The sequence below is a fragment of the Streptomyces sp. NPDC006711 genome, from assembly GCF_042869775.1.
Taxonomy (GTDB): domain Bacteria; phylum Actinomycetota; class Actinomycetes; order Streptomycetales; family Streptomycetaceae; genus Streptomyces.
Genome location: NZ_JBIAGO010000002.1, coordinates 571554 through 795293, shown reverse-complemented (window position 1 = coordinate 795293; position 223740 = coordinate 571554). Strand labels below are relative to the sequence as shown.

General features: G+C 71.4%; 197 protein-coding genes and 10 pseudogenes (2 of these 207 running past the window's edge). 116 read left to right on the top strand and 91 right to left on the bottom strand.

The features are described 5' to 3' along the window. Positions 1-377, bottom strand: partial view of an STAS domain-containing protein gene (locus tag ACFYM2_RS07600; protein ID WP_388834159.1) — the 5' portion only. Its footprint begins 37 nt before the window's first position; only the first 377 of its 414 coding nucleotides appear in the window; its start codon is at positions 375-377; the stop codon falls past the left edge of the window. A gap of 389 nt (positions 378-766) precedes the next feature. On the opposite strand from ACFYM2_RS07600, the gene ACFYM2_RS07595 reads away from it, so the two are divergent. From ACFYM2_RS07595 to ACFYM2_RS07580, 4 genes are read left to right on the top strand one after another with little or no spacing between them, the layout of a single operon-like run. Then, positions 767-1366 (top strand): chemotaxis protein CheB, encoded by a 600-nt coding sequence (locus tag ACFYM2_RS07595; protein WP_388461972.1) that lies wholly within the window; start codon positions 767-769, stop codon positions 1364-1366. Continuing rightward, on the top strand, positions 1366-3252 hold the full coding sequence (locus ACFYM2_RS07590; protein WP_388834157.1) for a CheR family methyltransferase: 1887 nt from the start codon (positions 1366-1368) through the stop codon (positions 3250-3252). The genes ACFYM2_RS07595 and ACFYM2_RS07590 overlap by 1 nt, the downstream gene beginning before the upstream one ends. A gap of 4 nt (positions 3253-3256) precedes the next feature. Beyond that, complete coding sequence (locus ACFYM2_RS07585; protein ID WP_388461974.1) at positions 3257-4123, top strand: GAF domain-containing protein; 867 nt, start codon at positions 3257-3259, stop codon at positions 4121-4123. Between the two features lie 11 nt (positions 4124-4134). Beyond that, positions 4135-4893, top strand: coding sequence for a GAF and ANTAR domain-containing protein (locus ACFYM2_RS07580; protein ID WP_359007822.1), 759 nt, complete (start codon positions 4135-4137; stop codon positions 4891-4893). A gap of 27 nt (positions 4894-4920) precedes the next feature. On the opposite strand, the gene ACFYM2_RS07575 is transcribed toward ACFYM2_RS07580, so the two are convergent. Beyond that, positions 4921-5400 (bottom strand): DUF5994 family protein, encoded by a 480-nt coding sequence (locus ACFYM2_RS07575; RefSeq protein WP_388834154.1) that lies wholly within the window; start codon positions 5398-5400, stop codon positions 4921-4923. A 336-nt stretch (positions 5401-5736) separates the two neighbouring features. Between ACFYM2_RS07575 and ACFYM2_RS07570 the strand changes: the two genes are divergently transcribed. From ACFYM2_RS07570 to ACFYM2_RS07555, 4 genes are all read left to right on the top strand, one after another. Further along, a complete protein-coding gene (locus ACFYM2_RS07570) occupies positions 5737-6303 on the top strand; it encodes a DUF5994 family protein (protein ID WP_388834152.1) in 567 nt (188 codons plus the stop codon). A 447-nt stretch (positions 6304-6750) separates the two neighbouring features. Next, complete coding sequence (locus tag ACFYM2_RS07565; protein ID WP_359007834.1) at positions 6751-7299, top strand: ANTAR domain-containing protein; 549 nt, start codon at positions 6751-6753, stop codon at positions 7297-7299. Continuing rightward, positions 7263-7679, top strand: a complete 417-nt coding sequence (locus ACFYM2_RS07560) for a hemerythrin domain-containing protein (protein WP_388834148.1) — start codon at positions 7263-7265, stop codon at positions 7677-7679. Before ACFYM2_RS07565 ends, ACFYM2_RS07560 begins: the two co-directional genes overlap by 37 nt. 197 nt (positions 7680-7876) lie before the next feature. Continuing rightward, on the top strand, positions 7877-8281 hold the full coding sequence (locus ACFYM2_RS07555) for a DUF1003 domain-containing protein (RefSeq protein WP_359007840.1): 405 nt from the start codon (positions 7877-7879) through the stop codon (positions 8279-8281). A gap of 159 nt (positions 8282-8440) precedes the next feature. Here the strand turns inward: ACFYM2_RS07555 and ACFYM2_RS07550 are convergent, their stop codons facing one another. The 4 genes from ACFYM2_RS07550 to ACFYM2_RS07535 all read right to left on the bottom strand — a co-directional run bounded on the left by ACFYM2_RS07550 (position 8441) and on the right by ACFYM2_RS07535 (position 10587). Beyond that, positions 8441-9295, bottom strand: coding sequence for a hypothetical protein (locus ACFYM2_RS07550; RefSeq protein ID WP_388461981.1), 855 nt, complete (start codon positions 9293-9295; stop codon positions 8441-8443). A gap of 432 nt (positions 9296-9727) precedes the next feature. Beyond that, a complete protein-coding gene (locus tag ACFYM2_RS07545) occupies positions 9728-10090 on the bottom strand; it encodes a PRC-barrel domain-containing protein (RefSeq protein ID WP_359007846.1) in 363 nt (120 codons plus the stop codon). A gap of 53 nt (positions 10091-10143) precedes the next feature. Next, positions 10144-10317, bottom strand: a complete 174-nt coding sequence (locus ACFYM2_RS07540) for a CsbD family protein (RefSeq protein ID WP_388834146.1) — start codon at positions 10315-10317, stop codon at positions 10144-10146. An 18-nt stretch (positions 10318-10335) separates the two neighbouring features. Next, the gene (locus ACFYM2_RS07535) at positions 10336-10587 is read right to left on the bottom strand and encodes a hypothetical protein (RefSeq protein ID WP_359007851.1); all 252 of its coding nucleotides are present in this window, start codon (positions 10585-10587) and stop codon (positions 10336-10338) included. Positions 10588-10898: 311 nt separating this feature from the next. Here ACFYM2_RS07535 and ACFYM2_RS07530 point away from each other — a divergent pair, with 311 nt between their 5' ends. From ACFYM2_RS07530 to ACFYM2_RS07520, 3 genes are all read left to right on the top strand, one after another. Beyond that, a complete protein-coding gene (locus ACFYM2_RS07530; protein WP_359007852.1) occupies positions 10899-11255 on the top strand; it encodes a PRC-barrel domain-containing protein in 357 nt (118 codons plus the stop codon). A 34-nt stretch (positions 11256-11289) separates the two neighbouring features. Then, positions 11290-11457, top strand: a complete 168-nt coding sequence (locus ACFYM2_RS07525; protein WP_359007855.1) for a hypothetical protein — start codon at positions 11290-11292, stop codon at positions 11455-11457. Positions 11458-12006: 549 nt separating this feature from the next. Beyond that, entirely contained in the window at positions 12007-12165 is a 159-nt protein-coding gene (locus ACFYM2_RS07520; RefSeq protein WP_388834142.1) for a hypothetical protein, read from the top strand. Positions 12166-12351: 186 nt separating this feature from the next. Here the strand turns inward: ACFYM2_RS07520 and ACFYM2_RS07515 are convergent. Next, positions 12352-12539, bottom strand: a pseudogene (locus tag ACFYM2_RS07515) (CorA family divalent cation transporter); the annotation flags it as partial. Between the two features lie 640 nt (positions 12540-13179). Then, positions 13180-13431 (bottom strand): S1 RNA-binding domain-containing protein, encoded by a 252-nt coding sequence (locus ACFYM2_RS07510; RefSeq protein ID WP_359007867.1) that lies wholly within the window; start codon positions 13429-13431, stop codon positions 13180-13182. Between the two features lie 181 nt (positions 13432-13612). On the opposite strand from ACFYM2_RS07510, the gene ACFYM2_RS07505 reads away from it, so the two are divergent. Then, positions 13613-16687 carry an AAA family ATPase gene (locus tag ACFYM2_RS07505; RefSeq protein WP_388834140.1) on the top strand — a complete coding sequence of 1025 codons (3075 nt, stop codon included), beginning with the start codon at positions 13613-13615 and terminating at the stop codon, positions 16685-16687. A gap of 11 nt (positions 16688-16698) precedes the next feature. On the opposite strand, the gene ACFYM2_RS07500 is transcribed toward ACFYM2_RS07505, so the two are convergent. Further along, positions 16699-19473, bottom strand: a complete 2775-nt coding sequence (locus ACFYM2_RS07500) for an AAA family ATPase (protein ID WP_388834139.1) — start codon at positions 19471-19473, stop codon at positions 16699-16701. A gap of 272 nt (positions 19474-19745) precedes the next feature. Between ACFYM2_RS07500 and ACFYM2_RS07495 the strand changes: the two genes are divergently transcribed. From ACFYM2_RS07495 to ACFYM2_RS07455, 9 genes and pseudogenes are all read left to right on the top strand, one after another. After that, complete coding sequence (locus tag ACFYM2_RS07495) at positions 19746-20408, top strand: hydrolase (RefSeq protein WP_388834135.1); 663 nt, start codon at positions 19746-19748, stop codon at positions 20406-20408. A 5-nt stretch (positions 20409-20413) separates the two neighbouring features. Then, positions 20414-20962: a DoxX family protein gene (locus ACFYM2_RS07490; RefSeq protein WP_388461994.1), complete on the top strand. Its 549-nt coding sequence runs from the start codon at positions 20414-20416 to the stop codon at positions 20960-20962. Positions 20963-21137: 175 nt separating this feature from the next. Continuing rightward, positions 21138-21746, top strand: coding sequence for a hypothetical protein (locus ACFYM2_RS07485; RefSeq protein ID WP_388834133.1), 609 nt, complete (start codon positions 21138-21140; stop codon positions 21744-21746). A gap of 36 nt (positions 21747-21782) precedes the next feature. Next, positions 21783-22784 carry an alpha/beta hydrolase gene (locus ACFYM2_RS07480; RefSeq protein WP_388834131.1) on the top strand — a complete coding sequence of 334 codons (1002 nt, stop codon included), beginning with the start codon at positions 21783-21785 and terminating at the stop codon, positions 22782-22784. Then, positions 22781-24724 (top strand): amidohydrolase, encoded by a 1944-nt coding sequence (locus ACFYM2_RS07475; protein ID WP_388461998.1) that lies wholly within the window; start codon positions 22781-22783, stop codon positions 24722-24724. Before ACFYM2_RS07480 ends, ACFYM2_RS07475 begins: the two co-directional genes overlap by 4 nt. A 194-nt stretch (positions 24725-24918) precedes the next feature. After that, positions 24919-25560: a GPR1/FUN34/YaaH family transporter gene (locus ACFYM2_RS07470; protein ID WP_388834264.1), complete on the top strand. Its 642-nt coding sequence runs from the start codon at positions 24919-24921 to the stop codon at positions 25558-25560. An 8-nt stretch (positions 25561-25568) separates the two neighbouring features. After that, positions 25569-25850: pseudogene (locus tag ACFYM2_RS07465) on the top strand (LLM class flavin-dependent oxidoreductase); the annotation flags it as partial. A gap of 1 nt (position 25851) precedes the next feature. Then, positions 25852-26166, top strand: a pseudogene (locus ACFYM2_RS07460) (NAD(P)H-dependent oxidoreductase); the annotation flags it as partial. Positions 26167-26261: 95 nt separating this feature from the next. After that, positions 26262-26363, top strand: a pseudogene (locus tag ACFYM2_RS07455) (GNAT family N-acetyltransferase); the annotation flags it as partial. 144 nt (positions 26364-26507) lie between these two features. On the opposite strand, the gene ACFYM2_RS07450 reads toward ACFYM2_RS07455, so the two are convergent. The 3 genes from ACFYM2_RS07450 to ACFYM2_RS07440 form a co-directional block, all read right to left on the bottom strand. Further along, positions 26508-27509 carry a helix-turn-helix domain-containing protein gene (locus tag ACFYM2_RS07450; RefSeq protein WP_359006572.1) on the bottom strand — a complete coding sequence of 334 codons (1002 nt, stop codon included), beginning with the start codon at positions 27507-27509 and terminating at the stop codon, positions 26508-26510. Positions 27510-27960: 451 nt separating this feature from the next. Beyond that, positions 27961-28263, bottom strand: a complete 303-nt coding sequence (locus ACFYM2_RS07445; RefSeq protein ID WP_388462002.1) for a hypothetical protein — start codon at positions 28261-28263, stop codon at positions 27961-27963. 431 nt (positions 28264-28694) lie between these two features. Continuing rightward, a complete protein-coding gene (locus ACFYM2_RS07440; RefSeq protein WP_388834128.1) occupies positions 28695-29537 on the bottom strand; it encodes a helix-turn-helix domain-containing protein in 843 nt (280 codons plus the stop codon). Positions 29538-29675: 138 nt separating this feature from the next. Here ACFYM2_RS07440 and ACFYM2_RS07435 point away from each other — a divergent pair, with 138 nt between their 5' ends. The 3 genes from ACFYM2_RS07435 to ACFYM2_RS07425 all read left to right on the top strand — a co-directional run bounded on the left by ACFYM2_RS07435 (position 29676) and on the right by ACFYM2_RS07425 (position 32308). Beyond that, a complete protein-coding gene (locus tag ACFYM2_RS07435; RefSeq protein WP_388834125.1) occupies positions 29676-30419 on the top strand; it encodes an SDR family oxidoreductase in 744 nt (247 codons plus the stop codon). Between the two features lie 35 nt (positions 30420-30454). Beyond that, the gene (locus ACFYM2_RS07430) at positions 30455-30811 is read left to right on the top strand and encodes a nuclear transport factor 2 family protein (RefSeq protein WP_359006583.1); all 357 of its coding nucleotides are present in this window, start codon (positions 30455-30457) and stop codon (positions 30809-30811) included. Between the two features lie 669 nt (positions 30812-31480). Then, positions 31481-32308 carry a ribosome-inactivating family protein gene (locus ACFYM2_RS07425; protein WP_388462008.1) on the top strand — a complete coding sequence of 276 codons (828 nt, stop codon included), beginning with the start codon at positions 31481-31483 and terminating at the stop codon, positions 32306-32308. 505 nt (positions 32309-32813) lie between these two features. On the opposite strand, the gene ACFYM2_RS07420 is transcribed toward ACFYM2_RS07425, so the two are convergent. The 4 genes and pseudogenes from ACFYM2_RS07420 to ACFYM2_RS07405 form a co-directional block, all read right to left on the bottom strand. Next, the gene (locus tag ACFYM2_RS07420; protein ID WP_388834122.1) at positions 32814-34049 is read right to left on the bottom strand and encodes a magnesium and cobalt transport protein CorA; all 1236 of its coding nucleotides are present in this window, start codon (positions 34047-34049) and stop codon (positions 32814-32816) included. 245 nt (positions 34050-34294) lie between these two features. Then, positions 34295-34693 (bottom strand): SAV_915 family protein, encoded by a 399-nt coding sequence (locus ACFYM2_RS07415; protein WP_388462010.1) that lies wholly within the window; start codon positions 34691-34693, stop codon positions 34295-34297. A gap of 193 nt (positions 34694-34886) precedes the next feature. Then, a pseudogene (locus ACFYM2_RS07410) lies at positions 34887-35594 on the bottom strand (LysE family translocator). A gap of 367 nt (positions 35595-35961) precedes the next feature. Further along, complete coding sequence (locus ACFYM2_RS07405; protein WP_359006593.1) at positions 35962-36840, bottom strand: helix-turn-helix transcriptional regulator; 879 nt, start codon at positions 36838-36840, stop codon at positions 35962-35964. A 103-nt stretch (positions 36841-36943) separates the two neighbouring features. Between ACFYM2_RS07405 and ACFYM2_RS07400 the strand changes: the two genes are divergently transcribed. Beyond that, entirely contained in the window at positions 36944-37639 is a 696-nt protein-coding gene (locus ACFYM2_RS07400; RefSeq protein ID WP_359006596.1) for an SDR family NAD(P)-dependent oxidoreductase, read from the top strand. 56 nt (positions 37640-37695) lie between these two features. Here the strand turns inward: ACFYM2_RS07400 and ACFYM2_RS07395 are convergent, their stop codons facing one another. Beyond that, positions 37696-38970: an MFS transporter gene (locus ACFYM2_RS07395; RefSeq protein WP_388834120.1), complete on the bottom strand. Its 1275-nt coding sequence runs from the start codon at positions 38968-38970 to the stop codon at positions 37696-37698. A gap of 63 nt (positions 38971-39033) precedes the next feature. On the opposite strand from ACFYM2_RS07395, the gene ACFYM2_RS07390 reads away from it, so the two are divergent. The 3 genes from ACFYM2_RS07390 to ACFYM2_RS07380 all read left to right on the top strand — a co-directional run bounded on the left by ACFYM2_RS07390 (position 39034) and on the right by ACFYM2_RS07380 (position 43268). After that, entirely contained in the window at positions 39034-39846 is an 813-nt protein-coding gene (locus ACFYM2_RS07390) for a helix-turn-helix domain-containing protein (RefSeq protein ID WP_388834117.1), read from the top strand. 136 nt (positions 39847-39982) lie between these two features. Then, positions 39983-41524 carry an AMP-binding protein gene (locus tag ACFYM2_RS07385; protein ID WP_359006605.1) on the top strand — a complete coding sequence of 514 codons (1542 nt, stop codon included), beginning with the start codon at positions 39983-39985 and terminating at the stop codon, positions 41522-41524. A gap of 136 nt (positions 41525-41660) precedes the next feature. Next, complete coding sequence (locus ACFYM2_RS07380) at positions 41661-43268, top strand: AMP-binding protein (RefSeq protein WP_388834114.1); 1608 nt, start codon at positions 41661-41663, stop codon at positions 43266-43268. A gap of 21 nt (positions 43269-43289) precedes the next feature. Here the strand turns inward: ACFYM2_RS07380 and ACFYM2_RS07375 are convergent, their stop codons facing one another. Beyond that, entirely contained in the window at positions 43290-43997 is a 708-nt protein-coding gene (locus tag ACFYM2_RS07375; protein ID WP_388834110.1) for a hypothetical protein, read from the bottom strand. A gap of 298 nt (positions 43998-44295) precedes the next feature. Between ACFYM2_RS07375 and gcl the strand changes: the two genes are divergently transcribed. After that, positions 44296-46077 carry a glyoxylate carboligase gene (gene gcl, locus ACFYM2_RS07370; RefSeq protein ID WP_388834262.1) on the top strand — a complete coding sequence of 594 codons (1782 nt, stop codon included), beginning with the start codon at positions 44296-44298 and terminating at the stop codon, positions 46075-46077. 67 nt (positions 46078-46144) lie between these two features. Here the strand turns inward: gcl and ACFYM2_RS07365 are convergent, their stop codons facing one another. Further along, positions 46145-46939 (bottom strand): ArsR/SmtB family transcription factor, encoded by a 795-nt coding sequence (locus ACFYM2_RS07365; RefSeq protein ID WP_388834259.1) that lies wholly within the window; start codon positions 46937-46939, stop codon positions 46145-46147. 162 nt (positions 46940-47101) lie between these two features. Here ACFYM2_RS07365 and ACFYM2_RS07360 point away from each other — a divergent pair, with 162 nt between their 5' ends. Further along, a complete protein-coding gene (locus ACFYM2_RS07360) occupies positions 47102-47323 on the top strand; it encodes a hypothetical protein (protein WP_100579962.1) in 222 nt (73 codons plus the stop codon). A gap of 186 nt (positions 47324-47509) precedes the next feature. On the opposite strand, the gene ACFYM2_RS07355 is transcribed toward ACFYM2_RS07360, so the two are convergent. The 4 genes from ACFYM2_RS07355 to ACFYM2_RS07340 form a co-directional block, all read right to left on the bottom strand. Continuing rightward, entirely contained in the window at positions 47510-47878 is a 369-nt protein-coding gene (locus tag ACFYM2_RS07355; protein WP_388834107.1) for a hypothetical protein, read from the bottom strand. Then, a complete protein-coding gene (locus tag ACFYM2_RS07350; protein WP_388834104.1) occupies positions 47875-48654 on the bottom strand; it encodes a serine hydrolase domain-containing protein in 780 nt (259 codons plus the stop codon). Before ACFYM2_RS07350 ends, ACFYM2_RS07355 begins: the two co-directional genes overlap by 4 nt. Before the next feature lie 151 nt (positions 48655-48805). Continuing rightward, entirely contained in the window at positions 48806-49447 is a 642-nt protein-coding gene (locus ACFYM2_RS07345) for an HAD family hydrolase (RefSeq protein ID WP_388834101.1), read from the bottom strand. A 128-nt stretch (positions 49448-49575) separates the two neighbouring features. Next, positions 49576-50133, bottom strand: a complete 558-nt coding sequence (locus tag ACFYM2_RS07340; RefSeq protein WP_388834098.1) for a YciI family protein — start codon at positions 50131-50133, stop codon at positions 49576-49578. A gap of 148 nt (positions 50134-50281) precedes the next feature. On the opposite strand from ACFYM2_RS07340, the gene ACFYM2_RS07335 reads away from it, so the two are divergent. Beyond that, a complete protein-coding gene (locus ACFYM2_RS07335; RefSeq protein ID WP_388834095.1) occupies positions 50282-50590 on the top strand; it encodes a hypothetical protein in 309 nt (102 codons plus the stop codon). A 289-nt stretch (positions 50591-50879) separates the two neighbouring features. Here the strand turns inward: ACFYM2_RS07335 and ACFYM2_RS07330 are convergent, their stop codons facing one another. The 5 genes from ACFYM2_RS07330 to ACFYM2_RS07310 all read right to left on the bottom strand — a co-directional run bounded on the left by ACFYM2_RS07330 (position 50880) and on the right by ACFYM2_RS07310 (position 56722). Next, complete coding sequence (locus ACFYM2_RS07330; protein WP_359006628.1) at positions 50880-51350, bottom strand: hypothetical protein; 471 nt, start codon at positions 51348-51350, stop codon at positions 50880-50882. A gap of 252 nt (positions 51351-51602) precedes the next feature. Continuing rightward, positions 51603-52787: a helix-turn-helix transcriptional regulator gene (locus ACFYM2_RS07325; RefSeq protein WP_359006631.1), complete on the bottom strand. Its 1185-nt coding sequence runs from the start codon at positions 52785-52787 to the stop codon at positions 51603-51605. Positions 52788-53230: 443 nt separating this feature from the next. Then, a complete protein-coding gene (locus tag ACFYM2_RS07320; protein ID WP_388462020.1) occupies positions 53231-54697 on the bottom strand; it encodes a catalase in 1467 nt (488 codons plus the stop codon). 205 nt (positions 54698-54902) lie between these two features. Continuing rightward, entirely contained in the window at positions 54903-55817 is a 915-nt protein-coding gene (locus ACFYM2_RS07315) for a 2-hydroxy-3-oxopropionate reductase (protein WP_388834091.1), read from the bottom strand. Positions 55818-55867: 50 nt separating this feature from the next. Beyond that, positions 55868-56722 (bottom strand): TIM barrel protein, encoded by an 855-nt coding sequence (locus tag ACFYM2_RS07310; RefSeq protein ID WP_388834088.1) that lies wholly within the window; start codon positions 56720-56722, stop codon positions 55868-55870. A gap of 124 nt (positions 56723-56846) precedes the next feature. On the opposite strand from ACFYM2_RS07310, the gene ACFYM2_RS07305 reads away from it, so the two are divergent. The 8 genes and pseudogenes from ACFYM2_RS07305 to ACFYM2_RS07270 all read left to right on the top strand — a co-directional run bounded on the left by ACFYM2_RS07305 (position 56847) and on the right by ACFYM2_RS07270 (position 64439). Next, entirely contained in the window at positions 56847-57098 is a 252-nt protein-coding gene (locus ACFYM2_RS07305) for a hypothetical protein (protein ID WP_350233382.1), read from the top strand. A 218-nt stretch (positions 57099-57316) separates the two neighbouring features. Continuing rightward, positions 57317-57673 carry a helix-turn-helix domain-containing protein gene (locus tag ACFYM2_RS07300; RefSeq protein ID WP_359006672.1) on the top strand — a complete coding sequence of 119 codons (357 nt, stop codon included), beginning with the start codon at positions 57317-57319 and terminating at the stop codon, positions 57671-57673. A gap of 168 nt (positions 57674-57841) precedes the next feature. Further along, positions 57842-58354, top strand: coding sequence for a 2-oxo-4-hydroxy-4-carboxy-5-ureidoimidazoline decarboxylase (uraD, locus tag ACFYM2_RS07295; protein WP_388462024.1), 513 nt, complete (start codon positions 57842-57844; stop codon positions 58352-58354). Continuing rightward, positions 58354-58761 carry a hydroxyisourate hydrolase gene (gene uraH / locus ACFYM2_RS07290; protein WP_359006645.1) on the top strand — a complete coding sequence of 136 codons (408 nt, stop codon included), beginning with the start codon at positions 58354-58356 and terminating at the stop codon, positions 58759-58761. The genes uraD and uraH overlap by 1 nt, the downstream gene beginning before the upstream one ends. A 5-nt stretch (positions 58762-58766) precedes the next feature. Next, a complete protein-coding gene (pucL, locus tag ACFYM2_RS07285) occupies positions 58767-59690 on the top strand; it encodes a factor-independent urate hydroxylase (RefSeq protein WP_350233385.1) in 924 nt (307 codons plus the stop codon). Between the two features lie 65 nt (positions 59691-59755). Next, the gene (locus ACFYM2_RS07280; protein WP_388462026.1) at positions 59756-61156 is read left to right on the top strand and encodes a nucleobase:cation symporter-2 family protein; all 1401 of its coding nucleotides are present in this window, start codon (positions 59756-59758) and stop codon (positions 61154-61156) included. A 50-nt stretch (positions 61157-61206) separates the two neighbouring features. After that, positions 61207-62598 (top strand): 8-oxoguanine deaminase, encoded by a 1392-nt coding sequence (locus ACFYM2_RS07275; RefSeq protein ID WP_388834085.1) that lies wholly within the window; start codon positions 61207-61209, stop codon positions 62596-62598. Positions 62599-63012: 414 nt separating this feature from the next. Further along, a pseudogene (locus ACFYM2_RS07270) lies at positions 63013-64439 on the top strand (nucleobase:cation symporter-2 family protein). Between the two features lie 25 nt (positions 64440-64464). Here the strand turns inward: ACFYM2_RS07270 and ACFYM2_RS07265 are convergent. Then, positions 64465-64944 (bottom strand): excalibur calcium-binding domain-containing protein, encoded by a 480-nt coding sequence (locus ACFYM2_RS07265; protein ID WP_388834082.1) that lies wholly within the window; start codon positions 64942-64944, stop codon positions 64465-64467. Positions 64945-65134: 190 nt separating this feature from the next. Continuing rightward, positions 65135-66001, bottom strand: a complete 867-nt coding sequence (locus tag ACFYM2_RS07260; RefSeq protein ID WP_388834079.1) for a chitosanase — start codon at positions 65999-66001, stop codon at positions 65135-65137. A 392-nt stretch (positions 66002-66393) separates the two neighbouring features. On the opposite strand from ACFYM2_RS07260, the gene ACFYM2_RS07255 reads away from it, so the two are divergent. Beyond that, the gene (locus ACFYM2_RS07255; RefSeq protein ID WP_388834076.1) at positions 66394-67245 is read left to right on the top strand and encodes a pentapeptide repeat-containing protein; all 852 of its coding nucleotides are present in this window, start codon (positions 66394-66396) and stop codon (positions 67243-67245) included. Between the two features lie 119 nt (positions 67246-67364). Here the strand turns inward: ACFYM2_RS07255 and ACFYM2_RS07250 are convergent, their stop codons facing one another. Together ACFYM2_RS07250 and ACFYM2_RS07245 are read right to left on the bottom strand one after the other, a co-directional pair. Further along, positions 67365-68030, bottom strand: a complete 666-nt coding sequence (locus ACFYM2_RS07250) for a TIGR03086 family metal-binding protein (protein WP_388834073.1) — start codon at positions 68028-68030, stop codon at positions 67365-67367. A gap of 139 nt (positions 68031-68169) precedes the next feature. After that, positions 68170-69372: an FAD-dependent monooxygenase gene (locus tag ACFYM2_RS07245; protein WP_388834070.1), complete on the bottom strand. Its 1203-nt coding sequence runs from the start codon at positions 69370-69372 to the stop codon at positions 68170-68172. Between the two features lie 243 nt (positions 69373-69615). Between ACFYM2_RS07245 and ACFYM2_RS07240 the strand changes: the two genes are divergently transcribed. Then, entirely contained in the window at positions 69616-71097 is a 1482-nt protein-coding gene (locus ACFYM2_RS07240; RefSeq protein ID WP_388834256.1) for a YfcC family protein, read from the top strand. 76 nt (positions 71098-71173) lie between these two features. Here the strand turns inward: ACFYM2_RS07240 and aceB are convergent, their stop codons facing one another. Together aceB and ACFYM2_RS07230 are read right to left on the bottom strand one after the other, a co-directional pair. Beyond that, positions 71174-72805 carry a malate synthase A gene (gene aceB / locus ACFYM2_RS07235; RefSeq protein ID WP_359001735.1) on the bottom strand — a complete coding sequence of 544 codons (1632 nt, stop codon included), beginning with the start codon at positions 72803-72805 and terminating at the stop codon, positions 71174-71176. 287 nt (positions 72806-73092) lie between these two features. Beyond that, positions 73093-73716: an NTP transferase domain-containing protein gene (locus ACFYM2_RS07230; protein ID WP_388462245.1), complete on the bottom strand. Its 624-nt coding sequence runs from the start codon at positions 73714-73716 to the stop codon at positions 73093-73095. 153 nt (positions 73717-73869) lie between these two features. On the opposite strand from ACFYM2_RS07230, the gene ACFYM2_RS07225 reads away from it, so the two are divergent. After that, a complete protein-coding gene (locus ACFYM2_RS07225; protein WP_359001741.1) occupies positions 73870-74187 on the top strand; it encodes a DUF5955 family protein in 318 nt (105 codons plus the stop codon). 48 nt (positions 74188-74235) lie between these two features. Here ACFYM2_RS07225 and ACFYM2_RS07220 read toward each other — a convergent pair whose 3' ends face one another. The 3 genes from ACFYM2_RS07220 to ACFYM2_RS07210 form a co-directional block, all read right to left on the bottom strand. Beyond that, positions 74236-75702 (bottom strand): PLP-dependent aminotransferase family protein, encoded by a 1467-nt coding sequence (locus ACFYM2_RS07220; RefSeq protein WP_388462242.1) that lies wholly within the window; start codon positions 75700-75702, stop codon positions 74236-74238. A gap of 760 nt (positions 75703-76462) precedes the next feature. Further along, on the bottom strand, positions 76463-77101 hold the full coding sequence (locus tag ACFYM2_RS07215) for a response regulator transcription factor (protein ID WP_350233397.1): 639 nt from the start codon (positions 77099-77101) through the stop codon (positions 76463-76465). Beyond that, the gene (locus ACFYM2_RS07210) at positions 77098-78285 is read right to left on the bottom strand and encodes a sensor histidine kinase (RefSeq protein WP_388834065.1); all 1188 of its coding nucleotides are present in this window, start codon (positions 78283-78285) and stop codon (positions 77098-77100) included. Before ACFYM2_RS07210 ends, ACFYM2_RS07215 begins: the two co-directional genes overlap by 4 nt. A gap of 133 nt (positions 78286-78418) precedes the next feature. Between ACFYM2_RS07210 and ACFYM2_RS07205 the strand changes: the two genes are divergently transcribed. Continuing rightward, on the top strand, positions 78419-79462 hold the full coding sequence (locus ACFYM2_RS07205) for an ABC transporter permease (RefSeq protein ID WP_388834062.1): 1044 nt from the start codon (positions 78419-78421) through the stop codon (positions 79460-79462). Beyond that, positions 79459-80163 (top strand): ABC transporter ATP-binding protein, encoded by a 705-nt coding sequence (locus ACFYM2_RS07200; RefSeq protein WP_359001756.1) that lies wholly within the window; start codon positions 79459-79461, stop codon positions 80161-80163. The genes ACFYM2_RS07205 and ACFYM2_RS07200 overlap by 4 nt, the downstream gene beginning before the upstream one ends. Positions 80164-80199: 36 nt before the next feature. Here the strand turns inward: ACFYM2_RS07200 and ACFYM2_RS07195 are convergent, their stop codons facing one another. Continuing rightward, complete coding sequence (locus tag ACFYM2_RS07195; RefSeq protein WP_388834058.1) at positions 80200-81003, bottom strand: IclR family transcriptional regulator; 804 nt, start codon at positions 81001-81003, stop codon at positions 80200-80202. 337 nt (positions 81004-81340) lie between these two features. Here ACFYM2_RS07195 and allB point away from each other — a divergent pair, with 337 nt between their 5' ends. After that, the gene (gene allB / locus ACFYM2_RS07190) at positions 81341-82678 is read left to right on the top strand and encodes an allantoinase AllB (RefSeq protein WP_388834055.1); all 1338 of its coding nucleotides are present in this window, start codon (positions 81341-81343) and stop codon (positions 82676-82678) included. A gap of 4 nt (positions 82679-82682) precedes the next feature. Further along, complete coding sequence (gene alc, locus ACFYM2_RS07185) at positions 82683-83798, top strand: allantoicase (protein ID WP_359001765.1); 1116 nt, start codon at positions 82683-82685, stop codon at positions 83796-83798. A gap of 632 nt (positions 83799-84430) precedes the next feature. On the opposite strand, the gene ACFYM2_RS07180 is transcribed toward alc, so the two are convergent. Then, the gene (locus tag ACFYM2_RS07180; protein WP_359001768.1) at positions 84431-84637 is read right to left on the bottom strand and encodes a hypothetical protein; all 207 of its coding nucleotides are present in this window, start codon (positions 84635-84637) and stop codon (positions 84431-84433) included. 145 nt (positions 84638-84782) lie between these two features. On the opposite strand from ACFYM2_RS07180, the gene ACFYM2_RS07175 reads away from it, so the two are divergent. The 3 genes from ACFYM2_RS07175 to ACFYM2_RS07165 are packed head-to-tail and all read left to right on the top strand — an operon-like array spanning position 84783 to position 87901. Continuing rightward, entirely contained in the window at positions 84783-86006 is a 1224-nt protein-coding gene (locus tag ACFYM2_RS07175) for a sensor histidine kinase (RefSeq protein WP_388834051.1), read from the top strand. Continuing rightward, positions 86003-86680, top strand: a complete 678-nt coding sequence (locus ACFYM2_RS07170; RefSeq protein WP_388834048.1) for a response regulator — start codon at positions 86003-86005, stop codon at positions 86678-86680. The genes ACFYM2_RS07175 and ACFYM2_RS07170 overlap by 4 nt, the downstream gene beginning before the upstream one ends. 30 nt (positions 86681-86710) lie before the next feature. Further along, positions 86711-87901 carry a cytochrome P450 gene (locus ACFYM2_RS07165; RefSeq protein WP_388834045.1) on the top strand — a complete coding sequence of 397 codons (1191 nt, stop codon included), beginning with the start codon at positions 86711-86713 and terminating at the stop codon, positions 87899-87901. A 1-nt stretch (position 87902) separates the two neighbouring features. Here the strand turns inward: ACFYM2_RS07165 and ACFYM2_RS07160 are convergent, their stop codons facing one another. Beyond that, positions 87903-88685, bottom strand: a complete 783-nt coding sequence (locus tag ACFYM2_RS07160) for a hypothetical protein (RefSeq protein WP_388462229.1) — start codon at positions 88683-88685, stop codon at positions 87903-87905. A gap of 178 nt (positions 88686-88863) precedes the next feature. On the opposite strand from ACFYM2_RS07160, the gene ACFYM2_RS07155 reads away from it, so the two are divergent. After that, positions 88864-90066 (top strand): cytochrome P450, encoded by a 1203-nt coding sequence (locus ACFYM2_RS07155; RefSeq protein WP_388834042.1) that lies wholly within the window; start codon positions 88864-88866, stop codon positions 90064-90066. A gap of 1 nt (position 90067) precedes the next feature. Here ACFYM2_RS07155 and ACFYM2_RS07150 read toward each other — a convergent pair whose 3' ends face one another. Continuing rightward, positions 90068-91069: a Gfo/Idh/MocA family oxidoreductase gene (locus ACFYM2_RS07150; protein ID WP_359001786.1), complete on the bottom strand. Its 1002-nt coding sequence runs from the start codon at positions 91067-91069 to the stop codon at positions 90068-90070. A gap of 156 nt (positions 91070-91225) precedes the next feature. Here ACFYM2_RS07150 and ACFYM2_RS07145 point away from each other — a divergent pair, with 156 nt between their 5' ends. The 7 genes from ACFYM2_RS07145 to ACFYM2_RS07115 all read left to right on the top strand — a co-directional run bounded on the left by ACFYM2_RS07145 (position 91226) and on the right by ACFYM2_RS07115 (position 97063). Beyond that, positions 91226-91945, top strand: a complete 720-nt coding sequence (locus ACFYM2_RS07145; protein WP_388462252.1) for a GntR family transcriptional regulator — start codon at positions 91226-91228, stop codon at positions 91943-91945. Between the two features lie 114 nt (positions 91946-92059). Further along, positions 92060-92236: a hypothetical protein gene (locus ACFYM2_RS07140; protein ID WP_359001790.1), complete on the top strand. Its 177-nt coding sequence runs from the start codon at positions 92060-92062 to the stop codon at positions 92234-92236. A 128-nt stretch (positions 92237-92364) separates the two neighbouring features. Then, positions 92365-93348, top strand: a complete 984-nt coding sequence (locus tag ACFYM2_RS07135; protein ID WP_359001905.1) for a sugar ABC transporter substrate-binding protein — start codon at positions 92365-92367, stop codon at positions 93346-93348. Next, positions 93345-94382 (top strand): ABC transporter permease, encoded by a 1038-nt coding sequence (locus ACFYM2_RS07130; protein ID WP_359001792.1) that lies wholly within the window; start codon positions 93345-93347, stop codon positions 94380-94382. The genes ACFYM2_RS07135 and ACFYM2_RS07130 overlap by 4 nt, the downstream gene beginning before the upstream one ends. Continuing rightward, positions 94379-95218, top strand: coding sequence for an ATP-binding cassette domain-containing protein (locus tag ACFYM2_RS07125; protein ID WP_359001794.1), 840 nt, complete (start codon positions 94379-94381; stop codon positions 95216-95218). The genes ACFYM2_RS07130 and ACFYM2_RS07125 overlap by 4 nt, the downstream gene beginning before the upstream one ends. 79 nt (positions 95219-95297) lie before the next feature. Further along, complete coding sequence (locus tag ACFYM2_RS07120) at positions 95298-96476, top strand: ROK family glucokinase (protein ID WP_388834039.1); 1179 nt, start codon at positions 95298-95300, stop codon at positions 96474-96476. After that, entirely contained in the window at positions 96476-97063 is a 588-nt protein-coding gene (locus tag ACFYM2_RS07115) for a hypothetical protein (protein ID WP_359001798.1), read from the top strand. Before ACFYM2_RS07120 ends, ACFYM2_RS07115 begins: the two co-directional genes overlap by 1 nt. Positions 97064-97105: 42 nt before the next feature. Here the strand turns inward: ACFYM2_RS07115 and ACFYM2_RS07110 are convergent, their stop codons facing one another. The 3 genes from ACFYM2_RS07110 to ACFYM2_RS07100 all read right to left on the bottom strand — a co-directional run bounded on the left by ACFYM2_RS07110 (position 97106) and on the right by ACFYM2_RS07100 (position 99094). Continuing rightward, positions 97106-97822 (bottom strand): restriction endonuclease, encoded by a 717-nt coding sequence (locus ACFYM2_RS07110; protein ID WP_359001800.1) that lies wholly within the window; start codon positions 97820-97822, stop codon positions 97106-97108. Positions 97823-98145: 323 nt separating this feature from the next. After that, a complete protein-coding gene (locus ACFYM2_RS07105) occupies positions 98146-98307 on the bottom strand; it encodes a hydrophobic protein (RefSeq protein WP_261712857.1) in 162 nt (53 codons plus the stop codon). A 118-nt stretch (positions 98308-98425) separates the two neighbouring features. Continuing rightward, complete coding sequence (locus ACFYM2_RS07100; protein WP_388834036.1) at positions 98426-99094, bottom strand: TetR/AcrR family transcriptional regulator; 669 nt, start codon at positions 99092-99094, stop codon at positions 98426-98428. Positions 99095-99257: 163 nt separating this feature from the next. Here ACFYM2_RS07100 and ACFYM2_RS07095 point away from each other — a divergent pair, with 163 nt between their 5' ends. The 3 genes from ACFYM2_RS07095 to ACFYM2_RS07085 all read left to right on the top strand — a co-directional run bounded on the left by ACFYM2_RS07095 (position 99258) and on the right by ACFYM2_RS07085 (position 102672). Continuing rightward, complete coding sequence (locus tag ACFYM2_RS07095) at positions 99258-99869, top strand: NAD(P)-dependent oxidoreductase (RefSeq protein ID WP_388834033.1); 612 nt, start codon at positions 99258-99260, stop codon at positions 99867-99869. Positions 99870-99931: 62 nt separating this feature from the next. After that, positions 99932-100687: an SDR family oxidoreductase gene (locus tag ACFYM2_RS07090; protein ID WP_359001806.1), complete on the top strand. Its 756-nt coding sequence runs from the start codon at positions 99932-99934 to the stop codon at positions 100685-100687. Between the two features lie 479 nt (positions 100688-101166). Beyond that, on the top strand, positions 101167-102672 hold the full coding sequence (locus ACFYM2_RS07085) for a DEAD/DEAH box helicase (RefSeq protein WP_359001808.1): 1506 nt from the start codon (positions 101167-101169) through the stop codon (positions 102670-102672). 77 nt (positions 102673-102749) lie between these two features. On the opposite strand, the gene ACFYM2_RS07080 is transcribed toward ACFYM2_RS07085, so the two are convergent. Continuing rightward, positions 102750-103394 (bottom strand): MBL fold metallo-hydrolase, encoded by a 645-nt coding sequence (locus tag ACFYM2_RS07080; protein WP_388834030.1) that lies wholly within the window; start codon positions 103392-103394, stop codon positions 102750-102752. Positions 103395-103506: 112 nt separating this feature from the next. Between ACFYM2_RS07080 and ACFYM2_RS07075 the strand changes: the two genes are divergently transcribed. Then, the gene (locus ACFYM2_RS07075) at positions 103507-103932 is read left to right on the top strand and encodes a MarR family winged helix-turn-helix transcriptional regulator (protein WP_388834027.1); all 426 of its coding nucleotides are present in this window, start codon (positions 103507-103509) and stop codon (positions 103930-103932) included. A 74-nt stretch (positions 103933-104006) separates the two neighbouring features. Here ACFYM2_RS07075 and ACFYM2_RS07070 read toward each other — a convergent pair whose 3' ends face one another. Further along, the gene (locus ACFYM2_RS07070; RefSeq protein ID WP_359001814.1) at positions 104007-104441 is read right to left on the bottom strand and encodes a tautomerase family protein; all 435 of its coding nucleotides are present in this window, start codon (positions 104439-104441) and stop codon (positions 104007-104009) included. A gap of 134 nt (positions 104442-104575) precedes the next feature. Between ACFYM2_RS07070 and ACFYM2_RS07065 the strand changes: the two genes are divergently transcribed. Together ACFYM2_RS07065 and ACFYM2_RS07060 are read left to right on the top strand one after the other, a co-directional pair. Then, entirely contained in the window at positions 104576-105493 is a 918-nt protein-coding gene (locus ACFYM2_RS07065) for a LysR family transcriptional regulator (RefSeq protein WP_359001907.1), read from the top strand. Between the two features lie 104 nt (positions 105494-105597). Next, on the top strand, positions 105598-106590 hold the full coding sequence (locus tag ACFYM2_RS07060; RefSeq protein ID WP_359001816.1) for an NAD(P)/FAD-dependent oxidoreductase: 993 nt from the start codon (positions 105598-105600) through the stop codon (positions 106588-106590). A gap of 48 nt (positions 106591-106638) precedes the next feature. Here the strand turns inward: ACFYM2_RS07060 and ACFYM2_RS07055 are convergent, their stop codons facing one another. The 5 genes from ACFYM2_RS07055 to ACFYM2_RS07035 all read right to left on the bottom strand — a co-directional run bounded on the left by ACFYM2_RS07055 (position 106639) and on the right by ACFYM2_RS07035 (position 114280). Beyond that, on the bottom strand, positions 106639-107241 hold the full coding sequence (locus tag ACFYM2_RS07055; protein ID WP_350233426.1) for an XRE family transcriptional regulator: 603 nt from the start codon (positions 107239-107241) through the stop codon (positions 106639-106641). 215 nt (positions 107242-107456) lie between these two features. Next, on the bottom strand, positions 107457-108599 hold the full coding sequence (locus tag ACFYM2_RS07050; RefSeq protein WP_359001820.1) for an acyl-CoA dehydrogenase family protein: 1143 nt from the start codon (positions 108597-108599) through the stop codon (positions 107457-107459). A 4-nt stretch (positions 108600-108603) separates the two neighbouring features. Further along, positions 108604-109353 carry a thioesterase domain-containing protein gene (locus tag ACFYM2_RS07045; protein ID WP_350233428.1) on the bottom strand — a complete coding sequence of 250 codons (750 nt, stop codon included), beginning with the start codon at positions 109351-109353 and terminating at the stop codon, positions 108604-108606. Between the two features lie 2 nt (positions 109354-109355). Then, positions 109356-110996 (bottom strand): GMC family oxidoreductase N-terminal domain-containing protein, encoded by a 1641-nt coding sequence (locus ACFYM2_RS07040; RefSeq protein WP_359001822.1) that lies wholly within the window; start codon positions 110994-110996, stop codon positions 109356-109358. Then, the gene (locus tag ACFYM2_RS07035) at positions 110993-114280 is read right to left on the bottom strand and encodes an amino acid adenylation domain-containing protein (protein WP_388834021.1); all 3288 of its coding nucleotides are present in this window, start codon (positions 114278-114280) and stop codon (positions 110993-110995) included. Before ACFYM2_RS07035 ends, ACFYM2_RS07040 begins: the two co-directional genes overlap by 4 nt. A gap of 222 nt (positions 114281-114502) precedes the next feature. On the opposite strand from ACFYM2_RS07035, the gene ACFYM2_RS07030 reads away from it, so the two are divergent. Beyond that, complete coding sequence (locus ACFYM2_RS07030) at positions 114503-115087, top strand: flavoprotein (RefSeq protein WP_359001826.1); 585 nt, start codon at positions 114503-114505, stop codon at positions 115085-115087. Between the two features lie 70 nt (positions 115088-115157). Here ACFYM2_RS07030 and ACFYM2_RS07025 read toward each other — a convergent pair whose 3' ends face one another. The 9 genes from ACFYM2_RS07025 to ACFYM2_RS06985 form a co-directional block, all read right to left on the bottom strand. Next, positions 115158-115565, bottom strand: a complete 408-nt coding sequence (locus ACFYM2_RS07025) for a RidA family protein (protein ID WP_350233432.1) — start codon at positions 115563-115565, stop codon at positions 115158-115160. Positions 115566-115695: 130 nt separating this feature from the next. Then, a complete protein-coding gene (locus tag ACFYM2_RS07020) occupies positions 115696-117153 on the bottom strand; it encodes an FAD-dependent oxidoreductase (RefSeq protein ID WP_350233433.1) in 1458 nt (485 codons plus the stop codon). A gap of 111 nt (positions 117154-117264) precedes the next feature. Further along, positions 117265-118014: a methyltransferase gene (locus ACFYM2_RS07015; RefSeq protein ID WP_359001829.1), complete on the bottom strand. Its 750-nt coding sequence runs from the start codon at positions 118012-118014 to the stop codon at positions 117265-117267. A gap of 147 nt (positions 118015-118161) precedes the next feature. After that, positions 118162-119388 (bottom strand): MFS transporter, encoded by a 1227-nt coding sequence (locus ACFYM2_RS07010; protein ID WP_388460470.1) that lies wholly within the window; start codon positions 119386-119388, stop codon positions 118162-118164. 372 nt (positions 119389-119760) lie between these two features. Beyond that, positions 119761-120225, bottom strand: a complete 465-nt coding sequence (locus ACFYM2_RS07005; protein WP_359001833.1) for a group II truncated hemoglobin — start codon at positions 120223-120225, stop codon at positions 119761-119763. A 47-nt stretch (positions 120226-120272) separates the two neighbouring features. Continuing rightward, complete coding sequence (locus ACFYM2_RS07000) at positions 120273-121100, bottom strand: BTAD domain-containing putative transcriptional regulator (RefSeq protein WP_388460473.1); 828 nt, start codon at positions 121098-121100, stop codon at positions 120273-120275. Positions 121101-121477: 377 nt separating this feature from the next. Continuing rightward, positions 121478-122368, bottom strand: coding sequence for a class I SAM-dependent methyltransferase (locus ACFYM2_RS06995; RefSeq protein ID WP_388834018.1), 891 nt, complete (start codon positions 122366-122368; stop codon positions 121478-121480). A gap of 122 nt (positions 122369-122490) precedes the next feature. Beyond that, a complete protein-coding gene (locus ACFYM2_RS06990) occupies positions 122491-123234 on the bottom strand; it encodes a thioesterase II family protein (protein ID WP_388460477.1) in 744 nt (247 codons plus the stop codon). After that, complete coding sequence (locus tag ACFYM2_RS06985; protein WP_359001839.1) at positions 123231-123716, bottom strand: hypothetical protein; 486 nt, start codon at positions 123714-123716, stop codon at positions 123231-123233. The genes ACFYM2_RS06990 and ACFYM2_RS06985 overlap by 4 nt, the downstream gene beginning before the upstream one ends. A gap of 455 nt (positions 123717-124171) precedes the next feature. On the opposite strand from ACFYM2_RS06985, the gene ACFYM2_RS06980 reads away from it, so the two are divergent. Further along, positions 124172-127051, top strand: a complete 2880-nt coding sequence (locus ACFYM2_RS06980; protein WP_359001840.1) for a BREX system ATP-binding domain-containing protein — start codon at positions 124172-124174, stop codon at positions 127049-127051. Here the strand turns inward: ACFYM2_RS06980 and ACFYM2_RS06975 are convergent. Continuing rightward, on the bottom strand, positions 127020-127772 hold the full coding sequence (locus ACFYM2_RS06975) for a TetR/AcrR family transcriptional regulator (protein WP_388834015.1): 753 nt from the start codon (positions 127770-127772) through the stop codon (positions 127020-127022). The two genes, ACFYM2_RS06980 and ACFYM2_RS06975, sit on opposite strands and share 32 nt — an antisense overlap. A 516-nt stretch (positions 127773-128288) precedes the next feature. Beyond that, positions 128289-129224, bottom strand: a complete 936-nt coding sequence (locus ACFYM2_RS06970; RefSeq protein WP_388834013.1) for an MBL fold metallo-hydrolase — start codon at positions 129222-129224, stop codon at positions 128289-128291. 232 nt (positions 129225-129456) lie between these two features. On the opposite strand from ACFYM2_RS06970, the gene ACFYM2_RS06965 reads away from it, so the two are divergent. The 3 genes from ACFYM2_RS06965 (at position 129457) to ACFYM2_RS06955 (ending at position 131779) form a co-directional block, all read left to right on the top strand. Continuing rightward, entirely contained in the window at positions 129457-129663 is a 207-nt protein-coding gene (locus ACFYM2_RS06965) for a hypothetical protein (RefSeq protein ID WP_359001846.1), read from the top strand. Beyond that, positions 129650-131044: an amidase gene (locus tag ACFYM2_RS06960; RefSeq protein ID WP_388834010.1), complete on the top strand. Its 1395-nt coding sequence runs from the start codon at positions 129650-129652 to the stop codon at positions 131042-131044. Before ACFYM2_RS06965 ends, ACFYM2_RS06960 begins: the two co-directional genes overlap by 14 nt. A gap of 147 nt (positions 131045-131191) precedes the next feature. Then, the gene (locus ACFYM2_RS06955; RefSeq protein ID WP_359001850.1) at positions 131192-131779 is read left to right on the top strand and encodes a TetR/AcrR family transcriptional regulator; all 588 of its coding nucleotides are present in this window, start codon (positions 131192-131194) and stop codon (positions 131777-131779) included. Positions 131780-131931: 152 nt separating this feature from the next. Here the strand turns inward: ACFYM2_RS06955 and ACFYM2_RS06950 are convergent, their stop codons facing one another. Further along, positions 131932-132393: a hypothetical protein gene (locus ACFYM2_RS06950; RefSeq protein WP_388834007.1), complete on the bottom strand. Its 462-nt coding sequence runs from the start codon at positions 132391-132393 to the stop codon at positions 131932-131934. Between the two features lie 256 nt (positions 132394-132649). On the opposite strand from ACFYM2_RS06950, the gene ACFYM2_RS06945 reads away from it, so the two are divergent. The 8 genes from ACFYM2_RS06945 to ACFYM2_RS06910 all read left to right on the top strand — a co-directional run bounded on the left by ACFYM2_RS06945 (position 132650) and on the right by ACFYM2_RS06910 (position 139575). Next, positions 132650-133969, top strand: coding sequence for an alpha/beta fold hydrolase (locus ACFYM2_RS06945; RefSeq protein WP_359001854.1), 1320 nt, complete (start codon positions 132650-132652; stop codon positions 133967-133969). A 44-nt stretch (positions 133970-134013) separates the two neighbouring features. Continuing rightward, entirely contained in the window at positions 134014-134652 is a 639-nt protein-coding gene (locus ACFYM2_RS06940) for an MBL fold metallo-hydrolase (RefSeq protein WP_388834005.1), read from the top strand. Positions 134653-134682: 30 nt separating this feature from the next. Continuing rightward, positions 134683-135462 (top strand): exodeoxyribonuclease III, encoded by a 780-nt coding sequence (locus ACFYM2_RS06935; protein ID WP_359001856.1) that lies wholly within the window; start codon positions 134683-134685, stop codon positions 135460-135462. Positions 135463-135549: 87 nt separating this feature from the next. Then, complete coding sequence (locus ACFYM2_RS06930; RefSeq protein WP_350233451.1) at positions 135550-135975, top strand: DUF6278 family protein; 426 nt, start codon at positions 135550-135552, stop codon at positions 135973-135975. Positions 135976-136373: 398 nt separating this feature from the next. Then, entirely contained in the window at positions 136374-137117 is a 744-nt protein-coding gene (locus ACFYM2_RS06925) for an amino acid ABC transporter ATP-binding protein (protein ID WP_350233452.1), read from the top strand. Positions 137118-137136: 19 nt separating this feature from the next. After that, positions 137137-138042: a glutamate ABC transporter substrate-binding protein gene (locus ACFYM2_RS06920; protein WP_388460496.1), complete on the top strand. Its 906-nt coding sequence runs from the start codon at positions 137137-137139 to the stop codon at positions 138040-138042. Positions 138043-138049: 7 nt separating this feature from the next. After that, positions 138050-138694: an amino acid ABC transporter permease gene (locus tag ACFYM2_RS06915; protein ID WP_359001861.1), complete on the top strand. Its 645-nt coding sequence runs from the start codon at positions 138050-138052 to the stop codon at positions 138692-138694. Then, entirely contained in the window at positions 138691-139575 is an 885-nt protein-coding gene (locus tag ACFYM2_RS06910) for an amino acid ABC transporter permease (protein WP_359001863.1), read from the top strand. The genes ACFYM2_RS06915 and ACFYM2_RS06910 overlap by 4 nt, the downstream gene beginning before the upstream one ends. A gap of 203 nt (positions 139576-139778) precedes the next feature. On the opposite strand, the gene ACFYM2_RS06905 is transcribed toward ACFYM2_RS06910, so the two are convergent. Beyond that, complete coding sequence (locus ACFYM2_RS06905) at positions 139779-141005, bottom strand: Ig-like domain-containing protein (protein ID WP_388460498.1); 1227 nt, start codon at positions 141003-141005, stop codon at positions 139779-139781. Between the two features lie 224 nt (positions 141006-141229). Between ACFYM2_RS06905 and ACFYM2_RS06900 the strand changes: the two genes are divergently transcribed. The 10 genes from ACFYM2_RS06900 (at position 141230) to ACFYM2_RS06855 (ending at position 152437) form a co-directional block, all read left to right on the top strand. After that, the gene (locus ACFYM2_RS06900) at positions 141230-142390 is read left to right on the top strand and encodes a lipid II:glycine glycyltransferase FemX (protein ID WP_388834003.1); all 1161 of its coding nucleotides are present in this window, start codon (positions 141230-141232) and stop codon (positions 142388-142390) included. Between the two features lie 38 nt (positions 142391-142428). After that, positions 142429-144090 (top strand): murein biosynthesis integral membrane protein MurJ, encoded by a 1662-nt coding sequence (murJ, locus tag ACFYM2_RS06895; RefSeq protein ID WP_388834000.1) that lies wholly within the window; start codon positions 142429-142431, stop codon positions 144088-144090. Positions 144091-144125: 35 nt separating this feature from the next. Then, positions 144126-144815, top strand: coding sequence for a response regulator transcription factor (locus tag ACFYM2_RS06890; RefSeq protein WP_359001865.1), 690 nt, complete (start codon positions 144126-144128; stop codon positions 144813-144815). Beyond that, positions 144812-146281, top strand: coding sequence for an ATP-binding protein (locus ACFYM2_RS06885; protein WP_388833997.1), 1470 nt, complete (start codon positions 144812-144814; stop codon positions 146279-146281). Before ACFYM2_RS06890 ends, ACFYM2_RS06885 begins: the two co-directional genes overlap by 4 nt. Then, a complete protein-coding gene (locus tag ACFYM2_RS06880) occupies positions 146278-146787 on the top strand; it encodes a hypothetical protein (RefSeq protein WP_388833994.1) in 510 nt (169 codons plus the stop codon). Before ACFYM2_RS06885 ends, ACFYM2_RS06880 begins: the two co-directional genes overlap by 4 nt. A 97-nt stretch (positions 146788-146884) precedes the next feature. Beyond that, positions 146885-147487 (top strand): hypothetical protein, encoded by a 603-nt coding sequence (locus tag ACFYM2_RS06875; RefSeq protein WP_359001871.1) that lies wholly within the window; start codon positions 146885-146887, stop codon positions 147485-147487. A 114-nt stretch (positions 147488-147601) separates the two neighbouring features. Next, positions 147602-148375 carry an alpha/beta hydrolase gene (locus ACFYM2_RS06870; protein WP_359001873.1) on the top strand — a complete coding sequence of 258 codons (774 nt, stop codon included), beginning with the start codon at positions 147602-147604 and terminating at the stop codon, positions 148373-148375. A gap of 8 nt (positions 148376-148383) precedes the next feature. Next, the gene (locus tag ACFYM2_RS06865; protein ID WP_388833991.1) at positions 148384-149670 is read left to right on the top strand and encodes a cytochrome P450; all 1287 of its coding nucleotides are present in this window, start codon (positions 148384-148386) and stop codon (positions 149668-149670) included. Positions 149671-149764: 94 nt separating this feature from the next. Beyond that, positions 149765-151579: a gamma-glutamyltransferase gene (gene ggt / locus ACFYM2_RS06860; RefSeq protein WP_388833988.1), complete on the top strand. Its 1815-nt coding sequence runs from the start codon at positions 149765-149767 to the stop codon at positions 151577-151579. Positions 151580-151735: 156 nt separating this feature from the next. Continuing rightward, positions 151736-152437: a glycoside hydrolase family 75 protein gene (locus ACFYM2_RS06855; protein WP_359001879.1), complete on the top strand. Its 702-nt coding sequence runs from the start codon at positions 151736-151738 to the stop codon at positions 152435-152437. 51 nt (positions 152438-152488) lie between these two features. On the opposite strand, the gene map is transcribed toward ACFYM2_RS06855, so the two are convergent. Beyond that, the gene (map, locus tag ACFYM2_RS06850) at positions 152489-153256 is read right to left on the bottom strand and encodes a type I methionyl aminopeptidase (RefSeq protein WP_359001881.1); all 768 of its coding nucleotides are present in this window, start codon (positions 153254-153256) and stop codon (positions 152489-152491) included. A 125-nt stretch (positions 153257-153381) separates the two neighbouring features. On the opposite strand from map, the gene ACFYM2_RS06845 reads away from it, so the two are divergent. From ACFYM2_RS06845 to hydA, 5 genes are all read left to right on the top strand, one after another. Beyond that, positions 153382-153642 carry a helix-turn-helix transcriptional regulator gene (locus ACFYM2_RS06845; RefSeq protein WP_350233466.1) on the top strand — a complete coding sequence of 87 codons (261 nt, stop codon included), beginning with the start codon at positions 153382-153384 and terminating at the stop codon, positions 153640-153642. Between the two features lie 152 nt (positions 153643-153794). Further along, positions 153795-154289, top strand: coding sequence for a haloacid dehalogenase-like hydrolase (locus tag ACFYM2_RS06840; RefSeq protein WP_359001885.1), 495 nt, complete (start codon positions 153795-153797; stop codon positions 154287-154289). A 176-nt stretch (positions 154290-154465) separates the two neighbouring features. Continuing rightward, positions 154466-155308, top strand: a complete 843-nt coding sequence (locus ACFYM2_RS06835; RefSeq protein WP_388460509.1) for a nitrilase-related carbon-nitrogen hydrolase — start codon at positions 154466-154468, stop codon at positions 155306-155308. Further along, positions 155305-156588 (top strand): aspartate aminotransferase family protein, encoded by a 1284-nt coding sequence (locus ACFYM2_RS06830; protein WP_359001889.1) that lies wholly within the window; start codon positions 155305-155307, stop codon positions 156586-156588. Before ACFYM2_RS06835 ends, ACFYM2_RS06830 begins: the two co-directional genes overlap by 4 nt. A gap of 80 nt (positions 156589-156668) precedes the next feature. Further along, positions 156669-158060, top strand: coding sequence for a dihydropyrimidinase (gene hydA, locus ACFYM2_RS06825; RefSeq protein WP_388833985.1), 1392 nt, complete (start codon positions 156669-156671; stop codon positions 158058-158060). 64 nt (positions 158061-158124) lie between these two features. Here the strand turns inward: hydA and ACFYM2_RS06820 are convergent, their stop codons facing one another. Continuing rightward, positions 158125-160188 carry a PIG-L family deacetylase gene (locus tag ACFYM2_RS06820; protein WP_359001893.1) on the bottom strand — a complete coding sequence of 688 codons (2064 nt, stop codon included), beginning with the start codon at positions 160186-160188 and terminating at the stop codon, positions 158125-158127. Between the two features lie 47 nt (positions 160189-160235). Further along, positions 160236-162020 (bottom strand): stealth family protein, encoded by a 1785-nt coding sequence (locus ACFYM2_RS06815; protein ID WP_388833980.1) that lies wholly within the window; start codon positions 162018-162020, stop codon positions 160236-160238. Between the two features lie 412 nt (positions 162021-162432). Between ACFYM2_RS06815 and ACFYM2_RS06810 the strand changes: the two genes are divergently transcribed. The 4 genes from ACFYM2_RS06810 to ACFYM2_RS06795 all read left to right on the top strand — a co-directional run bounded on the left by ACFYM2_RS06810 (position 162433) and on the right by ACFYM2_RS06795 (position 169206). Then, complete coding sequence (locus ACFYM2_RS06810) at positions 162433-163434, top strand: hypothetical protein (RefSeq protein WP_350233473.1); 1002 nt, start codon at positions 162433-162435, stop codon at positions 163432-163434. Then, positions 163431-166265, top strand: a complete 2835-nt coding sequence (locus ACFYM2_RS06805; protein WP_388833977.1) for a stealth conserved region 3 domain-containing protein — start codon at positions 163431-163433, stop codon at positions 166263-166265. The genes ACFYM2_RS06810 and ACFYM2_RS06805 overlap by 4 nt, the downstream gene beginning before the upstream one ends. Before the next feature lie 301 nt (positions 166266-166566). Then, positions 166567-167565, top strand: a complete 999-nt coding sequence (locus ACFYM2_RS06800; protein WP_359001899.1) for a TIGR03842 family LLM class F420-dependent oxidoreductase — start codon at positions 166567-166569, stop codon at positions 167563-167565. A 114-nt stretch (positions 167566-167679) separates the two neighbouring features. Next, positions 167680-169206, top strand: a complete 1527-nt coding sequence (locus ACFYM2_RS06795; RefSeq protein WP_388833974.1) for an NCS1 family nucleobase:cation symporter-1 — start codon at positions 167680-167682, stop codon at positions 169204-169206. Here the strand turns inward: ACFYM2_RS06795 and ACFYM2_RS06790 are convergent. Beyond that, entirely contained in the window at positions 169203-170258 is a 1056-nt protein-coding gene (locus ACFYM2_RS06790) for a biotin/lipoate A/B protein ligase family protein (RefSeq protein ID WP_388833971.1), read from the bottom strand. The two genes, ACFYM2_RS06795 and ACFYM2_RS06790, sit on opposite strands and share 4 nt — an antisense overlap. A gap of 215 nt (positions 170259-170473) precedes the next feature. Between ACFYM2_RS06790 and ACFYM2_RS06785 the strand changes: the two genes are divergently transcribed. The 3 genes from ACFYM2_RS06785 to ACFYM2_RS06775 all read left to right on the top strand — a co-directional run bounded on the left by ACFYM2_RS06785 (position 170474) and on the right by ACFYM2_RS06775 (position 173812). Continuing rightward, positions 170474-171301, top strand: a complete 828-nt coding sequence (locus tag ACFYM2_RS06785) for an inositol monophosphatase family protein (protein WP_388833968.1) — start codon at positions 170474-170476, stop codon at positions 171299-171301. Positions 171302-171878: 577 nt separating this feature from the next. Then, positions 171879-173294 (top strand): phytoene desaturase family protein, encoded by a 1416-nt coding sequence (locus ACFYM2_RS06780; RefSeq protein WP_388833965.1) that lies wholly within the window; start codon positions 171879-171881, stop codon positions 173292-173294. Beyond that, the gene (locus tag ACFYM2_RS06775) at positions 173291-173812 is read left to right on the top strand and encodes an O-acetyl-ADP-ribose deacetylase (RefSeq protein ID WP_388833962.1); all 522 of its coding nucleotides are present in this window, start codon (positions 173291-173293) and stop codon (positions 173810-173812) included. Before ACFYM2_RS06780 ends, ACFYM2_RS06775 begins: the two co-directional genes overlap by 4 nt. Positions 173813-173901: 89 nt before the next feature. Here ACFYM2_RS06775 and ACFYM2_RS06770 read toward each other — a convergent pair whose 3' ends face one another. Beyond that, positions 173902-174756, bottom strand: coding sequence for a metallophosphoesterase family protein (locus tag ACFYM2_RS06770; RefSeq protein WP_388833959.1), 855 nt, complete (start codon positions 174754-174756; stop codon positions 173902-173904). A gap of 640 nt (positions 174757-175396) precedes the next feature. On the opposite strand from ACFYM2_RS06770, the gene ACFYM2_RS06765 reads away from it, so the two are divergent. Continuing rightward, positions 175397-176866: an AlkA N-terminal domain-containing protein gene (locus tag ACFYM2_RS06765; protein WP_388834254.1), complete on the top strand. Its 1470-nt coding sequence runs from the start codon at positions 175397-175399 to the stop codon at positions 176864-176866. A gap of 27 nt (positions 176867-176893) precedes the next feature. After that, positions 176894-177394, top strand: coding sequence for a methylated-DNA--[protein]-cysteine S-methyltransferase (locus ACFYM2_RS06760; RefSeq protein ID WP_388833956.1), 501 nt, complete (start codon positions 176894-176896; stop codon positions 177392-177394). 43 nt (positions 177395-177437) lie between these two features. Here the strand turns inward: ACFYM2_RS06760 and ACFYM2_RS06755 are convergent, their stop codons facing one another. From ACFYM2_RS06755 to ACFYM2_RS06745, 3 genes and pseudogenes are all read right to left on the bottom strand, one after another. Further along, the gene (locus tag ACFYM2_RS06755; protein WP_388834267.1) at positions 177438-177773 is read right to left on the bottom strand and encodes a hypothetical protein; all 336 of its coding nucleotides are present in this window, start codon (positions 177771-177773) and stop codon (positions 177438-177440) included. A 574-nt stretch (positions 177774-178347) separates the two neighbouring features. Beyond that, positions 178348-178554 (bottom strand): annotated as a pseudogene (locus tag ACFYM2_RS06750) (helix-turn-helix domain-containing protein); the annotation flags it as partial. A 496-nt stretch (positions 178555-179050) separates the two neighbouring features. Continuing rightward, positions 179051-179409, bottom strand: a pseudogene (locus ACFYM2_RS06745) (NUDIX domain-containing protein); the annotation flags it as partial. A 440-nt stretch (positions 179410-179849) separates the two neighbouring features. Between ACFYM2_RS06745 and ACFYM2_RS06740 the strand changes: the two are divergent. Then, a pseudogene (locus ACFYM2_RS06740) lies at positions 179850-180154 on the top strand (maleylpyruvate isomerase N-terminal domain-containing protein); the annotation flags it as partial. Positions 180155-180193: 39 nt separating this feature from the next. Continuing rightward, on the top strand, positions 180194-180487 hold the full coding sequence (locus ACFYM2_RS06735; protein WP_388834252.1) for a hypothetical protein: 294 nt from the start codon (positions 180194-180196) through the stop codon (positions 180485-180487). 374 nt (positions 180488-180861) lie between these two features. Here ACFYM2_RS06735 and ACFYM2_RS06730 read toward each other — a convergent pair whose 3' ends face one another. Continuing rightward, positions 180862-182577 carry a BCCT family transporter gene (locus tag ACFYM2_RS06730; protein ID WP_388833953.1) on the bottom strand — a complete coding sequence of 572 codons (1716 nt, stop codon included), beginning with the start codon at positions 182575-182577 and terminating at the stop codon, positions 180862-180864. A gap of 141 nt (positions 182578-182718) precedes the next feature. Between ACFYM2_RS06730 and ACFYM2_RS06725 the strand changes: the two genes are divergently transcribed. Continuing rightward, positions 182719-183873: a glycerate kinase gene (locus ACFYM2_RS06725; RefSeq protein ID WP_388833949.1), complete on the top strand. Its 1155-nt coding sequence runs from the start codon at positions 182719-182721 to the stop codon at positions 183871-183873. A 249-nt stretch (positions 183874-184122) separates the two neighbouring features. Next, positions 184123-185643: an MFS transporter gene (locus ACFYM2_RS06720; RefSeq protein WP_388833946.1), complete on the top strand. Its 1521-nt coding sequence runs from the start codon at positions 184123-184125 to the stop codon at positions 185641-185643. A gap of 630 nt (positions 185644-186273) precedes the next feature. Here the strand turns inward: ACFYM2_RS06720 and pssA are convergent. Together pssA and ACFYM2_RS06710 are read right to left on the bottom strand one after the other, a co-directional pair. Further along, a complete protein-coding gene (gene pssA, locus ACFYM2_RS06715; protein ID WP_358993840.1) occupies positions 186274-187128 on the bottom strand; it encodes a CDP-diacylglycerol--serine O-phosphatidyltransferase in 855 nt (284 codons plus the stop codon). Further along, positions 187115-187771, bottom strand: a complete 657-nt coding sequence (locus ACFYM2_RS06710) for a phosphatidylserine decarboxylase (RefSeq protein ID WP_358993837.1) — start codon at positions 187769-187771, stop codon at positions 187115-187117. The genes pssA and ACFYM2_RS06710 overlap by 14 nt, the downstream gene beginning before the upstream one ends. Before the next feature lie 2 nt (positions 187772-187773). Between ACFYM2_RS06710 and ACFYM2_RS06705 the strand changes: the two genes are divergently transcribed. Further along, positions 187774-187920, top strand: coding sequence for a hypothetical protein (locus ACFYM2_RS06705; RefSeq protein WP_350233494.1), 147 nt, complete (start codon positions 187774-187776; stop codon positions 187918-187920). Positions 187921-187955: 35 nt separating this feature from the next. Here the strand turns inward: ACFYM2_RS06705 and ACFYM2_RS06700 are convergent, their stop codons facing one another. The 8 genes from ACFYM2_RS06700 to ACFYM2_RS06665 all read right to left on the bottom strand — a co-directional run bounded on the left by ACFYM2_RS06700 (position 187956) and on the right by ACFYM2_RS06665 (position 200723). Then, a complete protein-coding gene (locus ACFYM2_RS06700) occupies positions 187956-189161 on the bottom strand; it encodes an acyl-CoA dehydrogenase family protein (protein WP_358993834.1) in 1206 nt (401 codons plus the stop codon). A 1-nt stretch (position 189162) separates the two neighbouring features. Then, positions 189163-189669 carry a MaoC family dehydratase gene (locus ACFYM2_RS06695; RefSeq protein WP_350234839.1) on the bottom strand — a complete coding sequence of 169 codons (507 nt, stop codon included), beginning with the start codon at positions 189667-189669 and terminating at the stop codon, positions 189163-189165. A 5-nt stretch (positions 189670-189674) separates the two neighbouring features. After that, the gene (locus ACFYM2_RS06690) at positions 189675-190649 is read right to left on the bottom strand and encodes a CoA ester lyase (RefSeq protein WP_358993832.1); all 975 of its coding nucleotides are present in this window, start codon (positions 190647-190649) and stop codon (positions 189675-189677) included. Beyond that, positions 190646-192673: a protein meaA gene (locus ACFYM2_RS06685; protein WP_388462084.1), complete on the bottom strand. Its 2028-nt coding sequence runs from the start codon at positions 192671-192673 to the stop codon at positions 190646-190648. Before ACFYM2_RS06685 ends, ACFYM2_RS06690 begins: the two co-directional genes overlap by 4 nt. Before the next feature lie 14 nt (positions 192674-192687). Continuing rightward, positions 192688-194025, bottom strand: coding sequence for a crotonyl-CoA carboxylase/reductase (ccrA, locus tag ACFYM2_RS06680; protein ID WP_358993827.1), 1338 nt, complete (start codon positions 194023-194025; stop codon positions 192688-192690). Positions 194026-194491: 466 nt separating this feature from the next. After that, positions 194492-195313, bottom strand: coding sequence for a TetR family transcriptional regulator (locus ACFYM2_RS06675; RefSeq protein ID WP_350233499.1), 822 nt, complete (start codon positions 195311-195313; stop codon positions 194492-194494). Positions 195314-195386: 73 nt separating this feature from the next. Continuing rightward, a complete protein-coding gene (locus ACFYM2_RS06670) occupies positions 195387-197168 on the bottom strand; it encodes a 3-hydroxybutyryl-CoA dehydrogenase (RefSeq protein WP_358993824.1) in 1782 nt (593 codons plus the stop codon). Positions 197169-197597: 429 nt separating this feature from the next. Then, positions 197598-200723 carry an AAA family ATPase gene (locus tag ACFYM2_RS06665; protein ID WP_388833940.1) on the bottom strand — a complete coding sequence of 1042 codons (3126 nt, stop codon included), beginning with the start codon at positions 200721-200723 and terminating at the stop codon, positions 197598-197600. A gap of 106 nt (positions 200724-200829) precedes the next feature. On the opposite strand from ACFYM2_RS06665, the gene ACFYM2_RS06660 reads away from it, so the two are divergent. Then, entirely contained in the window at positions 200830-201405 is a 576-nt protein-coding gene (locus ACFYM2_RS06660; protein WP_388833937.1) for an adenylosuccinate lyase, read from the top strand. Between the two features lie 41 nt (positions 201406-201446). Here the strand turns inward: ACFYM2_RS06660 and ACFYM2_RS06655 are convergent, their stop codons facing one another. Then, positions 201447-201848, bottom strand: a complete 402-nt coding sequence (locus ACFYM2_RS06655; RefSeq protein WP_350233503.1) for a RidA family protein — start codon at positions 201846-201848, stop codon at positions 201447-201449. 47 nt (positions 201849-201895) lie between these two features. After that, positions 201896-202930, bottom strand: coding sequence for an Rv2578c family radical SAM protein (locus ACFYM2_RS06650; RefSeq protein ID WP_358993815.1), 1035 nt, complete (start codon positions 202928-202930; stop codon positions 201896-201898). A gap of 169 nt (positions 202931-203099) precedes the next feature. Here ACFYM2_RS06650 and ACFYM2_RS06645 point away from each other — a divergent pair, with 169 nt between their 5' ends. The 4 genes from ACFYM2_RS06645 (at position 203100) to ACFYM2_RS06630 (ending at position 209766) form a co-directional block, all read left to right on the top strand. Beyond that, positions 203100-203543 carry an SRPBCC family protein gene (locus tag ACFYM2_RS06645; RefSeq protein WP_388833934.1) on the top strand — a complete coding sequence of 148 codons (444 nt, stop codon included), beginning with the start codon at positions 203100-203102 and terminating at the stop codon, positions 203541-203543. Positions 203544-203743: 200 nt separating this feature from the next. Next, on the top strand, positions 203744-206182 hold the full coding sequence (locus tag ACFYM2_RS06640) for an MFS transporter (RefSeq protein WP_388833931.1): 2439 nt from the start codon (positions 203744-203746) through the stop codon (positions 206180-206182). A gap of 181 nt (positions 206183-206363) precedes the next feature. Then, entirely contained in the window at positions 206364-208865 is a 2502-nt protein-coding gene (locus ACFYM2_RS06635; RefSeq protein WP_388833929.1) for a SpoIIE family protein phosphatase, read from the top strand. Positions 208866-209040: 175 nt separating this feature from the next. Further along, positions 209041-209766 (top strand): class I SAM-dependent methyltransferase, encoded by a 726-nt coding sequence (locus ACFYM2_RS06630; RefSeq protein WP_358993808.1) that lies wholly within the window; start codon positions 209041-209043, stop codon positions 209764-209766. Positions 209767-209803: 37 nt separating this feature from the next. Here ACFYM2_RS06630 and ACFYM2_RS06625 read toward each other — a convergent pair whose 3' ends face one another. After that, complete coding sequence (locus tag ACFYM2_RS06625) at positions 209804-210619, bottom strand: VOC family protein (RefSeq protein WP_388462092.1); 816 nt, start codon at positions 210617-210619, stop codon at positions 209804-209806. 153 nt (positions 210620-210772) lie between these two features. Next, positions 210773-211165 carry a hypothetical protein gene (locus ACFYM2_RS06620; RefSeq protein ID WP_358993805.1) on the bottom strand — a complete coding sequence of 131 codons (393 nt, stop codon included), beginning with the start codon at positions 211163-211165 and terminating at the stop codon, positions 210773-210775. A gap of 903 nt (positions 211166-212068) precedes the next feature. Here ACFYM2_RS06620 and ACFYM2_RS06615 point away from each other — a divergent pair. Continuing rightward, positions 212069-213340: a hypothetical protein gene (locus ACFYM2_RS06615; RefSeq protein WP_388833927.1), complete on the top strand. Its 1272-nt coding sequence runs from the start codon at positions 212069-212071 to the stop codon at positions 213338-213340. A gap of 318 nt (positions 213341-213658) precedes the next feature. On the opposite strand, the gene ACFYM2_RS06610 is transcribed toward ACFYM2_RS06615, so the two are convergent. Next, entirely contained in the window at positions 213659-214264 is a 606-nt protein-coding gene (locus ACFYM2_RS06610; RefSeq protein WP_388455754.1) for a flavin reductase family protein, read from the bottom strand. 377 nt (positions 214265-214641) lie between these two features. Here ACFYM2_RS06610 and ACFYM2_RS06605 point away from each other — a divergent pair, with 377 nt between their 5' ends. The 3 genes from ACFYM2_RS06605 to ACFYM2_RS06595 all read left to right on the top strand — a co-directional run bounded on the left by ACFYM2_RS06605 (position 214642) and on the right by ACFYM2_RS06595 (position 217877). Beyond that, positions 214642-215880, top strand: a complete 1239-nt coding sequence (locus tag ACFYM2_RS06605) for an ice-binding family protein (protein WP_358993797.1) — start codon at positions 214642-214644, stop codon at positions 215878-215880. A gap of 124 nt (positions 215881-216004) precedes the next feature. Continuing rightward, positions 216005-216763, top strand: a complete 759-nt coding sequence (locus tag ACFYM2_RS06600) for a DUF5819 family protein (protein ID WP_388833924.1) — start codon at positions 216005-216007, stop codon at positions 216761-216763. Further along, the gene (locus ACFYM2_RS06595) at positions 216753-217877 is read left to right on the top strand and encodes an HTTM domain-containing protein (protein WP_388833921.1); all 1125 of its coding nucleotides are present in this window, start codon (positions 216753-216755) and stop codon (positions 217875-217877) included. Before ACFYM2_RS06600 ends, ACFYM2_RS06595 begins: the two co-directional genes overlap by 11 nt. Positions 217878-217958: 81 nt before the next feature. On the opposite strand, the gene ACFYM2_RS06590 is transcribed toward ACFYM2_RS06595, so the two are convergent. The 3 genes and pseudogenes from ACFYM2_RS06590 to ACFYM2_RS06580 all read right to left on the bottom strand — a co-directional run bounded on the left by ACFYM2_RS06590 (position 217959) and on the right by ACFYM2_RS06580 (position 221222). After that, positions 217959-218831, bottom strand: coding sequence for a helix-turn-helix domain-containing protein (locus ACFYM2_RS06590; RefSeq protein ID WP_388833918.1), 873 nt, complete (start codon positions 218829-218831; stop codon positions 217959-217961). A 380-nt stretch (positions 218832-219211) separates the two neighbouring features. Next, positions 219212-219343: pseudogene (locus tag ACFYM2_RS06585) on the bottom strand (flavin reductase family protein); the annotation flags it as partial. Positions 219344-219581: 238 nt separating this feature from the next. Further along, positions 219582-221222, bottom strand: a complete 1641-nt coding sequence (locus tag ACFYM2_RS06580; protein WP_388833915.1) for a cytochrome bc complex cytochrome b subunit — start codon at positions 221220-221222, stop codon at positions 219582-219584. 1168 nt (positions 221223-222390) lie between these two features. Here ACFYM2_RS06580 and ACFYM2_RS06575 point away from each other — a divergent pair. Both ACFYM2_RS06575 and ACFYM2_RS06570 read left to right on the top strand, forming a co-directional pair. After that, positions 222391-223224, top strand: a complete 834-nt coding sequence (locus ACFYM2_RS06575) for a M55 family metallopeptidase (protein WP_358993789.1) — start codon at positions 222391-222393, stop codon at positions 223222-223224. Next, positions 223217-223740: the start of a M20/M25/M40 family metallo-hydrolase gene (locus tag ACFYM2_RS06570; protein ID WP_388833912.1), read on the top strand. The gene runs 808 nt beyond the window's last position; only the first 524 of its 1332 coding nucleotides appear in the window; it begins with the start codon at positions 223217-223219; its stop codon lies off the right edge, out of view. The genes ACFYM2_RS06575 and ACFYM2_RS06570 overlap by 8 nt, the downstream gene beginning before the upstream one ends.

The following is a 223740-nucleotide window of genomic DNA, read 5'->3' as shown; positions in this document are numbered from 1 at the left end:
GTGACGAACATCGGAACCAGGGCGGCGACACCGCCTACGGCGAGGACCTTCCGGTGCCATGGCCGAACACAGACCACCCCCAGCGCGCCACCGCACTCGCGCACCCGCCGGTGCGCCCTGTGCAGCAGTGTCAGGGCGGCGCAGTCGAAAAAGACCACCGCCCGCAAATCCACGATCAGCCGAGCTCCCGGCTGGGCAGTCGCGACATCGAGGGGCGCCTGGACGGCCGTAGCGGTGGACAGATCGATCTCTCCGTACACCTCGACCACGGTGGATCCCCGCATCAGACACATACGTGCGCCCCCGGACACCTCGGGAGAGAGTCCCTCGACGAGAGGAACAGGTTCCGGCAAACCCGGCTGAATGATGCTTCCCACAGCAGCTCCTCACCCACAACGTCCCCCGCAGGAGCGGGAGTTCACGGTCATCGGGTGCAGCCACCAGGTCTGGGGTGATGCGTTCACCACCCTATAAACAGACAAAGAAGAAGAAACGTGCAAGCAGTCAAGTGTTCACTCTCAAGAGTGAATGGCCGGATAATCTTTCCTGATACAGACATACATGACCGGAGCGCGTCATGAGGGGGTCCTCGGAAGCCGTCGTCCGGCCGGCGGGATACGAGTGCGACGTGCGGGCGGCAGGCGCACCGCGATCGGAAGCACCTCATGCCCGCCGCCCACGAACAGGGACCGGCCACGTCGGTCACCACCGTTGACGTCCGGTCTCCACCAGCGGGGTGGGAGCCCAGGTCCGCTAGGCTCGGTGTGTGGCAACGGAACAGTGCGCGGCGGAGCGGTACGACATCGTTGCCGTCGCGTCCTCAGCCGGGGGCATCCAGGGTCTCGGTGTGTTTCTGGGCGCGCTCGGAACCGATTTTCCCGTACCCGTGCTGATCGTCCAGCACCTCGATCCCCGGCACAGGACCGTCATCGTCGAGGTGTTGGCCCGTCGCATGTCACTCCCCGTCAAGCTGGCGGAGGACGGCGAGCACGCGAAGCCGGGGGTCGTCTATGTGGCCCCGCCCGACCGGCACCTCCTCGTAGGGCCGGAAGGCGCCTTGTCGTTGTCCCGGAGTGGACTCGTACACTTCTTGCGTCCCTGCGCCGACCTCCTTTTCGAATCGGTGGCCGACGCCTATGGGCCGCGGGCCATCGCCTGTGTGCTGACCGGTACCGGCAGCGACGGCGCGATGGGGGTGGACGCGGTGAGGGCGCGGGGCGGCACGGTGATCGCCCAGGATCCCGAGACCGCGGAGTTCAAGGGGATGCCCGAGGCGGCGGTGGGGACGGGGGCCGTTGACTTCGTGCTGCCCCTTGAGGAGATCGCCGCGGTCGTCCGCGGACTCGTCGAGACCAAGAGGCAATGATGAGCGAGCCGGCCGCGACCGAGACGGATCAAAGCCTGGAGGACCTGCTCTGCTTCATTCGCGATGCCCGCGGTTTCGACTTCACCGGGTACAAGCGCTCCACGCTCAGCCGTCGGATCCGCAAGCGGATGGGCGATGCCGGCGTCCACGACTACGCGGACTACCAGGACCTTCTGGAGACGGACGCCGACGAATTCCGCACCCTGTTCAACACCGTTCTCATCAACGTCACCTCGGTCTTCCGTGACGCGGAAGCATGGGCTCTGCTCCAGCGCGAGGCCGTGCCGGAAGTGATCGCCAACGTTGCCGCCGAGGATGAGATCCGGGTGTGGAGCGCCGGTTGTTCCAGCGGTGAGGAGGCGTACTCGCTTGCGATCATGTTCGCGGAGGCACTGGGTCTCGACGAGAGTCTGAACCGCGTCAAGATCTACGCCACGGACGTCGACGAGGAGGCGTTGCGCCAGGCTCGCGCGGGGATCTACCCGGCCAAGGCCCTGGAATCGCTCTCGCCAGAGCTGCGTGAGAAGTACTTCGAACCGAGCGGCACCCAGTACCTCTTCCGTCCCGACCTGCGGCGGCGAGTGATCTTCGGTCGGCACGACATCACTCGCGACGCCCCGATCTCCCGGCTCGACCTGCTCGTGTGCCGCAACACGCTGATGTACTTCAACGTGGAGGCGCAGAGCCAGATCGTCGACCGCTTCCACTTCGCCCTGCGGGAGAGCGGCTTCCTCTTCCTCGGCAAGGCCGAGATGCTGCTGAACGACGGCGATCGGTTCGAGGCGGTCAGTATCCGCCAGCGGATCTTCCGCCGGCGTCCCGGCGAGAGCGGCCCGCCGTACACCGCGGCGTCGCCGAAGACCAGGGCCGGCGTGGGCGTGGAGACGCCGGCGGCGACCCGCGTCCGGCAGCTGCGGGACCTGATCCTCGACGCGACGCCCTGTGCGGCCGTGGCCCTGGACGCCGAGGGGGTCGTCGTGATGGTCAATAGTCAGGCGCGCTCCCACTTCGGTCTCACGGCCCATGATGTCGGCCGTCCCTTCCAGGACCTGGAACTCTCCTACCGGCCCACTGAGCTCCGTTCCCTGATCGACCAGGCCACGCAAGAGCGCCGGACGCTGCGGGTGCACGGCGCGAAACGGCGCATGGGCGACGAGCTCCAGTACTTCGACATCCTCATCCAGCCGATCTCCAGCGGCCCTGGTCTGCCGGTCGCCATCAACGTCACGTTCACCGACGTCACGCTCGCCACCCAGCTCAAGGCCGAGGTCAAGCGTGTCCGCGAGGAACTTGAGACGGCGTATGAGGAACTTCAGTCGACCAATGAGGAGTTGGAGGCCACGAACGAGGAACTTCAGTCGAGCATTGAGGAGTTGGAGACCACCAACGAGGAACTTCAGTCCACGAATGAGGAGTTGGAGGCCACCAACGAGGAACTTCAGTCGGGCAACGAAGAGCTTGAGACCATGAACGACGAGATGCGGCTGCGTACCGACGATCTCGACGAGGCGAGGGCGTTCCTGGAGGGTGTGATCGGCAGCATCGCGGCAGGCGTGGTGGTGCTGTCCGCCAGCATGAAGGTGAAGAGCTGGAACCGGGGGGCGGTCGACCTCTGGGGGCTGCGCGCGGACGAAGTGCAGGATGTCCACTTCTTCGATCTTGACTTCGGCCTGCCCACCGCTGAACTGCGTGACGTCATCCAGCAGTGCGTCGCATCGGGCAAACGGTCGGGGCCGGTCAGTGTTCCCGCCGTCAATCGCATTGGCAGAAGCATCAACTGCGCCGTGGTCTGCTCCCCTTTCGACGGCCACAACGGAGGCGTCGTCCTCCTGATGGAAGAGACCGGGAACGAGGGTCAGCGGGTGACGCGGGAAGCCGTACGCTGAGAACATGACCGCACAGAGCGGGAGTTCACACTCGGCGGACGGGCAGATCGCCGTCGCGCTGCGGCGGGCCGCTCTTGCCGCCGAGCGCGCGGCGCGCCAGCGGGTGTCCGCCGAGCGGCACGAGCGGCTGGCGGGGGAGACGGGACGCGAGTTCCATGTGGCCATGGCGGCGACGCACCGCAGGGTCGCCGAGCGTCATCTCATCGCGGCGCAGCTCCAGAAGAAGTACGCCGATGGATTGGCCAACCGGCGGTCCGCGGGGAGCGGATCGCGCCATCTGTTCATGGCGGCGGTCGCGGAGACCTGCGGCACCTCCAGTGCCGCTCTCACTCTGGTGGGGGCGGACATGGCTCAGCTCGCTCTGGCCACGTCCGACCAACTCGCCCGCAGCGCACAGGACTTGGAGTTCGTACTCAGTATGGGGCCGACCCGGGACGCCGCCGAGAGCCTTCGGACGGTACGCGTTTCGGGACTCGCGATGGAGGAGCGCTGGCCCGGCTACGGCGCACGTCTCGCCGAGCTGGGCCTTGTCTCGGTGATCGCACTGCCGCTGCCGTCGCGGGCCGGTTGCCTCGGAGCCCTCACGGTCTTCGATCCCCGCCCCGGCCTCGCCGAGTCCGGGGTCTTCGGCAAGGTGGCCGACGCCCTGGCGGAGAGCATGCTCCTCGGCCCGGACGCCGACCCCGGTCTGTACGGCGAGACGGACCACCGGGCAGTGGTGCACCAAGCTGCCGGGATGCTGTCCGAGCAGATCCACTGTTCGCTCGACAACGCGCTGTCGCTCATCAAGGCGCGGGCCTTCAGCTGGGGAGAGCCCCCCGAGTCGGTGGCGAGCCGCGTTGTGTCCGGAGATCTGAAGCTCCACTACTGAGGGGAAGTCCGATGCCCACGCCGGATCAGCGACTGGCCGACACCTTCGTGATGCTCGCCCAGTCCTGGGGCGATGCCTTCGACACCGGGGACTTCTTGACCACACTGGCGCACCGCAGCGTCGAATTGCTGGGTGCCGGCGCCGCGGGCGCGGTGCTCGTCGCCACCGACGCACACAAAGGCGTCCGGGCGGGAGCCTCGGATCCGGGTGTGCGACGGCTGGAACTGGACGCGGCCGACCGGCGGGAGGGGCCCGGCCACGACTGTCACCGGACGGGCGAGCTCCTACCCGACACCGCTCTCGAGGAGACACGGGCCCGGCTGCGCTGGCCGCGGTACTCCGCACGAGCACGGGCGCTGGGATTCACCGGTGTCGCGGCGCTGCCTCTGCGCTGGCAGGACGAGCCGGTGGGTGCACTCGTTTTGCTGCGCGGCACGTCGGTCCCGCTGTCCGCGGACGCCCTCGCCATAGGACAGTCCCTGGCCGACGCCGCCGCGATCGCCCTCGTGCGGGAACGGGAGCTGGCCAGGAGCCGCACCCTGGCCGCTCAGCTGGAACACGCTCTGACGAGCCGGATCGTCATCGAACAGGCCAAGGGCATCCTAGCCACGCGCATGGGTCTCCCCATGGACACGGTCTTCGATCTGCTGCGCCGCTACACGCGGTCCCGTCATCTGAGGATCGCGGACGTGGCCCGCGATGTGGTCGAGGGGCGCCCGGTACCGGACTGGCCGGACCCTTGGAGGCCGGCCGCGGGCGACGAGCTCTGATCCCGCTTGGCCGCAGCGGCCCGGCGGCTATCGGGCAGCGGGCTGTTCCTGGGTGGCCAGGAGGAGTTGTGCGGCCTGGGTCGTGTTGTCGGCGCGGACGGCACGGGCCATGGCGGCGCGCGCGGCCTCGACGCCCGCGTCCGGAGGGACCACGAGCAGCGCGAAGTGGTCGTTGTGACCGCGGGTGATGAGGACGGTGTCGTCACCGACCGGAAAGGAGTCCAGGTGTACGACCCGGTCGTCAATCACCAGGCGCGTCGGGATCTCGTTCCAGGCGGTGGCATCCAGGCCCACGCGGGTGATGGGGCCGATGTGCTCGGTGAGCGCGGTGATCAGAGCCGGCAATTCTGCCGCGATGTCACGGGATCGAGGCCACCACGCGCCGTCCAGGAGGCCTTCACGGGACTGCGTCGTCTCCAGCCGGAGGAGGGCCGTTCCGGGTTTCACCGCCTGGTGAATGGCGTCCGGAAGCAGCTTCGCTGGAGTGTGGGTGTCGGATTCGGCCATGATGGTTCGCCTGTCCGCGAGGTGCGGCGACACATCGTTTCCGCCCGTACTGACGTCGGCACCGCGATGGTGGCCGGTGAAATGCCGCCCTTGATTCACTGTACTCCCGGTACCCGGTACCCCCGTACCTGCCAGGAGGATCGGCGCCGCCCATCCCGATATGCCCGTCCGTGACCTCCCGGGAGATGCCTGGTCGCACGGCCGCCTCGGGAGCCAAGGACCGGAGTAGAGTGAGGGCACCGGGAGCATTTCGTACGCCCGCTCCCACGCGGATGTCGTTTCCGGCGATCATGAGCACCGGGCTGTCGAAGACGGGCCCGGGGGCAGGTTGGCGCCATGACCGTCACCCTCGACAGCGCGGCGCTCCGCGTCCTCGCCCCACCGCTACCGGCACGACTGTCCCTCACGCCCAGGACCACGCTCGCCGGCCGGCTGGACGGCGCGTGGTGGCCCCGCTCCCGCAACCTCGACGCCGAATTTCCGGCACTCCTCGATGCCCTGGACGAGACCTGGGGCCGCGTCACTCGCGTCACGGTGAACCCCACTCACTGGCCCGTGATCCCGCACAAGGTGCCCGTCACGGGGCACACCCTGCACGTGGGCTGGTTCACCGAGCAGGACCCGGACAAAGTGATCCTGCTCTCCCGTGGAGCCGGCCGCTGGGACCTTCTCGTGATCCCGCCGGAGACCGAGCCGGCCGCCGCGGCTCAGCTGATGTCCGCCGCGGCGCTCCCAGGGAGCGTCCTCACCGCCGGCGCGTTGCTGACCGCCGAGGCCGTGACCGGTGGCGCCGTGGAAGCCCGGGGCGGAGAGGACGCCTGGGAGGCCGAAGGCGGGGCGTGCGTGTCCCCGTTCGGCTACCCGATGGGATGCCGGTCCGGTCCTGCGCCCACGCACGCGTGAAGGTGAGGACCATGGAGACCGTCGTTCTCATCGCGGCGATCATCGTCCTGATCAACACGAAATCCCTGACGACGTCGAGCCATCGACGCCGGGTATGCGCAACCCCCTTACAGGACTAGGCTGTTGGAGTCAGGCCCCAGTCCCCGGTTGCGATGATCCCTTCCGTGTCCGGAGGCCCGTCATGATCGTGCTGCTTGTTCTTCTGGTCCTGGCCCTCTTCGGTCTCGGATTCGTGAATGCCCTGTGGTGGGTGCTGGGCACTGTGGTGGTCTTCGGCCTCTTCCGCCACGGGCGAGGCGGATACGGAGGATGGGACCGCGGGGATGCTGCCGGGTTCCGGAACTACCGTGAGTTCCGGGAGCGCGAGGACCGGTGGGGACGCCGGTACGACCGCCGGCGTCGGGGCCGGTGGCTTCGCGGTGACCGCCGGGATCGCGAGCGTCAACGGTGACCGGGTCAGGGGACACCGCGCGGGATGAGATCACGGTCCATGAGGAACTTGGAGCGGCATCCATCACCTGGTCGGGAGACGCGGCGCTGGTGGTGGAAGTCATCGAACTACGCGCCCGGTCTGAGCGGTTGCTCCGGGATCTGGTCGCTCGCGCGGCGATCGACCAGGCGTGCGGCATGCTGACCGTGATGGCCCCGTGCTCCGGCGAGAGGGCCCGGGAGCTGCTGGTGGACGTCTCGCAGCACTGCGACGTCCAGCTCGGGGATGTCGCCGCGGTCCTGGTCGCCACAGCCGAGGGCAAGGAGATGCCCGCTGACATGCGGCACGTTCTCCATGCTGCCCTGAGCCGCCTTCGGGCGTCCAGCGGCCATGAGGAGCCGGCTGCCCTGCCGGTGGCATCCCGGAAGCCGTCAGTTCCGCGAGGCGAGGAGAGCACCGTGCCCGGGGACCAGGATGTCGTCGCGGTGCTCCTCGAGGACCACCGCACCATGGAAGGCTGCTCCGGCGGATGCGCAGCGTGGAGGCGGACCGGGCCGGCGCGCTGAAGGTGCTCGCCGGCCTGCTCGTCGCCCATGGCCAGGCGGAGGAGAGCGAGGTGTACCCGGCGCTGAAGCGGTTCAAGAAGGTCGACGACGACGAGGTGGACCAAGGCGTGGCCGAGCATGCCGAGGGCAACGAGGCACTGCTGGCTCTTCTGGAAGTCACCGAGATCGGCTCCCAGGCGTGGGGCGAGAAGCTGGCGAGGCTCGTGGAAGCGGTCTCCCATCACGTCGACGAGGAGGAGACCATCCTCGACGGCGCACGGCGCGACGTTCCCGACGCACGCCGTGCCGAGCTCGGCGAAGCCTTCACCAGACAGCGGGAGAAGTATCTGGCCGAGGACTGCGGGAACATCGACCACGTCCGCCGAGTCGTGCGGCACTGAGCCACCGCCCGGCGCGATGGCCGCCGCCTGGCCGCCGCGCGCGGCGAGCCGTCCAACCGGCCCTCCGGGGCGCCCAGTTCGGCTGATCCCGTGTGCCGTCCGAGGAGCACGGGCAGACTGTCCCTCGGAGCATCTGACATCATCCAGCCCCATCAGGCACAGCTGCGATGTCGACTCAGGGAAGCGGGCCGGAGCAGATGAGCGAACCCGACGGCACGACGCGGCACCACCCGGTCGTCGTCGCCCATCGATCCAGCCGTGCTGGTGACCTCCAACTGCGCATCGCTGATGCGATCACCAAGTTCGCGGGCTCCATGGTGTTCGTATATCTCCACGCGCTCGGCTTCGCTGTCTGGATGCTCTTCGTGGAATCCACCCCGTGGCCCACGCTGACCCTCGTCGTGTCCCTGGAGGCGATCTTCCTTTCCACGTTCGTCATGATCGGCCAGAATCGGCAGGCGGAGTTCCAGCAGGCCAAGGCCGATCACGACTTCGTCGAGCAGGAACTGGAACTCAAGACCAACACCGAGTTGACGCGGGCCATCCACACGATGACCGCCGAACTCCACCGCCGGCTGATGGCGGAGCCCGAGCAGCAGTAGCCTGTCCCCTCGGTCCGGCCGCAAGCGTCGGCGGATGGCGGCACGGCCGGTCACAGTCCGAAGCCGCCGCGTCTTCCGTTCCACCCCAACCGGAGGGTCGTGCCGATGAGACGGTGCCGGACCAACCGGTGGGCGGCGGCAGGCAGTTGGCGGGCGGGGTCAGGCGGGCCGGTGCGGGGTGGACTCCGCTTCTTCGTCGGTCCACGTGGTGGTGTCCGCGATGTGCCATCCGCCTGGGCGGCCGCGAGCCGGTCGGTCCTGCGCGTTGTAGTGGCCCGCCTCCCGGGTGCAGGTGAGCCTGACCCCGGAGGGGCAGTGGACCGTGGTGGCGTTGCACAGGTGCCCGGCCTCCCCCAGCGCCTCCAGGGCCCGGCGGCGAGCGGTGCTGTGGGCGCGAGCCGAGCGCGCCGCACGCTGGACGAAGGCCCGCAGCGCCTCCAGCTCGCCATCGGCGCCGAGCAGATCCTCTTCCACGCGGATGATCCGGTACCGACCGACTCCGTACAGTCCGCCCTCCCCTTCGTTCTCCCGCAGGGCGGACCTCGCGGCCTCGGCCACCGACGGCGCCTCCAGGTGCACGGTGACGGACAAGACACCGGGCAGGGAGGCGCTGACGCGTTCCGCCACGACCCGGTAGACCCGGTTCTCCTCGACCGTGACCGGCCCGCGCCCCTCCCGCTCCGCGGCCTCAGTCTCGGCCGCCACTCTCTCCAGACGCAGCAGCTCCAGCTCCTGGACCCTGGTATCGCGCTCCGGTGCGTAGAGGTCCATCGCTTCCTCGGTCATCACAGAGCCGATCCGGCGCCACTCCGCGTGCTTCCACCGCGCCAGCCGCAGCGTCTCCAGCCGCCCCGCCGCAAGACCTCCCAGCTCCTGCGGGCCCCGCTCGGTCCGGTGCTCCCAGCCTCGTGCCGTCCTGGTCTCCGCCGCCACCTGCTCGCGGGTCATCCCGGTCGCCTTGCGCCGCACGTTCTCGCGGACGATTTCCTGTGCCGTGTACCTCTGAACAGCCATCCGCGTCCGTCCCGATTGGTGAAGCCCGGCGCGGTGGAGCTCTTGGAGCTGTCACCCGGGAGGGCTGAGGTTTCCCCTCCTTCCATGCTGCACCTCCACGAGACATCCCGAGCCGTTCACGCGGACAGTCCCCGTTCCCCCGCCGAGGACCTGGTCCCGTCGCCCGACGTACCCGCCCCTCCCCGTGCGGGCCTTTCGGCGGTCGGCGCCCCCGAACCGGACCGGCCCCGCGCGAGGATGTGCGCGACCTCGCCGACGCATTTCGCGGGAGCGTTCTTCGAAGGCCCAGTTCCGGCGTCGGCGACCGCTACCGCGGCCGGCCGCGTCGGTCGGCAGCAAGGACTGTGACGGTACCGGCCGGACCAACGGCAGGTGCCCGGCCGGTAAGGCCGGGCACCCAGATCGCGATTCCTGGCGGGGAGGCCGGACGCGCTACATCGTCGGTCGCGGACGCGGGTGTGCGTAGTAGGTCCCGACCTCCTGGTGGTAGTCCGGGTTGCCGAGGTGCTTCTCCTTGTCGAACTCGGGTGCGCGCTTGATCTGGTCCCTGGTGCGGTCGACGTAGACCTTCTTCTCCTGCCGGTCGACGCGCGCCACGACCCCGGCCGGCAGGAGGACCTCCTTGCCGAAGATCCATGTTCCGGTGTCGACGACGATGTACGCGGCGCCGACGTCCTCGGAGTGCTTGTCGACCTTGCCGATGCTGCCGTCACTCGCCTCGACCTTGTAGCCGGTCAGATCCATGCCGGACCGGTGGGAAGCGATCGGCCGGTATGCCCATACGTTCTCGTTCATTGAGGTGCCCCTTCGTCGAGTAGTTCTGGGGGGAGTGGGACGTTTGATCGTGTTCAGTCCCGGAAAGCGTCCCTGGCCTTCTCTCCGGCCTGCTTCAGGTCGCCGCCGGCCTGTTCGCGGCGGCCCTTCTTCTTGAGCCGCCTGTTGCCGACGGCTCGGCCGGTTCGTTCCTTCAGCCGCCCGATGAGCGACTGAGAGCTGTTCCTGAGTTTGTCGGCGAGGCCCATGACGGACCCTCTTCTCGTTCAGCGGGGCACCGGGAGGGTCCCCCGGCACAGGTCACCCGTCTCGCGGACGCGAGGACGGGCAGGCGGGGGATAGGGGGTGGCTGGTGGACCATGGCCGGGGGTGCGGCCCGAGCCCGTACGGCCGCCCGTGAAGGACCCGATGACCCACAGAACCAGCAGCGCCGCGGCGACGTACCACAGGACGTGCAGGGTGAAGCCGAACCCGAACAACCCCAGGACCAGCACGATCAGAACGATCCAGAGAAGCATGACCGGACCTCCGGTTCGCAGGAGGAGTGCGCTCTGCGTTCCGCGGGGTCCCGGCGAAGCGAGTGGCAGCGGGTCGCGCCCGGAGATTCCGGAGCGTCATGGCCCAGCGCCCTATCCGCCACTCAACGCCTCGCCGCATGCCCTGTCAATGGCTGCGCGAGGCCGGCGTCGCGGTGCCCGCGACTTGCCGGGGACGTGCCGGACCGGGCGGACACTTTCGATTGACTGCCCGCACTATGGCGCACGTGGACGCGCGGCAGCAGACTTGAGCAGGGAACCGGGAGTCACCGTCGAGGGTGTAGGGGTTGAAGGTGATCCAAGCCGCGGACATCCGTGAGTGGCGTACCCAGGGCGTCATTGACCGGGACGGGCACCGAATCGGCTCGTTGGAGGCGGTCTATGTGGACACCCGTACCGACGAGCCGGCCATGGCCACCGTGCGGGTGGGCCTGCCCACGCGACACCGGCTGGTCTTCGTACCCCTGGACGACACGATCGTCGGGCCGGGCTATGTGAAGGTCGCCTACGACAAGGCGCTGGTGAAGAAGTGCCCGCCGATCGGCACGGACGACGTGCTGCCCGCCGAGGACGAAGCGGCGGTCTTCGCGCACTACGGCCTGACCTACCAGCCAGGTGCCGGCGGTGAGCGGCAGCTCGCCCGTCGATAGAACGCCTGGCATCGGCCGAGGAGGCTTACGCGTCATGGTCTTTTTCCTGCTCCTGGTCATCGCGGCGATCGTGCTCGGCGTCATCGGCGTGCTCGCACACGGACTGCTGTATCTGCTGTTCATCGCGATCGTGCTGTTCGCCGGCGCGCTGGTTCATCTCGCGGTGCGCTTGCGGCGCTCCGGCCGACACCGGGTGCGCTGACCGCGCGCGGGCGGCCGCTTGCGATGTCGATCCGAGCCGGTCCGCCGGGTAGTACGACGCCGGCGGGGCTGCCCGGAAAAGAGCCGGGCGTCGACTTTGTGAATGAAGCAGGGCGGGATGAGCGGGATGAACAGGAGGGCAGGGGCTCGTGCGTGCCGCCGGGACCAATTCAGTAAGTGCGGGCCTCCCGGGGAAACCGCGAGGTCCGCACCGCCCGCACAAGACGGTGCGCGGAGTAGTCTCAAAGCACCGAGAGCCTTTCGCGCGTTGGCGTTCATGCCGGTGCCGTTCCCGGCGTACCACCGGGCCGGGCAGGCGGACCGCCTGTCCGGGGACGGGTCCCCACCATGACGACGGCCATCGAACGCTTGACCCCCACCGGGCACTTGTCGGCCACCTCTGCGGGTACGTCCCCGCCGCAGGCCCGCCTGGCTCTCGCACCTGTGGTGCACGCACCGAAGGCGGCCGGCCCGACGGCGAGGTGCGCCCCGTAACCACTTTCCTCGCCACCACGGCGGAATCCTTGGGCTGATCACATGGGAGGCATTCGTGATCCATCTGCGCGACGCACAGCTCAACCAGCACCTCTCCACCTGGCGGTACGGCCGCCTGCCGCCGGAACTCGCCGACCCGGCCGGTCGCCCCGCGCGGCGCGACCACCGTGAAGGCGGCCGGGGGCGACTGCGACCGCACCACCGCCTTCGCTGAAGGGCGCGCGGCCGTATCCGCATCCGTACCTGACGAACCGCATCCGTACCTGACGCCGAACCTCGCCGGTCGCCTCCGCACCAGGTGCCCCGTCAACGCCCAGTCAGAGCCAGGGCGTTGACGTACGGGGACGCGTCACGGAGGCCTGGACGGATGCCGGGCCGCTCAACGTGGTCGCGCTGCCGCCTACAGCCAATGCCGCCGTTTGAAGATGAAGTACAGACTCACACACACCCCCGCCAGCAACAGGATCGCGAACGGATACCCGTACGCCCACCCAAGCTCCGGCATCCGCTCGAAGTTCATCCCGTAGATCGTTCCCACCAACGTGGGAGCAAACAAAATAGCCCCGCCCAAGACGAGATCTTCTTGAAGACGTCATCCTCACGTCGGTGACCTGCAGAAATCGCCTGCATTGGCGGTCTGAGCTGCGGTGCTCGGCCTTTCAGGGTCTTTCGCCGTGCTACCCGTTTGTGCAGCCGATCCTCCCCGGCCGCTCCCCAACGGGCCTTCATTCTCCCCAGATTCTCCCCAGTCGAGGCGCGCTCAGGGCGCTACATCGTGCCCAGCCCGCCTTGCACGGCGGCTACGCCCAGTATCTGAGGGCGCTCGGCCGGGAGGGTGCGCGGATTGCGCGCCGGCTCGTCTGGGCTGGGTTGCGCGGCCGAGCAGAGCGACCACGTGGCGAGACCCACCGCAATCCGGCTTGCTTTGGAGCGCGACACTTTGCCTGCCGGTGCCGGCCGTCAGTCGAAGAGCGTAACCTCGCCGCCGGTGGTGATGACGTCGCGTGCTGCCTTGCAGGCACTGGGCCTTGGAGTATCGCGGTGATGTCGAGCTGACCTGAGTTCCCGTCCTCGGTGGCCATACAGCGACCGTAGGGTGCGAACGCGGGCGTTGCTACGGGATTCGGTTGGGGCCTGTCGGGGCGCTGGGCAGCTCTTTCCTCCTGCGGCTCAATCGAGCTGAGCCCGCTCTCCTCCTGGGGCTTCGAACGGTGGGCTGTGGGAGCCGTCAGGGTCGCGGCCACGGCGGCGCGTCGATTCCCGGGCACGTTCTGAGATCGTCCGTTCCTTCAAGTGACAGACGGATAGGCCGCATAGGCACACCGACCTCAGTGACTCGCACAGTCATCTCATCACCGAGTCGAGCCGCCAGGCCCGGCTCTGCTGGTGGTGGCTCAGAGCGATGCACGAGCCCTGCGATCCCATCATCAGGCCGCACGAGGATCCCGAACGGAACCAGCTTCGTGACCCGGGCCCGGATAACGCTGTCGGCGCGACCGGCTCAGAGACTCCACGGGTTCGGTTGGATGGCTGCCAGGGACAGCACCGCCTGACCACGCATCTCGGTATCCAGGGCCAAGACCTCGGCGGCCAGGCGCTGCCCCAGCGGCACAGCTTCATGACAGCAAGAGATCCATCTCCAGGACAGCTCCGGCGGAGGGATGACGGGCACGTCACGGCCCAGACGCTATTTCGCACTTCCGATATTTGAGCCTGCCGACACTGCCCGAGCGCTCAGCGTCCAACGAGCCGGCTCCGGTCGAAGGCCTCGGAGTCAGCTTTGTCGGACGAGGGCGATGAGGTTAGATCTGGTCTCCTGGGTGAGGGCTCGGTGGGGGTGGGAGGAGTGGCCGGTCGTGGGTGCTGTTGGTGGGGCCGCGGACAGGCTGGTGGGGCGCGACGAGCCGACAGCAGTCATTGAGGGTGCGCTGGCAGAGGTACAAAGGGGCGGCACAGCGGTCTTGTTGCGGGGGGACCCCGGTATGGGGAAGACCGCGCTGCTCGATACGGGGGAGGAAGCGGCGCGGCGGATCGGGTTGCGGGTACTGCGGATGACCGGGGCGCCCACGGAGTCGGGGCTGCCGTTCGCCGCGCTGCACCAGGTGCTCTGGCCGGTGCTCGACGAGGTGCAGGATCTGGCCGAGTCTCAACGGGAGCCTCTGGAGCGGGCGTTGGGGGTGCGCGACGGGGTCCCGCCCGAGGGATTCGCGGTGGCGGGTGCCACGCTCGCGCTGCTCGCCCATGCCGCCACCCGTCGGCCCGTCGTGCTCCTCCTGGACGATCTGCAATGGGCCGATCCGTCCAGCATCGCGGTGTTCGGCTACCTGCGCAGGCATCTGGCCCCGCTGCCGCTCGTTCTGATCGGGACCACGCGGGAGAGCGCTGCCGACGGTCTGCCGGGCCGGATGGTCGACCTGGAGCCCCTGAATGATCGGGAGTCCGAGCAACTGCTGCGGACCCTCCACCCGTGGCTGCCCGAGACGGCGCGCGGCCGGGTGCTGCGCGCGGCCGGCGGAAACCCGCTCGCCCTGCACGAGCTGCCCGCGCAGCTGCGCTCGGTGGCTCCGGACCACCCCGCGTTCCGGGCGGACTCCCCGACGACTGATGCCGTCGCGGGGCCCTTCGGTGGGCTGCCGCTCGGAACCCGTCTCGGGGGACTGTACGAGGACCGGGTGCGCGCCCTGCCGGACGGCATCCAGTACCTCTTGCTCGTCGCGGCCCTGGGGGGCACGTACGGACAGCGCCTGTCCGTGTTGCGAGAGTTGGCTGGGCAGCGAACGGAGATGCGCTGGGCGAAGGTCCTGGAGCACATCCGGGATTCCGGCTTGGCGCACCCGGACACGGCTGAGGGCAGCCTGGTGTTCCGTCATCCGCTCGTGCGGGCCGGCCTTGTCCACATGGCCTCTCCGGCCGAGCGTCGTGCCGGTCATCGGCTCCTCGCCGACGACATGCCCGCGACGCACCCGCAGCGGATCATTCATCTGGCGGCGTCGGCGGTCGGCATTGACGCGGCGCTGGCCTCACTCCTGCATGCGAAGGCCGACAGCATGGCCGCCCAGGGCGGCGATGCCGAGGCCGCGGACATGATGGCGCGTGCCGCGGGTCTCAGCCCGGACTCGGGGACCAGGGCCGCGCGGCTGGTCGCCGCCGCGGTCATGGCTGCCGCTGGGGGACGGCTGGGCCGGTCGGCGGAGCTCGTCTCGGCGGCCGAGGCCGAGGCCAGGCCCGGCAGGCCGGAGCCCGCTGCCGCTTACGCCTTCGCCGTCGCGTACACGAGGCTCCAGCTGGACGGTGACCCGACGCCCTCGATCGAGCTGCTTCCCGGCGCCCTCGACCTGTTGGCGCCGCCGGCCGGGCGGCACGAGCGCCCGGGGCTGCTCGAAGCGGTCTTCTTCCTTCTCGTGGTCGTCGCCGTGCACTGCGGCGACGAGCGGGCGTGGGCCGCGGTCGAGCGGCACGCCACTGCTGTCTCCGGGCCTGCCCTGGTGTGCTTGCGGGCATGGTCGGGCTCCTCGCGGACCGGCCCCGACGCGTTCGACATGTCGGCGCGCCTGCGGGAGACGGTCCCCGCGCTGCCCGAGGATCGCGAGACCCCTGCCGCCTGGTTCCTGCTGTGGGCGGCCGCCGGCCTCGACGCGGTCGGTGAGTACGACGCCCTGGTGGCTCCGTTCGCGCGTCGTCACACCTTCGCCACCCAGGACTTCATCGATGCCCTGCGCGCCCACGATGCCTTTCTGTGTGGCCGCTGGGAGGAGACCCTTGCCCTCTCCCGCCGCGGCGCGGACACCTCTGCGAGCCACGGCCATGCGTTCAACCAGATGCTCTTCCTGCTGAACGCTGGCCAGGTCCATGCCGCACGTGGGCACGACGGTAGCCTCACCGCGCTGGAGTCCGCCCTCAGTGCGCACGCGGGAGCGCGGCATCTGCGCGCGATCACCGAGCGCCTGCACGGCCTCCAGTTGCTGCGTGCGCTCGGCCAGGGGCGGGCCGACGAGGCATGGCGGCTCGCTCGGTCCCTGGCCGCGCCCGGGGTGGTACCGCCCCGGGCCCCCTGGTTCCATCTGACCCTCGTCGACTGGGTCCAGGCGGCGGTCGAGAGTGGTCACTCAGAGGATGCCCGGCGCCACCTCAGGGCAGTGCGGGCGGCCGGGGGCGCCCCCGCCTCGGCCCACCACGCCTTTCTCATGACCGTTGCCGACGCCCTCGCCGCCACGGATGAGGAGGCCGAAGCGAGGTTCGCGGCGGTGTACGCGACGCCCGGCGCGGAGCAGTGGCCCTTCCCACTCGCCCGCGCGCGTCTGGCGCACGGTGTGCGACTGCGACGGTCGAGTCCCGGCCGGCACGCGCCGACGGCCGCCATGGCCCACCTTCGGAGCGCGTACGCCGTCTTCACCCGACTCGAAGCCGCTCCGTGGGCCCGGCGAGCCTCCCGCGAACTGGATCCGACGGTGGAGGCGGCCGAGTGTGTCGAGGGGAGCGAAGCGTTTCATCCTCTGCTCTCCGCACAGGAGTTGAGGGTGGCCGAGTATGCGTCGAGAGGATTGACCAACCGTCAGATCGGAGATCTGCTCGGCCTTTCGCCACGCACGGTCGGCTCGCACCTGTACAAGGCGTTTCCGAAGCTCGGCGTCACGACACGGGCCGGCGTGGCCCGGGCTCTGGAAGAGACCCGGAACGCACGGCCCACCGGTCCCCGAGGTCGGCAAGGGCGTCCCGGACGGGGCGGTCGGCCCTAGTGCCCCGGACACTACGGCCGGTCCTGGTGCACCTCCGGGCCGGCCGGTGGCAGAGCTCTCGCGAGCGCTGCCCGCGAGGTGATTCCCAATTTGGGGAAGATCCGGTAGAGGTGCGCCCCAATGGTGCGGGGGGACAGGTGCAGTGCGGCGCCGATCTCTTTGTTCGTGAGGCCGGTGGCCGCCAAGCGGGCGATGCGCGTCTCCTGGGCCGTGAGCGTGTTCGGACCGACCGTTCTGGGGGCCAACGCGGCCTCAAGGGTGCGGAGTTCGGCCTGACACTGCTGTACCCAGGGATCGGCGTCCAGCTGTCGGAAGGTGTCGGCGGCGGCCTCCAGTGCGTCGCGTGCCTCGGCGTGCCGGCCCGTGCGGCCCAACCAGGTGCCGTGTGCCAGCCGGAGGCGGGCAAGATCCAGGACCCACTGGGTGGCGCCCGGAACGGCGTAGGCCGCCGCGAAAGCCGCGTCCGCCGCGTCGGTACCTCGGCTCTTGCCATCGCTGTCGACGTGGCCCGCGGTCGTCATGGCGGTTGCCGCGGCCAGCAGGAAGGCGTGGTGCGCGGAAACCTCGTCCATACGGGCCTCCCGCCCCGCGGCCACGTGCGCCAAGGCCTCCGTCAAGCGCCCGCAGCGCAGGCTCGCGACGACGAAGTCGAAGAACGGGAGATGGAACCAGGCCATGCCGTACGGAAGTCGACCTGGCGGCATGAGGCGGCGCAGCAGGGCGTATGCCTCCCCGTAGCGCCCGTGGGCCAGGGCGGCAAGCGCGTCAAGGTGGTCCAGATGGTCCGTGACGAACCGCATCCTGGCCCGCGAAGCTGCGGGCGCGATCCGCGCCCGCACGGCCCGCAGCCCGTCCGTGTCGCCGCGGCCCGCGAGGAAGTGGGCGTAATAGTGGCGGAACAGCAGGGCGTTGCAGTGGTAGCCCAGCTCCTGTGCCGTCTCCGCCTCGCGCAGGCAGTCGTCGGCTGCTCCCCACTGCCCACGCAGGAAAGCCTGGTATGACTTCGCCTTCGCGACAGAGCCGCGCGTGGCGTATGCGTGCCCCCCGAAGAGTCGCCACAGGTCGGCGTCGGCGGCATCCACCGCAGTCGCCGCCCACAGGAGGATCCAAGCACTGCTTGTGTCCTGATGAGCCGTCAAATGAGCTGTGAGAGAGCGTAGTTCCGCTGCCACGCCGTGAGCCGTACGGGCCGGATCGATCCAGGCACGCAGGCACAGTCGGGCAGCGGGGGAGAGGTGCTCCGCGTACCGTTCCAGGGTTTCCCAGCCACGGGGGTCACCGGTGTACGCGGAGGCCAGCAGCAGTTTGAAGACGATCTGCTCGACGAGGTCCCCGGAGGCGGAGGCGCCGGGGGCGGTGAGGGTGGCCAGTGCCGGGGGCAGCAGGTCGAAGGAGGAGTCGAAGTCGACGTGGTGGCTCTGATCGACGTAGACGACGGCGTAGGCGAACAGCGGCGCGATGTCCGGGGGTACGGTCCCTCGTCGGAGCTCGCTCACCCGGCTCGCCGCGCAGGCGAGACGGCCGCCCCTGGCCGACATCACGGCCGCCCAGGTCAACCGCGCCGCACGACTGCCGGGGTCGGGGCTGAGGGCCGCCGCGCGGTCGAGGAGCAGGGCGCCCTCCGCGTCGCCGCCACGCAGCGCGATGCGTTCCCCGGCTTCCTGGAGGCGGGCGGCGAGTTTTTCGTCCGGCCCCGCCGCGGCGGCTGCCTCGTGCGGCAGTCGGCGAGGATCGTCCTCGGCCAGCCGCTCCGCCAGACTCCGGTGCGCGGCTCGTAGCTCCGCCTCCGATGCGCAGGTGATCACGGCGCTGCGTACCAGTGGGTGACGGAAGGCCAGAGCCCCCGTTGCGTCGATGCGTGCGAGGCCGCTCGCCTCAATGCGATCGAGGAGTTCTTCCGTGCACTCGTGACGGGGGTCGTGCGCGCCCCCGCTGCCGGGGCGGCACAGCGCGATGAGGAGGAGCAGCCGCGCCGCCTCGCGGGGCAGGGAGTCCAGCCGTTGCGCGTAGAGCGTCTCCAGGCGCTGCCCCAGTGGCAGCCGGTCCGGCAGTGGCGCCGCACCACTGCGATGGTCGTGCGCCAGCTGGCCCGGCAGCTCGGCCAGGGCCAGGGGGTTGCCCGCGGCTTCCTCCATGATCCGCTCGGCCGTGGGCGCCGCGAGACCCGGGTGCCAGTGCCGCAGCAGCGCGCGGGAGTCTTCGGGAGGAAGAGCCTCGACGTCCAGCACGTGCACGGGCCACCCCTGTGGCGCGGAGCTCTCGGCCCGTGTCGTACACACCATGGCCGCGCGCAGCCCGGCGATCCGCTGGCGCAGGAAGGCGAGGACGGTGGCGCTGGAGGAGTCCACCCAGTGCGAGTCGTCGATGAGGACCAGCACCGGGCGGATACGCGCTTCCTCCGCGAGCAGGGCCAGCGCGGACGCACCCACCATGAAGCCGCTCGGAGGCAGCCCGTCCCGCAGACCGAGGGCCCTTTCGAGTGCGTCGCGTTGCTGCCGGGGCAGCGCCCGGGAACTCTTCCACAGCGGCCGCAGTACCTGGCGCAGTGCCCCGAAGGCGATACCGACGTCGGACTCGTGGCCCGCGGCCCGCAGGACGGTGAAGCCCGCGCCCTCGGCGCGCTCGGCCGCCCAGTCGATCAGGGCGGTCTTCCCTATGCCCGCGTCGCCCCGCAACACTGTCGCCGAACCGCCCGCACATGACCGCGCGCTCTCCAAGGCACGCTCCAGCAGCTCGCGTTCGCGTTGCCGACCGACCAGCACCGTACTCCCCGGTCCCTCTCTCATGGCCGCCCTCGCCGGGAGCCGTCCACCTCGCGCCAGCGCGCCCCCCACAGCATCGCTCAGGGACGGACCACTCCAGCGTGATCGGGGGCCGCGCGGACGGTGAGTTCCATCTCTCCGTCTACGGACGCCGGCCCGGCGCGCAGTACGTCACGAGGCCAATTCCGGTGCACAGAGGGACAGATCGCCCGCTCACCCGCGTCTTAGCGTCGGGGGGTGGCGAGTCGCGCCGATGCGGCCGCCCCCTTACCCGAGTCTTCCGAGAGGCCACACCCGTGTTCGACATCTCCGCAGTACAGGCGGCCCCGAGCGGCGACTTGCTCACACCCGACAACGCGGTCATGGTCTTCGTGGATCACCAGCCGCAGATGTTCTTCGGCACCGGAAGCGGTGACCGCGCCGCGATCATCAACAGCACCGTCGGTCTCGCGAAGGCAGCCGTGGCATTCGATGTGCCGGTCGTCCTGACCACGGTGGCCGCCGACTCGTTCTCCGGTCCGCTGCTGCCGCAGCTCGCCGAGGTGTTCCCCGGCCACGAGGTGATCGACCGCACGACGATGAACGCCTGGGAGGACGATGCCCTGGTGGCCGCGGTCAAGGCGACCGGTCGTAAGAAGATCGTCCTGTCGGGTCTGTGGACCGAGGTGTGCCTGGTGCTGCCCGCGCTCTCCGCGCTGGAGCAGGGGTACGAGGTCTACGTCGTGTCCGACGCCTCAGGCGGCGTCAGCCCGGCCGCCCACGAGCACGCCCTACAGCGGATGCTGGCCGCCGGCGCGATCCCGGTCACCTGGGTACAGGTGCTCCTGGAACTCCAGCGGGACTGGGCACGCCAGGAGACCTACGGCGCCGTAATGGAGATCGTCAAGGCCCACGCGGGCGCGTACGGACTGGGTGTCGTGTACGCGCAGGCCGTCATCGGCGCACACGCGGCCGGCTGACCCCCTTGGACACCGGCATCTTGGTCCTGCGTCTGCTGGTGGGCCTGCTCGTCGCGGGCCACGGCGTGCAGAAGATCAGCTCACATCTCGGCGGCAAGGGACTCGACGGCGGTGCCGAGGAGTTCCGCGCCGACGGCTTCCGCGGCGGAACCCTCACCGCACTCGCGGCGGGCGGCGGCCAGATCGGCTCCGGCCTGCTGCTCGCCGCTGGGTTCCTCACCCCGCTCGCCGCGACCGGAGCGATCGGGGTCATGACCGTCGCCCTCACCGTGAAGTGGCACAACGGCCTGTGGGTCCAGAACGACGGATACGAATACCCGCTGGTCCTCATCGTCACCGCCGCCGCCCTGGCCGCCATCGGCCCGGGAGCCTGGTCCCTCGACGCGGCCATCGGCCTGACGCCGTACCCGCTGTGGTGGACGGCTGTGGTGCTCGCGGTCGGCGGCGCCAGCGGACTGCTCACCCGGCTCGTGCTGCACCGCGCCCCGGCGACGGGCCCGGCCACGGCCGCAGCGACAGGGGCGGCCCAGGCCTCGGCCACCAGCCGCCCCTGAGCGCCGCGCGCAGACCGGGTCCAGCCATCCGCGCGCACCCCTTTGGCCCGAGCGGCCGGACTCACCCCTCCCAGAGTCATGAACCACAGGAGCACCCGTTGGAACCCGCACCCAGCACCGCGTCTCGGCCGGCGGAGGCCAGCCGCTGCTGCGCCAAAAGGGCGCGGAGACCCAGTTGTTCGGAAACCTCAAGCAGCTGCCGATCGGCCTCGGACACGACACCCGCAAGTACGCCTGCCAGCGGCTGAACCGCGTTCTCGCCGACACACACATCCTGTACGCCCTCTACAAGAAGCACCACTGGCTCATGAGCGGAGCCACCTTCTCCTCGCTCCACCTGGAGAAGCAGACCGCCGCCCTGCTCGCAGGTGTGGACGAGAGCGTCTTCAAGGGCATCGAGGACGCCATCACGGCCGACCGCTTCGCCTTCATGTCCGCCTTCCTCGCCGACTTCTACAACGTCGACGTCCTGGATGGCGAGCGCGTAAGTGACCAAGTGATTCAGGCGAGTTGGAACGTGGCCCTCGGCGCATCCGCCAAGGGCACCCTCGACTGCGTCCAGGCCTGGCTCACGGACTTCCGCGCGGACCTGCCGCGCATCGACGTGCCCACGCTGATCATCCACGGCGACGCCAACCGGACCCTGCCCATCGACGCCACGGCGATCCCGTTGGCGAAGAGCATCGCGGGCGCGCGGCTCGACGTCGTCCCCGGCGGGCCGCACGGCCTGATCTGGACCCATGCCGCAGAGGTCAACTCCGCCCTGCTCGCCTTCCTGCGCTGAGACCCACCCACCCGTACCGCCTCTGAAGGAGCCCCCATGTCGAACCAGCCGAACCCGTCCAACCAGCCGGACCGATCCGACCGGTCGGGCCTGCCGCCGGTCCTGGAGCCCGCGGCCCAGGCGTTCGCCGATGCCACCGCCGAGCCGCCGTACCTCTACCAGATCCCCGTCGCGGACGGCCGCAAGGCCGTGGACGGAGTCCAGGGCGGCGAAGGCGTCGCCCTGGACGCCGTGGACGAGGAATGGATCACCGTGCAGGGCGGCCCCACCGGAGACGTACGCGCCCGGATCGTGCGCCCCAGCGGCATCGGCGGAACCCTTCCCGTCATCCTCTACATCCACGGCGCGGGCTGGGTCTTCGGCAACGCCCACACCCATGACCGTCTCGTGCGCGAACTCGCCGTCGGGGCGCGGGCGGCGGTCGTCTTCCCCGAGTACGACCTCTCGCCCGAGGCGCGCTACCCCGTGGCCATCGAGCAGAACTACAGCGTCGCCCAGTGGGTTTCCCGCGAGGGACACCACAAGCAGCTGGACGGCACCCGCATCGCCGTCGCGGGCGACTCGGTCGGCGGCAACATGAGCGCCGCCCTCACCCTCATGGCCAAGGAGCGCGGCGACGTCCGCATCGTCCACCAGGTCCTGTTCTACCCGGTCACCGACGCCTCCTTCGACACCGCGTCCTACCACGAGTTCGCCACCGGCTACTTCTTGCGCCGCGCGGCCATGCGGTGGTTCTGGGACCAGTACACGACCGACGAGGACGAGCGTGCCCGTGTCACCGCCTCCCCGCTGCGCGCCTCCCGCGACCAGCTCACCGGACTGCCGCCCGCCCTGGTCATCACCGCCGAGGCCGACGTCCTGCGCGACGAGGGCGAAGCGTACGCGGCCGAGCTCCGCGCCGCGGGTGTCCCCGTCACCGCCCTGCGCGTGCTGGGCACCATCCACGACTTCGTCATGCTGAACGCGCTGCGCGAGACGCATGCCGCGTCGCTCGCCATCGGCCTGGCGGCCGACACCCTCCGCAAGGCCCTGGCATGACCGGAGCGAAGACCCCGGCCACCCCGGACGCCACGGCGAGCATGCCCGTGTCCGGCGTGCTCCCGGCACCGAACGCGGACCGGTCGGCAGCCGACCTCCTGGTGCGCAACGCCAAGGTGTTCACCGGCGATGCCGGGCGCCCCGCGGCCCGCGCCGTCGCGATCCGCGACGGCCGGGTCGTGGCCCTCGGCGACGACCACGACCTCGCGCGGTTCGTGGGCCCGGCGACCAGGATCGTCGACGCACTCGGCCGCCGGGTGGTCCCCGGCCTGAACGACTCACACCTGCACGTCATCCGAGGCGGCCTCAACTACGTCCTGGAGCTGCGCTGGGACGGGGTGCGCAGCCTTCACCACGCGCTGGCCATGCTGCGCGACCAAGCCGGCCGCACTCCCAAGGGGCAGTGGATACGGGTCGTCGGAGGCTGGACCGCCGAGCAGTTCGCCGAACGCAGGATGCCGACCGTGGCCGAGCTGAACGCCGCCGCGCCCGACACACCGGTGTTCGTCCTGCACCTCTACCAGTCGGCACTGATGAACCGGGCCGCCGTACGGGCCGCCGGATACACCCGCGAGACCCCTGACCCGCGGGGCGGCCAGATCGTACGGGGCCGGGACGGCGAGCCCACCGGCGTGCTCCTTGCGGCGCCGAGCGCCCTCATCCTGTATTCCACCCTGGCGAAGGCGCCGGCCCTCGACGCGGCGGACAAAAGGACGTCGACACGGCACTTCCTGCGCGAACTGAACCGATTCGGGCTGACGTCGGCGGTCGACGCCGCCGGCGGCTTCCAGAACTTCCCCGACAACTACGCCACGGTCATGGACCTTGCCAGGTCGGGGGAGCTGTCGCTGCGGATCGCCTACCACCTCTTCCCGCAGACGGCGGGACAGGAGATCGCCGACCTGAAGCGCTGGACCGAGATGGCCGAGCCCGGGGACGGGGACGAGTGGCTGCGCCTCAACGGCGCGGGCGAGAACCTGACCTGGGCCGCCGCCGATTTCGAGAACTTCTCCGAACCCCGGCCCGAACTCGCCGAGGGATACGAGGCCGAATTCGAGCAGGCAGTCCGGCTGCTGATGGAGAAGGGCTGGGGATTCCGGCTCCACGCGACCTATGACGAGACGATCCGCCGCGATCTGGCCGTCTTCGAGAAGCTTGCCGCCGAAGGGCTCTTTCCGGGCGGGAACCGCTGGCTCTTCGACCACGCCGAAACGGTGTCGGCCGACAGCCTGGACCGGATCGCGGCCCTCGGCGGGGCCCTGTCCGTACAGAACCGGATGTCCTTCCAGGGCACGGCCTTCCTCGACCGCTACGGCGCCGAGGCAACCGCCCACGCCCCACCGGTCCGGGCCATGCTCGACCGGGGCCTGACCGTCGCCGCGGGAACGGATGCCACGCGTGTGTCCTCGTACAACCCGTGGGTGTCGCTGCACTGGCTCGTCACCGGTCGTACCGTCGGCGGGACCGTGCTCCACCCGGCCGCGAACCTGCTCAGCAGGGAGACCGCGCTCGGCCTCTACACCCGCGGGGGCGCACAGCTCACCGGCGAGCAGGACGTCAAGGGGATCCTGCGCGAGGGCTGCTACGGCGACCTGGCGATCCTGTCGGACGACTACTTCACCGTGCCGCCGTCCGCCATACCCGACATCGAATCCGTGCTCACCATCGTCGGCGGCCGCATCGTCTACGCGAGCGCGGAGTACGAGGGCCTTGACGAAGCCCTCCCTCCGGTCAGCCCGCCGTGGGCGCCGGTAGCCCGGTTCGGCGGCTATCAGGCACGTGGCCGACTGCCGGGCGACCAGCGGTCGGACGGTGCGGAGCAGGCCCTCCGTGTGGCCGAGGCAGTCGCCGAGTCCGAGCAGCACCGCCAGTGGCGTGTCGCACGCGGCGCCGGACCCGATACGCCTCCACCCTTCCTCGACCCCTGCTTCGCGCACTGAACAAGGGACCCCTTCCGATGTGTACACCCCCCGCCGTCGGCGGCGATCCGGGCGACAGTCCGGACCCGGACAGCACCGAAAGTTCGGACAGCACCGAAAGCCCGGAGAGCCGGGAAGGCCGGAAAGGACCGGAAGCCGAGGCCGGTCCGGTGGTGACGGCCGCCGCCCGCCGTCACGAACCGGACCTCCGGTCGATGACGCGGATCAACCTGCGTCCCATCGCCTCACCCATGCCCCTCGGGTTCTTCACCGTGGCGATCGCGTCCGCGATGACGGGCTGCCTGCAACTGGGGCTCTTCGAAGCAGCGGACCGCCGGGCCGTCGCCCTGTGCGTACTGCCCGCCTTCGCCCTCCAACTCCTGGTCAGCATGCTGGCCTTCGGCGCACGGGACGTGCTCGCGGCGACCCTCATGGGCACGTTCGCCGGCAGCTGGCTGGCGTACTCCCTCGTCATGGGCACCGGCGCGCCCGGTGCCCTCCGGGTACTGGGTGTGTTCAACCTGGCCTTCCTGTGCTTCGGGGCGCTGATGGCGGCCGTGGCCCGGCCCAAGCGGGCGCTGTGGTTCGTCCTCGTCGCGTCGCTGCCGCGCTGGGCTGCCACCGGCCTTGCGGGGCTGACCGGGACGGCGTGGATGACCCGCACGGCCGGCGCCCTCGGGATCCTGGTCGCGCTCGTCGCGACGTACGCGGCCTTCGCGCTGATGCTGGAGGACATGCGCAGCGAGGAAGTCCTGCCCATCGGCCGCAGCGGTCCCGCGCACACCGCGGTCGAGGGCGACCTCGCGGTGCAACTCCGCAACCTGGAGCGCCAGGCGGGCGTGCGCCGCACCCTCTGAACACTCCGGTGCTCCGGTGCGCCGGAACTCTTGCGACCCCTCTACGGAAGAAGGCAACTCCTGGGCAGTTCGGCATTTTCACGGTGGGCGACGTCACCCCCGATCCGACCTCGGGGCGGACCCCCACCGAGCACGAGCGGATGAGCGCGATGGTCACCATCGCGCTCAAGGCGGAGGAGGTGGGGCTCGACGTCTTCGCGACCGGCGAGCACCACAACCCACCGTTCGTGCCCTCCTCGCCGGCCACGATGCTCGGCTACATCGCCGCCCGTACCGAGCGGCTGATCCTGCTACAGCGGTCTGTTCAAGTCCTTCGTCGACGTGATCGACCGTGACGCGCTCGTCGGCAAGCCGACTCTGATCGCGGCCACCGGCGGCACCGCACGGCACTCCCTCGCTCTGGAATACGCGCTGCGATCGCTCTTCGTGCACCTGCGCGCCCAGGTGGTGCCGACCGCCGTCTTCGCGGCTCCGGAGGACTGGGGCTCGGCCGACGGCCGAACTCGTCGCGTCCGGCGCCCCGTCCACCGTTGGCCTCCCGGCCACCGCCGCATCCGCGACCGACTTGGCCGCCTCGCCGGAGCAGGAACGGAACCGCGCGTGTAGCAGACGGCCAGGAGGCGTCTCGGTACGAGATCTTCGCCGGCGCGGACGTCCCTGACACGGTGGGCTTGGCCGAGCATTTCCTCTCGTAGGGGGAGATCGGCTTCATCCAGACAGAGACCGCCCCGCGCTTCGGTGGCCAGTGTCTCGGTGGCCTGCTCGCCCGCGGCGCGCTGGACGACGTCCGGGCTTGTGGGCTGCACGTCGTGCCGTATTGCCCCTTCATCCGGGAGCGGATCCACAAGCACCGCGATCGCGCCGACCCGGGTGCCCGAGGGACATCGTGCCCGGTTCGGTCTCCGACCGCCGAGTGGCCGGCGAGCCGTCTCAACCTTGACGGGCCATCAGGCGGTCCGGCTCCGGGACTGCCACTCCCGGGGAGACATGGCGTACGCGGCGCGGAAGGCCCGGCTGAAGTGCGATGGGCTCACGAAGCCCCATCGGTGGGCCACCGCGGAGACGGAGATGGACGACGCGGTCCGCGACGGCAAGGACAGGTCACGGCGACACCGCTCCAGGCGCTCCCCCTGAACCCAACGGCTCACGGTGACCCCGTCCGACTGGAAGAGCTTGTGCAGATACCGCACCGAGATGTGGTTCGCCGCCGCGATCCGCTCCGGCGAGAGATCGGGATCCGCCAAGTGCCGAAGTGCGTACGCCTTGACACGCGCCAGCATCCCGCGGGCGACTTCCGAAGCCTGGGGGTTCAGCCGGCCCTGGCGTTCACGGATGAGTACGGCCAGCAGGTCGCTCGCGGTCATGGCGAGCTGCTCGCCCGTGTAGGGGTCGAACCCGCCCGCCCGCTCGGCCAGGCGCTCCAGATACCCGGCGACCAGCGCGGACGTACCGCAATCACTACCGAATACGGTCCCGGTGATTGCCCGCAGATCATCCTCCGTCACGCCGAGCCCTTCCTTCGGCACCCGGAATGCCGTGAAGCGGAAGGGATCCGGCTGCTCGCGCTCGTACGGCTGACCGGCGTCCGAGCAGGTGAAGGTTCCCGGCTTGACCAGGGCCTGGCGGCTGTGCTGGGTGAGCTTCGCGCTCCCCCGGTGCTGCATCGTGACGGTGATGAACCCCTCCCCGCCCCGGGCGATCAAGCGCCGGTCGCGCGAGACGGTCTGGGGGCCCGCCTCGACCACGGAGATCTGCAAGGGGCCGAGCGATCGACTGGAGATCGTCGCCACCGAGGGCTGGCCCTCGTGCAGCACCACGTCGAGCGGAATGAACGTGTCGGACACCACACTGTGCCAGTAGTCCGCACGTTCGTACGGCGCCAGCGGCGCGGTGGACAGCACGACGGGCATCCGTCGGCAAAGGGTGGTGGTGCTGGAAGTCAGGCTCACGGGCTCTCCGGTGACATGCGGATCTCTCCGGGCCAGTCTCGGAGCATCCGGCACGGACGCCATCGGTCACATGACTTAAGAGAACGCCGACAGCGCCGGTGAGCCCGGCGCTGCCTCCACCTCGCAGCCACCCTCATAGGGATCCGCGACCGGCCGCAGGATTTATCCACCCCTTGCCGACCGTCTTCTCCTTCTTCTCTGCGTCGCCCACGCGGGGATCACTGTGGGCGGCCCGTTGGCCGGGCATGGAATGGCCCAAGCAGGGCGTACATCAAGGGAGTTGGAGGACATGGACAGGATTGGCTTGTTGCCCGACCCGCCTCGTGGCGCCATGACGCCGGTCTATGTAGGGCCAGTTGATCACAGGCCGCATGGCGCCGATTGAGTCGACCTCTCTTGACGGTCATGCCCAGGCTCGGGCAAGACCTCGCACGACACCGCCGTGTGGGACTCAGGGTGCGCAGAGTCGATTGAGATCGTTGACATCCCCCTGTAGGGCCTGGGTGCCCGGACTGTTCCAGGGGTGCCGGTTGAGGAAGTCCTGTGCGGCGTTGCGTACCCCCTGCCAGTCGGTGGCTCGGGTCGGGGACCCGGCCCGCTGCAAGTCGGCCCGGGTGTTGCGGACGGCCTCGCCGCAGCTGCTGGCCCTCAGGCCGTTGAAGGCTGGGGGCGCCGCTGATGCGGCGGCGCCCAGAGTGGTGCTGAGTGCCACCGCACTCATGACGCCGGCCAGTGCCATTCTCCGGATCTGCATGCGTTGCACCTCTCTCGCGGCCCGACCGCCGGTTGCGGATCGGCCACGTCAGCTGTTCCACAGCGGACCGGAGCGTATACCGGCACGGCGTGACGAAACGATCACCCGTCATCCGTTCCAGTGGTGCTGGCGGTCTCGCTTCGCTCAGCCGGTCTGGCGGTGATCGTCCGCAGCAGGCGGCGACGGGGCGTGCCCGGGGGCGTCACCGCCCGCTGGAAGCAAGCCGGATGTCGAGGGTTTGGTGCGATGGTGGCGGCGTTCGATCAGGATTCACCGTTGGGCTGGCAGGTGGCGGCGCCGAGTGCTCCGCCGCGTTGGGCCGCGGCCATAGCAACTCCAGGCACTGGTGAGGATGTGGCGCCGCCGCACTTCGCGGCGCTCCTCGCTCAAGCGGGGCATGCGCTCACTCCAAACAAGAACGGTGGTTTCCGTTACCGGGGAGCGCCGAGGGGCTGCCGGTCCTCCCGGGGCCGCACCGAGCAGAGCAGCGCCAGGCGGTCGGCATCCGTGCTGCCGGGCTCGGCTGTGCCGACGAGGAGGCTCTGCCCGGGAGCGTCCTGCACCTCGAAGGTCTGGTACGTGAGTGTCATCCGGCCTGCGACGGGGTGGTGGAAGGTCTTGTGCCGGCTGCCCAGCCGTCCGACGTCCTGACGTTCCCACAGGATCGTGAACGTCTCGCTCTCCGCGCGGAGTTCGGCGATCAGGGCCGCGAGGTGGGGGTCGTGGCGCTCGTGGCCGTAAGCGAGCCGTAGCGCGGCGACGGTGTCGCGCGCCACGCTCTCCCACTCCGCGAACAGCGCGCGTGCGGCAGGGTCGCGGAAGAGGGAGCGGACCATGTGGCGCGGGTCCGCCAGCGGTGACAGCAGCGCGGCGGCCGGCGCGTTAGAGGCGAGAACGTCCAGGCGGCGGTTGACGACGTAGGCGACCGCGGTCGGGAACGCGTCCATCAGCTGCCGCAGCTGGGGTGCCACGCGCTCCGCGCCGGGGACGTCGTCGCGCGGGACCAGGCCGGCCAGGCGGTAGGCGTGCCAGCACGCGTCGGAGTCCAGGTTCAGGGCCCGGGCGAGGGCGCCGATGACCTGGCCGGAGGGGTGCCGCTCGCGGCCCTGCTCCAGGCGGGCGTAGTAGTCGGCGCTGACGCCGGCGAGGACGGCGACCTCCTCGCGCCGCAGTCCGCTGACCCGGCGGCTCGTGGAGCGGGGCAGCCCCGCGTCCTGCGGACTGACCCGCGAACGGCGTGCCAGCAGGAATGCGCCCAGTTCATTGCCGCTCATACCGGAAAGCCTACGCCGCCGCTTCCTAGGAGTGTGGCACCCAGGAAGAGCCCTCCTGCCGCCTGCGCGGGATGCGGGCCATGCTGACGGAACCGGACGGTCCACTCATGAGGCCGTCGGCCTGACGAAGGAACGAGCATGACGTACCCGGCCGCCACGACTGCCCCGAAGACCGTCCTGATCACCGGGGCCAGCAGCGGCATCGGCGAAGCCACCGCCCGACGGCTGGCGGCAGCAGGCCATCAGGTGGTCCTGGGCGCGCGCCGAGTGGAGCACCTGGCGGCCCTCGCCAAGGAGATCGAAGCCGATGGCGGCAGTGCCCTGCCGCACGCCCTGGACGTGACGGATCCACTCGGCATGCGCTCGTTCGTCCAGGCCGCTCTCGACCATTACGGCCGGATCGACGTCCTGGTCAACAACGCCGGGGTCATGCCCCTGTCCCGCCTCGACGCACTGCGGACCGATGAGTGGGACCGCATGATCGACGTCAACCTGCGCGGAGTCCTGCACGGCATCGCAGCGGTCCTGCCCACCATGACCGCTCAGGGCGCCGGGCACATCGTGAACGTCGCCTCCGTGTCCGGGCTGCGCGTGGACCCGACCGCCGCCGTGTACAGCGCCACCAAGCACGCGGTCCGCGCCCTGTCCGAGGGGATGCGTCAGGAGAGCCGTAACCTGCGGGTGACCGTGATCAGCCCCGGCCTGACCCACAGCGAACTGGCCGAGACCATCGCCGACCGGGACACCAAGGACGCGGTCGCGGGCCACATGGCCATCGCGATCCCCGCAGCGGCGATCGGCGAGGCGGTCCACTACGCGATCACCCAGCCCGCCGAGGTCGACGTCAACGAACTCGTTGTCCGCCCGACCGCCCAAGGCTGAACCGCACGCCTGCCGGCAAAGAAAGGCAGCCGGTCATGATGACCGAAGACCAGGTGCGCACCTGGGTCGAGGGGTACCTGAGAGCCTGGACCAGCGGCAGCGAGAGGGACATCGCCGCGCTGTTCACCCCGCAGGCCGAATACCACGAGTGGCCCTACGAAACGGACTGGATCGGCCGCGACGCCATCGTCCAAGGCTGGCAGAGCCGCACCCCCTGGCAGGAAGGCGGCTGGGCATTCGACTGGTCCCTCCTCACCCTCAACGGCGACACCGCAGCCATCGAAGGCACCGGCCGCTACAAGGAACTCGGCACCTTCGCCAACCTCTGGACCGTCACGTTCGACAAGAACTCCCGTTGCACCATGTTCCGCATGTGGAACAACGAGATCTGACCCGCCGGACGTGGTGCTCCAAGACAATGACCACGACCCCGGCACGGTGGAGCAGGCGTGGGAGGGGAGTGGGGCCCGGACGGCGGCGGGTCCGGGCGAAGTCCACCGGCACGTGGTCGCATCCGTCTCCGCCAGGTCGCGTGGCGGCGAAGCCCGCAGGCAGGCCTTGCGTGACCGCGTAGTCGAGCTCGCTGAGGGTTGTCACCGTTGATGAAGGTCGGCTGACCGGTGCCCAACACGGCCCCGTCCGCCTGCAAGTGCAGGGACTGGTTGCGGGCCTCGTCGTCGGCACGGTTGAGGATGTTCACGTTGAAGCCGCCCGCCAGGACCCAGTTGCGGTGGTCGATGGCCGCGAAGCCACGGACCTGGCCGGGGAGTCCGTGACCGTCGCCAGGTTCATCTGGCCGCCCTCCCACGTGTCCTGGTCCGTACCGCCGCCCCTGCGGGGCCGGTCTGCTGGAAGTACACGTAACGGTTGCCGCCGTTCGGGCCTGCCGGCCAGGTCACGGGGCCGCGGGACAGCTTTGGGAGCGCATCGGAGGTCGCAGCACGTCCTGTGCGTTCTGAGTCATGAGTAGGGGCGCGCAGCGACGAAACGGGGGCCTTCGGTGCCCATAGCGTGCGGAGTCCGGCGTCCGGATGATCGGCGCCACGTCAAGAAGAGGACACATGCTGAGAAGACTCTGCTCCATCGTGCTGTCGCTGGCGGTAGCCATGGGCCTGGTGACAGCCCTGAGCGGAACCGCGTCCGCGACCAATTACCAAGTCATTGACTGGCACGTCGACAGGATCACCGACGGCGGAACCGAGCACGCCCAGCGGTACTGGAACCTGATCGACGCCATCCATCAGCACACCTACGGCAGCCCGACCTACCAGGACGGCATCCGGCAGACAACCAACGAGCACCGACTGATCCAGGTCCGAGCCCTGGACACCGACAACCGCCACCTCGCCTCGGTATACCTCTGGGCTGACAACCTCTATGTGGCCGGGTTCTACGCCCCCGCCACCAACACCCACCTCGTGTTCAGCGACCGGGTACAGGAGTTCCAGAACGCCCTCGGCATCACCAACGCCCGCATCATGCCACGCACCGGCAGCTACTCCGGCCTCCCCGGCGGTAACAACCGGGAGAACCTGGTCCTGACCCCCCAGACCATGTACCACGCCATGCAGCAACTGAACAACGCGACCGAGTACAACGACAACGTCGGCCAGGCGCTCCTGGTATCGATCCAGGTCTTCTCGGAGGCGGCCCGCTTCTCGCCCATCTTCAACCGGGTGGGACGCAACATCCGCAACTACGAGAACACGCAGTTGGGCCCCGATTACGCCACGCTGGAAAACCAATGGGGCTCCATCTCTCAATTCACCTACGACGTCCGCCAGCGCGCCGCGTCCATTCGCATCCTCGGCAACCTGATCCAGACTCTCGCGCAATTGCGGGACGTGCTCGGGTTCGTTGAAGTCAACGGGTCCATCGCCAAGTTCTGACGCTCCGCGCCCGGTCAGCCGGGCCGGCTAGCGGGGCCAATTTCAGTGCTTTCCGTGGCGACCGGGGGCAGCCGCCCTGTGCGGGGCCGCACGCTCGTCACCGCGTGAGGGAGCGGGAGCGGTCTTACCGTGAAGCGGAGTGCTTCCTAGGGCGGCTGAGTGGGTGTTCGTCTCCTGCGCGTCGGCGACTGGACGCGTTGCGCGAAGGGGCGCGGATCTCGGGGTACGTGGAGGGGGACAGACCGGCGCTCGGTGCTCACCAAGCCGTTCTGGGCACCGGGCAGGAAGAGACTGGAGTAGGGACCGGAAGCCACGCTCAGGCGGTACTCCGTATGCGACCGTTGACCGCCATCTCGCGCGGTGGACTGGCCGAGCCGGCATCCTCGCTCTCCCGCTTGGCGGTTTGCTCAACCGATGTCGCCAGATCGGTGACAGTGGTCGGCGTGCTGCCGCGGTCCGTTGGCGCCCATCGCAGATGCCGTCTTGGCCGGGTGGGATCAGGGACTCAGAGCCAGTCCCGCCGCTTGAAGATGACGTACAAACTGGTGCACACGACCGCCATTAGGACGATGGCGAAGGGGTAACCGAGCACCCAGTGCAACTCCGGCATCCGATCGAAGTTCATCCCATAGATCGTGCCGACCAGCGTCGGTGCGAACAAAATAGCCGCCCACGACGAAATCTTCTTGATCTCCTCGTTCTGCTCGAACCCCGCCTCCGCCAGTGCCCGCATCTCCGCGTTCTGCTGCTGGGTCACCAGCGTGGCGTTGACCGTCAGGATTTCGGTGAGGGCTTGGCGGAAGCCGTCCACTCGTTCGCTGATGTGGGTCACGTGGTCGGCGACGTCGCGGAGGTAGCGCTGTAGTTCCTCATCGGTGCCGTATTTCGCGAAGCCCGCCATCAGGCCGTGCAGCATGCCGACCAGAGGGCGGGTCGCGCGCTGGAACTCGACCATTTCGCGGGAGAGTTCGTAGATGCGGCGGGAGACCTCCGGGTCGCCGCGGAAGACTTCCGTCTCGATCTCGTCGATGTCGTTCTGTACGCCCGCGACCACGGGGGCGTACCCGTCGACGACCGCGTCGAGAATCGCGTACAGCACCGCCTCGGCGCCCAGCGCCAGCAGTTCGGGGTCCTCCTCCATGCGGCGGCGGACCGCCGAGAGGTCCGGGGCGGCGCCATGGCGGACGGTGATGAGGAAGTCCTGGCCGACGAAGACGTGCAGCTCGCCGAAGTCGACCTCTTCCGGGGCATCGAGGTAACGCGCCGCCCGCAGCACGACGAAGAGAGTGTCGCCGTAGCGCTCCAGCTTCGGACGCTGGTGGGCTTCGAGGGCGTCCTCGACCGCGAGCTCGTGCAGGTCGAACTCGTCGGCCAGGGAACGGAGTTCGGATGCCGAGGGGCGTTGCAGGCCGATCCAGGCCATGCCGTCGGGGGTCTCGCGCAGCCGACGGAACGTCTCGGCGAGCGTGCCGGGTGAGGCGATGTGCTGCCCGCCGCGGTAGAGGGACGACTGGACGACGCTGCCGACCCGTTCCCCGGGCCGCGTTCCGATGTCTTCTCCACTCGCCGTCGGTACGCCCCCGGGGGTTCCGGGCGGCGAGGCCGGGGGCGGGGCCGGGGCCGGCTCCCGCGCGCCGGGAGGATGGGCCGGTCCCGGGGGAGTCCTGGCGTCGACGGAAGGCTGCCTGCGCCAGGAGTGCTTCTTCGGTGACCGTTCGGGGCGGGCGCGTCGTTCAGGCATGGCCACCTCACCTCCCGCTCCGCGACCGGCACGACAGCCGGCCGAACGTCCGAACGCTCGTCTGTATATCCCCGGAGCAGGATATACGCCCCAAAAGGTACGGGCATGGGCACGGACGCGCCCACTCGTGCGGGAGGCGCGGCATGGCGCGAGGCAGAGGGTAGGGGGAGTGCGGCGCGGGTGCGGCCGGAGGGGCCGGAGTGGCCCGCTCTGCGCGGGAGCCTGCCCGGTCCCGGTCACCCGCGCTACCGCGACAACGTGTGATCCCGCCGGGCGCACAGGTGTGGGGTCTCGCCGTGTCGGGGGCGGGGGGTCGGCGGGGCGAGCAGGGGGTCGACCGTCATACGGGTGACGCCCAGCGGTGCCGAAAGCGCTCTCAGTGCCGGTTCCGCCAGCCGGATCCAGCTCTGGTCGCGGCCCAGCACCGCCTTGAGCCGGTCCTGGCTGGTGAACCCGACCGCCGTCCGCACGCCGAACTCGTCGCGCAGGAAGCGTAGTTGATGTCCTCCGGCAGAGCCGAGCCGGACCGGCACATACAGCGGCCCTGCCGGGCGGCGTTCCTCCGGGTCGGCGTCTTCGACGGTGAGGCTGTCCATGGTGTCCTCCGGTACGGAAGTGCGGATGCCGTAGGCCTGGGGCGTCATGCGCCCATACGTCTGAAGTTATGCCCCCGGCGCCGGGCCCCTGTCCCCAGGTGACGCGGTATTGACCCGGGGGAACCCGTTTTTGACGCGTTCCTGGCGCAGGTCGGCGCGGGGAGAGGCGGGCTGCGGCGGTCCATCGGGCCGGGGTGTGACGCGTGCGGATTTCATCCCAGTGGGTGTCGGCGGACGGAGATCAGTCCGCCCGGCCGGTCACCGCGACCGTCACGCCGAGCCCCATCATCGCGAAGCCCCCCGCGCCGCCGATCGTCGAAAGCCGCCGCTCGGAGCGGGCGAACCAGCCACGAGCCGCGGCCGCGCCAGACCCCACAGCGTGTCCGTGACCAGTCCGACGGTGATGGGGATCAGTCCGAGGAGCAGCATCTGGGACGCGGCAGATGTCACGCCGTGTGGTTCACGAAAGGGCATCGTGCTGCGGCGGCACCGCCGCGAAGAACACGATGCCCTTGGGGTTGGTGACGCCGACCAGGACGCCGTCCGCGACGGTCCGCAGATCACCGCGGGCCGGTCGGGCCGGTCGCGCCGGTCGGGCCAGTCCGACCGGCGCTGCCGCCCCGTCGGGGGATGCCATCCCGAGCCGCATCCCCTTGCGGTGCCGGTACGCCTGCGCTCCGAGCAGGACAAGGTAGGCGGCGCCCGCCAGTTCCACCGCCGTGAACACCGCCGCCGAGCGTTCCACCAGCGTGCCGATCCCCAGCGCCACCGCGCACACCAACATGTAGGAGCCGAGTACGTTGCCGAGGACCGTCGCCGGCGCGGTGCGGCAGGCGTGCGCGAGGGCCCGGCCGATCACGAACAGCACGCTCGGGCCCGGGATCGCGATGACCAGCAGGGACGTCGCGGCGAAGGCGAGGCAGCGATCGGTCGACACCCCGGACGCCATGCAACCTCCCAGGTGCGCCCGTGCCCAGATCACGGATGACCCCGGTCTCCCCCGACCCCTGGAGCCAGCAGCGACCGGCTGCGGCGGCCGGCTATAACCCGGGATCACCAGCGATCACCGGGCATCACCCGGCATCCCCGGGATCACCCGTGATCACCCATGATGCCTCGCGGCCTCGCGCCCCGCACCCACCAGCGACAGCCCTCTGCCCCGGCACCAACCGGCTGCTGCTCGCGCCGAGCCACGCAGGGGCCCCGCTCGGCGCCCCGCTGGTTGTTGTTCCGTCCCACGAGGCTGGCTTCGCCGGCGTCCGCGAGCTCCAGTCGGCGGCCCACGGCGCTGGAGCCGGATCCGGCCCGTCCGGTTGTCACGGCGCCGAGAACAGTCCGGGCCCCGAAGGCGGGGAACCGCCGACGCGGACGCCGCTGGTGACCTGTAGGAACTCCAGCTTTTCCGCATCGGCGGAACCCGCGGCCACCGTGTAGACGACGAGGCGGATGTCGCTGCCCGGGACGGTGAGCACGTCGCAGTCGCATGTCACCTCGCCCGCCTGGGGGTGCAGGACGGTCTTGCGGGCCGAGACGTGCGGACCGACCGCGCCCTCGTCCCACAGCCGGGTGAACTCCGCACTGGTGGAGCGCAGTTCCGCGACGAGTCCGGTGAGGGACCGGTCGTCGGGATAGTTGAGGAGCGCGGTGCGCAGATCGGCCACGAGCGCGGTGTTCAGGGTGTCGCCGTCCTGGATGACGGGCCAGGACGTGAGCCCGGTCGGCCCGGTGGCGAAGGCCGCCCGTACGAGGTTCCGCTCGGCGTGCGTCCGTGAGCTCGGGTCGCCCATGAGCACCGCCCACGCCGGGGTCCAGGTCAGCAGGGTCCAGTCGGCGCTGAACACGCCCACGGGGAATTCCCCGAGGCGAGCGAGCATCCGTTGGACCCCGGCGGGGACGTGCGTGGAGATCGTGCCTTCCTGTGGTGGAAGGAGGCCGGCCAGCCGGTAGGCGTAGTCGCGCTCCGGCGGCCGCAGTTGCAGCGCCCTGGCCAGGCTCGCGACGACCTGCGCCGAAGGGTTCGTGGCACGCCCTTGCTCCAGCCGCACCACATAGTCGACCGACAGCCCCGCGAGCTCGGCCAGTTCCTCGCGCCGCAATCCTGCCGCGCGCCGCCCGGGCCGCGGTGCCCGCCCGACATCGACGGGAGAAAGCCGGTCACGCCAGCGACGCAATGCCGCGCCAAGGGTCTCGTCCACTGGGCCATTGTGTCCGTCCGGCGTGCCGCTGTGCCTGGTACTGCCTGTCCTACCGTCGCGGGGGGCACTGGTTGTCCCCTCGTCACGGGCTGAGAGTGGACGCATGACGACAACGTTCATCACAGGAGCCAACAAATCCCTCGGGTACGAGACCGCCCGCCGCTTGACCGACGCCGGCCACACCGTCCTCATCGGTGCCCGTGATCCGGGGCGCGGCCAGGCGGCCGCCGACGCACTCGGTGCCCGCTTCGTCCGCATCGACGTGACGGACGACGCATCGGTGGCAGCGGCCGCCGACGACATCAGGGCGCACGAGGGCGGCATCGACGTCCTGATCAACAACGCGGGCGTCCTGGGGACACACAACCCCGCCGACCGGATCACGGCCGCTGACGCCGGCGAGGTGTTCGAGGTCAACGTCGTGGGAATCGTCCGGGTCACGCACGCCTTCCTGCCCCTGCTGCGCACCTCGACGAACCCGGTCATCGTCAACGTGTCCAGCGGTATGGGGTCTTTCGCCGCCACCCACGATCCGGGACGCGTCGAGGGGCAGGTCATCGCGCCGCTCTACACGGCGTCGAAGGCCGCCGTGACCATGCTGACCACGCAGTACGCGAGGTCCTTGCCGGACGTGAAGGTGAACGCGGCCGATCCGGGCTACACCGCCACCGACTTCAACGGACACAGCGGCCCGCAGACCGTAACCGAGGGAACCGACGCCATCGTCGAACTGGCCACCATCGGAGCGGACGGCCCGACGGGAACCCTCCGGGACCGCCACGGCACGCTCGCCTGGTGAGCCGTGTGCGCGGCGTTCAGCGCCCTGCTTGCGGGCCGGCGCGGACGCTGCGTCTCTCAACGAGGCACGCCCCCGGCCTCGCCCGCGCCCAGCGAACCGCCCGCGCCCACCGAGCCGCCCGCGTTCACCGGGCCATCGGCCCCCACGTCCCCGGGCCCACCCGCACCGCCGTCCCTGTCCCCGTACCGCCGGCGTCCATACGCCGCCAGCGCGGTGAGAGGCACGGTCAGGACGGCGGCCACTGCGAACAGGGCCTGGAATGAGCCCTGTTGGGCGGGCCCCGCGGCGAGTCCCGTGCCCAGGGCGCTGCCCAGGTACAGGGCGACCCCGAACAGGGCGATCCCGCTCGCCCGGGCGCTCGGCACCAGCAGGGTCGCCCATGCCTGCACCGTCGAGTGCAGGAACGCCCACCCGCCGCCCAGGAGCAGCGCGCTCAGGCCCAGGGTCACCAGGGACGGATGCAGCGCGGCGACGGCGTACGCGGTGAGGACCTGGGCGCCGCCCGCCACGATCAGCGCGACCGGGCCGAGGCGTCCGGACAGTCGGCGCACCAGCTGGGCGCCGCCCATCGCGGCGACCCCGTACAGCGCCGCCACCGCACCCGCCGTCGCCGGAGCCGTGCCCAGAGACTCCAGCGCGGGCGGCAGGTAGGTGAAGCAGCCCAGGAGTACGCCGCCTTCGAGCAGGGCGACCGCCATCACGTACCACTGCCAGCGCGATCGCAGGACCGTGCGCAGCGCGCCGCCCTCGCGGGGAGCGGGCGTGGGTTCGGGCAGGCGGCGCAGGGCCAGGGCCAGATATCCGGCGACCACGCCCGGGAGCGCGAACACCAGGCGCCAGCTCACCCAGTGGGCCAGCGCCCCCGCGGCCACCGTCGCCAGCGCGGTGCCGAGGGCGAACGCCGTCATCAAGGAGCTCAGGGCGCGCTGGCGGCCGGCCGGCGCGACCGTGTCGCCCACATACGTCAAGGAGCCGGCGATGGCGGCCGCGAAGCACGCCCCGGTGCAGCCCCGCGCCACGATGAGCGCGGCCGCTCCCGGCGCCGCCGCCGATGAGAGCGCTCCCAGCGCGGCCGCCGCAAGCGAGACGCGCATCACCCGCACCCTTCCGAACCGGTCGCTCGCCATGCCCCAGGCCGGCTGGGTCAGGCCGTAGCCGAGGGTGTACGCACTCGCGGCGAGCGCGGCCGTGCTGAGGGGCACGCCAAGAGCGGGGCCGATGAGCACGAGCATCGGCGCGATCGAGAAGCGGTCGAAGTTGCTGAGGAAACCGGCGGCGCCGAGCAGCCCGGCGCCGCCGCGGAGCCCGCCTTGGGGCGGTGAATTGGTCATGTTCCCAGCTCAGCAGGGGGGCCGAGGTTCAGGTGGGCTCAGCCGATTACCATCACTCACACCGTGACGTACTCATCCGACCCCCGAGTGGAACTCGGCGCGTTCCTCCGTTCGCGCCGCGAGCGACTGGCTCCCGCCGCGCTGGGACTGCCCGTCACGCCTCGCCGGCGCACCCCGGGCCTGCGGCGCGCGGAGGTCGCCGCGTCCGCCGGCATCAGCACCTCCTGGTACGCGTGGCTGGAGCAGGGCCGGGTGCGCACCTCGGAGCAGGTGCTGCGCGCCGTCGCCCGAGCGTTGCGCCTGGACGCAGCCGAGACCGCGCACGTGCTTGCCTTCGCGGACGACGCCAACGTGCCTGCCGCGCCCGCGAGTTGGGTCTCGCCGCACCTGCGCTCGCTGGTCGACGCGCTGGTGCCGCACCCGGCGATGGTCATCGATCCGCACTGGGACCTGCTGGCGTGGAACACCTCCTACGCCGGGCTCCTGACCGACCTGGCCCGCCTGCCGCCCAAGCGGCGCAACATGCTCTGGCTGGTGTTCCGCTGGCCGCCGTGCCGGACGCTGCTCGCCGACTGGGAGCCCGAAGCCCGGGCGCTGCTCGGGCAGTTCAGGGCCAGGGCGGCCCGGCAGCCCCACGATCAGAGGTACGCCGAGATCATCGAGTCGATCCGGACGGACCCGGACGCCGCGCGCTGGCTCACACAGCGCGAGACCGCCGCCTTCCGCCCGGCCGTCAAACGCTTCCACCACCCCGTGGCGGGCGAGCTGCGGCTGCGTCCCGTCAAGCTCGCGGCCGTCGACGAACCCGGCCACCACTTCCTGGCCTACCTCCCTGACGGCCCCGCGTTTGAAGCGGCCCTGCGCCGGCTGGCCTGAGGCGCGGGGGCTGAGGTGCCCCGATCAATTCGTGGTTTTCGGCCGCTTCCGGCGGTGGTTGGTATCAGACTTCCCCCGGACACACCATGCGGATCTTGCTGGGGATGGGGATCCGCCGACGCAGGGGAGAAGAGCGATGCGGACACCGATGACGGTCTCGGACTTCCTCGACCGGGCGGAGCTGGGGTTCGCCTCCAGCGCCGGTGTCGTGGACGAGCCGGACCAGCCGGGGCCGCCCGTGCCCTCGCTGACCTACGGGCGGCTCGCCGAGCGGGTCCGCGCCTGGCAGGCGGGGTTCGACGCGCTGGGCGTCGCCGAGGGCGAACGGGTCGCGGTGGTGAGCCACAACTCCACCCGCCTGCTGGAGCTGCTGTTCGCGGTGCCGATGAGCGGACGGATCTGCGTGCCCGTCAACTTCCGCCTCAAGCCCGAGGAGGTCGAGTACGTGGTGCGCCAGAGCGGCGCGTCGGTGCTGCTCGTGGATCCCGAGGTGGACGGGGCGCTGTCCGGCGTCACGGCGCGGCACCGGTTCGTGCTGGGCGAGGCGACCGAATCCGGACTCATGCGCTTCGACGTCGCGCCGCGCCCCTGGTCGCATCCGGACGAGGACGCCACCGCCACCATCAACTACACCTCGGGAACCACCGCGCGCCCCAAGGGAGTTCAGCTGACCCACCGCAACATCTGGGTCAACGGTCTCACCTTCGGGCTGCACACCCGCACGTGGGAGCGCGACGTCTACATGCACACCCTGCCGATGTTCCACTGCAACGGCTGGGGCATGCCGTATGTGATGGCCGGACTCGGCGTGAAACAGGTCGTGCTGCGCAAGGTGGACGGGGCGGAGATCCTGCGCCGGGTGGACGAGCACGGGGTGACTCTGATGTGCGGGGCGCCGGCGGTGTGGAACGCGGTCCTCGACGCGGCGGCGTCCTGGGACGGTGAGATCCCGGGCCGCGACCGGGTACGGGTCGTCTGCGCCGGCGCGCCGCCGCCGAGCCGGATGATCCAGCGGATGGAGCAGGAGCTGGGCTGGGAGTTCCTGCAAATCTACGGCCTGACCGAGACGTCCCCGCTGCTCACCATGAACCGTGCCCGGCCGGGCGACGAGAAGCTGTCCGCCAACGAGCGGGCGCGCAAACTGTCGCGGGCCGGTGTGCCCGCGCTCGGCGTCAAGTTGAAGGTGTCCGAGACGGGCGAGGTGCTGGCCCGCTCGAACGTGGTGCTCGACGGCTACTGGGAGAAGCCGCAGGAGAGCGCGGCGGCGCTCAAGGACGGCTGGTTCCACACCGGCGACGGGGGCGCGATCGACGCGAGCGACGGCTGCCTGACGATCTCGGACCGCAAGAAGGACGTGATCATCACCGGTGGTGAGAACGTGTCCTCGATCGAGGTGGAGGACACGCTCTTCAGTCACCCGGCGGTCGCGGAGGTCGCCGTCATCGGCGTGCCGCACGAGAAGTGGGGCGAGACGATCAAGGCCCTGGTGGTCCTCGCCGAGGGCGCGGCCGTCACGGAGGCCGACCTCATCGCGCACTGCAAGGAGCGGATGGCCCGCTACAAGGCGCCGACCACGGTGGAGTTCCGCGATGCCATCCCGCGCACGGCCACCGGCAAGATCCAGAAGTTCAAGCTGCGCGAACCGTACTGGACCGGCCTCGACCGGGGGATCAACTGACGCACCCGGGCCCCTGCCCGTCCCTGCCCCCCTGCCCCCATACGCCCCGACGATCTCCCCGGCGCGTGAGGGTAGGCAGGTCAGGGGCGGCCGGGGCATGCTGGGGGCCACGTGAGGGAAGTGAGGGCACGCTGCGATGGTGACTTACTCGTACGCCCACGGGGTGAGCGGCACCGCCCTGCTCGGCGACACGATCGGCGCCAACCTGGACCGCGCGGTCTCGGCCTACGGTGAGCGCGAAGCAGTGGTCGACCTCGTGTCGGGCCGGCGCTGGACGTACGCCCAATTCGCCCTGGACGTCGAGCAGTTGGCGTGCGCGCTGCTCGCGGACGGGGTCGCGCGGGGCGATCGGGTCGGCATCTGGGCGGTCAACTGCCCCGAGTGGGTGCTGGTCCAGTACGCGACGGCGCGCGTCGGCGCGGTGCTGGTCAACATCAACCCGGCTTACCGCGCTCACGAGTTGGCGTATGTGCTGCGCCAGGCCGGGGTGTCGGTCCTGGTCGCCTCGCTGTCCCACAAGTCGAGCGACTACCGGGCGATGGTGGAGCAGGTGCGCGGCACGTGCCCGGCGCTGCGCCGGACCGTCTACATCGGTGACGAGGGCTGGGACGTCCTGATGGCCGGCGGCGCCGGGGTCGCGCGCGAGGAACTGGCGGCCCGCGAGGCGCGGCTGTCCTGTGACGACGCGGTCAACATCCAGTACACCTCGGGCACGACGGGCTTCCCGAAGGGAGCCACCCTCTCCCATCACAACGTCCTCAACAACGGTTATTTCGTGGGGGAGTTGCTGGGTTACACCGAGGTCGACCGGATCTGCGTGCCCGTGCCCTTCTACCACTGCTTCGGCATGGTGATGGCGAACCTCGCGGCCACCTCGCACGGTGCCTGCGTCGTGATCCCGGCGCCCTCCTTCGACCCCGGGGCGACGCTGCGCGCCGTCGAGGCGGAGCGGTGCACCTCGCTGTACGGGGTGCCCACCATGTTCATCGCGGAGCTGAACCTGCCCGGTTTCGCCGGCTACGACCTGTCCTCGCTGCGCACCGGGATCATGGCGGGCTCGCCGTGCCCGGCGGAGACGATGAAACGGGTGGTCGCCGAGATGCACATGGGGCAGGTGTCCATCGCCTACGGCATGACCGAGACGTCCCCGGTGTCCACGCAGACGCGTACCGACGACGACCTGGAGCGGCGCACCGGCACGGTGGGGCGCGTCATGCCGCATGTGGAGGTGAAGGTCGTCGACCCCGCCACCGGCGTCACCGTCCCGCGCGGCGAGCCGGGCGAGCTGCGTACGCGCGGCTACAGCGTGATGCTGGGCTACTGGGACGAGCCGGAGCAGACCGCCGAGGCCATCGACGAGGGCCGCTGGATGCACACCGGCGACCTGGCGGTGATGCGCGAGGACGGGTACGTCGAGATCGTCGGCCGGATCAAGGACATGATCATCCGGGGTGGCGAGAACGTGTATCCGCGCGAGATCGAGGAGTTCCTGTACGGGTACCCCAAGGTCATGGACGTGCAGGTGGTGGGGGTCCCCGACGAGCGGTACGGCGAGGAGATCCTGGCCTGCGTCATCCCGCGCGACCCCGGTGACCCGCCCACCCTGGAGGAGCTGACCGCGTACTGCCGCGAACAGCTGGCCCACTACAAGATCCCCCGCCATCTGCGGATCCTGGACGCCTTCCCGATGACCGTCAGCGGCAAGGTGCGCAAGGTGGAGCTGAGACAGGGCTACGGCGCCTGACGGCCCGAGAGCGCGATCAGGCTAGGCGCCCGCGAGCACCAGCTCCCGGGCCGCCTCGTTCACCGGCGAGGGCGTCCCCGTCAGGTCGAGCACGAACAGCGGGACGTGGAGGGCGTCGGCGCGCTCACGGGCGTCCTCGGTGTACCCCGCGAGCGAGAAGTGGACGCCGCGCGCGGACGCGGTCATGGCGTGCAGCCACAGGCATTCGACCGCCCTCGGTGAGGCCGGCCGCGTCGTCGGGTCCACCCGGGCCACCAGACCGCGGCCGCGCAGGTCGATGCCGGAGACCGGGCGGCGTTCCGCCCGGAGCAGGTCGCGAAAGCCGAGCCAGCTCAGATAGAGCGCGGCCGCGGTCACCGTGTCCCGCGCGGTACGGATCGTGCGCGGCCGGAACGCCCCGCGCCGCCGGGCGCCCGTAGGCGGTGGTGCCGTCGGCGCGGGCGCCGGGGCCGTGGCGGGCGCCGTCACCGGGCGCACCGGCACCTTCAGGACCGTGCCGCAGGAGCAGCCCAGCTCGGGCTGGGGCCATTGGCTCTGCCGGTCGCACGCCCGGCAGCGGACGGTGACCCAGGTGTCCGTCCAGGTGCGGTAGGTGATCGGGGAGGGCGGGGCGCCGCGCTGGATGGGGGGCGCCAGCGGCGTCCCGCAGGCGCACGGGTAGGCGGGCGGCACATAGACGTGGTCCCGCCCGCAGGCCGGACAGCGCACCGGTACGCCCTGGCCGTTCATCCGCCCCCACCTCCACGACGCGACCCCGTCCGGGGCCCCCGTTCCACGCCGGACGAAGCCCCGGTGGACTCGGCAGCCGTCCCGGGGCCTCGCGGTCCATCGTCCCCCAACCGCGACCGCCGTGTGGCTCATTCGCACATCCCGGCCCTCCCTTGACGCGCCGCCGAAGCCGTCCTACATTGCTTCCACATAGCAGAATGACACTTCCGCATTACGGAAAAGGGCTCGTAGGCGGCGCGGTCAGGCGGCGCGCCAGAGTCCACTCCGCCGGCCGAAGCAGGAGCACCCCATGCCTCGTATGACCGCTGCCCGAGCGGCAGTTGAGATCCTCAAGCGCGAAGGCGTCAGCCACGCCTTCGGTGTGCCGGGCGCAGCGATCAACCCCTTCTACAAGGCGCTCAAGGAGGGCGGTGGCATCGACCACACGCTCGCCCGCCACGTCGAAGGCGCCTCCCACATGGCGGAGGGATACACGCGCTCCAACCCGGGCAACATCGGTGTCTGCATCGGCACGTCGGGTCCTGCGGGCACCGACATGATCACCGGTCTGTACTCCGCGATCGGCGACTCGATCCCGATCCTGTGCATCACCGGCCAGGCCCCGGTCGCGGTGATCCACAAGGAGGACTTCCAGGCGGTCGACATCGCCTCGATCGCCGGGCCGGTCACCAAGGCCGCGACGACCGTCCTGGAGGCAGCCCAGGTCCCCGGCGTCTTCCAGCAGGCCTTCCACCTGATGCGCTCCGGCCGTCCCGGCCCGGTCCTCATCGACCTGCCGATCGACGTGCAGCTCACCGAGATCGAGTTCGACCCCGAGACCTACACGCCGCTGCCGGTCTACAAGCCCGCCGCGAGCCGCGCCCAGATCGAGAAGGCCATCACCTTCCTGCTGGAGTCCGAGCGCCCGCTGATCGTCGCCGGCGGCGGCATCATCAACGCGGACGCCTCCGACCTCCTGGTCGAGTTCGCCGAGATCACCAACACCCCGGTCATCCCCACCCTCATGGGCTGGGGCGCCATCGCCGACGACCACGAGCTGAACGCCGGCATGGTGGGCCTTCAGACCTCGCACCGTTACGGCAACGCCACGTTCCTGGAGTCGGACTTCGTCCTCGGCATCGGCAACCGCTGGGCCAACCGTCACACCGGCTACAAGCTCGACGTCTACACCCAGGGCCGCACGTTCGTCCACGTCGACATCGAGCCCACCCAGATCGGCAAGATCTTCGCGCCGGACTACGGGATCGCCTCCGACGCCAAGGCCGCTCTTGAGCTGTTCGTCGAGGTCGCCAAGGAGCTCAAGGCCGCGGGCAGGCTGCCCGACCGCTCGGCGTGGGTCGCCTCCCACCTGGAGCGCAAGTCCACGCTCCAGCGGCGTACGCACTTCGACAACGTGCCGATGAAGCCGCAGCGGGTCTACGAGGAGATGAACAAGGCCTTCGGCCCGGAGACGCGCTACGTCACCACCATCGGCCTCTCCCAGATCGCCGGCGCGCAGATGCTGCACGTCTACAAGCCGCGCAACTGGATCAACTGCGGCCAGGCGGGCCCGCTCGGCTGGACCATCCCGGCCGCGCTCGGCGCCGCGACCGCCGACCCCGAGGTCCCGGTCGTCGCGCTGTCCGGCGACTACGACTTCCAGTTCATGCTGGAGGAGCTGGCGGTCGGCGCGCAGCACAAGATCCCCTACGTCCACGTTCTCGTGAACAACGCCTACCTGGGTCTGATCCGGCAGGCGCAGATCGGCCTGGACATCAACTTCCAGGTCAACCTGGAGTTCGAGAACATCAACTCCCCGGAGCTGGGCGTCTACGGCGTCGATCACGTCAAGGTCGTCGAGGGCCTGGGCTGCAAGGCGATCCGGGTCACCGAGCCGGACCAGCTGCTGCCCGCGTTCGAGGAGGCCAAGAAGCTGGCCGCCGAGTTCCGCGTCCCGGTCGTCGTCGAGGCGATCCTGGAGCGGATCACGAACATCTCGATGAGCCGCACCAACGACATCAGTGACATCAGCGAGTTCGAGGAGCTGGCCACCGAGCCGGGCCACGCCCCGACGGCCATCCGCCCCCTGACGGCTTCCTGAGCCACCCGAAACGGTCCGGCCCCCGTTCCCCCGCACTGGGGAGCGGGGGCCGGACGCATGCGGGGGATCAGGCGCTCGCGCCCGTGTCCTCCTGTTCGATGAGCGTCTTCAGGGTGGAGAGGATCATCACCCAGCCGTCGCCGACACCCTTGAGCACGTCGCTGTCCGGGCTGTCGAATCCGTCGTGGGTGAGCGTCAGCCGCACGCCGGGGAAGGCCGGATCGGCCGGCTCGATGTCGAAGGCCACCCGGGACCGCTCCTGCCGTGCGCGTTCGAACTCTGGCACGCTGGCACGGAGTTGACGATGCGTCGGCTGAAGCCCGTGCCAGGTGTACGCGAGCCGCCGTCCCGGATCCGCGTCGAGGACGACCTGATCCAGGTCCTCGTACGTTCCCTCGGGCCCCGTCCTCCACAGCACGGGCGAGCCCACCCGCCACACCGACATGGGGCCCCCGCCGCCGAAGTACCGCCGGGCGAACTCGGCGTCCGTCAGGGCCGCGTAGAGGCGTTCGGGGGTGGTCCGAATGTAGAGGGCGTACGTGAACTCGGGCCCGCCCCCGGTGAGTTCCTTCTCCGGGCCGCTCGGGCGGTCCTGGGGCCGGTCGCGCTCGTACTTGCCGATCCAGCGCTCGGACAGCTCCCGTATCGGGCCCGGATCGAGGTGGTGCAGCTTCTCGCGGCCGTGCCGGACCGAGGAGACCAGGCGCGCCGCCTCCAGTACCGCCAGGTGCTTGCTCACCGCCTGCCGCGACATCGCGAGCCCGTCGCACAGCTCCCGCAGGCTCTGTCCGTCGCGCGTCCGCAGCCGGTCGAGCAGCCGGCGCCGGCTGGCGTCGGCCAGCGCCCTGAAGACGTCGTCCATCATCGCCTCCGGGCCCTCGGGCAACCTCACGGTTGCGTTTCAATTCGTGACGATTTTCGCACCGGTACGCGTTGCGGGCGAAGGCGTGGGCCGGATCGATTCCCCATCGTCATCCGACGGGCCTGCCCCTGGGGCCCTTCGACAGCGCATACTGGGGTGACGATGACGAAGCCATCCGCGCCCCGGCGCCACCTGCCCACCAGCCCCTTCAAAGCCCCGGACGCCCCGGCGGCCAAGCACTTCGTCCTGGGAGACCGGGTCACACACGACCAGTTCGGCCTGGGCACCATCATTGGGGTCGAGGACGGCGTCGCGATGCTCGTCGACTTCGGCTCCCGCCAGGCCCGAATCGTCAGCCCGTACACCCGCATGGACAAGCTCTAGCCCCGCCGCCCCAAAAAATGCCCCGGTCCGGACCGCAGTCGTGGCCCGGACCGGGGGCGTTTTCCGTGCCGTTGAGGACGCGGTCGGCGCACGAGGTGTGACGAGGCGCGACGCCGTGCGGGGCTGCCCGTCCGGGTGAACCTCACGTGCGGCCCGCGCCGCGCCTCCTGCCGCCGGCGACCCCGTTCAGCCGCACAGGGCCGCCCGCTGTGCCGCGAGCGGGCCTGTGCCGCGCGGGACGGGCGGATCGCCTCTCAGGTCCGCGCCGAGATCGTAGACGTTGACCGCGAGCACCAGCTGCCGCTCACCGTCGGCGGTGATCAGGGACGCGCTGGTGAACCCCGGCCCGCCCCCGTCGGCCTCCCGCACCACGACCGGCGCTGACGTGGCGCCCGGCCCGCAGGACACCTCCATGCGCTGCACCCCGAGCCCGTACGCCGGTGCGTCCGGGAAGCGCACCGTGGTCAGAAGTTCGCGCTGCTGTGCGGGGCGCAGCAGCTCACCCGTGTACAGGGCCCGGTGGAAGCGGGCCAGATCGTCGACCGTGGAGATCATGGCGCCCGCCGTCCAGCGTAGGACGGGCTGAACCTGGTCACATCGCGCCCCGAAAGGTCGTACCCGTGCAGATGGGGGCCGTGGATGTCCGGGTCGGTCAGGGGGAATGAGGTGTCCTTGAGGCCGAGCGGGGCGAGGACGCGCCGCTGGATCTCGACGGAGGCGGCCCGGTGGGTGACGGCCTCGATCACCAGGCCGGCCAGCAGGTAGTTCGTGTTCGAGTACGACCATCCGGTGCCCGGCGCGAACAGCGGCTTGTGCCGGACGGCGCGGGCGACCACCTCGCGCGGCGGGTAGACGTGGCCCCACTGGTGGCGCTCCAGATACGGCGCGAAGAACGCGGGCTCGGTGGTGGGGTCGTAGATGCCGGAGGTGTGCGAGAGCAGTTGGCGCACGGCGATGGCCCGGCCGTCGTTGCCGTTGCCCCGGACCACGCCGGGAAGCCACTTCTCCACGCTGTCGTCCAGCGAGAGCCGCCCTTCGCCCTCCAGCTGCAACAGCACGGCCGACACGAACGATTTGGTGTTGCTGGCGATCCTGAACCGCTGGTCCGGCCGGGCGCGCTCGCCGGTCGCCGTGTCCGCGAGCCCCGCCGCCAGCCGCGACTCCCGCTCTCCTCGTCTGGCGTACGCCACGGCGCCCGGGAATCCGTCCGCGACGCTCTGCTCCAGGGCCTGCTGGAGCCCGGCGGGCGGCGGTCCCGGAATCCGCTCACCGGCGGTCGCGGGGCCGGTTCCCGCCACGGCCACCGCGCACAGTCCCGCCCACAGCGCCACGGCCCAGCGTGCCTGAGCGCGTGCCGGACGCCCATCCGGCCGACACCCGGCCCGGTGCGGGGGCTGTCCCCACCCCGGCCGCGTCGACGCGGCCAACTCGCCGCCGCTGAACAGATGGTGACGAGCCGTCAGAGCGCGGCCGGTGTCGGTGTCAGTCGCCGAGGATGGACGCCAGCTGGGTCAGGGAGTCGAGCCGCCAGTCGGCCGCGGCGACCACCTCGGGGTCCTCGGCCCACCAGTGTCCCCACGGGCCGCGCCGCAGATGCGCCACGCGCAGCCCGGCCGCCTTGGCGGGATACACGTCGTGCACGGGGTGGGAGCCCACGTACACGGTCTCGTGCGGGCCGCTCCCGGACGCCTCCAGAACCCGCTCGAAGAACGCGGGCTCCGGCTTGGCGACGCCCCACTCCTCGGAGGTGGCGACCAGGTCGGCGGGCAGATCGAGACCGCGCAGGAGCTCGCCGGCCCGGGCCGACTTGTTCCCGGCGACGACGACCCGGGCGCCGAGTTTGCGCAAGCCGCCCAGGGCGGGCCGCACGTCGTCGTACAGGTCGGTCTCGTCCAGGTGCTCGCCTCGGCCCGAGGCCTCCCGGGCCAGATACGCCTCGCGCACGTCCATGCCGGGCTTGAGTATGCGCAGCGCGTCCGCCGGGTCGCGGCCCTGCGTGACGACCGCCCCCACCAGGACGGAGAGGGTATGCCGGGGCACGCCGATCCAGTCGGCCCAGGATGCCCAGTAGCGGTCGTCGCGTACCAGCGTTTCGCCCATGTCGAGCACGATCGTCTCAATCATCGTGGGGCGATCCTAGGCGCTCGCCTGCGCATATGCCGGGGACGACGCCACTTCGGGGTGCGCGGTGTTGTCCGTTCCGCGCGGTGGGGCGCCCGTGGGCGCGGCGGTCAGGGCCGGTCACCGTCGGATCACTGCCGCCCGCCGAACTGCCAGCGGTGGACCTCCACGACGGCGTACCGGTCCGGGGCGAGGACGGCGCGGGCCGTGTCCGGGTCGGGTGCCCGCACGAGGGCCGCCGCGCCGAGGTGGGTCGCGCCGTCGTCGGAGAGCAGCGGGCCGAACGCGATCAGCTCGTCCGTGTCGGCGGGCAGGGTGAGCCCGTCGGCGGCGTCGGTGCCGTCGCCGCCGAGGCCGAGCACCAGGAACCTGTCCCCGTCCACGCGGCCGCCGGGAAAGTCCCACATGGTGCGCCCAAGCAGGTTGCGCCAGCGCCGCAGCTGTACGTCCCGGTAGACCCCGGCCTGGTATCCCGGCTCGTCGAAGACGAACGCGCGGGCGGTGGCGGCGTCGGGCAGGTCGATGATGTGCACGCTGCCCGTGGGCGTCTCGCCGTCGTCGGACAGGGTGGGGCCCCGGGCGATCATCTCGTCGGCGTACTGGTCCATGTAGGACCAGTGCTCCTCAAGCAGCTCGGCACGCAGAGAGAGCGAGCCCGGCCGGTCCCGGTGGTAACAGAAGAACTCCATGACCAGGGACTCTTCCGCAGCCGGGCCCGCAGAGCAACGGGGTTTGCGCGCGCGGGATGCAGCGGGACACGCGCGCCCGGATGTCCCGCGCCGCCGTCGTCTACTGTCGTGATCAAGAAATGGGCCGGGACGAGGAGAGGAATCCGCGATGTTCGCGGTCATCTACCGCTGGGACCTCAAGCAGGGCAGAGAGCGGCAGTTCGTGGACGGTTGGCACCGCGTGACCGAGGCGATCCTGGAACGCTGCGGCAGTTACGGCTCGCGGCTGCACCAAGCGGACGACGGTACGTGGGTCGCCTACGCGCGCTGGCCCGACGAGGCCAGCCGCGACCGGTGCGCGATGCCCGATCCCGAGGGGGCGGCCATGATGAGCGACGCGATCGCCGAACGCCACCCGGAGACCCGCCTGTTGCTCGTGGACGACATGCTGGCGGAGCCGGGCGCCGGGACGCGGTGATGCCGCCGACGCGATCGGCGTGCCCCTCGCGGGCCGTACGACTTGCCGCCGCGTCCGGGGCAGCCGTTCTTCAAGCGTGCTGCTCACGGCGCCAGTGTGGCGGGGCCGCCCCTCGCGGACGGAACCGTGGGCGTGCCGTGGCAAGCACAACCGCACGTAAGGCGCTCGATCGGTACGGTGCTCGGTGACAGCCGCACTTCGGCGGGGCCGGGACAGAGTAAGTGGCCGTCCTTCCAGGAGAGGTTGCGCGCTTCACGGCACTCGGGTGTGACGTAAGTCCGCGTGGCCGTCACGCGTCGGTCTCCTCGTCGAGTGCGGCCGTGCCGGCGCGGATGAGTCTCAGGACGCGGTTCGGGTCGCACAGGGTGCCGGGTGCGGACATGGGGATGGCCCAGTAGCTGGACCATGTGTCGGTGTGCTGGTCTTCGCCGACTCGCGGTACGCCGATGTAGTGGCCGAGGCCGAGGTATGTCGCGTGGGGGCCGTGGTCCGGGCCGGGTGGGGCGGGTGGCAGGAGGGCGTAGTAGCGGCGGCCTCGGGGGTCGTGGATGACGGGGCCGGCGAGGGTGCGCAGGATGGTCGTGGGGGTGGGGAACCCGGTGGCGTTGCCTGCGGCGTGGACGAGTTCGTCGGCGAGGCGGAACGCGCAGAACCGGCGGCCGAGCGCGAGGACGGCGAGGCGGCGGTCGGCCCACTGGGTGTAGGCGTCGGCGGGACGGTTGAGGCTGGCTGCCAGCCAGGCGGCTGTGGCGTTTCGCACGGCGCTGGAAATGGTGGTCATCGGGTGTCGGACCTCGCCAAGGCCGGGTGCGTTGCGGGGTACTGCGGGAGCGGCACGGGCAGTCCAGCGGCGGCGTCCGCGACGGTGCGGCGGCGCTCGGGATTGCCAGCGGTAAGGCGCGTGAGCATGGTCGACTCCATGTCATCGGGGCTGGTGACGACAGGTTCCACCCATGACAAGGCCCCGACTATCATGACAAGTTGATAGCCGGGGCCAGGGGTTGACGGTCCGTCAGGCACCCAGCCAGGAGCCATACGACAGAAACGAGTCGGGCAGCTGTCGTCGGGCGGCCTCAAGCCCGGCATAGGTCTCTCGCACCGTCGGGTGGTAGCGCGCCTGCTGCGGCGCCGCTTTCCGGGCGCGCAGGAGATTACGGAACGAGTCATCGAGGGCGCCCGTCCACATCTGCGCGCGCGCCACCTCTGCGTAGTGGTGGCTGCGACGCGACGCCGGCCAGTCACTGGGGATCGTCAGCCCCTGTGCCGCCTGCGTGGCGTCTCCGTACTGGTCCAGCTCAGCGAGAACGCTGACCCTGTGGACACTGACGTTCGTCGGGCCGAAGGCCAGCCAGTGCACGTTGACCGCCTCGCCCGTGGACGACGCCAGCCGGTCCGCCTCGTTGAGGTGGCCAACCGCGCGGGTCTCGTCCTTCGAGCGCCCCGCCATGACGGCCGCTCCGAGGTGGAGTTGCCCGGTCACGACGTCTCGCTCGCGGCCCGGATCGGCCTGCTCAAGGGTGGACATGCCGAGCTTCACGAGGCGTTCCCCGGTGCGGTACTGGCCGTCCCGCAGATAGGTCAGGGCCCGCATGTACCGGTACATGCCGCCGACCACCGGGTCCGAGCCGCGCTGCGCGGCCCAGTCCATGCGGGCCAGGGCGATCGTCGCGAGGTCGTAGAACCCCAGTTTGCTCGCGACGTCGTACGCGGTGCGGTAGGTGCTGGCGAGGAGGAGCCACGTCTCGCGGCCCGGGGCAAGGTGCGCCGCGGTCGTCGCCTCCTGGATCAGCCCCGGGAGGTCGGCCGCGACCTGCTTGATCTCGCCTGCGCGGACGGAGACGAGAAGCGCCTCGGCGTCGCGGGCCAGGAGGGGACGATCGCGGGGCCGGATGTCAGGGTCGGCGCCGAGATCGTAGACGTCGAGCGCTTCCCGGATGGGCCTTATCAGGACGTCCAGCTCATCGGCGCGGAGCTCGGTCACGTAGGGCTGGCCAGTCACAGAGGCGATGTCAACGCGCAGCGCCCGGGCCACGGCGCTGATGACGTACGGGCTGGCAGGGATGACGCCTTGTTCGGTCTTGGACAGGGTGCTGTACGGGACGAGGGAGAGGTCCGACAGGGCCCTTTGGGTGAGGTGGCGTTCGAGGCGCAATCGCTTGATGCGAGCGCCGGTGTGGTCATGGGGCAGAGCGTGCACACTGAACTCCGTTCTGACTCGACACCAGAACGGTACTCGCGGGGGGCTTCCGCATGGAAAAGATCAGCCGATGCCTGCGTTTCCGCAGGTCATCGGCTGATCATCGGGCGCCCGGTTCGGGACCGTAAGCCGAACCCGGCGCCCTGGCTGGGAGGTGTGGCCGTCCGGCGGGACGAGGGCGGCGCGACAGGACGTTCGTGCCCGCCGGACGGGGTCGGGGGGATCCGGGATCGCGGCGGCGGCGATTGGGGTGGGCGCCTTCCCCTCCTTCAGGTCGGAAGGGGGACGCACACGCCTTCACCACCGCACTGGCATCGCCTCACCGCCGCGATCCTCAGGTTGTCCGAATCCGCCGACCACCCCTCATCCGGGTCGGCGGACCGGACGGTGCAAGGGAGTTGACCTCCCGTCAATTCCCCTGCACGGTCTGTGGGTTGAACCCGCTAGTCCTCGCGCAGGGCGCGGACGGCCTCCTCGACGCGCTTGCCGTAGTCGGCGTCGGCGGCGTGGAAGTGGGCCAGGTTCTTCTCGACGACGTCGTCGCGGGTGACCTGCGAGAGGCCGCCTGCGATGTTCGCCACCAGGCGGGACTTCTCGTCCTCGGACATCAGGCGGTAGAGCTCGCCCGCCTGGAAGAAGTCGTCGTCCTTGTTGTGCGGCGGCGCCTCGTGCGTGCCCGTCCAGCCGTGGATGGCGAGCGGGGCCGACAGGGCGGCGTCGGTCTGCGCGGGGCCCGAGTACGAGTTGGGCTCGTAGTTCTTGTCGGTGCGCCGGCCGTAGCGGGTCGCCATCAGGCCGTCGCGGCCGTAGTTGTCCGCACTCCCCCCAGGAACAGCCTTCGGGGCGTTGACCGGGAGCTGGGTGTGGTTGACGCCCAGGCGGTAGCGGTGCGCGTCCGCGTAGGCGAACAGGCGGCCCTGGAGCATCTTGTCGGGCGAGGGGCCGATGCCCGGAACGAAGTTGTTCGGGGAGAAGGCGGCCTGCTCGACCTCGGCGAAGACGTTGTCGGGGTTGCGGTCGAGGACCAGCCGGCCCACGCGCTGGAGCGGGTAGTCGCTGTGCGGCCACACCTTGGTGAGGTCGAAGGGGTTGAAGCGGTAGTCCGCGGCCTCGGCGACCGGCATGATCTGCACGTACAGCGTCCAGGACGGGTTCACGCCGCGCTCGATGGCCTGGAGCAGGTCCGTCTGGTGGCTGTTGGCGTCCTTGCCGACCGTCTCGGCGGCCTGCTCGGCGGAGAGCGAGCGGATGCCCTGGTTCGTCTTGAAGTGGTACTTGACGAAGAAGGCCTCGCCCTTGGCGTTGGTCCACTGGTAGGTGTGGGAGCCGTAGCCGTTCATGTGGCGGTAGGAGGCCGGGATGCCGCGGTCGCCCATCAGCCAGGTGATCTGGTGGGTGGCCTCGGGGGAGTGCGCCCAGAAGTCCCAGACGTTGTCCGGCTCCTGCTTGCCCGTGAAGGGGTCGCGCTTCTGGGAGTGGATGAAGTCGGGGAACTTGATCGGGTCCTTGATGAAGAACACCGGGGTGTTGTTGCCGACGAGGTCGTAGTTGCCCTCTTCGGTGTAGAACTTCAGCGCGAAGCCGCGCGGGTCGCGCACCGCGTCCGCGCCGCCGAGCGAGTCGGCCACGGTGGAGAAGCGGATGAACGTCTCGGTCCGCTTGCCCACCTCGCCGAGGAAGTCGGCCTTCGTGAAGCCGGTGACGTCGTCGGTCACCTCGAAGTAGCCGTACGCGCCGGAGCCACGGGCGTGCACCACACGCTCCGGGATGCGCTCACGGTTGAAGCGCGCGAGCTTCTCCAGGAGGTGCTGGTCCTGAAGCAGGAGAGGGCCACCGACGCCGGCGGTGGCGGAGTTCTGGTTGTCGGCGACGGGGGCGCCGGACTCGGTCGTAAGCACGCGCTTCGACATCGTGACCTTCCGTACTGAAGCTGCACCGCTGACTGTTCGGCGGTTCCTGGAGCGTAAGGAGGACCGGAACAGAACGTCAACAGTTTGTTGAAAATGAAGGATTGGGCTTCCGGACGGCGGCAGTGCCTGGGCGCGACAGGACAGGTGTCAGCACCGCCGCCGCCCGGAAATCAAGGGCCCCCGAGGGGGATGCGGACGCGCCGGATCAGACCTGCGCGCCGGAAAGGCGCTCGACCGCGCGCAGCAGGGCGGAGTGGTCGAGGCCGCCGTCGCCCTGGGCGCGCAGCGAGGCGACCAGCTGGGCGACGACCGCGCCGACGGGAAGGGCCGCGCCCACGTTGCGGGCGGCGTCGGTCACGATGCCCATGTCCTTGTGGTGCAGGTCGATCCGGAAGCCGGGCTTGAAGTCCCGGTTCAGGAAGTTGTCCTTCTTGCGGGTCAGGACCGTGGAGCCGGCCAGGCCGCCGTTGAGGACGTCCAGGGCGGCCGTCAGGTTCACGCCGGACTTCTCCAGGAAGACGACGGCCTCGGCGCAGGCCTGGATGTTGACCGCGACGATGAGCTGGTTGGCGGCCTTCACCGTCTGGCCCGAGCCGTGCGGACCGCACAGCACGATGGTCTTGCCGAGGGCTTCCAGGATCGGCAGCGCCTCGTCGAAGTCGGCCTGCTCGCCACCCACCATGATCGACAGGACGGCCTCGATGGCGCCGGCCTCGCCACCGGAGACGGGGGCGTCCAGGACGCGGATGCCCTGCTCGGCGGCGTTCTTGGCGAGGTCGACCGAGGTCTGCGGGGTGATCGACGACATGTCGACGATCAGCGCGCCCTTCCTGGCGTTGGCCAGGATGCCGGCCTCACCGTACGCGATGGCCTCCACCTGCGGGGACGCCGGGACCATGGTGATGATCACGTCCGCGTCCTTGACCGCGTCGGCGATCGAGGAGGCGGCGGTGCCGCCGGCGGCCGCGAGGCGGTCCAGCTTGTCCTGCTCAAGGGTGTACCCGGTGACCGAGTAGCCGGCCTTGATCAGGTTCTCGGACATGGGGGAGCCCATGATGCCGAGGCCGACCCACGCGATCTTGGGGAGGGTCGGGCGGGAGGTATCGGCGAGGTTGCTCATGAGGGTGCCTCTCTAACTGCGGTGGTACGTCAAGAAGTTCGGGTGCGTGGTCAGTTCGCCGCGCGGGCCTCGGCGGGGAGCCACCCGAAGGAGGCGGCGGCGTCGGGGGCCTTGTACTCCAGGCCGACCCAGCCGTCGTAGCCGGCCTTCGTGAGCTGGTCGAGCAGGTCTTCCAGCGGGAGCGAGCCGGTGCCCGGCGCGCCGCGGCCCGGGTTGTCGGCGATCTGCACATGGCCGGTCTTGTCGGCGTACGCCTCGATGACCTCGGAGACGTTCTCGCCGTTCATCGACAGGTGGTAGATGTCGAGCAGGAACTTGGCGTTGCCAAGACCCGTCGCCGCGTTCACCTTGTCGATGACCTCGATGGCCGAGGGGGCGCTCACCAGCGGGTAGAGCGGCGACTCCGGCTTGTTCAGGGTCTCGACCAGAAGGATGGCCCCGACCCGGTGGGCCGCGCGGGCCGCGAGCACGAGGTTTTCCAGGGCGAGGGTGTCCTGCACCTGCGGGTCGGCGCCCTCGACGCGGTTGCCGTAGAGCGCGTTGAGCGCCTTGCAGCCGACCGAGGCGGCGAAGCCGGCCGCCACCTCGATGTTGGCGCGGAAGCGGTCCGACTCCTCGCCGGGAATCGACAGCGCGCCGCGGTCCGGGCCCGGCAGGGCGCCGGCGTAGAAGTTCAGGCCCACCAACTGCGTGCCGGCGTCGTCGAGCGCCTTCTTGAGGGCGTCGAGCTCGGCCTGCTCGGGGGTGGGCGTCTCGATCCAGGGCCACCACAGCTCGACCGCCGTGAAGCCCGCCGCGGCAGCCGCCGCCGGGCGCTCAAGGAGCGGGAGTTCCGTGAAGAGGATCGAGAGGTTCACATCGAAGCGCTGGTTCGAGCCGCGCCTATTCGAGAAAAGAGGGGCCATGAGGGGTGTGCGTCCCTTCCGTATTGCGGAAGTTAGTTTCTGCTTGATGGAAGGTTGCCGGGGGACCCGCGAGCTTGTCAAGGGGGCCTGTCTGATTTCGTCCACCGCGCAGTAGGTTGAGCGCGTGCGATTGAGAGTGGAGTTCACGACCGAGCCCTTCGATCTCGACGAGGCGCCGCCGCATGCCGTGGTCGCCCGCGATGTCATCCAGGCGGCCCGGCTCGACGCGGTCGACGTCGGCCCCTTCGGCAACACCGCGGAAGGCGGCGCCGACGACGTCCTGAACGCCGTTGACGCGCTGCTGCGCGAGGCCCTGGCGGCGGGCGCCACCCGCGTCTCGCTCCAGGTCAATGTGCTCGGGGAGGGCGAGAAGTGACCGAATCGGTGGACCAGCCCCCCGCGCCTCCCGCCGCCTCGGCGGGCCAGCCGACCTTGCCTCCTGTCGCCTCCGCGGGCCAGCCCCCCGCGCCTCCCGCCGCCCCGGCGAACCAGCCCTCCGCGCCTCCCGCCGCCTCGGCGGACCAGGCGGCGGCCGGCCCGGGCGGGCCCGGGGACCACCCCCTGCTCCGGGCGGTCAAGCCACTCGTGGACGCGATGGGGGCGCAGACGCTGCCGCCCGCGCTCGCCCGGCCCGACGACGTGGTGCTCGCCTGGGAGGGCGAGGACGTGGTGGCCGTGCGCCTGCCGCAGCTCTCCGACTCCCTGGATCACATCCTCGCCGCCATGGAGCGCCGGCACGGCATGCCGCTCGCGGCCCTGGACCGCAAGGCCAAGCAGTCCGCCGTACGGACCCTCGAAGCGCGCGGCGCCTTCTCGGTACGGCACGGCGTGGAGACGGTCGCCTCGGCGCTCGGGGTCAGCCGCTTCACCGTCTACAACTACTTGAACAGGGATCTGAACAGGGATCCGACCACGGACCTGACCAGGGAAAACACCGCCAAGGGCGACTGAGTGAGCGCCCTCGGTGCCCGGTGGGGCACCCCTTGACGCAACGAACCGCCGTCCGGATGCCGGGCGGCGGTTTTTGTCATCCCAAGTTTTCAACAAAGTGTTGACGGGATGTTTCTCAGGGCGTTAGCTATCCGCAGCCCGTTCAGCACCAAGGCCACGGAGGCCGCCGTGACTTCGACTTCGACGCCGGGCCTCGCCCGGTTCAACACCTCCACGGACAGTGCGGCGCTCGCCGCGCTCCACGAGGTGTGCGCCAGTTCGGCGTGGGGGAGCAAGGTGCTCGCCCTGCGCCCGTACGCCACCGCGCAGGACCTCTTCGCCGCAAGCGACGCCGCTCTGGCCGAGCTGACCGTGAAGGACCTGGAAGAGGCGATGGCCGGGCACCCGCCGATCGGCCGGCCGAAGCCCGGTGACCCCACCTCCGCCCGTGAACAACGCGGCATGGCCGGGGCCTCCGAGGCCCTGAAGGCCGAGCTGCTCGAACTGAACCTGGCCTACCAGGACAAGTTCGGCCATGTCTTCCTGATCTGCGCGACCGGCGCCACCGGTGAGCAGATGCGCGATGCGGTCAAGACCCGGATCGGCAACACATCCGAGCAGGAGCGCGAGATCGTGCGCACTGAACTCGGGAAGATCAACCGAATCCGGCTGACCCGTCTCGTAGAAGAGGACAAGGACTGATGAGCACCGCCACCACCGCATCGGTGTCCACGCACATCCTGGACACCAGCGTCGGACGTCCCGCCGGGAACGTCGCCGTCTCGCTCGCGGCCCGCTCGGGCTCCGGTGCCCAGTGGACCGCGCTCGGCGGCTCCGCGACCGATGCGGACGGGCGCTGCAAGGACTTGCCGGCCCTGCCGGAAGGCACCACCCACGTACGGCTCGACTTCGCGGTCGAGGAGTACTTCTCCACCCACCAGTCCAGCGACAAGAAGCAAGCCGAGGCGCAGCAGGACGCCCCCCGCGTAAGGGACAGCGGTGCGTTCTTCCCGGAGGTGGCGATCACGTTCGCCGTCACCCCGGGCGAGCACTACCACGTACCGCTGCTGCTCAACCCGTTCGGCTACTCCGTTTACCGAGGGAGCTAGCAGACATGCCCACGATTCTCGGCCAGAACCAGTACGGCAAAGCAGAGAACCGCGTCGTCAAGATCACGCGGGACGGCGACACGCACCACATCAAGGACCTGAACGTCTCGGTCGCCCTGTCCGGCGACATGGAGGACGTGCACTACTCGGGCTCCAACGCCAACGTGCTCCCGACGGACACCACCAAGAACACGGTGTTCGCCTTCGCCAAGGAGTACGGCATCGAGTCCGCCGAGCAGTTCGGCATCCACCTCGCGCGGCACTTCGTGACGTCGCAGGAGCCGATCAAGATCGCGCGGATTCGCATCGAGGAGTTCGCCTGGGACCGCATCGAGACCTCCGAGGCCAACTCGAAGTTCATCGGTTCCGACGACGTCAAGCACTCCTTCGTCCGCAAGGGTCAGGAGACCCGGGTCTCCCAGATCACCTACGACGGTGAGAAGTGGGAGGTCATCTCCGGTCTCAAGGACCTGACGGTGATGAACTCGACGAACTCGGAGTTCTGGGGCTACGTCAAGGACAAGTACACGACGCTCCAGGAGGCCTACGACCGCATCCTGGCGACCAGTGTCTCCGCCCGCTGGCGGTTCAACTGGACCGACGACGAGCAGAAGGCGCCGAACTGGGAGAAGTCCTACGAGCAGGTGCGCAAGCACATGCTCCAGGCCTTCGCCGAGACGTACTCGCTCTCGCTCCAGCAGACCCTTTACCAGATGGGGTCGCGCATCATCAACAGCCGGTCCGAGATCGACGAGGTTCGCTTCTCGCTGCCGAACAGCCACCACTTCCTGGTGGACCTCGAACCGTTCGGGCTCAAGAACGACAACGAGGTCTACTTCGCGGCGGACCGTCCGTACGGTCTGATCGAAGGGACCGTCCTGCGTGACGGTGCCGAGCCGCAGATCCCGGTCGACATGACCAACCTCTGACGCGGCACTGACCGCCCCCGCCCGCCCGCAGTCGGGCGGGGGCCGGCCAGACCGGAGGGATTCTCATGGCACAGCCTGCAATGGGGCCGGCGCCAGCCGACGGCCCATGTACCACCCCACCTGAAGGTGCCGTGCACCCGGTGGACGAAAAGCTTCCCGCCTCGCGGCTCGTCCCCGCCGCGCTCCAGCACATCGCCGCCATGTACGCGGGCGTCGTCACCCCTCCGCTCATCATCGGCCAGGCCGTCGGCCTGGACACCGCGGGACAGACCCGGCTCATCGCGGCCAGTCTGCTCATCGCGGGGCTCGCCACCGTCCTTCAGACCCTGGGCGTGGCGAACTTCGCCGGAAACCGGCTCCCGTTCGTCAACGCCGCCTCATCGGCCGGCATCGCGCCCATGCTCGCGATCGCCGAGACCAGCGCCAAGGGCCACCAACTCCCCGCCATCTACGGCGCGGTGATGGTAGCCGGAGTCTTCTGCCTCCTGGTCGGCCCCTTCTTCGGACGACTGCTGCGCTTCTTCCCGCCGCTGGTGACCGGTGTCGTGATCACGCTCATCGGCGTCACGCTGATGCCCGTTCCCGTCTCCTGGGCGCAGGGCGGCGACAAGAGCGCCGCCGACTTCGGCTCCATGGACAACCTCGCGCTCGCCGCCTTCACCCTCGTCGTGATCCTGCTCTTCCAGCGCTTCGGCCGGGGCTTCGTGCGTCAAGTGGCGCTGCTGCTCGGCCTGTTGACCGGCACGCTCGCCGCGATCCCGTTCGGCATGGCGGACTTCTCCGCCATGCGGTCCGCGCCCGTCGCAGCGCTGCCCACGCCCTTCGCCTTCGGCGCGCCCGAGTTCCACCCGGCCGCCGTCCTGTCGCTGTGCATCGTGATGCTGGTCCTGATGACCGAGTCCAGCGCCGGCATGCTGGCCATCGGAGAGATCTGCGAGCGCCGCACCGACGGACGCACCATCGCCCGCGGCCTGCGCACCGACGGCATCGCCACCCTGCTCGGCCCCGTCTTCGGCGGCTTCCCCACCAGCGCGTTCGCGCAGAACGTCGGCGTCGTCTCGCTGACTCGCGTGCGCAGCAGGTACGTTGTCGCCGTCGCGGGCTGCGCCCTCCTGGTGCTCGGCGCCTTCCCGATGCTCGGCGCGGTGGTCTCGCTGGTCCCGATGCCCGTGCTCGGCGGCGCCGGAATCGTCCTGTTCGGCTCGATAGCCGTCAGCGGTATCCGTACCCTCTCCGAGGCCGGACTCGACGACAGCTCCAACATCATCCTGGTCGCCGTGGCACTGGGGGCGGGCATCATCCCGCTCGCCGCGCCCACCTTCTACGCCGGATTCCCCGCCTGGGCACAGACCGTGCTCGGGTCCGGCATCAGCGCCGGAGCGCTCACCGCGGTCCTGCTCAACCTTTTCTTCCACCATCTCGGCACCCGGAGCCGCGTCGCGGCCCCGGCACTCAAATCCTCGTAGGGTCCTGCCGTGCCCCGTCACAACCGCCACTGATCGAAGAAGGAAGCACCATGGCACCTTCGGCAGCCCCCCAGCGCATCGTCATCGAGAACTGTGCGATCGCCACCGTGGACGCGAATGACACCGAGTACGCCTCCGGGTACCTCGTCGTCGCCGACAACAAGATCGAGTCGATCGGAGCCGGCGCGGCTCCGAAGGGCCTTACGAACGTGGTCCGCCGCATCGACGGCACCGGACACCTGGTCACCCCGGGCCTGATCAACACCCACCACCACTTCTACCAGTGGATCACGCGCGGTCTGGCCACCGACCACAACCTCTTCAACTGGCTGGTCGCCCTGTACCCGACGTGGGCGCGCATCGACGAGCGGATGGGCCGCGTCGCCGCCCAGGGCTCGCTCGCCATGATGGCCCGCGGCGGCGTCACCACCGCGATGGACCACCACTACGTCTACCCGCGTGACGCCGGCGACCTGTCCGGCGCGATCATCGGCGCGGCCTCCGAGATGGGCGTGCGCTTCACCCTGGCCCGTGGCTCCATGGACCGCAGCGAGAAGGACGGCGGTCTGCCGCCGGACTTCGCCGTGGAGACCCTGGAGGGAGCGCTCTCGGCGACCGCCGAGACCGTCGACCGCTTCCACGACGCCACCTTCGGCTCGATGACCCAGGTCGCCGTCGCGCCCTGCTCGCCCTTCTCGGTCTCCACCGAACTCATGAAGCAGGGCGCGGAGTTGGCCCGCGCCAAGGGCGTACGGCTGCACACCCACGGCTCGGAGACCGTGGAGGAGGAGCAGTTCTGCAAGGAGCTGTTCGGCATGGGCCCCACCGACTACTTCGAGTCGACCGGCTGGCTCGGCAACGACGTGTGGATGGCGCACTGCGTCCACATGAACGACTCCGACATCGCCGCCTTCGCCCGCACCGGCACCGGCGTCGCCCACTGCCCCTCCTCCAACGCGCGGCTGGCCGCGGGCATCGCCCGTGTCCCGGACATGCTGGCGGCCGGCGTGCCGGTGGGCCTCGGTGTGGACGGCACCGCGTCCAACGAGTCGGGCGAGCTGCACACCGAGCTGCGCAACGCGCTGCTCATCAACCGCCTCAACGCCCAGCACCGCGAGAGCGCCCTCAACGCCCGTCAGGCGCTGCGTCTTGGCACCTACGGCGGCGCCCAGGTGCTCGGCCGCGCCGACGAGATCGGCTCCCTCGAAGCCGGCAAGCTCGCGGACTTCGTGCTGTGGAAGCTGGACACGCTCGCCCACGCCTCCATCGCCGACCCGGTCACCGCGCTGGTCTTCGGCGCCGCCGCACCGGTCACCGCCTCGTTCGTGAACGGCAAGCAGATCGTCGAGGACAACCGTCTCACCACGGTCGACGAGGACGCCATCGCGGTGGCGACCCGTGAAGAGGCCCAGCGCCTCGCCCGGATCGCCGCACAGGGCTGACCCCAAGGAGTCCGGCCGAGGGGGACGGCCCTCGGCCGGTCGCCGCGGACCCGAGCGGGGTCCGCGGCAGCTGGGCCGGGGGGTGCGTACTGCAAGGACGTACGCACCCCCCGGAACGGTGAAACCCGTCCCGATCACCACGTCGCCACCGCACCTCTCCGCACCTCCCTTACGCCGCAAGGCAGTTGACGCTTCGTCACCCATGAGAGCGGCGCCACCCACGTCCGCTCGACCGGGGCACGCCCGCACCGGAACCCCACCCCGCGCCGACCGGGCCCCCGCGCACACCACAGCCGAGCCGCGCTGTCCCGTACTGCCTCGCACCACCTGTTCCCGCTGCTCAACGCACCACAACGCACCACCTCCCTGACATCCGCGTCCACCGCCGACGCGTAACCGACCGGAGGAACCGCCGTGGCCGCACAGCCCAGGTTTCGCAACTTCGCAGTCCGCCCCGCCCAGACCGGCGAGAAGCACCCGGTCGATGAGACGCTTCCCCCACTGAAGATGTTCACCAGCGGCCTCCAGCACGTGGCCGCCATGTACGCGGGTGTGGTGGCCCCGCCCATGATCGTCGGTCCCGCCGTGGGCTCGACGCCAAGGAGACCGCGTTCCTGGTCGCCGCGAGCCTGTTCACCGCGGGGCTCGCCACGCTCCTCCAGACCCTCGGGATCTGGCGAATCGGCGCCAAGTTGCCCTTCGTGAACGGCGTTTCGTTCGCCGGTGTCACCCCGATGATCGCCATCGGCAAGGAGCACGGCGGCCACGCCATCCCCGTCATACTCGGCGGCGTGATCGTCGCCGGACTGCTCGGCTTCCTTGCCGCTCCCTACTTCGGCAGGCTCGTCCGCTTCTTCCCGCCGGTCGTCACCGGCACCGTGATCACCCTGATCGGTGTCTCGTTGCTGCCCGTCGCCTTCAACTGGTCCTCCGGCGGCAATGAGAAGGCCGGGGACTACGGTTCGCTCTCCAACCTCGCGCTCGCCGCGATCACCCTGGTCATCGTGCTCGCGCTGCGCAGACTTCTGCGCGGCTTCATGCAGCAGATCGCGATCCTGCTCGGCCTCGTGGCGGGATCGGTCATCGCGATCCCCATGGGCAAGACCAGCCTGGACGCCATCAAGAACGCGGACGTCGTCGGCTTCCCGACCCCCTTCCACTTCGGCGCCCCGCAGTTCGACATCGCCGCGATCGTCTCGATGTGCATCGTGATGCTCGTGTGCATGACGGAGTCCACGGCCGACATGCTGGCGCTCGGAAAGATCGTCGAGCGTCCGGCCGACCAGGAGACCATCGCGGCCGGCCTGCGCGCCGACACCCTGGGATCCGTGCTCAGCACCGTCTTCAACGGCTTCATGGCCAGCGCCTTCGCGCAGAACATCGGGCTCGTCGCGATGACCAAGGTGCGCAGCCGGTTCGTGGTGGCGACCGGTGGTCTCATCCTCGTGGCGCTCGGCCTGAGTCCGGTCGCCGCCTCGGTGATCTCCCTGGTGCCGCTGCCGGTGCTCGGCGGCGCGGGCATCGTGCTGTTCGGCTCGGTGGCCGCGAGCGGCATCCAGACGCTCTCCACGGCCGCGCTGGAGAAGGGTGAGAACGCTCTCATCGTGGCCGCATCGGTCGGCATCGGCCTGATACCGATAGCCAAGCCCGACTTCTACCACGCCTTCCCCGACAAGCTGCTCGTCGTCCTCGACTCCGGCATATCAACCGGCTGCGTCGTGGCGATCGTCCTCAACCTCGCCTTCAACCACCTCGGTTCGCGCCGCTCCGAGTATGAGGGGGCCGAGGGGGCCGAGGCCGGGGTCCTGCCCATGGCCGAACCGGAGGCCGCCCTGCACTGACGGACGGCCCGCCCGGTCCCGGGCGCTACTCGCAGGCCACGCCGTCGCCGTCCCGGTCCAGGTGCGCGGCGTAACCCGGCTCGCCCCGGTGCAGGGGAGTGACCCCGGCGGCGCGTGCGGCGGCGCAGTTCTTGTACGAGGCGCCGCTGCCCCCGCCGCTGCCCCCGCTGACCTTCTCGCCGCCGCCGTTCATCGGGGGCGGCACGCTCGGCCCCTTGGGCTTCGGCTTCGGTACGGTCCTGGCGGCCGGGGTCCTGGTGGCGGCGGGGGGAGCGGTCGGCGTCGCGTCGTCGGTCTGCGCCGGGCTTGGCGTCGGGCTCTCGTCGGCCGACTGTGACGGCGACGGCGACGGCGCGGCGGACTGCGACGGGGTCGCGGCCGACACCGTGGCCGCCGGGGTCTTCGTCTTGGGGGTGTCGTCCTGACAGCCCGTCGTGGTGAGGGCGAGCGCACCGAGCAGGCCGGAGACGAGCAGAGTGCGGACGGCTGATTCAGATATGCGCATGCGGCGGACTCTCTCGGGCGTTCGGGATGCGTGTGATGATCTGGTGAAGGAGAGAATACGGGCCGCAAAGGTTCCGTAAAGCGCAATCGCCGAACTCGTCCGGATCCAGCCACCGGAGCGGGCGGCGCACACGGGAACGGCGGGTACGGCGGCCTCCTCACCGCCGTACCCGCCGTCCGTGGTGGGGGAGTTATCCGATGTGGTACGGGTCGCCGTAGACCTTCCAGTCCAGCGGCGTGTTCAGGCCGAGGTTGCCCTTCTTGAGGAAGACCCGCTGTTCGGTGTCGACCCGGCTGGTGTCGCTGTGCGCCTCCTCCTGCTTCATCGCCCACACACGGGCGTCGAGGAAGGCGTCGAGATACGTCGTCTCGTCGCCGCCCTTGGCCGGGGCCTTCGCCTTGGCCAGGGCGCGCTTGCGGATGGAGCTGAAGCTGGTCGGGTCGGTGCCGTCACCGTGCATCACGATGGCGTCGTAGTAGATGAACTGGCCGAGCGTGCCGAGCCCGTCGGACTTGCCCTGCTTGACGGCCGGGTCGAAGTACACCCGGTCCCGCTCATCGTTCTGGGCCTCCTTGAAGGCCGTCTCCGACGCGGCGGTCTTCCAGTCCTTGGTGAAGTTCGGGTCGAGTCCCTTGTGGGAGTCGCTTCCGTTCACCTTCTCCAGGGCCGGCAGGTACTTCGCGAGGACGTTGCCGGGGTTGCGCGCGGTGTAGAGCCTGACCAGGTCGAGCATGTCACCGGTGCCCGAGCAGAACCCGATGATGCCGGCGGTGTAGCCCCGCCCGTCCTTGATGTCCTCGATGTACTTGTACTGCGCCTTCCAGTCCAGCGAGGAGTTCTCCGCGCTGGAGACGAGCTGCATGGCTATGTCCTTCTTCGCCGGGTCGTCGAGCCCGGTCGCGGCGGCGTTGATCACCGTCACATTGTCCGCCGGTGCTGCGGGCGGGTTGTCGGCGGCGTAGGCCGTGACCGGAACCGCGAGCAGCGCGGCGCCGAGCAAGGCGCGGATGGCGATCCTGGTACGACGTGCGGTGGCGTTGCCGTGGGGGGTGTGCACGTGGACCTCCACAGGGAGTCGGTCGCTCCGATGTTCTGTTAGGAAACTTTCCTACCACTGCGCCGAAGCACCCGTACACCCCTGTGACACAAGGAAGTTGAGGCGGTGGCGGCCCATGGCCGAGGGCCGCGACCGCCCCCGCGCGCACGGACCCCGGCGCGGCCGGACGGGCCGGGGCGGCTAGGGGGTGTCTGGTGGATCAGGGTCGGTCAGGGCGCGGCGTCTGGTGCGGTGCATCGCAAGGCGCCGGAGCGTCTCGATAGCGGAGCTATCGGGGCGATTCGGCAACGCCGCGAGGTGCCGTGCCAGACGCCGCGCCCCCGGCCATGGTCCACCAGACACCCCCTAGACTGGCGGGCTGCTGTCACCGCACATCACAGGAGTCCCGCACGTTGTCCGAGAACCACGAGACTGTCGCCCCGGCGCCCGGCGCGACCCGCCTGAACCTCGTCTCCGACTGCGGCGACTGCTTCGGCCTGTGCTGTGTGGCCCTCGCCTACACGGCGTCCGCCGACTTCGCGATCGACAAGCCGGCCGGCCGGCCCTGCCCGAACCTCACGGGCGAGTTCAGCTGCGGCATCCACCGGGATCTGCGCGCCAAGGGCTTCCAGGGCTGCACGGTGTACGACTGCTTCGGGGCCGGCCAGAAGGTCTCCCAGCACACCTTCAAGGGCCGCGACTGGCGGACGGCGCCCAAGAGTGCCGCCGCGATGTTCGAGGTCTTCCCGGTGATGCGTCAGCTCCACGAGCTGCTGTGGTACGTCACCGAAGCGCTCGCGCTGCCCAAGGCCCGGCCCGTGCACGCCGAATTGCGCACGGCGCTGCGCGAGACGGAGGCGTTCACCGAGCTCGCCCCCGACGAGCTGCGCGACCTGGACGTGGCCGCCCACCGCGACCGGGTCAACCGCCTGCTCCTGAAGGCGAGCGAACTGACCAGGGCGGAGTTCAAGGGCAAGAAGGGCAAGGACCGGCGCGGGGCCGACCTGATGGGCGCTCGCCTCAAGGGCGCCGACCTGCGCGGCGCGAACCTGCGGGGCGCGCTCGTGATCGCCGCCGATCTGCGCGGCGCCGATCTGCGCGTGGCCGACCTGATCGGCGCGGACTTCCGCGACGCGCTGCTCGACGGCGCCGATCTGACCGACGCGTTCTTCCTCACCCAGGCCCAGCTGAACGCGGCGAAGGGCGACCGGGCGACCCGGATCCCGTCCACCCTGCTACGCCCCGCCCACTGGACCGCGCGCTAGGGGGTGTCTGGTGGACCATGGCCGGGGGCGCGGCCCTGATCCACCAGACACCCCCTAGCGGCCTGTCCGGCGGATCATGTCTGGGACGCGCGGCCCTGGCACGGTGGAGAAGCTGAGCCTCATAGGAGGCGACCAGATCCGCCGGACAGGCCCTTGCGCGACCAGCCCGGGTCGCGTCCGCTCAGGCCGATCACACGGTCGAGCAGAGGAGCGCTGTCGGGCACGTCGATGGCCGGCCCGAACGCGCCGCCACGGGCGGCCGGATCGTCCTTGGACGGCGCGAGGAAGGCCCGGGAGACCTCCAGGTCGGCGGTGGAGGGGCGGTAGTCCTGCCCGGTGGCCCGGGCCACGTCCCAGCCGTGCACGACCAGTTCGTCCAGGCCCACGCGGCCGGTGACCGCGCCCGGCAGGTCGAGGCCGCCGATCTGCGTATCGCCCTCCCAGGCCGCCGGGTCCCGCCAGGCCTCGGCCATCGCGGCGAGGTGGCGGGGCAGAGCGGCGCGCCAGTCGTCGGGCAGCGCCGGCGGCGCCGCCGCGCTCGGAGCGGTGCCGGTCGAAGGGCCGCGCACCTTGCGGGCGGCGTCCTGGAAGGCCACGCTCAGGCCCAGCACATGGGCGAGCAGGTCCCGCAGGGCGTACTCGGGGCACGGCGTCGGAGCGGACAGCTGATCGTCACCTACGCCGTCGAGCAGGCGGGCCAGCTCGGCGGCCGCGGGGCCGAGATCGGGGTGGGCGCGCCGGGCGTCGGCGTCGGTGCTCGGATCGGTGCTCGGATCGGTGTTCATGAAGGGGAGACCGCGCGCGGGCCGGAAAATCATCGCGGGCCCGCGCGAGAGATCGCAGGGGCCTCACCTCCCGCACCTTCACGGTCACCGGCCCGCCGGGCACCCACCACGGCGTGAAGCCGCGCGTCCCCGGATGGCCTCACGCGAGCCTGCGGCCGCCGAACGCGTTCGAACCGTCCGCCTGGCGCCACCATGCCTCAAGGCCGGTCTGGTCCATGGCGCTCCAGTCGGGGGTCCGCTGGACGAGTCCGAGGCCGAGGCCGCGTCCGAGTTCGACCATGCCGCGCCCGACCGCAGCGCGGCCCGCGTCATAGGCGGCCGCCGCCTCGGGCCAGGTCGTGGCCGAGGACAGCGCGCCGGCCAGGGCGGTGGCGTCCTGGAGGGCCTTCACCGCGCCGCCGCCGGTGTGCGGCCGTGCCACCGTGGCGGCGTCACCGCTCAGCGCGACGCGTCCGGTCGCGTACCGGGGCGCGGTGAAGTCGTACATCGGCTGGATGAACAGTTCGTCCGGCGCGGTCAGACGCACCAACTCGCCCCAGAACGGCGGCATGTGATGGTCCGCCAGGTAGCGGGCGTGAGCGCGCAGCTCCTGCGTCAGGGTGCCGGGCGGCAGACTGGTGGGGGAGTCCAGCCCGAGACCGTGACCGGAGGGCGGCGCCGCGTAGAGCACCCAGTTGACGCGGTGGCCGCCCCGGCCGTCGGGGATGCGGTAGATGACGGCGTGCCCGCCTTCGAAGACCACATAGACGCAGTCCTCCACCGGCCAGCGACTCTCGTCGGGCAGCCGCTCGACGGGGAACGCGCCGCGCCAGGCGAGGTAGCCGGCGTACTGCGGGCGGACCTCGGGGCAGGCGGCCGCGCGGACCACGGAGCGGTAGCCGTCGCAGCCCACCACGAAGTCGAAACGGTCCGACCCTCCGGCCGCAGTCCTCAACTCGACGCCATCGGGGCCGACGTCCACTTGGTCGACGACCGCGCCGGGACGGAAGTCCACCGACTCCGGTACCCGGGCGCGCAGTTCGCGCCAGAGCGGGCCCCAGTTGTAGGTGCGGAAGGGGAAGGGCAGCGTGCCCACCCGGCGGCCCATCGGGGCCGAGCTGTCGCGAACGTACCAGGCACGCCTGGTCAGTTGGAGCCATGGCATCGCAGCCGACACGAATCCGCCGGCCTCCAGTTCGGCGTAACGGTCGTTGTGCATGGCCAGTCCCACGCCCCGGTCGGCCAGCCGGCCCGTGGCCCGCTCGTACACCGTGATCTCCTCGGCGCCGCCCCGGTGCGCGGCCAGCGCCGCCGCGCACCCCGCGATGCTCCCGCCCACGATGGCGACTCGCCCTCCCCGCATCCCCACACCCTCGCAGTCTCGTCCGACAGCGTGCCGCCCGGGCCCGGGCCGCCCCCCGCCGGATTGTCGCAGCATCGGGCCCGCCGGGCCACGGCATGCCGGTGACCCGGGCGGCCCGCGGCACCCGGGTGAGCACCGGATGCGCGGGCGGGTCCGGCGTGGTCCATTGAGCCCATGGACGCCGACCAGGACCCGCCCAAGCAGGCCGGGGCAGCGCCGCCCTCCGGCGCGCCGGACAGCCGGATGCGCTTTCCCAGTGCGCTGACGATTCTCGCGGTCGTCACCCTGGCCGTGTGGCTGCTTGCGTTCGTCATCCCTTCCGGCGCGTACGAGCGCGACGCCGACGGCGCGCCCGTCCAGGGCACCTATCACCGCGTCGGCACCGGCCAGAGCTTCACCGACCGCCTGAACGACCTCTTCCTCTCCCCGGTCAACGGGCTCTACGGCATCCAGGACGCCAAGTCCGGCCGGGTCGGCCCCACCATGGCCGGCGAACTGTACGGCAGCGCCGGGGTGTTCCTCTTCGTCCTCGCCATTGGCGCGTTCATCACGGTGGTCTTCGCCACCGGCGCCCTCGACCGGGGGATCGGCCTGCTCGCCCACCGGCTGCGCGCGCGGGGCGCGCTCCTGATCGCGGGCGTGATGACGGTCTTCTCCGTCCTCGGCACGGTCGAGGGCTTCGCCGAGGAGACGCTTGGCTTCTACGGATTGATCGTGCCGCTGATGCTGGCGCTCGGCTACGACCGTCTGGTCGCGACCGGCACGATCATCGTGGGCGCGGGCATCGGCGTGCTGTGCTCGACGGTCAACCCGTTCGCGACGGGCGTCGCCTCATCGGCCGCCGGGATCTCGCTCGGCGACGGCATCGCGCTGCGCTTCGTGATGTGGCTGGCCCTGACGGCGGTGTCCATCGCGTACGTCATCCGCTACGGCCGCCGCGTCCAGCGGGACCCGGCGAAGTCCCTGACCGGGTTCCTGCCCGGGGACCGGGAGCACGCGCGGACGGATCAGGAGGACGGGGCCGGGCCGCCGGAGCTGACCCGTACCCACCGCCTGGTCCTGGTCCTGCTCACCCTCGTCTTCGCCTTCATGATCTTCTCGGTGGTGCCGTGGTCGAGCGCGCTGACCGGCAGGGCGGACGCCACCCCCTACCCCTGGGAACTGGGCTGGTCCTTCCCGCAGTTGGCGGCCCTTTTCCTGGTGGCGGCGGTCCTGGTGGGCATCGCGGCCCGGCTCGGAGAGGCGCGGCTGAGCTCGACGATCATCCAGGGTGCGGCGGACTTCATCTCCCCGGCCCTGGTCATCGTGCTGGCCAGGGGCGTCACGGTGATCATGAACAACTCGGGGATCACGGACACGGTGCTGCACTCGATCGAGGGTGTCGTGAAGGGCGCGCCGTCCGCCGTGTTCGCCGTGCTGGTCTTCGTGGTGAACCTTCCCCTGGCCTTCCTGATCCCCTCGACCTCGGGCCACGCCACCCTCGCGATGCCGATCCTGGCTCCGCTCGCCGGCTTCGCGGGCGTCTCGCGCGCGGTCGTGGTGACCGCCTGGCAGGCGGCGAGCGGCTGGATGAACCTGTGGGTCCCCACCACCGCCGTCACCATCGGCGGCGTGGCCCTGGCGAAGGTGGGCTACGACAAGTACCTGCGCTTCGTGGCCCCGCTCCTCGCCGTCCTGGCCGTGCTGATCTGCGCGTTCGTGGCGGTGGGCGCGGCGTTCACGTGACGGCGGCCGCCCGGCACGGCCGCGCCCCCGGTGCTGTGCGGTACCGGGGGCGCGGGCCTTGCGACAACTGCCGTGGTCAGCCGACGAGTTGGTCGTACGCCGGCAGGGTCAGGAAGTCGGCGTAGTCGGCGTCGAGGGAGACCTGAAGGAGGAGGTCGTGGGCCTGCTGCCACTTGCCGGCCGCGAAGGCATCCTCGCCGATCTCCGCGCGGATCGCGGCGAGTTCGTCGGCGGCCACCTGGCGGGCGAGGTCGGCCGTGGCCCGGACCGTCTTCCCGTCGTGCTCGAAGACGACACCGGCGTTGATCCACTGCCAGATCTGCGAGCGCGAGATCTCGGCGGTGGCCGCGTCCTCCATCAGGTTGAAGATGGCGACCGCGCCGAGGCCGCGCAGCCACGCCTCGATGTAACGGATGCCGACCTGGACCGCGCTGACCAGGCCCTGGTAGGTGGGCTTCGCGTCCAGGGAGTCGATGGCGATCAGATCGCCGGGGGCCACCGAGACGTCCTCGCGCAGCCGGTCCTTCTGGTTCGGCCGGTCGCCGAGCACCGCGTCGAAGGAGGCCATCGCGATCGGGACCAGATCGGGGTGGGCCACCCACGAGCCGTCGAAACCGTCGCCCGCCTCGCGGTCCTTGTCGGCCTTGACCTTCTCGAAGGCGACCTTGTTCACCTCGGCGTCACGGCGCGAGGGGATGAACGCGGCCATGCCGCCGATCGCGTGGGCGCCGCGCTTGTGGCAGGTGCGGACGAGGAGTTCGGTGTAGGCGCGCATGAAGGGCGCCGTCATCGTCACCGCGTTGCGGTCGGGCAGGACGAACTTCTCGCCGCCGTCCCGGAAGTTCTTCACAATGGAGAACAGGTAGTCCCAGCGGCCCGCGTTCAGCCCCGCCGCATGATCGCGGAGCTCGTACAGGATCTCCTCCATCTCGTACGCCGCGGTGATCGTCTCGATCAGGACGGTGGCGCGGACGGTGCCCTGGGGGACGCCCACATAGTCCTGCGCGAAGACGAAGATGTCGTTCCAGAGGCGGGCCTCCAGGTACGACTCCGTCTTCGGGAGGTAGAAGTACGGGCCCTTGCCGAAGTCGATAAGGCGCTGGGCGTTGTGGAAGAAGTACAGGCCGAAGTCGACCAGGGCGCCGGGCACCGGGCGGCCGTCGAACTGGAGGTGGCGCTCCTCCAGGTGCCAGCCGCGGGGGCGCATGACGACGGTCGCGAGCTGGGCGGCGTCCTTCAGGGCGTACGACTTGCCCGAGGTGGCGTCGGTGAAGTCGATGCGGCGCTCATAGGCGTCGATCAGGTTGAGCTGGCCGAGGACGACGTTCTCCCACGTGGGGGCGGAGGCGTCCTCGAAGTCGGCGAGCCAGACCTTCGCGCCCGAGTTCAGGGCGTTGATGGTCATCTTGCGGTCGGTCGGACCGGTGATCTCCACGCGGCGGTCGTTCAGCGCGGCCGGCGCGGGCGCGACCTTCCAGGACTCGTCCGCGCGGATCGCGGCGGTCTCGGGACGGAAGTCCAGCGTCGAGGTGCGGGCGATCTCGCTCCTGCGGTCCTTGCGGCGGGCGAGGAGCTCGTCACGGCGCCCCGTGAAGTTCCGGTGCAGCTCCGCCACGAAGGCGAGGGCCGCGTCGGTAAGGACCTCTTCCTGCCGGGGCAGGGGCTCGGCATCGACGATGGCCAGCGGAGACGGCGCTGGTGCGGACATGAGCTGTCACTCCTTCGCGGGGATGCCCTGACGGCCGCCGGGTCGCCATGCAATGGCACTCAGTGCCAGGGCTCCGAGATACGACTGTGGGCGCCGCCTGATCTGACGAGCGCTTCTGAACAGTGGATAGTAGTTTCCTCATGGTGGAAGTTCAATGGTTTGTTGATGTCGAGATTCTTCGGGTCGAGGGACCACGGCTCTGGGTGCCACCCCGTTCACTCCGTGTCCCCGGCCCTTCCCTGGCGTCCTCGGATCTGCTGTCCCGTCCTTCCCTGTGTACTCCAGATCTACTGGAGACGGCTCAGATCCGCCTCGGTGTCGATGTCGTAGGGCTCGGCCACGTCCCCGCATTCGACGAGCGTGATCTCGTCCTCGTGGGCCTTCAGGTAGGCGCGGGCGCCCCGGTCGCCCGTCGCGGACGCGGCGATGTCCGCCCAGCGGGCCGCGCCGAACAGGACCGGATGCCCGCGCCTGCCGTCGTAGGAAGCCGCCACGAGGCAGTCGCCCGAACGGTGGGCGGCGCGCACCCGCGCGATCGCCGCCGCGCCGATGCCCGGCTGGTCGACCAGGCTCACCAGCGCGCCCCCGGCCCCGCCGGCCCCGCCCCCCGAGGCGGCCAGCGCTTCCAGGCCCGCGCGCAGCGAGGAGCCCATGCCGTCGGCCCAGCCGGGGTTGTCGACCAGCACGCACCCCCGCAGGTCGGCCCGGGCCCGCACCTCGTCGGCCGCGGCGCCGAGCACCACGTACACCGTGTCGCAGCCGCCCTCGCGCAGCGCCCGGACCGCGTTCTCGACGAGCGGCCGGCCCCGGTGGGTGAGGAGCGCCTTGGGCCGTCCGCCGAGCCGCCTGCCGCCGCCCGCCGCGAGCAGCAGCCCGGTGACCCGCGCCGTCTGTGTGGTTGATCGCGTCATGGCCCCAGATATACCTCCTGCGTTTCCCCAATTCCGTCCCCGTAGTGGCGCACGACACATCGCATGGCGTTAACTGGCCCGCGCATCCCGGCAGTTGACCTTCGCTGTACGGGTTCTGAACACCTGCACAAGGACGTGCGTGGGGGAGGACTTTTGTTGCGAGGCGTGGAGCAGAGGGCCGTGGCCGGCAGCGGCGAGGACCCCAGAGTGAGCGCGTTGCGGGCCGCCGTGTCCCGGCTGCGCCGGCAGCTGGCCGGGCACCCGGTGGAGTTCCCCGACCGGGCCGTGGCCGAGGACGAGCTGGCGGCGCTGGAGGCGATGGCCGTCGGCGGGGTCCCCGAGGTGCCCCGGCTGCGGCGCTCGCTGTTACTGATCGCGGGCTCGATCGGCTCCGTCAGTGCGCTGGCGGGCGCGGTCGCCGAGGTCCGCGAGGCGGTCGAGCTCTTCGGTGGCGCGCCGGGGCGGTACTGACCGGGGGGCGCGTGCGGGTGTCCGAACTCGCCCTCTGTGCCGGGGAGTTCAGGCCACCCAGTGCGGGCGGCCCGGCTCGCCCGTGAACGCCGGCAGGCCCGCGTCGAGCGTCGCGGCCAGCCGGCGCACCCCCTCCTCCAGGACCTCCGGCTCGCGTACGAAGGGGAGCCGGAGGCGGTGCTCGTGGGTGCCGGGGTCCGCGGCGAAACGGGAACCCGGCTCGATGCTGACGCCGTGGGTTCGCGCCGCCCGGGCCAGCGCCCCCGCGACCGGGGCGCCGAGGTCGACCCAGAGGCAGAGCCCGCCGGGCGGCGTCCGCCAGCGCCACCGGGGCAGATGGCGGCCGAGCGCGGCTGCGAGCGCGTCCCGGCGCTCCCGCAGCTGGTGCAGCCTGGTGCGCAGCACCTCGTCCATGCCGGGCAGCAGCGCCTTGGCGAGCAGCTGGTCGACCAGCGAGGGGGCCAGGTCGACATGGACGCGCAGCGCGGCCAGTTCGGTGATGAGCCGCGAGCCCGCCCGTACCCAGCCGATGCGCAGACCGCCCCAATGGGTCTTGCTGAGTGAGCCCACCGTGACGATCTGCTCGGATTCGCCCCGGTGGGCCAGGGACACGAACGGCGCGGGCGCGGGCGCGTCCAGGGCGATCTCGGCCAGGGTCTCGTCGATGAGCAGCCAGGTGCCGGTGCCCCGCGCCGCGCGCAGCAGCCCGGCGCGCCGGTCCGCGCTCATGAGCTCGCCGGTGGGGTTGTGGAAGTCCGGGATGAGGTACGCGAGCCGGGGCGCGGTCCGGCGCAGCGCGCAGTGCAGGAGTTCGCTGTCCCAGCCGTCCTCGCTCACCGGTACGGGAGTGAGGCGCAGACCGGCGTGGCGCACGGCGTCCAGGCCGTTGGGGTACGAGGGGCTTTCCACCAGCGCCCGGTCTCCGGGCCGGCCGATGAGGTTCACCACCAGGGACACCGCGGACTGGGCGCCCGTGGTGATCAGGATCTGGTCGGGCAGGGTGGGCAGGCCGCGCCGGGTGTAGCGCTCGGCGACGGCGGCGCGCAGCTCGGGCAGGCCGAGGGGGTGGTAGCCGGTGGTCGCGGCGTGCCGGGCCAGTTCGGGCCCGGCGAGCTCGAACGCGGCGGCCAGTTCCGCGGCGGGGGCGTCGGGGGCGGCCATGGCGAGGTCGATGACGCCGTCCGGCGCCTGGTAGCGGGCCACATTGGACGGGTTCGCGCCGGTGGGCAGTTCGGTCCAGGTGCCGGCCCCGCGCCGGCTGACGGCGTAGCCGCTCTCGCGCAGCAGATCGTAGGCCGCGGTGATGGTGGCCCGGCTGACCTCCAGGGCGACGGCGAGCTCGCGCTCGGCGGGCAGCCGGGTGCGCAGCGGGATGCGGCCGTCCAGGAGGAGGGTGCGGATGGCTCGGGCGAGGGGGCGGTAGCCGGGGCGGGGGGCGGTCAGGGCGGTGACGTGGGCCGCGAGCTGGCGGCCGCGCAGGGTGCGGGTGTCCTTGAGCGCGGGGGTGGCTGCCATGCGGGTCTCCTGGAATTGGCCTACGTGTGGCCCTCGTTTGCCAGGCCAATCAGCGTACCGGGGTGCCATTGCGCAGTTCCCCGCGCCCCTGAGCCCTGTTCGACCCTGGGTGCGGGCCCGCGTGGGCATCCTCAGCCCTCCGCGCGGCTGAGCATCTGGCGCGGGCCTGCGTGGGCATACCCAGCCTGTCATGGGGGTCCCCCCTGGCCCTTAAGGCCTTGGGGGAGTTTGAGGACGAGCGCGTTCAGCGCGAACGGGGTCTGGGGCGGAGCCCCAGGGACCCTGGCCGCGGGTCGTGGTCGCTTCTCGCGCAGTTCCCCGCGCCCCTGGCGGGGTTGGCGCGGGCCAGCACGGGCATCCCCAGCCCCCCTCCGCGCGGCTGAGTATCTGGTGCGGGCCTGCAAGGGCACACCCAGCCCGTCCGGCGATTGAGGACGAGGCCGTTCAGGCCGAATGGGGTCTGGGGCGGAGCCCCAGGGAGTCCGGCTGCGGGCCGTGGGTGGCTGGGCGCGCAGTTCCCCGCGCCCCTGGCGGGGTTCGTGCCGGCCCGCATGCGTGACCTCAGGCCCCCGCGACCCGCCCTGGTGGGGTTGGTGCCGGCCCGCATGGGCATAGTCAGCCCGTCCGGCGTTTGAGGACGAGCGCGTTCAGCGCGAACGGGGCTTGGGGCGGAGCCCCAGGACCTTGAGTGCTGGCCCGCATGGGCAGCCTCAGCCCCCCGCGCACCCTGCGCACCCGGTGTTGGCCCGCGTTGGCGGCCTCAGCCTGGGGGGCGGATCAGGCGGCGTGTCGTGGCCGCCGCAACCGCTGCCGTGCGGGAGTCCACCCCCAACTTGGCGTAGATGTGGACCAGATGGGACTTGACCGTCGCCTGGCTCAGAAACAGCTGCTTGCTGATCCGCTGATTGGACAGCCCGTCCCCCACAAGACGCAGAACCTCCAGCTCCCGCCGCGTCAGCGCCCGCTCAGGCATCCGCATCCGGTCCATGAGCCGGTGCGCCACGGCCGGGGCGAGCGCCGACTGCCCCGAGGCGGCCGTGCGTACCGCCGCCGCCAGTTCCTCGGGAGGCGCGTCCTTGAGCAGATAGCCCGCCGCCCCCGCCTCCACCGCCGCGAGAATGTCCGCGTCCGTGTCGTACGTGGTGAGGACCAGGACACGCGGTGCGCCGGGCCGCGCCGTGATCCGCGCGGTGGCCTCGGCGCCGTGCGTCCCGGCCCCGAACTGGAGGTCCATCAGGACGACGTCGTACGCCCCCGTCGCGGCCAGCTCCACCGCGCGCTCGGCGCTCGCCGCCTCCCCGGCCACGGCGAAGTCGGGCTCGGTGTCCAGGACCGCGCGCAGCCCGGCCCGCACGATGGGGTGGTCGTCGGCGAGCAGCAGCCGGATGGGGGCGCTCACCGGGCACCCGCCACGGGCAGCGGCAGCGTGATCGCGACGGCGGTGCCCTGGCCGGGCGCCGACTCCACACTCAGCGTGCCGCCGAGCGACTGGGCGCGCGAGCGCATCGCGGGAAGACCGAAGCCGCCGCTGCCCCGGGGCCGCCCGGCCGCCGGGTCGAAGCCGCGGCCGTCGTCGACCACGTCGAGGGCGACGGAGGTGTCCATGAAGCTCAGCGTGATCTCGGCCCGGTCCGCGCCCGCGTGCCGCACCGTGTTGGCGAGCGCCGACTGCGCGACGCGCAGCAGGGCCACTTCGTACGGCGTCGGAAGCTCGACGGGCGTACCGCTCACGCCGAACCGCACCGCCACGTCTCCCGCCCCCGCGCACAGCCGCTCCAGGGCGCAGGGGAGCGAGCCGCGTTCCAGGTCGGGCGGGGTGAGGGCCTTCACGAAGCGGCGGGCCTCGGCCAGGTTGTCCTGCGCCGCGCGGCGCGCCTGCTCGACGTGGTCGCGGGCCGGGGCGCCGGCCGGCAGCGCGCGTTCGGCGGCGCGCAGCAGCAGCTGGATGGAGGACAGGCCCTGGGCGAGGGTGTCGTGGATCTCCCGGGCCAGGCGCTCGCGCTCGGCCAGGGTGCCCGCGGTGCGCTCGGCCTGCGCGAGCTCGGCCCGCGTCGCCACCAGCTCGTCGATCAGTTCACGGCGCCGCTCGCTCTCCCGGTACAGCGCGTCATAGCCGAACACGGTCGCCACCGCGACCGCCGCACCCAGCAGCGGCCCTATGAAGGCGCCCGGCGTGACCCCCTGTCCGTGCAGTACGAAACTGGCGATGGCAGCGCCCGCCGTGACGAGCACGGCCGGCAGCGCCCAGCGCGGCGCCAGCAGGTGCAGCAGCAGGAAGTAGAGCGGGAAGGCGACCCACAGCGCGTCGGCGGTGACGACGAGCAGCGCGAGCCAGACCGCGCCGAGGGCTCCGAGCCACCACGCCGCGCCAGAACCGCGCGGGCGCACCGACGGCAGCGCGACACCCACCGCGTACACCGCCGCCATGAGGACGGCCACCGCCCCCACCGCCGCCGCGTGCGGTGCGCCGTCGCTCACCGAGCGCGCCACCGCGAGCGCGAGGAGCCCGCCGAGCAGCGCGTGCAGACACAGGCGCAGCAGGGCGGCGACGGGGGTGTGGGGGCGTACGGAAGCGGAATGCATAGCCCGTCCAGCGTACGGGCCGGGCCCGCGCTCCCGGTCAACCGAAAGTTTGATGTGCCGCTCCGCCTTTCGACGCCGACGGGCCTGCCGGAGCGCGATGTGGCGGCGGTCCTGGGACGCCAGGGTTGATTCCATGTTCGTCGCATGGAGAGACCTCCGGTTCGCCAAGGGCCGGTTCGCGTTGATGGGTGCGGTCGTGGTGCTCATCACCCTGCTGGTGGGGCTGCTGTCCGGGCTGACCGCGGGCCTGGCACGGGACAACACATCGGCCGTCGGCGCGCTGCCCGCCGACCGGCTCGCCTTCGCCGCGCCGCCGTCGGGACAGTCGGCGTCCTTCACCAACTCCGTTGTACCGAGCGCCACTTGGCGCGCCTGGCGGCAGGCGCCCGGAGTGCGCGATGCCCAGCCGCTTGCCATCTCCACGCTGAACGCGAAGGCGGGCGAGCGCACCGCGGCCGTCTCCTCCTTCGCCGTACCGCCGAGCTCGCCTCTCGCGCCCTTCGAGGTGCGCACCGGATCGGTGGTCCTGTCCCGGGGCGCGGCCGACGACCTGGCCGCGAAGGCGGGCGACCGGCTGACGCTCGGCGGCCGGACGCTGAGCGTGGCGGCGGTCGCGGGTGAGGACTCCTACAGCCACACCCCGGTCGTGTGGACCGCCCTCGCGCCCGACGCCCCCGCGACCGTCGTCGCGCTCACCCTTGAAGACGGCGCGGACCTCGCCGCCACCGACAAGGCGCTCGGCACCACGACCCTGACGCTGGCGGGGGCGCTCTCGGCGCTCCCCTCCTACCAGGCGGAGAACGGCTCGCTCCAGCTGATGCGCGGTTTTCTCTTCGTCATCTCCGCGCTGGTCGTCGGCGCGTTCTTCACCATCTGGACGATCCAGCGCAGCGGCGACATCGCCGTCCTGAAGGCGCTCGGCGCCTCGACGCCCTACCTCCTCAAGGACGCGCTGGGCCAGGCGGTCGTGATGCTGACGGCCGGCACGCTCATCGGCGCCGGTCTCGCCGCGCTGGCCGGGTCGCTCGTCGGCGCCTCCGTGCCCTTCGTCCTCGACCCCGCCACCACGCTCGGCCCGGCGGCCGTCCTGATCGTCCTCGGCGTGCTCGGCGCCGCCCTGTCCATCCGGCGCATCACCGCCGTCGACCCGCTGACCGCGCTCGGGAGTGCCCGATGAACCCGCCCACGAATCCGCCCCTCCTGCTGGACGGCGTCACCCTGACCTACCCGGACGGCGAGGGCCGCCTCACCGCGCTCGACGCCGTGAGCCTTTCCGTCGCCGCCGGTACGGTGACGGCGTGCGCGGGCCCCTCGGGCTCCGGCAAGTCCAGCCTGCTCGCCGTCGCGGCGACCCTGGTCGCACCGGAGGCCGGACGGGTGGTGGTGGCCGGGACCGACACCGGCGCGCTCAGCCCCGCCGAGAAGGCCGCGCTGCGCCGCGACCGCGTCGGCATCGTCTTCCAGCAGCCCAACCTGCTGCCCGCGCTCACCGCCCTCGAACAGCTCCAGGTGATGGCCCACCTCGCGGGCCGAGGGCCCCGCCGGACCCGCGAGCGCGCCCTGGAGGCGCTGGCCGCCGTGGGGCTCGACGGGCAGGCCCACCGCCGCCCCCATCAGCTCTCCGGCGGCCAGCGTCAGCGGATCAACATCGCCCGGGCCCTCATGAACGACCCCGCCGTCCTCCTGGTCGACGAGCCCACCAGCGCGCTCGACCACGAGCGGGGCGCCGCGGTCCTCGACCTCCTGCTCACCCTCACCCGCGAGCGTGGCACGGCCACCGTCCTCGTCACCCACGACCGCGCCCATCTGGACCGGATGGACGCCGTGGTGACCATGGTGGACGGACGCCTGAGCGCACCCCGGGCGCACGCGCGCTGAGCGCCACCGGCGCGGCCCGGCGCGTCCTGGGCGGGCTCAGGAACCGGCGCTCGTGTTCGCCAGCGCCGTCGACAGTTCGTCGGCGATGCCCTGGAGGATCGGGACGATCCGGTCGGTGGCCGCCTCGGTCACCCGGCCTGCCGGGCCCGAAATCGAAATGGCCGCGGGCGTGGGGGAGTTGGGCACCGACACCGCCAGGCAGCGGACTCCTATCTCCTGCTCGTTGTCGTCGACCGCGTACCCGGCGCGCCGCACCTGTTCCAGGGCGTCGAGGAAGCCGTCCGCCGTGGTGATCGTCTTCTCCGTCGCGGCCGGCATGCCGGTGCGGGCGAGCAGCGCGCGGACCTCCTCCGGCGGGGTGTACGCGAGCAGCGCCTTGCCCACGCCCGTGGAATGCGGAAGGACCCGGCGGCCGACCTCGGTGAACATCCGCATGGAGTGCTTGGAGGGCACCTGCGCCACGTACACGATCTCGTCGCCGTCGAGCAGCGCCATGTTCGCGGTCTCGCCGGTCTCCTCGACCAAGCGGGTCAGATACGGCCGGGCCCAGGTGCCGAGCAGCCGGGACGCCGACTCGCCGAGCCGGATCAGGCGCGGGCCGAGCGCGTAGCGCCGGTTGGCCTGCTGGCGCACGTAGCCGCAGGCCACGAGCGTACGCATCAGGCGGTGGATGGTAGGAAGGGGCAGGCCGCTGCTCGCGGAGAGCTCGCTGAGGCCGACCTCGCCCCCCGCGTCGGCCATCCGCTCGAGGAGGTCGAAGGCGCGCTCGAGGGACTGGACTCCTCCGCTGGCGGCGGAGGTTTTGGAGGCGTCGGTGGTGCTGGCGCTTGACGTCGGCACGGCGCGTTCCTTTCGGTACTGGCAGGCGAGGGAGCAGCCTATCGGGCGGTTGTCCGCCCCACCCTGGACAGGGCAGGTGTCCTTGCCGGTCAGAGCGGGTTTGTCCGTTCGTCGGCGACACCGCGTGGCGGTATCTCCATTCTGTCTGGCGAAATCAGCATTCCATTCTGTGGAAACCTCCAAGATGGCTGCCCGTGTCGGCCGTCACGCGTCGGCGACCCTTGACGGCTTCCTCGGCCAGCGCGCAAACTCCTTCAACAGATCGTTGAATTCCGGTCCCCGGAAAAGTTCCCATCGGTAGGCCGGCAAGTCCGGGAAGTCTGGAAGTGAGGCTCGGGTGTCCGACGTCAACCTGGTACTGCGCTCGACGCGCGTCATCACCCCCGAGGGGACGCGCCCGGCGACGGTCGCCGTCGCCGACGGGAAGATCGCGGCCGTACTGCCGTACGAGGCCGAGGTCCCGGCCGGCGCCCGCCTGGAGGACTTCGGGGACGACGTGCTGCTGCCCGGCATCGTCGACACCCACGTCCATGTGAACGACCCCGGCCGCACCGAGTGGGAGGGGTTCTGGACCGCCACCCGCGCGGCCGCCGCCGGCGGCATCACCACGCTCGTCGACATGCCGCTCAACTCGCTGCCCCCGACCACCACGGTCGAGAACCTGCGGATCAAGCGGGAGGTCGCGGCGAGCAAGGCGCACATCGACACCGGGTTCTGGGGCGGCGCGCTGCCCGACAACGTCAAGGACCTCGCGCCGCTGCACGAGGCCGGCGTCTTCGGCTTCAAGGCGTTCCTCTCGCCCTCGGGCGTCGAGGAGTTCCCCGAGCTCGACCAGGCGCAACTGGAGCGCTCGCTCGCGGAGATCGCCGGGTTCGACGGGCTGATGATCATCCACGCCGAGGACCCGCACGAGCTCGACGCGGCCCCGCACCTGAGCGGCCCCAAGTACGCCGACTACCTCGCCACCCGGCCCAAGGTCTCCGAGAACGCCGCGATCGAGGGTCTGATCGCCGCCGCCAAGCGGATCGGCGGCCGTGTCCACGTGCTGCACCTGTCCTCCGCCGACGCGCTGCCCCTGATCGCCGCCGCCAAGCGCGACGGCGTACGCCTCACCGTCGAGACCTGCCCGCACTACCTCACGCTCACCGCCGAGGAAGTCCCGGACGGGGCGAGCGAGTTCAAGTGCTGCCCGCCGATCCGCGAGGACGCCAACCGGGACCTGCTGTGGGCGGCCCTCGCCGACGGCACCATCGACTGCGTCGTCACCGACCACTCGCCCTCCACCGCCGACCTCAAGACCGACGACTTCGCCACGGCCTGGGGCGGCATCTCGGGCCTCCAGCTCAGCCTGTCCGCGACCTGGACCGAGGCCCGCAGGCGCGGCCACACCCTTGAGGACGTCGTCCGCTGGATGTCGACCGCGACCGCGAACCTGGTGGGGCTGACCCAGAAGGGCGCCATCGAGGCCGGCCGGGACGCCGACTTCGCCGTGCTCGACCCCGACGCGACCTTCACCGTGGACCCGGCCGAACTCCAGCACCGCAACCGCGTCACCGCCTACGCGGGCAAGACGCTGCACGGTGTCGTCAAGTCGACGTGGCTGCGCGGCGAGCGCATCCAGCACGACGGCGTCATCGCCGAGCCCACCGGCCGCCTGCTCGAAAGGAACAACTGACACCGTGAGCACCCTGCCCTCCTTCACCGGTGACGCCAGCCCCTTCGGCGGCGGCGACCCGTACGCGGACTACCGCAGCGCCGACTTCGCCTTCACCCAGTACGCCGACCTCGCCGACCGGCGCCTGGGCGCCGGGGTGATCGCCGCGAACGACGAGTTCTTCGCCGAGCGCGAGAACCTGCTCAAGCCCGAGGCGGCCGAGTTCGACCCCGAGCACTTCGGGCACAAGGGCAAGATCATGGACGGCTGGGAGACCCGGCGCCGCCGGGGCGCGGGCGCCGACCAGCCGCACCCCACCGACGAGGACCACGACTGGGCGCTCATACGCCTGGGCGCACCCGGCGTGATACGCGGCATCGTCGTCGACACCGCGCACTTCCGGGGCAACTACCCCCAGGCCGTCTCGGTCCAGGCCGCCTCGGTGGCGGGCTCGCCCTCGCCCGAGGAACTGCTCGCGCCGGACGTGAAGTGGACAACCCTCGTACCCCGTACGGCTGTTGGCGGGCACGCGGCCAACGGCTTCGCGGTGGACGTCGAGCAGCGCTTCACGCATCTGCGGCTCAACCAGCACCCCGACGGGGGCGTCGCCCGCCTTCGCGTGTACGGCGAGGTCGCGCCCGACCCGCGCTGGCTCGGCGTGCTCGGCACGTTCGACCTCGCGGCACTGGAGAACGGCGGCCAGGTCGAGGACGCGTCCGACCGGTTCTACTCGCCCGCCACCAACACCATCCAGCCGGGCCGCTCCCGCAAGATGGACGACGGCTGGGAGACCCGCCGCCGCCGCGACAAGGGCAACGACTGGATCCGCTACCGGCTGGCGGCGCAGTCCGAGATCCGCGCGGTCGAGATCGACACGGCGTATCTCAAGGGCAACTCGGCGGGGTGGGCGGCGCTTTCCGTGCGCGACGGGGAGGCGGGGGAGTGGGTGGAGGTGCTGCCGCGTACGCGTTTGCAGCCCGACACCAACCACCGCTTCGTGCTGGACGCGCCGGCCGTCGGCACGCACGTGCGGATCGACATCTTCCCCGACGGGGGCATCTCCCGGCTCCGTCTCTTCGGCTCGCTGACGGACGAGGGCACGTCCCGCCTGACGGCGCGCCACCAGGAACTGGGCGCCTGACCCCACCGGGCCCGGCTGCGACCCGGGCCCCCTGAACAGGGCGGCACGACACCCGCCCGCCGGCGCGAGGCCCCCGACCCGACAGCACCGGGGTGCCTCGCGCCGTGGTTTCCCCCACCCCGCCCCTTCCCGAGACCCGCCGGGGGCAGGGGGGGTAAGCCTTACCACCGGGGGCTGCGCCCCGGGCCCCCCTCGGGGCTGCGCCCCGGACCCCCCTGGGGGTTGTGCCCCCGGGCCCCGCTTGGGTGCTGTGCCCCTGGGCCCCGCTTGGGGGCTGGCCCCTGGGCCCCGCTTGGGGGCTGGCCCCTGGGCCCCGCTTGAGGGTTGTGCCCCGGCCCCCCTGGGGGCTGTGCCCCGGACCCCGCTTGGGGGTTGTGCCCCTGGGCCCCGCTTGGGGGTTGTGCCCCGGACCCCCTTGGGGGGTTGTGCCCCCGGGCCCCCCTCGGGGCTGCGCCCCGGACCCCCTTGCGGGGTTGTGCCCCCGGGCCCCGCTCGGGGGTTGTGCCCCCGGGCCCCCTCGGGGGCTGCGCCCCTGGACCCCGCTTGGGGGCTGCGCCCCCGGACCCCGGGCGGCTGTGCCCGGGCTCCCTTGGGGGCTGCGGATGGTGCGGCGATCGACGGCACGGACGCGGTCAGCCGCGTGTGGTCCGCCGCGAGGCGAGGAGCAGCGCCGCGCCCGCCACCGCGAGCACGATGCTCGCGAAGACCTCATGGCCCGCCAGCACACCGACGCGGTACACCAACGCCCACGGTTGGAACCATCCGGTCCACCCGTGCAGCAGAGCGCCGACGCCCTGAAGCAGCAGCAGCCACCCGGCGACCTCCAGGAATTTCCTCATGCGCCGACCCTGCGCCGACCGGGCCCCGCGCCGCGTCGGCCGTCGGAACACCACCCCGCGTCCAAAGTCTTCGCCGCCGCGACTTTGGTAGCGAGCCGCGCCGCTCACGTGCCGCCCGGCCCGTGGGCTGCGTAACTTTGTCGACATGACACGTGCTGGACCGGAGTTCCGCTGGCTGCTGCCCTCGGCGGTGGCCGACCCCGAGCTGCCCGGCGACCGGGCCCGGCCCCGGCGCACCGTACGCGACTGGGCCGTGGACCTCTGCGCCTTCCTCGCCGCCGCCCTGATCGGCATGCTCACCGCCGACGCCCTGGACAAGACGCCCGGCTACTCCGACACGCTGCTGCTTCTCGACCAGCTGGTGGGCGCCGCGGCCTGTTGCGCGGTGTGGCTGCGGCGCCGGCGTCCGGTCGCGCTCGCGGTGGCGCTCGCCGCGGTGTCACTGGTCGCTCCGGTCGCCACGGGGGCCTTCCTGGTCGCCCTGTTCAGTCTCGCCGTGCACCGGCCGTTCAAGCCCGTCGTGCTCGTGGTGGGCGCGGGGGCCGTCCTCAGTTCGGTGTTCCAGCCCGTTCTGCGCCCCGACCCGACCACGAGTTGGCTCACCAACGCCGTCGTGGGCACCGTGCTGATCCTGCTGGTCACCGGCTGGGGCATGCTCGTACGCTCCCGCCGCCAGCTCGTCGTCGCGCTGCGCGAGCGGGCCGCACGCGCCGAGGCCGAGGCGGTGCTGCGGGCCGAGAACGCGCAGCGCCTGGCCCGCGAGGCCATCGCCCGCGAGATGCACGACGTGCTCGCCCACCGCCTCACCCTGCTCTCCGTGCACGCCGGCGCCCTGGAGTTCCGCCCCGGCGCGCCGCCCGCCGAGGTCGCACGGGCCGCCGGCGTCATCCGGGACAGCGCGCACGAGGCGTTGCAGGACCTGCGCCAGATCATCGGGGTGCTGCGCAGCCCGGGCGAGGGCGCCGATGACCGGCCCCAACCCACGCTTGCCACTCTCGACGCGCTCGTCGCCGAATCACGCGAGGCCGGCATGAAAGTCGTCCTGGACAGCCGCGTGGCGGACACCTCGGGCGTGCCCGCCGCCACCGGACGCAACGCCTACCGCATCGCGCAGGAGGCCCTGACCAACGCCCGCAAGCACGCGCCGGGCGCCGAGGTCACCGTCACGGTCACCGGCCACCCCGGCCAGGGGCTGACCGTCGAGGTACGCAACCCCGCGCCGCCGGGGCCCGTCCCCGAGGTGCCCGGATCCGGACAGGGGCTCATCGGTCTCACCGAACGCGCCACCCTGGCCGGCGGGCGCCTGCGCCACGGGCCGGGCCCCGACGGCTCCTTCACGGTCGCGGCCTGGCTACCGTGGCCCTCATGACCATCCGCCTGCTCATCGTCGACGACGACCCCCTGGTCCGCGCGGGCCTCGGGCTCATGCTCGGCGGCGCCGACGACATCGAGATCGTCGGCGAGGCCGCCGACGGCGAAGGGGTGGACCAACTGGCCCTGGAACTGCGGCCGGACGTGGTGCTCATGGACATCCGCATGCCCCGCGTGGACGGCCTGAGCGCCACCGAGACGCTGCGCGCCCGCCCCGACGCGCCCGAGGTCGTCGTCCTGACCACCTTCCACGCCGACGAACAGGTGCTGCGGGCCCTGCGCGCGGGCGCCGCCGGGTTCGTCCTCAAGGACACCCCGCCGGCCGAGATCGTCGCCGCCGTACGCCGCGTCGCGCACGGCGACCCGTTCCTCTCGCCGGCCGTCCTGCGTCAGCTGATGGCGCGGGTGTCGCACACCACCGGCGCGCCCGTGGACCGCGCGGCCCGGGCCAGGGCGCGCGTCGCGCTGCTCGCCGACCGCGAACGGGAGGTCGCCGTCGCCGTCGGCCGGGGCCTTTCCAACGCGGAGATCTCCGCGAGCCTGTATCTGAGCGTGCCCACCGTGAAGACCCATGTGTCGCGCGTGCTGGCCAAGCTCGGTCTCAACAACCGTGTGCAGATCGCCCTGTTGGCGCACGAGGCCGGGCTCCTCGACGACGGGGGCGGCGATTAGGCTGAGGCGACACCAACGGAGGGCGCCCTCATGGACGTTGTCGATCTGGCCGAGTACGCCGACGATTTCACCGCCAACCCCTATCCGGTCTACGCCGAGCTGCGCGCGGCGGGCCCCGTCCACCTCGTGCGCGTCCCGCTCACCGGCGCGGAGGTGTGGCTGGTCGTGGGGCACGAGGAGGCCAGAGCGGCGCTCGCCGATCCCCGCCTCGCCAAGGACTGGCGCAGCCTCACCGGCGAGGACATCACCGACCTGCCGGCCGGCGCCAACATGCTGGAGACCGATCCGCCCCAGCACACCCGGCTGCGCAAGCTGGTGGCACGCGAGTTCACCCCGCGCCGCGTCGAGGCCCTGCGCCCCCGCGTCCAAGAAGTCACCGACGCACTCGTCGAGGCCATGCTGGCCGCGCCCTCCCGCACCGCCGACCTCGTCGACGCCCTGGCCTTCCCGCTCCCCATGACCGTGATCGCCGAGCTCATCGGCGTGCCCGAGCTCGACCGCGCCGCCTTTCGCGTGCTGTCCAACGAGGCCGTCGCGCCGCTCGCGCAGGACGGGGGAGAGAAGGCCGTCCGCGAACTCGGCGGGTATCTGTCCGGGCTGATCGAGGACAAGCGCGCCGCCGGGCCCGGCGACGACCTCCTGAGCGCCCTGATCCGCACCCGCGACGAGGACGGCGACCGGCTCTCCCGGGACGAGCTCATCGGCATGGCCTTCCTGCTGCTGGTCGCGGGTCACGAGACGACCGTCAACCTGATCTCCAACGGCATACGCGATCTGCTGACCCACCCCGAGCAACTGGCCGCGCTGCGCGCCGACTTCGACGGGCTCATCGACGGCGCCGTCGAGGAGGTGCTGCGCCACGAGGGGCCGGTCGAGACCGCCACGTACCGCATCGCGCGCGAGGACATCCCCATCGGTGAGGCGCTGATCCCGGCCGGCGCGCCCGTCCTGGTCGCGCTGGCCTCGGCGGGCCGTGACCCCGAGCGCTACGCCGAACCGGACCGCTTCGACATCCGGCGCGCCCCCGGAAGCCACCTCGCCTTCGGCCACGGCATCCACTTCTGCCTCGGCGCCCCGCTGGCCCGCATGGAGGGCAGGATCGCGATCCGCACCCTTCTGGAGCGGGCCCCTGACCTCCAACTCGACGTCGCCACCAAGGAGTTGGAGTGGCTGCCCGGCATGCTGATCCGGGGCGTGCGCCATCTGCCGGTGCGCTGGTGACTCACGCCTTGCGGGCGGCCCGCGCCCGCTTGCGGTGCTCGCCGCGCAGCACCAGCGAGGGCCACTCGTCCCCGTACGCCCCACAGGCGCACAGCGACCACAGCGACCACTGCTGCGGCACCGAGTAGTACGGCACGAGCACCTGGGCGGTGCGCAGGCGCGACAGCTTGACCGGCACGAGCGCGGGCAGCACATCCGGCGCCTGCCCGGCCAGGATCGCCCGGCGGCACGAGGGGCAGGCGGGACGCCGGTCGGCCGCCGCCTCGCGTGGGCCGGTGCGCCGCCTGGCCCGTTGGCGGTGCTGCTTGCGGACGGGTGAGTGGGCGTCCTCGGCCGCCGTGTGCAGCGGGTTGTAGAAACACCGCCGGGCGGCCTTGGGGGCCGGCTGCCCTGCGGCCCGGGCCTGGACCGCCGCGAACCGTTCGACGGCGCGGTCGGCGAGGACGGACGCGGCCGCGAGGTCGGGCAGATCGGCCGCTTCGTCGAGCAGTTTGCCCGCGGCCTGGAAGGCGTCGAGGGCCCACGCGCAGTCGCTCGCGGCCAGCGGGTCCCCGCCGCCGGACTCCGACGAGGAAGCCGCTCGCGGCAGTTCGGCCGCGCCCAGTACGTCGCCCACGGCCGTCACCCGCGCCGACACCAGCCGCTCCAGCCGCTCCCGCGCGGCCGCCCACTCCTCAAGGACCAGCTGCTGGCGCTCCTTCGACAGCTCCGCGCCCCGCTGTCCGGGCACGGCGCTGTCGAGGGAGCGCAGACTGTCCACGAACCACCAACGCTTGAGCACCATGCCTCCTCGCTGTGACCAGGGTAGAAGCCCCGGGGACCGGCGCGGAGACAGGGGCGGCGGCCGAAAGGGGGCGGGCGGGGCCCGGCCGGGGGCGGCGCGGTGCCGGGGGGCTGTGCACGGGCGCGTCCGGCGCCGTATCGTCCGCCGTGTCCATCTCGTCGCCCGGAAGGGGCACGCGTTGACCACCGACGCCATAGTCGATCTCGCCGCGCTGGGTGAGGACTTCACCCGAGACCCCTATCCGGTGTACGCGAAGCTGCGCGCCCTCGGGCCCGTGCACCGCATCCGGATGCCCGAGGGGGCCGACGCCTGGCTCGTCGTGGGGTACGAGGCGGGGCGGGCCGCGCTCGCCGACGAGCGGCTGTCCAAGGAGTGGCGCAACGCCGCGCCCGGGCTCGGCGTGCGCCAGGTCTCCTCGGGCCCCACGATGCTCAGCTCCGACGCGCCCGCCCACACCCGGCTGCGCAAACTGGCCACCCGCCACTTCACACCCCGCCGCGTGGAAGAACTGACGCCGCGCGTAAAGGAGATGACCGACGCGCTGCTCGACGCGATGCTCGCGGCGCCGGACCGGCGGGCCGACCTCGTCGAGGCCCTGTCCTTCCCGCTGCCGATCACGGTCATCTGCGAGCTGATCGGCGTCCCCACCCTCGACCGTGACGCCTTTCGCCAGTGGTCCAACGCCTCCGTCTGCGCGCCCCTGCTCGAAGACCGCATGGCCGGGGCCCGGGCGGTCAACGAGTATCTGACGCGCCTTCTGGAGGACAAGCGCACGCACCCCGGCGACGACCTGATCAGCGCCTTGGTCCACGCTGCCGACGAGGAGGGCGGCGACCACCTGTCGGGGCCCGAACTGCTCGGCATGGCCTGGCTGCTCCTGGTCGCGGGCCACGAGACCACCGTCAACCTCATCTCCAACGGCATGCTGGCCCTACTCGGTCACCCTGACCAACTAACCGCGCTGCGCGCCGACTTCGACGGCCTCATCGACAACGCCGTGGAGGAGATGCTGCGCTACGACGGCCCCGTCGAGACGCCGACGTACCGCTTCACCAGGGACCCCGTCGAGATCGCCGGGACGCTCATTCCCGGGGGCGGCGAGGTGGTCCTGGTGGCGCTGGCCGACGCCGACCGCGACCCCGCGCGCTTCGCGGACCCGGACCGCTTCGACATCCGGCGCGACGCCCGTGGCCATGTCGCCTTCGGCCACGGCATCCACCACTGCCTGGGCGCGCCGCTGGCCCGCCTCGAAGCCCGCGTCGCCGTCCGCGCCCTGCTGGAGCGCTGCCCAGGACTCGCCCTCGACATCCACCCGGCGGCCCTGACCTGGCGCACCGGCATGATGATGCGCGGCCCCGAACGCCTGCCGGTGCGCTGGTAGCTCAGCCGCCCGGGATCTCCGCGACCTCCACCAGGCGCCGCTGGGCGCGCGACCTCTCGCACGCCTCGGCGACGCGCAGCGCGCGCAGGGCCTCCCGGCCGTCGCAGGGGTTGTCCGCCTCGCCCCGCACCAGGCGGACGAAGGCGTCGAGTTCGGCCTCGTAGGCGGGGGCGAAGCGTTCGAGGAAACCCGTCCACGGTTTGTCGGGGCGGCCGGGGCCGTGCGGTTCGGCCGAGGTCAGCGGGGTGCGGTCGTCGAGCCCCACCGCGAACTGGTCGCGCTCCCCGGCCAGTTCGAGACGTACGTCGTAGCCCGCGCCGTTGCTGCGGGTGGCCGTCGCGGTCACCAGGGTGTCGTCGTCCAGGGTGAGCACGGCGGCGGCGGTGTCGATGTCGCCGGCGGCGCGGAACATCCCGGGCCCGGCGTCCGAGCCCGTCGCGTACACCTCGCGCACCTCGCGGCCCGTCACCCAGCGCACGATGTCGAAGTCGTGGACCAGGCAGTCGCGGTAGAGCCCGCCGGACAGCGGCAGATACGCGGCGGGCGGCGGCGCCGGGTCGGAGGTGATGGCCCGTACGGTGTGCAGCCGGCCGAGGCGCCCCGAGCGCACCAGGTCACGGGCGCGCGCGTACCCGGCGTCGAAACGCCGCATGAAACCGAGCTGGAGCTCGGTGCCCGCCGCTTCGACCGCGTGCAGCGCCTCCAGGGTGCCCGGCACGTTCAGGGCGATCGGTTTCTCGCAGAAGGCGGGCAGACCCGCGCGGGCCGCGGCCGCGATGAAGGCGGCGTGCGTGGACGTCGCCGAGGCGATCACCACCGCGTCCACCCCGGCGAAGGCCTCCGCCACGTCGGGCACGGCGCTCGCGCCGGTCAGCGCCGCGACCTCGGCGGCCCGCGCCGCGTCGGCGTCCGCCACCACCAGCTCCTCGACCGCTGGGTGGCGGGCGAGGACACCCGCGTGGAAGGCGCCGATCCGCCCGGTCCCGATCAGTCCGATACGCATGGCCACACCGTGGCCGGGACGGATCGCCCTGTCAAGAGTTTGTCCTGACAATCGAACTTCACGACTTCCCGTCAACATCCCCGGCGCACTACGCTCACTCGCGTGCCCAAGCAGCCCAGACCAGCGGCCGATGTCGCGCGACCGCTCCAGCTCAGCGTGGACCGCACCAGCCCGGTCCCGCTGTACTTCCAGCTCTCGCAGCAGCTGGAGGCGGCCATCGAGAAGGGCACCCTCACGCCCGGCAGCCTCCTCGGCAACGAGATCGAGCTCGCCCAGCGGCTCGGCCTGTCCCGGCCCACCGTCCGCCAGGCCATCCAGACGCTCGTCGACAAGGGCCTCCTGGTGCGCCGCCGGGGCGTGGGCACCCAGGTCGTGCACAGCCAGGTCAAGCGCCCGCTGGAACTCAGCAGCCTCTACGACGACCTGGAGGCGGCCGGCCAGAAACCCGCGACCACCGTGCTGCGCAACACCGTGGAGCCGGCCACCGCCGAGATCGCGGCCGCGCTCGGGCTCACCGAGGGCAGCGAGGTCCACCTGGTGGAGCGGCTGCGGTACGCGCACGGCGAGCCCATGGCGCGGCTGCGCAACCACCTGCCGCCCGGGCTGCTCCCGCTGGACACCGGCCACCTGGAGAGCACCGGTCTCTACCGCCTGATGCGGGGCGCGGGCATCACCCTGCACAGCGCGCGCCAGACCGTGGGGGCGCGGGCGGCCACCGCCCAGGAGGCGGACCTGCTGACCGAGGCCGCAGGGGCGCCGCTGCTCACCATGGAGCGCACCACCTTCGACGACACGGGCCGCGCCGTCGAGTTCGGCTCGCACCTCTACCGCGCCTCGCGCTACTCCTTCGAGTTCCAGCTCCTCGTACGCCCCTGAGCCCAGTCGGCGCCGTGCCGGTAAGAATGTTCGGACAAAGTATTGACGTTGTCGGGGGCCCGCCGCTAGAACTCAACGGCCGCAATCGGGCGGCCGGGACGGAAGGCGGACTCCATGAGCGGACCCCGCACGGCGAGGACGGCGAGCACGGCAAGCACGGCGAACACGGCGGCGGCTCTCGCCGCACCGGCGCGCACGCCCGGCGGGGGGCCGGTCCTGACCGGGCCCGCGAGCGTCACCGGCAAGGGCGCGCCCATGCTGGAGAAGCGCGCCGCCCGCGGTACCCGATGACCGCCCCGGGACCCGGCGTGACCCATACTTGGGCGGCCGGGGCAGGCCTGAAGCAGCCCCGGCGGCACCCGGTGGTACAGCAAGAAGGGCACGGCGTCGTGGCAAGGGTTGGGACAGGGGTACGCGTCATGGGCGCGGTGCTGGCAGTGGCGCTCGGGGTCTCCTTGGCGGGGTGCAGCAGCACCGGCGGCAAGCGCGCAGAGGACGCGCGCAAGTCCGCGCAGGCCCAGGGCAGGGCCGCGGTGAACACGCCTCGCTGGAAGATCGCGATGGTCACCCACTCGGGTGACGGCGACACGTTCTGGGACATCGTGCAGAGCGGCGCCAAGCAGGCCGCCCAGAAGGACAACATCGACTTCCTCTACTCGCACAGCGACCAGGGGCAGCAGCAGGCCCAGTTCGTGCAGACCGCGATCGACCAGAAGGTCGACGGGCTGATCGTCACGCTCGCCAAGCCGGACGCCCTCAAGGACGTCCTCGCCAAGGCCGAGAAGGCCGGCATCCCGGTGGTCACCGTGAACTCGGGCTCGGAGAAGTCCAAGGAGTTCGGGGCGCTCACCCACATCGGCCAGGACGAGACCATCGCGGGCAAGGCGGTGGGCGACGAGCTCACCAAGCGCGGCAAGAAGAAGGCGCTCTGCGTCCTGCACGAGCAGGGCAACGTGGGCCATGAGCAGCGTTGCGCCGGCACGAAGGAAACCTTCAAGGGCGAGGTCCAGAACCTCTACGTCACCGGCACCAACATGCCCGACGTGCAGTCCTCCATCGAGGCCAAGCTCCAGGCCGACCCCTCCATCGACGCCGTGGTCACCCTCGGCGCGCCCTTCGCGGACACCGCGGTCAAGGCCAAGCAGTCGGCCGGCAGCTCCGCCGAGATCGACACCTTCGACCTCAACCCCAAGGTGGCCGCGTCCCTGAAGGCCGGCACCCTCGGCTTCGCCGTCGACCAGCAGCCCTACCTCCAGGGGTACGAGGCCGTAGACCTGCTCTGGCTCTACAAGTACAACGGCGACGTGCTCGGCGGCGGGCTCCCGGTCCTGACCGGACCGCAGATCGTCACGAAGGACGAGGCCGGCACACTGGCGGCGTACACGGACCGGGGGACGCGATGACCGCCACGCCCTTGACCGGGGACGAGCGGCTGCTGCGGCGCTCGGTCTGGCGCAGGATCCTGGGCCGTCCCGAACTCGGCTCGGTGGTCGGCGCCGCCGCCGTCTTCCTCTTCTTCGCGGTCGTCGCCGACAGCTTCCTGCGCCCATCGAGCCTGTCCACCGTCCTGTACGCGGCCTCCACGATCGGCATCATGGCGGTGCCGGTCGCGCTGCTCATGATCGGCGGCGAGTTCGACCTGTCGGCCGGTGTCCTGGTGACGACATCGGCGCTCATCTCCTCGATGTTCAGCTACCAGATGACCGCGAACGTATGGGTGGGCGTGGGCGTCTCGCTCCTGGTCACCCTCGCCATCGGCGCCTTCAACGGCTTCATGCTGACCCGCACCAAGCTGCCCAGCTTCATCATCACGCTCGGCACCTTCTTGATGCTGACCGGCCTCAACCTCGGCTTCACCAAGCTGATCAGCGGCACGGTCTCGACGAAGTCCATCTCCGACATGGAGGGCTTCGAGTCCGCGAAGAAGCTCTTCGCGTCCCAGTTCAGCATCGGCTCCGTCGACCTGAAGGTGACCATCCTGTGGTGGGCCGCGCTGATCGCGGTGGCCACCTGGATCCTGCTGCGGACCCGCTTCGGCAACTGGATCTTCGCCGTGGGCGGCGGCGCGGACGCGGCCCGCGCGGTCGGCGTACCGGTCTTCCGGACGAAGATCGGCCTCTACATGGGTGTCGCCCTCGCGGCCTGGATCTCCGGCCAGCACCTGCTGTTCTCCTACGAGGTGGTGCAGTCCGGCGAGGGCGTCGGCAACGAGCTGATCTACATCATCGCGGCCGTCATCGGCGGCTGCCTGATCACCGGGGGCTACGGCTCGGCGATCGGCTCCGCCGTCGGCGCGTTCATCTTCGGCATGACCAGCAAGGGCATCGTGTACGCGGAGTGGAACCCGGACTGGTTCAAGTTCTTCCTCGGCGCGATGCTTCTCCTCGCCACCCTGCTCAACGCCTGGGTGCGCAAGCGGGCGGAGGCGACAGCATGACGACCACACCGGACACGGCGGCACCGGACACGGCGGCCGGGGAGACGGCCCTCGTCGAACTCGACGACGTCAGCAAGTACTACGGCAACATCCGCGCCCTGCAAGGCGTCACCCTGGAAGTCCACGCCGGCCAGATCACCTGCGTCCTCGGGGACAACGGCGCCGGCAAGTCCACCCTCATCAAGATCATCGCGGGTCTGCACCGGCACGACGCGGGCGCCTTCCGCATCGAGGGCGAGGACGTCCACCTGAGCAACCCCCGCGAAGCCCTGGACCGGGGCATCGCCACCGTCTACCAGGACCTGGCGGTGGTCCCGCTCATGCCGGTGTGGCGCAACTTCTTCCTCGGCTCCGAGCCGACCAAGGGCGCGGGGCCCTTCAAGCGCCTGGACGTCGAGAAGATGCGCGCCACCACCCGCGCGGAGCTGCTGCGCATGGGCATCGACCTGCGCGATGTCGACCAGCCCATCGGCACCCTGTCCGGCGGCGAGCGCCAGTGCGTGGCCATCGCGCGCGCGGTCCACTTCGGCGCCAAGGTCCTCGTACTCGACGAGCCGACCGCCGCGCTCGGCGTGAAGCAGTCGGGGGTCGTCCTGAAGTACGTGGCGGCCGCCCGCGACGCCGGTCTCGGCGTGGTTCTCATCACGCACAACCCCCACCACGCCTACCTCGTCGGGGACCGTTTCGTCCTCCTCAAGCGCGGCACGATGACCGGCAGCCATCTGCGCTCGGACATCACCCTGGACGAGCTCACCCGCCAGATGGCGGGCGGCAGCGAGCTCGAAGAGCTCAGCCACGAACTCCAGCGGTCCGGCGCCAGCGAGGACCCGGCCTAGTCCGGCGCCGCCGCCCCGGCCCCGGGGCGGCGTCCTCGCGCGCGGTCCCCGCCGCGTCCGGATGGCAGAATCGGCCCCGATGACCACGTACCGCGACTTCGCCCTAGCCCACCGGGGATCCGCCCGGGCCACCGTGCTGCGCACCGTCGGCACCCGGGAACGCCGCTCGCACCTGACGGCCCCCCGGGTCCCCACCGTCGGGATCGACATCGGCGGTACGAAGGTGATGGCCGGCGTCGTGGACGCCGACGGCAACATCCTGGAGAAGCTCCGCACGGAGACCCCCGACAAGTCCAAGAGCCCCAAGGTCGTCGAGGACACCATCACCGAGCTGGTGCTCGATCTCTCCGACCGTCACGACGTGCACGCGGTGGGCATCGGCGCGGCCGGCTGGGTGGACGCCGACCGCTCCACCATCCTCTTCGCCCCCCACCTCGCCTGGCGCAACGAGCCGCTGCGCGACGCCCTCCAGGCCCGCCTCGCGGTGCCCGTGATGGTCGACAACGACGCCAACACCGCCGCCTGGGCCGAATGGCGCTTCGGTGCGGGGCGCGGCGAGGACCACCTCGTGATGATCACGCTCGGCACCGGCATCGGCGGCGCGATCCTGGAGGACGGGCAGGTCAAACGCGGCAAGTACGGGGTCGCCGGCGAATTCGGCCATATGCAGGTCGTGCCCGGCGGGCACCGCTGCGCCTGCGGCAACCGGGGCTGCTGGGAGCAGTACAGCTCGGGCAACGCCCTGGTGCGCGAGGCCCGCGAGCTGGCCGGCGCTGACTCCCCGGTGGCGTACAACATCATCGAACGCGTCGGCGGCAACATCCCCGAGATCACCGGCCCGCTCATCACCGAGCTGGCCCGCGAGGGCGACGCCATGTGCGTCGAGTTGTTGCAGGACATCGGGCAGTGGCTCGGGGTGGGCATCGCCAACCTGGCGGCCGCCCTCGACCCCTCCTGCTTCGTGATCGGCGGAGGCGTGAGCGCCGCCGACGACCTCCTGATCCGGCCCGCGAGGGACGCCTTCAAGCGCCACCTCACCGGCCGCGGCTACCGCCCCGAGGCCAGGATCGCCAAGGCGCAGCTCGGACCAGAGGCGGGCATGGTCGGCGCCGCCGACCTGGCGCGTCTGGTGGCCCGCCGCTTCCGCCGGGCCAACCGGCGCCGCGTGGAACGCTACGAGCGCTTCGCGAGGGCCGCCGAAGCCGTCCTCGGCACGAGCACCACCCGCACCACCCGCACCACCCAGGAAAACGACTGATGACACCGACCGACCGCCCCGCCGTGCCGCGCCAGTCCCCGCCGCCGGACGAGAAGCCGCCCGAGACGCGCCGGCACATGATCCGGCGGCGCTGGATCACCGCGGTGATCATCGTGCTGCTCATCGGCGTGCCCGCCGGTTACCTGGCGATCTCCGCCGAGCAGAGCCGCACCAGCGGCCGCGACGCGGAGACCGAGGCAAGGGCCACGGGTCTCGTGCACGACTGGCCCTCCAAGGCGCAGCGGCGCATCTACGACGTCACGATCCCGATGGACTCGATCGGCGTGTACTACTACGAGTCCAACAGCTGGAAGGTCAGCAAGCTCTACGTCCAGTTCAAGACGAGCGCGGCCGGCCTCGCGGAGTTCATGAAGGGCGCAGGCACCACCACGGCCACGCTCAGGCCCGGTGACGTGACCATCGACGCCAAGGACGCGGCGAAGGTGCACTGGCCCTTCCACAAGGGCCGCGACTGGGCGGGCACCACCCGCGTCCAGGACAAGCCCCGCCCCACCCTGGACATCACGGTGGACGAGACCAACCCGGACCGGCCCTACGTCTTCGTGGTGTCCACGACGACCCCCTGACCAGAATGCGGACCGGAGCCGCGGGCGTCTTGTGAGGCGGCGTCAGATGCCCGGCAGCTCCCAGGGGGCGGGCCCGGTGCCGTCGTTCCAGGCGCGCAGGAGGGCGCCGTCGAAGCAGAGGATGGCGCACTGCTCGGCGTAGTCGAGGGCGGGCTCGGTGAACTCGCTGGTGGTGACCACCACGGCGAGCTCGGCGCCGTGCACCGCGTAACACGTGCCGCCGAAACGTTGCAGGTCCTGCGAGCCGACCTTGTGGCCAGGGCCGTAACACTTGCACTGGATCACCAGATGGCGGCCGCCCGGCGTCGTGGCCACCACGTCCGCGCCGAGGTCGCCCGCGCCGCCCACCACGTGGACGTCCGAGCAGCCGTCCCGCTCGCACAGCCGGGACACCGCGTCCTCGAAGGCGAACGGGTCGATGTCGGCGCAGTCGGTGGCCTCGGGGGCGCCGACGGTGGGCGGCAGTACGGGATCCGGCTGCTCGGGAACGGGCGCCACGGCGGTGTCGAGCACCGCCCTGCGGGCCGCGCGGCGAAGCCAGTTGCTGCGTATCGCGGCGGTGGAGAACAGCAGGAGCGCGAGCAGCGCGAGTACGGCGCCGAGCGGATGGGAGTGCGGGCGCACCGCCGACTTGAAGGTGAGGGCCACGCCCCAGATGACGAGCGCGGCCAGTCCGAAACCCAGCGAGGTGGTACGCAGGCTGAACGCCTGGCGCCGCCGGCGAGCGACGGCGGGGTGACGGCGGACCGGCATCGTCATCGGTGGGCTCCTTCGAACGGGCGGCGGCCCGGTACCGGGCGGCGCGTCGGGCCTGGGGCGCGGGCGCAAAGCGTGGGCGTAATGCGTGGGCATGGTGCGTGAGCGTCGCGTGCGCGGGTGTCGAGCAAGATCACTCCCAGTCCGTCTGCCCGCCCCGAAGAAATCCACGCGGGCCCGCCGTCCCGGAGGCTCAACCTGGCCTGCCGACACGTGAGTTGGGGGCAGTGTCGGCGCGCGTGACGAAGGGGCGCGGGGCCGGGTACGCGTATGGGCCCCCTGCCTGATCACTCAGGCGGGAGGCCCACATGGACGCGCGGGGATGCCTACCAGCGATACCAGCGCGCGCTGCCCGACTTGGGACGGGCGATGAACCCGACGAGCCAGACGACGAGCACGATGACGGCTATCCACCACAGGGCCTTCAGCGCGAAGCCCGCGCCGAACAGGATCAGAGCCAGCAGAAGAACGAGAAGCAGGGGAACCATAGTTATCAACCTCCGAGCCACCGAATGCCCCGCCAGAACCGGTCCACACAGCCGTGACGCGTCTGTTTGCGAGGTTCTTGTCCGGGCACTCGCTCCTGCTCGCCGTAGGCGCGCGGCCTCACTTTTCGGGCCGGCCCACCAGGGGCGCGACCTCGGCGGCCGGCCGGCCGGTGTGCAGGGCGACCACGTCGGTGATCAGGTCGTCCAGGGCCGGCCAGGGCATCGTGCCGTGGTCGTTGTAGAGGCTGACGAGACCGTGCAGCGCGGTCCAGAGCATCAGGCCGGCCTGTGTCCGCAGGTCCGCCGTGGGCTGGGCGCGCTCCGGAGTCGCCGCCCCGGCGAGCGAGACGACGACGGCGGCCAGCGGTTCGGCGCCGTCGCCGTGCGCCGAGCCGGGGGCGAGGTCGGCCGGCATGCGGCCGCCGAACAGGGTGCGGTAGTGGCCGGGCTGGTTGACGCCCCAGCGCACATAGGCGGCGCAGCGCGCCGTGAGGTCGGCCAGAGGCGTGGGACCCGCCGCCCGCGCGGCATCGTCCATCAGCTGGGCCAGTTCCTGGTAGCGCTGCCGTAGGACGTGCTGGATCAGGGCGCTCAGATCGGTGAAGTGGCTGTAGATGCTGGCCGGTGCCACACCGACCTCACGCGCGACCTGCCGCAGCGTCAGCGTCTCGGGCTGGTCCAGCGTGGCCAGCAGCTTGGCGGCGGCGTCCACGAGCTGGGCCTTGAGTACCTGCCCCTGCCCGCGCGGGTTGCGGCGCCGGGGCGCTGACCGCTCCTCGGTCGACATCGGTCGCCCCCCTCCCTACCAGCGCGAATGGCGAAACAACACCTGTTCACCTTACAGGGATCCTTGCCTTGACACCGATAACCAACACTTGTTTACTCATCTCACCAACACCTGTTCAGTCATTTGTCGGTGAGCCTTGGTGAGTCTTGGAGAGTGGAAGATCATGCGCATTGCCCTGCTCGGAGCGTCGGGCCGCACCGGCGCCGCGCTCGTCGGCCAGGCCCTCGATCGCGGCCACGAGGTGGTGGCCCTGGCCCGCACGCCGGCGAAGATCACCGCGTCCGCGTCCCCGCGCCTTGAGATCCGGCGGGCGGACGTCACGCGCCCAAGCACCTTTCCCGGTCTGAGCGATGCGGACGTCGTCGTCTCGGCGCTCGGCATCGGCAAGGGCGAGGGCCCCGGAGCCCTGGTGGCCGGGGCCCGGCGGCTCGCCTCGGCCGGCGTCCGCACGGTCTGGCTCGGCGCGCTGGGATCGGGAGTGTCGAGCCGGTCGGGCGGGCTGATCTACGCCGCCGTGATGCGGATGTTCGTCGGATCGGAACTGGCGGAGAAGGCCGAGGCGGACGGGATCGCCCTGGACGCGGGCGCCACGGTCTTCCACGCCCCCGACGTCACCGACGGACCCCCGAGCCCGTCACCCGTCCTCGTACCGCTGGCGGATCTGCGCCGCCCCCTGCTGCCGCCCCGGATCTCCCGCACGACGCTGGCCTCGTTGCTCCTGGACGAGGCGGAGTCGGGCCGGCACGGAAACGGCATCGTCGTACCCGTGGCCTGACCGCGGGCCCACCACCCCGCCCCGGTCACAAGGCCGGGTGCGCACCCTCATGAAGGAGCACCGTGAGCAGTTCATTTCTCGGCAAGGCCGGGCTCGTGACGGGCGCCGGCAGCGGAATCGGCCGCGCGACGGCGGTGGAACTCGCCCGCCAGGGCGCCTGCGTCACCGTCACCGACATCGACGAGAGCTCGGCGGCCCTGACCGCCGACATGATCAAGCGGGACGGCGGCCGGGCGACGGCGTTACGTGTCGACGTCGTCGAGGAGGACGAGGTCCGCGCGGCCGTCGAGCACACCGTCGCGACGTACGGCGGCCTCGACTTCGCCGTGAACAACGCGGGCCTGGACTCCCACCACCGGCGGCTGGACCGTATGAGCCTGGCGGAGTTCGAGCACGTGGCCCACGTCAACATGGGCGGCACCTTCCTCTGCATGAAGTACGAGCTGCCTGCTCTGGAGCGCCGGGGCGGCGGCGCGATCGTCAACGTGGCGTCCAACGGCGGCCTGTACGCCATCCCCACCGCCCCCGCCTACGTCGCCGCCAAACACGGCGTCGTGGGCCTGACCAAGGTCGCCGCGGTGGACTACGCGAAAGGCGGCATCCGCGTCAACGCGGTCTGTCCCGGACCCACCCGCACCCCCGGCTTCGAACGGGTCGCGGCCGGCACCGGTCTCATCGCGGCGCAGGAGGCCGCCACCCCGATGGGCCGGATGGCCACGGCGCCGGAGGCGGCAGCGGCGGCGGTCTGGCTGTGCTCGGACGCCGCCTCGTACATCACCGGGACGGCGCTTTCGGTGGACGGCGGGCGGCGGGCATAGGACGCCCGTCGCGGCAGGGGCGGCCAGGGCGGCCCCCATTTCCGGTGCCGCCCCGCTCCCGTCCGGGATATATCTGTCGCGGCCCGATGAGCTTTTGACGCGCGGCACCGGGAGTGTTTTTGGGGCGTGCGGAGAGCGGGGTTATTTACCGTACGGCGGCTGCTACCGCATGCTACTGTCGATCTCAGTTGCAGGTGTGGTTGGGCACCGTTTCGCGAGCTGGTCGAGGGCCGGAGGGCTCCGCCAGAGGGTCACATTCGATGTGGCAGCGGGCCTCCTGGGCCCCAGCTACCGCCATGTCGCCAGCGCCCGGTTTCACTGCCGCGCATTCCGCGAAGAATTCGTCGCCCACCGCCCGCAGTCATTCTTTTTTGTTCTGTCCTTCGGTTCGTTCTCGTAATTCCCAGCGCCGCATTTCGCTGCGGGAATTCCTTGCTGCGCGCCGTACCTCCGTATCGCCGTAGCAAGGAAGGTTCCCGATGAACCCCACCCGTACGAATCGCCGGTCCTCAAGCCCCCGCCGGAGCGAGGCCCCCGCTTACGCCTCGGGCTCCGGCTCGCCGCGAGGGGCCCGCTTCGGCTCCTCCACGGCCGGCCGTTCCGGTGGCCAGGGCCGCCCCGGTGGCCGTCGGCCCGCCGCCGTCCAGGGTGAATTCGCCCCGCCGAAGACGCTCACCCCCGCGCTCCCGCCGGTCGAGGCGTTCGCCGACCTCGGTCTGCCCGCGCCCCTGCTGGCCGCGTTGACCGCGCAGGGCGTCAGCGTCCCCTTCCCGATCCAGGGCGCGACTCTGCCCAACACGCTCGTGGGCCGTGACGTCCTCGGGCGCGGGCGCACCGGTTCCGGCAAGACTCTCGCCTTCGGCCTCGCGCTGCTGGCCCGCACCGCGGGACAGCGCGCCGAGCCCCGCCTTCCGCTGGCCCTGATCCTGGTGCCGACGCGGGAGCTGGCCCAGCAGGTGACCGAGGCGCTGACGCCCTACGCACGCTCGGTCAGGCTGCGCCTGGCCACCGTCGTGGGCGGCATGCCGATCGGCCGCCAGGCCAACGCGCTGCGCGGCGGAGCCGAGGTCGTCGTGGCGACGCCGGGCCGCCTCAAGGACCTCATCGACCGGGGTGACTGCCGCCTCGACCAGGTGGCGATCACCGTGCTCGACGAGGCCGACCAGATGACCGACATGGGCTTCATGCCCCAGGTCACCGAACTCCTCGACCAGGTACGCCCCGATGGCCAGCGGATGCTCTTCTCGGCCACCCTCGACCGCAACGTCGACCGGCTGGTCCGCCGCTACCTGCGCGACCCGGTCGTCCACTCGGTGGACCCCTCCGTCGGCGCGGTCACCACGATGGAGCACCACGTCCTGCATGTGCAGGGCGCGGACAAGCAGCGCACGACGACGCAGATCGCGGCCCGCGACGGCCGGGTCATCATGTTCCTCGACACCAAGCACGCCGTGGACCGGCTGACGCAGGACCTGCTCAACAGCGGGGTCCGGGCCGCCGCCCTGCACGGCGGCAAGTCGCAGCCGCAACGCACCCGCACCCTGGCCCAGTTCAAGAGCGGACACGTGAGCGTGCTCGTGGCCACCAATGTCGCCGCGCGCGGCATCCACGTCGACAACCTCGACCTCGTGGTCAACGTCGACCCGCCGACCGACCCGAAGGACTACCTGCACCGGGGCGGCCGCACCGCGCGCGCAGGCGAGTCCGGCAGCGTCGTCACCCTGGTGACCCCGCAGCAGCGCCGCGACATGACCCGCCTCATGACCGCCGCCGGCATCGTGCCCCAGACCACGCAGGTCCGTTCCGGCGAGGAAGCCCTCAGCCGGATCACCGGTGCCCAGGCGCCGTCCGGCATCCCCGTCACGATCACCGAGCCGGTGGCCGAGCGGCGGCGGCGCACCACGTCCTCGCGCGGCCGGCGCAGCCCCGCGTCGGCGGCCCGGCGTGTGACGACGCGTCAGTCGTCGTTCGACGCGGCCGCCTAGGGTCGCGGTCCCGCTCCTCAACCGGGTTCGGTTCGAGGCCAGTTGACGGGGCTCCGGCGGCCATGCGTGAGCGAGCGCTACAACTCGACGCCGGTGCCCGGCTCGACGCGCTCGATCGGCAGGCCGGTCAGGCCGTTCTCGCCCAGGATGGTGGCGGTGGAGGCCTGGCCGAGGTCGCTGAGCATGAGTTCGTGGATCTGGATGACACGTTCGGGCTTGACCGCGCGTACGTAGTCGGCCGCCTCGCCGAGCTTGGTCCACGGCCCGCTGGTCGGCAGCAGCAGGGTGCGTACGGCCGCGTCGGGCGCGAAGTAGGCGTCCCCGGGGTGGTAGAGCGCTCCGTCGTCGATGAGGTAGCCGACGTTGTCCGGGCACGGGATGTCGGAGTGGATCGCGGCGTGCCGGTAGCCGTGCACGGAGACCGTGAAGGAGCCGACGGTGAAGGCGCTGCCCGCGCTCACCGTACGCACCCGTCCGTCGTGGCCGCCCAGAGCGGCGGCGACGGCGGCCGTGCCGTAGACCAGGAGCTCGGGCCGGTCCCGGAGAGCCGCGGCGATCAGCTTCTCGTCGAAGTGGTCGAAGTGTTCGTGTGTGATCAGGACGGCGTGCGCCTCGCTGACGACCCCTGGCGCGTCCGGAGTGAACGTGCCGGGGTCGATGACGAGACGCGTGCCGTCCTTCTCGACGGTGACGCAGGCGTGGGCGTGCTTGGTGAGCTGCACGGGGGGTTCCTCCGGAGGCGGGCGATGGTCATGGGCGCAAGCCAAAACTGTACACCTTGGGTGTACACCTAACGTGTGCATCTTGGTGGCGAGGCGCACGTAAGCTGGGCTCATGGACGACAACCAGCTCGCCGAAGAACTCCGCCTGACCGTCGGCCGACTGGTACGCACGGTGCGCGCCGCCGACACGTTGCCCGCCGGCGAGTCCGCCGCCCTCGGGTACCTGGACCGGGGCGGCCCGCTCACCACGGCGGACATCGCGCACCAGTGGGGCGTCAGCCATCAGTCGGCCGCCCGGGCCGTCAAGGACCTTCAGGCCCAGGGCTTCCTTGAAGCCGAGGCGCACCCCAGCGACGGGCGCAAGCTCCTGCTCCGCCTCACACCGGCGGGACGGGAGCGGCTGGCGGGGGAGCGGCAGCGGCGCGCGGCCTGGCTCGGCACGGCGATCACCGAAGCCCTCGCCCCCGCCGAGCGGAAAGCCCTCGCGCGTGTCCTGCCCCTCCTTGCGCGGCTGGACACGCACCTGAAGAGCAAGTGAGCAGCGCCGCGCCGGCGCGGGGCCGGTAGGTGAACGCCTGTCGCGACCAGGGCCCCGCGCCGAGTTGCTGGGCCTCAGGCGTCGACGCGGCCCGCCGCCATGGCCTCCGGGCTCATCCGGGTGTCGAAACCGGTCTCGGGATCGACGGTCCTGCCGTACACCCACCAGTTCTCCGACGCGGTCTCCAGGACGGTCATCAAGATGTCCTCGCGACGCATCCCCGTACCGGCCATGATCCGATCGGCGACGGCTTCGAACAGGGCCGCCTTCTGCTCCGGGGGACGGTGGTTGAACGTCATGCGGATGAACACGACATCGGCGCCGCGTTCCAGGCCGAAGAAGACCGGCGGGTGCCGCAGGTCATGGGGCTCCATGTCGTGCACGACATGGAAGTAGTCGTCCTCCGGGATCTCGAACACCTCCCGCATCGACGCGTGGACCGCCTCGGACAGCGCCCTGCGGACGTCCGGCGACTTGCCCTTGCGCAGGTAGATCTCGACGAATGGCATGGCGAAGTTCCTCGTGGTAGGTGGAGTAAGTGGGGTGCTGGGCCGCGCTGTTGGGCGGCTCGTACGGACCACGCTAGGCGCCGCCCCGGCATGCGGCCAGCGAAACTGTGGCATGGTGGGTATGCGTGAACGTCATGGAGCCTTCGCTGACCGGCCTGCGGGTCCTGCGGGAGATCGCCGAGCGCGGCAGCTTCACCGCCGCCGCATCGTCGCTCGGTTACACCCAGTCCGCCGTCTCGCGGCAGGTCGCCGCACTGGAGCGCGCCTCGGGGGTACGGCTCTTCGACCGGCGCCCGGGCGGTGTCACCCTCACGGCGCACGGCCTGACCCTGCTGCGGCACGCGGTGGTCGCCCTTGACGCGCTGGCGGCGGCCGAGCGCGAGCTGAAGGGCCTGGCGCCGGAGCGCGCCGTCGTACGGCTCGGCGCCTTCCCGAGCGCCGGAGCCCTCATCCTGCCGCGTACGCTCGCCGCGCTGCGCCGCACCCATCCCGCCATCCGCGTCACGACCCGCGAGGCGGCAACTCCCGCACTGGTACGGGCACTTCGGGCCCGCACGATCGACCTGGCCGTCCTCGGGGTCCGCCCGCCCTACCGGCCCCTCGACGACCAGAGCCCCCCTTTGGAGTGCGAGACCCTGCTGGAGACGCGGCTCCTGCTCGCGGTGCCGGCGGACGGGGCGCTGGGCGGCCGGGCGGCGGTGGATCTGGAGGATCTGGCCGACCAGGACTGGATCGTCGGCGCCTCCCACCCGGCAGAGCCGACGATGGGTGTCTGGCCCGGTCTGCCCGGGCGCCCGCGCGTCACGCACACCGCCCGCGACTGGCTGACCAAACTGCGTCTGGTGGCGGCGGGCTGCGGCATCACCACACTGCCGCCGGAACTGGCCGACGTGGTCCCCCCGGGCGTACGCCTGATCGAGGTCCGCCAGGGCCCCGCCGAACAGCGCCGCGTCGTCGCGGCCCGCCTGCCGGGCCCGCGCCCGGCGGCCCTGGCGCAGGTCATGGAGGTGCTGCGCCGCGAGGCGGCCCCGGGGTCCGGCCGCGAGGGGTGAGATCCACCGCCGAAGCGCGCACCGGACCTCCCGTTTTCCTGAAACGGCAACAAAGATTGCCCCGGCGGGCGGCGCACCCCACCCTTGCGGCGGAGGTGATCGCCGTGACCGGCGCAGACAACAACACCAAGGACCGGACCTCGTACGACGTGATCGTGATAGGCGGCGGGGCGGGCGGGCTGAACACCGCGCTCGTGCTCGCGCGGGCCCGTCGCACCGTCGCCGTCGTCGACGCGGGGGAGCCGCGCAACGCTCCCTCGGCCCATATGCACAGCTTCCTCTCCCGTGACGGCGTCCCCCCGTCCACCGTCCTCGAGATCGGCCGCACGGAGATCGCGCGCTACGGCGCGGTCCGGATCGAGGGCCGGGTGGACCAGGTGGAGGCTTGCGACGGCGGGGGGTACGTGGTCCGTCTCGACGGCGGCGCGAGCCTGAACGCCCGCCACGTCGTGCTCGCCACCGGCCTGCGCGACGAGCTGCCCGAGATCCCGGGTGTACGCGCGATGTGGGGCGACGACGTGCACTTCTGCCCGTACTGCCACGGCTACGAGGTCCGCGACCGCCCGATCGTCGTGCTCGGAGTGCACCCCGCCTCCCCCGGCCAGGCGCTGCTGCTGCGCCAGTGGTCGCCGCACATCGTGTACGTACCGCACAGCCGGCCGCTCACCGACGAGGAGCGCGAGCGCATGGACGCGCGCGGGGTCGAGGTCGTCGAGGGCCCGGTCTCCACGCTCCTGAGCAAGGAAGGCAGGCTGTACGCCGTCGAACTCGCCGACGGGCGGACGCTGGAGTGCGGCGGGGTGTTCCTCTTCCCGAACATGACGCCGAACGACGGGGCCTTCGACGGCCTCGGCTGCGAGCGCAACGAGCAGGGCTGGCTGGTGACCGACCCGGCCGGCCGCACCACCCGCCCCGGTCTGTGGGCCGTGGGCAATGTGGTGGACTCGCGCGCCCAGGCCGTCACGGCGGCCGGCATGGGCGCCCAGGCCGCCTTCTTCCTCAACCACGACCTCGTGGACGAGGAGATCGAGCGCGACCTCGCCGCGCACCGCGCCGCCACCGGCCGCGCGTCCGACACGCCCGTGCCCGCGTCCTGACCCCACGGACGGCCTCCCCGGTACACGGGCCCGCCGCCCGCCCCCGGCTCACCCGCCGGGGGCGGGCGCGGGCCGTGCCGGGTGCGCGCGCACATGCATGCGCTCGCCCTGGCGGCCGAAGAGGCTCAGGACCTCGACCGGGCTCTCCCCTGCGCTGCCGAACCAGTGCGGCAGCCGGGTCTCGAACTCGGCCACCTCGCCGGCCTCCAGGATCAGATCGTGGTCGGCCAGGACCAGCCGTAGCCGCCCCGAGAGCACGTACAGCCACTCATACCCTTCGTGCGTGCACAGTTCAGGGGTGTCGCGGCTGGCCGGCAGGACCATCTTGTAGCTCTGCAAGGGGCCCGGCTGGCGGGTCAGCGGAAGCACCGTGTTGCCGTTCACGGCGTGCGCCTTCAGCCGGACGCGGGGATCGCCCACCTCGGGCGCGCCCACCAGTTCGTCCAGGGGGACCCGGTGGGCCTGGGCTATGGGCAGCAGCAGTTCGAGGCTGGGTCTGCGCTGCCCCCCTTCGAGGCGGGACAGGGTGCTCTTGGAGATTCCGGTGGCCTCCGACAGTGCGGCGAGGGTGACACCACGAGCGGTGCGCGCGCGCTTGAGCCGGGGGCCGACGGCGGACAGGGCCTGGGCGATCGTCAGTGACTGCTCCACGTCGCCATTAGACCGAGTGGTTCCTCAAATCGCAACTATAGGTGCCGAGTTGGGGATGAAGGCGCGGCGCCGAGCCGCAGCACGGCGTGCTGCGGCTCGGCGCCGCGGGGGAGAGGACCGGGCGTCCGGGGTGGGGCCCGGGCGCCCCGGGGTGGGGCCCGAGCGCGCGGGGTGGCTCGGCGCGGCGGGGACGGCTCAGTGCGGCGGGGCGGGGGTCACAGGCCCAGGGAGCGGCCGATCAGCTCCTTCATCACCTCCGTGGTTCCGCCATAGATCGTCTGCACCCGGCTGTTGGCCCACTCCCGGGAGATGGGGCTCTCCTTCAGATAGCCGTAGCCGCCGTGAATTTGCAGACAGCGGTTGGCGATGTCGACCTGGAGCTCCGTCGTCCACCACTTCACCTTCGCGGCGTCCGTCACCGAGAGCCGCCCGGCGTTGAGTTCCGCCACACAGTGATCGAGAAACACCTGAGCAATCGTCAACTCGGTGTCCATGGTGGCCAGTTGGAAGCGCGTGTGCTGGAAGCTGCCGATGGTCTGGCCGAAGGCCTCGCGAGTCTTGGCGTACTCAAGGGTGTCCGTCACCATCCGCTCGGCCGCGCCCACCGCCACGGTGGCGATGCTCAGCCGTTCCCGGGGGAGCGCGGCCATCATGTAGGCAAGTCCCGCGTTCTCCTTGCCGAGCAGGTTGTCGGCCGGCACCCGGCAGTCGTCGAAGAACAGCTCGCAGGTGTCACTGGCGTGCCAGCCCAGCTTCTCCATGCGCCGGCCCCGGGTGAAGCCCGGCGCGCCGCGCTCCACCACCAGCAGACTGATGCCCTGCGCGCCACGCTCGGGGGCGGTTTTGGCGGCGACCACGATGACATCGGAGTTCTCGCCGTTGGTGATGAACGTCTTCTGCCCGTTCAGGACGTACCAGTCGCCGTCGCGGACGGCCGTGGTGCGGATGTCGGCGACGTTGGAGCCCGCGTCGGGCTCGCTCATCGCGATCGCCGCGATCAGCTCGCCCGAACAGAGCCCCGGCAGCCACCTCTTGCGCTGCTCGGGGGTGGTCCGCTGATCCAGATAGGTGGCGATGATGTCGTTGTGCGCCACGAAGCCGGGCGCCGTCGCGCGGGCCCACATGATCTCCTGCGACAGCACCGCCGGATAGCGGTAGTCGCTCTCGCCGCCCCCGCCGTACTCGGGGTCCACGCCGATGCCGAGGAGCCCCGCCCGGCCGGCCTTGCGCCACACCTCCCGGTCCACGATGCCCTCCCGCTCCCAGCGGGCGTGGTGGGGCAGCACCTCCCGGGTCAGGAACTCCCGGCAGGTCACGCGGAACTGCTCGTGCTCGGCCTCGTACCGACTGCGTGCCATGCCGTCACCTCTGCCCGGGGTCGATGTCGTCGACGATGATGGCCAGCGTGTCCTTGGGCCGCTGCACGGCGGCGAAGTGACCGCCGTCGATCTCGACCCGGTGGACGGCGGCCGTGCTGTGCGCGGCCCACTGCCAGACCTTCTCCGGCGGCGCGTAGACGTCCTGCCGGGCCGCGATCAGGGTGAGCGGGAAGTCCACCCGCAGCTCGCCGGCCTCCCGCGCGAACTCGGCCCGGACCGCGTCGTCCTCGCGGAGCATCCCAAGGAGCATCCGGCTCATCGTGGGGTTGGCGAGAACGGCGGAGGGGGTGCCGCCGTCGGCGGCGGTCCTGGCGAGCAGTTCCTCGTCGGACACCGAGTCCAGGAGCGGGCCGGGCCGCTGGAGGGCGGGCGGCACCGCCCCGGAGAGCACGGCCCGCTCCGGCGCGAGACCCACCTGGCGGGTGACCTCCGCGGCCACCGCGAGGCTCGTGGTCGAGCCGAAGCTGTGCCCGAAGGTCGCCCAGCGCAGACCCGGCACCCGCTCCCGCTCCGTCAGCAGGTCGGCCACCACCTGCTCGGCCATGCACCGTACGAGAGCCTGGAAGCCGGCCGCCCCGCGTTCTTGGCGGCGGGTGCCACGGCCCGGCGCGTCCACACCCCTGACCAGCAGATGTGGCTCGCCCAGCGGCTGCCAGGCGCGGTAGACCAGGGAAGTCGCCCCGGCGTGCGGAAATCCGTAGAGCCGTACCGGAGGCCTTGATTGGGGTCGCACCGTCACTCCTTCGTGCTCCGGGCCAGCTTCTCGGCCAGCATCAACGTGGTCAGATTGGTGGGCGCGCTCGGGATCGCGGGGAAGAGCGAGGCGTCGACGATCCGCAGGTTCTCGGTGCCGTACACCCGCCCCTCCTGGTCGGTGACCGCCGAGGGATCGTCCTCGCGGCCCATCCGGCACGAACCGGCCGCGTGCCAGCCGGGGTTCATGATGTGGCGCACCCCGCTGCGTACGACCCCGTCGTTGGCGACCATCCGGTCGCTCCAGAACTGCGTCTTGGTCAGCCGGCTCGAAAGACCGGGCGAGCTCAGGAAGTTCCAGGTGCGGCGCACCCCGTGGCACAGCCGCTCCACGTCCTCGGGGTCGGTGCCGATGCCCAGCTCGATGACGGGGGAGGCGTACGGGTCGCGGCTGTCGAGGAAGACCCGGCCACGGGAGCGCGGGCGCATCAGCATCACCGACATGCCGACGACCAGCGGCCAGCCGAGCCGGTCGGCGAAGCCCGGGATGGTGTGGCTCTCGACGTTGTTGAGCAGCCCCACCTGGATGTCCACGTCGTCGTCGAAGCCGCTGCTCATCCTGGCCGCGACCTGGCGCCAGGGCAGGCCCGGGGTGCACACCCCGTCGGCCGGCTTGGACCAGATGACGACGGAGGGATGGTCCACCAGATCACGGCCCACCCCGGGCAGGTCCGCCACGGGCGTGATGTCCAGGGCCCGCAGCAGAGCGGCACTGCCGACGCCCGAGCGTTGCAGGATGACCGGGGTGCCCACGGCCCCGGCGCTGAGCACGACATGGCGGGCCCGGATCTCGGTGAGCGCGCCGTCGGCCTCGATCTCCACGCCGACGGCCCGGTTCCGCTCGAACAGCACCCGGGTGACCCGGACGCCGGTGCGCAGATGGAGGTTGGACAGATTGCGGGCGCCGTCCAGGAAGGCGGTGGCCGCGTCGATGCGTTCCCCGTCCACGGCGTTGCCGGGGATCGGGCCGACGCCCGCCTCGCTGCCGTCGTTGAGGTCGGGGAGGTCGGTGACGCCCTGGCGGTTGCACTCCTCCCAGAACGCCGCGTCCAGCGCGTGCACCTCGCCGCGCGGGGTGCGGCTGATCGGCAGCGGCCCGCTGTCGCCGTGCAGCCGTCCGGGGAAGTCGGCGTCGTTCTCGATGTCCTTGTAGAAGGGCAGGACACGCTCCCAGGACCAATCGGGGTTGCCGGCGGCCTCCCAGGTGGCGAAGTCACGGGGCAGACCGCGCAGGGCGATCGCGCCGTTGACCGCCGAGCCACCGCCGACGACCTTGCCGAGCTGATAGGGGAAGCGTTCCCACAGGGCCCGGTTGGCCGGCCGGCCGGCCGGCGCCTCCCCGGCGCCCGCGCCCTGCCCGACCAGGTCGTCCCAGCGGCTGCTGGTGCGCAGGTTGGCGCGGTAGTCCCAGTTGTGACCCGCCAGCACGAGGCGCCCGGCGTCGGCCAGCGGGTGCGAGCGGTCGCGGGGGCGCGGCTGGTCCGCGCCGGCCTCGATGAGCAGGACGTCCCCGCAGTCCCGTGCGGCGAGCCGGGCCGCGGTCACGGCGCCGGCGGAGCCCGCGCCGACGATCACGTACTCCCATGCGCGGGCCGGGGCGGCGTTGTCATGGTGGGTACTCACGCGGCGGACTCCTCGACACTCGCGATCAGTTCGGCGAACGACTCGATCGAGGCGTTCATGAACAGTCCCTCGACCATCTCCTGCTCCATGTCGGCCCCGATGCCGAACTCGGCGCGCAGATGGGCCAGCAGACCGACCGCGTGCAGGGAGTCGCCCCCGATGTCGAAGAATCCCTCCTCGACCCCGAAGTCGCCGTGCCCCAGCTGCTGGGACCAGAGCGCGAACAGCCGCTCCTCCACCCGGTCGCGCGGCGCCACCCGCGCGGAGGCGGTGTCCGACGTCTCGTTCCACGGCGCGGGCAGCGCCTTGTGGTCGATCTTGCCGTTCGTCGTCAGGGGAAGGGTGTCCAGGGCCAGGAACCGGCTGGGCACCATGTAGCCGGGCAGCACGGCGCTCAGGGCCTCGCGCAGCACGGCCGGGTCCGGATCCGCGCCCGGCTCGGGCACCACATAGGCGGCGATCTGCCGCTGCCCGGTGCGGGCGTGGGCGGGGGCGGTGACGAGCGCGGTGCGCACCCCGGGCTGGCGCAGCAGCGCGGCCTCGATCTCGCCGAGCTCGACCCGGTAACCGTTGATCTTCACCTGGAAGTCCTCGCGGCCCAGGATCTCGATGTCGCCGCCCGGCAGATAGCGTCCGAGGTCGCCGGTGCGGTAGACGCGCTCCCCGGTGACCGGGTGGACGAGGAAGCGCTCGGCGGTGCGCTCGGGGTCGCCGAGGTAGCCCTGGGCCACGCCGACACCGCCGATGTGGATCTCGCCGGTGACCCCGACCGGGGACGGTTCGAGCCACTGGTTGAACACGTGCATCGTCTGGTTGGCCAGCGGCTTGCCGTAGGGGATGCTCGACCACTCGGGCGGCACGTGCCCGATCGGGTGGTGGATGGACCAGATCGAGCCCTCGGTCGCGCCGCCGAGACTGATCACCCGCATCGCGGGCAGCTTCTCGCGGATCCGGTTCGGCAGGTCCACCGGGATCCAGTCGCCGCTGAGCAGGGCGAGCCGCAGCCGGCAGCCGCGCGGCACCCCGCCCTCGCCGAGCGAGTCGATCCACATGCGCATCGGCGCGGGCACGCTGTTCCAGATGGTGACGCCGTAGCGGCCGATGAGCTGCGACCAGTGGGCGATGTCGTTGCCGCGCGCCGGGTCGGGCACCACGACGGTGCCGCCGGCGCCCAGGACGCCGAAGAGGTCGTAGACGGACAGGTCGAAGCCGGTCGGCGCGAGCGCCATCGTCCGGTCGTCCTCACCGACATCGAAGCGCCGGTTGATGTCCTGCACGGTGTTGGCGGCGCTGCGGTGGGTGATCATCACGCCCTTGGGCTCGCCGGTGGAGCCCGAGGTGAAGATGACGTAGGCCAGATCGTCGTGGCCCTGCCGGCGCGCGGGCCGTTCGGCGGAACACTTCCGCGTGGCCTCCTCGTCCAGGGTGAGCACGCTCACCCCCTGCGGCCAGCTGAGCTTGTCCCGCAGGTCCTGCTCGGTGATCACGGCCCGCACGGAGCACCGGGCCAGCAGCTTCAGCCGCCGCTCCTCGGGCAGTTCGGGGTCGATGGCCACATAGGCGGCGCCGGAGTGCAGCACGCCGAGCAGGGCCGAGAACTGGGCGGCGCCCGGCCGCATCGACACGGCGACGATCTCGTTCGGACCGGCGCCGGGACCTTCGATGAGCCGGTGCGCGAGACGGTGCGCGTCCTCGGTGAGCGCGCGGTAGGTGGTCTCGGCGCCGGGGGTGATGACCGCGATGTGGCCGGGGCGGCGCGCGGCCGCGTCGGCGACGAGCTCGTGCAGCAGCGCCGGCTCGATGTCCTGGGCGGTGGCGTTGGCCCGCTCCCGCTCACTGGCCTGCGCGCTCGGCAGCGGCACGATCCCGCGCGTGGCCTCCCACACCGAGGCGTCGTCCACCAGCCGGTCGAGCAGCGTCACATACGCCTCGAACATGGCCTCAAGGGTGCCCTCGGGGAACAGGCCCTCCACCGCGTTCCAGTTGACGCTGAGCCGGTCGTCGAGCTCCAGGATCTGGTTCTCCAGCCACACCTGCGGGGTCCGGCTGTGGTCGTGGACCAGGTCCCCGAACGACTCGAGGCGGCCCGCGTCCGGTGCGCCGGCGCCGAGCGTGCTGGAGAAGACCACGGGCATCGAGGCACGGTTGTCCTCCCTGCGCCGGGCCAGGTCGCGCAGGACCCGGATGCCGCCGTGCGCGGAGTGCGCCAGGTCTTCGAGCGCCTGGCGCTGCACGCCGCGCGCCCGCTCCTCGAAGGTCTCATCGGGCCGGCCGCCGACGGCCAGCAGGCTCGGCGCGAGGAAGTCACCCATGACCGAGTCGAGTTGCGGATGCAGCCCGAGCCGGTGGAACTGGGTGACGGTCAGGGTGAACTCCTGCCGCCGCGACCAGGTCCGCACCACCTCGGCGTACGCGGCGAGCAGCACACCCGACGCGGTGAGGCCGTGCCGCTCGGCGCTCGCGCGCAGAGCCGCCCAGCGCTGCGGCGCGAGCACCGCCCGGTGCCGTACGAAACGGGGGGTGCCCAGCTGCTCGGGCGCCACGGCGAGCGGCAGCTCGGGCGCGGGGGGCAGCGTGTCGAGCCGGCTGGTCCAGTACTCCTCGGCCTCCTCGCCCAGGGTGTCGCCGCGCAGCTCCTCCTGCGCGAGCACGTAGTCGCGGAAGGACAGCTCAAGGGGCTCGGGAGCCCAGGAGGGCTCGTCGTAGTGGCGGCGCCACTCGCCGAGGAGCCGGTACAGGCCCCGCATGTCGAGGAAGAGCAGGTCCACGGCGAGGTGCAGACGCATCCGGCCGCCGTCGAGCAGGCTCGCGCGGATGTCGAACAGCGGCGCCCGGTCCACGGGCAGCACCTGCTCCGTCAACTCCGCCCGGATGCGGGCGAGTTCGGCCTCCCGCTCCTCGCTCGCGCGGCCCCGCAGATCGGCGGTGCGGATGACGTACGGGTCCACCTCGTGCGCGGCGAGCACGCGCTGGGTCTGGTCGGGCCCGGCCACCGTGCGCAGTGCGTCGTGCCGCTCGACGACCTTGCGCAGGGCCGCGGTCAGCCGGTCCACGTCGAGAGCGGGACAGTCGAACTCCAGGTAGTACTGGCTGGAGATGCCGCCGAGTTCGAGTCCCCGGTGGCGGCCGATCAGATAGGCCTGCTGGATGTCCGTGAGCGGGAACGGCTCGTGCCGGTGCTCCGGCCGCGGCTTGAGGCCGGGCAGCCGGGTGTCGTCCAGGCGGGTGTCGTCCAGGTGGGGGTGGCCGTCTTGGCCGCGCAGCTGTGCGAAAAGATCCTCCATCGAGATCCGCCCCTTTTCATCAGATGCCCCGGTGGGCTTTCGAATTCCCGTACGGAATCGGAGGTTAGGCAGGGCGGCAAACGGTCTCAATACGGTCCGACCGTAGGGACGACCGTAGGGTTCGGTCCGCACTCGACGGCCGCTGGACCGGCGCTGGACTCCCGCTCCACACAGGCGAGTTGGGCATTGACCACGGGCAGGAGCGCGGCGACATCATCGGGCATGGAAAAGCGAAACTCCCCGGAGAAGACCGGGAAACGCATACTCATCGGAGCCACCGGTTCCATCGCGGTGACCGGGCTTTCGTCGTACATCGAGGCGATGCGCCGGAGGATCGCGGGCAGCACGTTCACGGTCCTCCTCACGCACACCGCGGCCTCGTTCGTCTCGCCCGACAGCCTCGCGCTCTTCGCCGAGCGCGTGGTGTACGGGGACTCGCCCGCGCACTGGCCGACCGACAAACCCTCCCGGCTCGCCGGCGACCACGACATCCTCGCGGTCCTGCCGGCCACCGCCCACACCCTCGCCGCCGCGGCCGGCGGCGCGGCTCCCAACCGCGTGATGACGGTGGCGCTCTCGGTGGACTACCCCGTCGTCTACTTCCCGGTGATGGGCGCCAAGATGTGGCAGAAGCCGGCCGTGCAGCGCAACATCGCGCGGATCCGTGAGGACGGCGGGCTCGTGAACGAGCCCGAGTGGCACGACGGTTTCGACCCGACCACGGGCACCGCGAGCCACCACCCGGGGCTGCCCGCGCCCGACGCGGTGGCCACCGTCATCGACGAACTCCTCGCCAAACAGCGCTGATCGGCCCACCGGCCGCACATGACGAGAGGCCCCGCCGGGACCGGCGGGGCCTCTCGTCGTGCGCGGTGGCTCAGGAGGCGATGGCGGTCGCCTCGACCTCGATGAGGAAGTCGGGTTCGGCCAGCGTGGCGACCCCGACCAGGGTGGTGGGCCGGATGACGTCCGCGCCCAGCTTGGCGGCGGCGCGCTCGGCGCCGGCGGTGATGGCCTCCCACTTGTCCAGCGACCAGTCCACGACGTACACGGTCAGACGCAGTACGTCGTCGAAGGTGGCGCCGGCGGCTTCGAGGCCGGTGGCGATGTTGAGGTAGACCTGTTCGGTCTGGGCCGCGAGATCGCCCATGCCGACCGGCTCGCCGTCGGCGGTGCGGGGGGTCTGGCCGCTGAGGAATATCACCCGGCTGCCGGTACCGACGGCCAGCTGCCGCCATCCGTAGGGCTTGGGGAGGCCGGGCGGGTCCATCGCCTCGACTGCCATGGCACTGTCCTTTCTCGAAGTGCCGTGCGGGCAGGGGCGGTTGGGCCTGCCTGCCCGCACGGCCGCTGTGTGGTGCGCGAGGGTGCGGAAGGGGACGTGTGGGAGGGGTGTGGGGTGCGGGGGAGCGGGGTCAGCTGTTCTCGCGGCAGGTCGCGTAGTACTTGCGCAGCAGGCTGACCAGCTCGGGGTCGAAGCGGGAGGCGAACAGCAGCTCGGCCGGCGGGGTGAACTCCGGGTCGAGCTCGTTGGCCCAGGCCAGGGTCGCCGGGCGCAGGTCCATCTCGATCCACTGGTGCCACTCGACGGGAATCGTCCAGTCCTGCTCGTAGCCGATGCCCATCTGGTGGTCGATGAGGACGTCCACGATCTCCTCGCGGGTGCCCGTGGGCAGGGGCTGGCGCAGCGGCGTGAAGCGGTCCAGGTCGGCCAGCGGCTCCTCGCCCAGGATCCGGGCGGCGAAGTCCTGGGCCAGGAGCGGGGAGAGGTGCAGACCGTCGCGGTAGGTCCCGGTCATGATCCACAGGCCCTTCATGCCGCCCTGGCCGAGCAGCGGGGAACCGTCCATGGACACCGGGCGGTTGCCGACCTGCACCTTGGCGACGTCGCTGTTCCAGAGGTTGCGGCGGACCTGGCGGTGGGCGCACTGGAGCAGGAAGACGAGGTCTCGCATCTCGGCCGTGTCGCGCGGCTCCACGGAGATGACGTTGGTGGCGCCGAGGTAGACGTGCCCGTCGCCACGCGGCACGACGTGCAGGCCGCAGGCGAAGGAGCGGTTGGGGGTGCGGATGACGCTGTCGGGGATGGTGCCGTCCTGGGTCTTGACCAGGGAGGAGACGCCGTAACCGCTGACCAGGCGCGGGACGCGGGAGCCGATGGGCAGGCTGTCTAGGAGCTCCTGGCTGCGCGCGCCGGCGGCCAGGGTCACATGGTCGGCGCTGATGGTCTGCCCGGAGGTGGTGACGACGCCGGTCACCTGTTCGCCCCGGTGCACGACGCGGGTGGCGAACTCGGCGACGAGGGTGGCGCCGGCCCGGACGGCCGCCTGCTCAAGGCGCTCCAGCAGGGCCGCGGAGTTGACGGCGTGCTCGCCGGGTATGTGGAAGGCCCGCAGCGGCCGGGAGATCGGCTCGGCGTCCACCCAGTCCACGTCGGTGGCGTCGACGTCCTCGAAGGGCTCGTCGTAGCGGGTGAGTTCGGCGCGGATGGCGTTGTAGTTGGCGTCGTCGATCTCGGCCGTGCCGATGGTGTTGAGGATGACGCTCGTGCCGTTCGCCGTCTTCACCGGGGCACCCTCGGTGCCCGCCTCCAGCTCGGCGAGCCACTGCGGCCACAAGTTCTTGGCCTGGATGCCCAGTTCGAGCTTGGCGCGGCCCTGCTCGGTGGCGAGCAGCGAGGTGGTGACCTCACCGAAACAGCCGAGCATCGCTCCGGACGCGGTGGATCCGGCCCAGGGGCGGTGCGGCTGGCCCAGCACGGCGACGCGCTGTCCACGCTGCGCGAGGACCCATGCGAGCGAAAGCCCGAGGACTCCATTGCCGACAATGGCGACGTCGAAGCCGGCACCGTTCGCGTTCCCGTTGGCGCTCATGACATTCCCATCTTCCGGGGCGGCCGTGCCGCCCTCACCTGTAATCGAACTCGTCTGACCTGGGGCTCATCACTCGATACGGGGTGTCCCGGCGCAGGCCGGGAAGGCGGATCAGCGGCGCTGGAAGGTGTACATCGTGAAGTCCATGTCCACGATTCCGCGCTCGTTGGTGTGGGCGGCGACCACCGGGGACCGCGGGAAGTCGGCCGCGGGCAGTTCGGCGGTCTCGCTGCGGTAGCGGTGGCCCTCGAAACCGGCGTCGGCGGCCGCCCGCAGCAGCTTGTCCTTGTTGCCCATGGCCTCGCTGGTACCGATGCAGACCGTGCCGCCGGGGGCCAGGTGCCCCGCCACGTCGCGGAAGAACCTGCGCACCATCTCGTATCCGGGGTCGAAGACCGCGCGCTCGATCTGGTCGGCGTAGGGCCGGCTCTCGGGTGCCTCGATGAACGGGGTGTTCCAGAAGACGAGGTCGAAGGTCTCGGTGGGCTCAAGGGCGTCGAACAGGTCACTGGCGAGCGCGGTGACCCGGTCGGCCACGCCGTGCTTGACCGCGTTGCGGCGGGCGTTCTCGGCGGCGGCCGGGTTGATGTCGAGGGCCACCACGCGCTCACTGCCGTTCTGGGCGGCGAGCACCGCGGCGATGCCCGCGCCGCAGCCCATCTCCAGGAAGCGGCTGCCCTTCTCGTACGGCACCCAGGAGGCGAAAAGGCCGGGGCCCGGGTCGGTGTAGGGCGGAAACACGTCGTCGAGCAGTTCCCACTCCTGGTCGAGCAGAGTGAAGACCGTCTGCGTGGGACGGTCCGGGCTCTGGATCTGCGACACCACCCAGTTGCCGAGTTCGTAACCGAGTTTGTTGTCCATGGGGTCCTCCCTCAGGGGGAGCCGCCGGGACATCCTCTGCGAGGATCGCCCTGCGGCTCCCTGTGACGGTTTGCTCGCGGCGTACGAGGAGTGCACGCCCGCGATGGTGCGTGAGCGCGGACCTGGAGCGGGAGCGGGAGGACGAGGTCAGACCTCGACGGTTCCCGGGCTCCCCGCCCGGCCGCGGGCCATCGTCCGTTCGACCAGGACGACGGGGATGGTGAGGACGGCGATGCCCGCGCCCAGCCAGGGGATGGCGTCAAGACTCGCTCCGGCTCCCATGGCCACGCCCGCCAGGACGGGCACGAGGCTGATGCCGAGCTGGAACATCGAGACGGCGGTGGCCCCCGCGAGCGTCGGCGCGTCGGCCGCCACAGTGAACACCCGCCCGTAGATGGCGGGGTTGAGCACGAACCCGGCGACGCCCAGGAGCAACACCAGGATGACGACGGCGACCACATGGTGGCCGAGGACGGCGAGCAGCGCGGAGGTGACCAGGATGCCGCCGGCGCCGATGAGCAGCGCGTGGTGCGGCCGCCCGTCGGCGATCCGGCCGCCCACCGACAGGCCGATGAAGGCACCGACGCCGAAGAGCACGAGGATCGCGGGCACCCACACGGAGCCGACGTGGGTGATGTCCTTCAGGAAGGCCGCCAGGTAGTTGTAGGAGATCATGTACGCGGCGGTGCTCAGCAGGGTCGCCGCGTAGACCACCCACAGCTGCGGCTTGCGCATGGTGCGCAGCTCGCGGGAGACGCTGGGCTCCTGGACCGCCTTGGTGGTGGGGACGACGACGGCCGTGGAGAGCGCGCCGAGCACGGTCAGTGCGACCACCGCCCAGAACCCGCCGCGCCAGCCGGTGAAGTGGCTGAGCAGCGCGCCGGCCGGGCCGCCGGCGACCATGGCGATGCTGAGGCCGCTGACCACCACGCCGGAGGCCCGTGCGGTGCGGTCGGGGGTGACGAGACCGATCGCGGTGACCGCGGCGACCGCCCAGAATCCGGCGTAGGCCAGACCGCACAGGAAGCGCGTGATGATCAGCACGGTCAGGTTGTCGGCGACCAGGCCGACCGCCACGAACAGGGCGAACAGGACCTGCGAGACCACCAGCGTGGTCCGGCGGGGCCAGCGCAGGGTCAGGACGGCGAGCGGGGGGCCGCCGATGACCACGCCGATGGCGAACGCGGAGATCAGCGAACCGGCGGAGGAGAGCGAGATGTGCAGGTCGTCGGCGATGTCCGGCAGGACACCGGCGAGCAGGAACTCGGCGCTGCCCATGGCGAACAGGCTGAACGCGAGCAGGTAGACCGCGAAGGGCAGCCGGTTGCTCGCCTTCGGGGAGGCCGCCTCGTGGGTTTCGGTCTGGGCACTCATCGGCTGCCGCCTCCCGTCCGCTCGGTGGCCGTCCGCCGGCCGGCGGGTACGTACGCGAATCGGGTCGGCGCGGAGCCGCTGTGCACCGGCACAGAGGGGGTCAAACGCATGGGCGAACTCCTTGTTCGGATGGTTCGGGCGGATCAGGGCGACCGGGCGCCGGTCGGCCGGGCGTGCGGGGAGCGGCGCCACATGGCTCCCGCCGCGGCCGTCCGGGTGGCACGGACGCCTGCGTCGCTGTCCGCCTGAGGACGGTGGTGACCAGCGGTCCCCATGCTGGAACCGAGCGTGGCGGAGCGACAATCTTTGTTGCCGAACCAGGGACACGTGGGCGGGATCCGGCGAAGCCGCCCGCGTGCTTGCGCCACCGGGTCAGTCCTCGCCGGGCAGGGCCTCGCCCCAGCCCCACTTCTTGATGGTCGTACGGCTCGAAGGGGCCGCGCCGCGCTGGGAGTTGGCCATCGCACGGCGCGAGCCGAACTCGATGTAGGCGACGAACGCGGAGCGGAACTCGGCGTCCTCGGGAAGGCCCACGACATCCATGGCCTCCAGCATCAGCTCCACCCACCGTGCGCGCTGCTCCGGCTTGATGGACCGGCCCCGGTGGCGCGAGACCATGTGCGGGTAGCCGCCGTGGTGTTCGGTGTAGGCCTCGGGTCCGCCAAGGACCTCGGCGAGGAAGGTCGCGACGTGCTGGGGGTGGTCGTCCTCCATGTACTGGAAGAGCGGGGCCAGCATCTCGTCCTTGCGTACGCGCCGGTAGAACTCCTCGGTGAGGCGTTCCAACGCCTCGGCGCCGCCGATGCGTTCGTACAGGGTGGGTATCCGGTCCGTCACTTCGGTCACCTCTTCTGTGGGTGCTCGCTGTCCGTGGTGCGGCGTGCTCAGGCCGCGTACAGGTCGAAGGCCGGCGTGGGCGGGCCGCCCCGTGCGTCGGTGTCGAGCCGGGGGTCGACCGTGAGCATCGCCTGGTGCAGACGCTGGAGTTGTGGTGCCGGCTCAAGGCCGAGCTCTTCGATCAGGCCCCGGCGCAGCCTGCGGTAGAGGCCGAGGGCGGCGGACTGGCGCCCCGAGCGGTAGAACGCCACCATGGCCTGCGCATGCAGCCGCTCATTGGCGGGGTGACGCTCCGTCAACTGCACGAGCTCCGCGAGGAGTTCGGCGTGCCGGCCGAGCCGGAGCTCGGCGTCGATGCACCGCTCGGTGGCGAGCGTCCGGCTCTCCTCGAGGGCCGCCGCGTGGATTCGCAGCGCGGATTTGGCCGGTACGTCCACGAGCGCGGGTCCTCGCCACAGTGCCAGGGCCTGGCGCAGCAGCCGGGACGCCGCCTCGTCGTCACCGTCAGTGAAGGCCGCGTGGCCCGCCCGTGCGGCCCGCTGGAAGGCGAAGGCGTCCACGTCCTGCTCGGCGACGCGCAGCAGATAGCCGCCGTGTCCGGTGCACAGGAGCCGACGGGCCTTCGCCGGTCCTTCCGAGCCGCCAAGACCCTCGGCAAGGGCGCGGCGCAGCCGCAGGATGTACGTCTGGAACGTGGCGTGCGCGCTGCGCGGCGGCACCGGCCCCCACAGCTCGTCCCGCAGGACGTCCACGGGGACGAGCTGTCCGGCGCGGAGCGCGAGGAGGGCCAGGACCTGCCGCGTCTTGGCTGCCGTGGGGGCGACGGGAACGCCGTCCGTCTCGGCGTGCAGCGGGCCAAGAATCCGTATCTTCACGCGTCCTCCGTCGCTCGCTCGCATCCTGTCCGGCGCCCCGTCGTCGCCGGGGGGGCCGCTTGGGAAGGACGGTAGGAGTGCGGGCGGGGCCCCCTCAATACGGTGCGACCGCAGGACTGACCGAAGCATCTGTGGCCGCGGTCGCCCTACGGTCGCGCGGGCACACCGAGGCGGCCCGTGGCGTGAGCGCCACGGGCCGCCTGAACTGCGCTGCCGCTGCCGGGAGATGGGTGCCGCAGGGCACGGGGCGCGGCCTTCGCGCACCGGGGCAGAGCCCTGCGGGCGGCGCCGGGACATGCGGGCGCCGCGCACACGGACGCGCCGTGGGGTGCGCGGTGGGGGAGAGTGGGGGGACCGGCGGCCGGGTGAGGGGCGGGTCAGTCCCGGGCGCGGCACAGGCGGGCCGTGTGCACGGTGACCGCCGAGAGGTAGAAGGCGTCGGGGCGCCACAGGATGCCCGTACAGGCATCTCCGTCCAGGAGCTGTTCCAGGGTCAGGCGGTCGACGAGGTCGAGCTCGTCGCCCAGTTCCTCCAGGATGCGGCGCAACCGGGTGTGCAGGTGCCGGCGCGCGGTCAGACCGAGCGGGGCGGGCAGGTCGATGAGGAAGCTGCGGCTGCCGGTGGGGACGAGTCCGGCGGACGCCAGCATGCACGGCCAGTCCTCGATCACGGACGTGACGCCCGGCAGCCCGGCTCTTCGGGCGGTGTAGCGCTCATCGAGGGCCGCGTCGAGGCGGGTCTGGAGGCCGGGCTTTCCGATGCCGATGTCGCGGGGCAGGAAGCGCGGAGCGAGGCCGCGTTCGGCGACGGCGAGCATGCCCCCGGGGCGCAGCGCGGACGCGAGGCTCCGCAGCGCGGCCTGCTGATCGCCCAGATGCCGGCAGACGTTGCCGGTCCAGATCACATCGGCGGGCCCCAACGCGCTGAATTCCTCCGGGAGTTGGGCGCGCCGTGTGGTGACGCGCCCGCCCAGGCCGCACTCGGCGGCGCGGATCTCGGCCTGGGCAAGGCGCTCCGCGGACCGGTCCACGGCGACGACGTCCGCCTGCGGGAAGACGCGGGCCAGCTGGCAGGAGGCCGCGCCGGGCCCGCTGCCGATGTCGAGGATCCGGCGGACCGCCGCCGTGACCCGGTCCTTGGGTCCGAGCAGTTCACGCAGCCAGTGCGACGCCTCGGCAAGGAAACCGGAGAGCGGTTCCGCGTCGTGCTCCGGCTCGGCGCCCCGGGCCTCGTCGTCGAGCCCCTGGGCGCGGTAAGTGGGTGTCATACGGTCACCTCCAGCGGCCAGGATGTGGACGCCGCGGAGCCCGCGCAATTCTTGTTGCCGATTCGGGAACCGGGCGGCCGGGGCGCCCCTTTGGGTCGGTGTCCGGCGGGTCGGTATGCGGGTCAGTATCCGGCGACCGACAGCAGGCGCCGGGCGGCCGCCGGACGGATCAGATCCCGCCCGAAGGTCTCCAGGAGCTCCTGCTGCGCGGTGATGGGGAAGTAGTAGTCCCCGGGGAACATCTCCACGCGCAAAGCACGCCGGGTGCACCGGCGCCAGCCGCTCAGGTCCGCCCCGCTCAGGCCGCGATCGCGCACTCCGCCCATCGCGGTGACGGGGCAGTGCAGGATGTGGCGCGGGTCGCGCCGGTAGGCCTCCATGACGGTGAGGTCCGCGCGCAGCGCGCCCAGCGTGCGGGCCGCCCGTCGCGGGTCGCGGGCGAGCGGGGGCATCCGGCCCCGGTCGCGGAGCCTGCCGGTCATGGCCGCGTCCGGCAGATGGCCCACCGCCCGCTCCGGCGCGGTCCGGTGCGGGATGCCGGTACCCGACACGTACAGCCGTTCGGCCACCGCGTCGTGCTCCCATTCCAGCCGGGCGGCTGTCTCGTAGGCGAGCAGGGCGCCGAAGCCGTGCCCGTACAGCGCGAACGGCCGGTCGCACATGCGGGCCACGTACGGCATGATCTCGGCCAGCAGCGCCTCCAGATCACGGCAGGGTCTTGCGCGCGGATGGTGTCCCCGGCCGGGCAGTTCGACGGGTGTGATCACCAGTGAGCCGCCGGTGATCCGCGTCCACGGCAGATACACGCCGGCCGACACCCCTTCGAAGGGGAAGCAGAAGAGCCGTACCGAATTCTCGTCACTCATCGGTTCACCCTCCCGGCAAGCGGCCTGTCCGCGTCCTGTCCGCGCCCCGGGGTGCCGCCGCGCAGCAGGACCGCGTACGCCTCGGTGGCCTGATCCAGCAGCGCGAGGCCCGCCGCGCGGTCCATCAGCTCCCGCGGATAGCGCCAGGCGAAGGACCAGGTGCGGTCGTCGCGCCGGATGAGCGTGGCGCGCGTCTTGGGCCCCTGGCCCAACGGCGGCCACGCGGCGGCCTCCTGGGCAAGGCGCTCGGCGAGGCGGACGTCCTGAACGGCGGGGCGGGTGGCCCGCCAGTCGATGACCTGGAGGTGGAAGCCGGAGCCGAGCACCGTCTGCCAGGCCTGCTCGTACACCAGGGGCAACAGGCCCGTCAGGGTCAGCAGGAACTGCTCGGTGCGGCCGCCCCCCGACGAGGTGGAAACCGCGGGCGGCCTGGCCCGGCGGGTTTCCCATAACGGGCGAAACTCCTCACTGGTCGCGGTCACGCGAGCACCCATCCTTCCGTCAGATTTCGCCATTGGGTCGCGGGGCCAATTCGGCGGTATCCGGATGAGCGTTTTCCGGGCACGCCGCCTGCGACCTTCGCAATGCCGCGCAGACCGTACCCCTGCGGTACCTGTGCACATCAATACGGTGGGGCCGAAGGAATGACCGATGGAACACGCGTCGATTCCTTCGGCCGGAAGGCGTCCTGCCTAGGGAGCAGAGGCCGTGCTAGCGTCTGGACGCGTCATAGGTGTACACCGTTCACCAGCGGTCGGTGGGCGTAGCGGGGGGACTCGAATTCACCGTCACCATTGTCCGAAGAAGCTCTTTCTGCCAGGGCGCGGGTGGCCTGGCAGTGGCCGGAAAGCGGCCTTGACGACGCTGGTTCGGACACGTTTTACCGGACCCGCTGCGTCGTCCAGTCATTCACTGTTCAGGCAGGAGATGTAGGGCGATGCCCCAGGAGCTGTTCGGCAGGAGCGAAGAATTCAAGATCATCAATGAGATGCTCGATTCCGCGGTAGCGGGAGCCGGCGCGGTCTCGCTGATGGAGGGAATGATCGGGACGGGAAAGACCGCTCTGCTGCGCTGGGCCGAGGCCAGGGCCCGCGAGAAGGGAATGGTCGTACTCTCCGCCACCGCGTCCCCCGTCGAGCGGCATTTCTCGCTGGGCATCGTGCACCAGCTTCTGGCCACCCTGCCGCAGACGGCGCAGGGCTGGGAGCGCGCCCTGGCCACCTCCACCGACAGCGACGGCGGCCGGACCGGGCACGACTACGCGCTGCTCGCGGAGTTGTGCGCGGGCGTCGGCCGGGCGGCCCGGTGCTCCCCGATCCTTTTGACCGTCGACTCCCTTCAGCACGCCGACCGTGAGTCCCTGCTGTGGCTCGGCTTCCTCAGCCGCCGCCTGGCCAACCTGCCCGTGGTGTTGCTCGCCACCAAACGCTGCGGCGAGACGGCCAGCGACCAGCATCTGCTGGTCGAGTTCATGGAGGGCATCCGGCCCGACCGCCACATCCACCTGAACGATCTGAGCCCCAGCGCCGCGTCCGATCTGGCCGCCGCGCTGTGCGGCCACGACCACGAGGCGGTGGGCGCGCTGGTCGCGGGCGCGGGCGGCAACCCGTATCTGCTGACCGAGCAGATACGCCACGTACCGGCCGAGCAGATACGCACCGCGTCCCCGGGCCCCGGCGACGCGCCCCACGACGGACCGGGGCAGGCCGCCGACGACACCGCCGCCGAACCGTCACCGCCGCACCCGCAGGACGAACGCGTGCACCTCCAGGGGGTCAAGGAGCGCATCCTGTGCATGCTCCGCCGCCTCGATCCCCACTGCCTCAAGATCGCCCGGGCGGCCAGCACCCTCGGCACGCCCCTGGACCCGGCCCTCCTCTCCGACCTGTGCGGGGTGCCGACCGAGGAGGCCTGCCGCAGCCTGTCGCGGCTCGCCGAGTCGGGGCTGCTGTGCCGCCACGACAAGAAGTTCCGCCACCCCCTGCTCTCGGAACTCCTCTATCAGGACATCCCGTGCGCCGAGCGCGCCGAACTCCACCTGCTGGCCGCCCGGTTCATGCGGCGCAGGGGCGCGCCGCCCGAGGACGTCTCCGCGCATCTGCTGCGCTCCCACCGGCTCGACGAGCCGTGGATGGTCCGGCTGCTCCTCGACGCCGCGCAGGGCATGATCGGGCGCGACCCCGCACGGGCCAGGCGGCTGATCGAGAAGGCCGTCCTGCACGGCGTACCCGACGACCTGGCCGTCCGCGCCGAGGGGATGCGCGTCCAGGCGCTCACCGCCCTCGATCTGCCGGCCGCCGCCCGCGCGCTCAGCGCCCACGTCGCCGGGCCCCTGCGCCCCGAGGAACGGCTGCGCGAATCGCTGCGGCTCTCCGACATCCTGCTGCGCCTGGACGAACTCGCCGGAGCGCGCGAGGTGCTGGAGAAGGCCCGGGCCGAAGCCGGCCCGGGCGATCCCTCCTTGGCCGGCCGCCTGCGGCGCAGGCTCACCCATGTCCGGCTCCACGAGGGCACCTACCGCGCGCAGGACTGGGGCGGCCGGGAGGACCGGCTCGAACGGGTGCTGCTGCTGCGCACCGCGGCGGGCGACTCGGCCCGGGCCGCCTGGCGCATCGCCAACCGGTCCCTGACCGTGCCCCGCGCGCCGTACGGCTCCTCCACCTGGTACCACGCGCTGCTCGCCCTGCTGTGGTCGGGCGACGTGGACGAGGCGCACCGGCACATGGACACCGAGGTGCGGCTGGCCCGCGCCTCGGGCGTGGTGACCCGGATCGCCGAGGCCCTGGCCGTACGCGCGCTGGTCCAGCTGCACCGGGGGCTGCTCGCGGACGCCGAGGACGACGCGTGCCAGTCGCTCGACCTGCTCACCCGGATCCGCGCGGCGCGCCACCATGTGGGCGCGCTGGCCCGCAGCGTCCTCATCGATGTGGCCCTGGAGAAGGACGACATCGCCGCGGCCAGCGCCCTGCTCGACGGGGCTCCGCCGCTCGCGGGTGAGCAGCCCCGCACCTGGTGGCGGCTGTACCTCCTGCACAGCGCGGGGCGCGCACTCGGCCGGCTCGGCCAGGTTCCGCGCGGGCTCGCCCTGATCGCCCAGTGCGAGGAGGAGCTGGCCCGCAGGGGCATCGTCAACCCCGCCGTCCTGCCCTGGCGTTCCACCCGGTCCGCGCTTCTGCTGGCACAGCGCAACGTGGTCGCGGCCCGGCGCGCCGCACGCGAGGAGAGCGAGCTCGCCCGCCGCTGGAACGCGCCCTTCGCCCTCGGCCGCGCCCTGGTCGCGGAGGCCGCCGCGAGCTCGGGGTGCGAGGCGCTGCACCTCGCCGGGCAGGCCCTGGACATCCTCGAACCGTCCCCCACGCCCCTGCTGTTCGCCCACGCGCTGTACGAGGCGGGGCGGGCCCACCGGCAGGCCGGCAAAACCCGGCGCACCCGCGAACTGCTGCACCGCGCCAACGAGATGGCCATCTCGCTCGGCGCCGACGGGCTCGTGGAGGCGGTGCAGTGGGAGCTGCGGTACGCGGGCGGCCGGCCCGATCCGCGCAAGGACTCCGCCGAGTCGCTGCTCACTCCGACCGAGCGGCAGGTCTCGGAGCTGGCGGCGCGCGGGATGAGCAACCGCGACATCGCGCGTCTGCTCAAGGTGAGTCTGCGCAACATCGAGTCCCATCTCACCCACTCCTACCGCAAGTTGCGGATCAGCAGGCGGCACGAGCTGGCCAAGTACTTCCCGCCCGAGGAGGAGTCCGCGGCGCCCCCGGTGCTGCTGCGGCCGGTCCGCCCCGCGCTCACCCCGCCACATCAGCTGCGGACCGGCTGACGGGCGTGGACTGGCCGACGGACGTAGGCCGGGTGCCGGACGTGGACTGACTGACGGACGGCGGGTCCGCGCCCGCGGGCGGGTGGTCGTGGGGGGTGTCCGAGGTGTGCGTCGGGTCGGGCTCCGTGAACACCCCGTCGAGCAGGACCCGTAGCCCCGCGTCGAACCGCTCCTGGTCGCTCATCTCGGCCACGAGCGGGGCGACGCGGCGTACGGTCGGATAGTCCTCGGCGTCCTCCCCGCCCGCCTCCGGGCGCGGAAAGGGGACCTGCGCCCCGGCCCGGGCGGCCACCAGATGTCCCACCAGGTACTCCCAGATGGCGACTTGGAGGCGCGCGGCCCGCACATCGCTCATCCCCTTGCGTACGAGTGCGTCCAGGATGAACTCGGAAAGCCGCATCGACGTGACGCCGAGGAGGGGGCCGTCGATCATCCCGGTGGCGATCCAGCCGTGCGCCTCCAGGACGCGGTGCGCGCTCTGCGCCGCCGCCATGATGGCCGAGCGTGGGTCGTCGCCCGGGCCCGGCAGCTCGATCCGCCGGGACACCTCGTCGAACAGCAGGGACATCAACTCCCGCTTGTCGCTGACGTGTTTGTAGACGGAGGCCGGGGCCTTGCCGAGCTCGTCCGCGAGCTTGCGCATACTGAGGCCGGCCGCGCCCTCACGCTCCAGCAGACGCAGTCCCGCCGCCACGATGTGCGGACGCGTCAGCGGCTGCATCGCTCGCTCCGGGGTCGGGGGCTTGGGAAGCGCCATCTTCTCGCAACCCGGCGGGCTCCGGTACGGAAAAAGAGCTCACGAAACATGACTGTCGTGTTTCCGCGCATCTCACCGGCCGCGAGCCACCGTCCCGCGCCCGGCCGCGCCGCCCCCGCTCCCAGCCCCGCCGATCCCCGCGCCCACCGCCCGCCGACGGCCCCCCTGGTGCGTGAACCCGCCCCGGTCCGGCTCCGAACCGCCCCGCGCGCCCCGCGCCGTGCCCGCCCTACGGCCCCGGCGACGCGCCATCGCCGCCAGGGGGCGCGTGGCCGAGGACCGAGCGCCGTACGCGGCTCGAATTCACCGGCGCGGGAGGGCGTATGGATGGGTGCGCGGCGCCCGGCATGTACCGGGCGGGCACGGTGTGGGACATGTACCGGGCGGGCGTGGTGTCCGGCACGTACCCCAGGGATGTGCTTGTCCGGCACATACCGCAAGGCCGTGGTGTCGGGCACGCACCAGGTGCTCCAGTCCGCCTCAGCCGCCGAGGGGCGTGGCGCTCAAGGGGGCCGGGACCAGTCGGTACCCGCCGTCGTCGCGCCGTACATGCCCGGCGGTCGGCGGCGGGAAGTGGCTGCCGAGCAGGAGAGTCGACGTGCCGGCCAGTGCGCCGAGCACCCGGTTCCGGGTCCTGGCCGCGAGTTCGGGGGCGATGTCCACGCAGCTGCACAGCTCCGGGTGCGCCATCTGTACCGGGTGGTGGATGCTGTCTCCGGTGACCAGCGCCCTCTCGCCGCGGCTGCTCAGTTCCACCGCCACCTGGCCCGGCGTGTGGCCCGGGGTGGGGAGCAGCCGGATGCCCGGCGCGACGGCCGTGCCCTCGTCCGCGACGTCGACGACGTCGAACAGGCCCGCTTCTCGTACGGGGTGGACCGAGTCCCGGAACATCTGCCGACGTGCCTCCTCCATGTCGACGCCGGCCCAGTAGTCCCACTCGGCGCGCGACACGAGATGACGCGCGTTCGGGAACGTCGGCACCCAACTTCCGCCCTCGGCACGGGTGTTCCACCCCACATGGTCGGCGTGGAGGTGGGTCAGGATCACGAGGTCGACGCTCTCCGGCGCGAAGCCGGCCGCCCGTAGCCGCGCTTCGTAGTCGCTGTTCAGGTTGTGCCAGGCGGGATTGGCGCGCGGCTTTCCGTTTCCGATGCCGGTGTCCACCAGGACCCGCATGCCGTCCACCTCGACGGCGAAGCTGTGGCTCGCCAGGCGCAGGACGCCCTGGGCGTCGGCGAACTCAGGGCTCAGCCAAGGGGTCCGGCCCACGAGGTCGGCGGTTGCCCCTGGCAGCAGCCACGCACCCGTCGGAGCGGACAGGGCCACTTCGTCGATGCGCCGTACGGTGTGGTCGCCCACGGCCCAGGAAGCGGCGGGGGAGGGGATGGACCCGGTCGGCTGCGGCGAGGTGAACACGGTTGGTTTCCTTACGTGTTGGGGCGGCGGGGTGGTGGGGCAGCGGGGTGATGGGGCCGTGGGTGGTGGGGCGGTGGGCGGCGGGGCGGCCTCCCCCGGCGTAAAAGCAATCGGTTTGCGTTTAGCCACCGTAAGCCCTACGGTCCTCTAAAGCAAACGATTCGCTTTTGCGGTGAGCGGCGGGGTCGGGACGGCCCTGCCCTGCCGCACCCACCCGAACCGGAAGGACACCATGACCGGCGGACCCACCCCCCAAGAAGCAGCCCGATGGGCGCTGCGCGCGGGGCTTCCCCTCGATGACAACCGACACGAGGCGGTGGCCATGACGGCCCGTCACATCCACTCCGTGATCAGCACGTTGCGCGAACTCGATTTCGGGGAGACCCCTCCCGCGTCCGCCTACCGGGCCGGACAGGGGAACGCCGATGCGACCCTTTGAGCTGTCGCTGACCGAGGCGTCCCGCGCGGTGCGCGCACGCGAGCTGTCACCCGTCGAACTCACCGCGTCGGTGCTGGCCCAACTCGACGCTGTGGACGGCGAGTTGGGGGCGTACGTCACCGTCGCGGCCGATGGGGCACGGGCGGCGGCGGCCCGCGCCGAACGGGAGATCGCCGCCGGCGGACCGCGCGGGCCGCTGCACGGGATCCCCATGGCGCTCAAGGACCTGATCGACGCGGCCGGGCTGCCCACTACGGCGAGTTCGCGGGTCCGGGCCGGGCACGTGGCGGAACGCGACAGCCGGGTGGCCGAACGGCTCGGCGCCGCCGGAGCCGTCCTCCTCGGCAAGACGCACACGCACGAGTTCGCCTACGGCCTGACGACTCCGCAGACCGCCAACGCCTGGAACCGCGACCGGGTCGCGGGCGGGTCGAGCGGCGGCTCGGCGGTGGCCGTCGCCGCAGGCGCGGCGACGTTCGCCCTGGGGACGGACACCGGCGGTTCCATCCGGGTCCCGGCGGCTCTGAACGGCGTGGTGGGCCTCAAGCCGACCTACGGCCTGGTTCCCCGCACCGGCGTTACCTCGCTGTCGTGGTCCCTGGACCACGTGGGCCCGCTCACCCGCACCGTCCAGGACGCTGCCCTGGTGCTGGCGGCGATCGCGGGCCACGACCCGCGCGACCCGGCGAGCGTGGCCGGCCCCGCGCCGGACCGCTCCTGGCAGGGAGACGACCTGCGAGGGCTGCGGATCGGCGTGCCTCGCAACCACTACTTCGACCGGGTCACACCCGAGGTCGAGGAGGCCGTGCGCGGCGCGATCGCGCGGCTCGCGGAGCTCGGGGCGGAGCTCGTCGACGTCGAGATCCCGATGGCGCGACACATCCAGGCCGTTCAGTGGGGACTGATGGTTCCCGAGGCCACCGCGTACCACGAGCAGTCGCTGCGGGCCGCCCCCGACCTGTACGCGGCGGACGTACGCGTCCTGCTGGAAGCCGGCGAACTCACCTCCGCGGGCGACTACCTCCGTGCCCAGCGGGCTCGCACCCTGATGCGGGACGCCTGGGCCCGGATGTTCGACACGATCGACGTCCTCGCCGCGCCGACGGCGCCGATGACCGCCGTCGCGGCGGGGCAGGAAACCGTGGAGTGGGCCGATGGCACGACCGAAGCGGTGTCGGACAGCTACGTCCGCCTCTGCGCGCCCGCCAACATCACCGGTGTTCCGGCCCTCACGCTGCCGGTCGCGCACGGCGAGGCGGGATTGCCGATCGGCATGCAACTGATGGCCGCCCCCTTCCGGGACGCGACGGTGCTCCGGGTGGGCCGGGTCTACGAGGAGTCGACGCCGGGCGCGGGACGGCTCGCTCCGGTCGCCGCCTGAGGGGGCGTTCGGGTCGGCGGCCTGTGGTTACGTCCCCGCAAGGGCGTCCGCCGCGCTCGGCCGCCCACGTACGCGTTGCCCGGCGGTGGCCCGCGCGGGCGCGACCGCCGAGAAGCAATGGATTCGCATTAAATTAAGGTGGACGGCATGAGTCCCAGGCCCATGGCCCGCCCCGGAGGGCGCAGCGCACGCGTGCAGGAATCCGTCCATGCGGCAGTCCGTGAACTCGTGGGGGAGGTGGGCCGTGGGGCGCTCACTGTTCCCATGGTGGCCACCCGGGCCGGTGTGACCCCCTCCACGGTCTACCGGCGCTGGGGCGACCTTCAGGAACTCCTGTCCGACGTGGCCGTCGAACGCCTGCGCCCGGAAACGGACCCGGCCGACCTCGGAAGCCTGCGGGCCGACCTGGACGCGTGGGCGGAACAGTTCCTCGACGAGATGGCCTCGCCGCCGGGGCGCGCCTACATCCGGGACGCCCTGCTCGGCGACCCCGACGGCACCCACGCCGGTCAGTGTTCGGCGTACGCCGCCGAGCAGATCGACGCCGTGGTGACCCGTGCGGCACGGCGGGGGGAGGCGGCCCCCGGGACGGAAGTGCTGATGGACCGCGTCGTGGCCCCGATCATGTACCGCATCCTCTTCCGCCCCGGCCCCCTTGACGCGGCGTACGCGCGCGATCTCGTGACGAACGCCTTGAGCGGCGTGCGGGCGGCGGGGGCCAGCGCCGAGGATTAGGAATTGGCCGCCGGGCCGAGGTGGGTGCGCGTTCCTGGACGCCGCCGTCGCCAGAGCCAAACGAGCCCCTGGACGGCGCCACCGGTGGGACCGCCTTGTGCGGCTCCCGCAGGAGTGCGCAGCTCAAGCGCGTCGAGAAAGTGGGCCGCCTATCACCAGGCACGCTTCGTGACGGTTTCCACCGCCCCGTTGACGACGTACACCCACCCCTCGTCGTGCGACTTCCGATCCCGCCACTCGGTGAAGGCGTGGGCGACGCGATCGGCCCTCTCCTTGGTATCGGCGTCCACGTTCGGGGCGTCCAGGTGGGGGTCGTAGTCCGTGAGGACGTTCGCCTCCCTGTCTCCACCGGGGCAGTCGCGGAGCTGCGCGTCCTTGACGTGGTCCTTGACGCCGACGGGCCCCGATTCCTCCAGGTAGGCGCGGAATTCGGTGAGCACCGGCTTCCAGGCGCCGGCCCCACCGGGCTTGCTCTCGTCGCAGGTTCCGGGCGCGGCGGCGGGGGCGGTCGCCTCGGGGTGGTCGACGCCCTCGCCGCAGGCGGCCAGGGCCAGGAGGCATAGGAGAGCCGTGCCGGACAGGGCGGCGCTTCGGCCGGGCGGCGTCGTCAGCATCGTCGTCCAATCCCCTCCAACGGGGAGGGCCTGCGCGGGGGTGCGGCGGTGGGGCAGGCATGAGGCACGCGCTCCACCCGCTGAGCCTACGGAGTCGGATGCCGCAGACGGATGCTGACTCGTAGCCCTGCTGCTGATGGCGGGCGGGTAGGGGCGGGCGCCCACCCGGCGTTGCCACGGCGGCTCCCCCGGGCCAGGACCCGATGGGTTCACCCCGGCGATGTGACTCTTCGTGACGGATGAGAGGGTCGGGCGGGTGAGCGAGACACCACAGAGCACCCTGCAATACCGCGTCGACGGGCCGGAGGACGCTCCTGTCCTGGTCATCGGCCCCTCCCTCGGGACGACCTGGCACATGTGGGATCGTCAGATACCCGAGCTCGCCGGCGCCTGGCGGGTGGTGCGGTTCGATCTGCCCGGGCACGGTGGGGCGCCCGCTCAGCCCGCGCACTCCGTGGCCGAGCTCGGGGACCGGCTGATCGCCACTCTTGACGGGCTCGGCGTCCAGCGCTTCGGCTACGCCGGGTGCTCCATCGGCGGCGCGATCGGCGCCGATCTGGCCCTGCGCCATCCGCACCGGGTCTCCTCGCTGGCCATGGTCGCGGCCTCGCCCCGGTTCGGCACCGCCGACGAATACCGCCAGCGCGGGGTGATCGTGCGGGCCAACGGCATGGAGCCGATGGCGCGCTCCGCGCCCGAGCGCTGGTTCACCCCCGCCTACGCCGCCGCCCAGCCCGCCATCGTGGAGTGGGCCGTGCAGATGGTCCGCACCACCGACCCGGCCTGCTACATCGCGGCCTGCGAAGCGCTCGCCGCCTTCGACATCCGCGGCGAGCTGGGCCGCATCACCGTACCCACGCTCGCCCTGGTCGGCGCCGAGGACCGGGTGACCGGGCCGGGCGAGGCGCGCACCCTGGTCGCGGGCATCCCCGGCGCGGGCCTCGCCGTGGTGCCCGGCGCCTCCCACCTCGCCCCGGTCGAGCAGCCCGCCGCCGTCACCGACCTGCTCGTACGCCACTTCTCGACGGCCCGGCAGGAGACCCTGACCGGCCTCGTGACCCCGCCCGCCGCGACCGCGCCCTCGGCGCCGGCGCCCGCCCCGCCCGGGCCGGAGGTCCCGGCCGACGCGGTCGCCCCGGCCCCCGCCCCCCTTCAGCCGGCTGCGACCGCCGCGCCCGCCGCCCCCGCCGCGCCCCCGGACCCGTACGAGCGCGGCATGAGGATCCGGCGCGAGGTCCTGGGCGACGCCCACGTGGACGCCGAGACGGCCGGGGCCGACGCCTTCGGCAAGGATTTCGACGAGCTCACCACCCGCCAGGCCTGGGGCGAGGTGTGGTCCCGCGACGGGCTCGACCGGCGCACCCGCGCCGCGGTGGCCCTCGCCGCACTCGCCACCGGCGGCCACCTCGACGACCTCGCCGCGCACACCCGCGCCGCGCTGCGCGCCGGGCTCACCCCCGACGAGATCAAGGAAGTGCTCCTCCAGACCGGCGTGTACTGCGGCGTTCCCGCCGCGAGCGCCGCGTTCCGGGTCGCGGGCGCGGTGATCAGGGAGGAGACCACGCCGCGCGGATGACCTGATTCCGTGTCCGTCGGCCGGGCCGGGAGCAGGATGGAGGGATGAGCCTGAAGCTGACCAAGAAATCCCACGCCTGTGTCCGGCTGCACAAGGACGGCCGGACCCTCGTCATCGACCCGGGCGCCTTCAGCGAGCGCGACGCGGCCGTGGGCGCCGACGCCATCCTGGTCACCCACGAGCACCCGGACCACTTCGACGAGGAGCGGCTGCGAGCAGGCCTCGAGGCCAACCCGGGCGCCGAGATCTGGACCCTGCGCAGCGTCGCCGGGAAGATCTCGGCGGCCTTCCCCGGGCGCGTCCACACCGTCGGCCACGGTGACGCCTTCGAGGCGGCCGGGTTCGACCTCCAGGTCCACGGCGAGCTGCACGCGGTGATCCACCCCGACATCCCGCGCATCACCAACATCGGCTTCCTGGTGGACGGTTTGCTCTTCCACCCCGGCGACGCGCTCACCGTGCCCGATCACCCCGTGGACACCCTGATGCTGCCCGTGATGGCTCCCTGGAACAAGATCTCCGAGGTGATCGAGTACGTGCGTGAGGTCAAGCCGCGCCGCGCCATCGACATCCACGACGCCCTGCTCACCGACCTCGCCCGGCCGATCTACGACTCCCAGATCGGCTCCCTCGGCGGTGCCGAGCACACCCGCCTGACACCGGGGGACTCGACGCAGCTGTGACTGTCAGTGCCGGGCGGTAGGTTGGGATCCATGCGCATCGCCACCTGGAACGTGAACTCGATCACCGCTCGGCTGCCCCGTCTGCTGGCCTGGCTGGAGAGCACCGGCACTGATGTCCTGTGCGTCCAGGAGACCAAGACCACCGTGGAGGGTTTCCCCGCCGCCCAGCTGCGCGAGCTCGGCTACGAGTCCGCGGTCAACGCAACCGGCCGGTGGAACGGGGTGGCCCTGGTCTCCCGGGTCGGCCTCGACGACGTCGTGCTCGGCCTGCCGGGCGGCCCTGCCTACGAGGGTGTCGAGGAGCCCCGCGCGATCTCGGCGACCTGCGGGGGCGTGCGGCTCTGGTCGGTCTACGTGCCCAACGGCCGCGAGGTCGCGCACGACCACTACGCGTACAAGCTGAGCTGGTTCGCGGCCCTCAAGGCCGCCGTCGCGGAGGACGCCGCCGGTGAGCGCCCCTTCGCGGTGCTCGGCGACTACAACGTGGCCCCCACCGACGAGGACGTCTACGACCCGGCCGTCTTCGAGGGGCTGACCCACGTCACCCCCGAGGAGCGCGCCGCGCTCGCCGCACTGCGCGAGGCGGGCCTGTCCGACGTGGTGCCCCGCCCGCTCAAGTACGACCGCCCCTACACCTACTGGGACTACCGCCAGCTGGCCTTCCCCAAGAACCGGGGCATGCGGATCGACCTGGTCTACGGCAACGAGCCGTTCGCCAAGGCCGTGAAGGACAGCTACGTCGACCGCGAGGAGCGCAAGGGCAAGGGCGCCTCCGACCATGCGCCGGTCGTCGTGGACCTGGAGGTGTAGCGCACGGCGCGGCCGCCCGGGGCCACCCGCACGCCGTCCCGCGTGCCCCGTAGTGCTACTGACCGTTCAAATGGGAGTGTGGATCGTATGAACTTCCTCCAGAACTGGCGAAGGCGGCACCCGGCCACATCCGTGGCGGCGATCTACCGGGAGGACCCGCAGGGCGTCGCGGAGGTGCTTTCCGAGTGCGAGCTGCTGCGCACCAGGGCCTGGCAGAACAGCCTCGAACTCGACGACTCCCCGGCGTCATTGGGCGCGCTCGACCAGCTGACCCCGCGCTGGCGCGAGGACCCGGAGGAGCTGCCCTGGCTCGGCAACGACGCGGGCCTGTATCTGGGCACCGTCATCGTGCGTACCGTCCCGGGCGCGAGCTGGGACGTGTGGCCCAGCGGCCAGCCGGTGGTGCGCCTGGCCTCCGGCCGGGAGATCGACGTGGTGGACGCGGGTCTGACCTGGGCGGCGACCGGCGCCCCCGAGCTGTTCCAGATCTACGCCGAGGCCTCGGAGGCCTGAGCCGAGCGTACCGCCGGCCGCCTCGGAGGCGTGAGCCGGGCGTGCCGCCGGCCGTCTCGGAGGCCTGAGCCGAGCGTGCCGCCGGCCGCCTCGGAGGCGTGAGCCGAGCGTACCGCCGGCCGCCTCGGTCGCCCCGGTCGCTCCCGTTTCCGGCCGCTCCCCTTACCCCGGCCGCTCCCGTCGCCCCAATCGCTCCCGTCGCCCCGGTCGCTCCCGTTACCCCGGCCGCTCCCGTCCCCCAATCGCTCCCGTCGCCCCGGCGCGGCCCGCGCGACCGCGCGGGACGGCGTGGCCAAAATACGGTTTATGCCCTATTCGCGCGTGTCGAGGTGAAGTCCCTTACCGGGCTGGATAGTTTGCGCTGACCTCGGCACAGCGATGAATGGGCAGGACAGCGTATGGCCGTCGATCCGTTGATCGAGCTGCGTGATGTCAACAAGTACTTCGGGGCGTTGCACGTCCTCCAGGACATCAATCTCACCGTCGGACGCGGGGAGGTGGTGGTGGTCATCGGACCGTCCGGCTCGGGCAAATCGACGCTCTGCCGGACGATGAACCGCCTGGAGACGATCGAGTCGGGCTCCATCGCGATCGACGGCAGGCCGCTCCCGGCGGAGGGCAAGGGCCTGGCCCAGCTCCGCGCCGAAGTGGGCATGGTCTTCCAGTCCTTCAACCTCTTCGCGCACAAGTCCGTCCTCGCCAACGTCTCGCTGGCCCAGACGAAGGTCCGCGGCCGCAAGAAGGAGGAGGCCGACAAGCGCTCCCACGAGCTCCTGGAGCGGGTCGGCCTCGCCTCGCAGGCGCAGAAGCTGCCCGCCCAGCTCTCCGGCGGCCAGCAGCAGCGCGTGGCCATCGCCCGCGCCCTCGCCATGGACCCCAAGGTCATGCTCTTCGACGAGCCCACATCGGCGCTCGACCCCGAGATGATCAACGAAGTGCTCGAAGTCATGCGGCAGCTCGCCCGCGACGGCATGACCATGGTCGTCGTCACCCACGAGATGGGCTTCGCCCGGTCCGCCGCCAACCGCGTCGTGTTCATGGCCGACGGACGCATCATCGAGGACCGCACCCCCGACGACTTCTTCACCAACCCGCAGAGCGACCGGGCCAAGGACTTCCTCTCCAAGATCCTCAAGCACTGAACGGGGGGTGTACGCAACGATGATGGCCACACGACGCGCGCTCGTCGCACTGCTGCTCACCCTGGCCCTCGCCGGGTGCGGAAAGTCGGGCAGCCCGCCGGTCAAGGGCCCCAAGGCCGAACTGCTGCCGCACTACACGGTGGCCAAGAACGTCAGCCTGCCCGGCTCATCGGTGTGGCGGCGCGCCAAGAACCGCGGCCACCTGGTCGTCGGGGCCAAGGAGGACCAGCCCTATCTCGGCGAGAAGGACCCGGCCTCCGGCGTCTACACCGGCTTCGACATCGAGATCGCCAAGATGATGTCCGCCTCGCTCGGCTTCGACCCGGCGACCATCCAGTTCAAGACGATCGCCTCGGCCAACCGCGAGACCGCGCTCCAGAACGGCCAGATCGACTACTACGTCGGCACCTACACCATCAACGACAACCGCAAGAAACTGGTCGGCTTCGCGGGCCCGTACTACCTGGCGGGCCAGGGCCTGCTGGTGCGTACGGACGAGAACCACCTCACCACGCCCCAGGACTTCGACGGCAAGCGGGTCTGCTCGGCCGCCGGCTCCACCCCGTTCCAGCGGATGGAGAAGGACTACCCGAAGGTCGACATGGTCGCCTACGACACCTACTCGGTGTGCGTGGACAACCTGCTCACCTTCCAGGTCGCGGCCGTGACCACCGACGACACCATCCTGAGCGGCTACGCGGCCAAGGTGCCGAATGAACTGAAGGTGGTCGGCAGGCCGTTCTCGAAGGAGCCGTACGGCGTCGGCGTGCCCAGGAGCGACAACACGCTGCGGTTCTTCCTCGACGACGCCATCGAGGCCCACGAGAAGAACGGCGACTGGAAGAAGGCGTACGCCGCCACGCTCGGACTGTCCGGGCGCCCGCCGGCCCCCGCGCCGCCCATCGACCGCTACCCGGCGAGCTGAGGCCGCAATGGACGTACTCACCAAGAACTTCTCGCTGTACGGCAAGGGCTTCCTCGGCACCGTCGAACTGACCGTCTACGCCTCGCTCCTCGCGCTGGTGCTCGGCTTCGTCATGGCCTCCTTCCGGGTGTCGCCGGTGGGTTCCTTCCGCGCGCTCGGCACGGTGTGGGTGGCCGTGCTGCGCAACACACCCCTGACCCTGCTCTTCTTCGCCGTGCTGCTCGGTCTTCCGCGCTTCGGCCTGGTGCTGCCCTTCCAGCTCTTCGCGGTGATCGCGCTCGGCTGCTACACCTCCGCGTTCATCTGTGAGGCGCTGCGCTCCGGCATCAACACCGTGCCCACGGGCCAGGGCGAGGCGGCCAGAAGCCTCGGGATGACGTTCGGGCAGACCCTGTCGGGGGTGGTGCTGCCGCAGGCGTTCCGCTCGGTGATCCCGCCGATCGGCTCCACCCTCATCGCGCTCGCCAAGAACTCCGCGATCGCCGGGGCGTTCAGCGTGACCGAACTGCTCGGCACCTACAAGACGCTGAGTGAGCTCGGCTACAACATCATCTGGACCTTCGTCTGGATCGCCGTCGGCTACCTGATCATCACCCTCCTCATCAGCGCCGTCTTCAACATCCTCGAAAAGCGCTGGGGAGTCGCCCGATGACCGCGCCACTGGCCACGCGATCCACCGCCCTGTACGACTTCCCCGGCCCCAGGACCCGCCGGCGGCACCTGCTCTACGGAGCCGTCTCGACGGCCCTCATCCTCGCGCTGATCGGGTGGGTCCTGTATCTCCTGTTCGACACCGACCAGTTCACCTCCGCCAAGTGGACGCCGTTCGAGTACAAGGGCATCCAGGAGCTGCTGCTGCGCGGGCTCGGCAACACCCTGCGGGCCTTCGCGTTCGCCTCGGTGCTCTCGCTCGCGCTCGGCGCGGTGCTCGCCACCGGACGGCTCTCCGACCACCGGCCGGTGCGCTGGATCGCGACCGTACTGGTGGAGTTCTTCCGCGCCATGCCCGTCCTGGTGATGATCTTCTTCATCTTCGTGGCGCTGAAGGTGCAGCCGCTGCCCGCCCTGGTGGCCGGCCTCACGCTGTACAACGGCTCGGTCCTGGCGGAGGTCTTCAGGGCCGGGGTCAACTCCGTGGAACGCGGCCAGAAGGAGGCGGCATTCTCACTCGGCATGCGCAAGACGCAGGTCATGACGTACGTGCTGGTCCCGCAGGGGATCAGGGCGATGCTGCCGACCATCATCAGCCAGCTGGTGGTCGCCCTGAAGGACACCTCGCTCGGCTACTTGATCACCTATGAGGAGTTCCTGCACGCGGGGAAGCTCATCGCGTCGAATCTCGACTACGATTTGCCGTTCATCCCCGTGGTGATGGTGATCTCGCCGATCTACATCGGGATGTGCATGCTGCTTTCCTGGTTCGCCACCTGGATGGCCAGGCGACAGAAGCGCGATCCCAAGACGGAGGCCGTGGACGTCGCACCGGCCGAACCAGGGACGCTGCTGCCGAGGGGGCCCCTTCAGGGTCCTTGAGGCCCGGGGGGAGTGCAGCAGCTCAGGGGCCATGCCCGCCCGGCAGCAGCCGGTGATCACTTCTCGCGGAGCGGCGCCGTCGTGGATGACGGTCCGCCGCGGGCGAGGAGAAGGTCAGCTGTGTGCCGAGCGGGTTGTGCTCGATGCGGAGCGGGCCCACGTCGTGGAGGTGTGCGACGGGGGCACCGCTCTCGCTCGGCGGCTCAGCCGGCGGCCGGGGCCGCGCCCGGGGCCAGGGCGCTCTTGGCCTTCCACTCGTCGTACGACAGGTTCCACTCGCCGTAGCCGTTGTTGACGGCCTGCGTGCCCTTGGCGTCGTCGCCGACGATCTCGAACGGGTCGCCCACCTGCGCCTCGCCGTAGACGTACTTCGCGTTCGCGTCACTCATGCCGATGCAGCCGGAACTCTTGTTGGCGGAGCCGAAGTAGTCGGCGTTCCACGGCGCGGCGTGCACATACATCCCCGACCAGGTGAGCCGCATCGAGTAGTCGACCATCTTGTTGTAGGCGCTGCCGAGGCCGACGGTCTCGGAGTTCATGTTGATCGTCCCCTCCTTGGCCATCAGGACGGTCTTTCCGCGCCAGGACGCCTTGTCGCCCCCGGGGGTGCCCGCCGACACCGGGATGTCCTTGACCAACTGGCCGTCGCGGTACAGCTTCAGGTGGTGGGTGGCCAGGTCGACCTTGGCGATCTGGTTCTTCCCGATGGTGAAGTTCGTCTTGTAGTCCTTCACGAAGAAGCCGCCCGAGGCGCCCGAGTCGACGCCGTTGAGGTCGGCTTCCAGGTTCACCTTGGTGCCGGACTTCCAGTAGTCCTTGGGGCGCCAGTCCACCCGGTCCTTGCCCGAGTAGTCCCGCATCCAGCCCCAGGAACCCTCGGTGTTGTCCGAGGTCGTCACCTTCAGGCGCTGCTCCACCTCGGCCCTGTTCTTGACCGGGTTGTCGAACACGATCGAGACGGGCTGGCCGACACCGACCGAGGTGTCCTTGCCCGGCACCATGCTCACCTTGTTGACCTTGCCGGGCGCCGCCGTGGCGAACGCGGCCCGCGCCGTGCCCCCGGCGGCGTCCTTGGCCTCGACGGCGTAGGAGGTGCCCGGCGCGGCCGGACGCTCGGAGGTCCAGGACCTGCCGTCGGCGGCCACCTTGCCCTCCAGCTTGCCGCCCTTGGCGTCCGTGACCGCGACGCTCGCCAGCTTGCCGTCGGCCAGCGTCACCTTCACCGGCTCGCCCGCCTTGGCCTGCTCACCCGTCAGATTCACCGATATCTCGGTCTTCTTCCCGGCCTTGGGATCCGTCTTTCCCTCACCCGAGGAGGACCCGCCGCCGCCCCCGCACGCCGTGAGCGCGGCGGCGAGCGCCGCCGTCGAGGCGACGGCGGCCAGGCGGCCCGAACGGGACAGGGGGCGATGGCGACGTATACGGCTCAACTGAAAGACCTCCGTTGCACAAGCGTTTTCCGTAGGTGAGAGTCACCAGCGGGACTTCAGGTTGCAGGACGCACGGAAGAGCTCCGGAATTCCTCTGTGACAAGGACCGCAGGCCAACGGTCATCGTTTGGTCACATTCGACGCGAGAAGTGGTCATGGACCGCTGTGAGCATCCTGTGCATCCCCGGAGTCCGACGCCGGGGCGCACTTGGGAGGCCACTGACGTGTCCGCACTGCTGGTGACCGGGGCGCGCGACCAGGACGCCGGGGTCCGCACCCTGGACGCCGCCGAGTACCGCTCTTTCATAGCGGGCCGAGCCGACGTCAGTTTTCTGCAATGCCCCTCATGGGCCGACGTGAAGGACCATTGGGTCACCGAAAGGGTCGGATGGTCCCTTGACAACGGTGAATTGACCGGCGCCGCCCAGGTTCTCTACCGGCAATTCCCCGGCACCCGGAAATACTTCGCCTATCTTCCCGAGGGCCCGGTCGCCGACTGGTCCGACCCCGACATCGACCGCTGGCTCGCACCCCTGCTGCGCCATCTGCGCAAGGCGGGCGCGTTCGCCGTGCGGATCGGACCGATGCCCGCCTACCGGCGCTGGGACGCCGCCCGCCTCAAGGCCTCGACGGGAGCCGGGCGCAGGATCGGCGACGTCCTGGCCACCGAGGTCGATCCGCTCGGCTCCGCCGTCGCCGAACGCCTTCGGACCCGGGGGTGGAAGCGGTGCGGCGGGGACGACGACGGTGAGGCCGACGCACAGCCCCGCCATGTCTTCCGGCTGCCGCTCGCCGGGCGCACCACCGAGCAGCTGTGGTCCGGGCTCAACCAGGAGTGGCGGCGCAACGTGCGCGCCGCCGACCGGGCCGGGGTGCGGGTGGTGATCGCGGGACCCGAGTATCTGCCGGAGTTCTACCGGCTGTTGCGGATCACCGAGGAGCGCGACGGGTTCCGGCTCGGTCGCTCGCTGGCGTACTACGAGCGTCAGTACGAGGCGCTGAACGCCGAACAGCCCGGCCGGATGCGGCTCTATCTCGCCCTCCACCAGGGCGAGGTGCTTGCCGCCCACACCATGATCACGGTGGGTGGCCGGGTCTGGTACCAGACCGGCGCCTCCGCCGACCACCGCCGCGAGGTCCGCCCCAGCAACGCGCTTCAGTGGCAGATGATCCAGGACGCCCACGCGATCGGCGCCGAGGTCTACGACATGCGCGGGGTACCCTCGACGCTCGATCCGCAGGACCGGCCCTTCGGGCTGCTGCGCTGGAAGCTCGGCACGGGCGGCCAGGTCGTCGAGACGCTGGGGGAGTGGGAGACATCCATGGGCGGGACCACCAACAACACGCTGTACCGGGCCTTCCAGGCCTACCTGGCACGCCGGTGACCGCGTCCGTGTCGGCGTCTGCGTCCGCTTCGGCGGCCGTGTCCGCGACCGCCATGCCGCCCGCGCCGCCGGCGAGCAAGGGCTCCGCGCTGCTGCGCAGCAGCGCGCTGATGGCCGCAGGCTCCATCGTCTCGCGCGCGACCGGCTTCGTCCGCTCGGCGGTGATCGCGGCGGCGCTCGGCGTCGGGCTGCTCGGCGACGGCTACGCGGTGGCCAACAACGTCCCCAACATCCTCTACATGCTGCTCATCGGCGGCACCCTCAACGCCGTCTTCGTGCCCGAGCTGGTGCGCGCCGCCAAGGAGCACGCGGATGGCGGCGCGGCCTACACCGACCGGCTCATGACGGCCTGCGCCTGCGCGCTCGTGGTGGCCACGGCGCTCGCCGTGCTCGCCGCCCCCTGGATCGTGCACGGCTACACCGACTACAGCGGCGCCCAGGCCGGCCTCACCATCGCGCTGGCCCGCTACTGCCTGCCGCAGATCCTCTTCTACGGACTGTTCACGCTGTTCGGCCAAGTCCTCAACGCGCGCGGCAGGTTCGGCGCCATGATGTGGACGCCGGTCCTCAACAACATCGTGGTCATCGGGGTGTTCGGGCTCTACCTGGCCCTCGCGGCCGGTGGCAGGGGAACCCTGAGCGCGGGCGACGCGCGGCTGCTCGGCTGGGGCACCACGGCGGGCATCGCCGTCCAGGCCCTGGCCCTGGTGCCCGCGCTGCGCTCGGCCGGGTTCCGCTGGCGCCCGCGCTTCGACTGGCGCGGCCACGGCCTCGGCAGGCCGCTGAAGTCGGCGGGCTGGGCGGTGCTGCTCATCGTCTCCAACCAGCTCGCCTACTGGGTGGTGACCCGCCTGTCCACCACCGCGGGCGCCGAGGCGGTGCGCGAGGGCGTCGGCGGGGGAGCGGGCTACACCGCGTACACCAACGCCTACGTGCTCTGGATGGTGCCGCACGGCATCGTCACCGTGTCCCTGGTCACCGCCCTGATGCCCAGGATGAGCGGGGCGTCGGCCGACGGCGACCTCGCGCGGGTGCGGCGCGACCTGTCGTACGCCCTGCGCACCTGCGCCGCCGTGATCGTCCCCGCGGCCTGCGCCCTGTTCGCGCTCGCGCCCTGGATCCTCGGCTCGGTCTACGAGTACGGCGAGACCGGCGCCGGTGACATCACGGTGATGGCGGGCATGCTCATGGCGTTCGCACCGGGCCTGATCGCGCTCTCGGGCCAGTACGTCCTGTCGCGCGGCTTCTACGCCCTGGGCGACACCCGCACCCCCTTCCTGCTCAACCTCGTCATCGCCGGGCTCAACGCAGCGCTGACCGCCGTCGCCTATGTCGCGCTGCCCGCGCGCTGGGCGGTGACCGGGATGGCCGGCGCCTACTCGGTGGCGTTCTTCGCGGGGCTCGCCGCCACCGCCGTCACCCTCAACCGCAGGCTCGGGGGCGGCTCGCTGCCGCGCTCGCCGGCAGTCCTCGCCCATCTGCGGCTGCTGCTGGCCTGTGTGCCCGCCGGGGCGCTCGGCTACGCGGCGGCCCGCGCCTGCGATGGGTTCGGCAGCGTCGCGGCGGCCGGCGCGGGGTGCGTCGTCCTCGTCGTCGTCCTCGCCCTGCTCGCCCGGCCGCTCGGTCTCACCGACATCAACGCCGTCCTCGACAAGGTGCGAGGCGGCCGCCGCCGCCGCGGCAGACATCGAGCCCGGTGACGGTAGGGACCACCACCCTTGGGATACTGACGCCTATGCCTCGCGTGCTCCTCATCGAAGACGACCCCTCGGTACGCGAAGGGGTCGAACTCGGGCTTCGCCGGCGCGGCCACGAGGTGCGGACGGCCGGGACCGGCGAAGCGGGGCTCGCCTCACTCACGTCCTTCCAGCCCGAACTCGTCCTGCTCGACCTGATGCTGCCCGGCATGAACGGCGTCCAGGTCTGCCGCCGGATACGCGAGACCAGCCAGCTGCCGATCATCATGCTCACCGCGCGCGGCGACGACTTCGACGTGGTGATCGGACTGGAAGCGGGCGCCGACGACTACATCGTCAAGCCCGCCCGCACCGAGGTGATCGAGGCCCGCATCCGCGCCGTGCTGCGCCGCCTGGCCGACCCGGTCGTCCGCTCGGGCCCGGAGTTCCACGGCGAGCTCGCCCTCGACCGGGCCGGCCTGAGCGCGGCCAAGAACGGCGAGCGCCTGGCCCTCGCCCCGTCCGAACTGAAGCTCCTGCTGCACCTCGCGGCCTCGCCCGAGCAGGTCTTCAGCCGCCAGCAGCTCCTGGAGTCGGTGTGGGAGCACAGCTACCACGGCGACGCCCGGCTGGTCGACGCCTGTGTGCGGCGGCTGCGGCAGAAACTCGGCGACAGCGCGGGACCCGACGGCGCGCCCCGCTACATCCAGACCGTACGCGGATTCGGCTACCGCTTCGGACCGCTGTGAGGTTCCCGGGCCGCCGCGCCCTGCGCCCGGGTCTGCGCACCCGGCTGATCGCCGCGTTCCTCCTGGTGGCCGCGGTCAGCGCGCTCACCACGGCGGCCCTCACCTACCAGTCGGCCCGCTCGGCCATCCTCAAGCAGGCCCAGGACCAGGCCGTCGAGCAGTTCCGCGAGCAGATAGCCAACGAGTACTTCACGCTGCCCACCTCCACCCAGGCGTTGCAGAACGCCTGCCGCACCCTGGCCAGGGCCGGCAAGCCGCACCCGTGGTTCGTCTTCGCCGAGTACGGCACCCTGCGCGCCTCCTCCACCAACCGGCCCACCTCCACCGTCGTCACCGACGAGCTGCGCCGCCAGACCCACGCCAACGCGCACGGCTCCTTCCAGCGGGTGATCCAGGACGGCACCCCGTATCTGACCATCGGCATGCCGGTCATGTTCGACCGGGGTGCCCTGGGCGACCAGCGCAGCGGGGTCTATCTCTACGCCGTGATGGACCTCAAGACGGAGAGCATCACCATCGACGCGATGGTCTCGGCCGCCAAGAACGGCGCGCTGCCCGCGCTCGCCGTCGCCGTGGTGCCCGCGCTGCTCGCCGCCCGCAGCGTGCTGCGCCCCGTGCGCGATCTGCGGCGGGCGGCGAGCAGCATGGGCAAGGGCAGGCTCGACACCCGTATCGAGGTCAAGGGGTCGGACGAACTCGCCGATCTGGCTCTGACGTTCAACGAGTCGGCCGGCGAACTGGAGCGCTCGGTGAGGGAGTTGCAGAAGGCCGAGGCGCGGGCCCGGCGGTTCGCCTCGGACGTCTCGCACGAACTGCGCACCCCGCTGGCCGGCATGCTGGCGGTGACGGAGGTCCTGGACGAGGACGCCGGCGGACTCGACCCGGACACCGCGCGCGCCGTACGGCTGATCTCGGCGGAGACCGGCAAGCTCGCCACCCTCGTCGAGGACCTGATGGAGATCTCCCGCTTCGACGCCAAGGCGGCCGAGCTCAACACCGACGAGGTGGACGTCGCCGAGACCATCGCCAAGACCCTCCAGCGGCGCCACTGGCAGGACCGGGTCTCAACCGAACTCCCGCCCGGTGTAAGGGCGATGATCGACCCGAGGCGCTTCGACATCGTGGTGGCCAACCTCGTGGGGAACGCCCTGCGGCACGGCTCGGAGCCGGTGACCGTGCGGCTGCGCCCGGGCGTCGGGGACGGGCCGCTGGTCATCGAGGTCACCGATGCGGGGCCGGGCATCGCCGAGGCCGTGCTGCCGCACATCTTCGACCGTTTCTTCAAGGCGGACGCGGCCCGGACCCGCTCGGCCGGCAGCGGCCTCGGCCTGGCGATCACCCTGGAGAACGTACGGCTGCACGGCGGCACGCTCGGCGCTGCCAACGCGCCCGGCGGCGGCGCAGTCTTCACCGTCGAACTGCCCACCGGTCTCGGCGCGTCCGTGCCCGTGGAGGCGGCGCCATGAGGTTCAAGGCCGCCCGGCCCCGCGCGCTGGCCGCCGGACCCCGCGCGCTGGCCGCGCTCGCCCTGCTGCCCGCGCTGCTCGCCGGCTGCGGCATCCAGTCCACCGGTGTGATCGCGGTCGGGGACCCGGCGAGCGCGCAGGCCATGCCGCCCGCCGACGACGGCACGGTGCTCTACTTCGTGGGCCCCGACGGACTGATGCCCGTGGTGCGCGAGGGCCATGCCAAGCCCCCGCTGCCGCTGCTCTTCGCGGGCCCGAACGCCGACGAACGGGCGGTCGGTCTGCGCACCGAACTCCCTTCGCTGAGCGGCCCGTTCGGGATGGCCGTGGTCGAGGGCGGCGTGACGATCACGCTTAATCAGGACGTCTCCGGTCTCTCCACGCTCGCCCGGCGCCAGATCGCCTGCACCGTCCTGCGCGCGGTGGCGCGCGGCGCGAAGCTGCGGGTGACGCTCCGGGGGAGCGGCCCTGGCGGCCCGGTCGGTCCGCTGGCCTGCGAGGGCTGACCGGGAGTGCTTGCCTCCCGCACCTCGTTGACCTCAATTCAGTAAACCCGTGGGTAACACTCTGGCGCCGGGGCCGCGGACGGACCAAGCTCTGCGTGTGGAGAATTCAGCCGACGCGACGCGGCCCCTTGCCGCCCCGATCGTCCTGCGGCTGCGGCGCCCCGTGACCTGGGTTCCGCTCGCCGCCCTCGTGGTCACCGTCATCTGGTGGCTCGCCGTCGCCTCCGTCCTGGACGGCCCCAACGGCGACGTGGCGGGCTCGGTGATGGCCGTGGCGGGCGTGGCCCTGACGGCCTTCGCCGCCCTCCTCGCGGGCTATCTGCTGCGCCCGCTGCGCATCGAGGTGGACGCCGACACCTTCACCGTGCGGCTGCCGACCTGGCTCGCCGGGCGCGTCGACTGGGACGAGGTGGACGCGGTGAGCGCGGTCGCCGTGCGGGCCGGCCCCAAAGTGCGCCGCTTCCTCGTGGTCGATCTGCGCTCCCCCGCGCTGCCCCGGGTCAGCCGGCCCCGCGCCATGTACCGGCGGCTCGGGTCCGTGCTCACCCCGGACGGCGGCGCCCACGGGCTCTGCTTCGAGGAGCAGGTCTTCGCCTTCGACGCCGTCGAAGTCCTCGCCCGAGTGAGGCGGTTCGCGCCGGCCGAGGTCACCGTCGAGGACCGTACGGACCGGCCAAGTGGCAGTCCCTGGGAGTTCTGACCGGCTTATTGCCTCGTGGCAGGGCGAGCGCCACCGTGTACGCGTACGTCCCGCACGCCGTCCGCCCCACCGCGAGCCGTACGCCTACGACCGCCGTCCACAAACGGAGTGCACATGGCCGGATTCACGCTGCCCCACACCCTCCACGGCGACGGCCCGCACCGGGTGGTCGCCGTGCACGGCTGGCTCGCCGACCGGAGCGACTTCGCCGCCGTGCTGCCCGACCTGGACGCCGCCGTCTTCACCTACGCCTTCGTCGACCTGCGCGGCTACGGCGAGGCCAAGGGCGCCCCCGGCGCGTTCACCACGAGCGAGGGCGCCGAGGACATACTGGCGCTCGCCGACCGGCTCGGCTGGCACCGCTTCTCGCTGATCGGGCACTCGATGGGCGGGGCCGTCGTGCAGCGCGTCCTGGCCGCCGCCCCCGACCGGGTGCGGCGCATGGTCGGGATAGCGCCGGTCCCCGCGAGCGGCATGCCGATGGAGCGGGACATGCGGGCGATGTTCACCGCCGCCGCCGAGCAGCCCGCCAAGCGCCGGGCCATCATCGACCTCACCACCGGCGGCAACCGCCCCGACGCCTGGCTCGACCGGATGACCTGGCGTTCGCTGGAGCGCAGCGACCCCAAGGCCTTCCGCGCCTGGTTCGAGTCGTGGGCGGGCGAGGACTTCCACGAGGAGACCGAGGGCTCACCCGTGCCCGCCCTCGCGGTGGCCGGAGCGCTCGATCCGGCCATCAACTCCGCCTTCCTGCGCGGCACATGGATGCGCTGGTACCCGGCGGGCGAACTGGTAGAACTGCCCCTGGCCGGGCACCACCCCATGGACGAGTCGCCGCTGGACCTGATCCGCACGGTCGAGGACTTCCTGCGGGCCGACCATGTCTGATGCCGACCATGTCTGAGGACATCCGCGAGGCCGCCGCGCCCGACGTCTTCGACCCGCGCCGCTACGCGACGGGACCGCCCTACGCCGCCTACCGCGAACTGCGCGATCACCGGCCGGTCTCCTGGCAGGCCGAGCCCGCCGTGCTCGGCTGGCCGGCCGGCCCGGGCTTCTGGGCCGTCACCCGCCACGCCGACGTCGTAGGAGTCCTGAAGGACGCGGGCACCTTCTCCTCCGCCGTCGGCGCCACCCAGATCCGCGACCCCGACCCCGCCGACCTGCTTTTCATCCGGCGCATGATGCTCAACCAGGACCCCGCCACGGCAGGTGCGCCGGGTGGCGGCGGCGCGGACAAGGACCACGGCCGGCTGCGCCGCCTGGTGAGCCGCGCCTTCACGCCGGGCCGCGTCGAGCACTTCGAGGCGCAGGCACGTGAGCGGGCCCGCGCCCTGCTGAGAGCCGCGCGCGAGGGTGCCGAGGACGGCGTGTGCGACCTGGTCGCCGCCGTCACCGACGACTACGCGCTGCTCAACCTCACCGACCTGCTTGGGGTGCCGCCGGACGACCGGGGTCTCCTGCTGGAGTGGACCGAACGCGTCATCGCCTACCAGGACCCGGACGAACCCCCGGTCCTCGGCCCCGACGGGCGGCCGGTCAACCCCCGCTCACCCGCGATGCTGGCCGAGATGTTCGCGTACGCCCAGGAGCTCGCCGCCCACAAGCGCGAGCGGCCGGGCGACGACCTCATGACCGCGCTCGCCCACGGCGGGCTCGGCGACGCCGAGCTGGAGATGTTCTTCTTCCTCCTGACGGTGGCCGGCAACGACACGGTGCGCGCCGCCGCGCCCGGCGGGTTTTTGGCACTGGCCCAACACCCGGACGAGTACGGCGAGTTGCTGGGAGGTCAGGTGGCGGTCGCCGGGGCGGTCGAGGAGCTGCTGCGCTGGCATCCGCCGGTCCTGAGCTTCCGGCGCACCGCCCGCCGGGACACCGTGCTCGCGGGCCGGCCCATCGCGGCCGGGGACAAGGTGGTCGTCTTCCACGCCTCCGCCAACCGCGACGAACGCGTCTTCACCGACCCGGACCGCCTGGACCTCGCCCGCACCCCCAACCCGCACGTCTCCTTCGGCGACGGCCCGCACGTCTGCCTCGGCGCCCACTTCGCCCGACTGCAACTGAGGGTGCTGCACGAGGAGGCGCTGCGCGTGCTGCCCCGAACGGAAGTGGCGGGTCCACCACGCCGGCTCGTCTCGAACTTCATCAACGGCATCAAGGCACTGCCCCTGCGCGTGAGCTGACCCGATGTCCGGCGCGGCCCGACCCGGCGTGCTCATGACGTGAGCCCGCGCACGGAGTTACGCTGCGCGGACGTTCGCCCTACGGGAGGTACGCATGCGTCGCCCTGCTGCCCGCGCCCTGTCCCTGCTCGCGGCGGCCGCCGCCGTGGTGGCCTCGGTCGCCGCCGCGCCGCCCACGACCGCCGCCCCGCCCGGCAGGTCCCCGGCCAAGGTGCCGGAGGCCGTCGGCTACGGGGGAGCGGTGTCCAGCGTGGACGCCGACGCCTCCGCCGCGGGCCTGCGGGTCCTCAAGGACGGCGGCAACGCGGTGGACGCGGCCGTCGCCACCGCCGCCGCCCTCGGCGTCACCGAGCCGTACTCCGCGGGCATCGGCGGAGGCGGTTACTTCGTCTACTACGACGCGGCGTCCCGCTCCGTGCACACCATCGACGGCCGCGAGACCGCCCCCGCGTCGGCCACCTCCTCGCTCTTCCTGGAGGACGGCCGGCCGCTGCCCTTCGCCGACGCCGTGACCAGCGGCCTCAGCGTCGGCACCCCCGGCACCGCCGCCACCTGGGACCGGGCCCTGCGCGCCTGGGGCAGCAAGTCGCTCGGCACGCTCCTGAAGCCCGCCGAACGGATCGCGCGCGACGGTTTCACCGTCGACGCCACCTTCCGCTCGCAGACCAAGGACAACCAGGACCGCTTCGCCGACTTCCCCGACACCGCCGAGCTGTTCCTGCCCGGCGGACAGCTCCCCGTGGTCGGCTCCACCTTCAAGAACCCCGATCTGGCCCGCACCTACGAGGAGTTGGGCCGCAAGGGCATCGACGCCCTCTACCGGGGCGACCTCGGCGAGGACATCGTCCGTACGGTACGCAATCCGCCCGTCGATCCCGCATCGGGGCGCACGGTGCGCCGGGGTGACCTGACCACGCGGGACCTGCGGGCCTACGGTGCCAAGTACCAGGCGCCCACCGAGGTGAACTACCGGGGGCTCGACGTGTACGGCATGGCGCCGTCGAGTTCCGGCGGCACGACGGTCGGCGAAGCGCTCAACATCCTGGAGCGGACCGATCTGTCGAAGGCGTCGGACGTGCAGTACCTGCACCACTACATCGAGGCGAGCCGCATCGCGTTCGCGGACCGGGGCCGCTGGGTCGGCGACGCGGCGTTCGAGAACGTACCGACCAAGTCCCTGCTCTCGCAGCGCTTCGCCGACTCACGGGCCTGCCTGATCAAGGACGACGCCGTCCTGACCAGTCCCCTCGCGGCCGGCGACCCGCGCCACCCCGAGCAGTGCGGGTCCACCGGGCCCGCCGCCGAGACTACGTATGAGGGCGACAACACCACCCACCTCACCGTGGCCGACAAGTGGGGCAACGTCGTCGCGTACACGCTGACCATCGAGCAGACCGGCGGCAGCGCGATGACCGTGCCGGGCCGTGGCTTCCTGCTCAACAACGAGCTGACCGACTTCTCCTTCGCCCCGGCCAACCCGGCGGTGCACGACCCGAACCTGCCCGGGCCCGGAAAGCGGCCGCGCTCGTCCATCTCGCCGACCATCGTGCTCGACCGGCACGCGAAGCCGGTGCTCGCGCTCGGCTCGCCCGGCGGCGCGACGATCATCACCACCGTGCTCCAGACGCTGATCAACCACCTGGACCGGGACATGCCGCTCGTCGACGCGATCGCGGCGCCCCGCGCCAGCCAGCGCAACGCCGCGCGGACCGAGCTGGAACCCGCGCTCTACGACAGCCCGCTGCGGGGCCGTCTCGAAGCGCTCGGCCACTCCTTCTCGCTCAACCCCGAGATCGGCGCGGCGACCGGAGTGCAGCGCCTGCCCGACGGGCGCTGGCTCGCGGCCGCCGAGAAGGTGCGCCGGGGCGGCGGCTCCGCCCTCGTGGTCCATCCGAGTGGAAAGCAGTAACCCCTTCCCGGGGGCATGGAGGGGGCCACTGGCCGGGAGCTGAACGGCCCCGGGCCAGTGGCCCCTTGCCGAAGAAGGCGGTGAACGGGTCACGGTGGTGAGGCGGAAAGGGCGAGCGGCGGGTAAAGGACCTTGTCCGAACAGAAGGGTCCTCCCGTGCGCTCCAGAACGCTCGCCCTCGCCGCCGCTTGCGGCGCCGCCCTGCTCGCCGCGGCGCTCCCCGCCTCCGCGCAGGGCGTCCGTGTCCTTCCCCGGCGGGCCCTGGCCGGCGAGGGCACGGTCAGCGCGGCCGCTCTCCTCGCCAAGGTGACCGGCTGCGCCCCCCTCTCGCACGGCAAGTACCGTATGGACGCCGGAGCTCCGCGCACCGTGCCGGTGTGCGGAGCCAAGGGCGCCGTCTTCTGGAAGGCGGACCTGGACGTGGACTGCGACGGGCAGAGCGGCGCGGTCTGCAACAGGCGGACGGACCCGTACTTCCAGCCCGACACCCGCTTCCACCAGAGCGACGACAAGCCGCTCGACGCGGCGAAGCTGCCCTACGTCGTCGTGCCCAAGCCCAGCCGCGTGTGGGACTACGGCACATCCGGGATCAAGGGGGGCGGGGTCGCCGCCGTCATCCACGGCGACAAGGTCGCCTACGCCGTGGTCGGCGACACCGGACCCAAGGACACCATCGGTGAGGCGTCGTACGCCACCGCCAAGGCGCTGGGCCTCGATCCCGATCCGAGGACGGGCGGGGCCGAATCGGACGTCACCTACATCCTGTTCAAGGACTCCGAGGCCATTCCGATCGAGGAGCACAGCGCGGCGGTGTCGCTGGGCGACGAGCTGGCGCAGCACTTCCTCGCCAACAACTGACGGAGCGTCAACTCCGGGAGGCTGGGCGGCGCTTGGTGTCGGCCGGAGCCGCTAGAGGCGCGTGAGGACGCGGGGGCCCGCGTCGGTGATGGCGACCGTGTGCTCCGCGTGGGCCGCCCTCGCCCCGCTCACGGTGCGCAGGGTCCACCCGTCGGCCGCCGGGTAGTACGCGTCGCTCCCGTCGCCGATCACCATCGGCTCGATCGCGAGCACCATTCCGTGCCGCAGCACCATGCCGCGCCCGGGCCGGCCCTCGTTGGGCACGCCCGGGTCCTCGTGCATGTCCCGGCCGATGCCGTGGCCGGCGAACCCGTCGGGGATGCCGTAGCCGGCCTCGCGGCAGACCCGTCCGATCGCGTGCGCGATGTCGCCGATGCGGTTGCCCACCAGCGCGGCGGCGATCCCGGCGTCCAGCGCCCTGAACGCCGTCTCGACGAGCGCGGTGTCCTCGGGCCGTGCCCGGCCCACCGTGAAGCTGATCGCCGAGTCGCCGGCCCAGCCGTCGAGCAGCGCCCCGTAATCCACGCTGACCAGGTCGCCGTCGCGCAGCACGTAGTCGTCCGGGATGCCGTGCACGATGGCGTCGTTGACGGAGACGCAGGCCGTCGCAGGGAAGGGGACCGGCGCGAACTCCGGGTGGTAGTCGAGGAAGGGCGAGGTGGCGCCCGCCTTCTCCAGCACCTCGCGCGCCGCCGCGTCCAGTGCGCGCAGGCTCACCCCGACGTCGGCCGCCTCCCGGGCCGCGGCCAGCGCCTGGGCCACCACCCGCCCCGCCTCACGCATCGCGTCCATCTGCTGGTCACTCTTGATCTTCACCATGGCCATTACTATACCGGTATTTAAATGGTGTCCGCTCACGGGGTCGCGCACGGGGCCGCCCGCGGGGTCGCGCACGGACCCGCGTTTTCCGGTGTCCTTCCCGGCGGCGGGGCTAGAATCGGCGCATGGTCCGCACCCCACTCACTCCGGAAGAGCGCGCACGCGGCGAGCGACTTGGCCGGCTGCTGCGAACCGCGCGGGGGGACCGCAGCATGCCGGAGATCGCGGCGGCGGCGGGGCTCTCCGCCGAGACGCTGCGCAAGATCGAGACGGGTCGCGCGCCGACCCCCGCGTTCTTCACCGTGGCCGCGCTCGCCTCGGTGCTGGGCCTGTCCATGGACGAGATCGTGTCCGACTGCGCGGCGCCGCCCGCCGTCGCGGCGTGAGGGCGCCGAACTGCCGTACCCCCGAAGGGCCCCCGAAAGGCGCTGCCCGCCGGGCGGAATCCGACGTTCGCGAGGCGGCTTTCCGGACGAGTTCAACAGAATGTTGAAATAGGGGATTGAGCCATGGGGTGAGGTGGGCATGGTCCCTGGCAATGGACACGACCACCCGCACCCGGCCGGGGCCGCGCCCCGGACCGCCCGCCGCCTTCTTCGACGTCGAGGGCACGCTCCTCGCCGCGCCGGACCTGGCCGGGCTCACCCTGCCGCTCGGCCGGCTCTGGCATCCGCCGGTCCTCGCCGCGCTGCACGGCCACGCCGCGCTCGGGCATCTCGTCGTCCTGATCGCCCGCGCGGGCGCCGCCGACGTCGCGCCGATAGCCCGCGCCCTCGCGCCCGATGTCGTGCTCTGCTCCCGCCCGCGCGCCCCCATGACCGGGCAGGGCAAGGGATACGCGGCCCGCGCCCTGCTGCGTGAGCGCGGCATCCCGGCCGCCCGCTGCTACGCGTACGCGGACGAGGCCGCCGACCTGCCGCTGCTCGCCGAGGTGGGGCACCCCGTGGTGGTCGGCGAGGACCCGGTCCTGCTGCGCCACGCCCGGCGCGGCAACTGGGGGCGCCTTTCGGGGCCCGGCCCCTTGGGGAGGTGACGGTGTGTCAGATCTGGGGGCTCCGGTCACCCCCCGGTTGACCTGTGGCGCCACGATCAGCCCCGCCGAAGCCGCGATGGTCTTGCCACGGTGCGTGACGCGCCTTACGGTCGCATCCACACACGGATCTACGCGTGTGGATTTGGCTGGCTGACAACCCGTCGAAGGAGCAGCTCATGGCCAATGTCGTGCGTGCCGCTCTGGTCCAGGCGACCTGGACCGGCGACACCGAATCCATGATCTCCAAGCATGAGGAACACGCCCGTGAGGCGGCCCGGCAGGGCGCGAAGATCATCGGCTTCCAGGAGGTGTTCAACGCCCCCTACTTCTGCCAGGTGCAGGAGGCCGAGCACTACCGCTGGGCCGAGCCCGTCCCGGACGGCCCCACCGTCACCCGGATGAGGGAACTCGCGCGAGAGACCGGCATGGTGATCGTCGTCCCGGTCTTCGAGATCGAGGGCGAGGGGTTCTACTACAACACCGCCGCCGTCATCGACGCCGACGGCAGCTACCTCGGCAAGTACCGCAAGCACCACATCCCCCAGGTCAAGGGGTTCTGGGAGAAGTACTACTTCAAGCCGGGCAACCTCGGCTGGCCCGTCTTCGACACGGCCGTCGGCAAGGTCGGCGTGTACATCTGCTACGACCGCCACTTCCCCGAGGGCTGGCGCCAACTCGGCCTCAACGGAGCTCAGTTGGTCTACAACCCCTCCGCCACCTCGCGCGGCCTCTCCGGCTACCTGTGGCAACTGGAACAGCCCGCCTCCGCCGTCGCCAACGAGTACTTCATCGCCGCGATCAACCGGGTCGGCCGCGAGGAGTACGGCGACAACGACTTCTACGGCACCAGCTACTTCGTGGACCCGCGCGGCCAGTTCGTCGGCGAGGTGGCCAGTGACAAGGAGGAGGAACTGCTGGTACGGGACCTCGACTTCGGCCTCATCGAAGAGGTCCGCCAGCAGTGGGCGTTCTACCGCGACCGCCGTCCCGACGCCTACGAAGGGCTGGTGCGCCCGTGACCCGCAGCCTCCACGACCGCCACCGCGCGGTCCTGCCCGACTGGCTCGCGCTCTACTACCGCGAGCCCATCGAGATCACCCACGGCGAGGGCCGCCACGTCTGGGACGCGAGCGGCAAGAAGTACCTGGACTTCTTCGGCGGCATCCTCACCACGATGACCGCCCACGCCCTGCCCGAGGTCACCAAGGCCGTCGCCGAACAGGCCGGCCGCATCATCCACTCCTCCACCCTCTACCTCGACCGCCCCATGGTCGAACTGGCCGAACGCATCGCCCAATTGTCCGGCATCCCCGACGCCCGGGTCTTCTTCACCACCTCGGGCACCGAGGCCAACGACACCGCCCTGCTGCTCGCGACCGCCCACCGACGCTCCAGCCAGATCCTCGCGATGCGCAACAGCTACCACGGCCGTTCCTTCAGCGCGGTCGGGATCACCGGCAACCGCTCCTGGTCCCCGACCAGCCTCTCGCCGCTCCAGACGCTGTACGTGCACGGAGGGGTACGCACCCGGGGACCCTACGCCCATCTCAGCGACGCCCAGTTCATCGAGGCGTGCGTCGCCGACCTCGAAGACCTCCTCGGACACACCCGCGACGTGGCCGCCCTGATCGCCGAACCCATCCAGGGCGTCGGCGGGTTCACCTCACCGCCCGACGGCCTGTACGCCGCCTTCCGCGAGGTCCTGAACCGGCACGGCATCCTGTGGATCACCGACGAGGTGCAGACCGGCTGGGGCCGCACCGGCGACCACTTCTGGGGCTGGCAGGCCCACGCCGACAGCGGCCCGCCCGACATCCTGACCTTCGCCAAGGGCATCGGCAACGGCATGTCCATCGGCGGCGTCGTGGCCCGCGCCGACGTCATGAACTGCCTGGACAGCAACTCGATCTCGACCTTCGGCGGCTCCCCGGTCACCATGGCCGCGGGCCTCGCCAACCTGGGCCACCTCCTCGAACACGACCTCCAGGGCAACGCCCGGCGCGTGGGCGGACTGCTCATCGAGCGACTGCGCGCGATCGGCGCCCAGCTGCCCATCGTGCGCGAGGTACGCGGCCGGGGCCTGATGGCCGGCATCGAACTGGTGCGGCCCGGCACCGACCAGGCCGACCCGCAAGCGGCAGCGGCGGTCCTGGAAGCCGCCCGCGAAGGCGGCCTCCTCATCGGCAAGGGCGGCGGCCACGACACCAGCGTGCTGCGTCTCGCGCCACCCCTCTCGCTCACCGTCGCGGAGGCCGAGGAGGGCGCCGCCATCCTCGAACGCGCCCTGCGCGCCGTGTAATCCGGGGCCGACGCGGCCGCTCGCGCGTGCGCGTACCCAAGGGGTTCTCACCCGGGCTCGGGGAAGGAGACACGACCAGCATGACCCGCACACTGATCACGGGCGGCCTCGTCATCACGGCCGCCGAGGAAGTCCACGCCGACGTACTCATCGAGGGCGGCCGGATCGCCGCCCTCGCCGCGCCGGGCAGCCAGCACTGGAGCGCGGACCGCGTCATCGACGCCACCGACACCTATGTCATCCCGGGCGGTGTCGACGCGCACACCCACATGGAACTGCCCTTCGGCGGCACCTTCGCCTCGGACACCTTCGAGACGGGAACACGGGCCGCGGCCTGGGGCGGCACCACCACCATCGTCGACTTCGCCGTGCAGTCGGTGGGCCGCTCGCTCACCGAGGGCTTCGACACCTGGATGGAGAAGGCGAACGGCCGGTGCGCGATCGACTACGGCTTCCACATGATCGTCTCCGATGTGAACGACGCGACGCTGAGGGAGATGGACGGCCTGGTCGCCCAGGGCGTGACCTCCTTCAAGCTGTTCACCGCCTACCCGGGCGTCTTCTACAGCGACGACGGCCAGATCCTGCGCGCGATGCAGCAGGCGTCGGGCAACGGCGGCCTGATCATGGCGCACGCGGAGAACGGCCTCGCCATCGACGTCCTGGTCCAGCAGGCTCTGGCCCGGGGTGAGCGGGACCCGCGCCATCACGGCGAGGTGCGCAAGGTCCTGCTCGAGGCGGAGGCCACCCACCGGGTCATCCAGCTGGCCCGGGTCGCCGGAGCGCCCCTGTACGTCGTGCACGTCTCGGCCGACGAGGCGCTGTCCGAGATCGTCACGGCCCGCGACAAGGGCCTGCCCGTCTTCGGCGAGACCTGCCCGCAGTACCTGTTCCTGTCCACCGACAACCTCGCGGAGCCGGACTTCGAGGGGGCCAAGTACGTCTGCTCCACCCCGCTGCGCCCCCGCGAGCACCAAGCGGCCCTGTGGCGCGGCCTGCGCACCGACGACCTCCAGGTGGTCTCCACCGACCACTGCCCCTTCTGCTTCAGCGGCCAGAAGGAGCTCGGACGCGGCGACTTCTCCAAGATCCCCAACGGCCTGCCCGGGGTGGAGAACCGCATGGACCTCCTGCACCAGGGCGTGGTGGACGGGCACATCACCCGCCGCCGCTGGATCGAGATCGCCTGCGCCGCCCCGGCCCGGATGTTCGGCCTGTACGGCAGAAAGGGCACGATCGCACCGGGCGCCGACGCCGACGTGGTCATCTACGACCCCGCCGCCGAACAGACCCTCTCCGCCTCCACCCACCACATGAACGTCGACTACAGCGCCTACGAGGGCAAGCGCGTGCGGGGCAAGGTGCGCACCGTCCTGTCCCGGGGCGAAGTGATCATCGACAACGGCACCTACACCGGCCACGCGGGCCACGGGGCGTTCCTGCCGCGCGGGGTGACCCAGTACCTCGGGTGACCCTCCGGCCCGGGCCGGGCCAAGCCGGCCCGGGGGCGACGCGCGGCCGCCCCCGTGGACCGCGTCAGTGGCCTGAGGCGCCCTTGCCCACGAACGCGGTACGCAGCGAGGCCTCCGGGGTCACATGGGCCAGTACGGCACGGCCCTGCGCGTCGGCGCTCAGCGCCTGGGCGCCGACGACACGGCCGGTGTCCGTGGTCCACTGGGCCTTCGTGCCGGGACGCCACAGCGCCGTACTGGTGGTGCCGTTGTTGTTGCGTCCGGCCAGCAGGATCGCGTCGCCCTGGGCCAGCAGGGCGAGCGGGCCGTAGCCCCGGGCGGTCAGGCCCGGTTGCTCGTCGCGCCAGTCGGCGGAGCCGGGGGCGAGGCGCGCGGCGACGGGGCGACTGGTCTTGGCCTCGCGGTAGGCCAGGACGATGCTCCCGTCGGGGCAGAGCACGGCGGCCGGCGGGTCCGCGGGGGCCGGCAGACGCGTCTGCGCGAAGGTGAAGGGGGCGCCGGGCTTGCTCTGCGACCAGTGGTGCACCGCGTCGTGGCCGGAAGCCAGCACGTGCACACGGCCTTCGCGGTCGGTGACCGCGCACAGCCCCTCCTGGACCTCGGCGCCGCCCAGGTCCTTCCACGGGGTCCACTGACCGTCGGGGCGCTGCTGGCGCATGGAGATGCCCTTGGACCAGTTGCGGGCGAAGACCAGCGCCCTCTTCTGTCCGTCGGTGGTGACGACCGGGGCACCGACGCGGCGGCCGCGGTCCGGGTCTGTTCCCTCGGGGTTGCCGAGGGAGGACCACGCGCCGAACGGACCGCCGGGCGAGCGCTGTTCGGCGAAGACGATCTCCCGCCGGTTGTCGTCCGCGGAGGCGCCCAGAGCCGCGGTGCGTTCCGCGAACAGCTGCCAGCGGCCGTCCTGCGTGAGACAGGCGGCCATACCGGGCAACAGCCGCTCGGCGGCGAGCAGTTGGGGCGCGCCCCAGGTGCCGCTGCCCTTGGCGGTCTCCTGCCACATGACGGCCCGGCCGCCGAGGACCGCGAAAGCGGTCAGCCGGCCGTCGGCCGCGGCGTGCAGCACCGGGCCCGCGGGATCGCGCAGGGAGGTCCGCTGCAACCAGCCCGTTCCGTACGAGCGGTCCTTGCCGACGTCGTAGTCGCCGCAGCCGGCCGCGAAGTCGCAGCTGTCGGGGGAGCCGCCGTAGACATTGAGGACGTCGGCCTTCGCGCGGACGAGCTGGGCGGGGAGGTTCTGCGGCCAGCGCTCGTTGTAGTAGCCGCGATAGGACACGACCGCGTACGGGCGCCCGGCGCCCGGCCCCTGATAGCGCTCAAGAGCGGCCAGCGTGAACAGGGCGGCGGCCGTGTGGTCCGGGTGATCGGAGTACCCGGGCTGGTCGTGGTGGAGGCGTTGCTTGGCGTCGTGCACCTGCATGTCCGGGTCCGGATCCATCATCCGGACCACGGTGGGGCGGTACTTGTCGAGCAGGTGGGCGAGGGCCGCGATCACACTGTCGCGGGTGACCGGATGCGTGCCCTGTACCGGTGAGCCGGTGCTGACGAGCGTACTGGTCGCCATGGACGGATCCGCCCACAGTTCGGGAAGCCCCTTGCTGGGGCCCGAGCCGTAGGAGCTGTGCTGACGGATGCCGAGGAAGACCAGCTGGAGGCCGGGGTGGCCGTCCAGGGTGTCGACCTCGACGCGCGTGCCGTCCGGCAGGGCCACGGCTTCGGCTCGCCACGCGGTGTGTGCTGCGCCGGTGGCCATCTGCGCGTAGGCCTGGCGCAGACCCTGCCGGCGCGCCCCGGCATAGGCGGCCACGTCCGGCTTCGGCGGCGTCGTGGACCCGGGGACCTTGTTGATGCCCCCGGTCTCGCCGCAGTTGAGATAGACGCTGACGACCTGGTCATTGGCGGAGATGGACTGCGACAGCTCGGGATTCATGAAGTACAGGTCGTCATCGGGGTGCGCCACGACCTGCATCACCCGCCCTCCGCTGTGTCCGTCCTGCGCGGCGGGCACAGTGGCGCGGCCCGTGCCGGCGGGCTTGTCGGCGTGGGAGGAGCAGGCGGCGGCGCCCAACGCGACGAATCCCGCCACGACGGTGCGGCGGGCAGGACGGCTGAAAGGAAGCGGCTGCATGGCGAAGTCCTGGGCAGAAGGTGCGGGGTCCGGTCAGCGGCCCTGGGTCAAGGGGTCCGCTCGAACCTGCTCGCCACCGGGAAGTAGGCCTTGAGGAACGTACGGATGAGACGGTCGCTGCGCGCGAAGTCCGCCTCGTCGGACGTGGTGTCGTTGAGGCAGAACACGTCCTTGTCACGGTCGCGCAGCAGCCGGTCGAGCTGGCTCGGCGTGTGCGGGTGGGCCACGTCGCGGTAGACGTAGCGCAGGTCCCCGGGGACCGCGCGGCGGGTGTGGAAGGCGTGGTAGTGGTACAGCGACGAGGGTATGGCTATGTCGTCGCTGCTGCGAAAGCGCCGGGAGGCCGTCGTGGCGTGCTGCTCGGCGAACTCCTCCTCGATCTCGTCCAGGACGCTGCGGGTCAGCGCGTGCGGCATGTGCCGCATCTTCTCCACGGGGGTGGTGCCGAAGCGCTGCTGTATGAGCGAGCGGTTGTTCTTCCCGGCCGCGGCCACGGGCACGTCGTCGGCGGAGGGCGGGCCGAGCGGCACCAGGGCGGGGGAGGGGAAGAACCTGGTCAGCCCGTTGGCGAGGAAGAAGTCGCCGGGCGCGGCCTCCGAGCCGAGGAAAACGTCGTCGTTGAAGTAGAGGAAGTGCTCCGACAGCCCGTCGATGTGATGAAGCTGACTCTCGATGGCGTGGGAGTTGAAGGTCGGCAGCACGCTCGGGTCGCTGAAGATGTCGCGGTGCGACACCACCTGGATGCCGGGGGCCGAGGTGTCGAGCCAGGCCGGCGTCTGGTCGTCGGTGACGAGGTAGATGGTCCGGATCCACGGCGCGTACATGTCCAACGAGCGCAGCGAGTACCGCAGTTCGTCGTGGTCGGCGTAGCGCGCGGCGTTGGCCGCCTCCGCGTGGTAACTGGTCCCCGAGAACCGCGAGCGACGCTCGAGCCACGCGGGGTCGGAGCCGTCGACCCAGGTGTAGACCGCGTCGATGGGAAACGATATGTCACGCGGCAGGACGGTGGTGAACTCCTCGCGCGTACGGACCGTCAGCAGGCCCCGGTCGCGGGAGCCGTAGGGCGCGGTGAACGTCTCCGCGGGGACCTCGACGGTCTTCCCCGCGACGGCCACGGTCTCGGCGATGGAGTTGCGCCGGGGCGCCGTCAGGCGGTCGCCGTCGGCGGCCCAGAATTCCAGGTCGCAGCCGTGCTCGGGCCCGAGCACCAGCTGCCGGGTGGGGTCGGTCCGGTAGGCGAAGACGCGGACCACGTCCGCCTGCGAGAACCGCCCCCAGCTCGCGGGCCGGAAGCCGGCCAGGACCCGGCCGCCGTTCTCGGGGGACGTCAGGTAACCGGGGTAGGAGCCGCAGTGCTCGCTCAGCACCCGCAGCGCGGCGGGACGGTCGGCCCGGGAGACGGCGACGGTGGTGGCCGAACGGTCCTGGCGGCGGACGCAGAAGTAGTCGATGCCCGCGCCGGACAGGGCCTGGGTGACGGTGGCCAGATTCGCGCGCCGCGCGGTCTCGGGGGAGAGGCGGGGCTCGGGCAGCGCGATGCGCAGCCGGCCCTCGGCCGTGACGACGGTCGCACCGGACTCGGCGATCAGCGCGTGGTGGGTCGCGGCGAAAGCGGAGGACCGCACCTGGACGGCCTGAAGCGCGCTGGAGGCGGCGCCGATGCGCTGCTTGACCCGGCGGCGCTGCTCGGGCGAGAAACGCCGGGCGATGGCTCGCCGGCCCTGGACGGGCAGCACTTTTCGGTACAACGAGACCAGACTGGACGCCTCGGCGCTGGGCCGAATCCCCCCATGTCCGACCTGGACGCCGAATGCGTCCGGCTGGTTCACCACGACTGCCCCCTGCCGACGGGCCCCGGTCGCATCTACTTCTTGGGCCTTCGTCATATTCTTCTGTCTCCGTGTAAAAAACGTCCCAGCCGGGACGGCAGCCACGCGGACCCCCCAAAGGCGCGGCGAGTGACCTGAACCAGCGATTCTCATGTGAATCACATGTGAAGTTAACATGTTGGGCCTTGGCTACTCGGTAAAGCCCTGGGAAACCTGTGGCGTTCCACCACCACCGATGCGATCTCTGTGAGATACGTCTCGCCGGCTCAATTCGGTGGTCGACGCCATGGTGCGGTTGTGTCCGGCACAACGGAAAACCGCGGGGCCCGACGAGCCGGCGCGGGTTCGCCTCGCACGGGGGTGGTGCGTCTCACGCAAAGGGACGCGGCTTGAGAGATTCGGAGAACGGAGCGTCATGGGTGAACCCCTTCTGTCCCACGCGGTGCGCGCCGCCAAGTGGGCCCGGGGCACAGCGGTGCGCGCCCGGCGACGGGCCGAGCAGATCGACACGGTGCCCGCGCTCGGCGCCCGTGCCCGCTCCCGCCCGCCGCTGCGGCCCGTGCACCTGTCGCTCCTCGGCGGCCGCACGCTCAACCTCGCCGTGCCCTGCCCCGTGCCGCCGGCCGGCGTCGCCGAGATGCAGCTCCACCTGGAGTCCCACGGCCGCGTCGAGCAGCTGCCCCTGGAGCAGGAGGCGCAGCCCGACGGCACCACGCTCCTGACCGTGACCACCCCCCTGCGTCACGCCCGGTACAACCCGCCCTCCGCGCACGGCCCCCGCCTCGCCGACGGTCTGTGGCGCATGAGCCTGGTGGCCGTCGACCACCAGGGCCGCACCCGCCGCACCCCGATCGCCGCGCTCGGCGACGCCGTGTCGGACGGGCCCACCCTGCGCACCCCGCCCGACCCCGCGACCGGGGTGCACTACCGGGTGGTCCGCACCCTGGACGGCCACGCCATGATCAAGGTCTCGGCGCCGCGCCGCCAGGCCGAGCTGGTCTCCCTCGACCTCAAGTGGGACCGGATCACCGTGCGCGGCAGGCTCATCGCGGTCCGTGCCCCCGGCCCCCAGGCCGGCGCCGAGGCCGTGCGGCGCGGCGTCGGCGGCACGCCGCTGGCCATCCCCACCCAGTGGCAGGGCCCCGAGTTCACCTTCGACCTGCCGCTCGCCGAGATGAGCCGCGAGGGCCGGGGACAGCGCATGTGGGACATCCGGCTGCGGTCGGGGACGACCCACCTCAAGATCGCGCGCAGGCTCACCGACGTACGCCACCCCAAGCGGGTCTTCCGCACGCCCTTCCGCAGCGTCGCCCTGGCGGACGGCACGGTGCTGCGCGTGCACGCCCACCTCTCGGCAGCCGGCACCCTCGCCGTCAGCTGCGCCCCCTTCGTCACTCCCGAGGACACCAACCGATGAAGATCACTTTCCTGCTCACCTGGGGCGACGAGATGGGCGGCACCGAGATGGCCGTCTACACCCAGGCCCATCATCTGATGTCGCGTCATCAGGTGGAAGTGATCAGCGTCTTCAAGACCCGCCCCGAGCCGTTCTTCGAAGCCGGCCGTGACGTCCCGCGCCGCTACCTCGTGGACCGCACCGGGTCCTACGGGCGCCCCGTGCGCGCCACCGGCCTGGCCGAGCAGGACTGCCGCACCCTGGCGTCCCTGCCGAGCGAGCTGATCAAGCCGTCCTGGGAGTCGACCTTCGACCGGCTCTCCGACATCGAGATGACCACCGCGCTCGGCTCGCTCGACACCGACGTGCTCATCACGACCACCCCCGCCCTGATGGCCGCCGCCACCCTGGCCCCCAGCCGCGTCATCACGGTCCACCAGGAGCACCGCGCCTCCCAGCTGCGCGGTGTCTCCGGCGAGCCCCTGCTGGTCTACGCGCCCCGCATCGACGCCCTGGTCTCCCTGACCGACCGCACCAACGACTGGTTCGCCGACAGCCTCGGCGCGGCCGCCCCCGAACTGGTCGCGATACCCAACGCGGTGCCGGACGGCTTCCGTCCGCGCTCGGACCTCGACAGCAAGACCATCGTGCTGGCCGCCCGCATGACGCCGGAGAAGCAGATCGACCACGCCGTCGAGGCGTTCGCCGCGATCGCGGACGAGCACCCCGGCTGGACCATGCGGATCTTCGGCGACGGACCCCAGGAAGTGAATCTGCGCCGCCTGGTCGACGGCTTCTCGCTGCACGACCGCGTCCAGCTCATGGGCCGCTCCGCCCAGATGGAGCAGGAGTGGGCCAAGGCGGCCCTCGCCGTGCTGCCCTCGCGCAACGAGGCCTTCCCGCTGGTGCTGCTCGAGGTCTTCGCCGCGGGCGTGCCCGTGGTCGCGTACGACATCGTCACCGGCCCCGCCGAGATCATCCGCCACGGCGTGGACGGGCTGCTCGTGCCCGCCGCCGACAAGGACGCGCTGGCCACCTCCATGGCCAAGCTCATGGAGGACGACGACACGCGCCGCGCGTTCGGCGCCGCCGCCCGCACGGGCGTGCGCGAACGCTTCGGCGCCGCCGAGATCACCGGCCGCTGGGAAGAGCTCTTCACCCGCCTGCTGGCCCGGCGCGACGACCCCAAGCGGCTCGCCGAGCGCGCCGACCGGATCGCCCGGCGCGTCGCGGCCGGCGGCACCCGCAGCTTCAACGTCAGCGCGCCGGTCAGCGGCCTCGCCGACTCCGTCGACGAGCAGAAGGCCCGCGAGGTACTGCTCCAGGCCCAGGACCGCACCGGCACCATCGTGCGCACCGCGGGCCGCCTGGCCGAGGTCCGTGACGACATCCTGGCCCCCCGCATGGCCGAGTGGAACCTCGAACTCGCCACCTCCGCCCTCGACGCCCACAACGTGCCCTACGTGCTGCTGCGCGACGCCGGCACCTCCTACCGGGTCGCGGTCGAGGTCGAGCGCAGGCCCGAAGCCCTGGCGGCGCTCGCCACCGAACTGCACGGCAAGCCCGTCTACGGCGAACTCATCTCGCCCAACGGCGCGGTGCCCGGCGCCTGGCTTGCCGAACGGCTGCGCGGCGCCGACGACGTGGCGGGGGTGCGTGTCTTCAAGCCGGTCGTCACCACCAGCCGCACCCTGCGCTACGGCCCGGCCTTCGGCTGCACCGTGGAGTTCTGGGACGAGAGCGGCCCGGACGAGGAGTTCCCCGGCTGGCGCAAGGCGCCGCGCGGCTCCACCCTGGTCGGGCCCCGCCTTCCCGACCTGAAGGGGGGCGCGACGCTGCGGGTGGGCGAGCGCGAGCACCCCACGGACAAGGCGTACACCGGTCGCCTCATGAACGACATCGACTTCCCCATCGACGTCGTCTACACCTGGGTCGACGACACCGACCCCGCGTGGCAGGAGCGCCGCGACGCCGCGCGCCGCGCGGCCGGCATCACCACGGCCGCCGACGCCGACCACGGCGACGTACGCTTCCGCAACCGCGACGAACTGCGGTACTCCCTGCGGTCGTTGGCCATGTACGCGCCCTGGGTGCGCACCATCCACCTGGTCACCGACGACCAGGCCCCCGCCTGGCTCGACACCAGCGACCCGCGCGTCAACCTGGTCAGCCACCGCGACATCTTCGGCGACGCCGACTGGCTTCCCACCTTCAACTCCCATGCCATCGAAAGCCAGTTGCACCGCATCGAGGGCCTGTCCGAGCACTTCCTCTACCTCAATGACGACGTGTTCATCGGGCGGCCGCTGACCCCGCAGTCCTTCTTCGACAGCAGCGGCAACGCCCTCCACTTCCGTTCGCCCACCGCCGTGCCGCCGAGCGAGCTCTCCGACGACGACGAGGGTTACTTCGCCGCCGCGAAGAACAACCGGGCGCTGCTCGAGGAGATGTTCGGCCGCACCGCGACCCACAGCTTCCTGCACGCTCCCCACCCGCTGCGGCGCAGCGTCCTTCAGGAGATCAGCGAGAAGTTCCCCGAGCAGGTCGCGGCCACGGCGGCCAGCCGCTTCCGGGCCTCCTCCGACCTGTCCATCACCTCCTCCCTGCACCACCACTACGGGTATCTGACGGGCCGCTCCACGCCGTCGACGATCTCCTGCACCTACGTCAACGTGGGCAACCCCCAGCACCACACGGTCCTGAGTCGTCTGCTGGCCACCCGCAACCGCAGCGTCTTCTGCATCGGTGAGTCGGCGAACGCGGAGGTCTCCGTCGAGGAACAGGACCGCACCCTGCGGGCCTTCCTCGCGGCCTACTTCCCCGTGCCCTCGCCCTTCGAGCAGAGGCGCTGACGGAACACAGCGGCATGAGGAGGGGGCGGCGCTTGTGCGCCGCCCCCTCGGCCTTTCACCGCGCGCCGCGACCGGGCGGGAGCACCCGTTCGTGGACACTGTGCCAAGAGGCCGGGACACGCGCCGAAGCCCTCTTGCCAAGCCTTGGGGGAAGGTCCAGGATTTCCCTCCTCGGACCGCTCATGAGGCTCGCTCGACCCGGCCCGGCATGGTCTGACGTGGAAGGACACCAGCCCCCCTACCCCCGGCCCGGAAGCACCGCACGGACGCACCACCGCCACGTGGACCGCTAGGAGCACTGATGGATTTCGGACTCGTCCTCCAGACCGACCCGCCCGCGTCGGCCGTCGTCGGCCTCATGCGGCGCGCGGAACGCAACGGCTTCCGCTACGGCTGGACCTTCGACTCCTCGGTGCTCTGGCAGGAGCCGTTCGTCATCTACAGCCGCATCCTGGAACACACCACCAAGCTGACCGTCGGCCCCATGGTGACCAACCCCGGCACCCGCACCTGGGAGGTCACCGCCTCCACCTTCGCCACCCTCAACGAGATGTACGGCAACCGCACGGTGTGCGGCATCGGGCGCGGCGACTCCGCGATGCGGGTGGCGGGACGCAAACCCAACACCCTGGCCAGGCTCGGGGAGGCGATCGGCGTCATCCGCGACCTCGCCGAGGGCCGGGAGGCCGAGGTCGAAGGACAGCGCCTGAGGCTGCCGTGGGTCAAGGACGGCAAACTGCCCGTCTGGATGGCCGCGTACGGTCCGAAGGCCCTCGCGCTCGCGGGCGAGAAGGCCGACGGGTTCATCCTTCAGCTCGCCGATCCCTATCTGACGGAGTGGATGGTCAAGGCGGTCCGCGAGGCGGCCGCCGACGCGGGGCGCGACCCGGAGTCGATCACGATCTGTGTCGCCGCGCCGGCCTACGTCGGCGACGACCTGGCCCACGCCCGTGAGCAGTGCCGCTGGTTCGGCGGCATGGTCGGCAACCACGTGGCGGACCTGGTGGCCCGCTACGGCGAGCACTCCGGCCTCGTCCCCGAAGCGCTCACCGAGTACATCAAGCGGCGCCAGGGGTACGACTACAGCCACCACGGCAGGACCGGGAACCCCGACACCGCCTTCGTGCCCGACGAGATCGTGGACCGCTTCTGTCTGCTGGGCCCGGTCGAGGCCCACATCGACAAACTGCGGGCGCTGCGCGAACTCGGCGTGGACCAGTTCGCGCTGTACGCCATGCACGACGCGCGCGAGGCGGTCATCGACGCGTACGGCGCGCAGGTCATCCCGGCCCTGAGCTGACGGCCCGCCAACTTTCCTGCCCGGCCGTCCAACCCGCTGCCCGGCCCCTCAACTCCCAGCCCCGCACGGCCCGTTCGCATCCCCTCGCCGCGTCCCCGAACGGATGGCCTGCCCATGCCCGACCCCTCCGCCATACCCGAACTCCCCGCGCGCGATGACCGGTTCACCAACGCGGACCTGCGTCCCGTGCCCCGCGAGGCGCGCGTCTGGTCGACCTACAACTTCGCCGCGCTGTGGGTCGGCATGGCCCACAACATCCCCTCCTGGACGCTCGCCTCGGGCCTCGTCGCACTCGGCATGGACTGGAAGCAGGCGGTCTTCACCATCGCCGTCGCCAACGTGACCGTGCTCGTCCCGATGCTCCTGACCGGACACGCGGGCCCGAAGTACGGCATCCCCTTCCCCGTTCTGGCCCGCGCTTCCTTCGGACTGCGCGGCGCCAACCTTCCGGCCATGATCCGTGCCGCCGTGGCGTGCTGCTGGTTCGGCATCCAGACCTGGATCGGCGGCCAGGGCGTCTTCGTGCTGCTCGGCAAGGTCTTCGGCGGCTGGACCCACGCGGCGGAGACCGGCGGTCAGCCCTGGACGCTCTGGCTGTGCTTCGCCGTCTTCTGGGCCCTCGAACTCGCCATCATCCACCGGGGGATGGAGACCCTGCGCCGCTTCGAGAACTGGGCGGCGCCCTTCGTCCTGATCGGCGCGCTCGTCCTGCTCGCGTGGATCGCCCACAAGGCGGGCGGCTTCGGCCCGCTCCTGGACCAGCCCGCACGGTACGGCTGGGGCCCGCACTTCTGGCGGGTCTTCTTCCCGTCCCTCATGGGCATGATCGGCTTCTGGGCCACGCTGTCCCTGAACATCCCCGACTTCACCCGCTTCGGCCGAGGCCAGCGCGCCCAGGTCTGGGGCCAGACGCTCGGGCTGCCCACCACGATGACCGCCTTCGCGCTCCTGTCGGTCCTCGTCACCTCCGGCTCCCAGGCGGTGTACGGGGCGCCGATCTGGAACCCGGTCGACCTGGTCGCCAAGACCGACAACGTCTTCGGGCTGCTCTTCGCGCTGGTCACCGTCCTCGTCGCGACGATCTCCGTCAACATCGCGGCCAACGTGGTCTCCCCGGCGTACGACCTGGCGAACCTCGCGCCCAGGACCATCACCTTCCGCCGGGGAGCGCTCGTCACGGGTGTCGTCGGCGTCCTGGTCCTGCCGTGGAAGCTGACCTCGACGCCCCAGCTGTACATCTTCACCTGGCTCGGCGTGGTCGGCGGACTCCTCGGCACGGTCGCGGGGATCCTCATCGCCGACTACTGGGTGGTGCGCCGCACCATCCTGGACGTCGCCGACCTCTACCGGCCCGGCGGCCGCTACTGGTACCGGGCCGGCTGGAACTGGCGGGCGGTGGCCGCGTTCGCGGTGGGCGGCGTCCTCGCGGTCGGCGGCTCGTACTCCACGCTCGACGAGCACGGCGCCAAAGCCGGCCCCTTCCCCACGCGCGGTCTCATCCCCCTCCTGAAACCGCTCGCGGACTACGGCTGGGCGGTGGGACTCGGCTCGGGGCTGGTGCTGTACGCCGCCCTGTCGGCCGGAAACCGCCCCGCACACCGCGCGACCCAGGACCCGAACGCCCCCGGGCCGCGCTCCTAGGGCACGCGCGCGGTCCACTCCTCGGCGGAGAACTTCGTGGCCGCGAGCTCGCGCGCCCGGGACATCTCCTCGTCCGTGACACGGCCCTCGGCCAGGCCGTAGCGGGAGCGGAAGGACGCGATCATCCGCTCGATCACCGTCTCGCGCGCCAGACCCGTCTGGCGCCGCAGCGGATCGACGCGCTTCTTCGCGCTCGTGGTGCCCTTGTCGGACAGCTTCTCCTTGCCGATGCGCAGCACGTCCATCATCTTGTCCGCGTCGATGTCGTACGCCATCGTCACGTGGTGCAGCACCGCGCCGTCATCCGCGACCATCCGCTTCTGCGCCGCGCCCGCGATCTTGCCCGCCTCGGTCGCGATGTCGTTGAGCGGCTGGTACCAGGCCTTGACACCCATGTCGCCGAGCGCGCCGAGCACCCAGTCGTCGAGGTAGGCGTAGCTGTCCGCGAAGGAGAGACCCTGCACGAGGGCGTTCGGCACGGAGAGCGAGTACGTGATGGTGTTGCCGGGCTCGATGAACATGGCGCCGCCGCCGCTGATCCGCCGCACCACCGTGATGCCGTGGCGCTCGGCTCCCCGCGGATCGACCTCGTTGCGCAGCGACTGGAAGCTGCCGATGACCACCGCGGGCGCGCCCCACTCCCACACCCGCAGCGTCGGCGGACGCCGGCCGGCCGCGACCTCGGCGGTGACGACCTCGTCGAGCGCCATGTGCAGGGCGGGCTCCTGCGGGCCGTCGTGGATGAGCTGCCAGTCGTAGTCGTTCCAGTCGGTGGCATGGGCCAGGGCCCGGCGCACCGCGACCGCGACCCCGTCCGACGACAGTCCGTACATGGTGGTGCCGGGCGGCAGGGCCGCGTCGATCCGGGCCGAGAGGCCGGCGGCGGTGGTGTCGGCGGGGGCGCCCTCCAGAGCGCCGTTGATCGCGTCGATCGCCTCGTCGGGTTCGAGGAAGAAGTCACCCGCGACCCGTACGTCCCGCAGGACGCCGTCGCGCGTCTCCAGATCGACCACGACGAGCTTGCCGCCGGGGACCTTGTATTCGCCGTGCACCGTTGTGCCTCCCTCTGTTCTGAGCGGGCTCAACGGTAATGCGCCCCGCGCTGTTTCGCGGCGCGGGGCCGCCCGCTCCGGGAAAGCCGGGCTCTGGGCGGCCGCGGAAAGTCCCGGCGGCGCTCCGGCCGGACGTCGCCCTGCGGCCACGCACTGTTCACCGAGGGAGCTCCCGTGGCTCGCCCGTTGTCAGTGGCGCGTGCTTTGCTGGACGCATGATCGACGAAGGAATTCTCGAGGGTGTCCCGGCAGCGGTGGAAGAGGCGGTCCGCAAGGCGGCGGCCGCCGAGATCATGCCGCGCTTCCGCCGCCTGGCCCTGCACGAGATCGTCGAGAAGAACGGCCCGCACGATCTCGTGACGGTCGCCGACCGGCTCGCCGAGGAGCATCTGACGGCCGCCCTGACCGCGATACTTCCGGGCTCGGTGGTCGTCGGCGAGGAGGCCGTGCACGCCGATCCGGCGGTGTACGAGGCGCTGCGCGGCGACGCGCCGGTGTGGATCGTCGACCCCGTGGACGGCACCCGCCAGTTCGTCCGGGGCGAAGCCGGCTTCTGCACCCTGGTCGCCCTCGCCCACCGGGGCGAACTGCTCGCGTCGTGGACGTACGCGCCGGCGCTCGACGAGATGGCCGTGGCCGTCCGCGGCCGGGGCGCCACCCTCAACGGCGAGCCGCTGCACGCCGGTTCACCCCAGCCGGGCGCGGTCCTGCGGGTCGCCACCTCCCACCCGGACTACACCACGCCCGAGCAGAAGCAGGCCCTCCTGGCCCTGCGCACCGAGGGCGTGGAGGCGGTCCCGTGCGGCTCGGCCGGCCTGGAATACCTGGCGATCGCGCGAGGAGAGCTCGACGCGCTGGCGTTCTCCTGGGAGTACGCCTGGGACCACGCGGCGGGACTGCTCCTGGTCACCGAGGCGGGCGGCGCGCAGACCACCGTCGCCGGGGTGCCGTTCCGGATCGCCGGGGGCAACGAGCTGCCGTTCACCGCGGCACGCGACGCGGCGACGGCGGAGCGGATCCGGGGGCTGCTCGCGGGGGAGTGAGGGCATCGGGCGCTGGTGACCCGCCGCGTCCCGGCCCCGGTCAGGCCAACGCTGTCCGCACCTCGCTCACCAGGTCCTGGGCCAGATCCACTGGGTCGGGGATGAGGTCGGCCAGGGCCGCCGAAGCCCGCGGGCGCGACGGGCAGCGCGGCCGCCGCGCCCTTCTCGTTTAAAGGCCGGCGCCGGTGATGGGCGACCTCCGCCGGGGTGCCGGTCGCCCGCCCTGCCGGCCGGGCCGGCGCGGGCACGTGGAGCTCACCCCGGTAGTGGACGCCGGGGTCCCCGTCGGAGTCCGGCCGGTACGTGCCCCGGGCGCGGCTGCCGCCCGAGGTGACGACCAGCGCGCCGGGCACCTCGGTGAACCACGCAGCGACGGCGGACACGCGGCGACGGCGGACACGCGGTGACCGAAGGCGACGTCCGATGGGCGGCGTCCGATGGTTTGACCGATGGCGGCATCCGATGGCGGTGTGCGATGGCGAGTTCACCCCTCGCACGCCACCCCCGGCGGGATTATCGGCGCGCCGGAATATCCTGGGGTCCTTGGCCGTGGCGTGAGGAGTCCGAGGTGGCGTCGATGCTCGATGCAGTCGTCGTGGGGGCGGGTCCCAACGGGCTGACCGCCGCCGTCGAACTGGCCAGGAGGGGCCTGCGCGTCGAGGTCTTCGAGGCCAAGGAGACCGTGGGCGGAGGCGCGAGGACCGAAGAGCTCACCCTCCCCGGCTTCCGTCACGACCCGTGCTCCGCCGTGCACCCCCTGGGCATCGGCTCGCCCGCCTTCCGCGCCATGCCGCTGGAGCGCTACGGGCTGCGATGGCTGCACCCCGAACTGCCGATGGCCCACCCCTTCGACGACGGCACGGCCGCGGTGCTGTCCCGCTCGGTCGCCGAGACGGCCGCGTCCTTCGGCCCGCGCGACGCGGGAGCGTACCGCCGTCTGATGACCCCCTTCCTCGGCAAGTGGGACGTGCTGGCACGGGACTTCATGTCGCTGCCGCTCACCGCCCTGCCGCGCGACCCCGTCGGTCTCGCCCGGTTCGGCACGGTGGGGCTGCCGCCCTACACCTGGCTGATGCGCCGCTTCCGCGACGACCGGGCGCGCGCCCTGATGGCCGGCCTCGTCGCCCATGTCATCGCCCCGCTGGGCGGCATCGCCACGGCGGGCGTCGGCATGCTCTTCGCGCTCGCCGCGCACGAGAACGGCTGGCCGCTGCCGCGCGGGGGCTCCCAGTCGATCTCCGACGCCCTCACCGGGTATCTGCGCGACCTCGGCGGCGTCGTCCACACCGGCTTCGAGGTCAAGCGCCTCGACGACCTGCCGCCGGCCCGCGCCTACCTCTTCGACACCTCGCCGACCGCGCTCGCCCGCATCGCGGGCCTGGGCAGCGCCTACGCGGACCACCGGTACGGCGCCGCCGTCTTCAAAATCGATTACGCCCTTGACGGCCCCGTGCCCTGGACCGCGAAGGAGGCCCGGCGGGCCGGCACCGTCCAGGTCGGCCCGTCGAGCCGCGACATCGGCGCCGCCCTGAGCCAGGCGTCCGGCGGCACCGCCCCCCGCACGCCGTTCCTGATCACCGCCCAGCCGAGCCTCGTCGACGCCTCACGGGCGCCGGAGGGCAAGCACGTGTTCTGGGCGTACGGCCACGTCCCCAATGGATGGGAGGGCGACTTGACGGACGCCATCGAGCGCCAGCTCGAGCGGTTCGCGCCCGGCTTCCGCGACCGGATCCTGGCCCGTGCGACCGCGGGCCCGCCCCAACTGGCCGCGCGCAACGCCAACTACGTGGGCGGCGACATCGCCTGCGGCGCCGCCCGCGGCCTCCAACTGCTGCTCCGCCCGAAGATCTCCCTGTTCCCGTACGCGACCCGGCACCCCTCGGTGTTCCTGTGCTCGTCGGCCGCCTGGCCGGGCCCGGGCGTCCACGGCATGTCCGGCCACAACGCGGCGAAGGCCGTGTGGCGCCGCCTGCGCGAGGCGGACCGGCGATGACGCCGGCGCGGGCGAAGATCGTCCTGGTACGCGGCGACATCACCGAGCAGGTGGTGGACGCCATCGTCAACGCCGCGAACTCCTCGCTGCTCGGCGGCGGCGGGGTGGACGGCGCGATCCACCGGCGCGGCGGCCCCGCCATCCTGGCCGAGTGCCGCGCGCTGCGGGCCTCGCACTACGGCAAGGGCCTCAAAACGGGCCAGGCGGTCGCCACCACGGCGGGGCTGCTGCGCGCCCGCCATGTGATCCACACGGTGGGCCCGGTGTACGGGAGCGGCGGCGGCGACGCGTCGCTGCTTGCCTCCTGCTACCGGGAGTCGCTGCGAGTGGCCGACGAACTGGGCGCGCGCACGATCGCGTTCCCGGCGATCTCCACGGGCGTCTACGCGTGGCCGATGGAGGACGCTGCCAGGATCGCGGTGCAGACGGTGCGGGCAGCGGACACGTCGGTCGAGGAGGTCAGGTTCGTACTCTTCGACGAGCGGGCGTACGAGGCGTTCGCGGCGTGGGTGAGCTGACGGCGCGTCATGAAGCGTGCGCCGGGCGGGGTTTGGGGGCAGAGCCTCTGACACGCCCACGCCCGCGCCCACGCCGACGCGGCTCCCGGTCAGCGGGGGTGTTCCGCCGGCGGCGGCAGGATGCGGCGCGGCTGCCCGGGCGCCGTCGAGCGGGAGCGCCACTCGCGGGGATAGCCGAGCGACACCTCCACGAAGCGGACCCCTTCGTGCCAGGTGGTCCGGGGAATGTGGAGGTGGCCGTAGACCATGGCGGCCACCCGGAACCTGCGGTGCCAGTCGTCGGTCAGCCGGGTGCCGCACCACATCGCGAACTCCGGGTACCACAGGACGTCCGTGGGGTGGCGGTGCAACGGGTAGTGGTTGACCAGGACCGTGGGCAGGTCGTCGGGGAGCGCCGTGAGCCGGCGTTCCGTCTCCTCCACCCGGGCGCGGCACCAGGCCTCGCGGCTCGGATAGGGGTCGGGATGCAGCAGGTACTCGTCGTTGCACACGACCCCGGTGCCGTACGCGTACTCAAGCCCCTCGGCCTTCGTGGTCCGGCCGGCCGGCAGGAAGCTGTAGTCGTACAGCAGGAACAGCGGCGCGACGGCGACCGGGCCGCCGGGGCCGTCCCAGACCGGGTAGGGGTCCTCCGGGGTGAGCACACCGAGATCGCGGCACATCTGGACCAGGTGGGCGTAACGGGCGGTACCGCGCAGGGTGATGTCGTCCTTCGGGTGCGTCCACAACTCATGGTTGCCGGGCACCCACACGACCTTGCGGAAGCGGCTCGCCAAGGTGGAGAGGGCCCAGTGGATGTCAGCGACCTTCTCGGCGACGTCCCCGGCCACCAGGAGCCAGTCGTCGTCGGAACCGGGCGCCAGCTTCTCCACAAGGGCGCGGTTCTCGGCGTATCCGATGTGCAGGTCGCTGATGGCCAGCAACTGCCCGGTACCGTCCGCCATATGTGGCCCCCCGTTCCGAGTACGTGATCGCGACCACGAGATCACACTCCGCACCGCTCGGACAACTGTTTCCTTTGTGACGCCGAGCGTGGTTGAGGCGGCGTGGCCGGCCGGCGTGGGTCGGCGCGGTCGACGGGCGGGGCCGACGGGAAGGCGGGGCGGGGGAGGGGTGGCGGGCAGGGGTGGTGGTCGAGAGCGCTCTCAGGCCGCCCGCCGGGTGGCCGCCCTGGCCCGAGCATGTGGCCGGAAGCGCTTTCAGGTCGGTCGGCTTGCCAGCGTCCCGGGCCCGGGCAGACCGTTGGAAGCGCTCCCAGGCCCGGGTGGTTGGATGCGCTCCCCAGGGCAGGCGGTTGGAAGCGCTCCCCGGCTCGGGCCGGTGGTTGGAAGCGCTCCCCGCGCAGGCGGTTGGAAGCGCTCCCGGACCCGAGCGCCCGACCACGGCAGTCGGCAGTCGGCAGGCCGATGGCAGTCGCCACGCAGTCGGCAGGCAGACGGCAGGCGGCGGCAGCAGTGGCCCTGCCCACCCGGTAGGCGGGCCGCTGGCCGCCCCAGGCCCCGCGAGGTCGATGTCGGATTCTCGCCAGCGGGGGTGCTGCCCGTGCCGGATGCTGGATCCATGCCCCCCGTCGCTCCCGCACCCATGCACACCGACACCGAGCGCTGCGTGCGCGCTGTTCAGTCCAAGGACGCGCGCTTCGACGGATGGTTCTTCACGGCCGTCCTCACCACCCGCATCTACTGCCGCCCCAGCTGCCCCGTCGTGCCGCCCAAGGTCGAGAACATGACCTTCTACCCGAGCGCGGCCGCCTGTCAGCAGGCAGGGTTTCGGGCCTGCAAGCGGTGCCGCCCGGACACGACCCCGGGCTCGCCGGAGTGGAACGCCCGCGCCGACACCGTCGCCCGGGCCATGCGCCTCATCCGGGACGGCGTCGTCGACCGCGAAGGGGTGCCCGGGCTCGCCTCCCGCCTCGGCTACAGCACCCGGCAGATCGAACGCCAGCTGCTCGCCGAGCTGGGAGCCGGCCCCCTGGCCCTGGCAAGGGCACAGCGCGCCCAGACCGCGCGGCTCCTCATCGAGACGACCCCGCTGCCCATGGCCGAGGTCGCCTTCGCCGCCGGGTTCTCCTCGATCCGTACGTTCAACGACACCGTGCGGGAAGTCTTCGCGCTCGCCCCGACCGAGCTGCGGACCCGCGCCACGCGCGGCATCGCCCGCCAGACGCCGGGGGCGATCACCCTGCGGCTGCCCTTCCGGGCCCCGCTGACCCCGGACAACCTGTTCGGCCACCTCGCCGCGACGGGCGTCCCCGGCGTGGAGGAGTGGCGGAACGGCTCGTTCCGCCGCACCCTGACCCTCCCGTACGGACACGGAATCGCCGAGCTCACCCCGGGGCCCGAGCACATCGGCTGCGTACTGCACCTCACGGACCTGCGCGATCTGACCATCGCCATCAGCAGGTGCCGCTGGATGCTCGACCTGGACGCCGACCCGGTTGCCGTGGACGACCGGCTGCGCACCGACCCGCTGCTCGCGCCGCTGGTCGCCAAGGCGCCGGGGCGGCGGGTGCCGCGCACGGTGGACGCCGCCGAGTTCGCGGTGCGCGCCGTGCTCGGCCAGCAGGTCTCGACGGCCGCCGCCCGCACCCACGCGGCGCGTCTGGTGGCGGCGCACGGTCACGCCGTCCACGATCCGGCGGGCGGTCTCACCCACCTCTTCCCGACCCCGGCCCAGCTCTCGGAGATCGACCCGGAGTCCCTGGCCCTGCCGCGCAGCCGCCGCACCACCTTGACCACCCTCGTCGCCGCCCTCGCCGACGGGACCCTCAAGCTGGGCCTCGACAGCGACTGGGACCTGGCCCGCGCCCAGCTCAGGACGCTGCCGGGCTTCGGCCCCTGGACCATCGAGGCGATCGCGATGCGGGCGCTCGGCGACCCGGACGCGTTCCTGCCCACCGACCTCGGCATGCGCCGGGCCGCCCAGCACCTCGGCCTGCCCGCCACCCCCGCCGCGCTCACCGCGCGCGCCGCCGCCTGGCGTCCCTGGCGGGCCTACGCCGTCCAGTACCTCTGGGCGACCGAGGACCACGCCATCAACTACCTTCCCGCATAGGGAAGTCGAGGATCGACGGAGTCAGCCGTGCGCATCACCCACACCCTCATCGACAGCCCCTACGGCCCGCTCACCCTGGTCGCCGCCGACGGCGTCCTGAGCCGCCTCTACATGGAGAACCAGCGTCACCGCCCGCCGCAGGAGACCTTCGGTGAGCGCGGTGACGGCGGCCCCTTCCCCGAGGTCATCGATCAGCTCCAGGCGTACTTCGCGGGTGAACTGACCGAATTCACCATGGAGTTGAAACTGTCGGGCACCCCGTTCCAGCGGCGCGTCTGGCGCGGGCTCCAGCAGATCCCGTACGGCGAGACCCGCACCTACGGCGAACTCGCCGAAGCCCTCGGCAGCCCGGGCGCATCCCGCGCGGTGGGCCTGGCCAACGGCAAGAACCCGGTGGGCATCATCGTGCCCTGCCACCGCGTCATCGGCGCCAACGGCAGCCTCACCGGCTACGGCGGCGGCCTGGAGCGCAAACAGCGGTTGCTCGCGTTCGAACGCGGCGCGGCGAGGGAGGACGTGCTCTTCTAGCCAAACGTGCGCAGGAGCCGGGGCAGCGCGCTGCCGATCGGCTCTACCCGTGGCCTGCGCCTCCTTGGGCCGCGGCTTTTACTTCGGCGACGAAGCCCCGCAGTACCTGTGACCGGTGGCCCTCCGGCAGCGACGCAAGCGCCTCACGTGCCATGTCGAGCCCTGGACCGACGTCACCCGACTTCACCACGGACAGGGCGCGGTGCACGTTCGTGTGGGCCGCATAGCGTTCCAGATGCCTGGGCCTGAGGGCGTCGGCCGTGTCCTGCTCGGCCCGGGACTGCGCGATGTTGCCGAGCCTCGCGTGTACGAGTGTCTTCGTCAGGCTGTAACCCCACCTCGGCATGCAGAACACCGAGGCATCTTCGTCGGTCTCCACCGTAGGGAACATGTCGTCGGCATTCCTGAGAGCGTCCAGGGCGGGAACCGACTGGTTCAGCTTTGCGTAGGCGTGAGCGAGCGCGAGCGCGAGCACATAGTCGCCCGAGTGACGGTTTCTCGGACAGGGCCAGCCCCACCTGTGCCATCCGAATGACGGGTCCGGGTTGTGATCCTTCGTAGATGAGGGCGAGCGCGCCTTGTCCTCGGGTCCACTCCCGAAGGCTGACACTGCCGCTCCTGTCGGCTGCGGCGATGGCCGTTCGGTACCACCGCGCGGAGGCGGCGGGTCCGTTCAGCGAAGCCGATGCCATTGCCATGACGACCGAGAGCCTGCCTGCCACCTCCCACAGGCCGGGGGAGGCATCGTTCAACCCCGGGCGCAGCAGGAGAAGGTCACCCGCGAGCCGGGGCTCCACCGTCCTCGACGACAGAGACATGAAGTCGTAACCGTAGTCCTCGGTGAGCCTGTGCCAGTCGTCCAGGACATACGGCGCACCCATGGCCCTGACGAGTGCTTGGCGAGTCGCCTCGCTCAGCGCTGCGGGGCGGCCCGCCTTGGCGGCCTCGAGGGCTTCCCGAGGCACGGACAGGGCTTCGGCAAGGAAGGGCAACCAGAACCGTCCCGGAGACCGTTTCGCGGTCTCCCAACGGCTGACCTCCTCACGGGTCAGCGTCGGACGGTCGGACAGGCCGCAGAGACGCTCGGCCAGGTCTCCTTGCGACCAGCCTTTCCCGTTCCGAAGCATCTTGATCAAGTCTCCCAGGGTCACGGAACCCATGGTGGCCACTACTGCGGCCACTGTCAGGCGAGTTGGCTCGGCGTACACCTAGGGAGCACAACCGAAAGGAAGGAGCGACCCATGTACGCATCAGGACAGCCGATCGGGCTACGGCGAGACGTCGGGAAGACAAGTCAGGCATCGCAGGAGGCGGAAGCATGCGCGGTATGCGGAGAGCTGGACGCGCAGCTGCGCTTGGCGGTACGCGAGCGAAACCCGTCTCAGGAGGTCGATGCCCGCGTGAAGCGACGCCGTCACATGCGTGAGGCGCATGGCGTCACGGTTCCGCTGGACCTTCCGTGAAGGCGAAGGCATGGGAACCGTTCACCCCACGGCCCGCCCTGCGGCGCTTGCGTCAAGGCCGTGACGGGCGGGCCCACACCGCCGCCTGAGCGACCCGGATGAAAGGAGGTGCCCATCCCGTGAACGGATTGACGTGCCGGTCCGGATGCGGGGTGGGACATCCTCCCTGCCCCTCGCGGTGAGAGGGATCGCCTCACCCCACCCGCCGCCCGTTCTCCAACTCCGCCGTGCCGTGGCCCTCTGTCAGGACGTCGAGTGCCGCGAGCACCCGGTCGCCGAGTGGGCCGGGGAGGTGGGCGGTGAGCTCGTCGCGGGGGACCAGGCGCAGGGCAGCAGCTCCTGCTCCTGGAGGCGGACCGCGGCCAGGGCGGCGCGGTCGAGGGCGCCGCCGTCGTAGACGTACGCGACGATCGGCGGGCGGGCGGGCGTGCCGTGCACCCAGTCAAATGGGAGGAAGCGGCCGGGCGCCACGTCGAGACCGATCTCCTCCGGGGTCTCCCGGCGGCCCGCCTGACGCGGAGTCTCCCCGGCGTCGGACTCGATGGTCCCGCCCTTATGAACAGTTCGCATGCCTCAGTGGCTGTTGTTGTTCCGAACGTGAGGAGTGCTGATCGAACGGAGTCGCCTGAGCTCCCGGCTCGACCGGTCTTCCCTCGCCGTCGTGACCTCCGCGTCCATCGCATCGAGCGGCAGCATGACCGCGCGCACCGGGTGGACGTCATGTCGCCCAGGTGCCAGGCCGCGTCGCGGCGAGACCATATCGCCCACAGGCACGACGCCTGGCGTACCGCTACCACCAGCGTCCCCGCAGCAGTGCGCAGCCCGTACCCGGGCGGTGGGAGGCGAGGACGTCCGCACATGGCCAACCGGCGGCGACCGTGAAAATCGCTGTACGACACCGGGGCACGGTGATAGACATCCGGTGTGAAAAAGGATCTTGACTTCCCGACCTGTTGCGACTGATCGATGAGCGGTCGAGCGCCTTCCGCGCCGTGGTCGCCGCCGCGCCCGGTCTCGACGCACCGGTGCTGACCTGTCCTGGGTGGACGCTGTTCGATCTGGTGAAGCACCTGGGCGGGGGAGACCGCTTCTGGGCCGCCATCGTCGGCGCGGGGCCCGCCGACGCGCCCCGGCGGAGGCCGTCGCCGCGCGCGCCGTGCTGGAAGTGCCGCAGGAGCGTGAGGCCCTGCTGGCCTGGCTGGACGCGTCGACGCAGCTTCTGCTGGGCGCCCTGCGCGCGGCGGGGCCGGAGAACGGTTGCTGGACGTGGTGGCCCGCGTCGCAGTCACCGCAGACCGCCGGCGGCACCGCCCGACACCGGGTCCAGGAGACCGCGGTGCACACCTACGACGCCCAGCTCGCCCAGGGAGCCCCGCAGCCGCTGCCGGTCGAGCTGGCACTCGACGGTGTGGAAGAGTTCCTGTTCACCGTCTGCGCAACGCCGAGTGCCTGGCCGCACAAGCCCACGGCCTTCGACTTCCACGCCGCCGAGGGCCGCTCCTGGCGCCTCACCGTCGACGGCGACGGCGCACGCATTACCCGCATCCCCGCGCCCACCGCCGCGACCGGCGAGGACTCGGACGCAGCCGGCGCCTCCGTCCACGGCACGGCCAGTGAGCTGGTCCTCTAGCTGTACGACCGGATCCAGGCCGACTCCTTGCACGTCGACGGAGACGCAGGGCTGCTCGACCTGCTCCGCGCCTGGGAGCCGGAGGAGAAGTAGGACGTAGCGGGGCGGTTGGGCGCGCCTCGAGCCGGTAGGACATCGACTCTTCGCCATTCGTCAGCCGCGACACCGGGCTCAAACCCGCGAGGCGGCCTCGGGGCGTCACCAAGCCGACCGTCTACTGGGAGGGCAGTGCGCATCCCCCCTTGCGCGCTTGGGATGAATTGGGCTTCCTGCGCGGCTCGTTGGGGGCCTGAGCGGACGTCCGTGGTCCGGTGCGCGGGCCCGCACCGGACCACGGCCTCAGGACTGGAGCCTGCCCGGGACGGACCACTCCCTCAGGGCTGGGGCCGGCCCGAACCGTCGTCCTCCGTACGGGACTTGGCGGCGCGGCGCAGCCGGGGGTGCAGGGCCGGGCCCTGCTCGGTGATCGCGTCGCCGACCATCGCCCGCACCGCGTCCCGCAGCCCGTGCAGGGCGCCGTGGCGCGAGGGTCCCGCGCCCGGGTCCTCACGCAGCTCCTTCACCAGCGACCAGCACAGGCCGAGCATCACCAGGACGAAGGGGAGCGCCACCAAAATCGTCGCCGTCTGGAGGGACTTGAGGCCGCCCGCGACCAGCAGCACCGCCGCGACCGCCGCCATCAGGACGCCCCACATCACCACGAGCCACGTCGGCGGGTGCAGCGAGCCCCGGCTGGTGAGCGAGCCCATCACCAGGGACGCCGAGTCCGCGCTGGTGATGAAGTAGGTCATCACCAGGGCCATCGCGATGTACGAGGTGACGGTGCCGATGGGCAGCGCGTCCAGCATCCCGAACAGCGAGGCCTCCGCGCCGTCCTTGACCGCCCCCGCGAGATCGGCGGCGCCGGTGGCTTCGAGCCGGATCGCCGTGCCGCCCATGACGCAGAACCAGATGATGGTGGCGCCGCTGGGCACGAGCAGCACGCCGATCAGGAACTCGCGGATCGTGCGGCCGCGCGAGATGCGGGCGATGAAGGTGCCGACGAACGGCGCCCAGGACAGCCACCACGCCCAGTAGAAGATCGTCCAGGCCCCGAGCCACATCCGGTCGGTGAAGGCGCCGGTGCGGCTGGCCATGGGAATCAGGTCGTGCAGATAGCCGCCGATCGAGGCCGGGATCGTATCAAGGACGTAGACGGTGGGGCCGAGCAGGAAGACGAAGAGCATCAGCACCGCCGCGAGCACGATGTTGATGGTGGACAGCCACTTCACGCCCTTGTGCAGGCCGGAGAAGGCGGACAGCACGAAGGCCGCGGAGAGCGAGGCGATGATGACCAGCTGGGTCGTCCGGGAGTTGCTGACGCCGGAGGTGATGTTCAGTCCCTCGGCGACCTGGAGCGCGCCGAGGCCGAGGCTCGTGGCGGTGCCGAAGACGGTGGCGAAGACGGCCAGCAGGTCGATGCACTTGCCCGGCGGGCCGTCCGCGCGCCGGGCGCCGATGAGCGGCACGAAGGCGGAGGAGAGCCGGTTGCCGCGCTGCTTGCGAAAGCCCGCGTACGCGAGCGCCAGGCCCGAGATGCCGTAGATCGCCCAGGGGGTGAGCGTCCAGTGGAAGAAGGAGTACTCGAGCGCCGTGCGGGCGGCGTCGCCCGTGCCGGGACGCGCGCCGGTGGCCGGGGGCGGACTGAGGAAGTGGGTGAGGGGTTCGCCCACGCCGTAGAACATCAGGCCGATGCCCATGCCGGCGCTGAACATCATCGCGATCCAGGCCAGATTGGTGAACTCCGGCTCGGAGTCGTCGGCGCCCAGTCTGATCCGTCCGTACCGGCTGATCGCGAGCACCAGGCACAGCACGAGGAACGTGTCGGCTGCGACCACGAAGAGCCAGGCGAAGTTGTCCAGGACCCAGGCCAGCGCGGTCGAGGAGGCGCTGTCGAAGGAGCTCTTGCCGAGCGCCGCCCAGGCGACCACCGCCGCCACCGCGAGCACGCCGACGGCGATCACGGTGTGGTCGGGGGAGGGCGCGGGCTCGTCGGGCGGGCTGTCCGGCGCGGTGCCGGCGCCGGAATGATCGATCGAATCCCTCTTCATGACGCCCCACTATGGTGGGGAAAGTACGCACTTTGTGGGGTGGCGCGCCGCCTGCCGGCACGGTCGGCTATGGGCAGGCGCACTCCGGACGGATAGGGTCTGAAGCGGCGCGACTGCCTGTTCGAAAGCAAGGGATAACAAGTGACGGACGGCGCAGTTTTGGAGACCGCCCGCGTACTCGTGGCGGCGGACAAGTTCAAGGGCTCGCTCACGGCCGTACAGGTCGCGGAGCGGGTGACGGCCGGGCTGCGGCGGGTCGTCCCGGATCTGCGGGTGGACACCCTGCCGGTCGCCGACGGCGGTGACGGCACGGTGGCGGCCGCGGTGGCGGCCGGATTCGAGCGCCGAGAGGCGCGGGTCACCGGGCCGCTCGGCACGCCGGTGACCGCCGCGTACGCGGTGCGCGACGGGGTGGCCGTGGTGGAGATGGCGGAGGCCTCCGGGCTCCAGCACCTCCCCGAGGGCGTCTTCGCGGCGCTGACCGCCACCACCTACGGCTCGGGCGAACTGCTGCGTGCCGCGCTCGACGCGGGCGCGCGGACCATCGTCTTCGGCGTCGGCGGCAGCGCGACGACGGACGGCGGCGCCGGCATGCTGGCCGCGCTCGGCGCCCGCTTCCTGGACGCGGCGGGCACGCCCGTCGGCCCCGGTGGCGGCGCCCTCGCCGACCTCGCCACGGCCGACTTCTCGGGCCTCGACGCCCGCTTCACGGACGTGGAACTCGTCCTCGCCAGCGACGTCGACAATCCGCTGACAGGTCCCAAGGGCGCCCCCGCTGTCTACGGTCCGCAAAAGGGTGCCTCGCCCGAGGACGTGGCGGCCCTGGAGGCGGCCCTGGCCCACTACGCCAAGGTCCTCGAAGGCGCCCTCGGCGCGAAGGCGGCCGAAGCCGCGCTCGCTCCGGGCGCCGGGGCGGCCGGCGGCATCGGGTACGGCGCGCTGGTCGCCCTGGACGCCGTCTTCCGGCCGGGCATCGAGGTCATGCTCGACGTGCTCGGCTTCGGGCCCGCGCTGGCCGGGGCCACCCTGGTCATCACCGGTGAGGGCTCGCTCGACGAGCAGACCCTGCACGGCAAGGCTCCGGCGGGTGTCGCGGCGGCGGCCCGCGCGGCCGGCATCGAGGTCATCGCGGTGTGCGGCCGGCTCGCGCTTCAGCCCCGCCAGCTCGGCGAGGCCGGCATCCGCCGCGCCTACGCCCTGACCGACCTCGAACCCGACCCGGCCCGCTGCATGGCCAATGCGGGCCCGCTCCTGGAGCGCGTCGCCCAGAACATCGCGGGCGACTTCCTGCGGTAGCCCACCCGCGCGACATCATCGGCGCCCCCTGGGCCCCGGCCCCACGAACCCCCACGGCCCCCCTCGCACCGCGCGAGGGGGGCCGTTGTGTCGTTCCCTGGACGAGGGGCCGGTCGAACGCAGGCCGACGCCGTCCAGGCGGCCGACCCGCGCCCGAGCGGCCCGTCGGCCACTCCTGCCACCCCCGCCGCACTGCACCTCTCCACGCCATATGAGACACTTGTGTCTCATTCGATACTGGAGTGTTCCATGACGCCGCCCCTCGACCCACGGCGCTGGGTCGTCCTCGCGATCCTTTCCGGCAGCCTGCTGCTCATCGCGATGGACACCACGATCCTCAACGTCGCCTTTCCCTCGCTGGTCAGCGACCTTCAGCCCAGCTCCGTACAGCAGCTGTGGATCATCGATGTGTACGCGCTCGCGCTCTCCGGCCTCCTCGTGACGGCCGGTGCGCTCGGTGACCGCTGGGGCCGCAAGCGGCTGCTCCTCGCCGGCTTCGCGACCTTCGCCCTCGCGTCCCTAATCGCGGTGTTCGCCACCGAGGCCTGGCAGGTCATCGCGGCCCGCGCGCTGCTCGGCGTGGGCGGCGCGGCGATCATGCCGTCCACCCTGTCGATCCTGCGCGACGTCTTCACCGACGCCCGCGAACGTGCCCTGGCCTACGCCGTGTGGGCCGCCGTGTTCGGCGGCGGCATGGCGCTCGGCCCGGTGGTCGGCGGGCTGCTCGTCGAGCGGAACGGCTGGCAGTCCGCGTTCTTGATCAACGTGCCGGTCGCCCTGGTGATCATCGCCTTCGGCGCGTGGCTGCTGCCCGAGTCGCGGCAGCCCCGCGAGGGCCGCTGGGACTGGTGGGGTGTGGGCCAGTCCGTGGTCGGCATGCTCGCGCTGGCCGGCGGCATCAAGCAGCTGGGCAAGGGCGGGCCCGCCGATCCCCTCGCGTGGGTCCTGCTCGTGGTGGCGGCCCTCGCGCTCACGGTCTTCGTCCGTCGTCAGCTGCGCCTGGCCCAGCCGCTCTTCCACGTGCGACTGTTCACGAACCGGTCGTTCAGCATCGCGGCCGCCTCGATCTTCCTCGGGATGATCGCGCTGGGTTCGGCGCTCTTCCTGGTCACGCAGTGGTTCCAGTACGGCCAGGGGTACAGCCCCCTGGAGGCCGGGACACGGCTGCTTCCGGCCCCGCTCGGCCTGGTCGTCACCTCGCTGGTGACCCCGGTCCTGATGCACCGCCTTCCGATCCGGCACGTCATCGGCGGCGGCCTGCTCCTGATGACCGCGGGCCTCGCGCTGCCGTGGCTCTTCCAGCAGTCCGGGCCGCTGGCCTACCCCGGTGTCGCCGTGGCGCTGGGCGTGCTCGGCTGCGGTGTCGGCGTGGCGACCACCGCCGCGTCCGTGACCCTGATGGCGTCCGCGCCCAAGGAGCACGTCAGCGGCGCGGCCGCCGTCGAGGAGACCTGTTACGAGCTGGGCGCGGCGATGGGCGTGGCCATCCTCGGCAGCGTCGCGGCGGCGCTGTACCGTACGCACCTGCCGCGGCTGGCCCTGGACGGCGCGGCGACCGCGTCCGTACGCGACTCGGTCGGCGAGGCGGCCCACGTGGCCTCGTCGCTGGGCGGGCGGCCGGGCGCGCTGCTCCTGGAGCAGGCGTCGGCGGCCTTCACCTCGGGCATGACCCCGACGTTCCTCCTGGCGGCCGCCCTGCCGCTGGCCGCGGCGGTCCTGGCCTGGGCGAAGATCCCGGGCGACCTCCGCCCCACGGAAAACGCCCACTGACGGGCTGGGGTATGCCGGGTGGGCCAGCACCAGCCCTGCCAGGGGCGCGGGGAACTGCGCGACCGGCCACGCACGGTCGGCAGCCGGGGCCCCTGGGGCTCCGCCCCAGACCCCGTTCGCGCCTGAAGGGCGCTTGTCCTCAATCGCCGGACAGGCTGGGTATGCCCATGCGGGCCAGCACCGACCCTGCCGGGGGTAACGCCGGACGGGCTAGGTATATGCACATGGGCCAGCACCAGCCCCGCCGGGGGCGCGGGGAACTGCGCGACCGGCCACGCACGGTCGGCAGCCAAGCTCCCTGGGGCTCCGCCCCAGACCCCGTTCGCGCTGAAGGCGCTCGTCCTCAAACGCCGGACGGGCTAGGTATGTCCCAGTGGGCCAGCACGAGCCCTGCCAGGGGCGGACGAGCTGGGGTATGCCGGGTGGGCCAGCACCAGCCCCGCCAGGGGCGCGGGGAACTGCGCGGCAAGCGCCCGCGGTCCGCACCCGACGCCCGCCCCCGCCCCCGCCCCCGCGAATCAATCCGACGCCTGACGCCCGACGCGACCAGCAACGCACCACCAGGGGATCGCAAAAGGGGCCCCGGGTTCATCGACCCGGGGCCCCTTTCAAGTCCAGCACCGTGCGGAGCTACGGCAGCTGCGCCGCCCGCGCCTCACGCCGGTTGCCGCGGAACGTGTTCACCCGGCGGGCCGTCGCGAAGAGGGGGATCGTGGCGGCCAGGACGATCTGGAGCGCGCAGCCGGTCTGGAGCAGCAGCTGCCCGCCCGGCGCGTCGAACGCCCACGCCGCGAGCAGACCCATCGCCCCGATGATCCAGCTGAGCATCGCCACCGCGAGGACACCCCGAGGCTTGGGGTACTCCACTCGGCTCACCATCAGCCAGGCGACCCCGATGACGGCGAGCAGCGTCGGCACGAACGGCAGCTCGAGCAGCACGATCGAGACCACCGTGAGCGCGCCGAACGGGCTCGGCATGCCCTGGAACATGCCGTCCTTCATCGTCACGCAACTGAAGCGCGCCAGTCTCAGCACCACCGCGAGCAGCACCGTGATCGCCGCCACCGCCGCCACCCGCTGATGGGCGTCGTCGGCGACCATGCCGTACACGAGCACGAAGTACGCCGGGGCGAGCCCGAAGCTGATCAGGTCCGAGAGGTTGTCCAGCTCGGCGCCCATCGGGGAGCTGCGCAGCTTGCGCGCGACCAGACCGTCACAGAGGTCGAAGATCGCGGCGAGCAGCATGAGGATCACGGCCGTCGCGGCGGAGTGCCGCGCCATGCCGGTCTCCTGGCTGCCGGACAGGTGCGGGATCAGGATGCCGGTGGTGGTGAAGTACACCGCCATGAAGCCGCACGTGGCGTTGCCGAGGGTGAGGGTGTCCGCTATCGACAGGCGCAGTGACAGCGGCATTTCCTCGACGTCGTCCTCGGACTCCGCCTCGGGGACCCAGCCGGCCTGCGTCTCGGGATCAATCACGGTCAATTCGAGTCACCCCCGCCGTGGTCGCCTGACCGACCTCGACCGCGACCTCGACACCCTCGGGAAGGTAGATGTCGACCCGCGAGCCGAAGCGGATGAGGCCGATGCGCTCGCCCTGCTCCACCTTGGTGCCCTGGGGGACGTACGGGACGATGCGCCGCGCGACCGCGCCGGCGATCTGCACCATCTCGATGTCGCCGAGCTCGGTGTCGAAGTGCCAGACGACGCGCTCGTTGTTCTCGCTCTCCTTGTTGAACGCCGGAACGTAGCCACCGGGGATGTGCTCCACCGAGGTCACCGTGCCCGCGAGGGGCGCGCGGTTGACGTGGACGTTCAACGGGCTCATGAAGATCGCGACGCGCGTACGCCCGTCCTTCCACGGCATGATGCTCTGCACCACACCGTCGGCGGGGGAGATGACCCGCCCCTGCGTGATCTCACGCTCGGGGTCGCGGAAGAACCACAGCATGCCCGCCGCCAGTGCGGTGGTGGGCACGGCCACGATCGCGGCGCCCTTGGAGCGGCGGGATCGGGCCAGGCTGAGGGCTGCGGTGGCGACGGTCGGCAGAAGCCACGGCGATGCTCCGCGAGCAAGGCGTCCCTTGAGGAAGCCGTCGCGTGGTGCAGAGGTTTGGCTGTGGGGCATGGATGACCTTCGTAGCGGATGATGCCGCGCTGGCAACGGGGGACGGCGGCAGGTTTACCGGCGATGGTATCGGTTGCGAGCCGCAACTGGGCAAGCCAGAAGCCGAGTCGGTCGGCCGGAAGCGCTCAGAAAACGCCTACGGGGTGTGATGTTCTTCGCGGCCGAACCGACTCAAAAGCGACAATCAACCCTGGAGCCGGTACTCCTCAAGAAGTCGGCGCCCAATGATCATTTTCTGGATCTCGGCGGTACCTTCACCGATGAGCAGCATCGGCGCCTCGCGGTACAGGCGCTCGATCTCGTACTCCTTGGAGAAGCCGTAACCGCCGTGGATACGGAAGGCGTCCTCCACCACCTCCTTGCAGTACTCGGAGGCGAGGTACTTCGCCATCCCTGCTTCGAGGTCGTTTCGTTCCCCGGAGTCCTTTTTGCGTGCTGCGTTGACCATCATTGCATGGGCCGCTTCGACCTTGGTAGCCATTTCGGCGAGCTTGAACTGAATCGCCTGATGCTGAGCGATCGGCTTTCCGAAAGTGTGCCTTTGTTGGGCATAGGAGACACCCAGTTCGAATGCACGCTGCGCGACACCGCAGCCACGGGCCGCGACGTTGACCCGCCCGACCTCCACGCCGTCCATCATTTGGTAAAACCCTCGGCCGGTGACCCCGCCGAGGACGCGATTGGCCGGAACCCGTAGCCCGTCCATGATCAGCTCGGTGGTGTCGACGCCCTTGTATCCCATTTTGTCGATCTTGCCGGGAATGGTCAGCCCGGGGCGGACCTCTCCGAAGCCCGGCTCCTTCTCCACGAGGAACGTCGTCATCGACTTGTGGGGCGCGGTCCCCTCGGGGTGTCCTTCGTCACTCCGGCACAACACGGCCACAAGCGAGGACGTTCCGCCATTGGTCAGCCACATCTTCTGGCCGTTCAGGACGTACTCCTCGCCGTCCCTGACCCCCTTCGACGTGATCGCCGACACGTCCGAGCCGAGCGCCGGCTCCGACATCGAGAACGCGCCGCGCACCTCGCCGAGCGCCATCCGCGGCAGGAAGGTGTCCTTCTGCTCCTGGGTGCCGTGCTGCTTGAGCATGTACGCCACGATGAAGTGCGTGTTGATGATGCCGGACACCGACATCCAGCCACGCGCTATCTCCTCCACGCACAGCGCGTAGGTGAGCAGCGACTCCCCGAGACCGCCGTACTCCTCCGGGATCATCAGGCCGAACAGGCCCAGCTCCTTGAGCCCTTCGACGATCCGCGTCGGGTACTCGTCCTTGTGCTCCAGCTGGGTCGCGACCGGAATGATCTCCTTGTCGACGAAGTCCCGCACCGTGGAGAGGATTTCCTGCTGGACGTCGGTCAGACCGGCGGTCTGCGCGAGACGGGCCATCTCAGTTCTCCCGAAGTTCCGGGCGGCCGGGCTGTTCTCCGCCGCGCTCCTTGATGTACGTCTCGGTCGGCACCATCACCTTGCGGCGGAAGACGCAGACCAGGGTGCCGTCCTGCTTGTAGCCCTTGGTCTCGACGTGCACGATCCCGCGGTCGCTCTTGGACTTCGACGGCGTCTTGCCGAGCACCGTCGTCTCGCCGTAGATGGTGTCGCCGTGGAAGGTCGGCGCCACGTGCCGCAGCGACTCGATCTCCAGGTTGGCGATCGCCTTGCCGGAGACGTCCGGCACGCTCATGCCGAGCAGGAGCGAGTAGATGTAGTTGCCCACCACGACGTTCTTGCCGAAGTCGGTGGTGTTCTCGGCGTAGTTGGCGTCCATGTGCAGCGGGTGGTGGTTCATGGTGAGCAGACAGAAGAGGTGGTCGTCGTACTCGGTGACCGTCTTTCCGGGCCAGTGCTTGTAGACGGCGCCGACTTCGAACTCTTCGTAGGTACGGCCGAACTGCATGGTGCTCACGCCTCCGGGGCTTCGAACGTCGTGGTGCGCTTCATGCCGGCGGCCCGGCCCTTGCCGGAGATGACCAGCGCCATCTTGCGGCTGGCCTCGTCGATCATCTCGTCGCCGAGCATCGCCGAGCCCTTCTTGCCGCCCGCCTCGGAGGTGCACCACTCATAGGCGTCCAGGATCATCTCGGCGTGGTCGAAGTCCTCCTGCGACGGCGAGAAGATCTCGTTGGACGCCTCGACCTGACCGGGGTGCAGCACCCACTTGCCGTCGAAGCCGAGCGCGGCGGCGCGCTTGGCCACCTCGCGGTAGCCGTCCACGTTGCGGATCTGGAGGTAGGGTCCGTCGATCGCCTGGAGGTCGTTGGCGCGCGCGGCCATCAGGATCTTCATCAGGATGTAGTGGTAGGCGTCCGCGCCGTAGCCGGGCGGCTGCTCGCCCACGACGAGCGACTTCATGTTGATCGAGGCCATGAAGTCGGCCGGGCCGAAGATGATCGTCTCGGTGCGCGGCGAGGCCTCGGCGATCGCGTTGACGTTGTTCAGGCCGCGCGCGTTCTCGATCTGCGCCTCGATGCCGATCTTGCCGACCTCAAGACCCATGGTCTTCTCGATCTGCGTCAGCAGCAGGTCCAGGGCGACGACCTGGTCGGCGGTCTGCACCTTCGGCAGCATGACGCAGTCGAGGTTCTGCCCCGCGCCCTCGACGACGGTCACGACGTCGCGGTACGTCCACTCGGTCGTCCAGTCGTTCACGCGCACCACCCGCGTCTTGCCCGTCCAGTCGCCCTCGTTGAGGAACTTGACGATGGTGTGCCGCGCCTCGGGCTTGGCGAGCGGCGCGCAGGCGTCCTCCAGGTCGAGGAAGACCTGGTCGGCGGGGAGCCCCTGGGCCTTCTCGAGGAAGCGGGGGTTCGACCCGGGGACCGCGAGGCAGGAGCGGCGCGGGCGGAGCCGGTTGACGGGGGAGACGGGGGAGCTCATGCGGGGACCTCCAACGGGTCGAGCTTGTTCGCTTTCCGGATCTCGTCGACGATACGGCCGATGATCTCCGTGATACCGAAGTCCTTAGGGGTGAAAACGGCGGCCACACCCGCCGTGCGCAGTTCTTCGGCGTCGGCGGGCGGGATGATCCCGCCGGCGATCACCGGGATGTCGCCCGCGCCCGCCTCGCGCAGACGCACCAGGACGTCCGGGACGAGTTCGGCGTGCGAGCCGGACAGAATGGACAGACCCACACAGTGCACGTCCTCGGCGAGTGCGGCGCTGACGATCTGCTCGGGGGTCAGCCGGATGCCCTGGTAGACCACCTCGAAGCCGGCGTCACGGGCGCGCACCGCGATCTGCTCGGCCCCGTTGGAGTGCCCGTCGAGGCCCGGCTTGCCGACCAGCAGGCGCAGCCGCCCCGAGCCCAGGTCCGACGCCGTGCGGGCCACCTTCTCGCGCACCAGGGCCAGCGGCGTGCCCTGCTCGGCGGTGACCGCGACCGGGGCCGACGAGACGCCCGTGGGGGCCCGGAACTCACCGAACACCTCGCGCAGCGCCTGCGACCATTCGCCGGTGGTGACCCCCGAACGCACGCATTCCAGCGTGGCCTCCATGAGGTTGCCCGTCCCCTTGGCGGCCTCCTTCAGCTTCTCCAGGGCCTTGCACGGGCGCGGGTGGTTGAAGGGCGGCTGGTAGCGGGTGTCGCGCCAGTGCTTCAGCGCGGCCACGACCCGGGCCTCGACGGCCGGGTCGACCGTCATGATCGCCCCGTCCAGATCCGCGGTGAGCGGGCTCGGCTCGGTGGACTCGTAGCAGTTGACGCCGACGATCTTCTCCTCGCCGGACTCGATGCGGGCCCGGCGCTCGGCGTGCGAGGAGACCAGCTGCGACTTGAGGTAGCCCGACTCGACGGCGGCCAGCGCCCCGCCCATCTCCTGGATCCGGTCGATCTCCGCCAGGCACTCGCTCACCAGCGACTCCACCTTGGCCTCGATGACGTGCGAGCCGGCGAAGATGTCCTCGTACTCGAGCAGGTCGCTCTCGTGCGCGAGCACCTGCTGGATGCGTAGCGACCACTGCTGGTCCCAGGGGCGCGGGAGGCCCAACGCCTCGTTCCAGGCGGGGAGTTGGACCGCGCGGGCGCGCGCGTCCTTGGACAGCGTCACGGCCAGCATCTCCAGCACGATCCGCTGGACGTTGTTCTCGGGCTGCGCCTCGGTCAGGCCGAGGGAGTTGACCTGGACGCCGTAGCGGAAGCGGCGCTGCTTGGCGTCCTCGATCCCGTACCGCTCCCGCGTGATCTTGTCCCAGATGCGGCCGAAGGCGCGCATCTTGCACATCTCCTCGATGAAGCGGACACCCGCGTTCACGAAGAAGGAGATGCGGGCCACCACATCGCCCTTGCGCTCCTCGGGGATCTGGCCCGAAGCGAAGACCGAGTCGAGCACGGCGATCGCCGTGGACATCGCGTACGCGATCTCCTGGACCGGGGTGGCACCCGCCTCCTGCAAGTGGTAGCTACAGATGTTGATCGGGTTCCACTTGGGGATGTTGTTCACGGTGTAACAGATCATGTCTGTCGTCAGCCGCAGCGAAGGGCCCGGCGGGAAGACGTGCGTCCCGCGCGAAAGGTACTCCTTCACGATGTCGTTCTGCGTGGTGCCCTGGAGCTTGGTGATGTCCGCGCCCTGCTCCTCGGCGACCACCTGGTACATGGCGAGCAGCCACATCGCGGTGGCGTTGATCGTCATCGAGGTGTTCATCTGCTCCAGGGGGATGTCCTGGAACAGCCGCCTCATGTCACCGAGGTGGGAGACGGGGACCCCGACCCGGCCGACCTCGCCGCGCGCGAGGATGTGGTCGGGGTCGTATCCGGTCTGCGTCGGAAGGTCGAACGCGACCGACAGACCCGTCTGACCCTTGGCGAGGTTGTTGCGGTAGAGCTCGTTGGACGCCTCGGCGGTCGAGTGACCGGCGTACGTCCGCATGAGCCACGGCCGATCCTTCTGACGCTCCGTCATGAACGCTCCCGGTCTCAGATGTTGCGGAAGCGGTTGATGGCGTCGAGGTGCTTCTCGCGCAGCTCGGGGTCGCTGACGCCAAGGCCCTCGCGGGGCGCGAGCGCGAGCACGCCGACCTTGCCCTGGTGCAGGTTGCGGTGCACGTCGTAGGCCGCCTGCCCGGTGTCCTCCAGGGAGTACACCTTGGAGAGCGTCGGGTGGATCTTGCCCTTGGCGATGAGGCGGTTGGCCTCCCACGCCTCGCGGTAGTTGGCGAAGTGCGAGCCGATGATGCGCTTGAGGGACATCCACAGGTAGCGGTTGTCGTACTCGTGCATGTAGCCCGAGGTGGAGGCGCAGGTGGTGATGGTGCCGCCCTTGCGCGTGACGTAGACGCTCGCGCCGAAGGTCTCGCGGCCCGGGTGCTCGAAGACGATGTCGATGTCCTCGCCGCCGGTGAACTCGCGGATGCGCTTGCCGAAGCGCTTCCACTCCTTGGGGTCCTGGGTCCGCTCGTCCTTCCAGAACTTGTAGCCCTCGGCGTTGCGGTCGATGACCGCCTCGGCGCCCATGGCGCGGCAGATGTCGGCCTTCTCGGGGCTGGAGACGACACAGATGGGGTTGGCGCCGCCGGCGAGCGCGAACTGCGTGGCGTAGGAGCCGAGTCCGCCGCTCGCGCCCCAGATCAGGACGTTGTCGCCCTGCTTCATGCCGGCGCCGTTGCGGGAGACGAGCTGGCGGTACGCGGTCGAGTTGACCAGACCGGGCGCCGCCGCCTCCTCCCAGCTGAGGTGCTTGGGCTTGGGCATCAGCTGGTTGGACTTGACCAGCGCGATCTCGGCGAGGCCGCCGAAGTTGGTCTCGAAGCCCCAGATGCGCTGCTCGGGGTCGAGCATCGTGTCGTTGTGGCCGTCGGAGCTCTCCAGCTCCACCGACAGGCAGTGCGCGACGACCTGGTCGCCGGGGTTCCAGGCGTTGACGCCGGGGCCGGTGCGCAGCACGACGCCCGCGAGGTCGGAGCCGATGATGTGGTACGGCAGGTCATGGCGCTTGGTGAGCTCGCTGAGCCTGCCGTAGCGCTCCAGGAAGCTGAACGTGGACACCGGCTCGAAGATCGAGGTCCAGACCGAGTTGTAGTTGACCGAGGAGGCCATGACGGCCACCAGGGCCTCGCCCGGGCCGAGTTCGGGGATCGCCACCTCGTCCAGGTGGATCGACTTGCGGGGGTCCTTGTCGCGGGTGCTGAGCCCGGCGAACATCTCCGTCTCGTCCTTGTGCACGGTGATCGCGCGGTAGGAGTCGGGGAGCGGCAGAGCGGCGAAGTCGGCGGAGGTGGACTCCGGCGACTGGATCGCGTCCAGGATTTCCTTCACGGTGTTGCCTCCGGCGAAGCGCCCGACGGGGGGCGTTGAGGGTCTTCGGGGGTTGGTGCTGTGGAGGTGTGCCGTCGGTTCGGCGGTGTGGTGCGAGTGCGGCAGCGCCTGGTGGGCGCGGGAGGGGTGCCTGTGACGCAGGCGTCCGGGTCATTCGCCGGGACGGCGGATGCGGGACACGGCCGGCGTACGAGGATGTTCCGTGCGCCGACCGCCCGGACAACATCAACGTATGGCACCCCGTGCCAAGCCGCAAGACACCGCGTGCCAAGACTTTCTCTCAATTGCCGAGCGCCCCGCGCAGATGAGCGATGATCGATCGTTGCAGGTCAGCGGGGTCGCCCGGCCGCAGGCGCGGAGCGGGGCCGGACATCGCTGAGCGGGACCGGACATACGGGTGGCCGCATCCCTGTCGGAGGGATGCGGCCACCAGTGGCACTGCGTGCCGCGCGCGTCGTCGCGAGCGTCACCTCGTCCTGAGCGCCTGCTTGATGCTCTGCATGATCTCTTCGAGCGGGGCGTCCGTGCGGGCGACCGCGACCAGCACCTCGTCGCCGGCCGACACGGTGGCGGCGGGCTTCGGCCTGGCCGTGCGGCCCGCTCCTATGCCGGATCCGAACGTCTCGCGCACGATGGCGAAGGCGTGGTCGAGCTGGGCCTCCACATCGCCCTGGCCCCCGGCCCGCAGCCAGCGGCGCAGCACGTGGTTGTGCGCGGTGACCACGGCCGAGGCGGCGACCTCCGCGAGCAGCGGGTCGTCGTTGCCCGGCTGGTGGTCGTGCTCGTCGAAGTGCCCGAGCAGATAGCGGGTGAAAAGGCGCTCGTAGCGGGCGACCGAGGCGATCTCCGCCTCGCGCAGCGTCGGCACCTCGCGGGTCAGCTTGTAGCGGGCCACCGACACCGCGGGCGAGCCCGCGTACATCTTCATGACCTCCTTGATGCCCCGGCACACCGTGTCGAGCGGATGCTCGTGCGGGGGCGCGGCGTTCAGGACCGCCTCCGCCCGAACCAGGGTGTCGTCGTGGTCGGGGAAGATCGCCTCTTCCTTGGAGCGGAAGTGGCGGAAGAAGGTCCGCCGGGCGACGCCGGCCCGCGCCGCGATCTCGTCGACGGTGGTGGCCTCGTACCCCTTCGCGGAGAACAGGTCCATGGCCGCGGCCGCGAGCTCCCGGCGCATTTTGAGCCGCTGGGCGGCGGCCCGGCTGCCCGCGGCGCTCTCCGGGGCGTCGGGCACGGCGTTCGTACGGGAGGACCTGACTGGCTGGGGCATGGACCGAACGTACTGCATGGGCGCGGCAGGCCGCGCCCACGGGGGCGAGCTGTCAGGAGGCCGCAACAGCCCGCCCCACCCCGTGTCCGGCTCAGCGCCGGGCATACTCGCGGAATCCGCGGCCCGTCTTGCGGCCGAGGCACCCGGCCGCCACGAGGTGTTCGAGCAGCGGCGCCGGGGCCAGGCCCGGGTCGCGGAACTCGGCGTGCAGCACCTTCTCGATGGCGAGCGAGACATCGAGGCCCACCACGTCCAGCAGTTCGAACGGGCCCATCGGGTAGCCGCCGCCCAGCTTCATCGCGGCGTCGATGTCATCCAGGGTCGCGTAGTGCTCCTGGACCATCTTGACGGCGTTGTTGAGGTACGGGAAGAGCAGCGCGTTGACGATGAACCCGGCGCGGTCGCCGCAGTCCACCGGGTGCTTGCGGATCTTCGCGGTGACCTCGCGGACGGTGGCGTGCACCTCGTCGGAGGTGAGCACGGTGCGGACCACCTCGACCAGTTTCATCGCCGGGGCGGGGTTGAAGAAGTGCATCCCGATGACGTCCTGCGGGCGCGAGGTGGCACGGGCGCAGGCGACGACGGGCAGCGAGGAGGTGGTCGTGGCAAGGACCGCGCCCGGCTTGCAGATCTTGTCCAGCGTCGCGAAGAGCTGCTGCTTGACGGCCAGGTCCTCCGCGACCGCCTCCACCGCGAGATCCACGTCGGCGAAGGATTCCAGCGCGCCCGCAGCCGAGATCCGGTTCAGGGTCTCCTCACGTGCCCCGGCGCTCATGCGGCCCTTGTCGACGGAGCGCGAAAGTGACTTGGCGATCCGGGACTTGGCCCCTTCGGCCTTCTCCAGGCTGCGCGCGGCGAGCACCACCTGGTAGCCGGCCTTGGCGAAGACTTCCGCGATGCCGGACGCCATCGTGCCCGAACCGGCCACGCCGACCGAACGGATCTCGCGGCTTCCGCCCGCGCCCGCGATGGCGCGCGGCGTCTGTGCGTCGGCCACCACGACCGAACTGCCCTCGCCCTCGTACGTGTAGAAGCCGCGCCCCTTCTTGCGGCCGGTCAGGCCGGCCTCGGCGAGCTGGCCGAGGATGGGCGCCGGGGCGTGCAGACGGTCGTGCGATGCGGAGTACATCGCCTCGAGGACGGTGCGGGCGGTGTCGATGCCGATCAGGTCGAGCAGTTCGAGCGGGCCCATCGGAAGCCCGCAGCCCAGCTTCATCGCGGCGTCGATGTCCTCGCGCGAGGCGTACTTGGACTCGTACATCGCGGCGGCCTGGTTGAGGTAGCCGAAGAGCAGGCCGTCCGCGACGAACCCCGGCCGGTCGCCGACCGCGACCGGCTCCTTGCCGAGATCAAGGGCGAGCGCGGTGACCGCGTCCACGGCCGGCGGAGCGGTGAGCACGGAGGAGACGATCTCGACCAGCTTCATGGCGGGCGCCGGGTTGAAGAAGTGCAGGCCGAGCACGCGCTCGGGGTGCGCGGAGTCGGCGGCGAGCCGGGTCACGGAGAGCGCGTTGGTGCCGGTCGCCAAGATGGTGGTGGGCGCGACGATGGAGTCGAGCGCCTGGAAGACCTGGTGCTTGAGCTCGTAGGACTCCGGCACGACCTCGATGACGAGATCGGCCTCGGCCGCGGCCTGGAGATCGGTGAACGTACGGAACCGGGCGAGGATGTCGCCACGCTCCTGCGGGGTGATCCGCTCGCGGGACACCGCGCGGGCCGTGGAGGCCTCGAGGCAGGACACGGCCTGGCGGGCGGCGTGCTCGCTGATGTCGATGCCGATGACCTCGCGCCCGGCGCGGGCCAGGACCTCGGCGATGCCGGTGCCCATCGTGCCGAGGCCGACCACGGCGACAGTGTTCAGGGGGATGTCCATCACGGGACTCCAGGGATGAGTGACGACTGAGAGAGGGCGCACGCGACCAGCGGCAGAAGGGCGCTCAAATACGCCAACGGGCGCACGGCGTGCGGGAGTTGAGCCGGGGAGCGTCGTGCTGAGCCGTGGTGCGTCGTAGTGCGAAGGGGGCCGACGGCCCTGTCCCGGGGCGCGTCGTACAGAACTGCCGAACCGACGATCACTCGCGGTGGCTGCGTCACCAGGCCACCGGAGTCGCGGGGGTTACCCGCTCACCTGAGATTAACCGGCGAGTAACGAGCGCGCCAGACCTCCGCCGCGTTGAGTCGTTGTGACGTGGGTCGCGTGCGGGCCGGGGGTTGCGGCTGGGGGTGGTGTGTGCGGCGGGGCGGGTGGACGGGAGTTGGGAGGGCGGTGGGCCCGGGCTCTCGGAGTCGGTGCGCGCGGGTGTCAGCCGAGCGGCGCGGCCGGGGCCGTGGCGAGCTCGTCGCGTGAGGCGAGCGCCAGCTTCGTCAGGACGCGGTCCACGTGCGCGGCCACCGCGCGCGGCGACAGGAAGAGCTCCGCACCCACCTCGCGGTCGGTCAGACCCTGCCCGGCGAGACGCGCGATGTGCGCTTCGAGGGGAGACAGTGCCCGCGCCGCCGCGAGGTGGGGACGGCTGGCCGCACCCCTGTCCGGCGTCGCCGTCCGCCCGCCCGCGAGCGCCAACTCCTCGCAGGCAGCCGCAGACCAGGGCCGCGCCCCGATCCGGTCGAAGGCGACCCGTGCGGAGCGCAGCAGCGGACGCGCCTCGGCGCTACGGTGCCGGCGGGCGAGCCAGCCGCCGTACGCGAGCTCGGCGCGGGCCCGTGGCCAGGGCCAGCGGGCCAGATTCTCGCCGAGCGCCCGCCGGAACAGGGTCTCCGCCTCGACGTCGTCGGCCAGGACCGCCGCCGCGTACCGCAGGTGGACGCGCACCAGCGGCGCCGGGGACCGGGCGGTGCGCCGCGCGAGGGAGGCGAGCACCCGCGCCGCGTCGTCGCGTCGCGCCGCGCGTACGGCCGCGTCGGCGAGGAAGCCGACCGCGCCCACGCTCTCCAGGCACGCCGCGCCGCCGTCCGGCCCTGGGCTCTCGGAATCCGGGCCGACGTGCCCGGCGCGCAGGCCGCGATCGCGATCGCGATTGAGGCCCTGGCCCTCGGGGCCCGCGTCCTCGGAGCCGTCGTCCTTGGGGAACAGGCCGCGCAGCACCTCGTACGCATCGCCGTGGCGCCCGGCCACGCACGCGGCGATGCCACGGGCCAGGCCCACCCGCACCGCCAGGCCCGCGTCCCGGCCCGAGCAGGCGCCCTCGGCGCGACCCGCCAGACGCAGGGCCGCCCGGTCGTCACCGCGCAGGGCCGAGGCCAGGGCGTCGTCCACCAGCGCGGCCGCCGTATCCGCCGGCTGCCCCGTCTCGACCGCGATCCGGCTCACCTCGTCGGCGGCCTCGGCGGCCCGGTGCCAGTCGCCCACGTCGAGCCGGACCCGTACCTGCGTGGCGAGCACCGGCGGCAGCAGGTCCAGACGCCCCTGCGCGCGCAGCCCGCTCTCCGCGCGGTCGAGGAAGTCGCCCGCCGCCACCGGATCACCCACCGCGTGGGCGGCCGAGCCGAGCAGACACAGCCCCTCGGCATCGGTGACGTTCTTGGTCAAGGCGGATCGGTCGTCTCCCAACTGACCCAGTACGTACGCTGCTTGACGCACTGGTTGGGCCAGCGCGAGCGTGGCGGTCAGCCGGGGTTCGCACGCCGGTCCCCGCAGGGGCGTGGCGAGGGCGACGAGGTGTTCTCGCACCGGCGCGCCGGCCTCCGCGTGCCGGCAGCGCAGCGCGGCGGCGAGCAGCAGATCCAACGCCAACGACAAGTCCTGGTCCGCCGTCGAGAGGTCCCCGTCCGCCAACGACAAGTTCTGGTCCGCCGTGGAGAGGTCCCCGTCCGCCAGCGGGACGTCCCGGACGCGCGCGACGAGTTCGGCCATTGCGCACAAGCGCAGAACGGTGTCGTCGTCTCGCGTGCCGTCCGGCGTGAGCCCCGGGGGACGCGCGGTCCTGGCCCGGTCGTCCCTCTCCGGGCCGGGCCCGGTCCGGCCGCACCGGCGCGGGGGCGTAGCGGCGTCGCCTTCCCCGTGCACCCGCGCCCGTTCCCCCAGCCACGCCGCCCAGGCGCACTCGCGCTCGTCCAGGGTGGTCGCGGTCAGGGCGGAGAGCAGGCGGTGTACGAGGTCGGGGCGGGAGGCCCGGGCGCTGTGGTCGGCGGCCAGGAGCAGTCGGCGGTCGCGGCGCGCCGGGGACGATGTGAGCCGTGCGGCCTGCTCAAGCGTGCGGACCGCGAGGGCGGCGGAGCCCCGGTCGAGCGGGATGCGGTGGGCGGCCGCGAGCTCGTCGGCCACGGCGTCGTCGAACCCCTCCACCGCCAGCGCGCGGTGCCACCTCGCGCGATAGGGATCGGCGAAGACACCGGCGAGCGCCGCGTGCGCCGCCCGCCGCCGCGACCGGGGCTCGGCGCGGAACGTGCCCGCGCGCGCCGCCGTGTGACGGAGGCGGACCCGATCCTCCTCGACGCACAGCAGACCGGCGTCCACCGCGCGGCCCAGATCACCGGCGGACACCGGGACGCCACCGCCGAGCGCGGAGGCGGCGGCCAGGATCTCCAGGACCCGCCCGGTGCCCGCGACGGCCGCCACCAGCACCACGTCCCGCGCGGGCGGCGAAAGCCCCTCCAGGCGCGCGGCGAACACCTGCTCAAGACGCTCCGGCAGGGGTGTCGGGGAGTCCCACCGCTGCTGGTCGCCGTCCTCAACTCCGCGATGGAAGCTGGGCAGTTCGGCCAAAGCGAGGAGGTTTCCCCCGGCCGCCGCGAGCACGCGCCGACGCTGGGCGGGCGTGAGGCCGGTGGCCGTGACCGCGAGGATTTCGCGGGCCGCCGCCGGGCCGAGCGCTGTGAGGTCAAGGCGCTCAGAACCGGCCGGGGGCGGCCGCTCGCCCGGGCCGCTCCTGGCCGTCGCGCACAGCAGGACGGAGTCGTCACCCACGCGCCGGGCGAGAAAGGCGAACGCCTCGAAGCTGGGCTCGTCGAGCCAGGTGAGATCGTCGACGGCGGCGAACACCGGCCGGCCCACGGCGCACTCGCCCAACAGGTGCAGCGCGGCGAGCGCCACGAGGTGGGGTCCCGGCACGGGCCCCGCCGGCTCGCCGAACGCGGTGAGCAGCGCGGTGCGCTGAGCCGCGGGCAGCGCGCCCGCCGCACCCATCAGCGGGCGCAGCAGCTCACGCAGCGCGGCGTAGGGAGGGGCGGCGGGGCACGGCGTGCCCGATGTGGCCAGAACCAGCAGGCCCGCGTCGGCGGCGAACCCGCGTGCCGCGCGCAGCAGGGTCGACTTGCCGCTGCCGGGCGCCCCCTGAATGACGAGCGCGCCCCCGCCGGGCGAGGTGCGCGAGGGAGCGGGCCCCACCGAGCGGATCCGCGCGGCGAGCGCCGCGAACTCGGCCCGGCGGCCCGGTAACCAGGGACGCGCGGGCCCATCGCCCAGCGCCGGACTGCCGATGGCCTCCATGGGGCTGCTCCTCGCGTGGGGTCCTTGCCCGTGGCATGTCCCGGTGTGTGCCGGGATCCGATCATCCTTGGGTCCCCAACGGCCGTACGCCACTAGGCTTTTGGACATGGACGAGGAGTTCCGGTCCCTTGTGGACCGGGTGCGCGGCGAGAGCGGCGGGTCGGCGGCGTACGAACGGCTGCTCGGCACCGTCGATCCCGACGAGCTCGCCGCCGTGCTCACCGAGCGTGAACGACCGCTCTGGGCACGGGAATTGGCAGCCTTCCGGCTGGGGGTCGCGGGGGACCGGCGGGCCTTCGAGGCGCTGGTCCTGCTGCTCAACCACCGCGACCCCGAGCGGTGCGTGAGCGCCGCCCACGCCCTCGCGCGCCTGGGCGACCCCCGCACGGCGCGCGCGGCGGCGGCGCTGGCCACCAACGAACTGCGCACGGCCTATGCCCTGCATCCGGTGCGGCTGCTCACCGCGCTGCGCGCCCCCGAGTCCGTACCGGCTCTGATCAAGACCCTGCGGCCGCTGCTCTCGCCGCACAGCCCCTACGGCCGGGTGGCTGTGGCCTGCATCGAGGGCCTGGGCGAGCTCGGTGACCGGCGGGCCGTGGAGATCCTGACCGAGGCCCTGGCCCACCCCCGCCTCGCCCGCCAGGCGGCGTGGGCCCTGCGCCGCATCGAAGCCGGCCGGTGAGGCGAGCGGGGCCCCGGACGACGCCACTTCGAAGACACCCCCTAGGCGGGCGCGGTCACCGCGAACGCCTCGATCTCCACGAGCAGTTCGGGCCGGACCAGGGCGCCGACCTGGACGGCCGAGCTGGCGGGCAGCCGCTCGTGGCCCATGGCGGCCTCGCGCGCCGCGCGGACCGCCGGCATGTGGGCCATGTCCGTGACGAAGTAGGTCAGCTTCACCACGTCGTCGAACGTGGCGCCCGCCGCGGCCAGGGCACGGCGCAGGTTCTCGAAGACCCGCTCGGCCTGGGCCCGGGCGTCGCCCGCGCCGACCACGTCGCCCTCCTCGTCCAGGGCGCACTGCCCCGATATCGCGACGAACCGTCCCGTCCCCCAGACCACATGGCTGTAGGCGGGGCTGGGCGCGAGGCCTTCGGGGGCGGGGACATGGGTCAATGAGGTCATGCGCCCATCCTCGCGCACGCCACTGACAGCGCGCCCTCGGGGGCGGTTCAGAGCAGGGTGAGTTGGGTCGGCTCCGGCTCGCTCGGCGCGGCGGCCGGGATGCGCCGGGCCGCTCCGCGATGGGCGGGTCCGATGCCGAACTCGGTGGCCAGCTCGTGCACTTGGCCGGTGATCCGGCGCTGGTACCACTTCGGCGCGTACGCCCCTTCCGCGTACAGCCGCTCGTAGCGGCGCACCAGATGCGGATGGTGCTGCCCGAGCCAGGCCATGAACCACTCGCGGGCACCGGGCCGCAGATGGAGCGTCAGCGGGGTCACCGAGGTGGCGCCCGACGCGGCGATCGCGCGGACCGTGGCCCGCAGCTGGTCGGGGTGGTCGCCGAGGAAGGGGATCACGGGGGCCATCAGGACCGAGCACCCGACGCCGTGCTCGGTCAGCGTCCGTACGACGTCGAGGCGGCGCTCAGGCGCGGGCGTGCCCGGCTCGACGGTGCGCCACAGCTCCTGGTCGAGGAAGCCGACGGACACCGAGGCGCCGACCTCCGTCACGGCGGCGGCCTGCTTCAGGAGCTCCAGGTCCCGCAGGATGAGCGTGCCCTTGGTGAGGATGGAGAACGGGTTCGCGTGATCGCGCAGGGCCGCGATGATGCCCGGCATCAGGCGGTAGCGGCCCTCGGCGCGCTGGTAGCAGTCGACATTGGTGCCCATCGCGATGTGCGCCCCCTGCCAGCGGCGCGAGGAGAGGTGGGAGCGCAGCAGCTCCGGCGCGTTGACCTTCACCACGATCTGGGAGTCGAAACCGAGGCCGGTGTCCAGGTCCAGATAGCTGTGCGTCTTGCGGGCGAAGCAGTACACGCACGCGTGCGAGCAGCCCCGGTACGGGTTGACGGTCCACTCGAACGGCATGCGCGATGCCCCTGGCACCCGGTTGACGATCGAGCGCGCCCGGATCTCGTGGAAGGTGATCCCCCGGAACTCGGGGGTGTCGAACGTGCGGGTCGTCACCGCGTCGGCGGCGAACAGCGCGGCCGTACCCGCCCGGGCCGCCGGGGCGTCGTCATCGGCGAGATTTTCCCAGCGCATGAACGCCTCCTCGGGTCGCACGGGCCTGGTCGGTCACTCCTACCCCTGAATAGAACACATGTTCCCTTCTTGATCGCAACCCGGATTGTGACGGCCGAGCGCGAGGTGGTTGGCTTGGCCCACCCGAAATCCCCGGAGAACCCGGAAAACCACTGCTGGAGGAAGCGCCATGGCACAGGTCGAAGCCACGACGGAACGGATCATCGCGGCGGACCCGGAGACCGTGTTCGACATGCTCGCCGACTACCGGGCCGGCCGCCCGGCGCTCCTGACGGAGCACTTCAGCGAGTACGAGGTCCGCGAGGGCGGCGACGGCGCGGGCACCCTGGTCCACTGGAAGCTCCAGGCCACCAGCAAGCGGGTGCGCGACTGCCTCCTGGAGGTGACCGAGCCGACCGACGGGCAGCTCGTCGAGAAGGACCGCAACTCCTCCATGGTCACCACCTGGACGGTCACGCCGGCCGGCGAGGGCCGCTCCAAGGCCGTCGTCTCCACCGTGTGGAACGGCGCTTCGGGCATCGGCGGGTTCTTCGAAAGGACCTTCGCGCCCAAGGGGCTTGGCCGCATCTACGACGCGATGCTCGCCAACCTCGCCGCCAAGACCGAGAAGTAGCCCGGGGTGGCCCCCGGCGATCCCCCCGCGCGGTCACCGGTTCGGGTGGACTTCCCGCCCGCCACGGTTGTGCGCCGTAGGGGCTCCCGCCAGCGCATAAGCGCCCGGCGCACGCCCGGCGCCCTCCCTCACTCCGCTTGCCCCGGTTGTCGCGTAATGCGAGAAATGGTCGGCGCAGGGCGTGACGAGGGGAGAGTTTCGTGGGCGGGATCACTCTGGTGAAGGACGGGCGGGCCACCGGGCCCGCCGCGGCCCCGGCGGTGGCGGCGGTGGCGGCGGTGCCTTCCGGGGAGGAACGCGCCGCGCCCCAGGCGCAGTTGGACCCCCGCCGGGTGCGGATGGTCTTCCTGGGCCTGATGCTCACCCTGCTGCTCGCGGCGCTCGACCAGATGATCGTCGCGACCGCGCTGCCGAAGATCGTCGGCGATCTGCACGGCCTGGACAAGGTCTCCTGGGCCGTCACCGCCTATCTGCTCGCCTCCACCATCGGGCTGCCCATCTACGGCAAGCTCGGCGACCTCTTCGGCCGTAAACCCGTCTTCCAGTTCGCGATCGTCGTCTTCGTCATCGGCTCCGCGCTGGCGGGCTGGTCGCGCACGATGGACCAGCTCATCGTCTTCCGTGCCCTGCAAGGCGTCGGCGGCGGCGGTCTCATGATCGGCGTGCAGGCCATCATCGCGGACATCGTGCCGCCCCGCGACCGCGGCCGCTTCATGGGCCTGATCGGCGCCGTCTTCGGGCTGGCCTCGGTCGCGGGCCCCCTGCTCGGCGGGTTCTTCACCGACCACACCTCCTGGCGCTGGTGCTTCTACATCAACGTGCCCTTCGGCCTGGTCACCCTCGCCGTCGTCACCGCCGTGCTCCGACTGCCGAGGCCCGCCGTGCGCCCCCGCCTCGACCTGCTCGGCATGCTGCTGCTCGCCGCCGCCTCCACCTGCCTGGTCCTGCTGACCAGTTGGGGCGGGACCGAGTACGCCTGGGGTTCGCGCACCATCCTGGGGCTCGCCGCCGGCGCCGCCGGAACGACCCTGCTGTTCCTGGTCGTCGAGAACCACGCGGCCGAACCCGTCATCCCCCTGCGGCTCTTCCGCGACCCCGTCTTCACCGTCTCCGGCCTCGTCGGCGCCGTCATCGGCGTCGCCCTCTTCGGCGCCGCCAGCTATCTGCCGACGTTCCTGCAAATGGTCGACGGGGTCAGCGCCACCGCGTCAGGACTGCTCGTGCTGCCCATGATGGGCGGCATCGTCATCGCCTCCGTCGTCGCGGGCCAGCTCATCAGCCGCACCGGGCGCTACAAGCCCTACCCGATCATCGGGGGAGCCGTCTCCGCCGTCGGCATGTGGCTGCTCTCCCGGCTCGGCACCGACACCCCCCGGCTCGACTACAGCATCTGGATGGCCGTGCTCGGCGCGGGCATCGGCCTGGTCATGCCGGTCCTCATCGTCGCCGTGCAGAACGCCGCAGACCCCGCCGACCTCGGCACCGCCACCAGCGCCAACAACTACTTCCGGCAGATCGGCGGCAGCGTCGGCGCCGCCGTCTTCGGCACTCTGTTCACCAACCGCCTCGCCCACGCGCTCGCCGAGCGGCTGCCGGCCTCGGCGCGCCTTCCCGACCCCGAGTCGATCACCCCGCAGCTGGTGCGCGCCATGCCCCCCGCGCTGCGTGACGGCTACATCCGGGCCTACGCCGACGCCATGCCGCGGATCTTCCTCTACCTCGTGCCGGTGCTCGTGCTCGGCTTCGTCCTCGCCTTCTTCCTCAAGGAGAAACCGCTGGTGTCCCAGAACGCCCCCATCGCCGAGACGCTTCCCCCGGCCACCACCGCCGACACCGCGCCCCTGCCGCACGCCCGTACCGCCCCCAACTCCGGTTACGCGAGCGGTGTTCCGGTGACCGGCACCGTCCAGCACCACGACGGCTCCACCGTGCCGCGCGCCGCCCTCACCCTCGTCGACGTACGCGGCCAACAGGTCGGGCGCGGCGCGAGCGGCGCGGACGGACGGTACGCGCTGAGCGTGCCGGGCGCCGGGTCCTACGTCCTGATCGCCGCCGCCGGCGGTCACCAGCCGCAGGCCGTCGCCGTGACCGTCGGGGAACGCCCCGTCGACCTCGACGTGGTGCTCGGCGGCGCGGGCCGCCTCGCCGGCGCCGTCGTCACCGCCGACGGCACGCCCGTGCGGGACGCCGCCGTCACCCTCACCGACGTACGCGGCGAGGTGGTGGCCGCCACCCGCAGCGGGCGCGAGGGGGGCTATGTGATCACGGAGCTGGTGGCGGGGGAGTACACCCTGGCCGCCAGCGCCCCCGCCTTCCGGCCCGCCGCGCTCCCGGTCAGCGTGCAGGCCTCGCGCGAGACCCGCCAGGACATCGAGCTGGCCGGCGGCGCGGTGCTGCGCGGCACGGTCCGCGCGGGCGGCGGGCGCCCCGTCGAGGACGCCCGGGTCACCCTGCTCGACGCCGCGGGCAACGTCGTGGACACCCTCACCACCGGCCCCGACGGCACCTTCAGATTCGTCGACCTGTCCTCCGGCGAGTACACGGTCATCGCGGCCGGGTATCCGCCGGTGGCCACCGTCCTCCAGGTCGCGGGCGGCGGCCGCACCGAGCGCGACCTCCAACTGGGGCACGAGGACTGACCTCGGCCGAGCCACGGGGACCGGCCTCAACTGGACCATGCTGACTGACCTTTGGTCAATGCGTCCGGCATGTGCGCGGGGGCGTACGCCTATTGTGGAGTTGCCCCGCGCGCGGTGCGCCGATACCCGTACGGTGGTGGACAGCCGCCGTTCACCGCGGCGGGGAAGGAGCCCCCCATCCATGGACCGTGGTACTGCGCCGGAGCCGGCGCGACAGCCCGCCGTGGCCGGCCGGATCCCGCTCGCCGTGATCGTCGTGGACGGCGAGGGCCTGGTGTCGCACTGGTCCTCCGGCGCGCGCAGGCTCTTCGGTCCCGACAAGGAGGACGCGGTGGGCCGGCCCGCCGTCGACCTGCTCCCGGTCTCCGGAGCGCTGGAGCGCCACTACGACCACGACTGCGACGGCTATGAGGAGTTCGAGGAGGCAGGCCCCGGCCTCGATGGGCCGCTGACCGGCCGCACCGCCTTCCCCAGCACCGGCCGGGCCACGCTGCGCGAGCCCGGCCGTGAGCGCACCGACGTGGTGTGGTGGGCCTATCCGCTGGTCGGCCCCGGGCCCGAACGGCTCCTGGTCCTGGCGGCCGACGCGGCCCAGCTGCACCAGGAGCGCGAGGACTCCGAAGGCCCCCACGGCCTCGATGACCCCGACAGCCCCGAGAGCCCTGACGGCACCGACGACGGGGCGAACCCCTTCGAGCGGATAGCGCCCGGCTTCGCCCTGCACACCGAGTTCCCGGGCGCCGACGAGCTGGCCCGGCGGCTGCCGGAGATCCTGCCCAGCATGAGCGTCGGCGAGAGCTCCCGGATCGTGTCCCAGGTCCTCGAACTGGGCTATCCCGTCCTGGAGTTCAGCCGTCACGACCGGGTTCCCGTCACACCCGACTGGGGGGTGCCCCGGCGCGCCGAACACCGCTCCGCGCGCCGGCGCCACCCCCTGGAGCCCGTGTCGTGGGCCCAGCCCCGCTCACCCGAATTCGCCGCCGACCTCGAATACGCTGCGGTGCGCGAACGGCTGGAATTCCTCAACGAGGTCAGCGGCCGCATCGGCTCCTCACTGGACCTCGCCCGCACCATCCAGGAGGTCAGCGCCGCCGTCGTCCCCCGCTTCACCGATGTCGCAGGCACCTATCTGCGCGAGCAGGTCATCGCGGGCGAGGGCTTCCCCGACGGGCCGCCCGACGAGCGCACCCTGTGGCACCGCGTCGCCCTGGAACACGTCGAGGAACCGGGCCGCTGGGACGACGTCGTACCGGTCGGCGAATCCATGCCGTTCCCCGCGCACACCCCGTTCTTCCAGTGCATGACCTCGGGCGAGCCCGTCCTCGTGCCCCGGATCAGCGAGCAGATGGGCACCGCCATCGCCTCGCAGTTCGAAAAGCGTGACATCCGGCCGCTCATCAACGGCCGCTCCATGCTGGTGGTCCCGCTCAAGGCGCGCAACGTGGTGCTCGGCTTCATGATCCTGCTGCGGCACGCCGAACGGGCCGAGTTCAACGACATGGACCGCGTCACCGGCGCCGAACTTGCCGCCCGCGCCGGGCTCGTACTCGACAACGCCCGCATGTACACCTACCAGGAAAGCGTCGCCGAGACCCTTCAGGACTCGATGCTCCCGCAGGTCGCCCCGCGCATGGCGGGCTGCGACACCGCGACCCGCTATCTGCCGGGCACGCTGCTCGGCCGCGTCGGCGGCGACTGGTTCGACTCGGTCAAGCTGCCCGGCTCACGGACCGCGCTCGTGGTCGGCGACGTCATGGGCCACGGCCTCAACTCGGCCGCCATGATGGGCCAGTTGCGCACGGCCGTCCAGACCATGGCCGCCCTCGACCTGCCGCCCCACCAACTCCTGCGCAATCTGGACAACTTGGCACAGCGCCTGGGCGAGCACTACCTCGCCACCTGTCTGTACGCCGTGTACGACCCGATCAAGGGCGAGCTGTTGATGGCCAACGCGGGCCACGTACCGCCGGTGATCGTACGGTCGGCCGACGGGCGCAGCGAACTGATCGACCTGCCCACGGGCGCCCCCATCGGCGTCGGCGGAGTGCCGTTCGAGACGGCCCGTATCGCGGTCGAGCCCGGCGACCGGCTGGTGATGTGCACCGACGGTCTCGTCGAAGTGCGCGGCGAGGACATAGGCGTGGGCCTCGCCACGCTCTGCGAGTCCGCCGCCCACCCGGCGGCCTCCATGGACGACGCCTGCGACACGATCATCCGCTCCCTCAACACCCGGGGCGGACGCAAGGACGACGTGGCCCTGCTCATGGCGCGCCTGAACGGGATCGCCCGCGAGGACGTCGCCGAGTGGCGGCTCGCCGCCGAGGAGCAAGAGGTGGGCCGCGCCCGGCACTTGGTGCGCGAACAGCTCGTCCAGTGGGGCCTGGCGGCCGTCACGGAAACCGTCGAGCTGCTGGTCAGCGAGGTCGTCACCAACGGCATCCGGCACGCGCACGGCCGCCAGGTCGAGCTGCGTCTGGTGCGCGCCGAAGCGCTCCTGTGCGAGGTGGCCGACGACGACCACACCCTGCCGTCGCTGCTCAGCGCCGGCCCCGACGACGAGGCGGGCCGGGGCCTGCGGGTGGTCAGCGAGCTCGCCCACGCCTGGGGCAGCAGCCGCACCGGCAATGGCAAGACGGTCTGGTTCGACGTGGCGCTGCCCCGTGCGGCACGCGGAAGCAGGTGACGCGAAGGGAGACGGCGAAGCCTCAACTCGCCCTGCTTTCACGGTAGATGCCTGCGGTCGGTATCCATCACGACCGCTCGAACGGCAGGTGAAGGTGTCTGCCGGAGGCTTGCCCGGCGTGCGCCCCACGCGGTACACCGATCTTGACACTGTGAGGCTGCCCGGGGAGTCGGTCATGAGCGTGACGCGTAAGTACAAGGACGCCTGGGACGGGTTCTGGGGCGAGGCGCCCAACGAGCCGGGCACGGTCTTCTGGGACGCGGAACCCGCGCTGACCGCCGCCCGCCACCTGGCCCACTTCGCGCCGCGCATCGACCGCCCCGACCTGCCGATGGTGGACCTCGGCTGCGGCAACGGCACGCAGACCCGCTACCTCGCGGGCCACTTCGCGAAGGTGACGGGCGTGGACCTCGCCCTCGCCGCCGTCGAGCGGGCACGCAGCCAGGACCCGGCAGGCGAAGCGGAGTTCGAGCAGCTGGACGCCGCCGACGCCAAGGCGGTCCAGGCCCTGCGCGACCGGCTCGGAGACGCCAACGTGTACGTACGGGGTGTGCTGCACCAGTGCGAGCAGAGCGACCGTCGGCCCGTGGCGGACGCCATAGCCACCCTGATCGGCGACACGGGCCGCGCCTTCGTGGTGGAACTCGCCGAGGACGCCAAGCCCGTACTGATGGGCCTCGCCCAGAGCCCCGCGGGCCCGCCGCCCAAACTGCGGCCGGTCTTCGCCCACGGGATAGCGCCGGGCGAGGTCTCCGACCGCGCGCTCACAGAACTCCTCGCGACGGCGGGCCTCACGGTGCTCGCCGAAGGCGAACTCCCGCTCCTGACCACGGAGTACACCGGGGACGGCCGACGCATCGAGCTGCCCTCGCGCTGGCTGGTCGTGAGCCGCGCGGCCTGAGGTGCCCGACCGGAGCGCGGACGGCGCCGCGCGGCGGTCAGCCCGGCGTGCTGAGGGTGAAGGTGGCTCCGTCGGGGTCGCTCAGGCGGGCCCAGGGGCCGGTCGGTGAGACGCCTTCGGCCAGGACGGTGGCGCCGTGCGCGCGGGCCTTCACCGCGTGATGGAGCGGATCGTCGACGGTGAAGTGGGTGTGCCAGTGCGGGCGCAGACTCGGATCGGGCGCGGCCTCGACCGCCCCCGAGGTCAGCCGCGCCACCACGTGCCCGCCGTGGCGCAGGACGACCTCGTCGTGCTCGTAGCGCACATCGCAGCAGCCCGGGCCCTCGCGCGCCCAGTCCAGGACCTCCCCGTAGAAGATCGCCGCGTCGAAGGCGTCCCTGGTCTGCAACCGCGTCCAGGCCGGAGCGGTGTCGCGCCACGTCTCCCACTGCGACACCAGCGGGCCCTGCCACAGCCCGAAGACCGCCCCGTCCCGGTCCGCCGCCAGCGCCCCGCGCCCGGTGTGCAGTGCGACCGGGCCCACCGCCACCGTGCCGCCGCGCTCGCGGATCCGGGACGCGGTGACATCGGCGTCCTCCACCGCGAAGTACGGCGTCCAGGCGACCGCGACCTGGAGTGCGGGCGCCAGCGCGCCGATCCCCGCCACCGGCACCCCGTTCGCGAGCGCGATCCGGAACTCCTCGCCCAGCACGCCCGAGCGGAAGCGCCAGCCGAGGACCGTGCCGTAGAAATCGAGCGCGGCACTCAGGTCCCGCGCCATCAGGCTCACCCAGCACGGCGCCCCGAGAGCCACCTCGCTGGAGGCGATGGCCCGCTTCGCGGAAATGCCGGGGTTGCTCGGTGGTGCCGTCACGGGACCCTCACTCACGCCCAGGAATGCCAACTTTTCGGCACATAGACCTGTCCATTGTCTCGCGCGGGCCCAGCGCCCGCACGCCGGACGCCGCCGGCCCGGTCGCGGGCGGCCCGATGCCGGTGCCAGTGCGGGTGCCCGGGCCGGTGCGGGTCAGCGGTCGGGATCGCAGCTCTCGCGCCGGCGCCCGATGGTGAGCAGCGCGTCCATGAGGCCATCGTGATCGTCCCGGGCGGCGGTGTGGACGGCGCCTTCCTCCAGGACGGTGCGCAGCTCGGGAAAGACGGCGGTGGCGGGCGTCGTGCGCAGGACGACGGCGCTGGGCGGCGTCAGCGAGCGCAGCCCCGTGAACAGGGCGGCCGGGTCGCTGTCTCCGTCCATGCTGGGGTCGAGGACGGTGACGTCGGGCAGCAGGACGTACGCCTGCGCCAGGGCGAGCCGGGGGCTCGGCGTATGCGCGATGACGCGGAAGTGGGGGTTGCGGTGGATGCGCTCACGCAGCACGGCCGCTTCCTCGTCGGTGGCTACCAGCAGCACGGTGATCACGCTCCCAGCATGGCGCGAGCGCCCGCCGCGAGCCACGCGAAGGGGCGACGGTCCGGCCCGGACCCGGCGAGCGGGGAACCCGGCGAACGTGCTCCGCCGGGGCGGCGGACGCCGGGGCCGGCGGGTGCCTGGGTCGGGGGGTGCCTGCGTTGGCGGGGTGCCGGGCCGACGGGGGTCCGTGTGGGTGGGGGTCCATGCGCGCGGGCCCGGGCTGGCGGGGACCCGGGCTGGTGAGGACCCAGGCGGCCCCGGACCCGGGCGCTGGTCAGGGCCCGGACTGGTGGGGACCCGGGCCGGCCCGGACCCGGGCCGGCGAGGCCCGGGTCGGTTCCCGACGCGATTCGGTGAGGGCCCACGCTCAAGAGGAGCGGGGTCGATGGGGACCCGCATGGATGCGTACCCACGCGCCGGGACCCGAGCTGGTCAGGACCTGGACTGCCGAGGACCCCAGCCGGTGAGGGCCGGACCCGGACCCGAGTTGGTGAGGGCCCGAGCCCGAGAGGAGACGGGCCAGCCAGGACCCGGGCTGGTCAGGACCCGGGCCGGACCCGGACCCGAGTCGGTGAGGGCCCACGCCCGCGAGGCGCAGGGCTGGCCAGGCCCCGGACTGAAGAGGCCCCGGGCCGCCTCGAACCCGGGCCGGGCCTCGAACCGGAGCCGCCCAGGCCCTGGGCCGGCCCCGGACCCCAGCCGGTGAGGAGCCGGGCCAGCGAGGAGCCGGGCCAACCAGGAGCCGGGTCAGCCAAGGCCCGAGCCGACCAGGCCCCGCGTCGGCCCACCGGATTGCCGGGACGGAGACGATTTGCTCCCCTACATCCCGAAGCGTTCCCGATTGCCGTTCCCCGTGCGGGAGTTGAGCCCGCGGCGCAGCCACGGACGGGGCGGACCCGATACGGTGCTCGTGTGCTGATCAAGGGGCAGGAACCGGGTACGGCGCTGCTGCTGGCAGCCGCCCCGGCGAACAAGGGGCGTCTCATCGACGCGGCGTCGGTGCTTCCCGGGCTGGCCGCCGTGCCTCCGGGTGTGCTGACCGGTACGGACACCGCCAGCGTCGTGGAGCTCGCCGATCCGGTCGACCCGCAGACCGTGCTGACCAGGATCCGCGCCGTGGCCGCGTCGCCCGGCCCGGTGTCGGTGTATCTCGCGGGCCAACTGCACCTCGACTCCCGCGCGCACCAGACGCATCTGGCGCTGGCCCGGACCACGCGGACGAGCGTGCGCTACACCGCCTTGCCCTGGCAGTGGCTGGCGCACGCGTTCCAGGCGCGCGAGCCCGGCACGACCACCGTGATCGTCGACCTGGTCGCCGACCCGGAGGCGTGGGAGCGACTGCGTCAGGAAGGCCTCGCCCTTTGCCCCGGTGTCCGGCTCCACGGCAGAATCGTCCCGCCCGCGCCACGCCGCGCTGTGGCCTCGCCGGACTACCTCAAAACGTACGCGCGGGTCTGGCGCGGTGGGGCCCGGCCGCCGCTCGCCGAGCTCCACGCGTACGCCGTCGATCACAGCGGCCCTGAGAACGCGCTGCTCCTGAGCGCGGACGCGCCATCCGCCCAGAATCCCGCACCCCCGAGCAGCGACGCCACCGTGCCGCCGGCCGGAACGCGAGCGACGCTGCCAGTACCGCAGGCGACCCCGCCCGTACCGCGGGAGATCCCGGCCGCGACGCGGGCCGACGTCGCCAGGACCCTGCCGCCCCTGCCACCCCTGCCCTCCGAACCACCCGTCACCCCGCGCGCGTCGGCCGACCCGCACCCGGCGATCCTGGCCGCCGCCCGTGCGGGACGCCACGGCGAGGCGGCGTCGATGGCGGCGATGTGGGAGAGCGAGGCGTGGCGGGCCCACGGCCCCTCGTCGCAGGAAGCCTTGCACTGGCTGGAGGTGCGCGCCGACCTCGCCAGGCTGGCCCAGGATCCGGCGCGCTCGTGCGAGCTGTGGATGTCGTGCGCGCAGGGCAGACTCACCCGGGGCCAGGACGCGGACGACAGCGATGTGCAGGCCGCCGTGGACCGTGCCCATCACCAGTGGGAGCAGCTGGCCGATCCCGAGCGCGCGCGGGCGCTCACGCCGGCCCTGATCGCGCTGCGTGAGCAGGTGCCGGGCCGTCAACAGGGCGCCGTCGAGGCGGTACGCCGACGCGTGGAGCAGCTGGGCACGGTGGCCGCCGCCGGACGCTAGAACCGGCGCGCGGGGCGCCGTCACCACCGTGTGCGGCGGCCCGACAGGCGGCGAAGCCGTTCCTCCCAGCGGCCCGCCAGGCGCCCAGCGACCCAGACCCGCCTCGCGAGGCGCGCCGCCCTGCGTGTCCGTACGAGTCCGAGCGAGGACCGGCGTCGGCGTGTTTCTGATTTCCCCATGCCCCCAGGGTGGTCCGCATACCCCGGCCCCGCACGCCCCGGCCGCGCCCCACGCACCCGGGGCAACCGACCCACCGTCGAGCTCGCCGCCCCCGGGGCAACCGACCCGCTGTCGGGCTCCCCGGCGCGGCCGGACCGCTCAGGCGCCCTCGGGTCCCGCGTAAGGCACCCGGCTGAGTTCGTGCACGGAACCGACCGTGCCCCACTCGTCCCGGCCGAGCCGGGCCAGCGGCAGCAGGCGGCCGATCTCGGGGTGTCCGTCGACCATGACCTCGTCCGCCACCACCGCGTGCACGACCCGGCCGAACACGACGGTCGAGTCGCCGATGCCGAGCGTGCTGTGCAGCTCGCACTCCAGGGCCACCGGCGACTCGCCCACCCGGGGCGGCTTCACCCGCAGGCTCGGCTCGGCTGCCAGGCCCGCCTGCTCGAACTCGCTCACCCCGTGCGGGAAGGAGGTCGCGGTGGCGTTCACCTGATTCATGAGCGGTTCGGACGCCAGATTGACCACGAACTGTCCCGTCGCCTCGACATTGCGCAGCGAGTCCTTGCGCCCGACCGAGGTGAACTGCACGACGGGCGGCGCGATGGCGGCGATGCTGAAGAAGGAGTGTGGTGCGAGATTGGGGATCCCGTCGGACGACACCGTCGACACCCACGCGATGGGGCGGGGCACCACGGTCGCCGTGAGCAGCCGGTAGAACTCGGTCGAGGACATGGCGCCGGGATCGAAGTCGATACGCATGCGGGTCAGTATCCATGCCTCGCCGCCGCCCCACCGCACCCGGAGCGCGCATCCTCAACAGGCCGTTTGCGCAAGGTGATTGACCGTGGTGGATGCCGCGGCCGCGCAGTGCGCGGAACCCTGCCGGACCGTCCCCTGGAAGGGAGGGGCGCGGGCGGCGCCCGCGCCGGAGAGGCCGGAGATCCGGAGACAGCCCGGCGCCATTCAGGTAATTAATCATTTGTGCAGATCAAGCACAGAATTCTTCCATCTCAGCTAAACGGCTGCGGAGGAGCCCTAAATCAGGGCAGTTTCCTGCGTAATATTCCAGACGCAGAATCGAATTCTGTACGGCCGGGAACTGCCAAGACCATCCTCTTCAAGGAGTTGGCCCCTCGATGACGCTGAACATTCCTGACGCGCCTGAGCGCCGCACATTGTCGGTGTGGATCGCGGCGCTCACGGCCGTGGTGCTCGCCGCCGCCGTTCTCGCGGTGACGCCGACACGCGCAAACGCCGTCGCCAGCCCCGTGCCCCTGGGCACGGCGGCCAGTTTCGGAGTCCTGGCCGGAGCCACGGTCACCAATACCGGCCCCACGGAGGTCGACGGCCTCATCGTCGGCGTAAGCCCCGGGACGGCCATCACCGGGTTCCAGACGTCGGACGGAGGACCCGGCAAGGTGACCCCTCCCGGCGTTCTGCACGCCGCCGACGCCGTCGCGGGCCAGGCCAAGACCGACCTGAACACGGCGTACAACGAGGCCGCAGGGCAGAGCCTCACCGACGCGGTCTACAACGACGCTCCCCATGAGTTCGGTGGCCAGACCCTGACGCCCGGCCTCTACCGGGCGAACAGCTCCGCCGCGATCACCGGCACGCTCACCCTTGACGCGCAGGGCGACTCCAGTGCCGTCTGGGTGTTCCAGATCGGTTCGACGCTGACCACGGCGTCCGCCAGCTCGGTGAGCTTCATCAATGGTGCCTCCCCGTGCAATGTGTACTGGCAGGTCGGCAGCTCGGCCACCCTCGGTACCGACTCCACATTCGTGGGCACCATCCTGGCCGACACCTCGATCACCGCGACCACGGGCGCGACTGTCAACGGCCGGCTGCTGGCCGACGCGGGCCTGCGCGGCGACGGCGCCGTGACGCTGGACAGCAACAGGATCTTCCAGGGGCCGTGCGGCACCGCGTCCACGGGCGGAACGACGGGTGGAACGACGGGTGGAACCACGGGCGGTCTGATCACGGGCGGGGTGATCGCGGGCGCCACGTCGGGCGGCACCACGGCCGGCACTACTGGCGCCACCACGGTCGGAGTCATCGGCGGCGTGCCGACAGGCGGCGGAACCGGTGGCGTGCTCGGCGGCCTCATCGGCGGCGTCCTGACGACGGGCGGCACCACGGGCGGAGCCCTCGGCGGCCTCGTCGCGGGCGCCACCACGGGCGGGACCACCGGCGCCACCACGGGCGCCACGACCGGCGGGACGACGGGCCCCACGACCGGCGGGACCGGACACGACCACGGCGGAAAGCCCGAAGACCACGGCTATGGCGGTTACGGCGACGAGTCCGGCACGAACAGCAGCGGCTACGGCAACGGTTACGGCAGCGGTTACGGCAACGCCGGCCACTGAGCCGTGCACGTGTCCTTGAGGGGCGGGCGGCGCGCGATGGAGCGGTGTCGCTTCCATCGCGCGCCGCCCGCGCGAGCTCAGGAGAAGCAGTGAGTGGAGCCGGGGCCGAAAGCCAGGAGGGGCCATGATGGATGACACCGCGTCAGCCCTCGCGGGCGAATCCGCGGAAGGACTTCCGTATCAATGCGCGGTCCGATCCGCCGAACGGCCCGCGCCGCTGAAATCCGCGGAAAGAGCCGCGAAACGACGGAGGTATGCGCCGATATTGATGAAAGCGGCAACCAATGCCGCCGTGGTCCTCTGTCTGGCGACCGCGCTGACCCATGTGCTCCTCGTCTTTTTGCATGTGGCGCCCTCGAACCCGCTCTCCCGGCGGTACAGCCGGCAAGTCAACGCATGGATCTTCCCGCTCTTCGAGCAGAACTGGCGGCTATTCGCCCCCGATCCGGAGTCCGTCAACCAGCGGATTTCGGCGAGAACCCTGCACACTGATCCGGACGGAACCGCGCGGGTGAGCGGCTGGTTCGATCTGACCGCCGTGGACAACGCCGCCGTGAGGCACAACCCCTTCCCGAGTCACATCGCGCAGAACATGCTGCGCCGAGCCTGGAGTTCCTACCTCGAAAACCACGTCGTCGACGACCAGCCGCGCTCGCCGCGCGCAGTGATGACTCAGCGGTATCTGGCCAACATCGCGACGGACCGCGTCAAGGCCGCGCGTGGCGGGAGCTTCAAGGCCGTCCAGCTGCGGGTGGTCACCGTGCCGATCGCCGCGCCCGTCCCGACGGGCAGCGGGGTCACCGAGGCGGACGCGACGAAGATGCCTGCTCGTACGCGGTACCTGCCCTGGTGGCGAACGGAGGAGGATTCCCGTGGCGACTGAACGACTGTGCGCATCGCGCCCCCATACCGACGAGCGGACGGGAGCGGGCGTACCGGGCCGGGCAGCCGGCCGTCTCCGCGCGGTGCTTGACGGCCTGACCGAGCGGCCGGTGTCCTTGTACGCCGCGGCGGTCCTGCGCATCGGATACGGCCTTGTCCACCTGGTCTTCCTGCTGCGCGAATTCCCGCACCGCGACGAGATCTGGGGTCCGGGATCACCGTGGACCCCGGACCTGGCGAGGCAGCTGTTCGACCAGACCGGGTGGGACAGCATCCTCACCCTGTCGGACAACCGCGCCTACTTCGAAGCCTGTTACGCACTGGCCGTCGTCACATCGGCACTGTTCGCCCTCGGCTGGCGGACCAGAGCGGTCTCCGTGGCGTTCGCGGTCGTTGTCGCCTCGTTCCACAGCAGGGCGATCCTCATGAGCGACGGAGGGGACAATCTCATCCTCCTCATGTCCCTTTACCTCGCCCTGACCGCATGCGGACGTCGTTGGTCCCTTGACGCACGCAGAGTCCGGCGCCGGGCAGGCGCGGGCATCGCGGTGCGCGCGCCGGGCGGGGCACAGGGCGAGCTGCGAAGCCACCTCCGCGCTTCCCGGCGGACCCTGACCGCCGTGCTGCACAACTGCGGGATGTTCGTCATCGCGGCCCAGGTCTGCTTCCTCTACGGTTCCGCGGGCCTGTACAAGGTGCAGGGCGGATCCTGGGGCAGTGGGACCGCCCTCCACTACGTGCTGCACCTCGACCTGTTCCGGCCCTGGCCCGGGCTTTCGGGCATGGCGGACGAGCACGACGTACTCATCGCCATCGCCTGCTACCTGACGGTGCTGTTGCAGGTTGCCTTCCCGTTCGTCCTGTTCGGCCGGCTCAAGTACCCGGTCCTGACCGCGCTGTTGGGTATGCACGTCGGCATCGCGGTACTGATGGGGCTGCCCCTTTTCTCCGGCGCGATGATCATCGCCGACGCCGTGTTCCTGCCGGACCGTTTCTACCGCGCTCTGGGAAGGCCACGGCGACGCGCTGCCCGGGGCGCGGCTTCCGGAACAACGTCTGAGGCGCCCCGGGCGCCGCGTGCCCTGGTGCCCACGCAGAGCGAGCCTTCCGGGTGAAGCCCGTGCCGCGCCCCGACGGTGCGCGTACGAGCCCGTCGGGATCGCTGAGCAGACCGAAAAACCGGGTGACGCCGCCGCTCAGTGATGGCTCACCACGTCGATGTAGGTCTTGGCGACGTCGGTGATGAACTCGCGGGTGCTCCCCGGATCGAGGGCCCGGGCCCGGAGGTGGTCGTACACCATGCCGAAGTGCCGCACGTCGGACTGCTTCTCCAGGTAGAGATCGCTGGTGAACCGCTCCAGGTACACCAGCCCCGCCTCCTGGCTGTCGGCGAACTGAAGGATGGAGAACTGTCCGGACAGACCCGGATGGGCGCCCTGGGCGTAGGGAAGGACCTGCACGGTGATGTGCGGCTCGGTGCCGAGCGCGTTCACGTGCTCCAGTTGTTCGCGCATGATGTCGGGACCGCCGACGACGCGGCGCAGGACCGATTCGTCAAGGACGATCCACACACGCAGCGGGCGGGCCGGGTCGTAGATCCGGTGCTGGCGGCGCAATCGCACCTTGAGGCGCGCGGCGGCCTGGTCGGGCGGGATCGGGGGGATCGTTTCCTCGATGACCGCGTGGGCGTAGGCAGGTGTCTGGAGCAGCCCTGGAATGGCCATGGGCTCGAAGGTCTGGAGGCAGACCGCGTCCGTCTCCAGGGCGATGTAGACACTCTGGGGGATGTCGCCGTAGGCGTGCCACCAGCCGTGCGCTCCCGATTCCCTGGCCATCTGCATGAGAGCGTCGACGGCCTGCTGGTCGGTCACTCGGTAGAGCGCGCACAGGTCGCGGACGTCGCGGGGGCTGATGGTGCGGTTGCCGTTCTCGAGATGGCTGATCTTCGGCTGGGAGACCATCAGGAGCTTCGCCACTTCAGTGCTCGTCAGCCCCCGTGCCTGACGGAGCCGGCGGAGTTCGGCTCCCAGGCGGCGTCTCCTGACGGTGGGGTTGGTGTTCGCCGCCACGAGCGGTGTACCTCCGGCTCCAAGTCTTCGGGCTCGCCCGCAGACTGCCATGTGGCACGTCCCGTCGACCGGTCGCCGTGCCGTCGTGTCGCTGAGCGGCTGAAGCGGAATCTGCCTTTGTAATGTGCCACACGGAAGGCACCGCCGGAGGGCTCGCGAAGGGCGCCGCCTCCTGAAAGGCCGTTCGCCGGTCTACCCGGTTGGCGCGGGGGAGCGCGACACCGCTTGGCCGCGGCTCACCGCGCGCGGCCGCACGGGCCACGGCTCGAAGGTGAACCGCGCCAACGCCGTCAGCAGGCTCGCCGCGCAATGTCGAGGCGACGGGCCAGTTCGTCGTCAATCTGGCGTCCGAACCGCTCATAACCCAGGTCAACACCACGTGGTGCGAGATTGGGGATCCCGTCGGACGACACCGTCGACACCCACGCGATGGGGCGGGGCACCACGGTCGCCGTGAGCAGCCGGTAGAACTCGGTCGAGGACATGGCGCCGGGATCGAAGTCGATACGCAGACCGCAAGTATCCACGGACCCGGGCGGCCCCGGGCGACCCCGGACGGCCCCGGTGAATCGGCGTGCGACGCTACCAACGCCCCCTTCATGCAAGGGCGTTGGGCCACCAGAACCTACGGAACAGTCGGTCCACGCAAGCACCGGCCGGCCGTCTCGAAGCGAAGCCACCCGGCCCCTTGTCGCCACCGGCGCCGCATCCCGTTCCCAAAGCCTGAGCACAGCTCACGGTGGCGTTCGATCAGTGATGGTCGCTGGTGGCGTGCTCTCTGTGATGGGCGGCGGTCGCCTTGGTGATCTGCCCATCGTCGCCGAAGTAGGACCTCGAGAGCCTGATACGCAGCTTCTCGCTCCACTTGATCTTGCGCTCGACGCCGTTTTCGTCCGTGGACGACGGCATGTCACGGGGAGCGTATTGGTCGTGCGCGGTCAGCGTGAACAACTGTTCCCGCGAAAGGGGCTCATGGAGCTCGACGAACTCGCCGTGCGTCAGACGCTTGATGAGGCCGGTCTCCCGGCCGTGTTCCACTTTTTCCTTGTCGCGGCGCTGAAGCCCGAGGCAGATCCTCTTGGTGACGACGAACGCCAGCACCGGCACCACGAAGAAGCCGATCCGGGCGAACCAGGTGATCACGTTGATCGAAAGGTGGAAGTGCGTGGCCAGCAAGTCGTTGCCGCCGCCAAGCAGCAGGAGCATGTACTCGGCGGTCCAGGCGGCCCCGAACGCCGTCCGCGTCGGGTTGTTCCGGGGTCGCTCCGTGATGTGGTGTTCGCGATGGTCGCCGGTGACCCAGGCCTCGAAAAACGGATACAGCCACAGCACCAGAAGGACGCACGGGAAGATGATCAACGGGATGAAGACACCGAGCTGAAGGGTGTGCCCCCAGAGATTGATTTCCCAGCCGGGCATGATGCGGATCAAACCCTCGGAATAACCCATGTACCAGTCCGGCTGGGCGTCGGTGGTCACCTGATCGGGCCGATAGGGCCCGTACGCCCAGATCGGGTTGATCTGGGCAATGGCGGCCATGGCGGAGATGACACCGAAGACGAGGAAGAAGAATCCGCCGGCTTTGGCCATGTAGACCGGCATCAGGGGCATTCCGACGACATTGTTGTTGTTCCTGCCGGGGCCCCAGCTGTGGGTGTGCTTGTGGTAGAAGACCAGCGCCAGGTGGGCCACGAGCAGACCCAGCATGATGCCCGGGATCAGCAGCACGTGGATCGTGTACAACCGCGCGATCAATTCCACGCCGGGGAACTCCCCGCCGAAGAAGAAGAAGGAAAGATACGTGCCGACGATCGGCACGGAGAGAATCGCGCCCTCCATGAAACGCACTCCGGTGCCGGAGAGCAGGTCGTCCGGGAGTGAGTAGCCCATGAAGCCGTCGAACATTCCGAGGATCAAAAGCCCGGCACCGAAGAGCCAGTTCACCTCTCGGGGCCTACGGAACGCGCCGGTGAAGAAGACGCGCATCATATGTACGAGCATGGATGCGATGAAGATGACAGCGGCCCAGTGATGGATTTGACGGAGCAGCAGGCCGCCACGCTGCTCGAAGCTGATGTCCATGGTCGACTTGAAGGCTTCACTCATACGGATGCCGCTCAACGGTACGTATGATCCGTCGTAAATGACTTCAGCCATGCTGGGCTTGAACCACAAGGTCAGATAGACACCAGTCAGAATGATGATGACGAAGGAGTAGAGAGCGACCTCTCCGAGCATATAAGACCAATGATCAGGAAAGATCTTCCTGAGGTTCGGCTTGGCCATCGCGAACAGGCCGACGCGGCCATCCGCCCACGTCGCGAGCTTTTCACCCTTGGATTCCGGCCCTGCACGATGACCGGAGGAAGGGGTGCGGTGCGCAGAGGTCATACGTCGTGCTCCCGAAGGTTGGGGCCGCCTGCTCAGGCGACCACGCCCCACTTCTGCCCTGCGGGCTGGGGCTGTGTTCCATCGCTTCTACAAGGTTGCTGCTGTGTGCTGGTCGCGCTGAAGGCAACGCCACTCCGAGACGGGGCGACCCCGCCGGTGTGGTTTATGGCAACGTATGACTGGTCGCGGAACCGATCTCCTCATGCGGTGCGGTGGGTATGTGTGCTCATCCTGACCGCGCTGAGCCACAGCAATAAATTGCCCGTTCCGCCAACGTAGCCCCATATTCCACCCGTTCGCACGAGAGTGGGACGCGTGGGCGGATTTTTTCACCCGGATGAGGCGGAAGAGTGGCGATATGAATGTCTTGCCGGTCGGGCCCTGGAGGGGGTTGCCGTTGGCCCATGCTGGTCAGGGTGAGTGATTCGGCGCTGGATCACCGGCGACGCCGTCAGGCCGGCTGGACGGGGACGGCCCAGAGGTTCACCAGATGCCTCGCAAGTGAAACATCCTCGATGAAGACCAACACCTGCACGTGCAACTGCGCTCGCACGCCTCTCCTGCGCCAATGCGGCGGGCTGGGGGCGACAGTGGACCGGATTCCGTGGCCTGCCAGGAACGCACGGACCTTTTCCGCGGTTTCAGTAGTAGCGACCCGTGCCACGGGCGCGAGCAGTCCATAGGGATAAGCACGCGCATGCCTTCTGGCCGCGAGGTGACGAAAAGCACGGACCCATCCACGTGTGCCCACGGCCTGAACACCTCCGGCTCGGCGGATCTTTCACGGCGTGGTTGCCGCGCCCCCAACGCGACAGATGCAACCACAAGTCGCAAAACGTCACCACGGTTTGAACCCCGGTGTCGGAGCCCCGGTGTGGTGGCGAAAGAACCCGGTGTTGACGAGCCACTTCGTGCGCCCACCCAGAGGGCGGCCAATTGGACGCAAGCCGTCGCACTGTGGGCAACGCCGATCAACGGCTGATCCCGCAACGCATTCCCCATAATCGGGGGCCGGCGCACGAAGCGCAGCCCGGCGATCCGGATTCCCAAGGCGCGCGGTCCGGATGCCATCCCTTTCCTGCGGCGTCCGGGACCCCGCAGGATTCCGTACATCCCCACATCCCGCCACCCCTGGCCAGCACATTCGGCGGCCGGTAGCGTCGTGCGCATGAAGATCCTGATCAGCGCCGACATGGAAGGCGCCACCGGAGTCACCTGGCCGGCCGATGTGCTGCCGGGTACGCCCCAGTGGGAGCGCTGCCGGCCGATGTTCACCTCCGACGTGAACGCGGCTGTGCTCGGATTCTTCGACGGCGGCGCCGACGACGTACTCATCAACGAAGCGCACTGGTCCATGCGCAACCTGCTGCTCGAACGCCTCGACGAGCGCGCCCAGATGCTCACCGGCAAGCACAAGTCGCTGTCCATGGTGGAGGGAATCCAGCACGGCGACGTGGACGCGATCGCCTTCGTGGGCTACCACACGGGCGCCGGCACGGCAGGCGTCCTCGCCCACACCTACCTCGCGAACTCCATCACCGGGGTGTGGCTCAATGGTGCCCGCGCAAGCGAGGGGCTGCTCAACGCCCATGTCGCCGCGGAGTACGGCGTGCCCGTGGTCCTGGTGACGGGCGACGACCTCACCTGCGCCGACGCCGAGGCGTACGCGCCCGACGCCCGCAAGGTCGCCGTCAAGGACCACGTCTCGCGGTACGCGGCGGTGTGCCGCACCCCCGCCCGCACCGCCCGTGACATCCGGGCCGCCGCCGAGGAGGCGACGCGGCTCGCCGGCAGAGCGGCCCCGGTGGACGGCGGCCCGTTCACCGTGGACATCGAGTTCGACGCCGAGCACTTGTCCGACGCGGCCACCGTGGTACCCGGTGTGGCGCGTACGGGTGAACGGCGCGTTTCTTACACCAGTTCGACGATGTATGAGGGAATCCGCACGTTCAAGGCGGTCACCACGATCGTCTCGTCCGCGGTGGAGGAGCAGTATGGCTGAGGTGGAGACGGCCGATCAGGTGGCGCTCGACGAGGTGGTGGCCTTCACCTCCGGGCTGATCCGGATCGACACCAGCAACCGGGGCGGCGGCGACTGCCGAGAGCGCCCCGCCGCCGAGTACGTGGCCGAACGGCTGGCCGACGCCGGCCTCGCGCCCCGCGTGCTGGAGCGCACCGAGGGGCGTACGAACGTGGTCGCCCGGATCGAGGGCAGCGACCCCTGCGCCGACGCCCTGCTCGTCCACGGCCACCTCGACGTGGTGCCCGCCGAGCCCGCCGACTGGCAGGTGCACCCCTTCTCCGGCGAGGTCCGCGACGGGATGGTGTGGGGCCGGGGCGCGGTCGACATGAAGAACATGGACGCGATGGTCCTCGCCGTCGTACGGTCCTGGGCCCGGCACGGGGTGCGGCCGCGGCGCGACATCGTCCTCGCCTTCACCGCCGACGAGGAGGACAGCGCCATCGACGGCGCGTCCTTCCTCACCGACCACCACCCGGAGCTGTTCGAGGGCTGCAC

What these genes read in the sequence shown, in the direction of transcription:
- ACFYM2_RS07590 (WP_388834157.1), top strand. Translation starts at nt 1,366, where the DNA reads ATGAGCGAGCCGGCCGCGACCGAGACGGATCAAAGCCTGGAGGACCTG.
- ACFYM2_RS07585 (WP_388461974.1), top strand. Translation starts at nt 3,257, where the DNA reads ATGACCGCACAGAGCGGGAGTTCACACTCGGCGGACGGGCAGATCGCC.
- ACFYM2_RS07580 (WP_359007822.1), top strand. Translation starts at nt 4,135, where the DNA reads ATGCCCACGCCGGATCAGCGACTGGCCGACACCTTCGTGATGCTCGCC.
- ACFYM2_RS07575 (WP_388834154.1), bottom strand. Translation starts at nt 5,400, where the DNA reads ATGGCCGAATCCGACACCCACACTCCAGCGAAGCTGCTTCCGGACGCC.
- ACFYM2_RS07570 (WP_388834152.1), top strand. Translation starts at nt 5,737, where the DNA reads ATGACCGTCACCCTCGACAGCGCGGCGCTCCGCGTCCTCGCCCCACCG.
- ACFYM2_RS07560 (WP_388834148.1), top strand. Translation starts at nt 7,263, where the DNA reads ATGCGCAGCGTGGAGGCGGACCGGGCCGGCGCGCTGAAGGTGCTCGCC.
- ACFYM2_RS07555 (WP_359007840.1), top strand. Translation starts at nt 7,877, where the DNA reads ATGAGCGAACCCGACGGCACGACGCGGCACCACCCGGTCGTCGTCGCC.
- ACFYM2_RS07550 (WP_388461981.1), bottom strand. Translation starts at nt 9,295, where the DNA reads ATGGCTGTTCAGAGGTACACGGCACAGGAAATCGTCCGCGAGAACGTG.
- ACFYM2_RS07545 (WP_359007846.1), bottom strand. Translation starts at nt 10,090, where the DNA reads ATGAACGAGAACGTATGGGCATACCGGCCGATCGCTTCCCACCGGTCC.
- ACFYM2_RS07540 (WP_388834146.1), bottom strand. Translation starts at nt 10,317, where the DNA reads ATGGGCCTCGCCGACAAACTCAGGAACAGCTCTCAGTCGCTCATCGGG.
- ACFYM2_RS07535 (WP_359007851.1), bottom strand. Translation starts at nt 10,587, where the DNA reads ATGCTTCTCTGGATCGTTCTGATCGTGCTGGTCCTGGGGTTGTTCGGG.
- ACFYM2_RS07525 (WP_359007855.1), top strand. Translation starts at nt 11,290, where the DNA reads ATGGTCTTTTTCCTGCTCCTGGTCATCGCGGCGATCGTGCTCGGCGTC.
- ACFYM2_RS07505 (WP_388834140.1), top strand. Translation starts at nt 13,613, where the DNA reads ATGACGGGCACGTCACGGCCCAGACGCTATTTCGCACTTCCGATATTT.
- ACFYM2_RS07500 (WP_388834139.1), bottom strand. Translation starts at nt 19,473, where the DNA reads ATGAGAGAGGGACCGGGGAGTACGGTGCTGGTCGGTCGGCAACGCGAA.
- ACFYM2_RS07480 (WP_388834131.1), top strand. Translation starts at nt 21,783, where the DNA reads ATGTCGAACCAGCCGAACCCGTCCAACCAGCCGGACCGATCCGACCGG.
- ACFYM2_RS07475 (WP_388461998.1), top strand. Translation starts at nt 22,781, where the DNA reads ATGACCGGAGCGAAGACCCCGGCCACCCCGGACGCCACGGCGAGCATG.
- ACFYM2_RS07470 (WP_388834264.1), top strand. Translation starts at nt 24,919, where the DNA reads ATGACGCGGATCAACCTGCGTCCCATCGCCTCACCCATGCCCCTCGGG.
- ACFYM2_RS07445 (WP_388462002.1), bottom strand. Translation starts at nt 28,263, where the DNA reads ATGCAGATCCGGAGAATGGCACTGGCCGGCGTCATGAGTGCGGTGGCA.
- ACFYM2_RS07440 (WP_388834128.1), bottom strand. Translation starts at nt 29,537, where the DNA reads ATGAGCGGCAATGAACTGGGCGCATTCCTGCTGGCACGCCGTTCGCGG.
- ACFYM2_RS07435 (WP_388834125.1), top strand. Translation starts at nt 29,676, where the DNA reads ATGACGTACCCGGCCGCCACGACTGCCCCGAAGACCGTCCTGATCACC.
- ACFYM2_RS07430 (WP_359006583.1), top strand. Translation starts at nt 30,455, where the DNA reads ATGATGACCGAAGACCAGGTGCGCACCTGGGTCGAGGGGTACCTGAGA.
- ACFYM2_RS07425 (WP_388462008.1), top strand. Translation starts at nt 31,481, where the DNA reads ATGCTGAGAAGACTCTGCTCCATCGTGCTGTCGCTGGCGGTAGCCATG.
- ACFYM2_RS07420 (WP_388834122.1), bottom strand. Translation starts at nt 34,049, where the DNA reads ATGCCTGAACGACGCGCCCGCCCCGAACGGTCACCGAAGAAGCACTCC.
- ACFYM2_RS07415 (WP_388462010.1), bottom strand. Translation starts at nt 34,693, where the DNA reads ATGACGCCCCAGGCCTACGGCATCCGCACTTCCGTACCGGAGGACACC.
- ACFYM2_RS07400 (WP_359006596.1), top strand. Translation starts at nt 36,944, where the DNA reads ATGACGACAACGTTCATCACAGGAGCCAACAAATCCCTCGGGTACGAG.
- ACFYM2_RS07395 (WP_388834120.1), bottom strand. Translation starts at nt 38,970, where the DNA reads ATGACCAATTCACCGCCCCAAGGCGGGCTCCGCGGCGGCGCCGGGCTG.
- ACFYM2_RS07385 (WP_359006605.1), top strand. Translation starts at nt 39,983, where the DNA reads ATGCGGACACCGATGACGGTCTCGGACTTCCTCGACCGGGCGGAGCTG.
- ACFYM2_RS07380 (WP_388834114.1), top strand. Translation starts at nt 41,661, where the DNA reads ATGGTGACTTACTCGTACGCCCACGGGGTGAGCGGCACCGCCCTGCTC.
- ACFYM2_RS07375 (WP_388834110.1), bottom strand. Translation starts at nt 43,997, where the DNA reads ATGAACGGCCAGGGCGTACCGGTGCGCTGTCCGGCCTGCGGGCGGGAC.
- gcl (WP_388834262.1), top strand. Translation starts at nt 44,296, where the DNA reads ATGACCGCTGCCCGAGCGGCAGTTGAGATCCTCAAGCGCGAAGGCGTC.
- ACFYM2_RS07365 (WP_388834259.1), bottom strand. Translation starts at nt 46,939, where the DNA reads ATGGACGACGTCTTCAGGGCGCTGGCCGACGCCAGCCGGCGCCGGCTG.
- ACFYM2_RS07360 (WP_100579962.1), top strand. Translation starts at nt 47,102, where the DNA reads ATGACGAAGCCATCCGCGCCCCGGCGCCACCTGCCCACCAGCCCCTTC.
- ACFYM2_RS07355 (WP_388834107.1), bottom strand. Translation starts at nt 47,878, where the DNA reads ATGATCTCCACGGTCGACGATCTGGCCCGCTTCCACCGGGCCCTGTAC.
- ACFYM2_RS07345 (WP_388834101.1), bottom strand. Translation starts at nt 49,447, where the DNA reads ATGATTGAGACGATCGTGCTCGACATGGGCGAAACGCTGGTACGCGAC.
- ACFYM2_RS07340 (WP_388834098.1), bottom strand. Translation starts at nt 50,133, where the DNA reads ATGGAGTTCTTCTGTTACCACCGGGACCGGCCGGGCTCGCTCTCTCTG.
- ACFYM2_RS07335 (WP_388834095.1), top strand. Translation starts at nt 50,282, where the DNA reads ATGTTCGCGGTCATCTACCGCTGGGACCTCAAGCAGGGCAGAGAGCGG.
- ACFYM2_RS07320 (WP_388462020.1), bottom strand. Translation starts at nt 54,697, where the DNA reads ATGTCGAAGCGCGTGCTTACGACCGAGTCCGGCGCCCCCGTCGCCGAC.
- ACFYM2_RS07315 (WP_388834091.1), bottom strand. Translation starts at nt 55,817, where the DNA reads ATGAGCAACCTCGCCGATACCTCCCGCCCGACCCTCCCCAAGATCGCG.
- ACFYM2_RS07310 (WP_388834088.1), bottom strand. Translation starts at nt 56,722, where the DNA reads ATGGCCCCTCTTTTCTCGAATAGGCGCGGCTCGAACCAGCGCTTCGAT.
- ACFYM2_RS07300 (WP_359006672.1), top strand. Translation starts at nt 57,317, where the DNA reads ATGGGGGCGCAGACGCTGCCGCCCGCGCTCGCCCGGCCCGACGACGTG.
- uraH (WP_359006645.1), top strand. Translation starts at nt 58,354, where the DNA reads ATGAGCACCGCCACCACCGCATCGGTGTCCACGCACATCCTGGACACC.
- pucL (WP_350233385.1), top strand. Translation starts at nt 58,767, where the DNA reads ATGCCCACGATTCTCGGCCAGAACCAGTACGGCAAAGCAGAGAACCGC.
- ACFYM2_RS07280 (WP_388462026.1), top strand. Translation starts at nt 59,756, where the DNA reads ATGGCACAGCCTGCAATGGGGCCGGCGCCAGCCGACGGCCCATGTACC.
- ACFYM2_RS07275 (WP_388834085.1), top strand. Translation starts at nt 61,207, where the DNA reads ATGGCACCTTCGGCAGCCCCCCAGCGCATCGTCATCGAGAACTGTGCG.
- ACFYM2_RS07265 (WP_388834082.1), bottom strand. Translation starts at nt 64,944, where the DNA reads ATGCGCATATCTGAATCAGCCGTCCGCACTCTGCTCGTCTCCGGCCTG.
- ACFYM2_RS07250 (WP_388834073.1), bottom strand. Translation starts at nt 68,030, where the DNA reads ATGAACACCGATCCGAGCACCGATCCGAGCACCGACGCCGACGCCCGG.
- ACFYM2_RS07245 (WP_388834070.1), bottom strand. Translation starts at nt 69,372, where the DNA reads ATGCGGGGAGGGCGAGTCGCCATCGTGGGCGGGAGCATCGCGGGGTGC.
- ACFYM2_RS07240 (WP_388834256.1), top strand. Translation starts at nt 69,616, where the DNA reads ATGCGCTTTCCCAGTGCGCTGACGATTCTCGCGGTCGTCACCCTGGCC.
- aceB (WP_359001735.1), bottom strand. Translation starts at nt 72,805, where the DNA reads ATGTCCGCACCAGCGCCGTCTCCGCTGGCCATCGTCGATGCCGAGCCC.
- ACFYM2_RS07230 (WP_388462245.1), bottom strand. Translation starts at nt 73,716, where the DNA reads ATGACGCGATCAACCACACAGACGGCGCGGGTCACCGGGCTGCTGCTC.
- ACFYM2_RS07220 (WP_388462242.1), bottom strand. Translation starts at nt 75,702, where the DNA reads ATGGCAGCCACCCCCGCGCTCAAGGACACCCGCACCCTGCGCGGCCGC.
- ACFYM2_RS07210 (WP_388834065.1), bottom strand. Translation starts at nt 78,285, where the DNA reads ATGCATTCCGCTTCCGTACGCCCCCACACCCCCGTCGCCGCCCTGCTG.
- ACFYM2_RS07205 (WP_388834062.1), top strand. Translation starts at nt 78,419, where the DNA reads ATGTTCGTCGCATGGAGAGACCTCCGGTTCGCCAAGGGCCGGTTCGCG.
- ACFYM2_RS07200 (WP_359001756.1), top strand. Translation starts at nt 79,459, where the DNA reads ATGAACCCGCCCACGAATCCGCCCCTCCTGCTGGACGGCGTCACCCTG.
- ACFYM2_RS07180 (WP_359001768.1), bottom strand. Translation starts at nt 84,637, where the DNA reads ATGAGGAAATTCCTGGAGGTCGCCGGGTGGCTGCTGCTGCTTCAGGGC.
- ACFYM2_RS07175 (WP_388834051.1), top strand. Translation starts at nt 84,783, where the DNA reads ATGACACGTGCTGGACCGGAGTTCCGCTGGCTGCTGCCCTCGGCGGTG.
- ACFYM2_RS07170 (WP_388834048.1), top strand. Translation starts at nt 86,003, where the DNA reads ATGACCATCCGCCTGCTCATCGTCGACGACGACCCCCTGGTCCGCGCG.
- ACFYM2_RS07165 (WP_388834045.1), top strand. Translation starts at nt 86,711, where the DNA reads ATGGACGTTGTCGATCTGGCCGAGTACGCCGACGATTTCACCGCCAAC.
- ACFYM2_RS07160 (WP_388462229.1), bottom strand. Translation starts at nt 88,685, where the DNA reads ATGGTGCTCAAGCGTTGGTGGTTCGTGGACAGTCTGCGCTCCCTCGAC.
- ACFYM2_RS07150 (WP_359001786.1), bottom strand. Translation starts at nt 91,069, where the DNA reads ATGCGTATCGGACTGATCGGGACCGGGCGGATCGGCGCCTTCCACGCG.
- ACFYM2_RS07140 (WP_359001790.1), top strand. Translation starts at nt 92,060, where the DNA reads ATGAGCGGACCCCGCACGGCGAGGACGGCGAGCACGGCAAGCACGGCG.
- ACFYM2_RS07135 (WP_359001905.1), top strand. Translation starts at nt 92,365, where the DNA reads ATGGGCGCGGTGCTGGCAGTGGCGCTCGGGGTCTCCTTGGCGGGGTGC.
- ACFYM2_RS07130 (WP_359001792.1), top strand. Translation starts at nt 93,345, where the DNA reads ATGACCGCCACGCCCTTGACCGGGGACGAGCGGCTGCTGCGGCGCTCG.
- ACFYM2_RS07125 (WP_359001794.1), top strand. Translation starts at nt 94,379, where the DNA reads ATGACGACCACACCGGACACGGCGGCACCGGACACGGCGGCCGGGGAG.
- ACFYM2_RS07120 (WP_388834039.1), top strand. Translation starts at nt 95,298, where the DNA reads ATGACCACGTACCGCGACTTCGCCCTAGCCCACCGGGGATCCGCCCGG.
- ACFYM2_RS07115 (WP_359001798.1), top strand. Translation starts at nt 96,476, where the DNA reads ATGACACCGACCGACCGCCCCGCCGTGCCGCGCCAGTCCCCGCCGCCG.
- ACFYM2_RS07110 (WP_359001800.1), bottom strand. Translation starts at nt 97,822, where the DNA reads ATGACGATGCCGGTCCGCCGTCACCCCGCCGTCGCTCGCCGGCGGCGC.
- ACFYM2_RS07105 (WP_261712857.1), bottom strand. Translation starts at nt 98,307, where the DNA reads ATGGTTCCCCTGCTTCTCGTTCTTCTGCTGGCTCTGATCCTGTTCGGC.
- ACFYM2_RS07100 (WP_388834036.1), bottom strand. Translation starts at nt 99,094, where the DNA reads ATGTCGACCGAGGAGCGGTCAGCGCCCCGGCGCCGCAACCCGCGCGGG.
- ACFYM2_RS07095 (WP_388834033.1), top strand. Translation starts at nt 99,258, where the DNA reads ATGCGCATTGCCCTGCTCGGAGCGTCGGGCCGCACCGGCGCCGCGCTC.
- ACFYM2_RS07085 (WP_359001808.1), top strand. Translation starts at nt 101,167, where the DNA reads ATGAACCCCACCCGTACGAATCGCCGGTCCTCAAGCCCCCGCCGGAGC.
- ACFYM2_RS07075 (WP_388834027.1), top strand. Translation starts at nt 103,507, where the DNA reads ATGGACGACAACCAGCTCGCCGAAGAACTCCGCCTGACCGTCGGCCGA.
- ACFYM2_RS07070 (WP_359001814.1), bottom strand. Translation starts at nt 104,441, where the DNA reads ATGCCATTCGTCGAGATCTACCTGCGCAAGGGCAAGTCGCCGGACGTC.
- ACFYM2_RS07065 (WP_359001907.1), top strand. Translation starts at nt 104,576, where the DNA reads ATGGAGCCTTCGCTGACCGGCCTGCGGGTCCTGCGGGAGATCGCCGAG.
- ACFYM2_RS07050 (WP_359001820.1), bottom strand. Translation starts at nt 108,599, where the DNA reads ATGGCACGCAGTCGGTACGAGGCCGAGCACGAGCAGTTCCGCGTGACC.
- ACFYM2_RS07035 (WP_388834021.1), bottom strand. Translation starts at nt 114,280, where the DNA reads ATGGAGGATCTTTTCGCACAGCTGCGCGGCCAAGACGGCCACCCCCAC.
- ACFYM2_RS07030 (WP_359001826.1), top strand. Translation starts at nt 114,503, where the DNA reads ATGGAAAAGCGAAACTCCCCGGAGAAGACCGGGAAACGCATACTCATC.
- ACFYM2_RS07025 (WP_350233432.1), bottom strand. Translation starts at nt 115,565, where the DNA reads ATGGCAGTCGAGGCGATGGACCCGCCCGGCCTCCCCAAGCCCTACGGA.
- ACFYM2_RS07020 (WP_350233433.1), bottom strand. Translation starts at nt 117,153, where the DNA reads ATGAGCGCCAACGGGAACGCGAACGGTGCCGGCTTCGACGTCGCCATT.
- ACFYM2_RS07015 (WP_359001829.1), bottom strand. Translation starts at nt 118,014, where the DNA reads ATGGACAACAAACTCGGTTACGAACTCGGCAACTGGGTGGTGTCGCAG.
- ACFYM2_RS07010 (WP_388460470.1), bottom strand. Translation starts at nt 119,388, where the DNA reads ATGAGTGCCCAGACCGAAACCCACGAGGCGGCCTCCCCGAAGGCGAGC.
- ACFYM2_RS06995 (WP_388834018.1), bottom strand. Translation starts at nt 122,368, where the DNA reads ATGACACCCACTTACCGCGCCCAGGGGCTCGACGACGAGGCCCGGGGC.
- ACFYM2_RS06990 (WP_388460477.1), bottom strand. Translation starts at nt 123,234, where the DNA reads ATGAGTGACGAGAATTCGGTACGGCTCTTCTGCTTCCCCTTCGAAGGG.
- ACFYM2_RS06980 (WP_359001840.1), top strand. Translation starts at nt 124,172, where the DNA reads ATGCCCCAGGAGCTGTTCGGCAGGAGCGAAGAATTCAAGATCATCAAT.
- ACFYM2_RS06975 (WP_388834015.1), bottom strand. Translation starts at nt 127,772, where the DNA reads ATGCAGCCGCTGACGCGTCCGCACATCGTGGCGGCGGGACTGCGTCTG.
- ACFYM2_RS06965 (WP_359001846.1), top strand. Translation starts at nt 129,457, where the DNA reads ATGACCGGCGGACCCACCCCCCAAGAAGCAGCCCGATGGGCGCTGCGC.
- ACFYM2_RS06960 (WP_388834010.1), top strand. Translation starts at nt 129,650, where the DNA reads ATGCGACCCTTTGAGCTGTCGCTGACCGAGGCGTCCCGCGCGGTGCGC.
- ACFYM2_RS06955 (WP_359001850.1), top strand. Translation starts at nt 131,192, where the DNA reads ATGAGTCCCAGGCCCATGGCCCGCCCCGGAGGGCGCAGCGCACGCGTG.
- ACFYM2_RS06950 (WP_388834007.1), bottom strand. Translation starts at nt 132,393, where the DNA reads ATGCTGACGACGCCGCCCGGCCGAAGCGCCGCCCTGTCCGGCACGGCT.
- ACFYM2_RS06940 (WP_388834005.1), top strand. Translation starts at nt 134,014, where the DNA reads ATGAGCCTGAAGCTGACCAAGAAATCCCACGCCTGTGTCCGGCTGCAC.
- ACFYM2_RS06935 (WP_359001856.1), top strand. Translation starts at nt 134,683, where the DNA reads ATGCGCATCGCCACCTGGAACGTGAACTCGATCACCGCTCGGCTGCCC.
- ACFYM2_RS06930 (WP_350233451.1), top strand. Translation starts at nt 135,550, where the DNA reads ATGAACTTCCTCCAGAACTGGCGAAGGCGGCACCCGGCCACATCCGTG.
- ACFYM2_RS06925 (WP_350233452.1), top strand. Translation starts at nt 136,374, where the DNA reads ATGGCCGTCGATCCGTTGATCGAGCTGCGTGATGTCAACAAGTACTTC.
- ACFYM2_RS06920 (WP_388460496.1), top strand. Translation starts at nt 137,137, where the DNA reads ATGATGGCCACACGACGCGCGCTCGTCGCACTGCTGCTCACCCTGGCC.
- ACFYM2_RS06915 (WP_359001861.1), top strand. Translation starts at nt 138,050, where the DNA reads ATGGACGTACTCACCAAGAACTTCTCGCTGTACGGCAAGGGCTTCCTC.
- ACFYM2_RS06910 (WP_359001863.1), top strand. Translation starts at nt 138,691, where the DNA reads ATGACCGCGCCACTGGCCACGCGATCCACCGCCCTGTACGACTTCCCC.
- ACFYM2_RS06890 (WP_359001865.1), top strand. Translation starts at nt 144,126, where the DNA reads ATGCCTCGCGTGCTCCTCATCGAAGACGACCCCTCGGTACGCGAAGGG.
- ACFYM2_RS06880 (WP_388833994.1), top strand. Translation starts at nt 146,278, where the DNA reads ATGAGGTTCAAGGCCGCCCGGCCCCGCGCGCTGGCCGCCGGACCCCGC.
- ACFYM2_RS06870 (WP_359001873.1), top strand. Translation starts at nt 147,602, where the DNA reads ATGGCCGGATTCACGCTGCCCCACACCCTCCACGGCGACGGCCCGCAC.
- ACFYM2_RS06865 (WP_388833991.1), top strand. Translation starts at nt 148,384, where the DNA reads ATGTCTGAGGACATCCGCGAGGCCGCCGCGCCCGACGTCTTCGACCCG.
- ggt (WP_388833988.1), top strand. Translation starts at nt 149,765, where the DNA reads ATGCGTCGCCCTGCTGCCCGCGCCCTGTCCCTGCTCGCGGCGGCCGCC.
- map (WP_359001881.1), bottom strand. Translation starts at nt 153,256, where the DNA reads ATGGTGAAGATCAAGAGTGACCAGCAGATGGACGCGATGCGTGAGGCG.
- ACFYM2_RS06845 (WP_350233466.1), top strand. Translation starts at nt 153,382, where the DNA reads ATGGTCCGCACCCCACTCACTCCGGAAGAGCGCGCACGCGGCGAGCGA.
- ACFYM2_RS06840 (WP_359001885.1), top strand. Translation starts at nt 153,795, where the DNA reads ATGGACACGACCACCCGCACCCGGCCGGGGCCGCGCCCCGGACCGCCC.
- ACFYM2_RS06835 (WP_388460509.1), top strand. Translation starts at nt 154,466, where the DNA reads ATGGCCAATGTCGTGCGTGCCGCTCTGGTCCAGGCGACCTGGACCGGC.
- hydA (WP_388833985.1), top strand. Translation starts at nt 156,669, where the DNA reads ATGACCCGCACACTGATCACGGGCGGCCTCGTCATCACGGCCGCCGAG.
- ACFYM2_RS06820 (WP_359001893.1), bottom strand. Translation starts at nt 160,188, where the DNA reads ATGCAGCCGCTTCCTTTCAGCCGTCCTGCCCGCCGCACCGTCGTGGCG.
- ACFYM2_RS06810 (WP_350233473.1), top strand. Translation starts at nt 162,433, where the DNA reads ATGGGTGAACCCCTTCTGTCCCACGCGGTGCGCGCCGCCAAGTGGGCC.
- ACFYM2_RS06805 (WP_388833977.1), top strand. Translation starts at nt 163,431, where the DNA reads ATGAAGATCACTTTCCTGCTCACCTGGGGCGACGAGATGGGCGGCACC.
- ACFYM2_RS06800 (WP_359001899.1), top strand. Translation starts at nt 166,567, where the DNA reads ATGGATTTCGGACTCGTCCTCCAGACCGACCCGCCCGCGTCGGCCGTC.
- ACFYM2_RS06795 (WP_388833974.1), top strand. Translation starts at nt 167,680, where the DNA reads ATGCCCGACCCCTCCGCCATACCCGAACTCCCCGCGCGCGATGACCGG.
- ACFYM2_RS06785 (WP_388833968.1), top strand. Translation starts at nt 170,474, where the DNA reads ATGATCGACGAAGGAATTCTCGAGGGTGTCCCGGCAGCGGTGGAAGAG.
- ACFYM2_RS06780 (WP_388833965.1), top strand. Translation starts at nt 171,879, where the DNA reads ATGCTCGATGCAGTCGTCGTGGGGGCGGGTCCCAACGGGCTGACCGCC.
- ACFYM2_RS06775 (WP_388833962.1), top strand. Translation starts at nt 173,291, where the DNA reads ATGACGCCGGCGCGGGCGAAGATCGTCCTGGTACGCGGCGACATCACC.
- ACFYM2_RS06770 (WP_388833959.1), bottom strand. Translation starts at nt 174,756, where the DNA reads ATGGCGGACGGTACCGGGCAGTTGCTGGCCATCAGCGACCTGCACATC.
- ACFYM2_RS06765 (WP_388834254.1), top strand. Translation starts at nt 175,397, where the DNA reads ATGCACACCGACACCGAGCGCTGCGTGCGCGCTGTTCAGTCCAAGGAC.
- ACFYM2_RS06730 (WP_388833953.1), bottom strand. Translation starts at nt 182,577, where the DNA reads ATGAAGAGGGATTCGATCGATCATTCCGGCGCCGGCACCGCGCCGGAC.
- ACFYM2_RS06720 (WP_388833946.1), top strand. Translation starts at nt 184,123, where the DNA reads ATGACGCCGCCCCTCGACCCACGGCGCTGGGTCGTCCTCGCGATCCTT.
- ACFYM2_RS06710 (WP_358993837.1), bottom strand. Translation starts at nt 187,771, where the DNA reads ATGCCCCACAGCCAAACCTCTGCACCACGCGACGGCTTCCTCAAGGGA.
- ACFYM2_RS06705 (WP_350233494.1), top strand. Translation starts at nt 187,774, where the DNA reads ATGACCTTCGTAGCGGATGATGCCGCGCTGGCAACGGGGGACGGCGGC.
- ACFYM2_RS06700 (WP_358993834.1), bottom strand. Translation starts at nt 189,161, where the DNA reads ATGGCCCGTCTCGCGCAGACCGCCGGTCTGACCGACGTCCAGCAGGAA.
- ACFYM2_RS06695 (WP_350234839.1), bottom strand. Translation starts at nt 189,669, where the DNA reads ATGCAGTTCGGCCGTACCTACGAAGAGTTCGAAGTCGGCGCCGTCTAC.
- ACFYM2_RS06690 (WP_358993832.1), bottom strand. Translation starts at nt 190,649, where the DNA reads ATGAGCTCCCCCGTCTCCCCCGTCAACCGGCTCCGCCCGCGCCGCTCC.
- ACFYM2_RS06685 (WP_388462084.1), bottom strand. Translation starts at nt 192,673, where the DNA reads ATGACGGAGCGTCAGAAGGATCGGCCGTGGCTCATGCGGACGTACGCC.
- ACFYM2_RS06675 (WP_350233499.1), bottom strand. Translation starts at nt 195,313, where the DNA reads ATGCAGTACGTTCGGTCCATGCCCCAGCCAGTCAGGTCCTCCCGTACG.
- ACFYM2_RS06670 (WP_358993824.1), bottom strand. Translation starts at nt 197,168, where the DNA reads ATGGACATCCCCCTGAACACTGTCGCCGTGGTCGGCCTCGGCACGATG.
- ACFYM2_RS06665 (WP_388833940.1), bottom strand. Translation starts at nt 200,723, where the DNA reads ATGGAGGCCATCGGCAGTCCGGCGCTGGGCGATGGGCCCGCGCGTCCC.
- ACFYM2_RS06660 (WP_388833937.1), top strand. Translation starts at nt 200,830, where the DNA reads ATGGACGAGGAGTTCCGGTCCCTTGTGGACCGGGTGCGCGGCGAGAGC.
- ACFYM2_RS06655 (WP_350233503.1), bottom strand. Translation starts at nt 201,848, where the DNA reads ATGACCTCATTGACCCATGTCCCCGCCCCCGAAGGCCTCGCGCCCAGC.
- ACFYM2_RS06650 (WP_358993815.1), bottom strand. Translation starts at nt 202,930, where the DNA reads ATGCGCTGGGAAAATCTCGCCGATGACGACGCCCCGGCGGCCCGGGCG.
- ACFYM2_RS06645 (WP_388833934.1), top strand. Translation starts at nt 203,100, where the DNA reads ATGGCACAGGTCGAAGCCACGACGGAACGGATCATCGCGGCGGACCCG.
- ACFYM2_RS06635 (WP_388833929.1), top strand. Translation starts at nt 206,364, where the DNA reads ATGGACCGTGGTACTGCGCCGGAGCCGGCGCGACAGCCCGCCGTGGCC.
- ACFYM2_RS06630 (WP_358993808.1), top strand. Translation starts at nt 209,041, where the DNA reads ATGAGCGTGACGCGTAAGTACAAGGACGCCTGGGACGGGTTCTGGGGC.
- ACFYM2_RS06610 (WP_388455754.1), bottom strand. Translation starts at nt 214,264, where the DNA reads ATGCGTATCGACTTCGATCCCGGCGCCATGTCCTCGACCGAGTTCTAC.
- ACFYM2_RS06605 (WP_358993797.1), top strand. Translation starts at nt 214,642, where the DNA reads ATGACGCTGAACATTCCTGACGCGCCTGAGCGCCGCACATTGTCGGTG.
- ACFYM2_RS06600 (WP_388833924.1), top strand. Translation starts at nt 216,005, where the DNA reads ATGATGGATGACACCGCGTCAGCCCTCGCGGGCGAATCCGCGGAAGGA.
- ACFYM2_RS06580 (WP_388833915.1), bottom strand. Translation starts at nt 221,222, where the DNA reads ATGACCTCTGCGCACCGCACCCCTTCCTCCGGTCATCGTGCAGGGCCG.
- ACFYM2_RS06575 (WP_358993789.1), top strand. Translation starts at nt 222,391, where the DNA reads ATGAAGATCCTGATCAGCGCCGACATGGAAGGCGCCACCGGAGTCACC.